This is a genomic window from Pseudomonas sp. LBUM1653, assembly GCF_059716115.1.
On the sequence record NZ_CP166803.1, the window covers coordinates 2,062,815 to 2,293,500 of the forward strand.

Genomic DNA, 230,686 nt, shown 5'->3' on the forward strand with positions numbered 1-230,686 from the left:
ATCTGCTGACAGCAGTCACCCATGAACGACAACCGCTCTTCCAGGATTTGTATGTTGGTCGCTTGTTAGTGAACGAGTTCAGAAGAGCTCAGGAAACGGGCAACGCAACGTCTATAGCCTGGGTAGTCATGCCGGATCACTTTCATTGGCTGGTTGAATTGCATAACGGTGATCTGCCAAAACTGATGCAAGCCACCAAAGCTCGCTGTGCGCGCCTCATCAATTTGAGGCGAGGCCAGTGTGCCCCCGTATGGCAAAAAGGTTACTTCGACCGAGCCCTGCGTCACGAGGAGGATCTAAAAGCCGCGGCCCGGTACATCATCGCCAACCCTCTGCGGGCCGGACTGGTAGCTCACGTTGGTGACTACCCGCTATGGGATGCCATCTGGCTGTAATGCACAGCCCCTGTAGGAGCGAGCATGCTCGCGATGGACGTCAACGATTACGCGGGAAGCCTGGCGCCCCGCGTCGTTCTCGGGTTCATCGCGAGCATGCTCGCTCCTACAAGAGATTACTGGTCGTCGAAGTACCGCTCATGCCAATCCACCAGCGGTTGTGGCGAGTTGAGTTTCTGGCCGTAGATCACCGAATATGACAGCACGTTCTGCACATACTGGCGGGTTTCGTCGAACGGGATGCTTTCCACCCAGACGTCGAAGCTCAGGTGATCGGCACCGCGCAGCCACTGGCGCACGCGGCCCGGGCCGGCGTTGTAGGCGGCGGAGGCGAGGACGCGGTTGCCGTTGAACTGGCTGTGGACCTGGCTCAGGTAGGCCGCGCCGAGCTGGATGTTTTTATCCGGGTTGAACACTTGCTGCGGCGAGGCCAGCGGAATGCTGAACTTGCGTGCGGTTTCCTTGGCGGTTCCCGGCATCAATTGCATCAGGCCGCTGGCACCGACACTGGAGCGGGCATCTTCCATGAAGGCGCTTTCCTGGCGGGTGATAGCAAATACCCAGCTGGAATGCAGGCCACGGACCTTGGCTTCACGGACCAGGGTTTCGCGGTGGGCCATCGGGAAGCGAATGTCCAGGTCGTCCCAGTATTGCGCCTGGCTGATGGTACGAATCGCCGGGAAATACCATTTCAGGTCGTAGGCCAGTTTTGCCTGGGCGACCATTTCGTCGCGACTGAAGTGGCGGCTGACGTGATACCACTCGCGGCGACCGTCGACGATCTGCCCGCGGGCATGAAACTCCAGGGCGCGACGTATGCCGGGGGTATTGCGCACCTTGTTGATCAGCGCCTGGCTGAGCACCAGCGGTTTGTTGTTCAGCGAATACGGCGACTGCGAACGGTCGGCGGCGAGGAAACCATAGAAGTCGCGCTCGCGAGCCAGGCCTTTATAGAGGGTTTGCGCTTCGGGGTTCTGCGGTTGCGCCAGTTCCAGGCTGCGGGCCTGCCAGTAGCGCCAGCGGTTGGTAGTGGCCAGGTCCTGGGGCAGGCGGCGGGTCAACTGGTAGGCATCGTCCCAGCGCGCCAGGCGCAGCAACAAACGCATGCGCCATTCAGACACCGTGTTGTCGCGCAATTCCGGGTCGTACTTGGTCATCATGTCGAGCGCGCGGCTGTCATAACGTCGCGCGAGGGTTAACCCGATCTCCCGGGCGATGGCCACTTTTTCGTCGCGGGAGAAGTGCATGCTGCTGGCATAACCGTCGAGCAGGTTCATGGCCCTGTCCGGGTCCTGGCGGGCGAGACGGCGCAGGCCGAGGCTGACCACGTCGGACATCGGTTCGTCGGCCGGGGTGAAGCGCGACGGCGAATTGAGCAGCTCCGGCTTCTGTGCCACATCGATCAGCAGACGGCCACGCGGGGCAAGGGTGGTCAAGCCATTGACCAGGCTGTTGGCCAGTGGATAGTTGCGCGCCTGGGCGGCGAGCTTGGTGCGTTCCCAGCGCTTCTGCTCGGTCAACTGGCCGTCGGCGGCCCACATGCCGAACAGGGCGTCACACGCCGCCGGTTGCGTTTTGCCGGTCAGCCAGAGCTTGTTGGCGTTGGCATAACCTTCGGTCTTTTTGTTGTGGCTGATCTGGTACTGCGCGTTCAGGCAGTCCAGTTCGGTGAAATTCATCTTGGGGTCGTAATATTTGACGAATGTCGCCCAGTCGCCGCGTTCGGCCAGCCAGCGCAACCAGCGCAGCTTCATCCAGTTGGCCTGGGGCAGGTCACCGTGCTCGGCGAGGAACTTCTCGATCTCGGCATTGCTCGCGGTTTTCAGGCGCGCGGTCAGCTCGTCATAGGCCAGGTACGGTTCCAGCGGATAGTCGGCCAGAGCCTGGCTGTAACGGAAATACGGGCCGGTGTCGCCCTTGGCCAGGGCGCGTTTGGCTTCATCGTAGTACTGGCGTTGGGTGGACAGGTCCACCGCCTGGACGGATTGAACGGCAGCGGCAGAAAGTAGAAAACACGACAAAAGATTGAGAAGGCGACTGCGCATGAGACGTCCGGACAGAAAAAACACGACAAGTGCTGGCGATGCCCACACTGATTAACCGTAGCTTAGCCTTTTGCCAGCAACGGGCGAAAGCTTTGCCGACCTGTCTGCATCAGTTCGCAACATTTGTCGTGCAGAGTGTTGCCAGGGTGAAAATGCCGGCCTGCTGAGGCCCCGTTTCAGGTAGAATGCGCGCCCGGTTTTTGGAGAAGCTCATGACCCTGCTCAAATTCAGCGATGTGTCCCTTGCTTTCGGCGCTATGCCGTTGTTGGACAAGGTGTCCTGGCAGATCGCCCGTGGAGAGCGGGTGTGCATCATCGGCCGCAACGGCACTGGCAAGTCCAGCATGATGAAGCTCGTCAAGGGCGACCAGAAGCCCGATGACGGCTCGGTTTGGCGCGCACCCGGGCTCAAGATTGGCGAATTGCCGCAAGAATTGCCGGTAGCCGACGAGCGGACAGTGTTCGACGTGGTTGCCGAAGGCCTGGACGGTGTTGGCGCGTTGCTCGCCGAATATCACCACCTGAGCCAGAACATCGTCACCGATGCCGACCTGGACAAACTGATGCACGTCCAGCACGACCTCGAAGCCCGTGACGGCTGGCGTTTGCAGACCCTGGTCGACAGCACCCTGAGTCGCCTGCAGTTGCCGGCCGACAAGACCCTCGCCGAGTTGTCCGGTGGCTGGCGTCGTCGTGTCCTGCTGGCCCAGGCCCTGGTGTCCGAGCCGGACCTGCTGCTGCTCGACGAACCGACCAACCACCTGGACATCGGTGCAATCGCCTGGCTGGAAGAAGCGCTGAAGGATTTCCAGGGCGCCGTGCTATTCATCACGCACGACCGTTCCTTCCTGCAGAACCTGGCGACCCGCATCCTGGAACTGGATCGCGGTGGCCTGATCGACTGGAACGGCGACTACGCCAGTTTCCTGGTGCATAAAGAAGCCGAGCTGGCCGCCGAAGCCACCGCCAACGCGCTGTTCGACAAGAAGCTGGCCCAGGAAGAAGTGTGGATTCGCCAGGGCATCAAGGCCCGTCGTACCCGTAACGAAGGTCGCGTGCGTGCCCTGAAAGCCCTGCGCGTTGAGCGTAGCGAGCGTCGTGAGCGCACCGGCAAGGCCAACATCCAGCTGGACACCGCTGACAAGTCGGGCAAGCAGGTGATGGTGCTCGAGAACGTGAGCTTCGCGCACCCGGGCGGCCCGTTCCTGATCAAAGATTTCTCGATGGTGTTGACGCGCGGCGACCGCATCGGTCTGCTCGGCGCCAACGGCACCGGCAAGACCACGCTGCTGAAGCTGATGCTCAGCGGCTTGCAGCCCACCAGCGGTAAGGTGGAGGAGGGGACCAAGATCGACGTCGCCTACTTCGACCAGTTGCGCCACCAGCTGGATCTGGAAAAGACCGTGATCGACAACGTCGCCGAAGGTCGCGACTTCATCGATATCGACGGCCAGAGCCGCCACGTGCTGAGCTACCTCGGCGACTTCCTGTTCAGCCCGCAGCGTGCCCGCACGCCGGTCAAGGCGCTGTCCGGGGGTGAGCGTGCCCGCCTGTTGCTGGCCAAGCTGTTCAGCAAGCCGGCGAATCTGCTGGTGCTCGACGAACCGACCAACGACCTCGACGTTGAAACCCTTGAACTGCTCGAAGAGGTCTTGCTGACCTTCAACGGCACCGTGCTGATGGTCAGCCACGACCGGGCATTCCTCGACAACGTGGTCACCAGCACCCTGGTCTTCGAAGGTGAAGGCAAGGTTCGCGAATACGTCGGTGGTTATCAGGACTGGCTGCGTCAGGGCGGTTCGCCGCGTCTGCTGGGCGTGACCGAGAGCAAGTCCGGCAAGGCCGACCTGAACTCCGCCGTGGTCAAGGCCGAGCCTGCGCCTGTCGCGGCCGCCGTCGATGCGCCGGTGGCGAAGAAGAAGCTCAGCTACAAGGTGCAGCGCGAGCTGGAAGCGTTGCCGGGGCAGATCGAGGCCATGGAGCAGCAGATTGCCAACGTCGAAGCGCAGATGGCCGATGCGGGCTTCTACCTGCGTCCGGCTGCGGAGACAGCGGCGGTGATCGCCCAGCTGGCGCAGTTGCAGGCTGAGCTCGACATCATGGTCGAGCGCTGGGCCGAGCTGGATGCCTGATTGATTCGGCATTAAAAAAGCCCGGCTTCACACACGTGAACGCCGGGCTTTTCATATGCAATGCAATCCCCCTGTAGGAGCGAGCATGCTCGCGATGAACCTGAGAGCGCCACGGGGTGTCAGGCTCCCCGCGTCATTGTTGACGACCATCGTCGGAACGCCGCCCGGAGCATGCTCGCTCCTACAGGGGGCGGTGTTGTCAGCTTTTGCTTTGCAGGCGTACTGCCAGCACATCGCAAGGCGCGCCGTGCAGGACGTCGTTGGCGGTGGAGCCCAGCAGCAGTGCCAGGCCATGGCGGCCGTGACTGCCGACCACGATCATGTCGCACCCTTGCTCCTTGGCCAGGTGGTGAATTTCCTGGCGAGGCTGGCCGTAGGTCAGGTGGCTGTATTCCCTGGAGAGCTCAGGGTATTTCAGGATCAAGCGATCGAGACGCTCCTTGGCCTGATCGAACTGCTGTTGCTGCAGTTGTGACAGGTCCATTGGCACATCACCGCCAAAGGCCATGGCCATTGGCTCGACGATATGCACCAGGGACAACTTCGCCCCATTGCTCACCGATAGCTCGCGAGCACGGTGGATTACAGGGTCGCACTCTTCGGTTAGATCTACAGCAACCAGAATGTGGTTGTAGGGCATGAGGTGCTCCTCCTGAGGATTGCAATATTGCTAAGTATGGCTGGTTTCAAGCGCAGTGTTTCCAAAGTGACTCAATGCGCTCATCAAGAATCGGGAGTACAGATATGACGGTCTGGATAGTGGTGTCAATCCTGCTGGTGGTGCTGAGCCCCTTGGCATGGCTGCGACCCTCGCGCCATCAGAGCGGGCGCATGGCCCTGCGCATGGAAGCGCGACGCATCGGCCTGGCCATGCAGCTGGCGCCTCAGGAGTGGCCGCACTGGCTCAGCCAGGAGCCGCCAAACCCTTGTGCGCAGTACCATCGGCCGCGGCGGGGCAATCAACCGGCGTGCTGGAGTTACTGGCAAAAATCACCGGGTTTGTGGGTGAACCAGTGGCAGGAACCTTGCGACGAACGCGCGCTGCTCAATCATTTCGAAAAATTACCGGATAATGTCTACAAGGTCGAGGCTGACAAGCAGATGATCACCTTGTATTGGGGTGAGAAGGGTGACGCGACCGTTTTGCAAAATATCGATGCCACCCTCAAAGCCCTGGCCTGAACCCGATTCCCCCTCTCCCTGTGGGAGCGAGCCCGCTCGCGATGAACCTGAGAGCGCCGCGGGGTGCCAGGTTTCACGCGTCATCGTTGAAGACCATCGCGAGCAGGCTCGCTCCCACAAGGTTTTATGCAGGCAATAAAAAGCCCGACAACGTCATCGGGCGGGGTTGGCCAGGCAGGCCGGTAATTCGGTTTGGGCTGATCTTACGCTGGGCATTCGCCAAAAGCGTTCAATTTTTTCCCCAGGTTCCGCCAGCGTAGCCGGTCAGCCACGGCTTGCCGTGAATTAGGGCGAATTTTCTAATGATTGATCCTATGAATGGCTGCTCATGCAACAGCTGTTGCAGGCCTTCGTCTTACAGAAATGACCGCCAAGTCGTATTTGAACCCGCATTTTGGGCGATTGACAATTGTCGGAAATTCCGTGAAGGTGGCGTACCCAAATCAAACGGGCGTATGAATTGAGCGTTTGTCTTACAAACCGCTCCTACAGAATCCCGACTATCGCGTTGGCGGGTGTGCCGGGTGGATAGGCGTAGCATTGACGATTGACGTCCCTGCCAGCCATCCGCCTGCGTCCGACGTGTACTGTTCAGCTTCCATATCGTGGAGATCAGTTGATGATTTACGAAGGTAAAGCCATCACGGTTAAGGCTCTTGAAAGTGGCATCGTCGAACTGAAGTTCGACCTCAAGGGTGAGTCCGTCAACAAGTTCAACCGTCTAACCCTGAACGAACTGCGTCAGGCCGTGGACGCCATCAAGGCAGATGCTTCGATCAAGGGTGTGATCGTCAGCAGTGGCAAGGACGTGTTCATCGTCGGCGCCGACATCACCGAATTCGTCGACAACTTCAAGCTGCCGGATGCAGAGCTTGTGGCTGGCAACCTCGAAGCCAACAAGATTTTCAGCGATTTCGAAGACCTCAACGTCCCGACTGTCGCCGCGATCAACGGCATCGCGCTGGGTGGCGGTCTGGAAATGTGCCTGGCGGCGGACTACCGCGTCATGTCGACCAACGCCAAGATCGGTCTGCCGGAAGTCAAGCTGGGCATCTACCCGGGCTTCGGTGGTACCGTTCGTCTGCCGCGCCTGATCGGTACCGACAACGCCATCGAGTGGATTGCCGCCGGCAAGGAAAACCGTGCGGAAGACGCACTGAAAGTCGGTGCCGTCGATGCCGTTGTTGCCCCTGAAAAACTGCAGGATGCCGCGCTGGAACTGATCAAGCGCGCCATTTCCGGCGAGTTCGACTACAAGGCCAAGCGCCAGCCGAAACTTGAAAAACTCAAGCTGAACGCTATCGAACAAATGATGGCGTTCGAAACCGCCAAAGGTTTCGTGGCCGGTCAAGCTGGCCCGAACTACCCGGCCCCGGTCGAAGCGATCAAGACCATCCAGAAAGCCGCGAACTTCGGTCGTGACAAGGCTCTGGAAATCGAAGCTGCCGGTTTCGTCAAACTGGCCAAGACTTCGGCAGCACAGAGCCTGATCGGCCTGTTCCTGAACGATCAGGAACTGAAGAAAAAGGCCAAGGCCTATGACGAAATCGCCAAGGACGTGAAGCAGGCCGCCGTACTGGGCGCCGGCATCATGGGTGGCGGTATCGCTTATCAGTCGGCTTCCAAAGGCACGCCGATCCTGATGAAGGACATCAACGAGCATGGTATCGAGCAGGGTCTGGCCGAAGCCGCCAAACTGCTGGTTGGCCGCGTTGATAAAGGCCGCATGACCGCTGCGAAAATGGCTGAAGTGCTCAATGGCATTCGTCCGACCCTGTCCTACGGCGATTTCGGTCACGTTGACCTGGTCGTCGAAGCAGTGGTCGAGAACCCGAAGGTCAAGCAAGCCGTACTGGCTGAAGTCGAAGACCAGGTCAAAGAGGACACCATCCTCGCCTCGAACACCTCGACCATTTCCATCACCTTGCTGGCCAAGGCCCTCAAGCGTCCGGAAAACTTCGTCGGCATGCACTTCTTCAACCCGGTGCACATGATGCCGCTGGTGGAAGTGATCCGTGGCGAGAAGTCCAGCGAACTGGCTGTTGCCACCACCGTTGCCTACGCCAAGAAAATGGGCAAAAACCCGATCGTGGTCAACGACTGCCCGGGCTTTTTGGTCAACCGCGTGCTGTTCCCGTACTTCGGCGGTTTCGCCAAGCTGGTCAGCGCTGGTGTCGACTTCGTGCGTATCGACAAGGTCATGGAAAAATTCGGCTGGCCAATGGGCCCGGCGTACCTGATGGACGTGGTCGGCATCGACACCGGCCACCACGGTCGCGACGTGATGGCTGAAGGCTTCCCGGACCGCATGAAAGACGACCGTCGTTCGGCGATCGACGTGCTCTACGAAGCCAAGCGCCTGGGCCAGAAGAACGGCAAGGGCTTCTACGCCTACGAGACCGACAAGCGCGGCAAGCAGAAGAAAGTCGCCGACCCGTCGGTGCTGGAAGTGCTCAAGCCTATCGTTTTTGAACAGCGCGAAGTCACCGACGAGGACATCATCAACTGGATGATGATCCCGCTGTGCCTGGAAACCGTGCGTTGCCTGGAAGACGGCATTGTCGAAACCGCCGCCGAAGCCGACATGGGTCTGGTCTACGGTATCGGTTTCCCTCCATTCCGTGGCGGTGCGCTGCGCTACATCGACTCGATCGGTGTTGCAGAGTTCGTTGCCCTGGCTGACCAGTACGCTGATTTGGGCGCGCTGTACCACCCGACCGCAAAACTGCGTGAAATGGCCAAAACCGGCCAACGGTTCTTCGGTTAAGCGTCCCAACTTTTGAGCGAGAGTGAAATTTTATGAGCTTGAATCCAAGAGACGTCGTGATTGTCGACTTCGGTCGTACTCCGATGGGCCGCTCCAAGGGCGGCATGCACCGCAACACCCGCGCCGAAGACATGTCGGCGCACCTGATCAGCAAACTGCTGGAACGCAACGTCAAGGTCGACCCGAGCGAAGTCGAAGACGTGATCTGGGGCTGTGTGAACCAGACCCTGGAGCAGGGCTGGAACATCGCGCGCATGGCGTCGCTGATGACCCAGATCCCGCACACCTCGGCCGGCCAGACCGTCAGCCGCCTGTGTGGCTCGTCGATGAGTGCCCTGCACACTGCTGCGCAAGCGATCATGACCGGCAACGGTGACGTTTTCGTGGTTGGCGGCGTCGAGCATATGGGTCACGTGAGCATGATGCACGGTGTCGATCCGAACCCGCACATGTCGCTGTACGCGGCAAAAGCTTCGGGCATGATGGGCCTGACCGCGGAAATGCTGGGCAAGATGCACGGCATCACTCGCGAGCAACAGGACGCTTTCGGCGTGCGCTCCCACCAACTCGCCCACAAGGCGACCGTGGAAGGCAAGTTCAAAGACGAAATCATCCCGATGCAGGGCTATGACGAGAACGGTTTCCTGAAAACCTTCGACTACGACGAAACCATTCGTCCGGAAACCACCCTGGAAAGCCTGGCGGCATTGAAGCCTGCTTTCAATCCGAAGGGCGGCACCGTGACAGCCGGTACTTCGTCGCAGATCACCGATGGTGCCTCGTGCATGATCGTGATGTCGGCGCAGCGCGCACAGGACCTGGGCATCCAGCCGATGGCGGTGATCCGCTCGATGGCGGTGGCAGGTGTGGATCCGGCAATCATGGGCTATGGTCCAGTACCGGCCACACATAAAGCACTGAAGCGTGCGGGTCTGAGCATCTCCGACATCGACTTCTTCGAGCTCAACGAAGCTTTCGCCGCACAGGCCCTGCCAGTGCTGAAAGATCTGAAAGTGCTCGACAAGATGAATGAGAAGGTTAACCTGCACGGCGGCGCGATCGCCCTGGGCCACCCGTTCGGTTGCTCCGGTGCGCGTATCTCCGGCACTTTGCTCAATGTGATGAAGCAAAATGGCGGCAACCTTGGGGTAGCCACCATGTGCATTGGTCTCGGCCAAGGCATCTCCACCGTCTTCGAACGCGTTTAAGCGTTGCGTTGACGGAAGCCGGGGCCAAGTGCCCCGGTTTTTGTTTTTGCGGTTTTTTTTATTTTTTATTTCAAACTGATTTGAGAGAGGGCCGAAGCATGCCGATACAACCTGGGCTCTATCAACATTACAAAGGTCCGCAGTACCGTGTATTCAGTGTTGCGCGGCATTCGGAAACCGAGGAAGAAGTGGTCTTCTACCAAGCCCTGTATGGCGATTACGGCTTTTGGGTACGCCCCTTGAGCATGTTCCTGGAGTCGGTCGAAGTTGACGGCGAACAGGTGCCACGCTTTGCTTTGGTGCAAGCCGAGCCGAGCGTTTTTCCGCAGCCATAAGGGGAGTGCGCGCAGAACCCTGCGCTTGACCTCACCTTGTAGCCACTATATATAGCGGTGCCGCGTCAGGCGCCAACCGCCTTTCACTTCTAGAATTCAGGAATTTTCTGATCCATGGGCAAATCGCTGGTCATTGTGGAATCCCCGGCTAAGGCCAAGACCATCAACAAGTATTTGGGCAACGAATACGTGGTGAAGTCGAGTATCGGCCATATCCGAGACCTGCCCACCAGCGGTTCGGCTAGCGCCAGCAAAGAGCCAGCCGCCAAGCGCGGCAAGGCTGCTGCGGGTGAAGCGCCGGCCTTGTCGCCGAAAGAAAAGGCGCGCAAGCAGCTGGTCGCGCGCATGGGTGTCGATCCCGATCATGGCTGGAAAGCCAAGTACGAGATCCTCCCGGGCAAGGAAAAGGTCATCGAAGAGCTGCGCCGGCTCGCCAAGGATGCTGACACCATCTATCTCGCAACCGACTTGGATCGCGAGGGGGAAGCCATTGCCTGGCACCTGCGCGAAGCCATCGGTGGTGATGACAGCCGCTACAAGCGTGTGGTGTTCAACGAAATCACCAAGAAGGCGATTCAGGAAGCCTTCTCCCGGCCAGGCGAGCTGGACATTGATCGTGTCAACGCCCAGCAGGCGCGTCGTTTCCTCGACCGCGTCGTGGGTTACATGGTGTCGCCGCTGCTGTGGGCCAAGATCGCCCGTGGCCTTTCCGCCGGTCGGGTTCAGTCGGTTGCCGTGAAGCTGGTGGTCGAGCGTGAACGCGAAATCCGCGCGTTCATCCCGGAAGAATACTGGGAAGTCCACGCCGACCTCGGCACCGCCAAGGGCGCGACCGTGCGTTTCGACGTCGCTCGCGAGAAGGGCGAAGCCTTCAAGCCGCTCAACGAAGCCCAGGCCATGGCCGCGCTGGAGAAGCTCAAGGCCTCCAGCTACAGCATCGTCAAGCGCGAAGACAAGCCGACCAGCAGCAAGCCGTCGGCACCGTTCATCACGTCCACCCTGCAGCAGGCCGCGAGCAACCGCCTGGGCTTCGGTGTGAAGAAAACCATGATGATGGCCCAGCGTCTGTACGAAGCCGGCTACATCACTTACATGCGTACCGACTCCACCAACCTCTCGGCCGATGCCGTGGCGATGGCGCGTACCTATATTGAAGGCGAGTTCGGCAAGCAGTACCTGCCGGAAAACCCGAACGTCTACAGCAGCAAGGAAGGCGCACAAGAGGCTCACGAAGCGATTCGTCCGTCCGACGCCAACACCGAGCCAAGCAAGCTGTCGGGCATGGAGCGTGATGCAGAGCGGCTGTACGAGCTGATCTGGCGCCAATTCCTCGCCTGCCAGATGCTGCCGGCGCAATACCTGTCGACTACTGTCACCGTTGGTGCCGGCGACTTCGAGCTGCGTGCCAAGGGCCGTATCCTCAAGTTCGACGGTTACACCCGGGTGATGCCGCAAATCGCCAAGCCGGGCGATGACGACGTGCTGCCGGACATGGCCCAGGGCGACGCGATGAAGCTGATCAAGCTTGATCCGACCCAGCACTTCACCAAGCCGCCGGCACGTTACTCGGAAGCCAGCCTGGTCAAGGAAATGGAAAAACGTGGCATCGGTCGTCCTTCGACCTATGCGGCGATCATTTCGACCATCCAGGACCGTGGCTACGTGGCGCTGCACAATCGTCGCTTCTATTCGGAAAAGATGGGCGACATCGTTACCGAGCGCCTGTCTGAAAGCTTCTCCAACCTGATGGACTACGGCTTCACCGCCGGCATGGAAGAGCACCTCGATGACGTGGCCCAGGGCGAACGCGACTGGAAAAACGTGCTCGACGAGTTCTACGGCGACTTCAAGAAGAAACTCGAAGTGGCCGAAAGCCCGGACAGCGGCATGCGTGCCAACCAGCCGGTGATGACGGACATCCCATGCACCACGTGCGGGCGTCCGATGCAGATCCGTACCGCTTCGACCGGGGTGTTCCTCGGTTGCTCCGGTTACAGCCTGCCGCCGAAAGAGCGCTGCAAGGCGACCGTCAACCTGGTGCCGGGCGATGAAATCGCCGCGGACGACGAGGGTGAATCGGAATCGCTGGTGCTGCGTGGCAAGCATCGCTGCCCGATCTGCAGCACGGCGATGGACGCCTACCTGCTGGACGAGAAGCGCAAGCTGCACATCTGCGGTAACAACCCGGATTGCGACGGCTATGAAATCGAAGAGGGCACCTATCGCATCAAGGGCTACGAAGGTCCGAGCCTGGAATGCGACAAGTGCGGCAGCGAGATGCAGCTCAAGACCGGCCGTTTCGGCAAGTTCTTCGGTTGCACCAACGCGACCTGCAAGAACACCCGCAAACTGCTGAAGAGCGGCGATGCGGCGCCGCCGAAGATGGACCCGGTGAAGATGCCTGAGCTGAAATGCGAAAAGGTCAACGACACCTATATCCTGCGCGACGGTGCGTCGGGCCTGTTCCTGGCCGCCAGCCAGTTCCCGAAAAACCGCGAGACTCGTGCGCCGCTGGTGATGGAAATTATCCCGCACAAGGATGAGATCGATCCGAAGTACCATTTCCTTTGCGAAGCGCCAAAGAAAGATCCGGATGGCCTGCCTGCAGTGATCCGTTACAGCCGCAAGACCAAGGAGCAGTACGTGCAGACCGAAGTCGACGGTAAGCCGACTGGCTGGAAGGCGTTCTACGACGGTGGCAAGTGGAAGGTCGAGGACAAGCGGCCGGCTGCGAAGGCGTAATAGCCGCAATACCTAAAAGGCCGCATGACAACCTTCGGGTTTCATGCGGCTTTTTTGTTTGCGCTGTCTGTGGGGTTCCGGCTTGCCGAAAGGGGGCCTGACAGCCGACCTGTTGTTTGTTGACGGAGTACATATCCATTCCTGCAGTAACGGCCACCTATGGTTTCGCTTTTACAGCGAGTCACTTGGAAGAGACCTGTAGATACTCTGTTCACGGTCAAGCTTTCGCGAGATGTTTTTTGCTAAAAAGCTTGGCCGTATTAAATTCTTCTCCGGAGCGCATGCATGCCCATAACCCGGTTAGGTATTTGCGCATGACCGCGCCGATGGCTTGCATTTTCTTCTTGCCGCGCGCTACCAGTGCCTCGTAGAAGGCCTTCACATTCTCATCACAACGGATTGCCGTCATCGCCGGCATGAACATCGCTGCACGCAAGTAAGCATTACCGCACTTGGACATTCGTCCTGGCCGGTTCACGCTGGTGCCTGACTGGGTCAGTCTGACATCCAGGCCTGCATAGCGGCTTACCTGTGCCGATTTAAGCGTCACTGGAAGGGTCGTCAGCTCAGCCAGTGCGGCGATGGCCGAGGCCTCTCCAACGCCGGGCGCCGCCATCATGCAGCGAAACTGCAAACTCAGATCCGGGCATTTGGCGATGGCCTCACGTGCGGCTTTCTTCAAGCGATCAATCCGGGAGTCCAGTCCTGCAATCGCCTCCTTCTCATCCTCGATCAGCAGCTCCACACTCGTTTCTGTTGCTTGTAGGGCGTGTAATTCGTTTTTGGCTCGTGTTCGATGGCCAATCAGTCGGTTGATGTGGCGACCAATCGCACGCAGCATCATCTGTTCCGCAGTGGGCGGGACCCACAGCCTAGGCCCCATACGCTCGCCGTATTCGGCCAGCAGTTGGGCATCGATCTGGTCAGTCTTGCTGTTTTGCAACATCAGCTTGGCAAAGTTGTGGAAGCTTTTGGGATTGATCACCGAGACCGGCAAGCCGGCGGCGTGCAACTCCATCGCAAGATCCAGGTAGTAAATACCGGTGGCCTCCATGACAACGCTTAGCGGCTTGAGACGTAGCAGCTTTTCCACAGCGGCCTTGCGACCTTTGGGTGTGTGCTGAATGTCTCCATTGCCTGCTGCTTTGCCGTTCTGCCGCCATCCCATGGCTGAACTGCGAGCACTGATATCTATGCCGACATGCGCATTCATTGCTTTTCACTTCCTTGGCTTTAGGTAAGATTGCACCTGGTTCCCCCGACCTCGAACTTCATGCCACTGCAACCTTGTAATGCGAAGTCCGACTTGTCGGCTTCTCGATACTCTTCGTGGTGGGCAATGAGGCGGGGGGGCCTCTCTACAGACAAGGTCAGGAGCAAATCCTGCCTTCAGGAGCGATCGGCCTCCCCCAGAAACGCACTTACTTGTGTGTACGCTGCCGAGCTTAACCTCTCTCGCTGGGTACAGGGACAACATACAAGGAGCGAGCATGCTCGCGATGGAGGTCAACGATGACGCGGGGAGCCTGACACCCCGTGGTGCTCTCAGGTTTTTCGCGAGCATGCTCGCTCCTACAGGGCCCGCCGCGATGGGCCATTCTTGGCCCGGCGGCGGCTAAACCGGCATCCATGCCGGTTTGCCCACTGCGCAGAACCTCCACTCGGCCTCTCGAGGGGGCAAGAAAATCAAAAGCCAGAGCAAGATCAAACGCGAAAGCGAGGCGGCCTGACAGCCGACCTGATTTTTGCTCCGGCCGCGATCTCATTGTGGAAGCGAGCCTGCTCGCGATGGACGTCAACGATTACGCGCCCTGTCTGGATGATCGCGTTGTCTGGGCGTTTTTCGCGAGCAGGCTCGCTCCCACAGGGGATCAGGTACAGCCGTAAAAGTCAGGTCGGCTGTCAGGCCGCCTCGCTTTGGCTTTAGATTTTGGGCGCCCCGTTAAACCACGATGGCCGAACGCAGGCATTGCGCAGTGGGTAAACCGGCAGGACGCCGGTTTAGCCGCGCTGGGCCATGGATGGCCCATCGCGGCGACCCACGGAGCAATGCCGGAGTGAGGGCATGCCGAGCCTAAGCGAGGCACCAAGTGGTGGGGCAAAGCCTTTTGGTTCCTTTTTGGCGTTTGAAAAAGGGACTCGCCGTAAGGGCGAAACCCTAAGTGGCCGTTACCGCAGCAATGGATATGAACACAGACAACAATCTCCCACAGGCTTTGACGCGGCATGGATCAACGTTGGTAGAGGCGCCGATGGAGGTAGTCACAGCCGGCCTGATCGGGAGTCGTGCGCTTTTTCTCCAAGGAGCGGTTTCGTTCACAAGGGTGGTGGCGATTTATTGAGTGGGTGTGTAATTCAGGATCAGACAATGCTTGCGGGAGAAGGAGTTGATCCACGACACTGTCTGACCTGCGTGAAGCAATTATTTCGTTGTGGAGGCTGCCGTCATGGCCCACGAACTCTATACCCGTACCAACCAGAAGATTTATTTCGCCGGCCTGTCGCTGGAAGCTCTCGCCAAAGCCGAAGAGGGGCGGGCGATGAATTCCCTGGCGCTGATTCAGGCGGGGCGAGAATCGGCGTTGTTTCACCTGTACGGTGCCTTGCTGGGGCTGTGTCACGAGATTGCCGGCTTCTATCGTTTGCCTCAAGCCAATGCCTCCCGGGCCGAATCGTTACTGACTCGCGAAGTGCTGGAAAGCATCGCTATTCCGGAAATGGCCGAGATGGTCGAGCTGGCCAACAATCCGGAAACCTGGCTGGCCAAGTTGTTGGCTGCCCATGCCGCGTTGTTTCAGCCGCCACGAGCGCCGCACAAGCCTAAAGGTGATGTGACGCAGCCGTTGATCCTGGCGGTCAACCTCGATGAAGAAGAGGCGCCTCAGGAGCTGGGTCGCGAGGAGCTGGAGAGCTGGCGGCAAAACCTGAAAAGTCTGGCCATTCGTTTTCGCGAAGGCTTGAACGAGTGCTGAGGGATTGAGCAGTACAGCGAACGACCTTTGGGGTTGTTTGCTCGACGGCTGAGCCGTTTTTCGCGATGGCATCTGGTCAAGATCCCGAGCGAAGCCTGACCGATGCCTATATAATGCCCGCCTTTCGTGGAGAACAGACCTTTATGCCAACGTCCTTTCTAGAAATTGTCGAGTTACCAGACGGCCGAATCGAGCTGCGCAGGGCTGAGGACGAGGGTTCTCTGGTTACTTTGGATTTCTCCGAGGACGCCAAAGCGTTCCTGCAAGGCCAGCACGTAGAAGTCGCCAAGGCGATGTTGAGCGTCGGCGTGCAGATGGCGGGGCGCATGGTTGAAGGCGAATTCGAAAAAGAAGAGGGGACGCGGGTCCTTCATTGACCCCGCCCGTCGGTTTTGTCGGCACTGCCTTCAAATTTTACCGGCGCTGCCTCCAATAGGCTTCTCTGTCCTAGCAGAAGCCCACGCGCTCAGCGTGCGCCGTTAACCCAGTCGAATATTCAGGCTTTGAGCGTCCCCGATGCGGGCGGCGCTGATCAGCTGTTGCCGTGAGCTTGTGCTCATCGGGTTGAGCCAGCTGACCACCGTGTGGCTGCGGCCAAGGCGAAGGGCCTCGCAAGTCAGTTGCTGGGCGCTTTGGGCGCCGCGTGGTTGCAGCAGCAGGATGCGTTCGCGATTGAGGCCGGCGTCCCGCAGCCAGGCCTGGGTCAGGCTGGCGGGCGGGGCGATCAGGGTCAGCCAGCGTGCATCCTGGTCCTGGCTGAGCTCCCGCAGGATCGGCGCCAGAAGGTTCAGGCAGTTCCCGGCCGCACCACGCAGAGACAGTTCACTGAAGACCTCGGGCTCGGCGCTCCAGGGCGACTCGACCACTTCCTTCAGGATCGGCGCCAATGGCTGTGCCATGAACGCTTCGAACAGTAGCGGCAGTTGGGCTTGCTGTGGTGAATGTGGGAACTGCATAAAGCCTCCTTTTAGCGGCGAATGACGCCGACGCTCAAGCCTTCGATCACCAGTTCCTGATCTTTAAGGTTCACTTCGATAGGGGCAAACTCGGGGTTTTCGGCCAGCAGCCAGACTTTGCTGCCGTCGCGCTTGAAGCGCTTGACGGTGACTTCGTCGCCGATCCGCGCCACCACGATCTGGCCGTTGCGGGCTTCGCGGGTGGTGTGGACGGCCAGCAGGTCGCCATCGAAAATACCCACATCCTTCATGCTCATGCCGTGCACCCGCAGCAGATAATCGGCGCGGGGGTGGAAGAACGCAGGATTGATGTTGCAGGATTCTTCAACGTGTTGCTGGGCGAGGATCGGCGCGCCGGCTGCAACCCGGCCAATGATCGGCAGGCTGTAGTCGTCAGCCTTGGCCTCGAAGCCGGGAATGCGAATGCCGCGCGAAGCACCCGGCGTCATCTCGATCGCGCCCTTGCGGGCCAGCGCCTTGAGGTGTTCTTCCGCCGCATTGGGCGATTTGAAACCCAGTTCCTGAGCGATTTCCGCGCGGGTCGGCGGGTAGCCGTTGTCTTCCAGGCAGCGTTTGATGAAGGCCAGAATCTCGGCTTGGCGTGGCGTCAGCTTTAGCATATTGATCGCTCTGTCTTTTTATACAGTGACTGGGATTATATACAGTGGAACGGTCTTGGCAATGCCCGTTTTTTTGCAGCCCGCCAGACGGTCGCGCAGCCTGCTGATGGAAGCTTTGCGGATGTGTGGTTAAATGGCTGACCGACCATTCCCGAAACCAACTGCCAGACTTGACAACGCACGGGCTGAAACGTATGTTTCAAACAAGTGTTTGTCAGGCGGAGTAGTCATGGCCCAGTCGGAAACCGTTGAACGCATTCTCGATGCTGCCGAGCAGTTGTTCGCGGAAAAAGGTTTCGCCGAAACCTCGTTGCGTTTGATCACCAGCAAGGCGGGTGTCAATCTCGCAGCGGTGAACTATCACTTCGGTTCGAAGAAGGCGCTGATCCAGGCCGTCTTCTCGCGCTTCCTGGGGCCTTTCTGCATCAGCCTCGATAAAGAGCTGGAGCGGCGCCAGGCCAAGCCTGAAAACAAGCCTTCCCTCGAGGAACTGCTGGAAATTCTCGTCGAGCAAGCCCTGGTGGTGCAGCCACGCAGCGGCAATGACCTGTCGATCTTCATGCGTTTGCTGGGACTTGCCTTCAGCCAGAGCCAGGGGCATTTGCGCCGTTATCTGGAAGACATGTACGGCAAGGTGTTTCGCCGCTACATGATGCTGGTCAACGAGGCTGCCCCGCGCATCCCGCCGATCGAGCTGTTCTGGCGCGTGCACTTCATGCTGGGTGCGGCTGCGTTCAGCATGTCCGGTATCAAGGCCTTGCGCGCCATCGCCGAAACCGATTTTGGGGTCAACACCTCCATCGAACAGGTCATGCGCCTGATGGTGCCGTTCCTGGCGGCCGGCATGCGTGCCGAATCCGGTGTCACCGACTCAGCCATGGCCACCGCGCAGCTGCGTCCTCGTAGCAAATCGATACCGGTTGCCGCCAAGGTTTAGCCGCTCATGGGTGGGCGCGGCAGCTGACATCCGATAAGCTAGCCGCCCATGCCGACTCTCGTTTTGAACCCGTTCCCGCTGATGATCGTCGACCTCCCGGGTACAGCCCAGGGTGGCGCATCGCTGCGAACCGGTTTTATCGTTATCAAGGAATTCCTATGACTGCTGGCCTGCAAGGCTCGTTGATGGTGGACGTCGCCGGTACCTGGCTGACGGCTGAAGATCGCCAATTGTTGCGCCAGCCCGAAGTGGGCGGCCTGATTATTTTCGCCCGCAACATCGAACATCCACGCCAGGTCCGCGAGTTGAGCGCGGCGATCCGCGCCATTCGTCCCGACCTGCTGCTGGCTGTGGACCAGGAGGGCGGGCGGGTCCAGCGCCTGCGCCAGGGGTTCGTGCGACTGCCGGCGATGCGCGCCATCGCCGACAACCCGAATGCCGAATACCTGGCTGAGCAGTGCGGCTGGATCATGGCCACCGAGGTGCTGGCCGTTGGCCTGGACCTGAGTTTTGCCCCGGTGCTCGATCTCGATCACCAGCGCAGCGCTGTGGTCGGGACCCGTTCGTTCGAAGCGGATCCGCAGCGTGCCGCGCTGCTGGCTGGTGCGTTCATTCGCGGCATGAACAGCGCGGGCATGGCCGCCACCGGCAAGCATTTTCCCGGCCACGGCTGGGCCGAGGCCGATTCCCACGTCGCGATCCCCAATGACGAGCGCAGCCTCGAGCAGATCCGCGCCCATGACCTGGTGCCATTCGCCGCGTTGAGCCAGCAGCTGGCCGCCGTCATGCCCGCCCACGTTATTTATCCACAGGTCGATGCTCAGCCAGCGGGCTTCTCCCGGCGCTGGCTGCAGGACATCCTGCGTGGCGAGCTGCAATTCGACGGCGTGATTTTCAGCGACGACCTGTCCATGGCCGGTGCCCATGTGGTGGGCGATGCCGCCAGTCGTATTGAAGCGGCGTTGACCGCCGGTTGCGACATGGGCCTGGTGTGCAACGACCGTGCGGCTGCCGAGCTGGCCCTGAGCGCCGCTCAGCGTTTGAAGGTCAAGCCGTCGGCGCGCATTGCGCGAATGCGCGGTCAGGCACATGCAAATACCGAATACCGCCAGGATCCGCGCTGGCTGGCAGCCGTGGGCGCGCTCAGGGATGCACAATTGATCGATTGACGGCTTCGATTGAGGGCAGCGCCATGACGGTTTACGCGATTATTGGTCGTACCGGCCTGACTCGGCTGGAAGGCCTGGAGATTCGTCAGTCATTGGCGCTGGACACCCCCTACGGCGCGCCGTCCGCCGAGGTGCAGATCGGCGAGTACGCCGGCAGCGAAGTGCTGTTTCTCGCCCGTCATGGTCACCCGCACCGTTTTGCCCCGCATCGGGTGAATTATCGCGCCAATCTCTGGGCGCTGAAGCAAGCCGGTGCCGAAGCGATTCTCGCGGTCAACGCGGTGGGCGCGATTAACGGGGCGATGGGCACCGGGCATTTCTGCGTGCCTCTGTAGGAGCCGGCTTGCTGGCGATGGCGGCGCGTCAATCGATATAGATGTCGCCTGACAGGCCGCTATCGCCAGCAAGCCGGCTCCTACAGTTGGTGTCCGATCTCGCTACTTCTCCAGCTTATCCGGCAACGGCGCAAGGGTGCGACATCGTCGGCATGACCGGGATGCCGGAAGCGGCCCTGGCCCGCGAGCTGGAACTGGATTACGCCTGTCTGGCGCTGGTGCTCAGGGCTGAGCCTTGAGACCGGTAAACTTCAATCATTTCGAGAAGCGTTGATTTCATGCTGACAATCATTGAGCAACTTCAGGGGCTGCCTTGGTCGGAGGCTTTCAGTCATCGCGCTCTGGAAAAGGCGCGTAAATACGCCAATCAGAATCGAGTGCAGATTCACGACCTGAGCGACAACACTATTACTGCGAGCTGCAAAGGCTCCGAAGGAAATGTCTATGAGCAGTGCATCGTACTCATCGAAGACTCAGACGGCGATTTCGAGCTGGATTGCATTTGTTCATGCCCCGTTTCAATCGATTGCAAGCACTGTGCAACCGTCCTTTTTAGCTTGGAAGAGCTTCCAGCGGACTCGTTTAAAAGTGAGGCCCTGACACAGCTCAATCGTGATCTGGAGCGCTGGCTCAATGATGTTCCTCAGGGGCTCCCGCGTGTCGATGGAGCTGTTCAAGGCGCCGGTACGTGCTGGGTCTATAAACTTGAAGCAACCTCGACTGCTGGCAAGTGGATGCTGGACATTTACAAGGCTCGTCAGCTCAAGGATGGCCGTTTGCAGGACATCAAGCCAGTGTACTCACTGTCCGAAGCATTGATGCGAGAGCCAGGGTATTTGTCCGAGCTCGACTTGCGCATCGCCAGATTGCTGGTCGCCATTCACTCCCGTCACTCGTTTTACAGCAGTTACCCGTTGCAAGGCAGCAGTGGCGCCGAAGTCCTGCAATTGGTATTGAAAACTTCAAGGCTGTTTCTCGACTTCGAGCAATTGCAGGCCCTTGTGCCCGGAGCGAACAGGTCAGGGCGGTTTGCCTGGGCCGAGCAAGCCAACGGCAGTTTTCGGCCTCAATGGCGTACCGACCAAGCGCCAGAAGAAACGATTCTGGCACTGGAGCCCTTGTACTACCTGGACCGCGAACGGCTGGAGGTTGGGCTGCTGCAAAGTGAGCTCGATGATAAACTGGCCTGCCACCTGTCATTGGCGCCTGCCGTTCCGGCACGCCAGGCGACGCAGTTCAGCCATCGCATGAGTGCGGTGACTCGCGTGGTGCCTCCACCCCATGCATTGACCGAACGAATAGTCGATGACATCGAACCCCAAGCGGTCCTGACACTTGCCAGCACCAACCGTTACTGGCAGTGGAGAAATGAAACGGAGCATCGCGCAGCGCTGGCGTTTACCTACGACGGCCACATGGCGGCGGACAGGAAATCTTCGGAAGTACTGGTTCTGTCAGGTACTGAAACCCAGCGCATCCAACGCAATACCGCCGCCGAAAAGCGCCTGCGTCAGGCCTTGCAAAAACAAGGCTTCAAGAAAGCCACGCGCAAGAGTGATGCGCTACCCGATAGCGCAGGTGAAATGTTCGAGTTACCCGATGACTCGACATGGATGGCTTTTATGCAGGCCGGAGTATTGGTCCTCAGAGAGGCCAACTGGCGGATCGATATCCATGACCGCTTTGATTTCAATCTGCAGCCCGTAGAACAATGGTTCGCTGATGTCGAAGAGTCTCCAGGGCGTGAGTGGTTCGACCTGCAGTTAGGCATCGTGGTCAATGGCGAGCGCCACAGTTTGCTGCCGATTCTGCTGCAGTTGTTGCAAAGACAGCCGCAATTGTTAAGCCCGGCGGAGCTGGCCTCGCGCGACGATGATGAGCAGGTGATGGTCGATCTCAGCGCCGGCCGATGGGCTGCCAAACCAGGCCTGAGAGTCGCCCTGTCCCTTGGGCGGATCAAACCGTTGATGGCGACCCTTGGCGAGTTGTATTTGGGCCAGGGCACCGGCGGCGCCCTGCGTTTGAACGGCCCGGACGCAGCGCGATTGAGTGAATTGGATGGTCTGCCGTTGGTCTGGCAGGGCGGCGAGCGTTTGCGCGGTTTCGCCAAGCGTTTGCGTGAATCGACTCATCAGAACGTTGCTGCTCCCGAGGGTCTCAACGCTACTTTGCGTCCTTATCAGCTTGAAGGTCTGAACTGGATGCAAACCCTTCGTGAGCTGGAGGTCGGCGGTATCCTCGGCGACGACATGGGTTTGGGCAAGACGCTGCAAACTTTGGCCCATCTGTTATTGGAAAAGCAGGCGGGACGACTGGATGTGCCTGCTCTGGCGGTGATGCCAACCAGCCTGATTCCCAATTGGCTCGATGAGGCGGCTCGCTTCACGCCGCAATTGAAAGTCCTCGCGCTGCATGGCGCCACTCGTCAAAAGGACTTCGTCAGCCTTGCCGAATACGATCTTGTGCTGACAACGTACGCATTGCTGCCTCGTGATCTTGAGGTTTTGCAACCACAGGTCTGGAGCGTGCTGATTCTCGATGAGGCGCAGAACATCAAGAATCCGATCAGCAAGGCCGCTCAAGCTGCCCGGGACCTGCAGGCCCGACAGCGTTTGTGCCTGTCCGGCACGCCCCTGGAAAATCATCTCGGCGAGTTGTGGTCACTGTTTCACTTCCTGTTACCCGGATGGCTGGGTGACAGCAAAACGTTCAATCGCGACTACCGTACCCCGATCGAGAAACATGGCGATAGCCAACGGATGCAGCACCTGACCGCCCGGATAAAGCCCTTTCTGCTACGGCGCAAGAAAGAGCACGTCGCCACCGAGTTGCCGCCAAAATCGGAGATTGTGCATTGGGTTGAACTCAGTGACGGGCAGCGCGATGTGTATGAAACCGTGCGTGTGGCGATGAACAAGAAGGTGCGTGACGAGATTGCCCGTAGCGGTGTGGCGCGTAGCCAGATCATTATCCTCGACGCTTTGCTGAAGTTGCGTCAGGTGTGCTGCGATTTGCGCTTGATCAAAATGCCGCTCACGGCAAAAGCACTGCGTGCCGGCAGCGGCAAGCTGATCAGCTTGATGGAAATGCTCGAAGAGCTGCTCAGTGAAGGTCGCAAGATATTAATGTTCTCGCAGTTCACTTCGATGCTGGCGTTGATCGAGGAAGAATTGCAGCAGCGCGGTATCGGCTATTCGCTTTTGACCGGCGAAACCACGGATCGGCGTACGCCAGTCGAGGACTTTCAGGGCGGCAAGGTCCCATTGTTCCTGATAAGCCTGAAAGCCGGTGGCACGGGGCTCAATCTGACCGCAGCGGATACCGTGATTCATTTCGATCCATGGTGGAATCCGGCGGTTGAAAACCAGGCCACGGACCGAGCCTACAGGATTGGTCAGGATAAGCCGGTGTTTGTCTACAAGTTGATCGCACGCGGTACGGTGGAAGAAAAAATACAGGCGCTGCAGCAAGAAAAGGCGGCACTGGCCGGGGCAATTCTTGAAGGGGGGACGACTGGTGGGTTGAAGCTTGAACAGAGCGATATCGAGGCGCTGTTCGCGCCGTTGCCTGTTGTCAGGTCCTGATCAGGTGTGACATCAGTTGATCTGAGTTGACACCTTCGCGAGCAGGCTCGCTCCCACAGGTTCAGTGATAATCCAGTGGGAGCGAGCCTGCTCGCGAAAGCAATCTACTGGGCGCCGCAGATCTCAACGCTTCTCCAGCTTATCCGGCAATGGCGCAAACAACGCCTCGATATCATCGCTCTGCAACTTCCAGTCCCCAGCCTGACGCCCATCCAGCACGCCCGCCGCCAGGTCGGATTTTTCCTTCTGCAGATGCTGGATCTTCTCTTCCACCGTGCCGCGGGCGATCAGCTTGTAGACGAACACCGGCTTCTCCTGGCCGATGCGATAGGCGCGGTCGGTGGCCTGGTTTTCCGTTGCCGGGTTCCACCATGGGTCGTAATGAATCACGGTGTCCGCTTCCGTCAGGTTCAGGCCAACGCCACCCGCCTTCAGGCTGATGAGAAAGATCTGGCGCTTGCCGCTCTGGAATTCCTTCACCGGTGTACGACGGTCGCGGGTTTGTCCGGTCAGCAGCGCGTAGGCCACGCCGCGCTTTTTCAGCTCTTCTTCGATCAATGCCAGCATTGAAGTGAATTGCGAGAACAGCAAAATCTTGCGGCCTTCCTCGAACAGCTCTTCGAGCATTTCCATCAGGCTGTCGAGCTTGCCCGAGGTGCTGCCCCGCGCCGGAAGGGTTGCGTCATTGACCAGGCGCAGATCGCAACACACCTGGCGCAGCTTGAGCAGCGCCTCGAGGATGATGATCTGGCTGCGCGCCACGCCTTTGCGGGTGATTTCGTCGCGGACTTTCTTGTCCATGGCCAGGCGCATGGTTTCGTACAGGTCGCGCTGGGTTTCGTTGAGCTCGACCCAATGGATGATCTCGGTTTTCGGCGGCAATTCGGTGGCCACCTGTTCCTTGGTGCGACGCAGCAGGAAGGGTTTGATCCGACTGTTGAGGTGTTGCAGCCTGACTTCGCTCGCGCGCTTTTCGATGGGCACCCGGTAATCACTGTTGAAGCTTTTGACGTCGCCAAGCCAACCCGGCAGCAGGAAGTGAAACAGCGACCACAGTTCGCCCAAGTGGTTTTCCAGCGGCGTGCCGCTCAGGCACAGGCGCTGACGGGCATTGAGCTCGCGGGCTGCCTGGGCGGCCTTGCTGTTGGGGTTCTTGATGTATTGCGCTTCATCCAGCACCAGCACATGTAGGGGCTGCGCCGCCAGGCGTTCGACATCCTTGGGCAGCAACGCATAGGTGGTCAGGATCAGGTCGTAATCAGCCAGGTTGTCGAAATGCTTTTTGCGACTGGCGCCGTACAGCGCCAGCACTTTGAGTTGCGGGGTGAAATGCGCCGCTTCGTCGAGCCAGTTGGGAATCAGGCTGGTGGGCATTACCACCATGCAGGGGCGATCGAGGCGACCGGCGTTTTTTTCGGTAAGAACATGCGCCAGTGTCTGTAAGGTTTTGCCCAGGCCCATGTCGTCCGCGAGGATGCCGCCGACTTCCAGTTGGCGCAACGACTGCATCCAGCTCAGGCCTTCGAGCTGATACGGGCGCAGTGTCGCGTTCAAGCCGTCCGGTGCCGTGGCGGTGTAGTCCTTGATGTCGCGCAGGCGTTGGGCAAAGCTGCGGATCTGCTCGCCACCTTCCCAGAGCAGCGGCAGGTCTTCCAGCGAGTTGAGGCGCGTGGCATCGGCCTTGCTCAAGCGTAATGTGGTTTCACCGGGTTCTTGAAGATAGAACTCGCCAAGCGTCGCCAGTACCGGTTTCAGGCGGCCGAAGGGCAGGGCGACTTGCAAGGGGCCGTGCTCGGCGTTCGGCCGGTTGGGAATGTTGACCAGGATCAGTTCGTCGTCACGCCGGCGGGCGAGGCGTTCCGGGTTGAGCAGTTCGGTGTGGGAGCGCATCAGGTTCAACAGGATCGGCAACAGGCTCAGCCGCTCGCCATTGACGATGATCCCCAGCTCCAGGTCGAACCAGTCGCGCTCCGGCACCTGTTCGACCGTGGCGTACCAGTCGTCCACGGCGGTCAGGTCGAAGCCGAAGTCCTCGTTGATCTGCAGCTCCCAGCCCTGAGTGCGCAACTTCGGCAGTTCATTGAGGGTGAAGGTCAGCCAGGCGCTGTCATTGACCATCTCAAACAGTTCGCCTGCGCTTTCCGGCAGGGCCTTGCTTTGGCGGGTGGCGATCTTGAAGCCGAGGATTCGCAGCTGTTCCCGGTAGGACTGTTCGACGTCCGGGTGGCGTTTTATCCGTAGCGTCTGGGTCTCCTGGCGAATCAGGATGTCGGAATTCTTCTGGCCTGAAACGTATTCATCCAGATAGCTGAAAGACAGCGCCGCGCGATGCTGGATGTAACGCTGCATCCGCCCGTTGCGCGGTTCGAAGGCGCTGAACTCGATGCTCGCCAGCCACAGGCGCGGTACCGGTTGCACGTTGTCCACCATTACCTGCGGTGGCGCCTTCGGGCTGCGGTTTTCCAGCACCGCCTGGAGTTTTTCCAGGAGTTCGGCGTCTTTGGAGGCGGCGGGGTAGTCGAGGGTTTCCTGGATTTGCAGGAGCACCGCCGCGCAATGTTTGCAGTTGCTGTGCACCGGGCAGGAGCAGATGGCATCGACCATCAGCAAGGTGCCTTTGGCCGACTCGCGCAGGCGAATGGTCTGACGGTAAACGTTACCGCCAGAGCCTTCGCACGCCGCGGTGATCGTCGCGTCGCCGACCTCGACGATCCTGACGCGATTCTCCAGTGCATAGCGGCGACCGCGCTCCAGGCTCTGTTCCTTGAATCGGCTGACCCAGGAAGGTGCCAGGGGTTTGCTCAGGGTCGCGGACATGGGGGCTTCAATCAGTCCGGGACGACTTCAGGGGCTTCCCGGGGAGCGGGCGCCGTCAATGAGGTGATCTTGATCAGCAGGCCCAGGTGGCCGTTGTCGAGGAAGTTCAGCTGGCCGTTCTTGGTGTGGCTTTCCTGTTTCAGGCGTTCGCTGGCGGTGACCAGGCCTTCGTCGTTGAACTGGTTGACCCAGAAATCGGCGTCTACATCGGTGAAGCGTCCGAGCGTCAGGTTCAGGGTGCCTTCAATCGGGTACTGGCCGAACTGTTCCTTGCCGTCGCTGACCGCCACCTTCACCGGTGTCTCGCCGAGCGTCTGCTGCCAGGCCTTGTGCAGCAGCACGCTGTATTCATTGCTGGCGGTCAGTTTTTCCACTTCGCCATTGAGGCTTGGCGTGCGCAGGCTGTCAGGGCTGACGGCTTGCGCGCCCGCGGCCCAGTCTTCCGGCGCGGCACGGCTGACAATCGCCGGCACGGCATTCTGCCGCACCAGAATCATTTCAATCTGATACAGATCATCGGCAAAGACCGAAGGGGCGACCAGGGTTATCAACAAGGTCAGTGAGCGAAACAGGCGCATGCGGCGTCCTTCAAGCAGTTTTCGGGATGAGACGCTCAAACAGCGCCTCTACAGTATTAAAGCGTTCTTCCGGGCGCTCCATCGGGACCTGGAATTTAAACATCGTGGCCCCTTCGAATTTGTAGCGTTTGGGCTGGCTCTGGATCAATTTGATCAGGGTCAGCGGATCGACCGGGGTTTGTGTCGCAAACTCGATTCGACCACCCTGCGGGCCGCCGTCGACTTTCTTGATGCCCAGCAGCTCGGCCTGCAGTTTCAGGGCGGTGATGCGTATCAGGTTCTTGGTCGGCTCGGGCAACAGGCCGAAACGGTCGATCATCTCTACCTGCAGATCCTTGAGGCCGTCCTCGTCGGTTGCCGAGGCGATGCGCTTGTAGAGAATCAGTCGGGCATGGACATCCGGCAGGTAGTCCTCGGGAATCAACGCCGGTACGCGCAAGTTGACTTCCGGACCGCCGCCCAAAGGCTGGTCGAGGTTGGGTTGTTCGCCCTTGCGGATCGACTTCACCGCGCGCTCGAGCATTTCCATGTACAGCGTGAAGCCGACCGCCTGGATCTGCCCGCTCTGACCGTCGCCGAGCAATTCGCCGGCGCCGCGGATTTCCAGGTCGTTGGTGGCGAGCACGAAGCCCGCGCCGAGGTCCTGGGTGTTGGCGATCGCTTCCAGGCGCTTTTCCGCGTCCGCGGTGATCTGCTGGCGCGGCGGCGTCAGCAGGTAGGCGTAGGCCTGGTGGTGACTGCGACCGACGCGACCACGCAGCTGATGCAATTGTGCCAGTCCGAACTTGTCGGCGCGCTCGATGATGATGGTGTTGGCGCTCGGCACGTCGATGCCGGTCTCGATGATGGTCGAGGCGATCAGCACGTTGAAGCGCTTGTGGTAGAAGTCGCTCATCACCTGTTCGAGATCGCGTTCGCGCATCTGCCCGTGGCCGATGCCGATCCGCGCTTCCGGCACCAGTTCGGCAAGGTCGGCGGCGCATTTCTCGATAGTCTTGACGTCGTTGTGCAGGTAATAGACCTGGCCGCCACGCAGCAGCTCGCGCAGCAGGGCCTCTTTGACCGTGCTCTTGTTCTGCTCCATGACGAAAGTACGCACCGACAGGCGCCGGGCCGGCGGCGTGGCGATGATCGACAGGTCGCGCATGCCCGATACGGCCATGTTCAGCGTGCGCGGAATTGGCGTGGCGGTCAGGGTGAGGATGTCGACTTCGCTGCGCAGCGCCTTGAGCTGTTCTTTCTGACGGACACCGAAGCGGTGTTCTTCGTCGATGATTACCAGTCCCAGGTTTTTGATTTTCACATCGTCGGACAGCAGCTTGTGCGTGCCGATGACGATGTCGATCTTGCCTTCGGCCAGGTCCGCGACCGCCGCGTTCACTTCCTTGGTCGACTTGAAGCGGCTCATCACTTCCACGCTTACCGGCCAGTCGGCGAAGCGGTCGCGGAAGCTGTTGTAGTGCTGCTGGGCGAGCAGGGTGGTCGGTACCAGGATCGCCACCTGGCGCCCGCCGTGCACCGCAATGAACGCCGCACGCATGGCCACTTCGGTCTTGCCGAAGCCGACGTCGCCGCACACCAGGCGATCCATCGGTTTTGGCGCGAGCATGTCTTCGCGCACCGCTTCGATGGTGGTTTGCTGGTCTGGCGTTTCTTCGAACGGGAAACCGGCGCTGAAGGTGGTGTAATCGGCTTTCGGGTCGGCGAAGGCATAGCCTTCACGAGCGGCGCGGCGCGCATAGATGTCGAGCAATTCAGCCGCGACGTCGCGCACCTGTTCGGCGGCCTTGCGCTTGGCTTTTTGCCAGGTCTCGGAGCCCAGGCGATGCAGCGGGGCGAGGGCGTCGTCGCTGCCGGTGTAGCGGGCGATCAGGTGCAGGTTGGCCACCGGCACGTACAGCTTGGCGCCCTCGGCGTATTCCAGGGCAAGGAATTCGGCGGTCTGGTTGTCGATTTCCAGGGTGGCGAGGCCCAGGTAACGGCCGACACCGTGATCGATGTGCACCACCGGCGCGCCTTCGCGCAGCTCGGTGAGGTTCTTGATGACCGCGTCGTTGTTGGCGTCGGCGCGTTTCTCGCGGCGCCGGCGCTGCATCACGCGCTGGCCGAACAAAGGGCTTTCGGCGACCAGCGCCAGGGCTGGATCGTCCAGCAGCAGGCCTTCGTCCAGCGGCGCGATGGTAATCGCCAGGCGTTCTTTGCCAGCAACGAAGTCTGGCCAGCTGTCGACGGTCTTCGGTCGAAGCTTCAGGCGTTCGAGCAGTTCGAGCAGCACTTCGCGACGGCCCGCGGACTCGGCAGTAAACAGGACGCGGCCTGGGAACTGGTCAAGGAAACCGGCCAGTGCCGCCAATGGCTGGGTGGCCTTGGCTTCGATGGCCAGGTCCGGCAGTTCCCGGGCAGGGAAGCGTTCGCGGCCGGCGCCGGTTTCCACGTCCTGTTGACTCGCCACCACCCGCGGCCAGTTTTTCAGGCGCGCGAAGCAGTCTTCCACCGGCAGGAACAGTTCGGCGGGCGGCAATAAAGGACGCGAAGGATCGACACGCCGCTCTTCATAGCGATTGCGCACATCGTTCCAGAAGTTTTCCGCGGCCTGTTCGATGCCTGGCAGGGAGAACACTTGCGTGTCCTGGGGCAGGTAATCGAACAGTGTCGAAGTTTCTTCGAAGAACAGCGGCAGGTAGTACTCGATACCGGCCGGGGTGATCCCGCTGTTCAAGTCCTGGAAGATCGGGCAGCGACGGAAGTCGACATCGAAGCGTTCGCGAAAACGCGCCTTGAAGCGGGTGACCGCTTCCTTCTCCAGCGGGAATTCCTTGGCCGGCAGCAGCTTGACCGAGTCGACCTTGTCGATGGAGCGCTGGTTTTCCGGGTCGAAGGTGCGCAGGGTTTCGATTTCGTCGTCGAACAGGTCGATCCGGTAAGGCAACTTGCTGCCCATCGGGAACAGATCGATCAAGGATCCGCGCACGGTGAATTCGCCATGCTCGTACACGGTATCGACGTAGCGATAGCCGGTGGCTTCCAGGCGGGTGCGCATTTGCTCGACGTCGAGCTTCTGGCCGACATCCAGCACCAGGCTGCTGCCGAGCAGGAATTTGGTCGGCGCCAGGCGGTGCAGGGCGGTGGTGATCGGCACCACCAGCACGCCGTGCGACAGTTCGGGCAGCCGGTACAGGCTGGCGATGCGCTGGGAAATGATGTCCTGGTGCGGCGAGAACAGGTCGTAGGGCAGGGTTTCCCAGTCAGGGAAATGCAGCACAGGCAAATCCGGGGCGAAGAAACTCAGCTCCTGTTCCAGTCGTTCGGCACTTTGGCTGTCGGCTGTGAGCAGCAGGGTAAAGCGCTTGGCAGCGCTGGCGGCCTCGGCGATGGCCAGGCTCAGGGCGGCACCGGGCAGGTTGCCCCAGTGCTGTTTACCTGCCGCGGCAGGGAGAAGCGGTAGACGCAGAACGGGCACGGAAGGTTGAGCTCCAAGCGTTGCGACAAAGTCGGTAATTGTAGCGGCCTCGGGTGCCGGCTGTCAGTCGCAGATGTGTCTATTGCGCGGGTAAGGCGAAATGTAGTGGTAAAGACAAAATCGCGCTGTTTTTTACTGAAAATTAGCGATTATGTAGTGGCAAAACCAACCAGTGTTACGGATGGTTACGGACAAGGTTGCGCTGTCCCCAAATAATTGACGATGCTGGAGGCCCCGGTTTTATTGGGCTTCAGCGAGGCGTGATTTTTTTGAAGGGGAATTTGTTACGGACAGTGCGACAAGCGCGCATTGCTACACGAGGCGCGCGGCGGCATAATGTAGCCCCTTTTTTCTGCCCCTACATGTGGAAGGTTCCCGTGACTCAGAAGCCCGACCAGTGTCTTGGTGAATGGATCGACCGTGAAGCACTCGCAGAAGCGATGATTCCGCTTATCGGTCAGCTCTACCGCAATAACAATGTGGTGAGCTCGATCTATGGCCGCAGCCTGATCAATCGTTCAGTCATTGCGATTCTCAAAGCTCACCGCTTTGCTCGTCACCGTCAGACCGACGAATGCGAGCTGTCCGTCCACGAAACATTCCCGCTGCTCAAGGCGATGAGCGAACTCAAGCTCGGCGCCGCTTCGGTAGACCTGGGCAAGCTGGCAGCCAAGTTCAAGGCTGAAGGCAATGGCCGTTCTGCCGAGCAGTTCGTCCGTGAAGAACTGGCCGACGTGGTTGGCCAGCAGAACGCTTCCGCCCGCAAAGGCACCGACGTTGTCCTGTACGGCTTCGGTCGTATCGGCCGTCTGCTGGCGCGCATCCTGATCGAGAAAACCGGTGGCGGCGACGGCCTGCGCCTGCGCGCCATCGTCGTCCGCAAGGGCGCCGAGAACGACCTGGTCAAACGCGCCAGCCTGCTGCGTCGCGACTCGGTTCATGGTCCGTTCGATGGCACCATCACCATTGATGAAGCCAACAACACCATCACCGCCAATGGCAACCTGATCCAGGTTATCTACGCCAAGAGCCCGGCTGAGGTCGACTACACCCAGTACGGCATCGAAAACGCGCTGATCGTCGACAACACCGGTGTATGGCGTGACGCTGACGGCCTGGGCCAGCACCTGGCCTGCCCGGGCGCTGCCCGCGTGATCCTCACCGCACCTGGCAAGGGCGCGCTGAAGAACATCGTGCACGGCATCAACCACGGCGACATCAGCCCTGACGACAAGATCATCTCGGCGGCTTCCTGCACCACCAACGCCATCGTGCCGGTGCTCAAGGCTGTGAATGACAAGTTCGGCATCGTCAACGGCCACGTCGAAACCGTTCACTCGTTCACCAACGACCAGAACCTGATCGACAACTTCCACAAGGGCAGCCGTCGTGGCCGCGCCGCGCCGCTGAACATGGTAATCACCGAGACCGGTGCCGCCACCGCAGCCGCCAAGGCACTGCCAGTGCTCAAGGGCAAGCTGACCGGCAACGCGATTCGCGTTCCTACGCCAAACGTGTCGATGGCCATCCTGAACCTGAACCTGGAAAAGGCCACCACCCGCGAAGAGATCAACGAGTACCTGCGCCAGATGGCCATGCACTCGGACCTGCATAAGCAGATCGACTACGTCAATTCGCAGGAAGTGGTTTCCACCGACTTCGTTGGCTCGCGCCACGCAGGCGTTGTGGACGCTGAAGCGACCATCACCCAGGATAACCGCGTTGTACTGTACGTTTGGTACGACAACGAATTCGGTTACAGCTGCCAGGTGGTTCGCGTGATGGAAGACATGGCCGGTGTAAACCCGCCAGCATTCCCGCGCTAAGCCTTTTAGCTGCACATAAAACGCCCCGACTTTGGTCGGGGCGTTTTGTTTGGGTAGTTTGTTAGAGGTCAATGTGTTGACTGAATCGGCCTCTTCGCGGGCAAGCCTCGCTCCTACAGGACTTTTTGTCATGCCCAATTCTTGCGGCAAACACAAAGGCCCTGTAGGAGCGAGGCTTGCCCGCGAAGAGGCCCTTAAACCCGCCGCAAAATTTCTATTACTTATATCGATTTAATCTTTCTGGTGAGCAGTTAAGAGTTATTTAAATTTCGAACCAAAGTTCATTTAATTATTAAAAATAAAAACTCTCAATGAAAATAAGTAGTTGGCGAGCAATAGGGTTCGGATGATTAAGCTGGATCCAATTCAGAAGATGTTACATATTTGACGTCATTTAATTGTTCGAAGCGGATGCTTGACACTCTATTTCTCTGAATCTAGTGTCGCCAATGACAGGCCCGTTCTGCCACGGGCTTGGTAAGTCTGATACTGCGCTGCACAGCAACTCTCCAAAAAGACGGGAATCCCATTCCCGCTCACATCACAATAAAAATCATATAAATCAGCGTCGGCTTAATTGTCGTGCAGAGATCAATTACGTTTGCTCACCCTGCCAAAAGTATTTTCGCAGTCACGGCACGCTATTGCCTGGCTGATATGCGGTTGGTCTATCGGGAGAGTCGAACATGGCGCAAGAACGCTCGAAGTTGTTATCGCTGTTGCCCCGCCTGGTGGGGTTGGGTGTCCTTGGATTTATCGTCTGGCTGTTGCTGTCGACCTTGCTCATGCCGCTGGTGTCGGCCTCTGCCACCCGGGCGATTCTGAATGCCCCCGTGATTCTGCTGACCACACCGATCGATGGTGTGGTGAGTTCCCTGGCGGTCAAGCCCGGTGTGACGTTCAGCCAGGGCCAGAAAATTGCCGTGGTGGAAAACCCGCGGGCGAACCAGGAAACCTTGCTGACTCTGCAAACCCGGCGCTTGACGTTGGAGCAACAGCTGTCGTCTTCGGCCAGTCAGGCCGAGCACGATCAGCAGTATTACGAGGCGCTGGAGAAAACCAGTCAGCAGTACCAGACCGCGTTTCACACGAGGCAACTGTTCACCCAGAAAGCCCTGAAAGCCGAGAACAGTGCGGCCAGTGCGCGATTGATCGATGCCCAGGAAACGGTCGAGCGCAATCTCGAGTTGTTCGTCCAGGGGGCGGTCAGTGGTGCGGTGGTGGCTTCGTCGAAAGCCCAGCTGGCTTCGTTGCAAGGCGCGGCCGAGTCAGTGCGTTCGCAGTTGCGCATCACTGATGGTGACGTCAGTGCCGCCAACAAACAGGTCTACCTCGATCCCGATCAACTGCGCATGTTCGATCTCAGCGCGCAAATGACCACGCTGAAACTCAGCCTGGAGAATCAGGCCCGTAACCGCGCGACTTATCAACAGGAGCTCGACAACCTCAACCAGCTGATCGAAACCGAGCAGAACCGGGTCAGGATGATGGCTGGCTACGACGTCGTGGCTTATTCGCCCGGTACCGTCCAGGAGCTGCTGGCGCCCCAAGGCACGCTGGTGCAAGCCGGCTCGACCTTGCTGCGGGCCACCGATTGCGCGCAGAGCTATGTGATCGCGGTGTTCCCCGAGCGCATGGCCAGCAAGATCGACCGCGACAGCGTGCTGACCGTAAAAATCCGCGGCCTCGACGAGCCGCTGAAGGCCAGTGTGGTGCAGTTGTTGTCCAGTGCTTCGGACATGCGCGCCAATACCTACAGCGTGCCGTTTCCCTATGCCGAGCAAAATTCGGTGTACGTGGTCGGCACCTTTGCAGCCGACTTGACGGACACCCAGCGCGCCATGACCTGCAATCCGGGATTGTGGGCCAGTGCCGAGGTATCACGGCCATGAACATCTTTTTGCGCGGAGTAATGGGCGTGATGCTGATCGCCAGTGGAGTGCCCGCCATGGCAGCACAAGCCCGGCCGCAACTGGCGGCAATGACCTGTGCGGCGCTGGATCAGGCCGTGACATCGCAGCCCGCGGGGCCGGTACTGGTGGCCAGTTATCCACCGCTCGATGGCCATCCTGCGCCGATCCTGGCGTTGCGCGGTGTGGCGTTCACCTACGACAACGCGCTGGCCAGCATTGCCTTGTTTGCCTGCGGCAAGGCTGAGTCGGCGCGCAGGATCGCCGATGCATTGGCGTTCGCCACACTACACGATCCGGAGTATCAGGACGGGCGCCTGCGCAACGCCTACGCCGCAGGCCCGGTGGCGGCGCCGTCGATGAAGTTGCCGGGCTATTGGAGTGTCGAACGCAACGCCTGGAATCAGGACGCCTATCAAGTCAGCAGCGCCACCGGCAATCAGGCCTGGGCGGCATTGGCGCTGCTGGAGGCGTTTCGACAGAGCGGTGAGGCGTCGTACCTGGAAGCCGCGCGAAAAGTCCTGCACTGGTCGCAGCAAAACACCTACGACGGGCAATCGCCAGCCGGTTTCAGTGGTGGCTACTACGGGTACTTTTCCAAACAGGTCCAGCAGAACTGGAAATCCACCGAGCATAACGTTGACCTCGCCGCTGCATGGTCGGCCCTCGACGCGGTGGCGCCGAATCAGGATTCGGCAAAACAGGCGCAGATTGCCCGGCAGTTTGTCTCGAGCCAATGGGATGCCGGGGAAGGGCGCTTCCTGATCGGCACTGGCGCGGATGGCCAGACCTCGGACCGTGTGCGCTCGGGGCTGGATGCGCAGATCTGGCCCTTGATCGCCCTGCATGAGCCACCCAAGGACTGGCGGCGGGTCTTCGCCTTCATCGACCGCGCTCACCGTTCTGGCGAGGGTTACGGCTTCAACCGCGACCCTGATGGCCTGTGGACCGAAGGCACCGCCCAGGCTGCTGCCGTGGCGCGCTTGAGTGGCCTGAGTGACAAGGCGCAGCCACTGTGGAGCGTACTGCTGGCTCAGCAGGCCGGCAACGGCTGGCTGTTCGCAACCCCGGCAGCGCGCATCAGTACCGGGCTGGCCATAGGCCCGGACTCGGTCACCAACGATTTTTTCTATTACCACCTGCCTCACTTGGGCGCCACAGCGTGGGCGGCGATTGCTGCCACCGGCGTCAATCCCTTTACCGGTTCGCAAGAGGCTGACTGACATGCAGGCACTGGACTCGCTGCAACTGCTGCAAATCAATTTCTGGACGCTGGCAGCGGTGATTCTGTTCACCTGCCTGACCCACCGTGATCAATGGGCCGCGCGGGTCGGTTTCGGTGCCGTCACCGCGTTGCTGCTGGTCAACTATGCGGCCTGGCGGATTCGCGACACCTTGCCCGACGGCCATTCTGGATTTGCCACGGTTTGGGCCTACACCTTCCTGTTCTTCGAGATGCTGGCGATCGGTTACACGCTGTTTTCCATCATCGTGATGCTCTGTCGCACGGATCACCGCAAAGAGGCCGATGCCGGCGAACGACGACTGCGAGCGCAAGGTAACGCGGTGCCGGCGGTGGATATATTCATCGCCACCTACAACGAAGGCCTCGAAATCCTCGAAAAAACCATTATTGCCGCCCAGGCCATCGACTACCCGAACTTCACCATCTGGGTGCTCGACGACACCCGCCGCGACTGGTTGCGCGACTACTGCGCCGAAATGGGCGTGCAGTACGCGCGGCGCCCCGACAACTCCCACGCCAAGGCCGGCAACCTCAACAACGGTCTGCGCCAGTCGGCGGCCCTCAGCAACGCGCCGTACATTCTGGTGCTCGATGCCGACTTTGCGCCGCAGCAGCCGATCCTCTTGCGCACGCTGGGACTGTTCGACGACCCCAGGGTCGGCTTAGTGCAGACGCCGCAGTTCTACTACAACCCCGATCCGATCCAGCACAACCTCGGTACGTCGGCCTGCTGGGTCGATGAGCAGCGGGTGTTCTTCGATGTGTTCCAGCCGGCGAAAGATGGCTGGGATGCGGCGTTTTGTGTCGGCACGTCCTTCGTGGTGCGGCGCGATTTGATTACCGAAGTCGGCGGTTTTCCTACAGGCTCGGTTTGTGAAGACATCTACACGACCTACCGTTTGCTGCAAAAAGGTTATGTCACCCGCTGGTTGAATGAGCGCCTGTCCATTGGTTTGTCTGCCGAGGGGCTGACCGAGTACATCAATCAGCGTGGGCGCTGGTGCCTGGGCACGATTCAGGTGGCGCTGCTCAAGGAGGGGCCGTTGCGCGGCAGCGGCTACACGCTCAATGACCGGCTGCACTACATTCATGGGCTGATGCACTGGTTTTCCAAGCCGTTCATTTTGATGATGCTGGTGTCGCCGGTGCTGTACTGGTACTTCGGCATCGCCGGGTTCTACGCCAATCCGGTGGATTTCCTGGCGTTCGGCATGCCCGCGCTGATTGCGTTCTGGGGCTACGGGACGTGGGTGACGGACCGGCGCACGTTGCCGATTTTTACCGAGGTCACGCAGATTGTTGCCTCCCTGGCGGTCACGGCCACTATTGCCAGCGCCATGATCCGACCGTTCGGGCGCCCGTTCAAAGTCACCGCCAAGGGCCTCGACCGGACGAAAACCATGGTGCACTGGAAGCTGTTCGGGTTCTTCCTGGCCTTGACCCTGCTTTCACAGTTTGGCGCCTACATCGCCATCAGCACCGCGGCCTCGTTCGACGGCAACATGCTGTTCAACCTCTGCTGGACGGTGGTCGCGCTGGTCTACAACCTGGCGACCCTGGTGGCCTGTGTCGACCGCCCACGCTTGCATGGCGAAGAGCGCTTTCCATTCGACAAACCCACCGGATTTCGCTTCGGCGGCAAGGTCCTGGCGGGGCGCCTGGTGGATATTTCCCTCAGCGGCGCATCGCTCAATTGCGCCTTCGCCGCCTCGATCAAGCCGGGTCTGTGCGGCCAGATATGGATCGACAAGCTGGGTTGGCTCGATGTCGAAGTCATGCGCAATCACGGCGAGGACCAATTGGGCTTACGCTTCGCCGACCTTGATGAAGGGGTGCGCCGGCGCCTGATCGCGCGGTTGTTCAGTGACGCGACCATCAACGTCGTCAGCAAGGCCGAGCCGGCACAGGCCTTCGGCACCTTGCTGCAGCGCTCGTTACTGGGCGAAAAACGTCTGGCGCCGCGTACCGCCAAACCGGTCAAGACGCCAACCTTCGTCCCGGCACCCCGGTGGCGGCCGATCAGTGTTCGTTCGCGTAAACAGGCTCTGCCGCACATCAGTGTCGAGCGGTCGGGCCTGTGGTCGTTGCTTCTTTCCCCCTTGCGAGCTTTGCTCGGCCAACGTTTTTAGGTGCGCGCCATGAACAGTTGCTTGCCCACTTCATGTTTCATGACATTGTTTTTGCTCGGCGGTTGTTCGCTGGAACCGACCTACGAGAAACCCGAGGCACCGATCGACCAGCAATGGCCGGCCAATACCGCCGGTGAGTGTTGCAGTGGCAAGCAGGCATTCGATAAGGATTGGCGCGGTTTTGTGGTCGATGAGCGACTGCGCCAGTTGATCGACATGGCCCTGGCCAACAACCGCAGCCTGCGTCAGTTCGCGGCGAGTGTCGATGAGGCGCGGGCCGGGTATGACAGTGCGCGTTCGGGGCTTTTTCCTACGATCGGCATCGACACTTACGCCGGTCGCAGCAAGTTACCGCCGCTGGTGCGCACACCTGGAGGCGGCGATACGGCTGGCAGCATCGCCAACACGTATCAGGCAACGGCTGGCTTTACCTCCTACGAGCTGGACTTGTTCGGGCGTATCCGCAGTCAGCGCAATGCCGCCGGGGCGCGATTCGAAGCGTCCGAGGCGGATTATCAAACGGCGCGGCTGGCGCTGATCGGCGAAGTCGCCAGTACCTGGTTGAGCCTCAAGGCCAACCAGCATTTGCTCGACCTTGCGCAGAACACCTGGCAATCCCAGGACCGCTACGGGCAGCTGTTGCGCAAGAGTTATAACCTCGGTTCCAGTGCGCGGATCGATGTCCACCAGGCGGATGCACAAACCAACACGGCGGCGGTGCAGGTCAACACGTATCGCATGCAAGTGGCGCAGGACATGAATGCGCTGCGGGTGCTGGTGGGGCAGCCGGTACCGGTGGGGTTGCTGCCGACCGGCGCGCTGGGTGAGCAGTTGGCGACACTGGACGTGCCGGCGGGTTTGCCTTCGGCGCTGGTTGAGCGGCGGCCCGACATCATGTCGGCCGAGGCGCAGTTGCGTGCAGCCAATGCGGATATCGGCGCGGCACGCACGGCGTACTTCCCGACCTTTTCCCTGACATCGGCGCTGGGCAGCCTGACCGGGGAATTTTCCCAGTTGCTCAGTGGCCCGGCGGAATTCTGGTCGGTGGCGCTGGCGGGCACATTGCCCTTGATCGACGGTGGCGCGCGGCGGGCGCAGGTCGATGCCAGTCATGCCCGCTTCGCCGGCCAGGCAGCGGCCTATGAAGCCACGGTGCAGAATGCTTTTCGAGAAGCGGCCGATGCCCTGAATGCCCGGCAGGAAATGCTCACCCAGGTCGAGTTCCAGAAAAAGCTGGTAGGGGATTATCAGGAAGCGTACCGCCAGTCGCGCCTGCGTTTCGAGTCGGGGCTGGACAGCTATTTTTCCACCATGGATGCGCAGCGGTCATTGTTTGATGCGCAGCAGAAATGGGCGCAGCTGGAGTTGGCGCGGGAAATCAATCAGGTGACGTTGTACAAGGCGCTGGGGGGAGGGTGGAGTCGGTCGTTGAAGATGGCGGATCGTTGAATTTTCGGTGTCTGGTCGGGCCTCATCGCGAGCAAGCTCGCTCCCACAGCGAAGGGTGGACTACACAGGTTTTGTGATCGACTAATCCCCTGTAGGAGCGAGCATGCTCGCGAAAAACCTGAGATCACCGCGGGGTATCAGGTTTCCCGCGTTATCGTTGACGTCCATCGCGAGCATGCTCGCTCCTACATTTGTATCGCATAATGGCTCGCCTTGGCGTCGTGTCAGGAAATGCTTTGGGGAGTGTGGGACTTGTTGAACGGGTGGCAGACAGTTTTTTTTGTGCTGATCGGCACCTTGTCCGGCTGCGGCAACGGCGATTCCATGGAAAGCTTCGGCGGGCCGACCATGGGTAGCACGTATTCGATCAAGTACGTGCGTCACACCGGTCTTCCCGCCCCGGCTGACGTCCAGGTCGCGGTCGAAAAGATCCTGGCGGATGTCGACCGTCAACTGTCGACCTATCGCAGTGATTCGGACATCGAGCAATTCAACGCGTTACCAGCCAACCACTGTCGGGTAATGCCTGCGTCGGTCCTGCAATTGGTCCGCGTAGGTGAGCAGCTATCAGTGCAAAGCGAAGGCGCCTTCGATTTGACGGTCGAACCACTGCTCAATCTCTGGGGTTTCGGCCCACAGGCCCGTGAAGAAAAAATCCCCACTGCCCAGGCGCTGGTCGAGGTGCGGCAACGTGTCGGTCACGAGCATCTGCGCATCGACGGCGATCAGCTGTGCAAGGACGCCGCCGTCGCAGTCGACTTCAACAGCATCGCGGCCGGTTACGCGGTGGACACGATTGCCGCGAAGCTCCAAGCCATGGGCATCCACGACTACCTCGCCGAAGCCACCGGCGAACTCAAGGCGGCCGGCAGGAAGCTGGACGGCACAGCGTGGCGCATCGCCCTGGAAGCACCCCGCGACGATCAACAGGTGGCCGAGCGCATCATCGCCGTCGACGGCTATGGCCTGTCGACCTCGGGTGACTACCGTCACTATTTCGTGCAGGGTGGCCAGCGTTTTTCCCACACCCTCGATGCCCGCACAGGTTTACCGGTCTCACACAGCTTGGCGTCAGTCACGGTGATTCATCCTTCAGCGTTGATGGCCGATGGCTTATCGACGCTGTTGCTGATTCTTGGCCCGGAGCGGGGTTGGGACTACGCGGAAAAACACGACATCGGCGCATTTTTTGTGATGCGTGCCGATACCGGTTTCGTCACACGCAGCAGTCGCGCTTTTGAACGTCTGAGTGGCAAAAAAACCGAGTGATTGCGGCAATTCAGGCATTGAAACCTGGCGTTGTAGTGCAGGCAAAACTAGCCTACGACGCGACCAAGGGTTAATGTGCGCGGCGTTGACGCTTCTATAGACTGTGTCCGGGTTCTGCATGGGCCCCAAATTGTTCCTTCATGCCACAGATTGGCGTGATTTAGCCGCAGGTGCCGATGGCGCCACGGCCTGTTCTGAGGAGTACGCATGGCTGTCTACAACTACGACGTGGTGGTGTTGGGTTCCGGCCCGGCGGGGGAAGGCGCGGCAATGAACGCCGCCAAGGCAGGGCGCAAGGTGGCGATGGTCGATAGCCGTCGCCAGGTCGGCGGCAACTGCACTCACTTGGGCACCATCCCGTCCAAGGCACTGCGTCACTCGGTCCGGCAGATCATGCAGTTCAACACCAACCCGATGTTCCGGGCCATTGGTGAGCCGCGCTGGTTCTCGTTCCCGGACGTGTTGAAAAGCGCCGAAAAAGTGATCTCCAAGCAAGTCGCCTCGCGCACCGGCTACTACGCCCGTAACCGCGTCGATGTGTTCGTCGGCACTGGCAGTTTCGCCGACGAGCAAACCATCGAAGTGGTCTGCGCCAATGGCGTGGTGGAAAAACTGGTGGCCAAGCACATCATCATCGCCACCGGTTCGCGTCCTTATCGTCCAGCCGACATCGATTTCCATCACCCGCGTATCTACGATAGCGACACCATCCTCAGCCTCGGCCACACCCCGCGCAAACTCATCGTTTACGGCGCCGGCGTGATCGGGTGCGAATACGCATCGATCTTCAGTGGTCTGGGTGTTCTGGTTGAGCTGGTGGACAACCGTGGCCAGTTGCTGAGCTTCCTCGACTCGGAAATTTCCCAGGCCCTGAGCTACCACTTCAGCAACAACCACATCACGGTTCGCCACAACGAAGAGTACGACCGCGTCGAAGGCGTGGACAACGGCGTGATCCTGCACCTCAAGTCCGGCAAGAAGATCAAGGCCGACGCCTTGCTCTGGTGCAACGGCCGGACCGGCAACACCGATCAGCTGGGCCTGGAAAACATCGGCGTGAAGGTCAACAGCCGTGGCCAGATCGAAGTCGACGATGCGTACCGCACCAGCATCCAGAATATCTACGGCGCCGGCGATGTGATCGGCTGGCCGAGCCTGGCCAGTGCCGCCCATGACCAGGGCCGTTCGGCCGCTGGCAGCATTGTCGACAACGGCAGCTGGCGCTTCGTCAATGACGTGCCGACCGGGATCTACACCATTCCGGAGATCAGTTCGATTGGCAAGAACGAGCAGGAGCTGACCCAGGCCAAGGTGCCGTACGAAGTGGGCAAGGCGTTCTTCAAGAGCATGGCCCGGGCGCAGATCGCCGGCGAGCCGCAAGGCATGCTGAAGATCCTGTTCCACCGTGAAACCCTGGAAGTGCTGGGCGTTCACTGCTTCGGTTACCAGGCGTCGGAGATCGTGCACATCGGCCAGGCGATCATGAACCAGCCGGGCGAGCTGAACACGTTGAAGTACTTCGTCAACACCACGTTCAACTACCCGACCATGGCCGAAGCCTATCGGGTCGCGGCGTACGACGGCCTCAACCGGCTTTTTTGAGCGGCTCCGGCCGGTGGCCTGAGCCGGCCGGGGAGACCGATTTCAGCAATTCTCGAGCGTGGCAGTGGCCAAACCGGGAAAGTCTGTAATCAGGCTGTCAACGCCGAAATCAGCGAGCCTGCGCATCAGCGCGGGTTCGTTGACTGTCCACACCGACACATGCAGCCCCTGGCGCTGCGCCTTCTGCAGGCGTTCCGGCGTGCACAGGGTCCAGTTCAGCGCCAGAATCTCGCAGCCGTAGCCTTGCGCGACCTTCAACGGGTCGAGCCACGCGTATTCGGCCACCAGGCCGCGGGACACGTCCGGCACCAGCTCCAGCGCCGCTTTCAATACTTCCCGCGAACTCGACGTGATCGTGATCTTGTCCAGCAGGCCATGACGTTGTGCCATTTCGCGAATCGCCAGCACCGTCGTTGCCGCGCGGGTGCGTGAAGCGCTCTTGACTTCCAGTTGCCAATGCTCGAAATCGCATTGCTCGAACAGCTCTTCCAGCGTTGGAATCGGGCACGGCTTGATCCAGCCTGGTCCACCTTTGCGCGCGTCGTAGGTCACCAGATCCGCCGCCCGATGCTCCACGACCTTGCCACGCCGGTCGGTGGTGCGTTTGAGCGTCGGGTCGTGGATGACCATCAGTTCGCCGTCCATGGACAGGTGCAGGTCCAGTTCACAACGGCGCACGCCGTGCTTGAGACATTGCTGGAAGCTGGTCAGGGTGTTTTCCGGTGCTTCGCCCTTGGCGCCGCGGTGGCCGTAGATGAGGGTCACGATCGTTCCTTAATTTAAATGCCTGATTCGTTCAGTTCGCGGGCCAGGCGTCGTTCCTGGGCCTGCTTTTGCAAAATATAGCGCGCCAACAGTTGCCGCTGGGCATCGGTCAGGTGTTCGAACTCGGTGCCGACGTCATAACCTTCGCCTTTGCGGTCGCAATGGGTGACGCGCGCACGCACCAACAGGCCCAGGGCCTGGGGCATCAGCACCAGCTTGACCGACAGGCGCGCGCCGGCGGCGATGGGGGAGGAGTGCTGGAACTCGATGCCGCCTTCGGAAATGATCACCGGCTGCGGCTCGCCGATCTGCCCGAGCGCGGTGATGGCGATCACCTGGCTGAGCAGGTCGATGCGCTTGTTCTGGGATTTGAGGAAGGCCGCGAGAGTGCGGTCGCGCTCGCTGATCTGGCGCAGCAGGTGCTGCGACTCGAATTCGCTCAGGTGCAGTTCACTGAGCAGATTGAAGAGCGGGGAAGCATCCTGCAACACATCCTGGCCTGCGGCTTCGGGAGCGGACAGGGGCCGAATTTCCAGTGCGATCGTGTCCTCGATACGGTAGTATTCGCGGCGATCTTCTTCATCTAATGTCGACATGGCGAACCCATGGTAGCGGCGGTGGTCTGAGTGTAAAGCTGGTTATCGACCCCCGCCACAAGGACGTTCCTTTTCCCTCCGAACAAGCCCCGACATGTTCAGACCTCTCTTCGTATTTATCGGCACGCGTTATACCCGTGCAAAGCGTCGCAATCATTTTGTGTCATTCATTTCCCTGACCTCGATGATCGGGCTCGCCCTTGGCGTGGTCGTGATGATCGTGGTGCTGTCGGTCATGAACGGCTTCGATCATGAGATGCGCACCCGCGTGCTGGGCATGGTGCCCCACGCGACCATCGAATCCGGCGAGCCGATCAGCGATTGGCAAGGCCTGGCCGCCAAGGTCAAGCAGAACCCGCAGGTGACGGCCGTTGCGCCGTTCACGCAAATGCAGGGTTTGCTGACCAACAACGGCAAGGTCAACAAGATCCTGCTCAATGCCATCGACCCGGCACAAGAACGCCAGGTGTCGATCATCGACCACTTCATGCAGCAGGGCAAACTAGACGACCTGGCGCCGGGCGAGTTCGGCATCGTCATCGGCGACAAGGCCGCGGCCAAGCTCGGTGCGGCCATCGGTGACAAGCTGACTTTCGTGGCCCCGGAAGTCACCGTGACCCCCGCCGGGATGTTCCCGCGCATGAAGCGCTTCACCGTGGTCGGCATCTTCCATGTCGGCGCCGGTGAGCTCGATGGTTACCTGGGCATCACCAATCTTCAGGACCTGGCGCGCTTGCATCGCTGGAAGCCGGATCAGGTCCAGGGCCTGCGGCTGAAGTTCGACGACCTGTTCCAGGCGCCGCGCACGGCGTGGAGCATCGCCCGCGAGCTGGGCGAAGACCGTTACTACGCCCGCGACTGGACCCGCACCCACGGCAACCTGTACCAGGCGATCCGCATGGAAAAAGCCATGATCGGCCTGTTGTTGCTGCTGATCGTCGCGGTCGCCGCGTTCAACATCATTTCCACGCTGGTGATGGTGGTGAACGACAAGAAGGGCGATATCGCGATCCTGCGCACCCTCGGCGCCACACCCGGCACGATCATGCGCACCTTCATGGTCCAGGGCACGGTCATCGGCGTGGTCGGCACGGCCATTGGCGCGGTGGTCGGGATTTTCGCCGCGCTGAATGTCAGCGCCGCGATCTCCGCGCTTGAAGGCCTGATCGGGCACAAATTTCTCAACGCCGACGTGTACTTCATCGATTACCTGCCGTCGCAAGTGCAGAGCCAGGACGTCGTGATGGTCTGCTCCGCGGCGTTGATCCTGAGTTTCCTCGCCACCCTGTATCCCGCCTGGCGTGCCGCGCGCACCCAGCCGGCCCAGGCGCTACGTTATGAGTGAGTCGCGCATGAGTGATAAAGCAATCTTGAGCTGCCGCAGCCTGGGCAAATCCTACGAGGAAGGCCCGGAGTCGGTGGAAGTGTTGGCTGGCCTGCAACTGGAGTTGCATCCGGGCGAGCGTGTGGCGATCGTCGGCAAGTCGGGTTCGGGCAAAAGTACCTTGCTCAACCTGCTGGGTGGCCTCGATACACCGACCAAGGGCAGCGTCTGGCTCGATGGCGAAGAACTCTCGGCGCTGAGCGAGAAAAAACGCGGTCTGCTGCGCAATCGCGCCCTCGGCTTCGTGTACCAGTTTCACCACCTGTTGCCGGAATTCACCGCCCTGGAAAACGTCTGCATGCCGCTGCTGATCGGCAAGACTGCGATCCCCGAGGCGCGCCAGCGTGCCACGGCGTTGCTGACGCGGGTCGGGCTGGGCCATCGCCTGGAGCACAAGCCGGCCGAGCTGTCCGGTGGCGAACGTCAGCGTGTGGCCATCGCCCGTGCCCTGGTGAACAATCCCGGCCTGGTGATGCTCGACGAGCCGACCGGCAACCTCGACTCCCACACCGCCCAGGGTATTCAGGACTTGATGCTGGAACTCAGCACTTCGATGCGCACGGCGTTCCTGGTGGTGACCCACGACATGAACCTGGCCCGCCAGATGGACCGCGTCCTGCACTTGCAGGAAGGTTGCCTGACGCCCATCTGACGGGTTGAAACCCGACGGCGCTGAAAAGTCCGTCGGGTCTTTTATTTTTATACGGTGCCCCAGCGAATGTTCAGACCGTTATCGATCTTTATCGGCACGCGCTATACCCGCGCCAAGCGCCGCAATCGCTTCGTTTCCTTCATCTCGATGACCTCGATGATCGGCCTCGCCCTGGGCGTGCTGGCAATGATCGTGGTGCTGTCGGTGATGAACGGCTTCCAGCGCGAAATGAGCTCACGCATCCTCGGCATGGTGCCGCATGCGACCATCGTCGGGGTCAATCCGATCGATGATTGGCAGCCCGTTGCGGCGGCCGCGATGAAAAACCCGCAAGTCACTGCCGCCGTGCCGTTCACCGAGATGGAAGGCATGCTGTCCTACAAGGGCACCATGCAGCCGATCCAGGTCAGCGGCGTCGATCCGGCGCTGGAAGGCCAGGTGTCGATTGTCGCCCAGCATATCGTCCAGGGGCGGCTGGATGCCTTGAAACCGGGCGAATTTGGCGTGGTGATCGGCGAGATCACGGCGCGGCGCTTTCGCTTGAATGTCGGTGACAAGATCACCCTGATCGTGCCGGAAGTCAGCAATGCGCCGGGCGGCATCACCCCGCGCATGCAGCGGCTGAACGTGGTCGGAGTGTTCAAGGTCGGTGCCGAACTGGACGGCTCGATGGCGCTGATCCACGTCGCCGATGCCGCGCAAATGCAGCATTGGGCGCCGAACCAGGTGCAGAGCGTGCGCCTGGCGGTGAAGGACCTGTACGGCGCGCCGCAGGTGTCGAGCGACATCGCCAGCGGCTTGGGCAGCGCCTACAAGGCTGACGACTGGACCCACACCCAAGGCAGCCTGTTCAGCGCCATGAAGATGGAAAAAACCATGATTGGCCTGTTGTTGCTGATGATTGTCGCGGTGGCGGCGTTCAACATCATCGCCACGCTAATCATGGTGGTGAACGACAAGGGCGCAGACATCGCGATCCTGCGCACCATCGGCGCCACACCACGGCAGATCATGGCGATCTTCATGGTGCAGGGCACCGTGATCGGGATCGTCGGCACCTTGATCGGTGGCGTGCTGGGCGTGATTGCGGCGTTGAATGTCAGTGAGCTGGTGGGTTGGGTAGAGCGGGTCAGCGGGCAGCACATCTTCAGTTCCGATGTGTATTTCGTTAGCAACTTGCCTTCTGAATTGCAGGGCGCGGATGTGGCGCTGATCTGCACGGCGGGGTTTGTCATGAGCTTCCTGGCCACGATTTACCCGGCGTGGCGTGCGGCGAAGATCGAGCCGGCTCACGCGTTGCGATACTCGTAAGCAGCTTCACAGCTTGATCCTTGTAGGAGCCGGCTTGCCGGCGAATGAAGTGCGCCCCAAAGATTGGCTTGGTATCCAACTTTTGGGGCGCACCGCTGTAGCGCTGGCAGGTGACCATTTTGATGCAAGACATCACGATTTCCAGTCACCGAAAAGCCCTGGCATTCGATATAAATCCCCCCCATAAATATATACCGCACCTGAACAACACCCCATAGACATGCTGTGCCCTACAGACAAGGAGAGACTGTATGGCACAGAACACATTGAACGATGGATCGTCAGGAGACGTCGTCATCAGGTCCGGCCCACCGGCTGCAGGGGGCGGTGGCGGATCAGGGGGCGGAGGCGGTTTTGGCGGTAACCGCGTCGGCGCATCCGGGGCATTCAGTGGCCCGAGCCAAAAAACCAAAGACGCCCGCAGGCGGGTCAAGCAAGAGTACTTGCAAGCCCAGGAACAACTACGAATCCAGGCAGCGGCCGCCGCGCTGCAGGCCCAGGAACAGGCCCGCTTACAGACACGACAGCAAGCACTGGCGGCGTGGGGTGAGCGTCATGACAGTTTCAGGGCCACCGTAGACCAAGGCTTCCAGGTCAAGACCGCGCAACTGGCATCATCCCTCGAACAGGACATCTCGGCCGCCCGCCGCCCACCCGACAGCAGTTCCAGCGAACGGTGGGGGCTATACACCATCACCAAAGAGAAAAACGAGATCGACGGGCTGATCGCCCAATTGGCCACACAACTCAGTGCAAGAAAAACCGTGGCCAATTCATTCGACGGCCAAGATCCACTCACTCGTTCGACAAATGATTACCTGGCACGTCTGGACCAGTTCGGTGATGCGCTCGCTGGCGGTCATCAGCTTTGGGAAAGTGCGTACAACGCTGCCCATGAAGCGAGGCTGTTGTCGGCAAAAATAGACGCGCTGACGGAAAAATCCATTGGACTCTCCAGGCATCACGCCGAGCAGACGGTCGTCTGGCGCGAACTGGAAGCCAACTGGGAGCGTCTTCGACAAGTTGCCGAACAGCGTGATGCACGCATTCGCTTCAAGCAGCAGGCCGATGAAAGTTCCCGACTAGAGCGGGTCAAGCAGGCCAATACCTTGAGCTTGCCTGTTCCGTCTTCGTTATCCGCTGCTTCAATGCTCTTCAATTCCCGCGGGTTATGGGTTGCTGGAGTCGCTGATGAACTCGCGCTGGCAATGGCACGGGCAGCCGCCGGCTTGGGAGCTGTCGCAAGCGCTTCAGGAACGCTCACTGCTCCGCAGCTTGCGATATTCATCGGGGGCATGACCTACCCATCCGAATTGGGTAACGGCGAATTGACTCCGGAACAGCGGGCTCGCTTGTACCATGCTGTCGCCATTCCCGCACAGGCACTGGATCTTTACGACAGCCAAGAGCTGCGAACAATCGCTGACGCAGGCGGGTCGGTAGAGTCTGGGCGCCGACTCAAAGTATTGGCCGGTCCGGAGGGCAGTACGGCAGTCATCGTCGCTGATACAGGGGGCGAGGTTGATCCCGGCGTCCCGGTGGTGAACGCAGTACTGGATCCCTTGACCGGTCAATTCACGGCCGAGATACCCGGATCACCGAAAAGGTATGTGCGCTTCACGCCAGACGCCGCATCTACCGCGACGGCCTCAGACCAGAAACGCCTGAGCGTATCTGAACCTCAGTTTCAAGACATGCCGGTCGGTGGCGATTGGCGTATTCAGGATTGCATCGTTTGCGTGCCTGGCCTGGAGCCGATCTACCTTTCTTTCCAGGTAACCCCGATGGGCACGGGTATTGTCACCGGGACGGGTCTACCTGCAACGGCGGATTGGTGGAAGCCGGCTACTCAACCTGCGGGGGCCGCGATCCCTGCTCAGATCGGCGATCAGTTTCGAGGCCGGGAGTTCACCTCGTTCGAGTCCTTCAATGAAGCCCTGTGGCAAACGCTCGGAGAGGATCGGGCGCTGACGTCTTCGTTCAATGAGTTGAATAAAAATCGCATCGAACAAGGTTTTGCGCCTATCGCGCCCAAAAGCACTTGGGTCGGTGAAAATCGTGAGTTCGAACTGCGCTATCTGGAGCGGTCGGAGTTCTGGGGCGATGCGTTCAATCTCGACAAGATCAGCATCAAGGCGCCAAACAGTGCCGGAGGTTGGCTGGGGGTCGTGCCTGCGGTTACACCCTGGCCAATCCCGCCGGCCAGTAGCTGGAAACCGCTGGTACCACCAGGCACTGAACACCTCGGTTCGACGACATCACCTATCACGCCTACTGAACCATCGGTCTATCCCGGCAACCCTGTCATCCCGGTCCTACCGACAAACGAGACGTTTCCGGCTGTTGACGAAGGGGAGATTGGTGCGAGTATTCCTGGGTATCCGGAGGATAAGGATTTACCTTCTCCCGGACTGGTTTTTGCTGGCCCACCGGTTGAGCCGTTGGAGGTCGGGCCGTATAACGAACTCAGTGGTCGGAGCAGGGGAGATGGGTTGGATATTGACCATATTCCTTCTAGGAAGGCGTTAGATTTACATATTAAACAAAAATTTCCAGACATTGACTGGCACGAGCGGGCAGTTTTTTTGAAAAAAGCGCCAAGTATTGCAATACCTTCCGAGGTTCATCGTAGGTATAGCGAAACCTACGGTGGACGGAACCATCTTTCCAAACAAATAGAAGATGCGTCTAATTTGCGGTTGGCAGTGGATAGAAATTTTGATGCGATCAAGCCGGGTTTGCTTGAACAAGGGTTAGGTGAGATCGGAATCGAGGAAGCTCGCTTGAAGTTGCATGTTCTACACAATGAACAAGGGTGGTACCAATGATGAATGAAAAAAAAATTGAAAGCTGGATTAAAAATCTGGGCTCAAACTATGATGACTTAATTGCTCAAGGGATTTGTTTTGATACGACTCCGGAGGCACTTTATCCTGACGCTGATCTGTTGGATATGGATTTGGATGCTGGCGTCAGCCTCACATTTTGGGCGGAAACCAAGCGTCTTGAAACATTGTTTGTAACCCTTAAAAAGATGATGCCAGAATTAATTGAATACAAGGGAGATCTTCCGCCACCTTATACCTTGGAGATGACGCAGTCTGACGTTCATGCGATTTTTGGTCAGCCAATGGAATCAAGAGGCCCCATAAAAATGCCTCAGCCCATGGGCCAAACAGGTGGATGGGAATCCTATGCGCTGGATCCTGCTATTTACCCGGGCAAAAAGGTCGTCTTTCAATATACCGCAGCCATGGAAGTGAAAACGTTGGTCTTTACGTTGATTGACAAAGGTCACGATTGAAAATTTAGTAGACCTGTGTGCACCGGCATATCAGTAGTAAGCAGGTGCAAGGCTGCATATTGATTTTCATAGAAAAGGAAATTAATTGTAATGATTAAAAAGAAGCTTGAAGATTATACAGAGGCTGAATTTTTACAGTTTTTGCGTGAGCTTTACGAAAAGAGGAGTGACTTATCTCCTGATGAGTTTGAAGATTTCATAGATAAAGGGGTTATTCATTTCGAATTGGTAACCGAGCACCCTGATCGTTCTGACGTGATTTTTTTTCCCAAGGAAGGGTGCGAGAGTACGCCGGATGATGTACTAAGGGTTATCAAAGAATGGCGCGCAGCCAATAACAAGCCCGGTTTCAAACCAGAATAACTAGACCCCTATTACGACTCAACGACACCTGCTCTAATAGCCGGGTGTCGTGGTCTTCAATTATGTGCCACAAAAAGCTCAAGGAAGAGTCAAAGATGGAACTAAAACCAACACTCAAGGATTACACCGCTTCGGAATTCCAGGCGCTGGTTGAGCGGATCTGGGCCGTCGATCTACCCAGGCAGGACCATAATCGATTGATCAGTCATTTCGATCGGATTGTCGGTCACCCTAAAGGGGCGGATCTGTTGTTTACCTCTGACGAGACAGACCTTGACGACGGCCCGGATACCGTCGTGCATCTCGTCAGGCAATGGCATCGCAAGCAAGGCCTCGCCGCATTCAAGGACGAGGGTATTTTCGTTCCTCCCCCCTCTGTGCGAACAACGCCTGTGCAGCGCAGCTTGGCTGAGGTACAGAAAATTGCAGCAGACGTGGCCGTTTCAGAACAATCCGTCGATCAGGCGTTCGGTGCTTTCGGACAGCGTATCCAGCAGTTCCGTTCATTGCAGAGCGCTTCGTCTGATGTTTACGAACAGGAAAAAAACATTCGTGCACTGGAACTCGCCCAGCATGAGTCGTACCTGAGCATCAGGCGGTTTGAATTCTTTAAAATGAGCATCGAATTCACCAAAAAAAGTGCGCAGGGCAATCTGAAATACGCACGGTCGGAGCAGGTGCAGTGGCAGGGCATCGCACAACAAATCGATGCAACCTATGATCGTTACATCGCCCGGTTGGCGGCGATTAACCAGCACCATCGAGCCCTGCACGATGAGGCCGAGGTGTTGTTGACAACCGCGCAGCAAAAGTTGATCGGTTCGCGTACTTTGGCGGGCATCAGTCCGGCCCGGACTGCTCGCCGGATCCATGCGTCGCTGATCATCGCTGGAAAACGTCCCGATCTGCTGTTGGAAGACGAGTCACCTGCCTTGGAGTTTTCCCAACAGGTTGATCTGCAAAAATCCATTCGTTCGGCGGTTGCGGAATTTACCTGGCGCAACACGTTAGTCGAGCCTGCCAATGAAGGACATCGGTCAGCCATATTGCAGTTCGAATTCAACAGTCGTGCCGATGTTAAGGTCTTCGGTCTCAGTGTCCCTTTGTCCGAGCTAGTGCCCATCGAGGGGCATAATTGGTGGGCATTGGCGGCGAACCGATCCGAGGTCGACATGCCTTTCAGGATGGGCTCGGCTGTAGTGCCCGCTAAACCCGGATCGATGTTCAGGGGGCTACGCGAAGTCAGGTTTCTGGAGCAGGTCCACATTGCAGCGTCGGGGCGCAATATTTCTGCATCGCGGGTTCGGGTCCGCGGGGCACAACGGGGCGAGCAAACCAACTCATTCAGTTTTACTGCGGATGGCGCTGCACCGATCACTGTTCTCTGGTCTGCAATGGCCGCTATCGAAACGCGTGTTCCGGCAGCACGGCCACCCACACAACGCGTTGGATTTGTATCGTCTTCGCCGGTGCCGACGCTTGACCCCGTAAACGGCAACGACGAGCAAGCACCGATTGACGACTACATCGTGGTTTTCCCCCGCGAGGCCGGGATTGATCCTTTGTATGTTGTGTTCGGAAGTCGAGTTACGTAACCGAATTACCGCTGAATGCCACGCGCCCGATCACGTCCAATCTTTGCTGGCAAGCCGGCTCCTACAAGGCCCCGGCCCTGCTGGCCTCAATCCCCTTTGGGAAACTCAATCACAAACCGCGTCCACCCATCAGCCGATTCGCAACGAATCTGCCCATCATGGGCACGGATGATCGACTGGGTAATCGCCAATCCCAATCCCGCATGCTCGCTGCTGCCTTCATGGCGCGCCGGATCTGCGCGGTAGAAACGATCGAACAGGCGCGGCAGCAAATCTTCTGGAATCCCGTCCCCGCTATTTTCCACCGTCAGACCCAAGCCCCTGGGCTGATCAACGATCCGCACCCGAACCTCACCCCCAGCCGGGGTAAACCGCAACGCATTGTCCAGCAAGTTGGATAGCGCCCGGCGCAACATGCTGCGGTCGCCTTGCAGGCGGGCATCTCCGTCACGCTTCAGCGTCACCTGCGCGTCCTCGGCCAGGGGCGCAAAAAACTCCAGCAACACGTCCACTTCCTCTGCCAGCTCAAGCGGTTCGCGTTTGGGCATCAACAGGCCGTGGTCGGCTTTGGCCAGGTAAAGCATGTCGTTGACCAGTTGCGCCATCCATTGCAGCTCCTCGAGGTTGCTGTGCAGCGCTTCGCGGTAATCCTCGAGGGGGCGCGCACGGGTGAGGGTGACCTGGGTGTGGGTCAGCAGATTCGACAGCGGCGTGCGCAGCTCATGGGCAATGTCGGCGGAGAAGGCCGAGAGCCGTTGAAAGGAATCGTCGAGACGCCCGAGCATGGCGTTGAAGTGCCGGGCCATTTCCGCCAGCTCCGGCGGCATGTCGTCTTCCGGCAGGCGTGCGTTGAGCGATTGCGCCGAGACACCACTGGCGACTGCGCTCATGCGGCGTAACGGTCGCAGTCCGCTACGCGCGGCCCAGGCACCGAGCAGGGCAGTGGCCAGGGCGGACAGGCCGACGGTCAGCCAGATCAGGTGTTGCATGCGCTGCAGAAAATGCTGGTGATGGGTGATGTCCAGCAGCAGGGTCAGTTGCGGCGAATCGGGGTTGTCGAGGTACAGCGGCGCGTTCAGCACGCGATAGTCGGTGCCGTCGTGGCTCACAGTGGACAAGCCGGGCTGGCGCGGCAATGTCTGCGGCAGACGCGTGGAGCTGTCATACCAGCGGCGGCCATCGCTGCCACTGATGCGCAGTGACAGATCGGCCTGGCGACTCAATTCGTCGGCCAGCCGGGCTTCACCTTCGCTTGACTGAACATCCAGCAATGCCCGTCGCAATCCAATCAGCTTGCCGTCGAGCAACTGCTGATCGAGCTCGATGAAGTGCGCCTCGCTGGCGCGGCTGAACAGCACGCCGGCGAACAGCGAGACCACGGCGGTGCACGCGGCGAACAGCAGTGCCAGGCGAGCGCTCAAGGACAGCCGGCGCATCAGCACTGGCGTTCTTCAAGCACGTAGCCCATGCCGCGCACGGTATGGATCAATTTGTTCGGGAATTCGTCGTCGATCTTCAGGCGCAAGCGGCGGATCGCGACTTCGATGACGTTGGTGTCGCTGTCGAAATTCATGTCCCAGACCTGGGACGCAATCAGCGATTTGGGCAGGACTTCGCCCTGGCGGCGCAGGAGCATTTCCAGCAGGGCGAACTCCTTGGCGGTCAGGTCGATGCGCTGGCCACTGCGTTCCACCCGGCGGCGGATCAGGTCCAGGCGCAGGTCGGCCAGTTGCAGGCTGGTTTCCTGGGGCGCGGTGCTGCCACGGCGCAACAGGCTGCGAACCCTGGCGAGCAATTCGGAGAAGGCGAACGGCTTGACCAGGTAATCGTCGGCGCCGAGTTCGAGGCCGTGAACCCGGTCCTCCACGTCGTCCCGGGCGGTCAGGAACAGCACCGGTGTATCCAGCCCGGCACTGCGCACCGCTTGCAGGATCTGCCAGCCATCGCGGCCGGGCAGCATCACATCGAGAATCAGCAGGGCATAATCGCCACTCAACGCCAGTTGCTGGCCAGTGCTGCCGTCGGCCACCAGTTCCGTGGTGAACCCGGCCTCGGTCAGGCCCTGGCGCAGGTAATGGCCGGTTTTCGGTTGGTCTTCGACGATCAGCAGTTTCATGGGCGACTCGGGCTAGATGGAACGACAGCGTTATACCGTGGGCGACGACGCTGCAGGTCAAGCTGACAAAGTTGTAATCTGGCTGTCAGGTAACGGGCAGCGGTGGCAGTTTAAAGTTTTCCACAGGCTGAACCTTAATCTTGTTGGAGTACTTCGATGTTTTTGCGCAAATCCGTGCTGCTGGCCACCTGTCTGTTGGCGCTGAGTTCGCCGGTGTGGGCGGCTCCAAAGGCTACCTATGATTTTGGTCAACCCGCACCGGCTGCCAAGGCGACCCGCAGCGTCGAGGTGGTCATGGGTGATATGACGTTCACTCCCAAGTCTATCGAGATCAAGGCGGGGGAGACGGTGCGTTTCGTGCTGGTGAATAAAGGCCAGTTGCTGCACGAATTCAACCTCGGCGATGCAGCGATGCATGCCAGGCATCAGCAGGAAATGTTGCAAATGCAGCAAAACGGCATGCTCACGCCTACCGGCATGAAGCAAATGGACCACGCTGCCATGGTCGGAATGGGGCACGCCATGCAGCACGACGACCCCAACAGCGTGCTGGTGGAACCTGGTAAAACCGCCGAGCTGACCTGGACCTTCAGCAAGGCCACCAGCCTCGAATTTGCCTGCAACATCCCCGGTCATTACCAGGCCGGCATGGTCGGCAAGTTGACTGTCAGTCAGTAAGCACTCAAAGGCTGCGGCAAAGGCTGGTAGAATCCGCTGATTCTTCAGTCAGGTTTCCGCCATGCATCCCGCAGCCGAACACTCGCCGCTGGGCAAATCCAGCGAATACATCGCCACTTACACGCCGTCCCTGCTGTTCCCGATCCCGCGTACCACCAAGTGGGCCGAGCTCGGCCTGACGGCTCAGACGCTGCCGTACAAGGGCGTGGACTTCTGGAATTGCTTCGAACTGTCGTGGTTGTTGCCGTCGGGCAAGCCGGTGGTGGCGATCGGCGAATTCAGCATCCCGGCGGATTCGCCGAACATCATCGAATCCAAATCGTTCAAGCTCTACCTCAACTCCTTGAACCAGACGCCGTTTGCCGACACCGCGAGCCTTGAAGCGACACTGGCCAAAGATCTGTCGGCCGCGGCCGGCAAACCGGTGGGCGTGCGCATCCGCAGCCTGAAAGAGGTCGAAGCCGAAGGCGTAGTGGCATTGCCCGGCGTGTGCATTGACGATCTGGACATCAGCGTCAGCAACTACGAGCACCCGCGCCCGGAACTGCTGCGTTGCGATGAGTCACGCATTGTCGAAGAGAGCGTGCACAGCCATTTGCTCAAATCCAATTGCCCGGTGACCAGTCAGCCGGACTGGGGCAGCGTGGCGGTGGAGTACCGTGGCGCGGCGCTGGATCATGCGAGTTTGCTGGAATACATCGTCAGCTTCCGCCAGCACTCGGACTTCCATGAGCAGTGCGTGGAGCGGATTTTCCTTGACCTGCAGCGGTTGCTGAAGCCGGAGAAATTGACGGTGTATGCGCGGTATGTGCGGCGGGGCGGGTTGGATATCAATCCGTATCGCAGTACTGAAGAGGTGCAGTTGCCGAACCATCGCCTGGTCCGTCAGTAGGAGCGAGCCTGCTCGCGATGGTCGTAAACGATAACGCGGGGCGCCTGACGCCCCGCGGTGCTCTCTGGTTTTTCGCGAGCATGCTCGCTCCTACAGGGGGATTTCTGCGTTTGGGTCAGATCCCCATGCTGTGCAGGGCCGTGCCAATCCGGCGCAGGGCGTCGGCGAGGGTCGGGTGGTCGAGTTCGAAGCGTTCGACGGCCAGATTGACGTTATCGGCGAGGTTGACGTCCTGGGTCTTGGTTTCGAGCTCAATCTCAAGTTCGATCTGTTGCATCAGTGCGTGCAGGTCTTCGCGCTCGGCTTCGGTCAGCGGAGGATTCTGTTCCAATTGCTCGCGCAGGGCATTGAGCTGGGCTTGCAGTTCGCGGGCAGGCATGGCGTTCTTCCTTTTATCGATAGGCACTGGCATAGACCGCGACGGCGCGCCAAAGGTCTATGGCTTACCTTTAGATTAATCCACTCGCGCGTAACCTGCATGCCTTCATAGGTGTGAGGCGGCAGTCAGGGCTTTTCACCCTTGAGCCGACGCAAGCTGATGTCGGCCAGGCAGGTCTCGAGTTCACCGAGGTGATCGATCACCGAATGCACGCCAAGGCCGAACAGCTGCACCGTTGCCTTGCTGCGCTTGATGTCGCGTTCCTGTGGTGACAATGCCTGCCATTGCGCCGGCGCGAGCCCGCAGAGTGAGCCGCAGGAGGCCAGGCCGATGGTCCACAACCCCGCGTTCAGTCCCGATTGCAGCAGTCGCGGTTCGCCGCTGACCAGCACGCAACCATCCAGCCGTTCGATGTCCAGCGCCATCAAGGCTTGCCAACACGCATCGGGCGCCGGCCATGATTTGATTGTTGCGGAATGTTGCGAGGATTTGATCCACGCCGGGAGGCCGCTGGCCAATGCCTGGCTGATGGCGGGGGAGAGCTCATCGAGCCAGGCGCAGGGGATCTGCTGGCGCTGCAAGCTGTGCAAACTGTCCAGGGCGCCGGGGGTGGCCTCGGCGGGATCGGCGCCTTGGTTGCCTTGCAGACGCGTACAGGCGCCGAAATCCACCAGGCAACCACTTAGGCCGAACAGCACGGCAGTCAGGTTCGGCACTGTTTGCGGGGTGATTTCGGCGTGCGGCATGTCAACGTCCCTGAAATAGCCTCGAGGCTAAAGGTCGACGGTGACAGTTGAGTGACACCGCCGTGAATCGCTCGCATCACCGGCGATCATGCACAGGCATGCGGGGCTAATGCTGCCTAAAGTGGCCGATCCGTCTTATACTAGCGGTCTTTGCGTGGGGCCAGGCGCCCTGCGACGGTACAGTCCAAGGAGTTTTCTATGCGCTGGAGCAATCATCTCGCTCAGCTTTGTGTGTGCGCCAGTGCGCTGCTGGTTCCGTTTGCTGCCCAGGCAGCCTCGGAAGATGATCCTTGGGAAGGTATCAACCGTCCGATCTTCAAGTTCAACGATGTCGTCGACACCTATGCCCTCAAGCCTCTGGCCCAGGGCTACCAGTTCGTGACGCCACAGTTTCTTGAAGACGGCATCCACAACATGTTCCGCAACGTCGGTGATGTGACCAACCTCGCCAACAATATCCTGCAGGCCAAACCCGCCGCGGCGGGTGTCGACACCGCGCGCCTGATCTTCAACACCACCTTCGGCGTGCTGGGTTTCTTCGACGTGGGTACCCACATGGGCCTGCAGCGCAACGACGAAGACTTCGGCCAGACCCTCGGTTACTGGGGCGTTGGCAGCGGGCCTTACGTGATGCTGCCGCTCCTGGGGCCAAGCACCCTGCGTGACGCGCCGGCCAAGTACGTCGATGGCTACACCGGTCCTTATCCGTACATCCACGACGTACCGGTGCGGAATTCGATCTTCGGCCTGAACATCGTCGATACCCGGGCGAACCTGTTGTCCACCGAGAAGTTGATCACGGGCGACAAGTACACCTTCATCCGCAACGCCTATCTGCAGAACCGTGAATTCAAGGTCAAAGACGGCCAGGTCGAAGACGATTTCTGATCTCGACCGGTGAAAAGAAGGCGGCCATCGAGCCGCCTTCTGCATTTTTGAGGGCGGCCAAGACCTTTCATTGGGTTTCGGTTTTAGCAGTTCTTATAACTCCCGGTGATTTCAAAAGTGTCAGCGCCAAGCGACCATCGGTGTGAGCTTGAAACGCCTCGCGGATGGGAGTACCGTCTGCGCCTTAGAAGGGCACCTCTGGTGTACGTGTGGATCGGGTAAACGCTCGAAAACAGTGCAGCAGAGTGGCTAGAAAGCGAATCCAGTAGTCAGAGCCGGGCCAAAATCCGAGCCGCTACGCCAACCTAATTCTGGCGCCGTTTGCCCACATGCCAAAAACCAGTGCCACGCTGCTGATAATCGATGATGACGAGGTAGTGCGCGCGAGCCTCGCGGCCTATTTGGAAGACAGTGGTTTCAGCGTCTTGCAGGCCAGCAATGGCCAGCAGGGTCTTCAGGTATTCGAGCAAGACAAACCCGACTTGGTCATCTGCGATCTGCGCATGCCACAGATGGGCGGACTCGAACTCATCCGTCAGGTCACCGAGCTGTCGCCGCAAACGCCGGTGATCGTGGTGTCGGGTGCCGGCGTAATGAACGACGCGGTCGAGGCCTTGCGCCTGGGCGCGGCGGATTACCTGATCAAGCCTCTCGAAGATCTGGCTGTGCTCGAGCACTCGGTGCGTCGGGCCCTGGATCGCGCGCGCCTGCTGGTGGAAAACCAGCGCTACCGCGAGAAGCTGGAAAAGGCCAACCGCGAGCTCGCCGCCAGCCTGAACCTGCTCCAGGAAGACCAGAACGCCGGTCGCCAGGTGCAGATGAACATGCTGCCGGTCAGCCCCTGGGCCATCGACGACTTCAAGTTTGCCCACCAGATCATCCCGTCGCTGTACCTGTCGGGTGATTTTGTCGACTATTTCCGGGTCGACGAGCGCCGGGTGGCGTTCTACCTGGCGGATGTTTCCGGGCATGGCGCCTCTTCAGCCTTTGTCACCGTGCTGTTGAAATTCATGACCACGCGCCTGTTGTTCGAGTCCAAGCGCAGTGGCACCCTGCCGGAATTCAAGCCATCTGAAGTCCTTGGGCATATCAACCGGGGCCTGATCAGTTGTAAGCTGGGCAAACACGTCACAATGGTCGGTGGAGTCATCGACGAGGAGACAGGTTTGTTGACCTATAGCATCGGTGGCCATTTGCCGTTGCCTGTGTTGTACACACCCGACAGTGTCAGTTATCTGCAAGGGCGTGGTCTGCCGGTAGGCCTCTTCAATGAAGCCACCTACGAAGATCACGTGCTGGAGTTGCCGCCGACATTCAGCCTGACGCTGATGTCTGATGGCATTCTGGACCTTTTGCCAGAACCCACACTCAAAGAGAAAGAAGCTGCGTTGCCCGAACGGGTCAAAGCGGCGGGCGGCAGCCTGGATGGCTTGCGGCAGGTATTTGGATTGGCCACGCTAGGGGAGATGCCGGATGATATCGCCCTGTTGGTGTTGAGCAGGAATCTTTGATGAGTACCGGTAGAATCCAGTTCGCCGAGCAGGACGGCACCTTTGTCCTGAAATTTGTCGGTGAAGTTCGCCTGACCCTGTGTTCGGCGTTGGATGCGACTATTGAGCGGATCTTCACCGCGTTGAACTTCAACGCGATCGTGATCGACCTGACCGAAACCCGCAGCATCGACAGCACGACCCTGGGCTTGCTGGCCAAACTGTCGATCCTGTCGCGGCAAAAGGTCGGGCTGCTGCCAACCGTTGTCACCACCCACGAAGACATCACCCGTCTGTTGCAGTCGATGGGGTTCGAGCAGGTGTTCAACATCGTCGACCAGCCGGTGCCATGCCCGGAATGCCTGGACGACCTGCCCGATCAGGATCAGTCGGAAGAGGTGGTGCGGATCAAGGTGCTCGAAGCGCACAAGATCCTCATGGGCCTGAACGACTCCAATCGTGAAGCGTTTCATGATTTGGTGAATGCGCTGGAGCGGCATTGATCTCTTAAAGGGATGTTGGCCTGACTGGCCTCTTCGTCGGAACGCCGCCCGGAGCCGGCTCGCTCCCACAGGTTTTAGTGAATGCTACTGATCCAATGTGGGAGCGAGCCTGCTCGCGAAGGCGTCCGTAAGATCGCCACATTCAATCATGACTCATAAAAAAGGGCGAACCCACCAAGGTTCGCCCTTTTTGCATTAGCAGGTTCAGATCACAGCTTGGCCTGCAACAGCGCCTCCAGCTTCTCCTGGTCCCGGGCGAACTGGCGAATGCCTTCGGCCAGTTTCTCGGTCGCCATGGCGTCCTCGTTGGACAACCAGCGGAATTGCGCTTCATTGAGGTTCAGGCGCGCTTCACCGGCACTGCCCGGTGCCAGTTTGCGCTCCAGCTTGCCGGTGTCTGCCGCCAGCTTGTCGATCAGGTCCGGGCTGATGGTCAGGCGGTCGCAACCGGCCAGTTGCTCGATCTGGCCGAGGTTGCGGAAGCTTGCGCCCATGACCACGGTCTTGTAGTCATTGGCCTTGTAATAGTTGTAGATGCGCGTCACCGACTGCACGCCCGGATCGTCCGCGCCGACGTAGTCGTTACCGGTGGCTTTCTTGTGCCAGTCGTAGATGCGGCCCACGAACGGCGAAATCAGGAACACCCCGGCGTCGGCGCAGGCAGCCGCCTGGGCAAACGAGAACAGCAGGGTCAGGTTGGTCTGGATGCCTTCCTTTTCCAGGATCTCGGCAGCGCGGATGCCTTCCCAGGTGGAGGCGATCTTGATCAGCACCCGGTCGCGGCCGATGCCGGCCTTTTCGTACAGCTCGATCAGACGGTGCGCGCGCTTCAATACGGCGTCAGTGTCGAACGACAGGCGTGCATCCACTTCGGTGGAAATACGGCCAGGAATCACCTTGAGGATTTCCTGCCCGACAGCGACGCCAAATCGGTCGCTGGCCAGGCCCACATCGCCCTTGCAGTCGCTGACGCATGCGTTCAACAACTCGGCATAAGCGGGAATGGCTGCTGCCTTGAGCAGCAGCGAAGGGTTGGTCGTGGCGTCCACGGGTTTGACGCGAGCGATAGCTTCGAAGTCGCCGGTGTCGGCAACCACGGTGGTCATCTGTTTGAGTTGTTCCAGCTTGGAAGTCATGGGCGTGCTCTGTCCTATGGGTCTGATGACATTACCCGAGCGCTGACAGCCACTCAAGGGCATGTACGTGTATCGATGGCCCCAGTGGCAACAACCGCAAAACGGCTGTTTGAATGGCGGGGCGCGGTATCGGTAGATACGATGCCGAAACGCCGCGCAGGTTCCAGGCAACTGACCGGGAGTGCTGCAATCTTATATACGACAGATAAATCTGTGGGAGCGAGCCTGCTCGCGAAGGCGTCGTGTCAGTCAATATTGATGTCGACTGACACGACGCCTTCGCGAGCAGGCTCGCTCCCACATGGGATGGGTGAATTGTTTAAACGCGGAACTGATCCATCAGGCTCTGCTGTTGATTCGCCAGGCGATTGAGCGACTGGCTCACCCGAGCCGATTCGTTGGCTTGCCCCGACAGCGATTCGGTGACATCGCGGATGGTCGCCACGTTGTGGTTGATTTCCTCGGCCACGGCGCTTTGCTCTTCGGCGGCGCTGGCGATTTGCAAATTCATGTCGCTGATCACGGTGACCGCGTCGCCGATCTGCTGCAGCGCCGTCACGGCCTGGCCAACCTGCTCGACGCTGTCCTGGGCCTGGCGGTGGCTGTTGCCCATCGAACCGACCACGTCCTGGGTGCCGCTTTGCAGTTGTTCGATCACCAGGCGCGTTTCTTCGACCGACTCCTGGGTGCGGCGCGCCAGGTTGCGCACCTCATCGGCCACCACGGCAAAGCCGCGCCCGGCTTCACCGGCACGGGCGGCTTCGATGGCGGCATTGAGGGCCAGCAGGTTGGTCTGTTCGGCAATGGCGCGGATCACCTCCAGGACCGAACCGATTTTCTCGCTGTTGGCCGCCAGGCCTTCGACCTGGACCATCGCCGCGCTCATGTCGGCGGCGAGGTTGTCGATGCTCGTGGTGGTGCGGTCGATCACGGTCAGGCCTTCGCGGGTGGCCTGATCGGCATCCCGCGCGGCTTGGGCCGCTTGCGCGGCGCTGCGGGCGACGTCTTGGGCTGTGGCGCTCATTTCGTGGGAAGCGGTCGCCACCTGGTCCACCTGACGGTATTGCTGTTCCATGCCGGCGCTGGTCTGGGTGGCGATGGCGGACGACTGGTCCGCCGTGCTGCGGGCGTCCTGTACCGAGCGTTTGACCTCGGCGATGACCGGTTGCAGCTTGTCGAGGAAACGGTTGAACCAGCCCGCCAATTGGCCCAGCTCATCCTGTTTGTCGTAGGCCAGGCGGCGGGTCAGGTCACCTTCGCCGCTGGCAATGTCCTCAAGCATGTGCGCCACGCCGAGGATCGGTCGGGTCACGCTGCGCGCCATCAGCCACACCAGCAGCAAGCCAATCAGCGCCGCGAGGATGCCCAGGCCGAGTTCGGTCAGCGTGCCGGCGGTGTTGCTGTCATCCAGTTGTTTTTTCAGGGCCTCGGCCGGGCCGACGAGGACTTTTTCCGGCACGTCGAGCAACACGCCCCAGGCTTTGCCGCCGGGAATTGGCTGGAACGGCGACAGCACTTTCAATTGCTGATGGCTGTGCAGGCTGGACGTCTTGCTGCTGGCGGCGAGCATGCGCATCAGCTCGGCGCCGGTGGCGGTGTCCACAGCTTCCAGGCGCTGGCTGAGTTTGCTGGCGTCCAGGCTGTAACCGGCTAGCAGACCGGCCGGGCTGACGATGCTGACGCTGGTCTGGCCGTCATAGAGTTTCTTGCTTGCGCTCTGGCTGATCGCTTGCAGGCTGTTGAGGTTGATGTCCACCGATAGCGACGCGATGACCTTGCCGTTGACCATCAACGGAAAAACGATGCTGGTCATCAGCACGTTCTGGCCGTCGATCATATAGAAGTACGGTTCGATCACGCAGGGCGTGAGGCGAGTGCGCGGGCAGGTGAACCAGGCGTTGGCCGGTTCGCCGCTGGGGCCGGTGCGGGTGTCGGCCATGTCGCTTTCGGGCAGCGCCATGGAGGTCAATTTGCCCGGTGTCGGCTGCGACCAATAGAGGGCGAAACGGCCCTGGTCGTTGCTCCCCAGTTCGGCCTGGCCGCTGAACAGTTCGTCCTTGCCGTCCAGTGCGTTGGGTTCGAACACCAGGGACAGGCCGAGTAGCTCGGGGTTGGCTTGCAGGGCCGACTTGACCTGGCGGGTCAGGTCTTCGCGCAGGTCGAAGGCATCGAGGAAGCGTTTTTCCGCCTGGTCGCGCAGAAACAGCACCTGGCGCGAAAAACCATGGCCATATTGATAAGCGTCCATGAACTGCTGGCGGATCATCAGCGCCTGGTTTTCACCCTGCGACTCGATCCGGGCCTGGGCGGCTTCGGTCAGCATCTCCATGCTCGAGGCTTTCACCAGCGCGGAGCTGTGCTCCATGCGGTACAGCGAAAGACCCACCAGCAGGGTCACGATGCCCGCCAGGCACAACCCGGCCAACAGGGTGATTTTCCATTGAATGGAAAGTTGTCTGAGCGACATGGACGCGTCCTTATTCGATAAATATCTGCGACTTTGCTCTGTAACGGCCATCAAGCAGCTTTCTTGAGGCAAATCATGTCGCTTGAGGCTTGCAGCTTGAAGCGGCTTGCTTCACAGTGCGCGCCCTCTAATAAAACCCATTCCTTTATCCGTTGGCGGCTCTCACAGACTGCCGGCCGGACTCTTTTCGCTTGCCCAGAGGTAACGACAATGAATGCAGTAATTGCCGCGGTCGGCATCATGCTGATACTCAGCCTGTCCCGCGTGCATGTGGTGATCGCGCTGATCGTGGGGGCGCTGGTGGGTGGCCTGACCGGTGGCCTTGGCATCGACGCGACCCTCAAGGCGTTCAACAGCGGCTTGGGCGGTGGGGCGACGGTGGCGTTGTCCTATGCGTTGCTCGGCGCGTTTGCGGTGGCGATTGCCAAGTCTGGCCTGGCCCATGCCTTGGCGGACAAGGCCCTGGCGATGGTGGACAGGCAGCATGCCAGTGGCGGTGGCCAGGTCAAATGGCTGCTGATCGGCCTGTTGTGGATCGTGGCCATCGCGTCCCAGAACATCCTGCCGATTCATATCGCGTTCATTCCGTTACTGGTGCCGCCGCTGCTGTATGTGTTGACCCGGCTGCAACTGGATCGCCGGTTGATCGCCTGTGTCATGACCTTCGGCCTGATCACCCCGTACATGTTCTTGCCGGTGGGCTTTGGCAACATCTTCCTGAATGAAATCCTGCTGGCCAACGTCGCCCGCAGCGGCGTCGATATCAGCGGCATCAACGTGACTCATGCCATGGGCATCCCGGCACTGGGCATGGTGGTGGGCCTGCTGATCGCGTTTGTCAGTTACCGCAAGAAGCGCGTCTACGACCTGGAAAAGATCGAGCAGGTCGAGCAGGTCGCGGTGCAGTACAACCCACTGAGCCTGATGGTCGCCGGCGTGGCAATTGCCGCGGCGTTCATCATTCAGCTGCTGCTCGATTCGATGATCATCGGCGCGTTGGTGGGCTTCCTGATTTTTTCGGTGTCGGGCATCGTCAAGTGGCGTGACACCGATGACCTGTTCACCGAAGGCATGAAGATGATGGCGATGATCGGCTTCATCATGATCGCCGCGTCCGGCTTTGGCGAAGTGATCAAGGCTACAGGGCAGGTACAGACGCTGGTCGAAACCTCGGCCTCGTGGATTGGCCACAGCAAAGCCGTCGGCGCCTTGCTGATGTTGCTGGTCGGCCTGTTGGTGACCATGGGCATCGGTTCGTCGTTTTCCACCGTGCCGATCCTGGCAGTGATTTTCGTACCCTTGTGCGTGCAGCTGGGCTTCAGCCCGATTGCCATCGTGTGTATCGTCGGTACAGCAGGGGCATTGGGCGACGCCGGTTCGCCGGCTTCGGATTCGACCCTGGGGCCGACCTCCGGCCTGAACATCGACGGCCAGCATCACCACATCTGGGACACCGTGGTGCCGACCTTCCTGCACTACAACCTGCCGTTGCTGGTGTTTGGCTGGATGGCGGCGATGGTGCTCTGATTGAACGGTCAAATGGCGGCCTGTACCCCTCATCAACTCCTACACTGGTACAACGGGTTGCTCATCCAGCCCGCCGACGACCACTGCCAAAGGAGTCAGCTCCATGACCGATGAAAAAAGTATCTGTGACTGTCCGAAATGCAACTGCAAGCTCGGTGAACATCCGATCGTGCGTCACGGCAAGCATTACTGCTGTGAAGCCTGTGCCAAGCACCACGAGCAAGGCGAAGAATGCGCCCATCAAGGTTGCAAGTGTGCCCACTGACACTTGCCACGCACCGGAACGTGGGGCCTAGTCGGGCTCCACTTCCAGTTTCAGGCTGTCGTCGTCGAGCCGTTCGCTGTGGCGGACGGTGCCCGCCAGGCGTCGTCCATCGACCCTCAACACCACCGTTTTGGCCTGCTCCAGGTCTTCAGGCAGTGGCGCTGGAACGCGCACTGCGAAGCGCGTCGGATCATCTTCGACCTGTTCCAGGCCGACCCGGCATTCGGTGCTTTTGGTGATGCGGCCGAACAACGTATCCAGACCGTAGTCCAGATGTGCAGGGCTGCTGACGAGTGTTGAAGTCATTTCCTTCCCCCCCAATCCTGATCGCCGCCAGGCTAACCGGCCGGGCGCCACTTGACGTTTTCCACGCCGAATTTTTCCGCCATCGGTTTGCTGGTCTTCTGCACTTTTTCGCGGCCAAAGCGAGGAATGCGTCCGACCCCCGCGTCGCAGCTTGCCCAATGCCAGGCCTCCGCGTTGTCCATTTTGTCCAGACGGATGATGAACGACTTGGGGACGCCATGAAGAGTGTATTCAATGACGAACAGTTTTGCGTTGTTCATAGAGCCTTTGTTCCTCCCTGTGTACATAGAGGGATCGCTGGGCGTGCGGAAAATTCATTCGGATTGGCGGACGGTTAATGTCATGGCCCTTTCGCGAGCAGGCGCGCCCCCACAGAGTCAGTGGACGCTCTGCTAGAATCGGCCCATGACCCAATGAGGAGCCCCCGATGAGCGAGCCGATCCGCCTGACCCAATACAGCCATGGCGCTGGTTGTGGCTGCAAGATTTCCCCCCAGGTGCTGGAGGTGATTCTGGCCGGCAGCGGGGCGCAGAACCTTGATCCGAAACTGTGGGTTGGCAATGCCTCGCGCGATGACGCGGCGGTGTACGCCATCGATGACGAGCGTGGCGTGGTGTCGACCACCGACTTTTTCATGCCGATCGTCGACGATCCTTTCGATTTCGGCCGTATTGCCGCCACCAATGCCATCAGCGACATCTACGCCATGGGTGGCGATCCGTTGATGGCGATCGCGATCCTCGGCTGGCCGGTCAATGTGCTGGCGCCGGAGATTGCCCGGGAAGTGATTCGCGGCGGGCGCTCGGTGTGCGATGAGGCCGGGATTCCCTTGGCCGGTGGGCATTCCATCGACGCACCTGAGCCGATCTTTGGCCTGGCCGTCACCGGGCTGGTGCAAAAGCGCCACATGAAGCGCAACGACACGGCCACGGCCGGCTGCTTGTTGTACCTGACCAAACCCTTGGGCATCGGCATCCTCACCACGGCCGAAAAGCAGGGCAAGTTGCGCAGCGCCGATGTCGGCCTGGCCCGCGACTGGATGTGCACCCTGAATAAACCCGGCAGCCGTTTCGGCAAGCTCGAGGGCGTGACCGCGATGACCGATGTCACCGGTTTCGGCCTGCTCGGGCACCTGGTGGAACTGGCCGATGGCAGCGGTCTCACCGCACGCATCGACTATGAGCGGGTGCCGCGCTTGCCGGGCGTCGAGTATTACCTCGACCTGGGCTGTGTGCCGGGCGGCACCTTGCGCAATTTCGACAGCTACGCGAGCAAGCTTGGGCGTCTCCAGGAGTTGCACAAGCGTGTGCTGTGCGACCCGCAAACCAGCGGTGGCCTGCTGGTCGCCGTGACGCCCGAGGGCAACGCCGGGTTTCTCGCGGTCGCTGCCGAACTGGGGCTGAGCCTGGCACCCATCGGCGAACTGGTCGAGCGACAGAGCCACGCGGTCGAGGTGTCCTGATGCCTGTCGACTGCACCGATTACCGCGACATCTTTCTCAACGACCGGCCAATGATGGACGCCCGTGCGCCGGTCGAGTTTCTCAAGGGCTCGTTTCCCGGCGTGGTCAACCTGCCGCTGATGAATGATCACGAACGGCAACGGGTTGGCACCTGTTACAAGCAACAGGGGCAGCAGGCGGCGATTGAGCTGGGCCATCAATTGGTGTCCGGCGCGATCAAGACCGAGCGCATCCAGGCCTGGGCGGATTTTGCCCGGGCCCATCCTGATGGCCTTTTGTATTGCTTCCGTGGCGGCCTGCGCTCGCAGATCGTTCAGCAATGGCTCAAGGACGAGGCAGGCGTCGACTATCCGCGGGTAGGCGGTGGCTACAAGGCCATGCGGACCTTCTTGCTGGAAACCATGGACCAGGCCGTAGCCCAGTGCGATTTCGTTTTGTTGGGCGGCATGACCGGCACCGGTAAAACCGAGGTGCTTACGCAACTGAACAACGGGCTGGACCTTGAGGGACATGCCAACCATCGCGGTTCCAGTTTCGGCAAACGCGTCACGGGCCAGCCGTCCAACATCGACTTTGAAAACCGCCTGGCCGTGGACGTGCTGAAAAAGCGCGCCCGCGGTATCGAACAGTTCGTGCTGGAAGACGAGAGCCGCGCGGTCGGCAGTTGCGCCTTGCCGTTGCCGCTGTATCAGGGCATGCAGCAGTTTCCGATGGTCTGGCTTGAAGACAGCCTGGAAGGGCGGGTCGAGCGGATCCTGCGCGATTACGTGGTGGACCTGTGTGCCGAGTTTATCGCCGTGCATGGCGACGAAGGTTTTGTGTTGTTTTCCGAGCGTATGCTGGCGAGCCTGGACAATGTGCAAAAGCGTCTGGGCGGCGAGCGCCATCGACGGATGCTGATCCTGATGGAAGATGCGCTGGCCGAGCAGGGGCGTAGAGGTGCGGTGGATTTGCACCGGGCCTGGATCGAAGGGTTGCTGGTTGAGTATTACGACCCGATGTATGCCTTTCAGCGGGAGAAGAAAGGGCCTCGGATTGAGTTCTCCGGGGAGCGGGGGGCGGTGTTGGCGTATTTGCGGGAGCGGCGCGGTCTGTAGGAGCCAGGCTTGCCGGCGAACCAGGCACCGCGGTGTATCTGTCACACCGCGTTATCGTTCTTCGCCGGCAAGCCTGGCTCCTACAGGCGAACCCTGCGACGCGGTGTATCTGTCATACCGCGTTATCGTTCTTCGCCGGCAAGCCTGGCTCCTACGTCGGGCAAGTCTCCTGCCCATTATCCAGCCCCTGCTTGTAGCTGTGGCTCTGCAGGCTGGCCTTGCCGTTGTGCCAGGTCAGGGTCAGCACGTACAGCGAGTCATAGTCGCTGGATTCCCAGTCCTCGGTGATCTTCTGTTTCTTGCCGATGGCTTCACCGGCGACCTTGTTGATCAGTTCCGGCAGATAGCCGTGGGACCAGGCGGTGTAGATGACCGAGTTGTGATACTTGTCGTGGAGCAGTTCATCGGCCAGGTCGCTGGTGTCGTTGGCCGAAAAGTTGATGTTCACCGGCAAACCGAGCTTGATCGCGCTGGGGCTGATGGTCATCAAGGGGCGGATGTAGCTGTAGGAGTTGTCCAGTTCGCCTTCCTCGACGTTGCGCGTCGGGTTGGCGGCAAACACGTAGTCGGCCTTGCCGAATTTTTCCGGCAACAGGGTGGCCAGGTCGATGGCGCGGTTCAAGCCCTGGCAATTGAGCTGGCCCAGGCCGCCTTCGGGCTTTTCCGCATGGCGCAGGAACACCAGGGTCTGGGTGCCATCCACCTGCTGGGCGCGGCTTTCGCTGGACTCCAGTGCCAAAAACAACGCACTGGCCGCCAGCAGGGCGGGCAGGAGCAAATACGCACGATGTTTAAAGTGTCGGGTGAATTTCAAGGGATTGATCATTGAATAAAAGGTTCTTCAGCGCATTGGGTTAAGGCTGACAAACCTTTGCACCGCGACTTTCCTGCGTCGGGTGTTTTCCATGTCGTGGAGCCGTTCCGTATCAAAGGGACGCAACTCAGAGTCCTCTGAAGCCCATTTGGTTCGATTCCGGCCGAGCGCGCAGCACTTTACCGATAACCTTAAACGGGTTGGAGCAAAGGTTATCGACAGGATGTTGCGAAATTATGGACACCCTACACGAGCCGGCAGGCAAGCGCAGTGATCTTGCTTGATCTCGACCATCAGCGGTATTCATGGCGCCACATACCGCAGGTCGGGTCATCTCCATTATGATCGGCATTCTCAATTTTCTCGTGGATGCACCCATGACCGATTTGTCTGCGTTCCCCATCACCCGCAAATGGCCGGCCCGGTACCCGGAGTGGATTCAGCTGTACTCCTTGCCGACCCCCAACGGCGTCAAGGTTTCGATCATGCTTGAAGAGATCGGCCTGCCCTATGAGCCCCATCGCGTGGGCTTCGACACCAGCGATCAGATGTCGCCCGAGTTCCTGTCGCTGAGCCCTAACAACAAGATCCCGGCCATTCTCGACCCCCACGGTCCGGACGACCAGCCGTTGCCGCTGTTCGAGTCCGGGGCGATCCTGATCTACCTCGCCGACAAGAGCGGGCAATTGCTGTCCCAGGAATCGGCAGCGCGTTACGAGACCATTCAGTGGCTGATGTTTCAGATGGGTGGCATCGGCCCGATGTTTGGTCAGTTGGGTTTTTTCAATAAATTCGCCGGCAAGGACTACGAAGACAAGCGACCGCGTGACCGCTACGTCGAGGAAAGCCGACGCCTGCTCAGTGTCCTCGATACACGCCTGCAAGGGCGCGAGTGGATCATGGGCGAGCGCTATACCATCGCCGATATCGCGACCTTCCCGTGGGTGCGCAACCTGATCGGTTTCTATGAAGCCGGCGATCTGGTGGGTATCCACAATTTCCCGAACGTTACCCGGGTGCTGGAAAAATTCCTGGCGCGGCCGGCGGTGAAGCGCGGGCTGGAAATTCCCAAGCCAAACGATTCGATCTGATCAGGACCAGGGACGGCCATGCATTCATTCAATTTCAAGCAAGTCGATGTCTTCAGTCCCGTGCCGCTCAAAGGCAATCCGCTGGCGGTGGTGTTTGGCGCCGACAAGCTGAGTGATGAGCGAATGGCGGCGTTCGCGACCTGGACCAATCTCAGCGAAACCACGTTCATTCTCGAGCCGCAGGATCCCCGTGCCGACTATCGGGTGCGAATATTCACCACCCTCAAGGAGTTGCCGTTCGCCGGGCATCCGACGTTGGGCACTTGCCATGCCTGGCTTGAAGCCGGTGGTGTGCCCAAGGGGGAAGAGATCATTCAGGAGTGCGGTGTCGGCCTGGTGCGGATCCGTCGGCAGGGTGCGGAGCTGGCGTTTCTCGCTCCGCCACTGCTCAAGACCGGGCCGGTGGACGCCAGTCTGATGACGCGTGTGCAGTTGGGCCTGGGGCTGGAACCGGAAGCGATTGTCCGCGCGCAGTGGGTCGATAACGGTGCGGGCTGGTTGGCCGTGATGGTTGGGGATCGCCAGCAAGTGCTGGACTTGCAGCCGGATCATTCGCACATGCTCGGCCTCGCGGTCGGTGTCATTGCGCCGTGGCACCCCGAACGCGATGGCGATGACGCGCAGTTCGAAGTCCGGGCATTCATTTCCGGTGACGGTATGCCTGAAGATCCGGCCACGGGCAGCCTCAACGCCGGGATTGCCCAATGGCTGCTCAGCGAAGGGCTGGCGCCGGCCCGCTACGTGGTCAGCCAGGGTCTGACCATGGGCCGCGCCGGGCGCATCCAGGTGGAACAGGTGGGGAATGAAATCTGGATCGGCGGGGCGGTGGTGACCTGTATCAACGGCACGCTGACCCTTTGATTGACCCGACCTTTGTGGGATCGATTATTGCTGACGCGGCAAGGGTTATTTCTCCTGCGTGATTTGTGCCCTGCGCCTTGCAGGGCATAAGCTTTGCTCCCTCTACGATTTTCGTCTTGTTTTCCGTTATTGAGGCATCTCCATGTCCAGCCAGTTCCCCGAAGCACGCCCACGCCGTCTGCGCCGTAATGCAAGCCTGCGCAGTCTGTTCCAGGAAACCGAATTCAGCTTGAATGACCTGGTGCTGCCGATTTTTGTCGAGGAAGAAATCGACGATTTCGTGCCGATCAAGAGCATGCCCGGTGTGATGCGCATTCCTGAATCGAAACTGGCGGGCGAGATCGAGCGTTATGCCCGCGCCGGGATCAAGTCGGTGATGACCTTTGGCGTGTCCCATCACCTGGACAGCAACGGTAGCGACACCTGGAACGACAACGGCCTGGTGTCACGCATGTCGCGCATCGCCAAGGACGCAGTGCCGGAAATGATCGTGATGTCCGATACCTGTTTTTGTGAGTACACCGACCACGGGCATTGCGGCGTGATGCACAATCATGAGGTCGATAACGACCAGACCCTGCTCAACCTCGGCAAACAGGCAGTAGCCGCCGCCCGTGCCGGCGCTGACGTGATTGCCCCGTCGGCGGCCATGGACGGGCAGGTCCAGGCGATTCGCCGGGCGCTCGATGCAGCCGGGTTCACCCAGACGGCGATCATGGCCTATTCGACCAAGTTCGCCTCGGCACTCTATGGCCCGTTCCGCGAAGCCGGCGGCAGCGCGCTCAAGGGCGACCGCAAAAGCTATCAGATGAACCCGATGAATCGCCGTGAGGCGGTGCGTGAGTCGCTGCTGGACGAACAGGAAGGCGCCGACGCGCTGATGGTCAAGCCGGCCGGTGCCTACCTGGACATCATCCGCGACATCCGCGAAGCCTCGCGCCTGCCTTTGTCGGCGTATCAGGTGAGCGGTGAGTACGCGATGATCAAGTTCGCCGCCCAGGCCGGGGCCATCGATGAGGATCGCGTGGTGCGTGAAAGCCTCGGCGCCATCAAGCGGGCAGGGGCCGACCTGATTTTCACTTACTTTGCGATGGACCTGGCAACATCCGGGATCTGAAAATCCCTTGTAGGAGCCAGCGGTGCGGCGGTCCGACTTGCCGGCGAAGAACGATGACGCGGTCTCAGGGTACATATCCATTGCTGCGGTAACGGCCACTTATGGTTTCGCTCTTACAGCGAGTCACTTGGAAGAGCCCCAAGTAACCAAGGGCTCTTGCCCCTGGCGTTCGGTGCCTCGCTAGTGCTCGGCATGCCCTCGCTCCGGTCCTGCTCCGTGGGCCCGCCGCGATGGGCCATCCTTGGCCCAGCGCGGCTAACCCGGCATCCATGCCGGGTTGCCCACTGCGCAGAACCTCCACTCGGCCTCTCGATGTGGCAAGAAGATCAAAAGCCAAAGCCAACGCGAGGCGGCCTGACAGCCGACCTGATTGCAGGTCGGTCCGCGATCCAATTGTGGGAGCGAGCCGGCTCCGGGCGGCGTTCCGACGAAAAAGGTCCAGACAACGCGCTCATCCAGACAGGGCGCGTTATCGTTGACGACCATCGCGAGCAGGCTCGCTCCCACAGGGGATTGGGGATATTCGGAAAAGTCAGGTCGGCTGTCAGGCCGCCTCGCTTTTGCTTTAGATTTGGGCGCCCCGTTAAACCACGATGGCCGAACGCAGGCATTGCGCAGTGGGTAAACCGGCAGGACGCCGGTTTAGCCGCGCTGGGCCAGGGACGGCCCATCGCGGCGACCCACGGAGCAATGCCGGAGTGAGGGCATGCCGAGCTACAGCGAGGCACCGAGTGGTGGGGCAAGAGCCTTTTGGTTCCTTTTTGGCGTTTGAAAAAGGGACTCGCCGTAAGGGCGAAACCCTAAGTGGCCGTTACCGCAGCAACGGATATACACCCAATCCAAATACGCACCTACAGCCCCCAACCTAAAATCAGGGCGCACCAAAATACGGCCGGATCCCGTGGTCGCGAAAATACCGTTCGATGACCTTCGGGTCCGAACAGGTTTCGGCAATCGCCACATACGTATCCGGCCGCAGCAGGTAAAACCCGTTACGCCCAAGGCCGGCCGCTTCGAATGCCGGGCGCCAGCCGAACACATGCAGCGGCAGATGGTGCTCGTGGCACCAGGCGATCATCTCGTCGCTGGTGTCGCCATACACATGCACCTGCCAGGTCGGGCATTTGAGCGATTCAAAATTGTCCCCTTCACCGTCGTGCGCCCAGGGCAGGCGGTCGCCGCCATGCACGTGTCCGGCAATGCCTGTGCTCAAGGACATGGCGCGATAGTTCAAGGTGATTTGCGACACCGTGCGAAACAGGAACTCGCGGGTGGATTCGAACGAGGCCATTTTCGGAATCAGGAAGGGCGCCAGCCGCGTGCGCAACAGATCGGCCATCGGCCCTTCGGCGGTGACGAACGTGAAAACCCGGTCGGTGGTGGCCACCAGTTTGCGGGCGAAGGCGATGCGTTCGGTTTCGTAAGTGTCGAGCAGTTTCGCCTCGGCGCCGCCGCTCAGTACCGCCGCGAGTTTCCAGGCCAGGTTGATGGCATCGCCAATCCCGGTGTTCATGCCCTGACCCCCTGCTGGGCTGTGCACATGGGCGGCGTCGCCCAACAGGAAGGCGCGTGCATTGCGAAAGTGGTCCGCCACCCGATGATGCACGCGGTAGGTCGAGAACCAGTTCAGTTGTTCGACCTTGACCTGCATATGCTCGATGGCCCGACTGCTCACGTCTTCGAATCGCAGGGTTTGCGCCTGTTCGGCGCGTTCGTCGCGCACGGTGCCGATCAAGCGCGCTCGACCGCTGCCGGCCAGCGGGAATACCGCGAGGAAATCCGCCTCATCAAGATCCACATGCAGTTCGCCATTGAACGCCGGGCCGCTGGCTTGCACGTCGGCGACGTAGAAAATCTGCTGGTAGGTACCGCCTGGAAAACCGGTGTCCAGGGTCTTGCGCACGATCGAACGGGCGCCGTCGCAACCGGCCAGGTAGCAGGCCTGGCAGGTTTCCTGTTGGCCATCGGGCAGGCGTAGCGTTGCGGTGATGCCGTCATCGGTTTGCTCGAAACCTTCGAGTTCGGTGTTGCGCTCCACTGTGATGCCGAAGGTTTGCAGGCGGTCGATTAGCAGCCGTTCGTGTTCGTCCTGGGGGAAGATTTCGAGGAAGGCGTAGGGCGTCAGGCCCTCGCCGACGCGGCTCAACGGCAGGCGGGCCACGGGCTGGCCTTTTACCCAGAAATTGGCGGCCGCTACCCGATGACCCTTCTGCACGATGGCGTCGGCCAGGTCCAGTTGGCGATACAGCTCCAGCGTGCGCGCCTGCACCGCCAGTGCCCGTGAAGTGGTACCCGGTGCCGAGGCCTTGTCGACGATCCGCACGCGGACCCCCAGTTTGCTCAGCCATAGCGCCAGGACCAGCCCGGTCGGGCCGGCGCCGATGATCAACACATCGCTGCGGTGCATAAGCCAGTCCTCTTGCCGTGTGCAGCAAGTATGGTCCAGCCTTGTGCAGCGGCGAGGCTGACCGCTGAATGGAACAGCCGGGTTCGCGCCACGGTCATAGCCTGCGCCATACCATTGGTCGTATGGTTAACCCGGCTCAACGGACGTCCTGGAAAAACATGCAAGCCCATCGATTGATCATGAGCATCACCGCGTTACTGCTGCTGGCCGGTTGCAGCAGTCAGCGGACCGAGGAACCAGTGGCGCGCAAGCCCGCCGAGGTCAAGGCGCAAATCGTGCGCCTGCTGCCGGCGAAAACCGTCGACCGCCAGGGGTGGGCCACGGACATCTATGCCGCGTTTGCCGCACAGAACATTGCACCGACCACGCAAAACCTCTGCTCGGTGCTGGCGGTCACCGAGCAGGAATCGACCTTCCAGGTTGATCCCGGCGTGCCGGGGCTGGGCAAGATCGCCCGGGAGGAGATCGATCGCCGGGCGGCCAAGGTGCACATCCCCGAACTGTTGGTCAGCGGTGCACTGCGGGTGAGTTCGCCCAACGGTAAAACCTACAGCGATCGGCTGAATGCGGCGCGCAGCGAAAAGGAACTGAGCGCGATTTTCGATGAATTCATCGGCATGGTGCCCATGGGCAAGACCCTGTTCGCAGGCTTCAACCCGGTGCACACCGGCGGGCCGATGCAGGTCAGCATCGACTTTGCCGAACAGCAGGCTAAAGACTATCCGTATCCGGTGGACGGCTCGATACGCCGTGAAGTCTTTACCCGGCGCGGCGGCATGTACTTCGGCATCGCGCATCTGCTCGGTTATCCGGTGAGCTACAAGCAACCCTTGTATCGCTTCGCCGATTTCAACGCTGGTTGGTACGCCAGTCGCAATGCCGCGTTCCAGAATGCCGTGAGCCGGGCCTCGGGCATTCCGCTGGCGCTGGATGGCGACCTGGTCCGCTACGGTTCGATCATGCCCGGCAGCACCGAACTGGCGGTGCGCACCCTGGGCAAACAGCTGGGCATGCGCAATCCGACGATCAGGGATCAACTGGAGGAGGGCAACACCCTGGCGTTCGAGGACAGCGAGCTCTATCAGCGGGTCTTCGCCTTGGCCGAACAGGCCGAAGGTCGTGCCCTGCCGCGAGCGGTACTGCCGGGGATCGTGCTGCAAAGCCCGAAAATCACCCGCAAGCTCACCACCGCCTGGTTTGCCAAACGGGTCGACGAGCGTTACCAGCGCTGCATGGCGCGTTGAGTTGATCCGGAAAAATGCATGAAAAAGCCCGGCTGATCAGGCCGGGCTTTTTGTTGGCGCGGTGAAGCGATGGGTTCAGGCGACGGTGTTGCCTTGCAGGCGGTCGGAGCCATCGGCGGCAACGGTGTTGCCCTGCAGGCGGTCGGAGCCATCGGCGGCGACGGTGTTGCCTTGCAGGCGGTCGGAGCCATCGGCGGCGACGGTGTTGCCTTGCAGGCGGTCGGAGCCATCGGCGGCGACGGTGTTGCCTTGCAAACGATCCGAACCATCGGCAGCGACGCGATTCTCGATCAGTCGGTCAGAACCACCCTCAGCCACACGGCTTTCAATCAGACGATCCGAGCCACCTTCAGCGACAACAGGCTGAACAGAGGTAGCGGCAAAAGCGTTAACTGCAAAGACCGAGAAAGCGATGCTGAGAAGGGTTTGGCGTTTCATGATCGTGTACTCCGGGGCGTTGTTGGTTGGTATGGAGCTGATGTTACGCCGCGGATTTTTTAAGAGAACTTCATTGACGTGATGGTGAACATCGACAGTATTGATAGAGGCGCTGCGATACCGTTCGTGGGCGTGATGTTACAGTCGTCGGGCGGCCGAGGCGTGGTCGATGGCGCCTTCTACACTGGATAGTTGGTGCTGATCGCGGCCAACCAGGGGGTGTGTATGTATCAACTCTACGGACATCAGAATTCGGGCGCGGCGGCGATCGAGGCCGCACTGGAGCTGTGTGAGATTGCCTATCGCTTCATCGATGTCGAGACCTCCCCCGAAGCCGCCCAGGCACTGGAGAAGCTCAATCCGCTCAAGCAGATTCCGACGCTGCAACTGCCCGACGGCGGCATCCTCACCGAAAGCGCGGCGATCCTGATTCATCTCGGGCTGACGTTTCCCAAGTCGAACCTGTTGCCGGCTGACCCTGCCGACCGTGATCAGGCCATTCGGGGCCTGGCGTTCATCGTCAGCAATTGTTATGCGGCCATTGGCATCATCGATTATCCGGAGCGCTGGCTGGCCAGTGCGGATGAAGCGTCGCGGCAAAACCTCATGGCCGGTGCCCGGCAGCGTCTGCACTGGAGTTGGGAGGTGTTTGCCGACCAGTTTTCCGCTGAGTTGTATCTGGGTGACGAGACACCGGGGGCGCTGGATGTGCTGGCGGCGGTGATCACGCGGTGGGCGGGCAGCCGCGAGCATTTGCGCCGAACGAGGCCGGGGTTTTTCGCCTGGCTGGAGCGGATTGACCGGCATCCGATATTGGCGCCGGTGTTTGCCAGGCATTGGCCCTCGTAAACACATCAATCCCCTGTAGGAGCGAGCATGCTCGCGAAAAACCTGAGAGCGCCGTGGGGCATCTGCCATCCAGCGTTATCGTTGACGACCATCGCGAGCATGCTCGCTCCTACAACAGGTAACGGGTTCGCATCATTCGCCGCGGATGTACTGTTCCAGCTGGCGAATCAGCTCGGCCTGTTCGGCAATGGCTTCCTTGACCAGGTCGCCGATCGACAGCAGGCCGATCAACTTGCCGTTTTCCACCACCGGCAGGTGGCGCAAGCGTCTGTCGGACATGATGCCCAGGCAGGTGTCGACAGTTTGATGGGTGTCCACGGTGATGACGGGCGATACCATGATGTCGCGTACCGGCGTGCCCACGGAGGAGCGGCCATGCAGCACCAGTTTGCGCGCGTAGTCGCGTTCACTGATGATGCCCAGCACCTCGTCATTGTCCACCACCAGCAAGGCACCGACGTTTTTTTCGGCCATCTTCATCAGCGCTTCGAGCACCATGTGATCAGGTTTGATCTGGTGCACTTCCTGGTTCTTCTGATCTTTCATCTTGAGCAGTTGCGCGACGGTTTTCATGGCGGTTTCCCGGGTGTTGTCGTTGTCCTTGAAGAATCGTAGACCCGAGCGTTCAGGGCAAGGGCAAAAGCGGCAGATAGCACGCAAAAAACGTCATTGGGCGGTTTTTCTTCGGTAAACCTCATATTCCAGGTCGGCAAAAAAACCTGTGGGAGCGAGCCTGCTCGCGAAGGCGTCGTGTCAGTCGACATAAAGGGTGAATGTCAGTCCGCTAACGCGAGCAGGCTCGCTCCCACAGGGTTGATGTTCGCCAGAAACCTACGCGCTAACACCGAAGATGACGGGTAGAATCACCCTCTGAATCAGCGTCGAGGTTTGCAGTGGTGGATTTACCGCAGGGCTTCGTCCTGACCCGGCATTGGCGCGACACTCCGGCGGGCACCGAAGTCGAGTTCTGGCTGGCGACCGATAGCGGTCCCCGGCGCATCCGCCTGCCTCATCAGCCGTCGGTGGCGTTCATCCCGGCCGATCAGCGCGAGCAGGCCGAGGCGCTGTTGCGTGACGAAAAAAACGTCGAGCTCAAGCCCCTGGCCCTGCAGGACTTCGAACATCGTCCGGTGCTCGGCCTGTATTGCCGGCAGCACGGACAACTGATGCGCCTGGAAACCGCGTTGCGCAGGGCCGGCGTCGAGGTGTACGAGGCCGATGTGCGCCCGCCGGAGCGTTACATGATGGAACGGTTCATCACCGCGCCCGTACGCTTTGGCGGCACACCGGGGGCCGACGGTCTGCTGCTCGATGCGCAGATGAAACCCGACCCCGACTACCGACCCAGCCTGAAGCTGGTATCCCTGGACATCGAAACCACCGCTCGGGCCGAGTTGTATTCCATTGCCCTGGAAGGCTGCGGCGAGCGTCAGGTCTATATGCTCGGCCCGCCCAATGGCGACCACAGCGCGGTGGATTTCCAGCTCGAATACTGCGAGTCGCGAACCCTGCTGCTGAAAAAGCTCAATGAATGGTTCGCCCGCCACGACCCCGATGCGATCATTGGCTGGAACGTCGTGCAGTTCGACTTGCGGGTCCTGCATGAACACGCCCGGCGTCTGGCCGTGCCGCTGAAACTGGGGCGTGGCGGCGAGGAAATGCAATGGCGCGAACACGGCAGCGGCAACCATTACTTTGCATCCGCCGCCGGCCGGTTGATCATCGACGGCATCGAATCCTTGCGCTCGGCGACCTGGAGCTTCCCCTCGTTCAGCCTGGAAAACGTCGCGCAAACCCTGCTGGGCGAAGGCAAGTCGATTGATAACCCGTACCAGCGCATGGATGAAATCAACCGCATGTTCGCCGAGGACAAACCGGCGCTGGCCAAGTACAACCTCAAGGACTGCGAGCTGGTCACGCGGATCTTCGCCAAGACCGAGCTGCTCAAGTTCCTGCTGGAACGGGCCAGTGTCACCGGCTTGCCGGCCGATCGCATGGGCGGCTCGGTGGCGGCGTTCACCCACCTCTACATGCCACTGATGCACCGCCAAGGCTTCGTCGCGCCAAACCTTGGCAGCAAGCCGGCGCAAGCCAGCCCCGGCGGTTTTGTCATGGACTCGCGACCGGGGCTGTACGAATCGGTGCTGGTGTTCGACTACAAAAGCCTCTATCCGTCGATCATCCGCACCTTCCTTATTGACCCGGTGGGCTTGATCGAAGGGCTCAAGCACCCCAATGACCAGGATTCGCTGCCGGGTTTTCGCGGGGCGCGGTTTTCCCGTACCCGGCATTGCCTGCCCGCCATCGTCGCCCGGGTCGCCGAAGGCCGGGAAACCGCCAAGCGCGAGCACAATGCGCCGCTGTCCCAGGCGCTGAAGATCATCATGAACGCGTTCTACGGTGTGCTTGGTTCCAGTGGGTGCCGCTTCTTCGACACGCGCCTGGCCTCGTCCATCACACTGCGCGGTCACGAGATCATGCTGCGCACCCGAAAGTTGATCGAAGCCCAGGGTCATACGGTGATCTACGGCGACACCGACTCGACCTTCGTCTGGCTGCGGCGCGCCCACGGCCAGCAGGAAGCCGCGCAGATCGGCCGCGCGCTGGTCGATCACGTCAACCAGTGGTGGCGCGAGCATGTACGCCAGGAGTACGGCCTGGAGAGCGTGCTGGAGCTGCAATTCGAAACCCACTACAAACGCTTCCTGATGCCGACCATCCGCGGCGCGGAGGAGGGCAGCAAGAAGCGTTACGCGGGGCTGGTCACGCGCGCCGATGGCAGCGAAGAGATGGTCTACAAGGGCCTGGAAACCGTGCGCACCGATTGGTCGCTGCTGGCCCGGCAGTTCCAGCAGGAGCTGTATTCGCTGATCTTCCACCGCAAACCCTATCAGGACTACGTGCGCGAATACGTGCGCAAGACCCTGGCCGGTGAGTTCGACGATCGCCTGATTTACCGCAAGCGCCTGCGCCGCACGCTTGACGACTACCAGCGCAACGTCCCGCCCCATGTACGGGCGGCGCGCATTGCCGACGATTACAACGACCGCCAGGGCCGCCCGCGGCAGTACCAGAATGGCGGCTGGATCAGCTACGTGATCACCGTCGCCGGCCCCGAGCCGTTGGAAATCCGCAGTGCGCTCATCGACTACGACCACTACATCAGCCGGCAACTGCTACCGGTGGCGGACGCGATCCTGCCGTTTGTCGACGACGATTTTTCAACCCTGATTGGTGGGCAGCTGGGCTTGTTTTGAGTCCATCAGCGACAAGGTCCAGTCATCCACAATGCCGTGAAAGTACTGGTTCAAGGCTTGATGAAAGAGACTGTCAGGGGGCGCGATCTGGGCGAACAAGGTCATCGAGGAGCGAAATTTCAGGTCGTCGGGGTGGCCGAAAATCGCCGCCACCGAGCGCTTCTCGATGTCCAGCACTTGCTGTGTACAGCTCCTTAGCCGGGCACCCAGCAGCGGGTGTTCGAGGTAGGCTTGTGCTTCTTGCCGGGAGCGGATCGCGAAGCGGCGCGACATGTCGCTGTCACCCAGCCCGGCAAATTGCGGAAAAATGAACCACATCCAGTGACTGCGCTTGTGGCCGGCGTCCAGTTCGGCCTTAACCCGGTCGAATACCGGGCTTTGCGCCTGGACAAAGCGTTGCAGGTTAAAGACGTCCGGTTGATCGGTGCTTCTCATGTCGAAGCCCTCTGACACCGCGATGGCTTAGACCATGGCCAACCGCTGCTTGCGTGTGGGCGCCTGAAACGCTTGGTCCAGCGCCTCCAGATCCCCAGCCTCCAGCTTTATTTGCGCCGCTTGCGCATTGAGTTGCACGTGTTCGGGGCGGACGGCCTTGGGGATGGCGATCACGCCGTCCTGGCGCAGCAGCCATGCCAGCGAGACCTGGGCAGGCGTGGCTTTATGGCGGGCAGCTACTTGTTTGAGCGTAGCATTGGCCAACATGTTCCCTGCCTGGCCAATCGGGCAGTAGGCCATCACCGGCATCCTCTGTTCCTTGCACCAGGGCAAGAGGTCAAATTCTATGCCGCGTTCCTCCAGGTTGTAGAGCACTTGATTGGTGGCGCAGGCCGTTGCGTTCAGTTCCTGCAGGTCGTCGAGATCAAGATTGGACACGCCCCAACGGCCGATCTTGCCGGCTTCACGCAGGCGTTCGAAGGCCTCCACGGTTTCTTCCAGGGGATACTGGCCACGCCAATGCAACAGGTACAGATCGATGGTATCGGTCTTCAGCCGTCGCAGGCTGCGCTCGCATGCCTGGGGAATGCCCTGGCGGCTGGCGTTGTGCGGGTAGACCTTGCTGACGAGGAAGACCCGCTCGCGCTGGCCGGCGATGGCGTCGCCCACCACCAGCTCGGCACCGCCTTCGCCGTACATTTCTGCGGTGTCGATCAGGGTCATGCCCAGTTCGATGCCCAGGCGCAGCGCGGCAACTTCCTGTTGATGGCGGGTGGGGTCTTCGCCCATTTGCCAGGTGCCCTGGCCGATGACGGGTACCTGGGTGCCGGCCAGTTGCTGGGTGCGCATGCTTGGTTCCTTCTGGTCATTATTGCGGTTGGCATCAGGATAGTCCCTGGGGTTCCATCCTGGTGGCCTTATAGCCGACCAGTCGCTCATGGATGTACCCGATTCAACTGTGGGAGCGGCGGTGCGACGATTCGACTTGCTCGCGAAGGCGGCCTGAAAGGCGACCCTTACTTTCGGTGTACATATCCATTCCTGCGGTAACGGCCCCTTATGGTTTCGCTCTTACAGCGAGTCACTTGGAAAAGCCTGTAGGAGCGAGCCTGCTCGCGATGGAGGTCAACGATGACGCGGGCAGCCTGACACCCCGCGGTGCTCTCAGGTTTTTCGCGAGCATGCTCGCTCCTACAGGGCCCGCCGCGATGGGCCATCCTTGGCCCAGCGCGGCTAAACCGGCATCCATGCCGGTTTGCCCACTGCGCAGAACCTCCACTCGGCCTCTCGATGTGGCAAGAAAATCAAAAGCCAAATCAACAGCAAAAGCGAGGCGGCCGACCGGCCGGCCTGATTTCAGATGAGCGCGGTCCTCTGTAGGAGCCGGCTTGCTGGCGATGGGGCCGTTGGATGTTGCATCAGGCTTTCGGACGCCGTCGCCGGCAAGTCGGACCGCCGCCAAGCCGGCTCCTACAACTGCCGGTGATCGATTGGCAACCCTCGCCACCGCACTTTTCCCCAACTTCCGGCTCTATCCATTGCCAGCCGTCGGCGATCCCCACCGTCGGCCCATGCCCAAGTTCATCACCCATGGCTCGAGTTTCACCCCACATCAATCGCTCAATCCGTCGTCATTGCCTGCTGCTGGCCGGCCTGTCGTTGTTCCTGGTCAGCGGTTGCAGCCATCAACAAGGCAACGACCTGTTCACCCAGATACGCGAAGGAAAACCCCAGGAGTTCCTGCAAACCAGCGTCGACCGCATGGCGACGCTGGCCATGCGGGACAACCTCGACAGCCTTTACCTGCTGATGAGCAAGCTGTACCTGCGCAACCCCGACGAGTTGAAAAAATCCGGCTTCCTGGATGCCCGTACCGCTGGCAAACAAGTGCGCATGGCCATTGAGCAGCAGCAGCCGTTGCCTACGCTGGGGGGTAAGAAAGATCTGGCGGCGCTGCGGTTTGCCATGAGCCCGGAGTTTCTCGGTGATCGGGTCGGTGCGTTCATCTACGCCATCGGCAGTATGCTGGTGACCGCCCACGGCAATCGCCTGGAGTTCTACATGACGGACGCGATCAACCCGACGTTCGTCAGCAATGCCGCGCGCAACATCGAAATCGCCACCTGGATCCTGAGCCAGCGGCAGAACAAAGACGGCCAGCCCATGCTGTTCTCCAATGAAATCTCGGAGGAGGGCAGCAACCTGAGTTTCGCCGTGGAGTTCGGCAAGATCGTCGCGCGGCTGGACCTGCTGACCCAGATGCTCGACGAACGCTACCGGCGGATCGGTTTGAATTATGCCCAGAGCCTGCTGTTCCTGAATTTCCTGCCAGTGCAATAACCTGTCCTGGATGCGTTCAGGGTATAAAGATAGATCGCATCGATATAACTGGTTATAAGAAATGTCGCTATGCTGCGGGCCAGTTTTTCCCTGCAGTTTTTGTGGACGTCTCAATGGATCTAGTGAATATCGGGTTGGTCGTGGCCGGGCTGGTGGTCGGCTTCATCGTCGGCATGACGGGCGTCGGTGGCGGGTCGTTGATGACGCCCATCCTGCTGTGGTTCGGTATCAACCCGGCAACCGCGGTCGGCACCGATTTGCTGTACGCGGCCATCACCAAATCCAGCGGCGTCCTGGTCCACAGGAAGAACAACAATATCGACTGGTCGATTACCGGTTGGTTGACCCTCGGCAGCGTGCCGGCGGTGGCGTTGACATTGTGGTTCCTGAGCAGTCTGAACGAAGCACCCGACGCGATGAACGCGATCATCAAACAGGCATTGGGCTTTGTCCTTTTCGCCACGGCGTTGGCGATCCTGTTCAAGAAACGCCTGCTCGATTTCGCCCACAAGCGCGCGGGCGGCAACTACAACCCCAGCGGTGCGCGCCTCAATGTCCTGACCGTGATCACCGGCCTGGTGCTGGGCACCATGGTCGCGTTGACTTCCATCGGTGCTGGTGCCCTGGGCACCGTGGCGTTGTTCATCCTCTATCCGTTGCTGCCGACCCGCCGTCTGGTCGGCACGGAAATCGCCCACGCGGTGCCCCTGACCCTGGTCGCCGGCCTTGGCCATGCGAGCATGGGCAACATGGACTGGCAGGTGCTCGGCTATTTGCTGATCGGTTCGTTGCCGGGGATTTACCTGGGCAGCCACCTGACCGGGCGCATCTCCGATGAATGGTTGCGCCCTTGCCTGGCGACGATGCTGGTATTGATCGGCTACAAGCTGGCGTTCTGAACCCTGGACCTGGCTGATCGACCGGCACAGGTCGACCGGTGTCTGAAGTGACCTTTGCAACGGGAACTTCAGGGTCCTGGCCAGGTCAGTAGGGGCCCTGCATCGGAGATTCCGAGCAGCGCTGGTGGCCTGCTTTCATGGCAGTGCCGTCCGAGATCAGCCGAGTCTGCCCCTGATGCCAACCAAGCGTTTTCTGCCGAGCCTCTTCCTTGCGTGCTGCGCCGTCGCGTCGCTTTACTCGATGGCTGCCGAGCGACCCGCGCAAAGTAACAGCGCATCCACCACCCTGATAGAAACCGCCTCGCGCCAGTATGAAAATGGCCAGTTGGACCAGGCCGCTGCCACGCTGGAGCGTGCCCTGCATATCCAGCCGAACAATCCCGCGACCCTGCATTACCTCGGTGTGCTGCGCCTGCAGCAGGGGCAGTACCAGCAGGCTGAAACCCTGGCGGCGCGCTCGAACCTGCGGGTTGGAAGCAACGTCGAACTGCGCAACCGCAACTTCCAGTTGATCCAGGCGGCGCAACAGGCCAAGGCTTCGGGTACCCCACCCAAGGCTCAGGAGAATCTGATTGCAGTACAGAAGGCTCGCGAAGAGGAGGCCCGAAAGCGCCGCGAAGCAGAACTGGCTGCTGCTGAACAATCCGCTGCGGACGCTGGCAACTTCGCTCGCGTAGCGGATTCTGCGGCGACTGCCAGGCCACAGCCCGAAGGACAATTTCAGGTGGCTTCCGCCGAGCCAGAGCCCGCGAACGATGACATTGCGATTCCCCGCGGCCATTGGCCACCGCCGGGTCAATGTCGCATCTGGTTCCCTGATCGCCCGGCCGGGCACCAGCCCCCCCCAGGCAGCTGCAAGAAGCTGCGAAAACGGGTTCCGTCAGGCGCCTTCCTGATGCAGGGGTGAGTGGCTGATGGAGAAATGGCGTCATTCGCGGGTGAAGATCTCCAGCAGATGCCCGTCCGGGTCGTCGAAATACACCCGCCGTCCTCCGCCATGCTCATTGATTTCCCTTGGCCGCAGCTTGCCCGGATCGGCCCACCACGGCTGACCGTTTACCTGCAGGCGGGTGAAGGCCCGGTCGAAATCGTCGTCGCCGAGCAGGAACGCGTAATGCTGCGAAGCGATCGGCGGATCGTTGTCGTAGAAGTCCAGCGACACCTGGTTGTCGAGCCTGACAATCAGCATCGGCCCGAATGGCTCCGCAGGCGCCAGGCCGAGGAGTTCGACCAGAAATTGTGCCGACCTGTTTTTGTCGCGACACCAGACTATGGTGTGGTTCAACTGAGCACTCATGCAGGGGCCCTCACGACGAGTCAGATATGTTTTCAGATTAGCCCAGCCTGTTGCGCAATGACCGCCCTGACCTAAGCTTGGAGCAAGGCGAAACACATTTGCCAAGTGTCACCGGAACGAACGCCGCGATGCGCAATCATTAGAGCGTGGATATCAAAAGGAGATGCGCATGCCCATCAGGTCACTGACCCTGGCTACCTTGCTGGTGATTGCCGGCCCCTTGTTCGCCGCCGATGGCGATTCACCTCTGGATATCGACAAGGGCAGGGCCCGGCCACTGATCGTGATTGCCCCGAGCACCGTTGACCCCGTCTGGGTCAACCTGAAAAAGTCCCTGGAAGATCCCGCCAACAAGCAGGGTGTCGCCGAGCGCAACATCAGGGTGTACAGCGTGCTGAACATGTCTGGTCAACTGGACGGCAAGGATCTCGGCCAACAGGACACCATGGCCTTGATCCGCGCGTTGAAACTGGGTGCCGGCGCGCTACCCAAAGTGATCCTGGTGGGCAAGGACGGCGAGAAGAAACTCGAAAGCTCAGGGGAGGAATCCAGGTCGGTCGACCTGAAGAAAATCTTCGCCACCGTCGATGCCTTGCCGGCGACCGAGAAGGAAGCCGCAGCGCCAGCGCCACTGCCGGTTGCCGAAACCCCACCGCCCAAAGGGACCGCCAAAGCAGCAAAAAACGGCAAACCGGCAAAACCGGCCAAGCCACCGGAAATGCCGGATGATTGAGCGCCCAGCGATACCTCGATGCCGGGGCCGTACCCATTGATAATAATTGGTGTGAGAGCCAGATCCGGCAGCCACCTAAATTGGGTGAACTCACTAACCTAAGGACATAGAATGCTCATTGTCTTCAGCGGCCTTCCAGGTACCGGAAAAACGACTATCGCAAGTGACCTTGCCTCCAGAACAAGTGCCGTGTATCTGCGGCTCGATACGATTGAGCAGGCTATTCGAGACTCCGGTGCTCTTGCACAAGATGTAGGACGGAGCGGTTACATGGTCGCCAATGAGCTTGCTCTGAGCAATCTTCGTTTCGGTAGCATGGTCATAGTTGACTGTGTTAACCCAGTAATTGAAAGCCGAAAGGCGTGGAGCGATATCGCCACACGCTCTGGTGCTCCATTAGTGAACATCCAAGTGATTTGCTCCGATAAACATGAACACCAGCGCCGGGTAGAAACCAGAAAGATTGATATTCCTGGGCTGACTCCACCAACTTGGCAATCTGTACTAAATCATGAATATGAGGCGTGGAAAAGAGCTCCGTTTAATATAGACACAGCCCTGACGTCTCCGGCGCAGGCGGTGGCGATGATCACCGAACGATTTTTATCCAAGGAGTAGCGCCAGCTAAAAGCCCAAGGTCGCAAGGTGTGATTAGCAGACGCTTACCTTGTAGGTGCTGACGGTCTTGTTGCTAAGCAGCATGTCGTTGGCGATCTGCTTGTGCACCAGCACGTGAGCGGTGCTGCCGCCAATACGCAAACGGTCGATCACTGCCATGCTGTCGAGCTGCGGGATATCCAGGTCGAGCACGATCGCATCGAAGCTTGAGCTCGAATGCCTGGCTCAGAGCGTCCACGCCGTTGTCGCACTCGCAGACGATTTCGTACACAAAAGCGATTCTAAGGTTGTGTCAGAAAGTGATGGATTACATTGACGAGGACGGGTGAAAAAGGCAGAAGACATTGCGTTTCATTCGGCACTTTCAAGTCTTCCAGTAGCAGATTCAACAGCTCTTCGTCTTCAAACTGTAAATCGTCGGGAGGGACGCTCTGGCTATAAATGAGTGCCTCGACCATTGCTTTGCGCCTACTGACAAGTCCTCTATTGCTTGACTCGGTGTGGCCCAGATTCAACGTCTCGATAGAAATTCTCGCCCGTTCGGTTTTTCCCTCGACAAGACCCGACAGGTAGAACTTCAACTCGGTTTCACATTCGGCCATCAACGGTGTGAGTGGCAATTGCCGTGTTTTTCGACCATGACCGCATTGTTGAGGGTGCTGGCAGCTGGCGACGATGTTGGAAAACTCCAGCGTTCGATTCGGTGCACTGTCCTGGGCTTCAAGATGCTCGTTATGGGCGTTATCAACCGTGATTGACTGACAGCAATACGCGCATAAACCGAACTGCTCAGAGATACACGATGATCGAATAAACTGGCGCTCTTGCGGTGGTAAATCCCGATAAACCAACGTCTTGTTTGAACGTTTAAAGCTAGTCAGCGAAGCCGGCTCCATTCCTTTATCGATCTTACGCACGACGTAGCTCCAACTTACGGATCAACAGGGCCGCCTTCGCCAGCTCCAGATGCCCCTCTGGCAGCTCATTGGCAAGTGCCGCGAATAGCCCTTTGGCGCTTTCCAGATCACCATCCTGCAGATGCTTGAGTAGCTGATTCAGGCGCTTTTGCACTTCGATGTTGCGCACATCGGTGTCCATGACTTCCAGAAGCACCTGATTGGCATCCAGGCCATACAAGCCGTTGTGTTCCCGTAGCTCCCCGTCATCAAGCACGTAACACAACACATCCTTCGCGTCGCTGATGACCAGTGGCGAGTGGGTTGTCAGGACGAATTGGCAATGGGGAAAAGTCTCGCTCAATTGCCGGATCAAGCTGCGCTGCCATTTGGGGTGCAGGTGCAAATCGACTTCGTCGATCAGGACGATGCCGTCACCCTCTAAAGGATTGTCCAGAGACTGATTCATCATTGCCAATCGGCGGGCGATGTCCCCGACTAACGCCATCATCGACTTCTCACCCTGAGAGAGTTGGGATACGTTGAGGGTTACACCGTCTTTGTCGATCGCCATGTGCAGGCGGGGTTTGCGTTGCACTCGAAGGTTGCTGAAGCCGGGCATGAATGCGGCGATGGCGGAGCGAACCGCGGTTAATTGACGATCTCGAGACGAAGCCTTTAGTTGGGAAAGGGTTTTCCAGATGTCGCTGTTCTTGCCGAACTTTACGGAGATTTCGGCCAATGCGGTGTCGGATACGCCGGTTTCGTTTTCGCTGTCTTCGCGTTCGCGAAACCATTCGAAGAAGCGTCGGAAATCGACACCCCGGTTTAGCGCGTTGTCGTAGCCGTCGAGTTGATCGAAGGAGTGTTTGGTGCGGATTTTTAGCGGGATTTCCAGAACTGAACGTTCGACCGGGTAGTAGGCGATCAGTGGGAGAGAGGCTTTATCATCTGCTGTTAGCTGGTTGCGGTAGTGATCCGCCAGGCGAGTGGCATCCGTTAACTCGCTTTGGACAGAAGTCTTGCGGCCTTGCCTGGTGCGAGCTATTCCCCATTTAAACAGTGCATCTTCAGGATCAGCCTCGGGATTACTTGGGTTTGCCTGACACTCGTCTACTACGGCAATCAAAATGGAAGCAGCTGAGGTGCCGTTTCGAATGTCTTCTTCCACAAGATGATTGCCATTGCCTTTTTCGGTGCGAATTCTGGCAACCAACCAGCTCAACGAGGTGGCGAGTGATTTTAAAAGAGTGGTTTTCCCTGCGCCATTATTCCCCACGAAAACCGTCACGTTTGAGGGATGTCGCGGCGTGGGGGCCAACTGAATGTCCAATTCGGTAAACCGACCGACATCCATGACCTTAAATCTGCTGATATCCATTACAACGCCCTTTGGCGGTCAGTCGGTTTGGATTCATGAGCGCGCATTATGTCATTCCAGGACATGGATAGATCCGATGTCATTGCAGTTTTGGGATGCCCACTAGATACAACGCTTTCACCTGCATCACAACGGTTATGAGCATGTGTTTGTAACTAGGTGCTCAGAAAATGGAGCGTAGGCAAGGGACTTCAATTGCGTCGGAGATTTCCTGCAAGACGTGGCGCATCCCATGAACTGGTGCCCATTGGGCCGTATCGATAACCTTCTTCAGCCGCTGCGAAATCAGCGGTCGGATGTGGAAGTCCGTTGGTTACCGAGAGCGCATGTGCACCTGCAAACACATGTTGGCGTTTTTTATGCCAACATTGTTGCTTATGGCGGCTGCGCGCAGGAGCACTCTTGAGTGCACTGGGTTTCTCTCGGTATCCCGGACTTCCACACCTGCGAACAGCTGCCACCCTCCTGTGGAAGTGAGATCGGCAGTTTTATTTAATTACCGAGGTTCTTCGCACATGAAAAAATTGAGTCCCAACCCCCCAGACCCCGCATCCAATTCAGATCCCCTCGATCCCGCTCCACTCTCCGACATCACCGAACCCGCGGTCAGCGCTCGTCTGCGTAACCCCAGGCAATCCGATCCGGTAAGCCACATCTTCACCATCGTCCCCGGCGTCGATACCGCAACCTTGCTATGCCACGCCTGCGAAACCCTGGCATCCCTGAACGTCCTTGTCACCGATCTGGCCTGTGAGCTGGAAAGCTCCAAGCGCAATGTGGCGCTGTCGATTCAGCAATTGGCAGTGGTGGGGGAATTACTGGTGAATCGGGCGCTGGACAACATCGATCCACCGCAATAGCGCTAACCCTCTGTAGGAGCGAGCATGCTCGCGAAAAACCTGAGCTCGCTGTGGGGGGGCAGGTTTCCCGCGTCATCGTTCACGACCATCGCGAGCATGCTCGCTCCTACAGAGTTATCCGACACGTTAACCCCCGTATTCCAATACGGAAAAGCCCTACGCCCTCCTCAGAAACGTCCTATTTCCAGCTTCCTTCAAATTCGCCAAAGCTTTCACCCGTCAGGACTGGGGTGAACGCCAAACCCTTCCTGCACGTTCCCCCCACAGACCAGGAAGGCCTGACCATGAGCACCCAACCGCGCATCTTTTTCGATCACCACCGCCATAAATTCACGGTCCACCGGTTCGACGCCAAGTTCGACGTCCTGGCCTTCGAGGGCGAAGAACACCTCAGCCGACCCTTCAGCTACCGCATCGAATTCACCTGCACCGAGCAGGACCTCAGGCCGAGCGGATGCTCAACAAAGGCGCTCGGTTCAGCCTGACCCCCCCCGCTGCCCATCCTCCCGTACCCGATCAAGACCCCACTGCAATTGCCGGAGCCTCAGTCATGTCCGAAGTGAAACACGCTTCTATGTGGTACCCGCCAGCGTTTCCGGTCGAGGGCCGTTTGCCTCGCAGCGCTACACAGGTCTATCAAAATAATCAGCGCCAGTGTCAGCTGGAGTCGGAGTACCACGATGCCTTGTGCATGGCGGCCGGGCGCCGGCTTATGCCGCCGTGCTGCAAGACGTTGCACATCAGTCTGTTTTTCGATGGCACCGGCAATAACCTCAACAACGACCTCTACCTGTCGAATCCCCGACACCCGACCAACATCGCCCGGATGTTCCGCGCCAGCATTGGCGACGGTCATGCCGGCGGCACCGCCCACAGCACCGAGGCCAAGGGTTTGACCGATGCGGCGGGTACCGGCAACGGCCAGTATTTCAAGTACTACATGCCCGGTGTGGGCACGCCGTTCACCGAAGTCGGCGACCTGGACTACAGCCTTCTGGGGCTGGGGGGAGCCTGGTATGGCGAGGAGCGGATCAACTGGGCGCTGTTAATGATCCTCGATGCTCTGCGCCGCACGCTGGGACTGCCAAGGCTGGACAACACGGCCCAGCTCGCGGCAGTCAAGGCTATGGGAACCTGGCCGGGTCTGGAGTCGATGGACGGTTATGCCGCCCGAAGCCGCGAACTCAACAGGCAGCTTTGGGCCTTGGAGAAACCGCTGCGCATCGCCTTGACCCAACCGCAACCCGGCCAGGTCAAGCTCTTGGGAATCAAGCTGTACGTGTATGGTTTTTCCCGTGGCGCAGCGGCGGCGCGGGCCTTTGTCAGTTGGCTGAACCAGCTGTTGACCCGATCCGAGCCGGTGCTGGCGTTGCGACTGTCCGATTTGCGGCTGCCCATCAGCGTCGAGTACCTGGGGCTGCTGGACACCGTGGCCTCGGTCGGTCTCGCTGACATCGTGCCAGTAGCCAACGGCCATATGAGTTGGGCCGACGGCAATCAGGAACTGCCCGCCAACAGTCTGGTCAAGCGTTGTCTGCATATCGTTGCGAGTCACGAGCAACGGTTGAGTTTTCCGTTGGAGTCCATTCGCCGTGAGAAGGGTGGTTACCCGGTAAATAGTCTGGAGGTGATTTATCCCGGTGTGCACTCGGATCAGGGTGGGGGGTATCCGCCGGGGGAACAGGGTAAGGCTATCGGCGAGAATGACGGTTTACTGCTGTCGCAGATTGCCCTGAACGATCTGTACTCAGATGCTTATGCTCATGGCGCCCCCTTGAAAGTGCCGAAAGAAACATTGCCAGTCGAATTACGCCATGAAGTCTGGCGGGCAATGGAATATGCGGTAATGAAAGAGTTTGATGTTTCATCAACTTTGGTAAGCCGCTTCAACGCCTGGCGTCAGCTAACCCTGGACTTGCCCCCAACACAACAACCGCTGCCCGCTGAACAGGTTGACCATTACCAGCCACTTCCCGCCACCACTTACCTGGAACAGGTCCTGCACAATCAGATGAGCTGGATCACCGCCTGGCGCATCGACCGCTACGCGTTTGCCAGCCTCAAGCACACCCCGTTCTACCTTCATGCGAGCGACATCGAAGCAGACAAAGGTGACCGAGCGCGCGCCGAGGCCAAGCGCGACCAGAAACAGGCAGAGGTCGTAAAACGTCGCAAGCAGCAACGGGCTCGCGAGTCACTGAGCCGCCAGCCGAGCATGCCGCTGGAGCCCGGGGTCAAGGATTTCGATGCCGACATGGCGCAAACCCAGTTGCGCGAAGCGGCCGAGGAGTTTGGCGAGGCCTATCGCGGCCCCAATCGCTTTCCACAGGCCTTGAAGCTCGCGGAACCGATGGGCAGCGCATCGTCGATTCTTTATCAGAAATTGACCGCCGAGGTGCAGCGCGAGCGACAGCGAATGAAAGTGGATGGGCAGGCTAGGGTCGGTCGGTTATTCCCACCGCCGTTGCGCGAAATCAATCATCAAAATGAAACCCGGCGCGGCAATGTCGACGAAAGCCGCAACGCCACGCAGCCCGAAGGGCTATTGCGCGCACTGTTCGACGATCAGGTCCACGACTCCCGCGCCTGGTTTATGTACACACTGAGACGTGAGTGGTTCGGCAGTTACTTCGGCGAGCGCATGGTGTTTTTCGGCGAGGCCGGCCGGCGCGATCTGGCGCTTTATGTCGAGAACGGCGCAGTGCTGGCGCGCACCACCCCGAATGTCGAGCCTGCCGATGCCGCGCAACCTGTGGTGTTGGATGCCGAGCGCCTGGCCCAGGCCATGCAAGACATCGATGCGTTGTGGCAAGCGTTTTACGCCCAGGCTGACGAGGTGAAAAATGCATCGGTCTGAGCCTGTTGTTCGGGGCGCGGTACAGGGCTGTGAACTCGGGATCAAGCCTAGTCCATGGCGCGAACGAGTTGTTATCTGGGGCGTTCTAATTGGCGGCCTGCTCACACAACAGGCTCAGGCCAGCACTCTCGAAGCCATCAATCATACCCACTGGGCGATCAATCATTTCAGTGTCGACGGCCGTTCGGGCATCGACGTCATCGGACCTTATCAGGGTGGCGGAGGCGGTTGTTGCTATATCGCGCCGGCACGCTGGCAACCGGGGATGACGGTGCGTGTTGATTGGGAGACGGGCGTGGCTTATCCCGATGGTTTTCCGGGTTTTGCTGATCGGCCCAAGTACTTGGCTTGGGTTAAAAAGAATGACGCGCAAACTCGCCAACACAGCAAAGTCGTATCAATCCCTGACTACACCGGCCAAAAAGTCTGCGGCCTCACTGTGCACTTCCTGCCCTGCGAAGAACTGCAAGTCACCACCTCCTGCTACGCCTACGGCAGCCCCGAATACCCGATCAAGACCCCACTGCAATTGCCGGAGCCCCAGTCATGTCCGAAGTGAAACACGCTCCTCTTTGGTACCCGCGAGCGTTTCCGGTCGAGGGCCGTTTGCAGGCAGAGGCCGTGAAACGCCAACAGCGGGCTCACGAGTCTCTGAGCCGCGAACCGAACATGCCGCTGGAGCCTGGGGCCGAACGCGTACGTCTGAAGGCAGCGGGGCGAAGCAGGGTCAGCCAGCTTTTTCCGCCGCCGTTGCGCGAAATCAATCATCAAAATGAAACCCGGCGCGGCAATGTCGACGAAAGCCGCAACGCCACCCAACCCGAAGGGCTGTTGCGCGCACTGTTCGACGATCAGGTCCACGACTCCCGCGCCTGGTTTATGTACAGCCGGGGACGTGAGTGGTTCGGCAGTTACTTCGGCGAACGCATGGTGTTTTTCGGCGAGGCCGGCCGTCGCGACCTGGCACTGTATGGCGAGAACGGTGAAGTGCTGGCGCGCACCACCCCGCATGCCGAGCACTGCCAGTGCCGCACAACCTGTGATGCCGGAGGCCGAGCGCATGGCCCAGGCCATGCAAGACATCGATGCGCTATGGAAGGCATTTTATGCCCAGGCAGATGAGGTGAAGAATGCGTCGGTCTGAACCTGTTGTTCGGGGCGCGGCACAGGGCTGCGAAGCCGGGATCATGCGTAGCCCATGGCGCGAAGGGGCCATCGTCGTCGGCGCTCTGGTCGGCATCCTGCTGGCACAACAGGCTCAGGCCAGTACCCTCGACGCAATCAACCATACCCACTGGGCGATCAATCATTTCAGTGTCGATGGTCGTTCGGGCATCGACATCATCGGACCTTATCAGGGTGGCGGGGGGGGCTGTTGCTATATCGCCCCACAGCGCTGGCAACCGGGCTCCACGGTGCGTGTCGACTGGGAAACGGGTGTCGCTTATTCAGATGACTTTCCTGGCTTTGCCGATCGGCCCAAATATTTTGCTTGGAAAGAAAAGGTAAATGCTCAAAAACGCCAACACAGCAAAGTCGTATCAGTCCCTGACTACACCGGCCAAAAAGTCTGTGGCCTCACCGTGCACTTCCTGCCCTGCGATGAACTGCAAGTCACCACCTCCTGCTACGCCTACGGCAGCCCCGAATACCCGATCAAGACCCCGTTGCAATTGCCGGAGCCACAGGCATGTCCGCAGTGAAGTAAGCCGATGGGCGAAGAGCTGCGCTGCAGCCAGTCAGCTGACCTTGCAGAGCGAGGTGGGCCAGTAGCTGCTGATCGCCCTGATGTACACCCTGGACTCCACCTTCGGCCCGCTGCTGGCCCTGCTCGGTAAAACGCACCTGGGGCATGAACCGCCTGCTGGAACAAGCCCAGGTCACGCCGCTGGACGATGGCGAAAGCCGATTTCGCCTGGTGCTCAAGGCGCCCGACGGCATCGGCCTGACCTGGTACCTGCGCACCGAGCTGGGGGCGGGGCCGTTGGCGTTGCTCAAGCTGCGTGGCTTCAAGTTGCCGACGCAAATCGTTCTGGGCAAAGGTGAAAAAGCGCCGTTCTAATTCTGGAGGGGAGGCGCTGGTTTGTTGAGAACACGGGTGGGGTTGTGTTTCGGGCGGGGCGCTTTCGCTGGCAAGCCAGTTCCTATAGATGCATGGGTGTGCCTATCAATTCTTTGGGCGCTACTTCCTGATCCCGTGGGCTTGCTGCGCGCGGCGTTCCGACGATAGCGGTTGGTCAGGCGGCAACTGTGTCGACTGTACGTCCGCTATCGCCAGCAAGCCGGCTCCTACAGGGCCATAGCACTCAGTATCTGATGAGCAATCCTGACCCGCTCTGCATTCGGATAGTTCTTATTAGCCAGAATCACGACCCCCAAATCCTTCGACGGCACATACGCCACGTAAGCCCCGAAACCACCGGTTGATCCGGTTTTATTGAGCAGAACATTCCCTGGCTGTGGTTGCGGCGGATTCAGCCACTGGACTGGGTGCGCCTGCATAGCCATCTCCGTCGAGTTCCCCGCCAGCAGACGATCAAGAGTGACCGGATAGCGATACATCTCCCAACCAAGCCCCTGGGTCATGTCACCGACGCTGTAATAACCGGTATGGGTCAAGGCGATCGCCTGTTGCAGCGGAGTGTCCAGGCTTGCCGGCTTCATATTGGCCTGGACAAAACCAATCAAGTCCGCAGCACTGGTTTTCACGCCATAGGCTTCGGCATCCAGCGCCCCCGGCCCGACCCGCACGGGTTTGTCCGCTTTGTCGTAGCCCTGGGCATACAGCGCCATCTGCTCTTGCGGCACCTTGAGCCAGGTGTGTTTCAGGCCGAGTTTTGGCAGCAGGGTGTTTGCCATGGCGTCATCGAAGGGCTGGCCCATGCTTTGGGCGGCGAGGTAGCCGGCCAACCCTATGCTGGGATTCGAATACAGCCGGTGGCTGCCAACGGGATATACCGGTTTCCACTGTTGATAGTAACCGAGCATCTTCTCAGCCGAATCCGCCTCGGCCGGGAATTGCAGGGGCAAGCCGCCGGCGCTGTAGGTGGCCAGCTGCAACACACTGATATTGTCGAACGCGCTGCCGCGCAAGGCCGGCAGCACTTTGCTGGCCTTGTCGGTCAAGGCCAGTTTGCCTGTGGCCTGGGCGTAAGCGACGAGGGTGGCGGTGTAGGTTTTGCTGACCGAGCCAATCTCGAACAGGGTGTCTTGCGTCACCGGGCTGCCGGTCTCTTTTGACGCCACGCCATAGTTGAAGTATTGCTGTTTGCCGTTGTGGGTGACGGCCACGGCCATGCCGGCGATGCCCTGCTCTTGCATGACGGGGCGCACGGCGTCGCTGACGATCGATTCGAGGTGATCCTGCGCGAGGGTCTGGCCTGCCGCCAGCATCGCTGCGCAAACGGCTAAAATCTTCAATCTGCCGAGATTGATTGGGTCCGTCACAGGTATCACTCCATTCGATTGTCGCGCCGCGTGGGAAAGTAGGGCAGCAAGCGTTCGGTTTCTCTTTTGACCACGGCGTAGCATTCGCAACTCAGCTCCTCGAGACGAGTCCTGTCCAGGACCTTGATGTGTCCCCGAGTATATTCGATGACCCCCAGGCGCTGCAGCTTGCCGGCGGCGTCGGTCACGCCTTCGCGGCGTACACCCAGCATGTTGGCGATCAATTCCTGGGTCATGGTCAGTTCATTGCCTGGCAGGCGATCGAGCGACAACAGCAACCAGCGACACAGCTGCTGGTCGATGGAGTGGTGACGGTTGCACACCGCGGTCTGGGCCATTTGCGTGATCAGGGCCTGGGTGTAGCGCAGCATCAGCAGCAGCATCTCTTCGTGGCGGTTGAACTCGTCCTTGAGTTGCTGGCCAGGTAACCGGTAAGCATGCCCGGCACTTTGCACAACGGCACGACTGGGTGTGCTTTCACCGCCCATGAAGACGGCAACACCGATCAGGCCTTCGTTGCCGACCACCGAAATCTCGGCCGAGGCGCCGTTCTCCATCACGTACAACAGCGACACGATGGCGTCGGTGGGGAAGTAGACATGCCGCAGGGCGCCGCCGGACTCATAGAGCACTTTGCCCAGTGGCAGCTCGACCAGTTCGAGGTGGGGGAGCAGGCGCTCCAGCGCTGGCGCCGGAAGCGCTGCCAGGAGGTAGTTCTGTTGTGGCTTGGGTACAGCAAACATATCAGCCACCCTTCGAGGGAGAATTCCCTGAGGGGGACAGGTTACTCCAAAGCGCACTATGCGGGACAACGCACCGAACCCGCCGCTGCGATCTGCGATGCTCAAGGGAACGTCGCTGCATCTGCAGCGCCGAATGTTGGAGATTGTCATGAGCAAGCACATTGACCCGAATCTTCGCCAGGGCCCTGGCAAGCCCACTGCGAAACAGCCACAAAGCACGCCGATGCCCCTGCATGAAAAACCTGGGCAGGCGGCCAACGAACCTGTTCACACCAAGCTGGGTGAGGCCGTGAAGCCGCACCACCAAGGCCCAGGCATTGATGCCTGAACCCTGACCCACCAAGAGCGCTGTCTCTCAGCGCTCAAGATCGGCTTCGACGGTTCTATCGTACCCTGGGGTTTCTGGCTGATGCGCCTTGACCGGCCATGTCACCAATACCTGATGTTCCTTGCCGTCATCCGACAATTGCAGCGCGTCCTCGCCCAGCAGCTCGCCGTCCAGCATGATCGCAAGCGTCGTGGTCGTGCCTGGGCGCACATCGATATGGTAAGTCGTCGCCCCATAACGGTAGTGCAGCGTGTAACCAGGCCAGCCCTGCGCCAGCAGCGGTTCGATGTGCAAGGCAGTGCCGACTCGCTGCAAGCCGAGCAATGACTCGACGATGAAGCGGTATGTCCAGCCAGCCGACCCGGTGTACCAGGTCCAACCCCCACGGCCCGCATGGGGCGGCGTGCCATAGACGTCGGCAGCCATGACATAGGGCTCGACCTTGTAGGTTTCGATTCGCTTGGCGACTTCATGGCCCGCGGGGTTGATCATGTTGAGCAACCGCCACGCCCTGGCGTTGTCGCCAAGCTCGGCGAACGCCATGCCGGCCCAGACCGCGGCATGGGTATACTGGCCACCATTTTCCCGTACGCCCGGCACATAGCCCTTGATATAACCGGGCTCGAGCACGCCTGCGTCGAAGGGCGGATCGAGCAGCAAGACCGCGCCTGTGTCCGGGCGAACCAAGTGCTTCTCGACTGAGGCCATGGCCGTGTGGCGCCGGATTTGCGAGGCGGCACCCGACAATACCGACCAGCTTTGCGAGATCGAGTCGATGCGGCACTCGTCATTGTTGGCCGAGCCCAGGACCTGGCCGTCGTCAAACCAGGCGCGCCGGTACCATGCACCGTCCCAGGCATGCTCCTCCAGACTGGCCTGCAGCAAGGCGGCCTGCTGGGAACAGCGTTGTGCGAAAACAGGGTCGCCATGCAGTTGAGCAGTGATGGCAAACTGCTGCAGAACATCAAAGCCGAAGAAGCCCAGCCACACGCTTTCCCCACGGCCCAGATGGCCGACCCGGTTCATCCCGTCGTTCCAGTCGCCCGTGCCGATCAAGGGCAGGCCGTGGCTGCCGCGCTGCAGGCTGTGTTCGATGGCGCGTACACAATGCTGATAGAGGCTTTCTTCGAGGTGCGATTTGCCCGGCAGGTCGTAATAGGACTCTTCCCCGACATTGAGCGGGCGGCCTTCAAGGTAACCCACGGGTTCGGCCAGCACGCTGAGGTCTGCGGTGACGTTGACATAGTGGCTGGTCGCCAGCGCGAGCCACAGATAATCGTCCGAACAGCCACTGCGCACACCCCGATCGAGCGGCGGGTGCCACCAGTGTTGCACGTCGCCTTCGGCATATTGATGGGCTGCACACAGCAACAAATGGCTACGCACGCTGGCGGGATCGGCATGGATCATCGCCATGCTGTCTTGCAATTGATCACGAAAGCCGATGGCCCCGCCAGACTGATAGTAGCCACTGCGGGCCTGGAAGCGACAGGCGATCACCTGGTACATCAGCCAGCCATTGACCATGACATCGATGCTCGGGTCGGGGGTCTGGACCTGAATCACGTCCAGCTGCGAACGCCAATGCTCGCGTACCGCCTCCAGTTGCGCGGTTGCCGCCCCGAGGCCGCGGTACTGTTGAACCAGGCGCATGGCTGACGCCGTATCCCTGGCTGCACCGAGCCGGAAGACCACGTCCTGGTCTTCACCGTTGTCGAGGTCGAGGGCAACCTGTATCGCCGCACAAGGATCCAGGCCACCACCGGTACGGCCCGACAGGCGTGCCTGCTGTAGTCCGGCAGGCGTCTTGAGGCTGCCGTTGCGACCGATGAATTCAGTGCGATCGCCGCTGATGCTGGTGTCGGTCGAGTCGGTATCGAGGAACGCCACCCGCTCGCCAAACTCGATCGAATAGGCGTTCCTGGCGAACAATGCGCCGCTGCTGGGGTCGGCTTCCGTCACCACATGCATCGCTGATTTGTTGCGCAAGTCGCCCAGCACCCACTCGACATAGCAGGTCGTCGACAGGCGCCTTGCGCGGCCTGAGCGATTGAGAATCTGCAAATGCGAGAATTTGATCGAAGCATCCAGCGCCACATACACCCACAACTCGGTCTGGATGCCGTCTTCATCGTGCTCGAAGACGCTGTAGCCGAAGCCGTGCCGGGTCCGGTACGCGCCAGTTCCGGGACAAGGCTGTGGCGTCACCGACCAGAAATGCCCGGTTTCTTCATCACGCACATAGATCGCCTCGCCGCTGGCGTCGGTGATCGGGTCGTTATGCCAGGGGCTCAGGCGAAATTCGTGAGCGTTTTCCATCCAGGTGTAAGCGCCACCACTTTCGGAAATCACCGTGCCGAAGTGCGGGTTGGCCAGTACGTTGGCCCATGGCGCCGGCGTCGGCCTGCCAGGCTGCAAGGTCATGACGTACTCGCTGCCATCGGCACTGAAGCCGCCATAGGCGTTACCCAGCAGCAAACCTTCGATAGCGGGCAGGGTAGCGGCCGCCGTTGACGTTGCCTGGCGCTTGAGCGTGGGGACGAACGCCGGGTGTACCGGGATTGCGTGACGCCGATGAACCTGTTCGGCAATGCCGCCGTTGCTTTCATTCAGTACCAGGCGCGCCACCGACAGGATCAGCGTGCGATCCTCGTTCGACAACTGCTGGGCCGGACGCACGAAAATGCCCCCGGGATGGTCGATCAGCAAGGCTTCGCTGCCGGACGTCACCACACCCATGATCAAGTCCTGGAGTTGCTGGCGATAGCCGGCCTGGTCTTCGTTCCAGATGACCAGGTCCACCATCAGCCCCTTTTGCCGCCAATAGGCATGGGCCTTGACCATCTGGTGCACGAGCTCGATGTTGTCGACGGTGGCGATCTGCAGCAGGACGATGGGCAGGTCGCCGGAGATCGCCTGGCCCCAGAGGCTCGATTGATTACGTCGATTGGCCATCAATACGCTGTGTTCCGCGCGCAACGAGGCATTGGCGTAGAGGATCGAAGCGGCCATCTGTTCAAACAGGCGGGCATCTTCCTGCGATGCATTGAGTTGGCGCAGCAACACCTGGCTGTGGGTCCATGCCAGGTCGAAGACGCGATCGGCGAGGTGCCGGTCGCGGTATTTATTGATCAGGAACAGACAGCCCTCACGGCTGTCCGCGATGCCGGTCACCAGGTCGATGGTCGCCGTTTGCCCGGGTTCCAGGGCAATTCGGCAGCGGATGGCCACGATCGGGTCAAGCACCGAGCCCGCGGTGCCGGACAACTGCTCGACATGGCCATCGAGCGCCGCTGGTGCTGCAACGTTGCGTCCTCGGCCGATGAATCGCGCTCGATCCGTCTCGTAGGAAATGGCGTCGATGTCCGCGCCATGGACGGCCAGCAGGTGGCACATCCAGGGGACGGCTTCCTCACTGGAGCGACGCCTGCGGGTGCAGACGATGGCCTGCAGCGCCGGCACCAGTTCGGTCTGCACGAACAGGTTGCTGAAGGCCGGGTGCATGGCATCACTGATTGCCGGCGCCAGTACCACCTCGGCGTAGGTGGTGATCTCCACGCTACGGCGTACGCGGCCGCGGTTGGTGATGTGCAGCCTGCGCAGTTCGATATCGTCTTCGGGAGAGACGACGATCTCGGTGTGCGTATCGAAGTCGAGTTCGCGAACACGAAACTCGGCCCGGGCATCGCTGAAAATCGCTTCATGGCTTTCTGGACGGTGCAGGGTCGGCTGGTGGGCCGAGGACCAGAATACGCCGCTGCTGACATCGCGCAGGTAGCAGAACATGCCCCAGTTGTCGCGGGTCGCATCTTCATGCCAGCGGGTCACGGCGATGTCGTTGCAGCGGCTGTAACCGCCGCCGGCACTGCTGAGCATGACGTGGTAACGGCCGTTGGAGAGCAGCTGGACGGCGGGGCGCTTGCGCCCGGGATCGGCGAACACGCGCAGCCTGGTTTCCTGAGTCTGTCCGTCTTGTGCAGTGGCAAGCGCCTGGGCTGCATGCAGATAGGGCGCAGCGGTTTTCGGTACGCGTTCCTGCAGCAGCAAGACGGTCGCCTGGAATGCCGGGATCGACTCGAAACGTCGCTGCATGGGCCGGTCCAGCAGCAGGCTGGTCAAGGCCAGCAGGCTCATGCCCTGATGGTGCGCCATGAACGAGCGCACCACCGCATAGCGCTGTCCGCGTGGCAGGCGTGCCGCGGTGTAGTCGACCGCTTCGTACAGGCCATAGCGCCCGGCCGACCCTTGGGCCGCCAGGCGTTGCAGGTTGCGACAGGCCGCCTGCGGTTCGACCATCAGCGCCAGGGCGCTGGCGTACGGCGCAATCACGGTGTCCTCGGCCAGCCCGCGCATGAGGCCAAGGCCTGGAACACCGAATGCCCGATACTGATAATTGAAGTGAGCGTCCAGGGTGTTGTAACCCGACTCGGACACGCCCCAGGGGATGCCCAACTGGTTGCCATGCCCAATCTGCAACGCGACGGCCGCGCGACATGTCTGCTCCAGCAGCGTACCTTCATAGCTGGGCATTATCAGGTTTGGCATCAGGTACTCGAACATTGATCCGGACCAGGAAAGCAGTACCGGCACCCCTCGATTGTTGCTGAGCAAGCGTCCAAGGGTGAACCAGGACTGTTGCGGCAGTTGGCCCTGGGCGATGACCACGAAATTGGTCAGGCGCACCTCTGAAGCGAGCAGGTCGTAATAGCCGTTGTCCAGCCGGCGTTCGTCGGCGTTGTAGCCTATCGAGAACAGGTCACGCTGAGCATCGTAGAGGAAGGTGAAGTCCATGCTGGCCAGTGACGCGGACAATTCGGCCAGGCGCTCAAGGTGGCTGATCCGTGCGCGAGCCAGGCGTTGTACCGCCTGCACTTGCGCCTGATCGGCGGGCAGCCACAGGGTGCAATCGAGATCGGCCATTTGTCGCAGGCTGAATTTTGGTGTCGGTGCGGGTGCCTTGGCCTGGGCAGGTGCCAGCGGCAGCTCGAAGCGCAGTCGTTCTGCCCGCAGATCCGCACACTGCGCCTGTAATGCCTGCAGCCAGTAGTGTGCTTCTTCAGCAACGCTTGCCGGACTGTCGATCGCCAGGGCCTGCGCCATATCGAGTAATTGCAGGAAGCTGTCCGGGGTGTCCTGGACAAGCGCCGATTCCACCTGCGCGCGCAGTTCAAGCACGGCACGGTCATCGAGGTTTTCGCCCTGTAATGCCTGCTGCAGCACATCGAGGGTGTCGCCCAGACCATCAAGGGTGCGTCGGTTGAACAGGGGCGTGTCGGCCAATCCCAGCAGCCCCGGCTGCAGGGTGAGTAGCATGCCCGCCAGGTTGCCGCTGTCCACGGTGGATATATACCGAGGCGCCATCGCCTGCAGTGTCCCGGTGTCGTACCAGTTGTAGAAGTGCCCATGCTGACGCTCGAGTCCGGCCATGCACTCAAGCGTTGCAGTGATGCGTTCAAGCAAGCGCCCGGTACTCAAATAGCCGAAATCGTGGGCCGCCAGGTGCGAGAGCAAGGCCATGCCCATGTTGGTCGGTGAGGTCCGATGGGCAATGGTTGGCGTGGGTATCTCCTGGACGTTGTCCGGCGGCAACCAGTTGTCCTCAGGGCCCATATAGCGATCGAAGAACGCCCAGGTCTGGCGTGCCAGCATGCGCAGGAAGCGCAGGTCTTGCGCTGACGGACTGAACCCCGCGGGTGTTGTCGGCAGGCTGATCCACCAGGCAATCGCCGGGCTCACCAACCACACCAGCAGCAAGGGTGCCGCCAATGCGAGTACATGGAGAGAGGGGAGCAGGGCAACGAACAGAATCAGCGACAGCGCAGGGGCAATCCACATGCTTTTGTACATGCCGGACAGAGCGTTGCCACTGGAGCGCTCCACCTCACGGGAAGGTTGCCATTGCAGCAGGCGGCGTTTGCTGACCAGCATGCGCCACAGTGAGCGGCCGATCGCATCGAAGCTTAACAACGCATCGGAGGGCAACCAGACAATCGACAACAATGCGCGCATGAAATGCTGGCCCGAGGTCCGTAATGCCGCGCTCAGGTGTTGCCCCAGGGGAATATCGGCAGCCTTCTGCACCAGTGCCAGTACCGACTGCAGTAAGGGTTGGAGAAATACCAGGATGACCACCGCCAATGTCCAGGAGGCGGCCTCGTTCGTACCCAACCAGCCCCAGGCCAGCATGGCCAGGAAGGCGCCTGGCTCCAGGCTGCGGCGCAAATTGTCAAAAATCTTCCAGCGGGCAAGGTTGCTCAGAGGGTTGGGGGCGAATCCTCCCTCAGGTTTCGGTGCCCACGGCAAGGCCCAGTACAGCACTTGCCAGTCTCCGCGAATCCAGCGGTGTCGGCGCTTGGCGTCGGCGCTGTAGCGCGACGGGTATTCCTCATACAGTTGTACATCGCTGAGCAGCCCGCAGCGGGCGTAGCAGCCTTCGATCAAGTCATGGCTGAGGATGCGGTTGTCGGGCAGGCAGCCCTCGAGTGCCTGTTCGAAGGCGTCGACGGCATAGATGCCCTTGCCGATGAAGGAACCGTTGTGGAACAGGTCTTGATAAACATCGGAGACGGCGCGGGTATAGGGGTCGATGCCCGCATCGCTGCCAAACAGGCGGGCGTAGGTCGAGCGTGCCGTGCTGGGCAGGCTGATCCCCACGCGTGGCTGGAGGATGGCGTAGCCGCTGACGATCTTGCCGCTCTGTTGATCGAATACCGGATGGTTCAGCGGGTGCATCATGGTACCGATGCACTGACGCGCGACATCCCGTGGCAGCAAGGTATCGGTGTCCAGGGTGATGACGAAGCGCACCGCACTCAGCGGCGCGACATCACCGACGATCAATGCAAAGCGCTCCTGCCCCTTACCACGCAGCAACGCGTTGAGCTCGGCGAGTTTGCCGCGCTTGCGTTCATGCCCCATCCATACCCGCTCGGTCGAGCTCCAGTGCCTGGGCCGGTGCAGCAGGAAGAACCGGTCGACCTGGCCATCGGCATATTTGTGGTTGAGCGCCTCGATCAGTTGGCGCGCCAGGGTAAGCAGTTCGGCATCCTCGGGCATCACCTCGGCAGGGGCGTCCATGAAGTCGCTGAGCAGCGCAAAATGCAGGTTGGCATCGCGATTGGCCAGGAATCGCACTTCCAGGCCTTCCGCCAGGGCCTCGATGTCGCCGGCGTTGGCAAACAGCGTAGGCACCGCCACCAGCGTACGCGCCTCGGCCGGTATGCCCTTGCTGTAGTCCAGGCGCGGCAGTAGCGACGGGGCTACCGTGAGGGTCACCAGCCAGTTGACCAGCCCGATCGCCAGGCGGCTGGTCATCAAGAGCGCGGGCACGGCGAGCAGCATCAGGCCCCAGGTTGGCGTGCCGCTGCGATAAGCGCTGCCGAGAAATGGCCAGGCCAGCAGCAGTGTCAGCAGCAGTCCAGGGCACAGGTAGAACTTCAACGGTGCGCTCTGCAGCAGCCGCTTCCAGCGTTGGAGCAACGGCACACTGGCTTGCAGTGCCTGCTCCAGGTTGAGCAACCCGTCAGCCACAAGGTAATAGCCCACATGCCCGGTCACGCGGGCCGTGGGCTGTGCGGTCCCGGCCAGTTCGATGGCAGCTTGTGCCACCTGGGTTTCAGACTGCACGCAATGCCGGGCGAGGCGTTCGACCACATGGCGGTAACGATCGCGGGTGGCAAAGTCCATGTTCGTGTAGACGCCCGCCGGGTCCGTGCACAGGACCTGTTCGACATGGCTGAGCAACTCGACGAACTCGCGCCAGTCGGTCGCCGCCAGCAAGCGCAGGCTGGCGATGCTGTTGCTGATGGACACCTGGTCACCGGATTGCTGCTGGGCATCCATCTGCACCAGGCGTTCGACGGTAAGGCCGGACTCACCGAGCGTTTGTTCTATCCACGCTATGGGCAATATCAGCGCGGCGCTTTGCCCGTGCAGGCGGCGCGCCAGTTCTGCAACGAATGATGGTGTCATCGGCGGTGCCGATCGCGCCATGTCGGCAACGGTCAATACCACGCTCTTGGCGTCGCGCTCGGCCATTTCGATCAACCGATCGGCCCAGTCATCGGCAAGGTTACGGTCATCCCGGTTGGCCATGACCCGGGACGCCACGCGCCGCAAGTTCTCGATCAGCGCCAGGCGCAGCATGATCGGGATTGCCCATAGCTCGCCCAGGGTCAGCGGCGTGATGGTCTGATAAGAGGCGATGAAACAATCCAGGCTTGGCGCGTCGACCCGGCCATCGCCGTGAGCGATGGTTTCCAAGGCGATGTCGTAGACCCGCGGCAGGCCTGCCGAAGGACCTTCGGCCAGGCGTGGCAGCTCGCGACTATAGCCGTCGGGCAGGTGGGTCCTGGCGGTACGGATGTTTTCTTCGATGAGATAGAAGTTGTCCAGCAGCCATTCCGCCGCAGGGGTGGCGCGTCGGCTGGACAGTTGCACGGTCTTGAGCGCTGCGCAGCTACGTTCCAGCAGCAGTTGATTGTCAGTCAGGCGGCCCAGCAAGGCGTCCTTTCTGGAAAGACGCCCGAGCACATGTTGGCGGGCCAGTACGATACCGTGGTCTGCCATCTGCTGCGCATTGAACAGGTCGGAACGCAGGATGGGCTCGTACTCGAACTTGTGCCGCGCTGCACTCCACCTGAGCCAGATAGCCGGTGAGCGCCACAGGCTGGACAGTGTGCGAGTCAGGATATTTTCCATGAAATCCTTCGAACGACCTGCGCGGGGCTGGTCGCATGTGGAATGAAGGCGGTTCTACGCCAGGCTAGGTGTGCGGGCATTGCGCCGCCGGGCGCAGCATTCCACCGACGAGTGTGGGTGGTTTATGGAGGGAAAGTCTGTTCGGTAGCGAACATAGGCAATGGGGGCCGAATCATTAACCCCCTGATTCGAGGATACCCAGCATGTAGGCACGGTCCACCACGTGCTTGCGCGTGCCAGCCTGGAATTTCCCGAACAGATTTTTCAGATGCCATTTTACGGCTTGCTCACCGACATCCATTGTCAGGGCAATCTGCTTGTTTGACAGGTTACGTGCCAGCAACTGCAGCACCTCACGCTCTCTGGGGGTCAACAGCCGGCTGGGTGAAGCGCTTGCCGGCGATTGCGGCCGTGGCTTCGGGTCGGGAAGGGGGGTGGCCGGCATCAATGACCGGGCAGGTTCATGCCGGGCAGTCTGCGCCCACTTGACGAGATCGGGATGAGTGTCCTGAAGGATGCGCTGCAGACCGAATTCCTCAGCCAGGCTGATCGCCTCGAGCAGGCAAGGCAGACCATCGCCCCCCGACACCTTGAGCGCCAGGGCCTTGAGCAACTTGACCTGGACGATCTCGCGACCGCGCCGCAGGCGCTCGGCCGTCTCGTTGACGACAACCAATACGTCCAGAACAGTCTGCCAGTCGCGCTGTACGAGGGCGACGTAGGCGTTCGCCAGCCCGGCTACCAGGTTCAAATCGGGTCCCAGTAAGCCGTGTTGCTGGCCGGCGATATCCGGCAACAGCTGATCCAGTCGGCGCCAGAGTGCCTGGCAGGTCTCCCCCCGGCCATGCTGGGCGTTGAGGCGGATCTGTTCGCCCAGGGCCACCAGACAGAAACGCGCGATGCCGCGCTCTTCGCCGAGGGCGAACAGCGCCTCCAGCAGATCGTGGCTACGATGGGCCTGACCCTGTGCAGAAGCCAGGCGCGAAGCGGTGAGAAAACCCAGCACAATCGCATCCGGCGAGGACAGGTGCTCGACCACATCCAGACGATTGGCGAGTACCGTCGCGGCTTCCTGGATCTCATCACGTTCGTAAAGTGCCGTGGCCAGTCCACAGGCCATCCTCACCGCCACTGAACTGCGTCGGCCGATATCCTGTTCGGCACGTAACAGGCTCTCGCGCAGAGTGGCCTCGGCCGGCAACATGCGGCCCTCGTACAGATAGGTCAAACCCATTCCCCATCCACCGCTCCCGCTGATCGCATCGAGCCCCGAGCTCCATTCATAGTGTGGCGCGCGCTGCAAAATACGCCGGGACTTTTCCGGCTGGCCCTGAATCAGCGTCAAGCGAGCGATTTGAATGGCAAGAATCGCCTGTAGCTTGATCGACAGACGGGTTTGCGCTTCCGTCCAAGGGGTAATGATTGCCAGCGACTCGTCCGGCCGGTCGGCAAAAAAAGCCGCAGTAGCGGCGATCATCGCTGCTTCGCCACGCATCTCTTCATCGGCAGTCGGGTCTTGCTGAATACGGGCGATCAGCCTGGCTGCCTCAACGTGTCGTTCGCTCATCGCCAGCGACCAGGCCGCCGCCAGGCACATGCGCGGACGGCTCTCGACCTCTTCGTGGGGCAGCTCGGCGATCCATTCAAGCACCCGACTGTATTGTCCGCGCAGCATGACCTCGTACAGGCATTGTTCGATCATTTCGTAGGCTTTCGGGGCGCGCCCGGCCAACAGATATTGCCGCGCAGCCTCCTCGAAAAAGCTGTGCTCTTCGAGCCAGATCGCCGCCCGTTCATGGAAGGCTTGTCGTTGGACCAATGGCAGGCTGCTAAAAAGCCCCTTGAGAAACTCCCGGGCCAGGGGGTGAAGGCGAACCCAGTCGCTGTCGATCCCTTCGACGAAGATCGGTGTCGTAGCACACAGGCCCCGCAGCAATTCACCTGCCTGCTCATTGCCGGTGATGGCAACGCAGAGCGCGGGATGAACCGTGTCCAGCAAGGCGATGCAAATGAGGAAATCGAGCTGTTCGACAGGCAGGCGGGACACCAGGCTATCGACGAAGTAACGCTGGATATCGCCGGAACAGGCAGACAACCCATCAACGGCCGCGCTCAGGTTGGCGCTTTTCTCGATGGCAGTCATCGCCAGTTGCAGCCCCAGCGGCCACCCCTCGGTGATTTCATTGAGGCGCACACAAAGGTCCGTGTCGATGCGTGCCCCGAAACGGCTGCTGAGTATCGCCACGGTTTCTTCGACGCAAAAACGCAACTCATCGCTCGCCACTCTGGCGTATAGCCCGCGTGCCGACAGGTCGGCTACCTGCAGGTTCAAACGCTTGCGCGAGGCCATGACGATGCGCAGGTTGGTCGGTGCGTTGTGCAGCAGGTATGTCAGTGAATGACGCACAGTCGCCTCGGGCAATGCATCGGCTTCATCGAGAATCAACACAGTCTCACTGCCCAGGTCGGCAACCTCTGCCAGCCAGAAGGTCAACCCTTGCAGTTCGTCGCGGCCAGAGTCCGGCATCCGGTCAAGCATGTCGGCGAACGTCTGCCGGCCACTGCCAATGGCCATGGCCGCCGCCAGCCCCTGGGTAAAACGGATTGCATCGTCATGACCATCCAGCAGCAGCCAAGCAACCACCGCTCCGCGCGAGAGGAACTCACGACGCCATTGGGCGAGCAATGTGGTCTTGCCAAAACCAGCCGGGCCATGGACAGCAATCGCTACCTTATCCGCCAGCTCCGTTGAGTCGATGCAGAGTCGTTCCCGTAATCGGGCCGTTTTCTGGCTTCGCGGCGGGGTGGTCTTCAGGACCAGTTCCGGTTCTATGCGACACATTAGACGATGCCCCTCTCAGCGCGAGCCGTTTCCCATATCAGTGCGTGCCTCAAACAGAGATTTAGCCCGCTATTGAATACTCGGGACCCGTGGGTAAAGCCCTTCATCGAACTGACTCAATCTCGGGAACTCGAGGGGCCGATCCTGGCCGAGGTTTTCCAGCCTCTGTCGATAGGCCAGCAGAAACTCCTCTCGGGCCTGGGCACTGATGTACGGCACATGCCAGGCAACGAACGGCGGCAGGACCTCAAGCCCGACATAGGCCAGCGTTCCGCGCAGCAGCGGGCGCAACATATCCTCCAGCGGACCATGAATGGCGCCCTCGCCGAACATGTGTTCACGCCCGCCCAAGGTCACCGTGACCAATGCTTTCTTGCCGCGCAGACCGCCTTGATCGTAGAAACGCTTGCCGCCATAACAGGTCCCGGAGACCAGCACGCGGTCGATCCAGCCCTTGAGCATCGCTGGCGCGGAAAACCAGTAGACAGGAAAGTTGAGGATCAACAGGTCCGCCCACAACAGCTTGTCCAGTTCCTGCTGGATATCGGCCGCGAGGGTCTGGCCCTTGACGCCCAGGCGCTGCTCGAGTGCGTACACCAGGTACTCTGGATTCTCGCGGGTGCAGAAGTCCTGCGCACTGGCCACCGGGTTCCAGTCCATTGCGTACAGGTCGGACACCTGCACTTGATGCCCTTGCGCCTGCAGTGTCTCGACCGCTTGATCGCGTAGCGCAGCGGTGAAGGACCTGGGTTCGGGATGGGCGTGCACAATTAAAACGTTCATGGTGTTTCCTTGAAAGGGAAGGGCTGTCATTTGGTCCGAAACTCGCTACCGATGTGCGGCACATGCCAGGCAACGAGCGGTGGCAGCACTTCCAGCCCGACATAGTCCAGCGTGCGGCACAAGATCGGTCGCAATTTGTCTTCCAGAAGACGATGAATGGCGTCCGTGCCATACAGGTGTTCTCGCTCGCCCAAGGTCACCGTGACCAGCGCTTTCTTGGCGCACAGACCGCCTTGATCGCAAAAGCCCTTGCCGCCGTTGCCAGTGCCGCAGGCCCGCACACGGTCGATCCATGCCTTGAGCATAGCCGGCGCCGAAAACCAGCCATCGGCAAAGTTGAGGATCAGCAGGTCGGCCCACAGCAGCTGGTCCAGTTCTGGTTCGAAATCTGTCGTAAGAATCGGGTTCGCCCCCAGGGTGCAGTTCGTCGCATCGCAAATCTGCACCTGATGCCCTTGGGCTTGCAGGGCGTCCACCGCGTGGTCGTGCCAGGCAACGGTTAACAACTTCGGCTCAGGGTGTGCCTGTACGAGCAATACGTTCATGTGGGTTCCTTTAAATTGAAAAGGTGTCATTCGGTACCGACCGCACGTCCTAAGCCCCCGGTAATTTGTAGTCGCTCAATTGTTCGCGCAACCGCGCTTTGAGGATCTTGCCGGTGGCGCCGAGCGGGATCGCCTCGGCGAACACCACGTCGTCCGGAATCTGCCACTTGGCCGTCTTGCCCTCGTAAAAGGCCAACAGCTCTTCGCGCGAAATCTCACTACCGGGTTTGGTGACTACCACGACGATCGGGCGTTCGTCCCACTTCGGATGCGCCACGCCGATGCAGGCGGCCATCGCGATCGCCGGGTGCCCGACAGCGATGTTCTCGACCTCGATGGAGCTGATCCATTCGCCACCGGACTTGATCACGTCCTTGCTGCGATCGGTGATCTGCAGATAGCCGTCGGCATCGATGGTGGCGACGTCGCCGGTAGGGAACCAGCCGCGTTGTTGCGCATCGGGCACCAGCGGATCACCGCCCTCGCTCTTGAAATAGCCCTTGATCACCCACGGCCCCTTGACCAGCAGATCACCGGAAGTCTTGCCGTCCCACGGCAGCTTCCTGCCCTCGGCATCGACGATCTTCATGTCGACGCCGAAGATGCCACGGCCTTGTTTCATGCGGATCGCCAGCTGCTGCTCAGGCGATTGCCCAAGGTGCTTGTTTTTCAAGGTGCACAGCGTGCCCAGCGGCGACATCTCGGTCATGCCCCAGACATGCAACACCTCGACACCGTACTGCTGCTCAAAAGCCTTGATCATGGCCGGCGGGCAGGCCGAGCCGCCGATGACGGTGCGCTTGAGCGTCGAGAACTTCAGGCCGTTGGCCTCCATGTGCACCTGCATCATTTGCCACACGGTCGGCACGCCGGCGGCGAAGCTGACGTTCTCGGCGTCGATCAGCTCGAACACCGACTTGCCGTCGAGCGCCGGGCCGGGAAACACCAGTTTGGCGCCGACCATCGCGGCCGAGTAGGGGATGCCCCAGGCATTGACGTGGAACATCGGCACTACCGGCAGCACCGAATCACGCGCCGAGATCGCCATCACGTCCGGCAGGGCGGCAGCATAGGCATGCAGCATGGTGGAACGGTGACTGTAGAGCGCACCCTTCGGGTTGCCGGTGGTGCCGCTGGTGTAGCAAAGGCTCGACGCCGAATTCTCGTCGAAGCTGGGCCAGTCGTAGGTCGAGCCGTGCTGGCCGATCCACGCCTCGTAGCTCACCAGGTTGGGTATGCCACTGTTGACGGGCAACGTGTGCGCATCGCACAGGGCGATCCATTTTTTGACCGTGGGGCATTTGCCGTGCACCGCCTGCACGATCGGCAGAAAGCTGAGGTCGAAGCACAGGATCTGGTCTTCGGCATGATTTACGATCCAGGCAATCTGGTCGGGATGTAGCCGCGGGTTGATGGTGTGCAGAACGCGACCGCTACCGCTCACGCCGTAGTAGAGCTCCAGATGGCGATAACCGTTCCAGGCCAGGGTGGCGACGCGGTCGCTGAACTGCAGCTTTTCGTGGTCCAGCGCATTGGCCACCTGGCGTGAACGCGAGGCAACTTCACGCCAGGTGGTGCGATGCAGGTCACCTTCGACCCGCCGCGAAACGATCTCGGCGTCACCATGATGACTCTCCGCGAACTCGATCAACGACGAGATCAGCAACGGTTGGTCCTGCATCAAACCCAGCATCTGGAGTTCCTCTTATATATGTTATGGGAAACGGCGAGTAACAGATTGCTGACCCACGCAAACACCCGGCAAAGAGTGATCACGTGGGCGCTTTCAGTCGTTCACATGCGAGGCAGTATCTGCGCTCGGAGTACCGCTCGAATGACGGGTTGGGACATTCCGTTGACAGTTTGGGACATCAGCGTGCCATCCGCCGGACCGCGCAACGCCAGCGGCGTCCGCGTTTGTTTCTAAGCGTCGCCAGAGGAATGCGCAGTGGAAATGTTTTGCTCTTTGGCTGTTCGGCTCTGTGCCGCCAGCGCACTGCAGAAACCCCGCCGTTGCTGCAACATCTGCCAGTAGTTTCGAACCAATGGCGGGAACTGTTCCTCCAGGCCAATGAATCCAGCCAGCATCAGTGCGTACCCGACGGAAATGTCGGCGGCAGTGAACCGCTCCTGGCAAAGCCAGGTGCGACCCTCAAGGCCCGCTTCAAGCCCCTTCAGTCTGCCGAGGAACCAGCGTGTGTAGTCTTGCGCGACTTGAGGATTGCGCCGCGAAGGCTCTTCGAACCGGGCGTAGCGCAGGATAAGGGTCTGCGGAAAAGTGAGCGTCGCTTCGCCGAAGTGCAACCAATTGAGGTAGAGGCCGAAGTCGGGCTCATGCGATGCAACATCCAGATGCGACGTGCCAGAGCGCCGGGCAAGAAATTCGCAGATGGCGGATGACTCGGTCATCAGCAAATGGCCGTCGATCATCGCCGGTACGGTCCCCAGCGGATTGATCTCCAGGTAGTGCCGCGCATGGGCCCGTGGAGGGAAAGGCAACATTCTCAATTCATAGGTCATCCCTAACTCTTCAAGCATCCATAGAGGCCGAAATGAACGCGCACTCATGCAGTGGTAAAGAATGATCACTTTAAGCAGTCTCGCTGATGAAACAGTGGGTGGACCGCGAACCGCGGTCCTCGCTTTTCAAATACCCGGCAACCGGTAGTCGCTCAGCTGTTCGCGCAACAGCGCCTTGAGGATCTTGCCGGTGGCGCCAAGCGGGATCGCCTCGGCGAACACCACATCGTCCGGAATCTGCCACTTGGCCGTCTTGCCCTCGTAGAACGCCAACAGCTCCTCGCGCGAAACCTCGCCGCCGGGCTTCCTGGTCACCACGACAATCGGGCGTTCGTCCCACTTCGGATGTGCCACGCCAATGCAGGCGGCCATGGCAATGGCCGGGTGCGCAACCGCGATGTTCTCGACGTCGATGGAGCTGATCCATTCGCCACCGGACTTGATCACGTCCTTGCTGCGGTCGGTGATCTGCAGATAGCCGTCGGCATCGAGGGTGGCGACGTCGCCGGTGGGGAACCAGCCGCGTCCCTGTTCATCGGGCACCAACGGATCGCTGCCCTCATGCTTGAAGTAGCTCTTGACCACCCACGGCCCCGTGACCAGCAGGTCGCCGGAGGACTTGCCATCCCATGGCAGGTTCTTGCCTTCGGCATCGATGATCTTCATGTCGACGCCGAAGATGCCACGCCCCTGTTTCAGGCGGATGGCCATCTGCTGTTCCGGCGATTGCGTGAGGTGCTTGTTCTTCAACGTGCATAGCGTGCCCAGTGGTGACAGCTCGGTCATGCCCCAGGCATGTAACACCTCGACGCCGTACTGCTGCTGGAAGGCATTGATCATTGCTGGCGGACAGGCCGAGCCGCCGATCACGGTACGCTTGAGGGTCGAGAACGCGAGGCCGTTAACCTCCATGTGGCCCAGCATCATCTGCCACACAGTCGGCACGCCAGCGGCAAAGCTGACTTCCTCGGCCTCGATCAGCTCAAACACCGATTTGCCATCGAGCGCCGGGCCGGGAAACACCAGCTTGGCACCGACCAACGCGGCAGAGTAGGGGATACCCCAGGCGTTGACGTGGAACATCGGCACCACCGGCAGCACCGAATCGCGCGCCGAGATCGCCATCACGTCCGGCAGGGCGGCGGCATAGGCATGCAGCATGGTGGAACGGTGACTGTAGAGCGCGCCCTTGGGATTGCCGGTGGTGCCGCTGGTGTAGCAAAGGCTCGACGCCGAGTTCTCGTCAAAGCTGGGCCAGTCGTAGGTCGTGTCGTGCTTACCGATCCAGGCCTCGTAGCTCACCAGGTTGGGTATGCCACTGTCGACGGGCAACGTGTGCGCATCGCATAGGGCGATCCACTTTTTGACCGTGGGACATTGGCCGTGAACAGCCTGCACGATCGGCAGGAAGCTGAGATCAAAGCACAGGATCTGGTCTTCGGCATGGTTGGCGATCCAGGCAATCTGGTCGGGGTGCAGCCGAGGGTTGATGGTGTGCAGCACCCGACCCGTACCGCTTACGCCGTAGTACAGCTCCAGATGGCGATAACCGTTCCAGGCCAGGGTGGCGACGCGGTCGCTGAACTGCAGCTTTTCGTGGTCCAGCGCATTGGCCACCTGTCGCGAGCGCGCGGCGACCTCGCGCCAGGTGGTGTGGTGGATGTCGCCTTCGACCCGTCGCGAGACGATTTCGGCATCACCGTGGTGAAGCTCCGCGAACTCGATCAATGACGAAATCAGCAACGGTTGGTCTTGCATCAAACCCAGCATCGGGATGCTCCTGTTTCAATAGAACACTGTTGAAGTTCGCGGGCAGCGCAAACTCGCGACATGTCGTCAGACCGGGCGATCGCCCTTGATGCCAGCGCGCAGCAGGCGCCGCGGCTGCGGGTGGTAGTCGTAGCTCGCGTAATGCTGGGTCGAGCGGTTGTCCCAGGCGACGACGGTGTTCGGACGCCAGCGCAGGCGCATCTGGAGCTCGGGAATCGTCGCCCGCGAGGCCAGATAGGTCAGCATATGAGCGCGCTCGAACATGTCCTGGCCGTACTGCACCCGTTGGGCGGTGTGCCAGTTGGTGAAGCTGGTGACATAGCCCATGCACACATACAGGATCTTCTCGCCGGTCTCGGGGTGCGTGCGCACCACGGGATGCTCGGGGGGCGGATTCTTCGCCGCCGTCTCATGGCGCTTCTCGGTCGCCATGCCGCCGCAGAATGCGACCTCGATGCTGCTCCTGGCATACAGACCCTCGATCTGCTGTTTCACATGCTCCGGCAACGTCTCGTAGGCGAGTGCCATGTTGGCCCACAGCGTGTCGCCGCCGACCTCCGGGCAGGTCACGCAGCGCAACACCGCGCCCTTCAGCGGCTCAGGCTGGGACATGGTGTCCGAATGCCAGTTGTTCTCGAAACTTCTCATGTTCTGGGAACCCGAGATTGCCGGTCTTGCGGCTATATCGATAGCCAGGATCTTCGGCGCCTCCGGCATGCCGGGGTAGAGTGTGTGTTCATCGAGTTCGCCGAAGCACTCTGCAAAGGTCTGCTGTTGCAGCGGCGTGATGTCCTGGTCACGAAAGACCAGCACTTTGTGCTTGAGCCACAGTGCCCTGATCTCGGCGAACAGCTCGGCGTCCTGGCAAGCGTCGATCAGGCTGACGTTGCTGATCTCGGCCCCAAGGGCCGGCGACAGCAGCTCGATCTTCAGGGAGTTGTTGAGTGCCGAGGGGCGGACGATGGCCGGGGCACCTGCTATGGGACGGGTTACTTGAGATTCTGTCATCACTATCTCCTGGTACTGTCAGGTCATTGAGGGGTGGGTCGTCCTGGCCTTCCGGCAACGGAACTGGCGCCCACCCGCAAGAGGGGCCTAGCGCAGCGGAAAGCCCCGTTCGCCCGCACGGCGGTTCGGCGCCCAGCCGAGTTTGGCCAGCGTTTCATTGGCGTCGCGATAGTTCTCGCCGAGCTTGTAGATGCGCCGTGCTTCCTCGCCGTTGGCGACGTCGCGATTGAGTTCGCGGGCAATACGCACCATCGACTCGATCTGCTGCACCGAGGTCATGCGCTCGCCCGTCGGGCCGCGTAGCGTGTCCTCGATACCGACGCGCACATGCAGGCCGAGCGCGATCGCCATCGTGTTCATCGGGAATACGCTACGGCCGAGGCTCTCGATAGTGAGTACTGAGCCATCGGGCGTACGGCGTACGAACTCCAGCAGGTCGGCCGGATGCACGCCAGCTGCACCACCGCCAACCGCCGTATAGTTGAGGACCAGCGGACCGCAATACGCCCCGCGCCGCACCAGACGTTCGACCGAGTCCAGCGAGCTCAGGCCGGTCAGCATGAAATGCGGCTGGACGCCGTTGGCCACCAGACGGCGCAGGTGCTCCACATGCCACTCCGGATTGGACGGCACGACCATGTTGCGATAGGCCTCCTGCAGCGCCGGGTTCGCCAGTGAAGTGCCGGCAATGTCCTCCTCGGTGAACAGGTCCATCGCGTTAAACTGAGTGGTGTTGATCACCACCGTCACCTGATCGGCGCGTGGAGTGAGTTCGGCCAGCATGTGGCGCGTGTCGTCGCTCTGCCACTTCGCAGCCTCGCCCTCGTTCTCAGGGGCGAAGGAGATCGAGCCGCCGACCTGCAGGATCATCTGTGGCACGGCTTCACGCAGGCGTGCCAATAGCTCATTGAACTGCGACAGGCGCTTGCTGCCTTTGCCGTCTTCCTCACGCACGTGCACGTGCAGGACGGTGGCACCGGCGTTCCAGCAATCGACCGCTTTCTGGACTTGCTCATCCATGGTGACCGGGATGTCAGCGGAATCACCGGGTACCCATTCTGGCCCGTAGGGGGCGACCTGGATCACGAGTTTTTGCTGGTTTTCGGGCAACAGGGAGTCGTCGAGGAATTGCATGATGTGTGTCCTTCAGTTGTTGTTATTTCATCAGTGGCTTGTCGATGACGGCGGGGCCGGTCAATGAACGGCGTCGTCAATGATTGGGGGCGGTTTGTCTCGCTGGTGTTCAGCCGACAGATGCAGCCTGGCCTTGGGCATGTGCGGCCAGTTCTTCAAGCAGGATCGGTGCGCCCAGGCTCATCGTGTGAATGCCGAGCACGCTCACGCATTGCAGCACCGCGGTGATTTCTTCCTGGGAGGCACCCAGCTCGAGCGCCTTGCGGATGTGATTGCGCACACCCGGGCCATACATGTGGGTGCACGACGCGTCGACGGCGATCGCGATGAACTCGACGGTTTTCGCGTCGAGCACGCCCGACGCCAGTGGCGTCATGGCCATCGCCATGAATTTCTCGGTCCATGCCGGATCGAGCGCGGCAAACGGCTCCCAATTGGGGTTCCAGTAGCCACTTGCACGCAGCGAGTCACTGACGGGTGTAGCCGGCGCAGGTACTTGGGGCAGGTTCATCGCATGGGTTCCTTCAGTTCCGTTCGGATGGAGGAAGTATCCGCACTCGACGCGCCTTATGATTGACGGATGGGGACGCTCAATTACCATTTCGGGACGATTGGAGGACTGCATGTCCAATTTGCTGCGTAGCGCCAGCCTGACCGGTTTCTCCGAAGTCGCGCGCAACGCCGGCCTCAACCCCTACGCGATGCTCGCCGAGGCCGGCCTGCCCGCGGGCGCCTTGCGTGACCCTGATCTGAAGGTGCCTGCGGATGCCGTTCTGCACCTGCTCGAACTGTGCGCGGACCGCAGCGGTGACCTGGCCTTCGGGTTGCGCATGGCCGAATTGCGCCGTCTTTCCAATCTCGGGCCAGTGAGCCTGCTCGTGCGCGAGGAGCCGACGCTGCGACGCGCGCTCGATGTGCTCGTACGCTTTCGCAGCCTTTACAATGCGGCGATGTACCTGAAGGTCGAAGAAACGGGCGACATGGTCGTCATCCGCGAGGAGGTGATCGTCGGCAAGGCCGCGCCGGTGCGGCAATCCTCCGAGTTGGTGATCGCTGTCCTGTTCCTCATGTTGAAAGTATTTCTCGGCCCGAACTGGCGTGCAAAGCGCGTCTGTTTCGCCCACGCGGCACCGAAGGACCGCACGGTTCATTGGCGCGTATTCGGTCGCAACGTCGAGTTCGGGCACGACTTCAACGGCATCATCTGCAACGCGCGGGATCTCGACACGCCGAACCCCACTGCCGATCCCGTGATCGCCCGATATGCACGCCAGATGCTCGAAGCGAGCCTGCACGGCGGCAACGTCAAGAAGGTCACCAACGATGTGCGACAGCTGGTGTTCGTGCTCCTGCCCGCCGGTCATTGCACCGTCGAGTTAGTGGCACAGCATCTCGGGGTGGACCGGCGTTCGGTCCATCGGCAGCTCGCAAAAGAAGGCGAGACCTTCAGCGGCATTGTCGAGGCGGCGCGGCACGAGCTGGCTGCGCGTTACATCGACGAGGGTGAGCGGCCGCTTTCAGAGGTGTCCGGACTGCTGGGTTTCTCGGCGCCGAGCGCGTTCTCGCGCTGGTATCGGCAGCATTATGGCGTCAGCGCGGCGCAGCGGCGGGCGACGTCAAAAACAAAAAGCCCCGACTTCCACGAGGAAAATCAGGGGCCTGGTTTGTAACGAAGCGTCGACGCTTGGTCCCCGACGACCTTCAGTTGCGCGGACCGAAGTCCTCGCGACTCAAAGGCCCGGGAGTTTGTAGTCGCTCAGTTGTTCGCGCAACCGCGCCTTGAGGATCTTGCCGGTGGCGCCGAGCGGGATCGCCTCGGCGAACACCACGTCGTCCGGAATCTGCCACTTGGCCGTCTTGCCCTCGTAAAAGGCCAACAGCTCTTCGCGCGAAATCTCACTACCGGGTTTGGTGACTACCACGACGATCGGGCGTTCGTCCCACTTCGGATGCGCCACACCGATGCAGGCCGCCATCGCGATCGCCGGATGCGCAACCGCGATGTTTTCGACGTCGATGGAGCTGATCCACTCGCCGCCGGACTTGATCACGTCCTTGCTGCGGTCGGTGATCTGCAGATAGCCATCGGCATCGAGGGTGGCGACGTCGCCGGTGGGGAACCAGCCGCGCCCTTGCGCATCGGGCACCAGCGGGTCACCGCCCTCGCTCTTGAAGTAGCCCTTGACCACCCACGGTCCCTTGACCAGCAGATCGCCGGAAGTCTTGCCATCCCACGGCAGTTTCTTGCCCTCGGCATCGACGATCTTCATGTCGACGCCGAAAATGCCACGGCCCTGCTTCAGGCGGATCGCCATCTGCTGTTCCGGCGATTGCGCAAGGTGCTTGTTTTTCAAGGTGCACAGCGCGCCCAGCGGCGACAACTCGGTCATGCCCCAGCCGTGCAGCACTTCGACGCCATATTGGTGCTGAAAGGCATTGATCATGGCTGGCGGACAGGCCGAGCCGCCAATGAGGGTGCGCTTCAAGATCGAGAACTGCAGACCATGGGTTTGCATATGGCCCAGCATCATCTGCCACACCGTCGGCACGCCGGCGGCAAGACTGACTTTTTCGGACTCGATCAGCTCGAATACCGATTTGCCATCGAGCGCCGGGCCGGGAAATACCAGCTTGGCGCCGACCAACGCGGCCGAGTAGGGGATGCCCCAGGCATTGACGTGGAACATCGGCACCACCGGCAGCACCGAATCGCGCGCCGAGATCGCCATCACGTCCGGCAGGGCGGCGGCATAGGCATGCAACATGGTTGAGCGGTGACTGTAGAGCGCGCCCTTGGGATTGCCGGTGGTGCCGCTGGTGTAGCAAAGGCTCGACGCCGAGTTCTCGTCGAAGACGGGCCAGTCGTAGGTTGAGCCGTGCTGGCCGATCCAGGCTTCGTAGCTCACCAGGTTGGGCACACCACTGTCGACGGGCAGCGTGTGCGCATCGCACAGGGCAATCCATTTTTTGACCGTGGGGCATTTGCCGTGAACAGCCTGCACGATCGGCAGAAAGCTGAGATCGAAGCACAGGATCTGGTCTTCGGCATGATTTACGATCCAGGCAATCTGGTCGGGGTGCAGTCGCGGGTTGATGGTGTGCAGCACGCGGCCAGTGCCGCTTACGCCATAGTAGAGCTCCAGGTGGCGATAACCGTTCCAGGCCAGGGTGGCGACGCGGTCGCTGAACTGCAGCTTTTCGTGGTCCAGCGCATTGGCCACCTGTCGCGAGCGCGAGGCGACTTCGCGCCAGCTTGTGCGATGGATGTCGCCTTCGACCCGTCGCGAGACGATTTCGGCATCACCGTGGTGAAGCTCCGCGAACTCGATCAATGACGAAATCAGCAACGGTTGGTCTTGCATCAAACCCAGCATCTGGATGCTCCTGAATGCAACAAACTTGAAAATTCGCGGATGCCGAAAGGGGTGACGACACTCGACATCCTTGAATGGGATATGGGGTACTCAGCGCGTCGTGCTGAGCTGTGCAATGAACGCTTGCGCCTGGGGCCAATCGCCGTGTCCCGATGCTGGATTCAGGTGGCCGACCTGGCCCAGGTCAGCGAGCTCGCTTCCCCAATCGAATGCCAGTGCGGCGACGCGCTCGAAGCTTCCCAAGGGGTCATTGCGACTGGCGCCGACGATGCTGCGAAAGGGCAGCCTGGATCGTGGCACCGGCAGCCAGCCGCCCGCGAGCAGCGCTTGCATGGTGGGATTACCCTGCGGTGCGGGGGATTCCAGATCGGGTGGCGTGGCCAGTAACGCGCCTTGCACCGGGCGCCTGGTCTGCAGCGCCCAGTGCGCCACCATGATGCAGCCGGCGCTGTGTGCGACGATCACCAGTGGGCCATCGATGGCTTGTGCCTCGCGCTCGATGGCCGCGATACGGGCGGCGCAGTCCAGGTCCTCGCGCCCCATCGGCGCAACGCTGCGAACACGCGGCAGGCGTGCCGCCAACAACGTCTGCCAGTGCTGTGGCACCTCGTCGCGCAAGCCGGGGACGATGAGAATGGTTGGCTCGGTCATGGTTTGTCCTCTGGTCATGTCAGAACGGGACGTCGCCGATGATTTCGGCGCGATCCATCTTGCGGTGACAGGGCGGGTAATCCATCACGGCCAGGTGCTGGGTGCTGCGGTTGTCCCATAGGGCGACGCTGTTCGGCTGCCAACGGAAGCGCACCTGGTATTCCGGAATGCATGCTCGGCTGATCAGGTACTGCAGCAGCTGTGCGCTGCCGGGCGCGTAGTCCAGCCCGAAGCGCACGTTGTCGGGGGTATGGAAGTTGGTGAAGTGCGTGGCGTAGCCGCTGACGAAGAGGATCTTTTCGCCCGTCTCCGGGTGAATGCGTACAACGGGGTGTTCGGCATCGGGGTACTGGGCGTGCAGCGCCTGGCGTTTTTCGATGGGGTGCGCCGCACCGAAAGAGGACTGCAGGCTGTGACTGGCACGCAAGCCGGCAATTTGGGTCTTGATGTGTTCCGGCAGACCCTCATACGCCATCGCCATGTTGGCCCACATGGTGTCGCCGCCCACGGGCGGGCATTCGATGCAGCGCAGTACAGCACCGAATGGTGTCTTTTGGCGCCAGGTAGCATCGCTGTGCCAGCCGTTTTCGTAGCGTCCTGCACCGTCCGGCCTGTCGGGCGTTTTGTAGATGGTCTGCAGGCCCGGGTTCTCCGGATCGCCAGGAGCGTAGGGGTGAACGTCCAGCTCGCCGAAGTAGCGCGCGAAGGCCACATGCTCGGCGCGTGTGATGTCCTGGTCGCGGAAAAACAGCACTCGGTGTTGCAGCATTAACTTGTGGATTTCGGCCATCATCGCCGGGTCGCGCGAGGCGACGCCGAGGTTGATGTTGCTGATTTGCGCGCCGATGGAACAGGTGAGCTGCTCGACCTTGATCGAATCGGATAACGAGCTGGCGCTGACGATGGCAGGCGCACGAGGGGTCGTCATGGACGTGTCTCCGTGTTCGGGTCACCGGAGGGTGGCCCTTATTGTCGTTTTTGGTTTTCAGGCTGGGGGCTCAGCCGATGGATGCGGCCTGTGCTTTGGCGTGTGCGGCCAATTCTTCAATCAGGATCGGCGCACCCAGGCTCATCGAATGGATGCCGAGCACGCTCACGCATTGCAGCACCGCGGTGATTTCTTCCTGGGTGGCGCCCAGTTCAAGCGCCTTGCGGATGTGGTTGCGCACGCCCGGCCCATACATGTGGGTGCACGATGCGTCGACGGCGATCGCGATGAATTCGACGGTTTTCGCGTCGAGCACTCCCGACGCCAGTGGTGCCGTGGCCATCGCCATGAATTTCTCGGTCCATGCCGGATCGAGCACGGCGAAGGGCTCCCAGTTCGGGTTCCAGTAGCCGCTGGCGCGCAACGAGTCACAAATCGGTGTAGTCGGCGCAGCGGCTTGAGATGAGTTCATGGCATGGGCTCCTTCAATCGGATGGATGGAAGGCAGTATCCGCACTCATGTCACCTCATGATTGACAGGTTGGGACATTTGATTACCCCGTCGGGACATGCGGAAAATCTGGATTGGGGGGATATCCATTGCTGCGGTAACGGCCACCTATGGTTTCGCCCTTACGGCGAGTCCCTTTTTCAAACGCCAAAAAGGAACCAAAAGGCTTTGCCCCACCACTCGGTGCCTCGCCTGGGCTCGGCATGCCCTCACTCCGGCATTGCTCCGTGGGTCGCCGCGATGGGCCATCCCTGGCCCAGCGCGGCTAAACCGGCGTCCTGCCGGTTTCCCCACTGCGCAATGCCTGCGTTCGGCCATCGTGGTTTAACGGGGCGCCCAAAATCTAAAGCCAAAGCGAGGCGGCCTTAGAGCCGACCTGACTTTACGGCTGTACCTGATCCCCTGTGGGAGCGAGCCTGCTCGCGATGGTCGTCAACGATAACGCGCCCTGTCTGGATGAACGCGTTGTCTGGACGTTTTTCGCGAGCAGGCTCGCTCCCACAATGGGATCGCGGACAGACCTGCAGTCAGGTCGGCTATCAGGCCGCCTCGCTTTGGCTGTTGCTGTTGCTGTTGCTGTTGATTTTCTTGCCCCATCGCGGCGGGCCCTGTAGGAGCGAGCATGCTCGCTCCTACAGGCCGGGCGGCGTTCCGTGCTTCCAAGTGATTCGCTGTAAAAGCGAAACCATAGGTGGCCGTTACCGCAGGAATGGATATACACCCAATCCAAATACGCACCTGGAGCCATTCAACCCAAAGTGAACAGCATTACCGCCTCATGGGACTTGTGATCCCACGAGGCGAGCAGGGCGACACGTTACTGATCGGAGTCCCTGAATCGGGCTTCCCGGCGTTCGAGGAATGCCTGTATGCCTTCGGCATAATCCGGATGGACCGCAGCCCGGGCGTTGGTCATTTGCGACAGCTGGATCGCCATTTCGGTCGGTTGCCCGTAGCCGTACTTCATGGCCTGCTTCTGCGCCTCGATGGCGGTGGGCGAGTTGTGCACGATCTTCCTGGCGATTTCCAGCGCCAATGGCATGAGCTGCTCTTTTGTCACTACATGATTGACCATGCCCAGGCGATGCGCTTCCTGCGCGGTGATCAGTTCCCCCGTCATCATCATCTCCATGGCTTTGCCGGGTGACAGCACGCGGGGCAGAAAGACCGATCCTCCCGAGGCATTGGCGATCCCGACCATCGCATCCGGCAGATTGAACGTCGCATTGTCCGCCGCAATGATGAAATCCATGCCGATTGCCAGCTCCATTGCGCCCGAGCCCGAATAGCCGTGCACCGCCGCGAAGATCGGCTTCTTCAGGTTGCGTACGGCATAGCTGACCTGATCAAAGCCGAGCCGCTGCTGCCTGCGCTCATCGGCAGTAAAACTGCCGCGTTCGCTCAAATCGGTGACGCCACCGAAGTTGTTGCCGGTGCCCGTCACGATGACGCAGCGCACCTGGGACTGCAGCGATACGTGCCGGATGATTTCACCAAGACGGGTGGCCATCTTGTTGGTGATTGCGTGGAAGGCGTCGGGGCGGTTGAAGGAAATGATCGCTACCCGGCCACCTTCGGCGAACTCCAGCAGTACATTGTCGTCCGGATCCGGCATCGGTAGGGTCTGCAACAACAACTGGCTGAATTTGTGTTCCAGTTCTTGCGGGGTCAGTGGCGTCATTGGGGTAGCTTCGGTGTTCATGTTTTCAACCTTTCATGACTCAACGGCAGGGGCTTGATGCAAGATTGGTATCGCTTAGCCGAAGGCCGTGATGTCGGGCATCTCGATGTTCTCGCGCTTGCAAAAGGCTTCATAACGCTCGACGGAGGTCTTCCAGTTCTCGATCGCCAGCACCTGGTCGTTCTCACCCAGGAATACCAGGTCGCCAAGAATGATATTCAGCACGATCAGATCGCCACTGGTGTTGACCACTTCGGGCGTGTGGCGGGACGCGGCGGTCTCGTAGACGATGCTGCCAGGACCGGCAACCCAGTCGTGTTCCTTGTACTTCCAGCTGCCCTGGATGGTGTAGACAATCACCGTGCCGGAGTGGTGGTGCATGGGCAGTTCCGAACCGGGAGGGGCCTTGAGCATGTTGATGACCTCGCCGCGAATCGGATCGGCCTTGATGTACTTGATCAGGATCTCGTCACTGAACGGTGCGAATGGCATCCACGGCAGCGATTCAGCATCAATGACGGCGGTGTCGATCTGTTGATGAAACATGGTTGTTGCTCCGGTGCGATGGTGGGCAAACGAGACCTGATTCAGATCTCGAGCCTGGAAAATAAAAATCCGGCGGGATCAGAACGGGGCGTCGCCGACGATTTCGGCGCGTTCCATTTTTCGGTGGCAGGGTGGGTAATCCATCACGGCCAGGTGCTGCGTGCTGCGGTTGTCCCACAGGGCGACACTGTTGGGTTTCCAACGGAAGCGCACCTGGTACTCGGGGATGAACGCCCGGCTGATCAGGTACTGCAGCAGCTGCGCGCTGCCCGGCGCGAAATCCAGTCCGAAGCGCACGTTGGCGGGGGTGTGAAAGTTGGTGAAGTGCGTGGCGTAGCCGCTGACGAAAAGGACTTTCTCGCCCGTCTCAGGGTGGGTACGTACCACAGGGTGTTCGGAGTCGGGATATTTGGCGTGCAGAGCCCGGCGTTGCTCGATTGGTAGCTTCGCGCCGAAGGTGGATTGGAGGCTGTGACTGGCGCGCAAGTCGGCAATCTGGGTTTTGACATGCTCTGGCAACCCCTCATAAGCCAGCGCCATGTTGGCCCACATCGTGTCGCCGCCTACCGGCGGGCATTCGATGCAGCGCAACACGCAGCCCAAGGGTGGCTTCTGGCGAAAGGTGGCATCGGAATGAAAGGCACTTTCGTAGCGTCCGACACCGTCCGGGCTCTCGGGCGATTTGTAGATACGCTGCAAGCCAGGCTCTTCGGGGTCGAGGGGGGTGTAGGGATGCACGTCCAACTCGCCGAAATGACGAGCGAAGGCCGCATGCTCGGCGCGCGTGATGTCCTGGTCACGGAAGAACAGCACCCGATGTTGCAGCATCAGCTTGCGGATTTCGGCCATCATCGCCGTGTCGCGTGAGGCGACACCGAGGTTGATGTTGCTGATTTCCGCGCCGATGGAGCAGGTGAGTTGCTCGACCTTGATCGAGTCAGACAACGAGCCGGCGCGGACGATGGCAGGTGCACGAGGGATAGTCATGGACGTGTCTCCGTGTTCGGGCCACCCGATGGCGGCCTTTTGTTGTTGTTTTGGTTCTTCAGGGAAGAAGGAACGTTCGGAATGGACGCAGTATCCGCGCCCAGGGCAGCGTTCGAATGACGGCTGGGGACATTGGCTTGACAGTTTGGGACAGGCACGCCTGAGGTACACCGTAGCGGTGTTCCAGAGGGTTGAGGAGGCGGGTGAGGGTTCGCGTCCGGAAGACCGGAATTGCCCCCTCTTTGTGGAAGGGGGGCGCGAAACCCTGTGTAGCGACTATGGTGTCAGACCGGGCGATTCCCCTTGATACCGGCGCGCAGCATGAGTCGGGGCTGGGGGTGGTAATCGAACGCCGCGTAGTGCTGGGTCGAGCGGTTATCCCAGACGGCGACGGTGTTCGCCCGCCAACGCAGGCGCACCTGGAATTCGGGAATCGTGGCCCGTGAGGCCAGGTAACTCAGCAAATGGTTGCCCTCGTGCATGTCCTGGCCGTAGCGCACCCGTTTGCCGTCGTTCCAGTTGGTGAAATTAGTAACGTAGTTCATACATACATACAGGATCTTCTCCCCGGTCTCGGGGTGGGTGCGTACGACGGGATGCTCGGGTGGCGGATTTTTCCCCACCATTTCATGGCGCTTCTCGATCGGCATGCCACCGCAGAACGCGGTCTCGATACTGCTCCTGGCATACAGGCCTTCAAGTTGCTGTTTCACGTGTTCCGGTAGCGTTTCATACGCGAGCGCCATGTTGGCCCACAGGGTATCGCCGCCGAGTTCCGGGCAGTGGACGCAACGCAATACCGCGCCCATCAGCGGCTCGGACTGGTTCATGGTGTCCGAATGCCAGTTGTTCTCGAAGCTTCTCGGCTTGTCATAACCGGGGAGGTTGCTTCTACCCGCTTCATCGATGGCCAGAATCTTCGGCGCCTCCGGCATGCCGGCGTAGACCCTGTGCACATCGAGTTCGCCGAAGCGCTCGGCAAAGGTTTGCTGTTGCAGCGGCGAAATATCCTGATCGCGGAACACCAACAGTTTGTGCTTGAGCCAGAGCGCCTTGATCTCGGCGAACAGCTCGGCGTCCTGGCCGGCATCGATCAGACTGACGTTGCTGATCTCGACCCCGAGGGCCGGCGACAGCAGCTCGACCTTCAGGGAGTTCTTGAGTGCCGACGGTCGAACGATGGCTGCGGAACCTGTCACAGGACGGGTTACGTGAGATTCTGTCATCACTGTCTCCTGGTGCTGTCTATAGGTCATTGAACTGCGGTTCATGACGGGACGTCGGCAGCGCCGCCCAGTTCGTACAGCACGGGCATGGCGCAATGTTTGACGCCCCTCCAGAGCAGGCTCAGCGCATGGGAAAACCACGTTCGCCCGGACGACGGTTCGGCGCCCAGCCGAGTTTGGCCAGGGTTTCATTGGCGTCGCGGTAGTTCTCGCCGAGCTTGTAGATGCGCCGTGCTTCCTCGCCATTGGCAACGTCGCGATTGAGTTCGCGGGCGATGCGCACCATCGACTCGATCTGCTGCACCGAGGTCATGCGCTCGCCTGTCGGACCGCGTAGCGTGTCCTCGTTGCCGACTCGTACATGCAGGCCGAGCGCAATCGCCATGGCGTTCATCGGGAACACGCTGCGACCCAGGCACTCGATGGTGAGTACCGCGCCATCGGGCGTGCGGCGCACGAACTCCAGCAGGTCGGCCGGATGCGCAGCGGACGAACCACCGCCGACCGCCGCATAGTTGAGAACCAGCGGGCCGTTGTAGAGACCGCGCCGCACCAGGCGCTCAACCGAGTCCAGGGTCGCTACGCTGCCGAGCATGAAATGCGGCTGGATACCGCTGGCCGTCAAGCGACGCAGGTGCTCCACATGCCACGACGGATTGGACGGCACGACCATGTTGCGATAGGCCTCCTGCAATTCGGCGCCCGCCAGCGAGGTACCGGCGACGTCCTCTTCGGTGAACAGGTCCAGCGCATTGAACTGCGTGGTGTTGATCACCACCGTGACCTGATCCGGCCGCGGAGTGAGTTCGGCCAGCATGTGGCGTGTGTCGTCGCTCAACCACTTCGCAGCCTCACCTTCAGTCTCTGGAGCGAAGGAAATCGAGCCGCCTACCTGCAGGATCATTTCCGGTACGGCCTCACGCAGGCGCGCCAGCAATTCGTTGAATTTCGACAGGCGCTTGCTGCCTTTGCCATCTTCCTCACGCACGTGCACGTGCAGCACGGTAGCACCGGCGTTCCAGCAATCGACGGCTTTCTGGACCTGCTCGTCCATGGTGACGGGGATGTCGTCGGAGTCGCCGGGAACCCATTCCGGTCCGTAGGGAGCAACCTGGATCACGAGTTTTTGCTGGTTTTCGGGCAAGAGGGAGTCGTCGAAGAATTGCATGGTGTTTCCTTGTTATTAGAAAGGGCGGCGTGCCTGCGTATCAGGAGGACCAGGATGGTTGCCCGCGTGGAAACAAGATTAGGAGTCTGAATCGCGAATTGCCCCCTCCTCGTGGCAGGGGGCCGGGTACTGATCAGACAGGCGCGCCACTGCGCAACTGGCGAACCGCGCCGCCTTATTTCAGCGGGTGATCTGGAGTACGCCGAGGATGCTTGCTCGCTGCACAAGCTGCTTGCGTGTGCCGGCATCGAGCTTGGCGAATAGGTTCTTGATGTGCCACTTGACCGTTGTTTCCCCCACCTGCAGCGCCAGGCCGATCTCTTTGTTCGAGAGGTTGCCCGCCAGCAGTTCCAGCACCTCGCGCTCCTTCGGCGTGAGCGCCATGCTTGGGTTGGAGCGTGCGGTAGACAGCGTTATATTCACCCGCTCCACTGTCGCGGGCCCGGGCGACGCCACGCTTGTCGTCCCCGGCAACACCAAGCGCACCCAGTCGCCCAATGCCGGGTGCGCATCATCGAAAACACGCAGCAATCCATACGTGCTGGCCAGGTCCACCGCCTCGCGCATCAGAGGCAGCGATTCATCGCCGCAACGGTCCAGTGCCCAGGCACGCAGACCCATCAGCTCGATGTGTTGCTGGCCAAGTTTCTCCTGTTGAGCCAGAGCGTCGGCACGGGACAAAGCGTCGACGGCCTGGCGCCAGTCCTGGGCGGCGATGGCCGAATACGCCAGCGCGCTCTCACGCAATAGCGACACCTTGCGGCACCAGAGCCGTCCCAGTGGGGGGGCTTCGGCGAGCCGGGCATCGATCTGCGAACAGAGTTCGCGACACGTTTGCGAACGGTATTGGCGCGCGTGCAGGCGTACCTGCTCCGCCAGGCTGGCAACGCGCAGGCGTGGCACCCCGCGCATCACGCCGACGGCATCCAGGGTGCCCAGCACGTCCAGCGCCCGGTGCTCGGTCCCTTCGGCCAACGCAATCCGGGCCATCGTCCGGTAAGCGAGCAGCACCACTTCGGGTTGGCCACTACGTTCCAGTACATCCAGCCGATTGGCCAGCAGCATGCCGGCCTCGTCAGGCCGGTTGCGCTCCCACATCGCCGCCGCGAGGGCGGCGGCTACCATGCACGTAGCGGGACAGCGTCGACCGAGTTGGTCCTCTGCGCGCGCCAACGTCGGGCGCAACAGATTCTCGGCCATTTCGATCTGGCCTTCCCACAAGTAGGACAGTCCCAGAAGGAAGTCACCCGCTTGCAGTACGTAGCCCGACACCGGGCTGTGCTGATGGTGCGCAGCCTGTTGTTGGCGTAGACGGGCGAGCGCCGGTTCACCCTCAAGCAGCGCGCACAACGCCGACCGGTTGGCATGCACCTGCAGTAACCAGGAGTCGGTAAAGGGTGGATCCAGCGCCCATGGAGCATGCAGCGCGGCGCACCGGTCAGGGTCGTCTGCATAAGCCGCCGCCACGCTTTGAATCAGCGCGCACTCACAGCGCAGCTCGACGTCCGCGCTGGTCTGCGTGAGCAGGCGCTCTACCAGTTGGTTCGCCTCCCTGTGCCGTTCGCTCAGCGCGAGCGACCAGGCAGCGGCGAGCAACAGGCGGGGCCGGCGATCCACCTCGTCGGCGGGTAGCCGGGACAGCCATTCCAGCACCGTATCGGGGCCCATGCGTGGCAACGATTCGTACAGGCTCCGCTCGGCAAGATCGTAAGCAAGATCACGCTGGCCGGCCGCCAGTGCATGGCGGGCGGCTTCTTCCACCAGGCCGCGCGCGGCCAGACTCGCAGCGGCCCGAGCGTGCAGCGCTACTTGTTCTTCGGTCGGCAGCAGTGCGAAACGACGGCGCAATTCGTCCCGCGCAAGCATGTGCATGCGTAGCCACTCGCTGCCTTCGCTGGCAGCGAAGACGGGGGTATCCCGCGCCAGGCGCGCCAGCCGCTCATCAGCGTCCGGTGCCTGCGCGACGGCCCTGCACAGATCGGGGTGCAGCAGATCAAGGATCGCAATCTGCGTCAGAAACCTTGAGTCGGCCGGATCCAGATTGGCCAGTTGCAACGTGACGAACTGGTCGCGCATGGCACCACCGTGCGCCGCCATCACCGAGATCTCTGTCTGGGGGTTGCTGGCGCCTGCCATGACGCTGAGGGCGAGTTGCAGGCCCAGCGGCCAACCCTCAGCCAATTCGTGTAGTTGAGCAGCGCTGTCACGATTTACCCGGTTGCCGAAACGGTCACGGATCAAGGCAATGGTTTCATCAAGCCTGAAGCGCAATGGGTTCGGCCCGACAACAGTGCAATTGCCATAGGTGACCAGATCGCCGATATCGAGTCGGCAGTCTGTTCGGGCGGCCACGACAACGCGCAAATTGGCTGGCGTATTGCGAAGCAAATAGGCCAGTGCTTTGCGGGTGCCCTCGGGCAGACGGTCCGCCTCGTCAACGATCAGGACGATGTCCAGCGCCGACCGGGCGACATCGGCCAGCCAGACAGTCACGCCCTCAAGGCCAGCCGGTATGACGGCGTCCAGGAGTGTGTGGCCGAAGGTGGGGCGACCGGCTCCCGCCCGAACGGCGAGAGCAAGGCAATGTACGAAACGCGGCACGTCATCCTGCGGCTGCGCTGACAGCCATGCCACCACCCGACCCTGGGTCAGGTGTTCGCGACGCCACTGCGCAAGCAGCGATGTCTTGCCGAAACCGGCCGGCGCCTGTACCAGGATGATCGGGTAGTCGCGCAGCCGCTCATGGTCGTACTGCAGGCGGGGTCGCACGATCTGGTGGCGCGGCACGCTCTGCGGTGTGACCTTCAACATCAAGTCGTCGGGCGTGTTCGTCTGATTACGGGGAAGGGGGGTTGTCACGGGCGACCTCTGTGAATCGAGCACGCACGCGAGCTGCGACAGGATTTTTTTCGCGCGCCCCGAGCAGGTTTGACATGGCCCCGGCGTATGGACTGTTCACCTGTGCGCAGACGGGTTTGCATCGGAGTCGGTCGGTTGGGGTGGCAACGCGGCGGCCTTCTGGTGGCTGCGGCTGCGCGCCCGCCACGACGATGGAGATTCCTTGAATTCGCGCGCGAACCAGCGTGAGAAGGCGCTGGCAGCCGAGAATCCGAGCAGGTCGGCAATCTGGGCCAGCGAGCGTTGACTGGTCGCCAGGTACTCGCGGGCCAGGTCGGCGCGTACCGAGTTGATGACGGTCCCGGCCGTTTCGCCCACCGGCAACAAGTGCCGATGCAGGGTCCGTCGGTCCACGCCCAGTTGCCGGGCTACCCGCTCAACGGTGCACAGGCCTGTCGGCAACAGCATGCGGACGATCTTGCGTACCCGTTTATCAGGCGTATCCGCATCGGCGATCAACTCGAAATCGAGCCGCCTCTTGATATGCCGGCCGATCTCGGGGTCAGCCCTGGGGATGGGCATGTCGAGATCGCGTGTGCGCAAGACGATAGCGTTGCACTCCTGGGCAAACCGCACGCGAGGGCCAAGTACACGGTGGTGGGTCGCAAGGCTCGCCGGCGGCCCATGGGTGAAACACACACTGTCGGCATTGAGCGCGTCGTCGGTGAGAACCCGAAGCAAGCGCAACAATAGTCCGGCGAACATTTCAATTGGCTGCCGCGGCTCATAGCGGCCAGCCGTCGCATCAATATGCAGCAACACGAGATCACCATGTTCTTCCATTCGGAATTGGGTTTCTTCGTTTTGCAGGCACATGTAGCGGCTCAGCGAATGGAGCGCCTGACGAAGTGTGGGCTCTTCGCGCAAGACCAGCGCCAATGGGCCGAAAGACGAAAATTGGCGGCTTTCGGCCAGCCGCAGGCCGAAGTCGTCACAACCGGATATGCGGGCCGATTCCTGGAGGAGCCAATACAGGGCGTCGGCGTTGACCATGATGTCAGCGTCGGCGAGTGCGGCTGGATTGACGTGCGCGTCCCTGAGCATTTTCAAGGGATCCAGCCCGACCGAGCTGGCGATTTGTCCATAGTTGCTGAAGCTCGCACTACGTACCAGGCCGTGCATGTTCAAACTCCAGAAGGTGGGCCGGATTGAGGCAACAGATCGATGCCGACAACCTTACACCCAGGCATTCCTTTTGGAAAAGCATCAGGCGGGCGTCACGCTTGGTGCTCCGTGATCAGCCCGCCATTCGCGATTTCCAGCACGCTCGGTTATCGCCAGTCCGACTAGTGCTTGAGCAGGGCAGTGGCGCGAAAATAGTGGAAGGCGGCCCACGGATAGAACAGGCCGGCCAGCAACAGGGCGTTCCTCAAACCGCTCGTGGAATCGCCGTCAGCCAGCAGGTCGCTGGCGATGCCGACCAGTTGCGGGCCGATCACCAGTGCGCCGATATTGGCGACGAGCACGGCGATGCCGACGATGGTGGCGCGCATGGATGGCGGCGAAATATTCTGCATGACGACCCAGCCCAAGGCCACCGGGGCAAAGGAAAACAAGCCCGGTACCACCATCCACCACAGCGCGGTGGCATAGTTATCAGCGAGCAATGCCCCGACCAGGCACGGCCACACCAGCATCTGGATCAGTGCGCCGAGCAGCACGCGGCGCGAAGGCTTGCTGCGCGCTACGCGGTCGGATAACCATCCCATGACGATGGTTCCCACCATGCCGGCGACGCCGAGCACCAGCCCCAGCGCCGGGCCCAGTTGCGCCGCGCTCACCTCGAAATTGCGGATAAAGTAGGCCGGTATCCACAAGGCCAGTACGCTGGTGCTGGTGACCACGAGCGTGAGGGCCGCGAAGAGATGAACCAGGCCACGGTTGCCGAGCACGAAACGCAGCACTGCTGAAAACGGTGGTACGACTTCCTTGAGCGTCGCCTGTCCGGCCGGGTCTGTACGGCCACGCACCGGCTCGCGGGTGGTGAAAAACATAACGGCTGCCAGTGCGATTCCGGGTGCGCCGAGCAGAATGAAAGCCCAGCGCCAGCCCCATTCACCGGCGATCAACCCGCTCAAGGTGAAGGCCAGCACGATACCGAGGCTACTGCCGCTGCTGAAGATGCCGACCGCCTTGCCGCGTTCGCTCGGCGGAAACAGATCGGCGATCAACGATTGCGCCGGTGGCGTCGATCCTGCTTCGCCGACCCCGACGAAAATCCGTGCCAGTGCCAGTTGCACGGTGTTGGTGGCCATGCCGCAGAGCACGGTGCAGACGGACCAGATGAACAGCGAAGCTGCGACCACATTGCGCCGGTTGGAACGGTCGGCCAGCATCGCCACCGGAATCGCCAGCGTGGCATAGAACAGCCCGAACACCGTACCGGACAGAAAGCCCATCATGGTGTCCGAGACGCCCAGGTCACGCTTGATCGGCTCAACCAGAATGCCCATCACATAACGGTCCAGGACACTGAAGGTATAGGTCAGCCACAACAAACCCAGCATGTAGTAGCGACCGGGTATCGCCACTGTCGTACCACCGGTGAGGGTACTCGTTTCCATCTTCATTTTTATTGTTCTCCAGCGTTAATGGAATTTCTGCACCAGCAACACGAACCCGACCAGGAACAGTGCTTCAGTGCCAAGCAGAAGGGCGGCACGCGGGCCGACTTTGCGTATGTCCAGCAATGAGGTTTTCAGGCCCACCGCCGCAATCGCGATCACCAGGCAGGCGCGCGAGACTTCATTGATCGCGGTGCCCAGGGACGCTGGAATCCAGCCCAGGCTACCGATTGCGACCAGAGCGACGAAAGCGATCAGGAAAGGCGGCAGCAGCGGGTCCTTGCTCCGGTCCTCGACGCTCTGGTTGCGGCGTCGCACGGCAATGGTGATGACCATCACCACCGGCAACAGCATTGCCACGCGCAGCATCTTGGTCAGCACGGCATAGTCGCCGACCTCATGGGAAATGCTGTAGCCGGCACCGACCACCTGCGCCACGTCGTGGATGGTGCCGCCGAGAAAGATGCCCGCCGCGTCCGCAGGCAGGCCGAGTGCCTTGACGATCAGCGGGTAGATAATCATCGCCAGTGTCGACAGCACCGTGACGCCGGCAATGGTGAAGATGAGTTCGCGTTCCGATTTTTCGTCCCGTGGCAGCACCGCGGCAATGGCGATTGCCGCCGAGGCACCGCAGATTGCCGTGGCGCCGCCGGTCAGGATGCCCAGGCGCCGGTCCAGTCCGAATACACGACTCATCAGCACGCCAAAGCCGATGGTCAGCAATACCCCGGCGACGATCAGGCCACCGTTGAACCAACCCAGGCCGCCAAGCTGCTCCAGGGTAATCCGGGCACCGAGCAGGGCCACGCCCAGACGCAAAATGCGCCGCGCCGCGAAGTCGATGCCGGGTTTGGCGCTGCCCTGGATAGCCACCGAGTTCAACGCCATGCCCAACAGCAAGGCGTACAACAGCGCCGGACCGCCACGGGCATCCGCGATGAAGGTCGCGGCGATGGCGACGACGATGCTCAGCAGAATGCCGGGCCAGTTGCGACGCACGTCGGCTACCCAGGCTTCGCCGGCCGCGTACGGGGATGTAAATAGATTCATGCTAAGTACTCTTTGCAGGACATTGCGTGACGCGGTCCTGCCGTGACAAAACGCCCATGCGTGTCAGCGCACTGGCTTGAGCCCGGCCAGTCGGATCGTCAGGCGATCAAGCAAACGGTCGGGAATAAAGTTGCGCACGTACCACAGGCCCACCAGCGGATAACGCGGTTTGGGTTTCGACGCTTCCAGTGCGTGGCAGATTGCATCGGTCACTACGTGCATTGGCCTGGCGCTCTTGAGTTCGTTGGCGGTGAAAGCGGGCAGGGCAGCCATGGCGATGGCGTAGTCGGTGTCGGTGTAGCGGCCGTCGGCCTGTTGCGGCGCGATCTTGTCCCAGATCGGTGTCTTGATCGGTCCGGGCTCAAGTGCACTGACCGAGATGCCATAGATCGACAACTCGCGACGCATGCCATCGCAAAGGGCTTCGACGGCATGCTTGGTCATCGCATAGAGCGCAACCAGCGGCAGCGCCATGCCTCCACTGATCGAGCTCAGATTGACCACACGACCCGGTGCGTGCCGGGCTCCGGCACGCGCACCGAGCAGTGGCAGAAAGGCCTGGGTGACGGCGAGCATGCCAAAGACATTGATCTCGAAGGCCTGGCGGACTTCTGCCAACGAGGTATGCATCAGCGGGCCTATCGGGGCGACACCGGCATTGTTGATCAGCCCGGCCAAACCCTTCTCACCCACAGCCGCCTGCACCTGGGCCACCGCTGCCGGCAAGGCCGCGGTGTCGGTGACGTCAAACAGCAACGGCGTGAAGGCCTCGCCCAATTGATTGCGAACACGCACACCATCGGCCTCCTTGCGCACGCTGCCGAACACGCGATAACCGCGCGCAATCAGCGCTTGTGCAGTGGCAAAGCCGATGCCGGTGGAGACGCCAGTGATGACCACGGTCTTGCTCATTTTGTTACCTCTGGGAGGTTGGCGGCTCTGGCGGTGCCGAGCTTGTTATTTTTTTGGGTAAAGCGTGGTGCGTAGTGTCTTCATACTGATAGATGAGTCCTGCCTGCGGATGACCGTTTGGGACATTTGCTGTACCCGTCGGGACATGGTTTTCCCGTGGTAACGCTCGCCCGATCCCATCCCTGCCTGACGTTTGTAGTCTTCGACCAATCCTGCAAACGCTCCTTGCAGGTTCTTTGCGAATGGAGGGCTGGTCCTGCCGCTCCATTAAACAATCCCGTCCGAATAGCACCCTACCCATCGAGAGTAGGGTGGGTTTTTTCAAACCCGATAGGGTGAATTCCACGTTGCGACTGCAGTGCAGATCGAATGCTCGGCGGCACATGGCACTGCGTCATGGCACCTGATCGATAAGCGACGTGCTGTCGCCTGTCGGCTATCGAGGGAAATTCCATGAGTCAAAGAGTGCTGATTGCGGGAGTGGGAATGACTCCGTTTGTCCCGCTGGGCGCTGGCGAAAGCACCGCGGCGCTGGCGGGAAGGGCGATTCGCCAGGCGCTTGACGATGCGCGCATTGACTACGACCTGGTTGATCAGGTGTTCGCCGCTTGCGTCACCGGTGCGGTCGGTTGCAGCGAGCGAGCGCTGGCTGAGACCGGTCTTACCGGCATCCCCGTGTTCACGGTCCGCGACGGTTGCGCCGCGGCCTCCAGCGCTTTTCAGTTGGCGCGTCACAGCGTGTTGTGCGGCGAGGCTGAATGCGCTTTGGTACTGGGCTTCGAAAGCATGCCGGCAAACGTGTCCAATCGGGCGTTCTTTGGTCTGGACGATTTGGCCCCGCAAGCGTGGAACGGCCTCGAACAGGTCGACGCCTCCCTGGCCTTTCTGGCCCGCCGCCAGCACCCGGCCGCACTGTTTGCTGCCCAGACCAGTTGGTTGTTGACCCGCATGGGCGTGGCGCAGGCCAGCTTCGAAGACGTACTCAGTCGAGCCAGGGCGCACGCCAGCAGCAATCCCTTGGCCGTGCTGAATCATGGCGCTGCGCTCGATGGCTGGCTGGCGCCCTATCTATGCCCACCCGCTTGCGGGGCCGCGGCGGTGCTGCTTTGCAGTCCGGCATTCCTTGCCCGATATGGCGCCCGGGGTGGTGTGGCGGTGCTGTCCAGCGTGCGTGGCAGTGACACCGCCTGCGAACAGGAGTCCGGCAATGTGTTGGATGTGCTGGGGCGCGCCGCGACTCGCCGTGTTGCCCAACAAGCTTACGAGCACGCCGGGCTCGGTCCCGACGAGATCGAAGTGGTCGAGCTGCACGACCAGAGCGTTGGCGACTTCATGGTCTGCAGCGCCGCCCTGGGTTTTTGCGAGGAAGACCAGATCGACAGATTCGTGCGCGAACGCCGCAACGCCCGGGGCGCGCGTATTGCCGTCTGTGCCTCGGGTGGCCTGCTCGGCCGCGGTCATGCCCCCGGCGCAACGGGGCTGGCGCAAATCGCTGAACTGGTCTGGCAACTGCGCGGCACTGCCGCCAGTGGTCAGCACACGGGTGCGCGGACCGCACTTCAACACAGCGCGGCCCTGGGGCGCGCGGTATCGGTAACCATCCTGCAGCGAACTTAAGGACAGCAGCGCAGGCCGCCTCAACGTATTTCCACGAACCACAGAGAAGGTGAGATGAACAATAACAATAAGATCTGCCACGCAAATCTGCGTCGAGGGCTTCTGGCTTCAGCAGTACTGACCGGGCTGGGCATCTTGCCCGTTCAAGCCCTGGAAATCGCTACCGGGAACGAAGACCTGGCGGTGCGTTTCGACAACACCTTCAAGTTCAACTATGCCCAGCGGGTCGAAAGCCCCAACAGCAAGCTGGCGAACTCATGGAACAACAACGACGGCAACCGCAACTTTTCCTCGGGCAGTGCGGTGTCCCAGCGCCTGGACGTGCTCTCGGAACTGGATGTGGTCTACAAGCAAAAGGCGGGTTTTCGCGTCAGCGCCAACACCTGGTATGACCATGCCTACGACAATGTCGGCAGCGACAATGCGGCGACCAACCAGCTCAATCATGGGGTGCCGGATTCACGCCATATCAGCGGTTACGCCGATCGCTACTACAACGGCCCGTCGGCCGAGATCCTCGATGCTTTCGTTTTCGGCAGCCTGGAAATCGGCGAAGAATCGATGCTCAGCGCCAAGCTCGGCCAGCACACCCAGTACTGGGGCGAAAGCATCCTGGCCTTTGCCCACGGCAACAGCTACGGCCAGTCCGGCCTGGACATTTCCAAGGCGCTGGCGGTACCGGGCACCGAAGCCAAGGAACTGTTCATCCCGCGTAACCAGTTGTCCGCCAGCTTCACGGTCAACCCGGAACTGACCCTCGGCGCTCAGTACTTCCTCGACTGGGACGCCGCGCGTTTACCGGAGTCCGGAACCTACCTGGGCTTCAACGACGGCATTCAGAATGGCGGGCATAACCTGTCGCTGATTGGCGGGCAGAATCCGTTTTTTGGTGCGCCTGGTCCGATCGGTGCCAATCAGTTCCTGCGCCTGAGCAATGGCCATACGTTCACCCCGGACAAGCGCGGCGACTTCGGCCTGATGGCCAAGTGGAGCCCGGAATGGCTCGACGGTACCCTCGGTGTCTACTACCGCAATACGTCCGATATTTTGCCCAACCTGGTGCTGCAGCCGACCGCCGTCGGACCGGCACAGCTGATCTCCGGCAACATCGGCAGCTACAACCAGTTCTACGTCGACGACATCGATATCTACGGCATCAGCCTGTCGAAAAGCGTCGGCGGGGTCAGCGTCGGTTTCGACCTGAACTACCGCGAAAACATGCCGCTGGCCAGCGTGGCGGGCACCGTCAGTCCGGCTGCAGCCGCTGCGGGTTTGCCAGGCTTCATCGGCGGCTTCAATGGCGAAGACGGCGTGGCCCGTGGCAACACCGTGCACGCCGTGCTCAACGGCCTGACCACCTTTGGCGACACGCCACTCTGGGACGCTTCCTCGTTGCTGGTCGAACTCGGCTACAGCCGCTGGCTGGACGTGACCGACAACAAGCAGCTGTTCAAGGGCGAGGACTGGTACCGCGGCACTGACAAGGTCACCAAGGACAACTACATCATTGGGGTCAACTTCAACCCGACCTGGTACCAGGTCTTCCCGGGCATCGATATGTACCTGCCGATGACCTACAACGTCGGCCTCAATGGCAACTCCGCCGTGCAACTGGGCGGTAACGAGGACGCTGGCAGCTATTCGGTCGGCGTCGGCATGGACGTGCACAACCAGTATCGATTCGACCTGAAATACGTGGACAACTTCGGTCCATTCGATACCTGCAACTCGGCTGGCAGCGCTGGCAATCAAGGAGATGGCGCGGCACCGGGCGCCAACGGCCAATACAACTGCGTGCCCGGCCAAACCACCGCTTTCGGCGGTACCCCATCCCAGCTCAAGGATCGCGGCATGGTCACTTTAACCTTCAAAACGACTATCTGATCGAACCGTTGCTCAGCAACAGGAGATATCCATGAAATTCGTCAAATCAGTACTGGCCACCACCTTGGCGCTGGCCGTCGCCGGCGGCGCACATGCGGCCGTATCCCCAGACCAGGCTGCGAAGCTCGGTACCACCTTGACCGGCGTTGGCGCCGAGAAAGCTGGTAATGCCGATGGCAGTATCCCTGCCTACACCGGAGGGCTGACTACCGCGCCAGCCAGCTATCAGAAGGGCAGCTCGTTCCGTCCGGATCCGTTTGAAGGCGAAAAGCCAAAGACTGTCATCAACGGCCAGAATGCCGCTCAATTCTCCGGCAAGCTGACGGCAACGACCCAGGAATTGCTCAAGCGTTACCCGTCCTTTCGCGTCGATGTGTTCCCAACCCACCGTACCGTAGGGCTGCCCCAACGATTGCTGGACAACACTGCCAAGAATGCCGTGCAGACCAAGTCAGTCGAGGGTGGTGTAGCCCTGGAGAACGCCCTGCCAGGCATACCCTTTCCAATCCCCGCCGATGGCTATGAAGCCATGTGGAACCACCTGCTGCGCTATCAGGGGCATGCCCTCAATATCAAGTACGACAACTGGAACGTCGATTCTTCCGGTCGCGCAACCCTGGCCACCACCAGCAACGGCTATCTTGAGTACCCGCTGTATGAGCCGTCCCGCACCACGCCAGCGAATGAGAGCGACCTGTTCTTCAAGACCAAGCTCTATTACCAGGGCCCGGCCCGTCGCGCCGGCGAGGCGATTTTGCTCAACGACGCCGTCAACCCGCTCAAGCAACCGCGCCGTGGCTGGCAGTACTTGCCCGGGCAACGCCGCGTCAAGCTGGCACCGGATCTGGCCTACGACACGCCGAACCCGGGTACGGCCGGTAGCTCCACTTATGACGATGCATGGGTGTTCAACGGTGCACTGGACCGGTACGACTTCAAGCTGGTCGGCAAGAAGGAAATGGTCGTTCCGTACAACACCTACAAGCTCAACTACCACGACAAAGCGGCGGATATCACCACGCCGAACCATGTCAACCCCGACCTGGTGCGCTGGGAACTGCACCGTGTCTGGGTCGTCGAGGCAACGCTGAAACCGGGCAAACGCCACATTTACAGCAAACGCACTTTCTATCTCGACGAAGACAGCTGGATCGCCCTGGCGTCCGACGAATATGACTCCAATGGCAAGCTGTACCGCGGCTCCTTCGCGCATATGGCCTACAGCTACGACGTGCAGGCGCCGAACTCGGACAACTTCATGACCTACGACTTCGTTGCGGGTAGCTACGGCATATCCGGTGTCTACGGTCCTTACGGCGGCATCAAGTACATCGAAGCGCTATCCAAAGCCCAGTGGGCACCGGAGTCGCTGGCCGGCGCGGGTATCCGTTAACCGAACTCCGTAGCGTCACTTTCCACCGGGAAGCGGTAGAGCTTGCCGGTGGCTTTTTTATCCGGGAAACAGCTATGAATAACTTCAAGTGGATGGCGTTTGCCGCACTGGCCGCGGCGCTGGCGCTGCCGTTCACCCGACCCGTGGTGGCGGCGCAGTTCGCCGATACCCTGGACAGTTCGGCCGTTCAGAGTGAAAAGGCGATCCAGGGCGCGTTTACGGGGCTGGCCAGTGCTGGAAAACGACTGGTCGCAGTGGGCCAGCGCGGGCACATTTTTTATTCGGACGATGACGGCCAGCAGTGGCACCAGGCTCGGGTACCGGTCAGTTCCGACCTGGTTGCCGTGCACTTTCCGACTTCGCAACAAGGCTGGGCTGTGGGGCACGATGGCGTAGTCCTGCACAGCAGCGACGCGGGCCAAACCTGGAGCCGCCAGTTTGATGGGCGTCAGGTCGGTCCGGTCATGCTTGCGTTCTACCAGCGGCTAGGCGCCGCGCAACCCGAGGACAGCGAATTGCAAATGCGCGTGTTCGAGGCCCAACGCATGGTCGAGGAGGGCGCCGACAAACCGTTCCTCGATGTCTGGTTCGAGAACGAGCGCGTCGGCTACATCGTCGGCGCGTTCAATCTGATTTTCCGCACCGACGACGGTGGTCAAAGCTGGACCCCCTGGCTCGATCGCACAGAGAACCCTTCGGCGCTGAACCTGTATGCGCTGCGTCCGGTGGGCAATCAGCTGTTCATCGTCGGTGAACAAGGGCTGGTGCTCAGACTCGACCCGGCGGCTGAACGCTTCCACGCCGTCCCCACACCGTACAACGGCACCTTCTTCGGCATCACCGGAAAACCCGGTGCAGTGCTGGTCTTCGGCCTGCGCGGCAATGCGTATCGCAGTGTCGATGAGGGTGTCAGCTGGAGCAAGGTCGAACTCGGCCTGCCCTTGAGCATCACCGCCAGTACGGTGACCGCCGATGGGCGAATCATCCTGCTGAGCCAGGCCGGCCATGTGCTGGTCAGCGTCGACGACGGCGCCAGTTTCAAACTGCAGCCACAAAACGGCCTGGCGCCGGTGGCTGGAGCCCAGGTATCGAGTTCCGGTGCGCTGGTGCTCGCCGGTGTTCGTGGCCTGCGTCAGCTACCCCTCGAATAAGCCCACTGTCGTATAACAAAAGAGACAAGAACGTTATGGGTAATCACGAACTCGATACGATGCCGGTGATCCGCGAACTCAAGGGCTTCGATGCCCGCTCCGGTAACCTGCTCGAACGCCTGATCTTCAACAACCGCCTGCTGGTGGTGCTGACCTGCCTGGTCGTGACCGTCCTGCTCGGTTACTTCGCGGCCACTCGACTGACGCTCAATGCCAGCTTCGAGAAGATGCTGCCGCAGAGCCAGCCGTTCATCAAAAACTACCTGGACAACCGCCAGTCCTTGCGTGGCTTGGGCAACGCGGTGCGAGTGGTCGTCGAGAGCAGCGAAGGCGACATCTACGACCCGAAGTACCTTGAGGTGCTCAAGCAGATCAACGACACCTTGTTCATCACCCCTGGCGTCGACCGGGCCTGGATGAAGTCGTTGTGGACGCCCGCCGTGCGCTGGACCGAAGTGACCGAGGAGGGCTTCCGCGGTGGGCCGGTGATGCCCGACGCCTATGACGGCTCGGCCCAGGGCGCCGAGCAGCTGCGTCAAAATATCGCCCGCTCGGGCATCGTCGGCAGCCTGATCGGCAATAATTTCAAGTCGAGCATGATCTTCGTGCCGTTGCTGGAAAAGGACCCGGTCACCGGTAAAGCCATCGACTACCATGCCTTTTCGCGCATGCTCGAAGAACAGCTGCGCAATCAATACGAGTTCGCCGGCAATGACCAGGCGCACAGTGCCGGCGAGGAGGGCAAGGGGCCGATCAAGATCCGCGTGATCGGTTTTGCCAAACTGGTTGGCGACCTGCTTGATGGCTTGATGCAGGTGATGATGTTCTTCGGTGCGGCGGCATTGATCGCCACGGCCATCATCTTTTTCTTCACCCGTTGCGTGCGCAGCACGGCGCTGGTGATCATCTGTTCGGTGATCGCCGTGGCCTGGCAACTTGGCCTGGTTAGCCTGCTTGGCTATGCGCTCGATCCGTTCTCGATCCTGGTGCCGTTCCTGGTCTTTGCCATCGGCGTCTCCCATGGTGCGCAGAAGATGAACGGCATCATGCAGGACGTCGGGCGCGGCACGCATCTGCTGGTCGCGGCGCGCTACACCTTCCGCCGCCTGTTCCTCGCCGGTCTCACCGCGCTGCTGGCGGATGCTGTGGGCTTCGCGGTGCTGATGCTGATCGACATTCCGGTGATCCAGGACCTGGCCGTCACCGCCAGCATCGGCGTCGCGGTGTTGATCTTCACCAACCTGGTGCTGCTGCCGGTGCTGCTGTCTTATTGGGGTGTCAGTCGCAAGGCCGCCGCCCGTACCCTGCGCCAGGACGACAAGGCATCGCAGGGCAGGGGGCTGGGTAATCTGTGGAGCTTTCTTGACCGCTTTACCGAACGCCGCTGGGCCACCGGTGCAGTGGTGGTGGCGGGCCTGTTGGCGGTGGGTGGCTTCATGGTCAGCACGCAGTTGAAGATCGGCGATCTCGACCCCGGTGCGCCCGAGCTGCGTTCCGACTCGCGCTATAACCGCGACAACGCCTACATCACCGCTAATTATTCGTTGTCCAGCGATCAGTTCGCCGTGATGATCAAGACCGCCAGCGAGGGCTGTCTGAAATACGAAACCCTGGTTGAGGCCGACCGCCTGGGTTGGTTGCTGCAACAACAGCCGGGCGTGCAGACCACGGTATCGTTGGTTAACGCGGTGCGGCAGATCACGGCGGGCTCTTACGAGGGCAACCCGAAGATGTTGACCATCGCGCGTAATCAGGACGTGCTCAACTACGGCGCGCAACAAGCCTCTGTGAACAACCCGGAGCTGTTCAACAACGATTGTTCGATGATGCCGGTGGTGGCCTATCTGGCCGATCACAAGGCCGAAACCCTCGACAACGTGGTCAAGGTCGCCGATGCCTTCGCCCGCGAACACAGCAATGATGATCGTCAATTCATGCTGGCCGCTGGCAGCGCCGGGATTGAGGCGGCGACCAACATCGTGGTGCGCGAAGCCAACCGCACCATGTTGTTCTATGTGTATGGCGCAGTGATTGTGCTCTGCTTCATCACTTTCCGCAGTTGGCGTGCGGTGGTGGTGGCCGTGGTGCCGTTGATGCTGACCTCAATCCTGTGCGAGGCCTTGATGGTCTGGCTGGGCATGGGCGTGAAGGTCGCGACGCTGCCAGTGATCGCGCTCGGCGTGGGCATCGGCGTCGACTACGCGCTGTACCTGCTCAGTGTCCAGCTGACCCAGCAACGTGCGGGCCTGTCGTTGACCGAGGCCTACAAAAACTCCGTCGCGTTTACCGGCAAGGTCGTGGCGCTGGTGGGCATCACCCTGGCGGCGGGCGTCATCACCTGGGCCTGGTCGCCGATCAAGTTCCAGGCCGACATGGGCATCCTGCTGACCTTCATGTTCATCTGGAACATGATCGGTGCACTGGTATTGATACCGGCGCTGTCGCATTTCCTGCTTCGCAATCCCGGACATGCCGTGTCCAGGTTCAAGACCACAGCGGTGGCATCGAGTCACGCTAATTCGAGAGTTGCATCATGAGTGATTACAAAGCCCCCCTGCGCGATATGCGCTTCGTCCTCAATGAAGTGTTCGAGGTCGCCAAACTCTGGGCCGAGCTGCCAGCACTGGCCGATTCCATTGATGCTGAAACGGTCGAAGCCATTCTCGAAGAAGCCGGCAAGGTCACCAGCAAAAGCGTCGCGCCCCTGAGCCGTGCGGCTGACGAAGAAGGTTGCCGCTGGGCGGACGGTGCCGTCACCACCCCGGCAGGTTTCCCACAGGCTTATCAGACCTACGCTGAAGGCGGTTGGGTCGGTGTCGGTGGCGACCCGACCTACGGCGGCATGGGCATGCCCAAGGCCGTTTCGGCCCAGGTCGAGGAAATGGTCAACTCCGCCAGCCTGGCGTTCGGTCTGTACCCGATGCTGACCGCCGGCGCGTGCCTGTCGATCAACGCCCACGCCAGTGAAGAGCTGAAGGCCGCCTACCTGCCGAACATGTACGCCGGGGTCTGGGCCGGCTCCATGTGCCTGACCGAGCCGCACGCCGGTACTGACCTGGGGATCATTCGCACCAAGGCCGAGCCTCAGGCCGACGGTTCCTACAAGGTCAGCGGCACCAAGATCTTCATCACCGGCGGCGAACACGACCTGACCGAGAACATCATCCACCTGGTGCTGGCCAAACTGCCGGACGCACCGGCCGGTCCTAAAGGGATTTCGCTGTTCCTGGTGCCCAAGTTCATGGTCAAAGCCGACGGCAGCCTGGACGCGCGCAACCCGGCAAACTGCGGCTCGATCGAACACAAGATGGGCATCCAGGCCTCTGCGACCTGCGTGATGAACTTCGACGAAGCCGTGGGTTACCTGGTCGGCGAGCCGAACAAAGGCCTGGCGGCGATGTTCACCATGATGAACTACGAGCGTCTGGGCGTGGGCATCCAGGGCTTGGCCACCGGCGAGCGCTCCTACCAGAATGCCGTCGAGTACGCCCGCGATCGTCTGCAAAGCCGTTCGCCGACCGGCGCGCAGAACAAGGACAAAGTCGCTGACCCGATCATCGTCCACCCGGACGTGCGTCGCATGTTGCTGACCATGAAAGCCTCGAACGAAGGCGGCCGCGCCTTCTCGACCTACGTGGCCATGCAACTGGACACCGCCAAGTTCAGCGAAGACGCCACCACCCGCAAGCGCGCGGAAGACCTGGTGGCCTTGCTGACCCCAGTGGCCAAGGCATTCCTCACTGACCTCGGTCTGGAAACCACGATCCACGGCCAGCAGGTGTTCGGCGGCCACGGTTACATCCGTGAGTGGGGCCAGGAGCAACTGGTGCGCGACGTGCGCATCACGCAGATCTACGAAGGCACCAACGGCATCCAGGCGCTGGACCTGGTCGGGCGCAAGATCGTCGGCAGCGGCGGGGCGTTCTACAACCTGTTTGCCGACGAGATTCGTCACTTCACCGCAACGGCCAGCGCTGATCTGGCGGAGTTCACCAAGCCGCTCAACGATGCGGTGACCACCCTCGACGAGCTGACCGCGTGGCTGCTGGACCGGTCGAAAAACAACCCGAATGAAATCGGTGCGGCGTCGGTCGAGTACCTGCAAGCCTTTGGCTACATGGCCTATGCCTACATGTGGGCGTTGATGGCCAAAGCCGCCTTGGGCAAGGAAACGCAGGACGATTTCTACGCCAGCAAGCTGGGCACCGCACGCTTCTATTTCGCCCGCTTGCTGCCGCGTATTCACTCGTTGAGCGCGTCGGTGAAGGCCGGTAGCGAGTCGCTTTACCTGTTGGACGCGGAACAGTTCTGAGACTTGATGGTGTGCCCCGTCCGGGGCACACGCATCTTCAAAGGAATAACGACAATTCGCTCTGCAATCAGCAGGTCAACAAAAGCAAAAAGTACAGCGCATACTGAGCAGCCCCTGTTTAAATAGGCGAAAGTCTTACGTGTAGCCATCAATTTAAAACGGAATCAGCATGCGGTATCGACGTCTTGACTTGAACCTGCTGGTGGCCCTCGACGCCTTGTTGAGCGAATGCAGCGTCAGCAGAGCCGCTGAACGATTGTGCCTGGGCCAGTCAGCGACCAGTTCGGCACTTGGCCGCTTGCGCGAGCATTTCAATGACCCGTTGCTGGTTCAGGTCGGGCGGCGGCTGGAGCCCACTGCCTTGGGGCTGGAGCTGTTGCCCAAGGTGCATGAAGCCCTCGCCCTGACGCGGGAGATTATCGATGCGCCGGTGAATTTCGACCCGGCCACCTGTACTCGGCAATTTACCCTGGTGGCTTCCGACTACGTGGCCGGGGTGCTGTTGCCAGCGGTCAGTCTTGAGTTGGCGCGCGTCGCGCCGGGTGTGCGTTTGACCCTACGGGACTTGCCCGTGCCGCGCGATGGTGATGTGGTCAGCGAAGCGCTCGATTATCGTCGCAGTGATTGTGTGATTGTGCCGCAGCGCCGCTTGAACCCTGCTTACCCCCATGTACCGTTGTTGAGCGACCAGTTGTGTTGCATCGTCTGCGCGCAGCAGCCGCAGTTCGCCGAGGGTTTAAGCCTGACTGGCTACTGCGCCGCCGAGCATGTGGTACGTGAGTTTGCCGATGGAAGAAACCTGGCGATGGATGCCATGCATCTCCATGAGTTGGGCGTTCACCGGCGCGTGGCAGTGGCGCTTGAAAGCTTCGCGCTGATGCCGGAGTTCATCGTCGGTACCGCGCGAATCGCCACTGTGTTTCGCCGGCAAGCGCAGCGTTTTGCCCAACGTTACCCGCTGCGCATTCACCCCGCACCGCTGGCCTTTCCCGAGGCCATACAGGTGCTGCAATGGCACCCGTATCAGGAGCGGGATCCGGCGCTGATGTGGTTTCGCGGCCTGTTGTTGGAGCAGGCCGCGTCGCTTGATCACCCTGCTGGCTGATCACCGGTATCGGCCACCAGACCGACCTGGTCGATTGCCTGCACGGCGCAGCGTTCGTCATTGTCCGAGGTGTCGCCGCTGATGCCGATGGCACCCAGAATCAACCCCTCGGCATTGCGAATCAGCACCCCGCCAGCCACCGGAATGACTTCGCCACCGGTCAAGCTGTTGATCGCATCGAAGAACGCCGGCATGGCCTGAGCACGCCGAGCCAGTTCTCGTCCGCCAAAGCCCATTCCCAGGCAGCCGCGGGCTTTACCGGTGGCGATTTGCGGGCGAAGGAAACTGGCCTGTTCATCGCGCAGGACCGCCAGTGGATGACCCGCCGCATCCAGCACGACGGCGGCCAAGGGTTTGATCCCCGTTTCTTGAGCAATGCGGATCGCGCTGCTGGCGATGTGGGTGGCCGTGAGTAGATCGAGTGTGTGCATGATATCGATCCTCATACGGCCCACTTGCCCAGTTGGGCAACACGTTCGCGGGTGTATAGATCAGTCCACTTCAACGAGTTGAAATCAGACACTTGCTTGGGGTTATAGGGGCTGCGTTCCATGCGCACCGGCTGACCGGCCTTGTACACGGCCTTGAGGCGCGAGCGGTCTTGCAGGATGCGGATGTCGTGCAGCGGCGAGCCGTCGAGCAACAGGAAATCCGCTTGTTTGCCCACTTCCAGGGAGCCGATGGTCTCACCGCGTGGCATGCAGCGCGCACCAACGGCGGTGGCGGCATACAGCGCTTCGGCGGGTGTGAAGCCCAGGCGAGTGACCAGCAGCTCCAGCTCACGGGCGTGCCACTCGCCGTAAGGCGTCACGGCAAAACCGCTGTCGCTGCCACAGGCGAAAGGCACGCCGGCGGCCTTGGCGCGTTTGAGCACCGCCGAACCGACTTCCAGTGTGCGTGCGCAGTAACCGGCGTAGCCGGTGCTGATGGCCGGGTCGTGGGGCTGACAAAAATCCACGGTGTTCTGCGGGAAGGTCATGGTTGGGGCGAGGATACTGCCCGCTTCGAGCAAGGCCTCGATACAGTCGTCGTCCATGTAAAAGGCGTGGAACACCAGATCGACACCGGCGCGTGCGGCGTACATCACCGCCTCACGACCATAGGCATGGGTCGCCACTTTGCAGCCCAGGCGATGGGCTTCCTCAACCATCTCACAGGTTTCTTCAGCGGTGAACGCAGCGATTATTTCGCCGTTCGGGCGGCGGTGGGTGCCGTCCATGGCGATCTTGATCAGGTCTACGCCATCCTTCGCCTGCTTGCGGATTTCTGCCAATGCTTCGCTGCGGCTGGTGACCAGGCGCGCGGTGAAATATTCCGGGGCACCCACGCGGCTGGGAAACCAGTCGTTGAGGCTCTGTCGATTGGTGATGACCCGGCTGCTGGCGGCGATGCGCGGGCCCTCGAACAGCCCCGCGGCGATCGCATTGCGCACCGCGATGCTGAGCTGGCCGCTATCGCCCGGGCAAACCATGCTGGTCACGCCAGCGGCCAGCACATGTTGGGCGAAGAACATGCCGCGCAGCGCGCGAAATTCGTCGCTGGTCCAGATATCGATGTCTTCTTCGCTCTGCGCGTTGCCGAAGGCCAGATGGGTATGCACGTCCACCAGTCCCGGCATGACAAAGTTATCGCCGGCGTCCAGGACGCTGTCACCCGGTTGTGGCTGCGGCGCCAGGGCCGTCGGGCCGACATACGCCAGCAGGCCGTTTTCCACGACCAGCGTTTGCTGTTGACGGGTTTGCAGGCCAGTACCGTCGAACAGGGTCTGGCATTTGAGGTGCAGGGCATTCATGGCGTTTTCACTTTGCTGATTGTTATGCAAAGCGAGGCTAGAGGGTGGCCTTGGATGCCACCAGCAACTTGCATCAATGCCCACGTATAGATGGCGTCGATAGGTGCTCAATCCGCGGTGGCCTGACAGCCGACCTGGCTTTGGCAGATGTCCCCAATCCCCTGTGGGAGCGGGCTTGCTCCGGGCGGCGTTCCGACGATGGTGGTTAACGATAACGCGGGTTGTCTGAATGAACGCGTCGCCCAGTCGTTTTTCGCGAGCAGGCTCACTCCCACAATTGACCGCGTCCCCCTGTAGGAGCTGTCGAGTGCAACGAGGCTGCGATCTTTTGATTTTTGAAAAGCAAGATCAAAAGATCGCAGCCTGCGGCAGCTCCTACAGGTCGCCTCGTTTTGCGAACAGCATGATGGCAGGAACGAGACCAAGGGCCGGGTATCGCGAGTGACGATGGCTGGCATCGTGATCGGCGATTTTTTATGAGCTGGTTCACCCGTCTATGGTGCGCGCTCATCACCCACAGAGAGCAGTCCCCATGACCACCGCAGCTGCAAAAAACCAACTCCTGGCACTTGAGCAAGAACGCCGCCGGGCATTGGTTGAGGAAGACTACCCACGCGTCGCCGAGCTGTTCGCCGATGACCTGGTGTATGTGCACACCACAGGATTGGTGCAAGGCAAGGCGGCCTATCTGGAATATGCAAAAAGCGCGGTGCAGTACCTGGACATTGAGCGTGGCGAGTTGCAGATCCGCTTTTACGGGGAGCACCTGGCGGTCATGACCGGTACGCAATGCAACACGCTGCGCAAGCGCGGCGGCGACCAGTCGATTCGCGGTGACGGGTTTGCCACGCAGGTCTGGACGTTCGGTGCCGAGGGCTGGCAGATCAGCTCGTTCCATGGCACCCGTGCACCCAACTGAATTCGTTTATCGCTGAATGTAAAAACGCCGGAGAACCCTGAGGTTTCCGGCGATTTGCTGTGTGGCGCCCCACAAATCTGTAGGAGCCGGCTTGCTGGCGATTACGTCCGTACAGTCACATCCAGAACCAAACTGTGGCAGTGCTCCTCATTCTGGTGCACTAGCCTTGTGTTTCGGTTTTGAACACAGGAGGGCAATGGAATGCCTGATCTTCCCCACGCGAATCGCTTGCGCGCCGGGCGCTATTCCCAATCCGGGCAAATTTATCTGCTAACCGCGGTGACCCGCAATCGCGAGCCGCTATTTACCAATTGGCGGACAGGGCGGCTCCTGGTATGGCAATTTCAACAGGCACACACTGACGAACTGGCGGACTCCCTGGCTTGGGTCGTCATGCCGGACCATTTTCATTGGCTAGTCGAGCTGAAAAACAGCACCTTGCCCGCATTGATGCTGGCCATCAAATCCCGCAGCGCACGAGCAATCAATGCTCACCTGGGGCGAACAGGAAGTCTTTGGCAAAAAGGCTTTCACGACCGGGCCATTCGCTACGAGGAGGATTTACTGGCAGTAGCGCGTTACGTTATCGCCAACCCAATACGCGCCGGTCTTGTCAGGCGTGTGCATGATTACCCGTTGTGGGACGCCAAATGGCTTTAGAGGTGCTTGGTGATTGTTGGGTACGACGCAAAACTGTAGGAGCCGGCTTACTGGCGATAGCGGTGGTGAATGTGATGCCGTCATCGCTGGCAAGCCAGCTCCTACAAGTTTGCGATGCATGGTGATTGTTGCGTACGACCCACATCTGTAGGAGCCGGCTTGCTGGCGATGGCGGTGGCGAATGTGATGCCGTCATCGCTGGCAAGCCAGCTCCTACAAGTTTGCGGTGCATGGTGATTGTTGGGTATGACATAAATCTGTAGGAGCCGGCTTGCTGGCGATATCGGTGGTGAATGTGATGCCGTCATCGCTGGCAAGCCAGCTCCTACAAGTTTGCGGTGCATGGTGATTGTTGCGTACGACCCACATCTGTAGGAGCCGGCTTGCTGGCGATGGCGGTGGCGAATGTGATGCCGTCATCGCTGGCAAGCCAGCTCCTACAAGTTTGCGGTGCATGGTGATTGTTGCGTACGACCCACATCTGTAGGAGCCGGCTTGCTGGCGATGGCGGTGGCGAATGTGATGCCGTCATCGCTGGCAAGCCAGCTCCTACAAGTTTGCGATGCATGGTGATTGTTGGGTACGACCCACATCTGTAGGAGCCGGCTTGCTGGCGATGGCGGTGGTGAATGTGATGCCGTCATCGCTGGCGAGTCCATCCAATTACAAGTTTGCGGTGCATGGTGATTGTTGGGTATGACATAAATCTGTAGGAGCCGGCTTGCTGGCGATATCGGTGGTGAATGTGATACCGCCATCGCTGCGATGCGGCGACCCGACAAGCCAGCTCCTATAGGGGCCGGTCAAGCCGTATGACCACCCAGGGTTTCGGCGATCCAGTCGGCGATGTAGTGGCCTGCGTTGATGCTGTTATCGAAGCTGGAATGCTGCACGCCACCTTCGCGTTCGGTGAAGATCTTGAGTTCACGCTTGGGGCTGTTGACCAGTTGCTCGTAAGTACGATGTGCCCACTTCAGGGGAATCTGCGAGTCCTTTTCACCGTGGGTCACCAGGAACGGCACCTTGATGCGATCCAGCACACCATCCAAATGTACGTTCTCGGCGATGGCCATGAACTCATCCATGTCTTTTGCACCCCATACCCAGCACACATGTGCCCAATAGTGCGGTACAGGGAAACTGCCTTCTTTTTCCAGGCGACGCTTTTGTACATCGCGCCAGTCGTGGTTCGCACCCCACACCACACCGCAGGCAAACCGCGGCTCGAAGGCCACTGCGCGCGGGCAGTAATAACCGCCGAGAGAGACGCCCTCCAGGCCGATGCGTTTGGCATCCACGTCACTTCGGGTTTCCAGCCAGTCGACCACGCGACTGGCCCAGTGCTCACTGTCGTAGCGAGCAATCAGGTTATGCAGGCGCAACGCTTCACCCGTGCCGGGCTGGTCGATGATCAGCGATGAGATGCCGCGTTTTGCCAGCCAGGCCGGCAGGCCGACGCGGTATTTCATTTCCTTGGTCGAATCCAGTCCGTTGACCTGCACCAGGATCGGGGCCGGGTCACTCACGCCTTCGGCACGCACCAGCAAGCCGGAAATATGTTTGCCCTCGTAGGGGATTTCAACGCGCTCGCAGTTCTCCCGCGACAGTTCGATACCGCGTTTGAAAGTCTGCAAAAAGCGCTGGTACAGCTCGGTACGGCCCGGCGCGCCGTGGGCCTGCAAGCGTTCGCAGGTGAGGTAATAGGTGGCGGCGCGGTTGTACTTTTCGCCGGCGGACAGCAGCCGTCCATTGCCTTCGTCTTCCTCGGCCAGGCCACAGAGTTTGTCGGCCATCTTCGCCCAGGTTTCGCGAAACGCCTTGGTGCCAGCGGCGTCGGGCTGCTGGGCAGCTTCCTGCAGCGGCGCGCACATCTCTTCGATTTCGCCCATGCGGGCGCCCATCTCGATGGCCAGGTCGACAGAGAGATTCCACACGTAATTGGTCGGGAAATAACGGAACATGATGGTTGTTGTCCTTGTGGTTGCCTTGAGCGTTCACAAGGCACGTTAAGGACGCCCCGGCTAATTGACCAATCGTGACTCGGGATGAGAGGTATCGCGAGCGGCGATATGATCGCGTTCCAGATGCTGGATGAATTCGCTGATGCGCTCACGCAGCCAGCGGTGCATCGGGTCGCCGTCCACGCTGCGGTGCCAGAGCATGACCTCGCGCATCACAGGTATCTTCACCGGAGGATTGAGGATGCGCAGCGGCAGATGCTCGGCGTACAACCGCGCCAGGCGCTGGTGCATGGTGGCGATGCGTTGGGTGCCGACGACCAGTTGCGGCAGGGTGTTGAAGTCGTTGGTGATGACCTCGATACGGCGGTTGAAACCGTACTGGTTCATGAACCATTCCTCGATGCTCAAGTGCCGGCTGCGACCGAAACCGACGGAGACGTGGCCCATGTCCATGTACTGCTCAAGGGTCAGGCTGTCGCCGACCAGGGTGTTGCCGTCCCACACCACGCAGACGTGTTCTTCCTCGAACAGCAGCTTGTGGGGGTGGCCGTCGATGATGTAACGCTCAGGCACGATCATCAGGTCGACCTCGCCGCGAATCAGCAACTCACCGGAATTGTCGCCAGGGCCGAGCATCTCGAAGGTGATGTTCGGGGCTTCCTGATGGATCTTTTGAATCACCTGGGCAAACAGCACGCTGATCAGGTAATCCGAGGTCACCAGGCGAAAGTGACGCTTGCTGGTGGTGGGGTCGAACACCGGCTTGGCAGTGATCGAGGATTGAATCGTCAGCAGTACTTCGCGGATCGGTTTGGCAAGTTCCTGTGCATAGGGCGTGGGCTGCATCTTGCGCCCGACCTGCACCAGCAGTTCGTCTTCGAAATAACTGCGCAGACGCCCAAGCACGCCACTGGTTGCGGACTGCGTCATGTGCAGGCGTTCGGCGGCACGGGTGATGTTCTGCTCTTCGAGCAACACATCGAGTGCCACCAACAGATTGAGATCCAGGTGGTTGAAACGCATCAGGCAGGTCCGCTGTTGTATTTATTTTCACGATACATTCCGGTGAATTCATCGTCGCGTCAACCCCGTCTTTACGCCGACATCCGGCGCGATCAGGTATCGCGTTTGCCGATAGGTCGCATCCCCACTCGCGATTAGTCAGCTGCCAAACCACACGTCAATCTTCGCCGCAGTCGGACCTCTGGCCGACACCACCACCGGATTCAATGCAGCGCTGATCAGCCTTGTCGAGCGGTTGGCAGCAGTCTCCGGATCATAATTTCAATGGAGTGGTAGCCATGAACATCATTGGCCTTGATGCCCTGATCTTTGGCGTCGATGACATCCAAGCCTGTACCGATTGCCTGCGTGACTACGGCCTTGCGCCGGTTGACGTCGACAGCAATGGCGGGCGCTTCGAAGCACTGGACGGCACTGCCGTGATCATTCGCCGTGCGGACGATCCGAGCCTGCCGGTTGCCATCGGCCCGGCACCGTCGATTCGCGAAACCGTCTACGGCGTTGCCAGCGCGGCTGACCTGGACGCCATCGAAGACGAATTGGCGCGAGACCGTCAGGTCTCCCGGGAAAACGGCGTGCTGCACAGCGTCGACGACATGGGCTTCGCGATCGCTTTCCAGGTGACCGTTCGCAAGGCGTACAACGCCCCGGAAGACCTGACCAACGCCGCCGGTCATGCGCCGCAACGACCGCTGAACCAGCCTGGCATTACCCTCGACATGAGCGCCGTGCCGCGCACCTTGTCCCACGTGGTGTATTTCGTCCCCGACGCGGCCAAGGCCGAAGCGTTCTATGCCGAGCGCCTGGGTTTTCGGACCACGGACACCTTTATCGGTGCCGGGCCGTTCATGCGCCCGGCGGGTTCCGATGATCACCATTGCCTGTTCATGATCCAGACCCCGCCGCACATGAAGGGCTGCGAGCACTTCACCTTTCACATGGGCAGTGGCACCGAAGTGCTGTTGGCCGGCACGCGTTTCGAGCAAAAGGGCTGGACCAGTTTTTGGGGGCCAGGCCGTCACCTCTTTGGCTCCAACTGGTTCTGGTACTTCAACAGCCCGCTGGGTTGCCACATTGAATACGACGCCGACATGGACAAACACGATGACGAATGGGAGGCCCGTCGCGCGCCGTTGTCGGCGGATAACTCGCAGCTGTTCCTGTTCAACTCGAAAGCAAAGTGGGCACCCGGCGGCCCGCCACCCAAACCCCTGTAGGAGCGAGCCTGCTCCGGGCGGCGTTCCGACGATGGGGGTCAACGATGACGCGGGGAGCCTGACGCCCCGCGGTGCTCTCAGGTTTTTCGCGAGCATGCTCGCTCCTACAACATGCGTCTGGTGGCGTGCCACCCAATTACGGTTGAGTACAGGTTTCTGTCATGGACCAAAGCGATTTCCCCCTGTGCCGGATCGACGAACTGGTGGAAGGGCAGGCGCGCGGATTCGATCCATTGCAGCGCGGCAGGGACAGTGTCTTTGCCCTGGTGCACGAGGGACAGGTGCGGGTTTATCGCAACAGTTGCCCACATCTGGACGTACGCCTGGAGTACCGCAAAGACCGTTTTTTATCCGCCGACGGCCAGCTGATTGTCTGTTACGCCCACGGTGCGCAGTTTCTGCCGAGTACCGGTGAATGCGTCTACGGCCCTTGTCTGGGCCAGACGCTGGAGGCATTGGCGTGGCGTGTGGAGGAGGGCTGGTTGGTGCTGCAAATGCCCGATATTCAGATAGCGCCGCCCGCCGTCGAGGTATCGCGTTTGGAGATACATCGCATCCCTACTCGCGATTAGTCAAATTCCTGCTTTGTCGGGAAGCTGGACCCAACGACGCAGTGCCCGGCGCTGCATCGAATCACAAGAATAAAAGTGAGAAAGCCATGAGTGCAGTGAACAAAGTTCTGATCGTGGGCGGTGGCATTGGTGGCTTGTGTGCGGCCATCGCACTGCGACGCAAGGGCATTGAAGTCGATCTGATCGAGCTCAAGTCAGAGTGGACGGTGTACGGCGTCGGGATCATCCAGCAAAGCAACGTGGTCCGCGAGATGGCCAAGCTGGGCGTGCTCGACGGTTATCTCGATGCGGCGTATGCCTTTGAAGACGTCGCCATTTATGGCCCGGCCGGTCAGCAGCTGGCGCGCATCCCGGGTCAACGCCTGGCTGGGCCTGCGTACCCGGCCAACGTCGGCATCTCTCGTCTGGCGCTGCACAAGGTCCTCAGCGAAACGGCGCTGGAACTGGGCGCCCAGGTACGCCTGGGTCTTAGCGTGGAATCCCTGGACGACAATGGCGACAACGTTGATGTGCTGTTCACCGATGGCAGCAGCGCTGTGTACGACCTGGTGGTCGGCGCCGACGGATTGTTTTCCAAGGTTCGCGATTTGCTCTTCGGCGACACCTACACGCCACGGTTCACCGGCCAATCGGTGTGGCGCTATAACTTCCCGCGCGCGCCGCAGATCGATCACCTCGCCAACTACCAGAGTGCCGAAGGCAATGCCGGGCTGGTGCCGCTGGCCGGTGACCTGATGTACCTGTTCCTCACGTCCCACGAACCGTCCAACCCGTGGATGGACCCCGCGACCCTGGCCGAGCAGATGCGCCAGCGCTTGCAGGGTTTTACCGGCCTCATCGGTGAGCTGCGCGAACAAATCACCGACAGCAGCCAGGTAGTCTACAAGCCGATGGAAGTGGTCTTCGTCGATGAGCCCTGGTATCGCGGCCGCGTGCTGCTGATCGGCGACGCAGCCCACGCGACCACGCCGCACCTCGGCCAGGGGGCCGGCATGGCGATTGAAGATGCCATCGTACTCAGTGAAGAACTGACCCGCGACGGCAGCGTCGAGCAACAGCTCCAGCGCTTCATGGCACGCCGTTTCGAGCGCTGCAAATACATCAGCGAAAGCTCGGTGCTGGCCGGCGACAAGGAAATGCAGCACGACCGCGAGTTCGACCGCATTGGCCTGGTCAAGCAGATGCTCGCGCTGACGGCCGAGCCCATCTGATTCACCCACAGCAGTTACCACTATAAAAACAAGAGGTTAACGCGATGGTTAGTTCCACGACTGCGACGCTTGCGCGCCGCCCGGTCAGCACGTCTGCACCCTTTGCTTTCAGTCTGGCCGCGGCTTTGGTGCTGTGCAGCCAAGCGGCCCACGCCTTTTCGGTGGATACCGGCAATCCGGATTTCAACCTGCGTTGGGACAACACGGTGAAGTACAGCGCTGCATGGCGCACGCAAAATCCCAGCAGCAAACTGACCGAGGGCCAGGTGGCACTCAATCAGGACGACGGCGACCGGGCCTTCAAGAAGGGCCTGATCTCCAACCGCACGGACATCCTCTCAGAGCTGGACATGTCGTTTAAAAACGTCGGCGCACGCCTCAGTGGTGCCGCCTGGTACGACACCGCCTACCAGCACGACAACGATAACGACGACCCGGCACGGGCCAACGCCCGTTCGGTGGCCTACGACGAATTCACCGACGACACCCGCCACCTGCATGGCGGTGACGGGGAATTGCTCGACGCGTTTGTGTACTGGAACGGCGAACTGGCCGATCACGCCACGTCCGTGCGAGCAGGGCGCCACGGCTTGATCTGGGGCGAGAGCCTGTTCTTCGGGGCCAACGGCATTGCCGGTGGCATGGGACCGGTCGACGTGGTGAAGGCGCAGTCCGTCCCCAACACTCAGTTCAAGGAAATCACCCGTCCGGTCAATCAGCTTTCAGGCACTTTTCAACTGACCAACGACGTGTCGCTCGGCGCCTTCTACCAGCTGGAATGGGAAGAGACGCGCCTGCCGGGCGCCGGCAGTTACTTCTCCACCAGCGACACCATTGGTGAAGGCAACGAACGCTTGATCGTGGGCGCGCCATTTCCTGCGTTCCTCGGTGGCAATGCCAGCAGCCCGGCGGCGTTCTTCCATGGCAATGACAAGGAAGCGAAAAGTTCGGGGCAGGGCGGCCTGCAGTTGAAGTACAGCGCGGAAACGGTCGAGTACGGCCTGTACGCGATCCAGTACCACGACAAAACCCCCAAGCTGTATCTCAAACCCTCGACCGGTACGCCGAACTTCAGCACTGGCCAGATCGGCGAGTACTACTGGGTGTACCCGGAAGACATTCGTGCCTTTGGCGCCAGTTTTTCTACCACGGTCGATGAGTACAGCTTCGCCGGTGAAGCCTCGATGCGCTGGAACATGCCGCTGGTTTCCAACGGTCAGACCGTCCTGCCTGGCGTGGTCGCCGACAACGATGACGATGCCCTGTACGCGGTCGGCCGCACCGCCCACGTCAACCTCAACGTCCTGGCCTCGTTCGGGCCGAATTTTATTGCCAGGGAATCGGGACTGGTCGGTGAGATCGCCTGGAACCGACTGCTGAGCGTCACCAAAAACCGTGCCGCCCTTGACCCCAATGCCACCGATGACGGCCTGGGGTTCAAGGTGGTCTACACGCCAACCTACCGCCAGTTTTTCTCCGGCATCGATATCAGCATCCCGCTCGGCCTCAGCTACTTCCCGCTGGGCAAATCGGCCGTCGTCAGCTCCTTCGGCCCGAACAACGGCGGCGATATGAACATCGGCATCACCGCGACCTACCTGGATCGCGTTACCGCCGGCCTGACCTACACGCACTACTACGGCGCCGAGGACACCAACCTCAACGCGGCCAGCCAGTTCAATTACAAGCAATCGCTGAAAGACCGGGACTACCTGGCTTTCTCCGTCAAGACCACGTTTTAAGAGGACTTGCGCATGACCCACAACAAAAAGACCGGAGCCTTCAAGCTCAAAACCCTTTGCTTCGCACTGCTCGGTAGCCTGGCCATTTGCAGCCAACTCACGCTGGCTGCGACGGCAGAAGACGCGGCCAAACTGTCGAAAAACCTGACGCCTTTTGGTGCCGAGCGCGCCGGCAATGCCGACGGCTCCATTCCCGCCTGGGACGGTGGTTACACCAAGGTCGATCCTTCGTTCAAGGAAGGCGGCAAGCGTACCGATCCGTTCGCCGCGGACAAACCGCTGTTCAGCATCACTTCGAAAAACCTCGCGCAATACGCCGGCAAACTCAGCGACGGCACCAAGGAAATGTTCAAGCGTTTCCCGGACACCTATCGCATCGATGTGTACCCGACCCGCCGCACAGCCGCCGCGCCACAATGGGTTTATGACAACACGCTGAAAAACGCGACCCGCGCCAAACTGGTCGACAGCAGCGCCGGCCCGGTCCCCGAAGGCGCCTTTGGCGGCATCCCGTTCCCGATCCCGCAAAACGGCGCCGAAGCCATGTGGAACCACGTGCTGAATTGGCGCGGTACCTCGGTGTCGATGCATTTTCGTCACTACCTGATGACCGCCGATGGCAAGCAAGTCATGACCACAGACGGCCAGGCCATCCAGGAGATGCCGTATTACTACCAGGAAGGGACGCCGGAGTCGTTTGCCGGTGACTACTGGCTGTTCCGTCTGCTCAACGTCGGGCCACCGTTGCGAGCCGGCGAGCAGATCATGGGTCGCACCAACATCAACGGCGACCTGTCCCAGGCGCACGTTTACCTGACCGGGCAACGCCGGGTGCGCAAGCTGCCGAATGCCTGCTGCGATACGCCGACACCGGCGACTGCCGGGGTGATGTCGTTCGACGAGTTGAGCGTGTTCCAGGGCCGCATGGACCGCTTCAACTGGAAACTGGTGGGCAAGCAGGAGATGTACATCCCCTACAACACCAACAAGGTGCAAACCGCCGCCAAACCTGAAGACCTGTTCCTCGCCCACCACATGAACCCGGATTACGTGCGCTGGGAATTGCATAGGGTGTGGGTGGTCGAGGCCGATCTGGCACCGGGCAAGCGTCACCAGTTGCCGAAGGGCCGCTACTACCTCGATGAAGACACCTGGCAAGCCATGCTGGGCGATCGCTGGGACGCCAACGGCCAACTGGCCAAGACCCTGTGGTCGTTGCCGGCGGTACTGCCGGACCTGCCCGCGCAAGCGCAATTGTCCTCGGGCTTCTACGACCTGACCTCCGGCGCCTGGTTTATCCAGAACGTCTACACCGGCCAGCCAGAACAGTACGGCATGGTGGATCGCTACAGGGCCTCCGAATTTTCGCCGGCGGCGATGGCGGGTGCCGGGGTTCGTTGAGACAGACGTTGAGACAGGCGGTGAGTCAGACCGGATCGTGGCTTGCGCAGCGTGATCCGGTTTCAAACGGTTTTTCGAGGTCGGTATGAACAGATTCTGTCAGGTGGTTGGTCGGCTGATGTGGCTTGTGGCGCTGCCGTTTAGCCTGGCGCAGGCCGAGGCGGTGGGCGACGCACTGAATACCCCGGCGATGCAGGCGCCGCAGGCGAAATCCGCGGTGCTGTTGGACCTGGCCCGGGCGGGTGCGCGGCTGGTGGCGGTGGGGGAGCGGGGCATCGTGCTGCTCTCCGATGACAACGGCGCAAGCTGGCGTCAGGCAGAAGTGCCGGTTTCGGTCAGTCTGACCGCGGTGCAGTTTGTCGATGCCAACACCGGCTGGGCGGTCGGACATGCCGGTGTCGTGCTGGTTTCCCGCGACGGTGGTGAACACTGGATCGTGCAACTGGATGGCTTGCGTGCGGCACAGCTAGAGCTGGTAGGCGCCAGAGCGCAACTGCCTTCTGCGAGCGACCAGGATGCCGCCGCCGCACGCGTACAGACGGCTGAACGGCTAGCCAGTGAGGGTGCGGACAAGCCATTTCTCGCCCTGCAGTTCGTCGATGCCCAACACGGCCTGATCGTGGGCGCGTACGGCCTGGCCTTTCGCACCGACGATGGCGGCGCTACCTGGCAATCCAGCATGGGGCAAGTCGACAACCCGATGGGCGCGCACCTGTCCGCCATCGCTCAACAGGGAGCGCACTGGTTCCTGGCCGGCGAGCAGGGCTACCTCGCTCGCTCGGACGATGGCGGCAAGTCATTCACCCAGTTGGAAAGCCCCTACACCGGGAGTTTTTTTACCCTGCAAATGCGCGATGACGGTGTCCTGCTAGTGGCTGGTTTGAAGGGCAATGTGTTTGCCTCCAGCGACCTGGGCGAGAGCTTCCAGCCTGCGCCGGTGTCGATGCCGGTGTCTTTCAGCGATGCGATCCGCACCGATGACGGCCAGTTGCTGCTGGTCAATCAGAGCGGTGCCTTGTTTCGCACCAACAGTCAGCCCGGCGCATTGCTCCAACCCTACGGCAAACCGCTCGGCAAGCCCGTTGCCAGTGTTGTCCAGGCCGCTGATGGCAGCCTGACGCTGGCTGGTTTCACTGGGTTGACGCGCGTATCGCCGTCAATCGCCAACGCTTCGGAGTGAGGTTATGAAGTCTTTCGACAACGCCACGGCCAGCCTGGCGAATTTCGATCCACGCTCCGGTTCTGTGGTGGAACGCACACTGTTCAACCACCGCCTGTGGGTGCTGTTGGTGTGTGTGCTGACTACCCTGGTGCTCGGGTATCAAGCCACCCGAATCGAGCTCAATGCCAGCTTCGAAAAGATGATCCCCACACAGCAGCCCTACATTGCCAACTACCTTGAGCACCAGAAACAGCTCACCGGTTTAGGCAACGCCCTGCGCATTGTGGTGGCCAACCGGCACGGCGATATCTATGACGCCGAGTACCTCAAGACCCTGCAGGCCATGAGCGACAAACTCTACCTGCTACCGGGTGTCGACCGGGCTTACATGAAGTCGCTCTGGACACCGGCCACGCGCTGGGTCGCCGTGACCGAAGACGGCCTCGACGGCGGCCCGGTGATACCGGATGACTACAGCGGCAGCGCGGCCAACCTCGATGCACTGCGGCGCAACGTGCAGCGTTCCAATGAACTCGGGCAGTTGGTGGCGTTCGACCAGACCTCCAGCATCATCTACGTGCCGTTGCTGGCAACCACCACCGATGGCAAGCCGCTTGATTACGCGGTGTTGTCCGAGCAACTGGAGACGCTGCGCAGCACCTATCAAAGCGCCAACATCGACATCCACATCACCGGTTTCGCGAAAAAAGTCGGTGACCTGATTGCCGGTCTGAAGCAGATCCTGCTGTTCTTCGCCGTCGCGATCCTGATCACCACCGCCGTGCTGTTCTGGTACACCCGCTGCCTGCGCAGTACCGTGCTGGTGGTGCTGTGCTCGCTGGTGGCGGTGGTCTGGCAGCTGGGATTGCTGCCATTAGTGGACTACCAGCTGGACCCGTATTCGGTGCTGGTGCCGTTCCTGGTGTTTGCCATCGGCATGAGCCACGGCGCGCAGAAAATGAACGGCATCATGCAGGACATCGGTCGTGGCATGCACCGGGAAGTGGCCGCGCGTTTTACCTTTCGCCGTCTGTTTCTCGCCGGGCTGACGGCGCTGCTGTGTGATGCCGTGGGTTTCGCGGTACTGATGCTGATCAAGATCCAGGTCATTCAAGACCTCGCGGTGATCGCCAGCATTGGCGTGGCGGTGTTGATCTTCACCAACCTGATCCTGCTGCCGGTGTTGCTCTCGTATGTCGGCGTCACGCCGCGCGCGGCACGACTGAGCCTCAAGAGCGAACAGGCCGAGCAAACCGGCCAGACGCGCCATGCCTTCTGGCGTTTTCTCGACCTGTTCACCCAGCGTCGCTGGGCCAGCCTGTGCATCGCCATCAGCCTTGCGTTGGCCGCTGTGGGCTTTCTGGTCAGCCTGCAACTGAAAATCGGTGACCTCGATGCCGGTGCGCCGGAGTTGCGTGCGGACTCGCGCTACAACCAGGACGATGCCTTTCTGACCCGTCATTACGGCGCCAGCAGCGATCTGTTCGCGGTGATGGTGAAGACCCCGGCCAGCAGCTGTGCGCGCTACGACATCCTCGCCAAGGTCGACGCCCTGGACTGGCAACTGCGCGCCTTGCCGGGGGTGGACTCGACCAATTCGCTGGCGTTGCTGAACCGGCGCATGCTGGTCGGCCTCAGTGAAGGCAACCCGAAGTGGTACGAGCTGCAGAACAACCAGGCGATGCTCAACATGATCACCGCCAGCGCGCCGCGCGGGTTGTACGACGAAGACTGCAGCCTGTTGACCCTGTACGCCTACCTCACCGACCACAAGGCCGAGACGCTGACCCGCCTGGTCGAGCACGTGGAAAAATTTGCCGCGGCGAATAACACCGACGAGGTGCAATTCCTGCTGGCCGCTGGTAACGCCGGCATCGAAGCGGCGACCAATATCGTGGTCAAGCAAGCCAACCGCGAGATGCTCGTCTGGGTTTACGGCGCGGTGATTCTGCTGTGCCTGATCACCTTCCGCTCCTGGCGCGCGACGCTGTGCGCGGTGATTCCCTTGATGCTGACGTCGATCCTCTGCGAAGCCTTGATGGTCTGGCTGAACATCGGTGTGAAAGTCGCCACGCTACCGGTCATCGCCCTGGGCGTGGGCATCGGTGTCGATTATGCGTTGTACGTGATGAGCATCCTCCTGGGTCATCTGCGCCAGGGGGCGAGCCTGTCCGAAGCCTATTACCGCGCGCTGGTTTCCACCGGCAAGGTGGTGATGCTGACCGGTATCACCCTGGCCATCGGCGTTGCGACCTGGACGTTTTCACCCATCAAATTCCAGGCCGACATGGGCGTGCTGCTGGCCTTCATGTTCGTCTGGAACATGGTCGGTGCCTTGGTGTTGCTGCCGGCGCTGGCGTACTTCCTGTTACCCGCACGCAGCGAGGCGCAGGGCGCCGTCGTGCCGATGACAGTGACCAATGTAGTGGGTTCTGAGTCGGCGGTGATTGCCGACGTTCATCAGCTGCGCCTCAAGGAGCTCTGCCGTGGTCGCTAATTCCCCCGTAGAAAACGCCACCCGACAAGCCGGCTTGGCGCAATCGCTGTTGTTGCTGCTGGGCAGCTGTCTGCCGGTGCTGGGGGCGGTATTACTGGCCCCGGTATTGCCACGGATGCAGGCACATTTTGCCGACGTGGCCGGCAGCGCCGTGCTGGTACCTGTCGTGTTGACCTTGCCGGCATTGGTGATTGCCTTGCTGGCGCCGTTCGCCGGGCTGATCGCCGATCGCCTGGGGCGCAAGCCGTTGCTGCTGGCCAGTATGTTGCTGTACGTGCTCTGCGGCGTGCTGCCGCTCTGGCTCGATTCGCTGCAGGCGATCGTTCTCAGTCGTGCAGGCATCGGATTGGCCGAGGCGGGGATCATGACCTGCTGCACCACGCTGATGGGCGACTACTACAGCGGTGCCAAACGTGAGCGCCTGTTTGCCTTGCAGATGGTCGCGACCTCGTTGTCGGCGGCGGTGTTCATCGCGCTGGGTGGCTTCCTCGGGCAAAACGACTGGCGTACGCCGTTTGCGTTGTACGCAGTGGGCCTGGTTTTCCTGCCACTGATGGCCTGGAAACTGTGGGAGCCGCAGACCCGTGCGCAGCCAGAGCAAGCAACTCAGCCAGTGCCGGCAGGCAAATTTCCATGGCGCGCCCTTACCCCCATGTATGTGCTGGCGCTGTTGGCGGGTTTGAGCCTGTTTATCGTGCCGGTGCAGGCCGGTTATCTGCTCAACCTGCTGCACGTGGATGCTCCGCAACAAATCGGCATGACCATGGGCGCCAATCAACTGGGCGTGCTCATCGGTGCGCTGAGTTTTCGTTTGTTCAGCGGGATGCGTGGGCAACACATGCTGCTGATCGCCTACGCGCTGGCGGGCATCGGCGGGCTGTTGATGGCTGACGCCTCTACCCATGTGCAGGTCGTGGTCGCAGTGATGATCAATGGCCTGGGTATTGGCCTGATGCTGCCGACGCTGATCACCTGGATCATGGCGCAAGTCAATTTCCATCAACGCGGGCGGGCGGCGGGGTGTTTTACCGCGGCCATCTTCGCCGGCGAATTCATCAGCCCCCTGGTGGTTCTCGGCGTGACCGGAGGCGTCATCACTGCGCTACCCCATGCGTTGGCCATCGTCGGTGGGCTGCAACTGTTGGTGGCGGTGTTTTGCCTGGCCGTGCCCCGGCTCGGTGGCCTGTTTCCCCACGCGAATGTTGTTGTCGGTGGCACCACCATCGGCGACGGAAACTGAACGAGGATTTTCCATGCAAGCGCTTCCTGAATTCAAACGAGTGGTCACTGGTCACGATCAACAAGGCCAGGCGATCGTTGCCAGCAACGGGCCGACGCCGAACGTGTTCCCGCTGTCGTCGGTGCCAGGCACGGTGTTTCATGAACTGTGGAACAGCAGCACCAGCCCGGCGTTACTCGACAACGCCAGCGATCCCAGCAGCAAACCCTTGCAACTGAGCCCCGGGCCCCAGGGCAGCGTGATTAGGGTGGTGGATATTCCACCGGACAGCGTGCAGAACCAGGTCAGCGCTGAAGAGGCCGCGGCTGCATTCGCCGAAATTGGCGAGTCCCACGCCGGCACCGGCCAGGCCAACTCCAGGCACAAATTGATGCACCGCACCGAGACCCTCGACTACGGCATCGTCACCGAAGGTGAAGTGTGGCTGGTGCTGGATGAGGAGGAGGTGCACCTCAAGCGCGGCGACGTCGTGGTGCAACGCGGCACCAACCACGCCTGGAGCAACCGCACCGAAGCGATGGCGCGCATGGTCTTCATTCTTCTTGACGGGCGCTTCGCCGCTGAGTTGAGTGCTAAGCAAGGAGCATCGGCATGAAACTCGCCACCCTGAAAAACGGCAGTCGTGATGGTCAGCTCGTCGTGGTCTCGCGGGATCTCGCCTTCGCACTGGACGCCAGCTCCGTGGCGCCGACCTTGCAGCAGGCCATAGAGAACTGGAGCAGCATCGAACCGCGCTTGCAGGCGCTGTCGGTTCAGTTGAATGCGAGCGGGGCGACGGATGCCTTTGCCTTCGACCCAGGCCAGGCCATGGCGCCCTTGCCGCGTGCCTATCAGTGGTGCGACGGCTCGGCCTTCCTCAGCCACGGTGCGCTGATGCAGAAAGCGTTCAACCTTGAACCCATCGACGGCGCCGAGCACACGCCGCTGATGTACCAGGGTGCCGGTGACGACTTCATTGGCCCGCGCGATGACATTGAGCTGCCGAGCGAGAGCCAGGGCATCGACTTTGAAGGCGAGTTTGTGGTGCTGGTGGATGACGTGCCCATGGGTTGCGACGCACAACAGGCGCTGCAGCACATCAAGTTGATTCTGCAAATCAATGACGTCAGTTTGCGCGCCCTGGCCCCGCGGGAAATGCGCACAGGTTTTGGATTCTTGCAGGCCAAGCCCTCATCCAGCTTCGCCCCGCTAGCCATTACCCCGGACGAACTGGGCGATGCCTGGCGCGATGGACGGGTGCATCTGCCGTTGCAGGTGCACTGGAATGGCCAATGGTTCGGTCAACCGCACGGCGGGCAGATGAACTTCGATTTTGGCCAATTGATCGCCCACGCCGCGCTGACTCGCAGGCTGCGCGCTGGCACGCTGATCGGCTCCGGTACGGTTTCGAATGCCGAACGCGGTGCGGGTTCGGCCTGCATTGCCGAGCGTCGCGCCATCGAGATGATCGAACACGGTGCCGCACACACCGGCTTCATGCGCTTTGGTGACCGCGTGCACATGGATGTCCTTGGTAGCGACGGCCAGTCGTTGTTCGGCGCCATCGATCAATGTGTCGTTGAGGCCCGGGGCTGAGGAGCGGTATATGCGTGTGTTGATTACCGGTGCCAATGGTTTTGTCGGACGAGAGCTGGTGCGTTGCCTGCTGGCGCGGGGCAGCTTGCGCGGGCAGGCCATTGGCTCGTTGCTGGTACTGGACAGAGACTTGCAGGGCTTGCCGGATGACGCCCGCCTGCGCCGTCATTTCGGCAGCGTGACCGATCCGGCCTTGATGCGCCGGGTGTTGGCCGACGGCATCGACGTGGTGTTCCATCTGGTCAGCATTCCCGGTGGCGCGGCAGAAGAACAGTACGAACTCGGTTACCAGGTCAACCTGCTGGCCAGCCTGGAATTGCTCAACCAGCTACGCAACAAAAGCCAGCCCCCCGTTTTGGTGTATGCCAGCAGCGTCGCGGTGTATGGCGGTCATCTGCCGGAGCGAATGAACGAGACTGCCGAGCTGCGCCCCGAACTGTCCTATGGCACGCACAAGGCCATGGTGGAAAGCGCCGTGAGCGACCTTGCCCGGCGGGGCGACGTGGATGGTCGCGTGTTGCGCCTGCCGGGCATTGTCGCCCGGCCCCGCGAGCCCAATGGCTTGCGTTCGGCGTTCATGAGCGACCTGATGCGCGCTTATGCAGAGGGTGAACCCTATCGCTGCCCGGTCTCGCCAGAGGCGACGGCCTGGTGGATGTCGGCCCGCTGCTGTGTGAACAACCTGATCCACGCTGCAGAGCTGGATGGCGCCTCGTTGGGCACTCAACGGGTGTGGCAGTTGCCGGTTCTGCATTTGTCCATGGCCCAGGTGATCGACGCATTGGCCGAGCGCTACGGGCAGGAGCGTTGCAGGCTGATCAGCTTTGCACCCGACGCCCGACTCGAAGCGTTGTTCGGGCGCATGCCACCCCTGAAAACACCGCAAGCGCGGGCCGCCGGTTTCAGCCATGACCGCAATGCTGCCGCGCTGGTCCGCAACTCCCTCAATCCTACCGCCCCCCGACACTTGCCACTGACCGGAGAGACCTTTCATGTCAAAGCCAACCAAGCCTAAGCGTCGTCTCGTCGACCTCTCGGTCACCCTCGACAACAACCCCTATACCGATCCGCCGCCGTTGCTGCCGAAGATCGATTACATGGATCACCAGCAAGGCTGGCCGGAAATGGCAGCGATGTTCCCGGGGCTGCAACTCGAGCAGATGCCAGGCAACGAATCCTGGGCCGCCGAGCGACTGCACATCACCACCCACAGCGGAACGCACATGGATGCGCCGTGGCATTACGCCTCGACCACCGACGGTGGTCAGCCGGCGTTTGGCATCGATGAGTTACCGCTGGATTGGTGCCTGCAACCGGGGGTGAAGCTGGACTTTCGGCACATGGCGGATGGTCATGTGGTGACGGCTGACGAGATCGAAGCCGAGCTGGCGCGAATTGGCCATCCATTGCAGCCGTTGGATATCGTGCTGGTCAACACCCGTGCCGGGGCGTTATTCGGTCAACCGGGTTATCTGGATGCCGGTGTCGGAATCGGTCGTGAAGCCACGTTGTATCTGTTGGAGCGTGGGGTGCGGGTGGTCGGCACCGATGCCTGGAGCTGGGACGCACCGTTCAAGTACACCCGTGAGCGTTTTGCAGCCGACGGCGATGCCTCGATCATTTGGGAAGGGCACAAGGCCGGGCGCGATATCGGTTATGGGCAAATGGAAAAGCTCGCCAACCTGGAATCCCTGCCGGCCAGTGGTTTTGTGGTGTCATGCTTCCCCTACAAGATCAAGCACGCATCGGCGGGGTTTGTTCGCGCGGTGGCGATTTTCGAAGAGTAAGCCGCGAGCGGGAAAGCCAGGAACAGCACTCGATAAAACACAATAAGAGAGAACACATGCGTCTGCCTCAAACGTTTCTGACGGCCGTGCTGTCACTGGGTAGCAGCCTGGTCATGGCGGCCAGCGCCGGCTCAGCACAGCCCAATATCCTGCTGATCGTGGCCGATGACCTGGGGTATTCCGACCTGGGCAGCTACGGCGGCGAAATCAATACGCCAACCCTGGATCAGCTTGCCCGGGAGGGTGTGCAGTTCACCAACCTGTACGCCGCGCCGACCTGTTCGATTACGCGCTCGATGCTGATGTCCGGCACCGACAACCACCTTGCCGGACTCGGCACCATGGCTGAAGCCTTGCAACCGTTTCAACGGGGCAAGCCGGGTTACGAGGGGTATCTGAACCAGCGCTCCTACTCGATTGCCGAACTGCTGAAACAGGGCGGCTACAGCACCCTCATGGTCGGTAAATGGCACCTGGGCCTGGAGGCGGATCAAGGGCCGGATCAACGCGGCTTCGAGCAGTCTTTCACCTTGCTGGAGGGCGGTTCAACGCACTTCAAGCCCGTGAGTCTCGACCCGTCAAAAATCGAGCAAGTGCATTACCGCGAAAACGGCAAGGCCGTGGAGTTGCCGGAGAATTTCTATTCCTCGGACTTCTACACCGACAAGCTGATCAGCTACCTCAAAAACAGCCAACAAGACGGCAAACCGTTTTTCGCCTACGCCGCCTTCACGTCGCCGCACTGGCCGCTGCAAGCCCCCAAGGAATACCTGGACAAATACCACGGTCGTTTTGACCAGGGTTATGACAGCGTACGTCTGGCGCGGATCGAGCGCCTGAAAAGTCTCGGCCTCATGGCCAACGATGCCCAGCCTGCAAAGCCGCTGCCGGTGAACCCCAAGCTGCCGGGTTGGGAGCAATTGAGTCCTGAGCAGCAAGGTATCGAGGCGCGGAAGATGGAAATCTACGCCGCCATGGTCGATAACCTTGACCATAACATTGGCCGACTGGTCGATTACCTGCGCCAGAGCGGCCAGTACGACAACACCTTGATCGTATTCATGTCCGATAACGGCGCGGCGGGGGAGAACCACGCCCAGTTCTATCCACCGGGCGTGCGCACCGACAATAGCTATGCCAACCTCGGCCAGAAGGGTTCACAGATCGACTACGGCCTGCGCTGGGCCGAGGTCAGCGCGGCTCCTTTCCACCTGTTCAAAGGCACCACCGCAGAAGGCGGCATCAGCGTGCCGGCGATTGTCCAGCTGCCCAAGGCACTGCGTCGTCAGGGGGTGGAGCGCGGCGTTGCGCGGGTGGATGACCTGGCACCGACCTTTCTGGAACTGGCGGGTATCGCATTGCCCACCGATACCGGTAAACACCCGATTACCGGTAAATCAATGCTGCCAATGCTCGCCGGTAAAGGCAGCCCGCACAGCAACGATAGCCTCGCCGGAGAGCTGTTCGGCAATGCCTATTATCGCGAAGGCAATCTCAAGCTGTTGGGTATGCGACCTCAGGCAGGGTTTGGCGACAATGCGCAGCCGCTGCAATGGCAATTGTTCGATGTGGCGCAAGACCGTGGCGAAACCACGGACCTGGCTGCCGCCCGACCGGAGACGGTGCAACGGCTCAAGGCCGCATGGTTGAAGTATGCCGAGCAAGTTGGAGTGGTGTTTGCTGCGCATTGACCAGGTTGCCCTCATGCATGAGGTGGGATGCATGAGGGCAGAGCTTTTTTTAACCTGCTGTCGTCAGTTACCAGACCTTGAGTGTGTAGTCGATGTTGATCCGGGTTTCGTTGTCACTTCGGAATGTCGAGGCTGCACTCTGCTCATTGCGATACAACGCATGGCGAATGCGCAGTGCGAGGTTCTTTGCCGGGCCTGACTGTATGACATAGGCCAACTCCAGATCTTTCGACGACTCCGTCAGGTTGCTACCCCCCAGCTGCGGCAGGTCGATGTGGCTTCCTCTCAAGTAGCGGGCCATGCCGGTCAGCCCCGGCAGACCAACAGCGGCGAAGTTGTAGTCATAGCGCGCCACCCAGGTCCGCTCCTTCGGGTTGACGAAGTCTGCGCTCATGGTGCCGTCGCTGAGGACGGTTGGCTCCCCACCGGCAATGTAGGCCATTGCCGTGTCGCCCGTCTGGTGCATGTAACCCAAGCCCAAGGTGTGGGCTGCGATCTGGTAACTGAACATGGCGCCGGCATTCAGGTTGTCCACCTTGCCGGCTTCTGCGCGACCGTTCTCCCGACTGTTGTAGACCCGCACATCTGTCTTCAGTTTGCCAGGGCCGAGGGGGAGCAGGTGGACGCCCCCCGCAAAGTCCTGAGTGTATATGTCCTTCAGTTCGGCATGAAAATAGCGAAGCGTCAATGTGTCAGACCAGTGATAGTCGCCGCCGATGAAGTCAAAGCGTTCGGAGCTGGCGCCCGGTTTGAAGCGGCCATTGGGCGACGCCAGTGCTATTGGCTGATAGTCGGTGGAATCGCGCAGGTTCACTCGATCCATGCGTCCCGTGTGCAGCGTGAGGTCGTCGATGTCTTCGGAAACCGCATAGGCGCCGCGAAAGGATTGCGGCAGCAAACGCGCAGGACTCGCGGTGATCACCGGCAGAGCAGGGAACTGCGTCCCAATGGACAGGCGGGTCTTGGAAATCTTCGCCTTGAGCGCCACGCCCAGCTCCGAATATTCGTCTGCGGCCTCTCGGGTCGTCGGGTCGTAGGGCAGGAGTTGGGTGCCGGTCCGATCGGGCGATGAGTCCAGCTTGAGTCCCAGCATGCCCGTGAGGTCCAGGCCGAAGCCCACCGTCCCGTCTGTGAAGCCGGAATTGGCTCTGAGGATGAACCCCTGTGCCCACTCACGAGCGGCTGAATATGGACTGGTACCTTTGTAATCCCGATCCAGGTAGAAATTGCGTGCAGTCAGGGTAGCGCTGCTGCCGTCCACGAACCCTGCGCAGGCGGTGGAAGAGGCGCAGGCTATTGCCATGCCCAGGCCGTAGCGCCAAGGGCATTCAATGGTTTTTTGCATGTGATTTGTCCTGCTTTTATTGTTATGGACGCTTGATTCAGGCGTTGCCTACGGTGTTCAGCTGGAGCAGCCGCTGCGGTTTCAAAAGCCAGACGGCGAGGGCTGCGAGGACGAAGGACAGGGCAAACAACAGGTAAAGGTCAGCGGGCTGCCACTGCGCATCGATCAACCGGCCCGCCACCAATGGCGAAAGAATCGCACCGACGCGACCGATGCCAATGCCCCAACCCAGGCCGGTGACGCGCTGGGTGGCGGTGTAGATGCTCGGAGTAAGGGCATAGAGCCCGGCGACGCAGCCATTGACAAAGATTCCGATCAGCAGCACCAGGGCGAAGGCCAGGTTCAGGTTGGCAGTGAATTGTACGAAGACTGCCAGCAGTACCGCATTGACCAGCAGGTAGGCCATGAGCACCCGGGACAGACGAAAGCGCGCCGCCAGCAAACCGATCAGCGAGGTGCCGAGAATGCCCCCGACGTTGAGTAGCACGCCGCCAGTAATTCCCTGTGTATTCGACAGGCCGGCCGAAACCAGCAGCCTCGGCGTCCAGCTCATCACGAAGTAGAAACCGAACATCACCAGAAAGAAGGCGATCCATACCAGCAAGGTTGAACGGAGCAGGGCCGGCGAGAAGAGCTCGGCAAAGGTCGCTCGTAGCGGTTTCCTGGTGTCCTGCCACACCTCGGGCAACCGATCGAGCGACGTGATCGCCACTCGTTTCAGCAGAATATTGATACGTTCCAGCGCGCGCCGGGGTTGGCGAGACAGCAGGAATGCCAGGGACTCGGGCAACCAGAATGCAAGGATCGGCAAGGTCAGCAGCGTCGTTACGCCACCGTAAAAGAACACCGAACGCCAGCCCAGGGACGGGATGATCTGCGCCGCGATCAGGCCGCCGATCGTTGCGCCCAGTGCGTAGGCTGTGGATTGCAGGCTGATGGCCAGACTGCGCCACTTCTTGTTTGCGTACTCCCCGGCGATAACGTAGCTGCTGGCCAGAATGCCACCAATGCCAAGTCCGGTGATCAGGCGTAGTACGGCCAGCATTTCGGGGGATGTTGCCCTTGATGACGCCAGCATGCCGAGCCCCGCAATGCCGACACACAGCAAAATGAGCGGCCGTCGCCCAAAGCGGTCTGCCCAGGGAGCGATAAACAACGAGCCGATAGCCATTCCGACAAGCCCTGCGCTGAGCAGGTAGCCGAGGTGAGTGCCGCTCAGGCCTCAGTCGGCGGAAATGGAAGCAGCGGTAAATGCCATCACCAAAACATCGAAGCCATCCAGCATGTTGATCAGAAAGCAGAGCGCAATCACGCCCCACTGAAAGCTGACCATGGGTTTTTCGTCCAGCTGTTGCCCAATCGACTGGCTCATGGCGTCAGGCTCCGAGGCTGTGGGTAGAGAGTTGGAGTGAACGACGGGCAGCCGAAACCGCCCCGCCAGGCAGGGATTGCAGTGTGTCCATGTCGATACCTTCTTGTTTTTGTTGGTCAGTGGAGCATGCAAGGTGCCTCGCAGCCGCGACTCGACTCCGCGGCGGCACCGCGCTCAGGACGACGGAACGTCTGAGTCGGCCGGGAAAATGCGCACCCACACTCATTCAGTGCGCATGCGCTGTGTACTCAAGAAATGGATTGGCGAAGCTGCTCGATGATGCGGCGGGCGCGATTGGCACCGACATCGACATGTATGTCGATCATCGGGCGTACACCGAACCGGCACATGTTCTGGTATTGGGCTTCGATAACTTCCTTGTCTTCATCGAAGGTCAATACCGTTTGCTCAATCACCTTGGCCTTGATGGCTTCGGGATTGCTTTCGGGGTTGGTGGCCATGGTCCAGAAGTAGTGACTGGTGGTTTCGGTCTCTGGCGTTACGCCGTGGAACCCGCGCATATGGAAACCACCGCGATCGGGATCATCCAGGTCATCGGTGCCGGCATCTACCGCACCGGTCCAGATGCGCAGATGACTGACGTGAAATTCGATTTCCTGCCAACGGTCCACGGTGCCTTTGAACGGGTAGGCGGCCGTGTAGGTGGGTGGTGGAACAGAGTCCGGCATGTGGCGCACGACCCGTACCACGTTGTCTTCACTTTCCACACTCATCCGGGCATTCATGTGGATGCTGGCGTTGCCACCGATGGTGCGCAGGTGGACATAACCCAGATGACTCAAGTCCATAAGGTTGTCGTGAATCAGCTGATAAGGCGCGTTGTAGTGGTAAACGTTACCGTCGAACAAGTAGTTGCCGCTGCTGTGAACAGGGTAGGTCGGTGGCTCGCAGGTCGGTTCGGATTGAGCCTCGCTGCCAAACCAGATCCAGACGATCTGATCCTGCTCACGCACGTGATACGCGGGTACTTTGGCTTTGCTCGGGATCTTGTCCTGGCCCGGGATTTCGACGCATTTACCGCGTTCATCGAACAGCAGGCCGTGGTAGCCGCAACGAATGCCAGACTCTTCGAGCGTGCCGTTCGACAATGGCAGCGCTCGATGGCAGCAGCGGTCTTCGAGCGCAGCCACCTCGCCGTTGGCTTTGCGAAACAGCACGACAGGCTTGCTGAGCAGTGTCCGGCCCACGGGTTTGTCCTTCAACTCCCAACCCAGGGCAGCGACGTACCACTGGTTCAGGGGAAAGTCAGGCAAGGCAGGCGCTGGAATTTCTTCGGCAAGCGTTTGGAGAGTGGATGTATTCATGGTGTTCTCCATGTTGATGTTGTTGTTCGAATTCAGAGATCAAGAACCAGGCGTGATGATCTGGCGCGAGAGCAACAGGGCGTAAAGCGGTCGTTTGCAGCTTGTTCGACCACTGTCAGAAACTTGTCCCGGTGGTCTGGTATGCCCATGAGTACACGGGTTACGCAGGTGCCGCAGACACCTTGCTCGCAGGATGACTCGATCTCTATGCCGGCCTCGTCCAGCACTTCGAACACCGTGCGTTCGGCAGGGATCTGAAATACCTGGCCACTGCTTGCCAGCTCGACTTCGAAGGGCGCATTGGCGCTTTGATCGATAGGGTCTGCGGCGAAGAACTCTTTATGCACGCGGTCCTGCGACCACCCTGCGTTCTGCGCAGCATCAAGGATGTAGTTCATGAAACCGGCCGGCCCGCACACATAGAGATGGGTGCCAGCGTCAGGTGTCGCGAGCAAGGCTGATGCATCCAGCTTCTGGATTTGGGGGCCGCTGTCGTCATGAAACTTTATGCGCCCGGCGAAAGGCGTTTGCGCAAGCATCGCAACGAACGCCGCGCGTTCGCTTGATCGAAAGCAGTAGTGCAACTCGAAATCTGCGCCTTGGTGCGATAGCTCATAGGCCATGGCCAGCATGGGCGTGATACCGATACCACCGCCAAACAGCAGGTGTCGGTTGGCTGAGCGTTCAAGCGGAAAAAGGTTGCGCGGAGTGCTGATGGTGAGCGTTTGCCCAGACCGAACCTGCTCGTGCATGGCTTTGGAGCCGCCACGGGAATCCGGGTCCTTGAGCACACTGATCAGGTAGCGGTGGCGTTCCCTCGGATCGTTGCACAAGGAGTACTGCCGGGTGAGGCCGTCGGCAATGTGAATGTCGATGTGGGCACCGGCCTCGAACGCTGGCAGCGTACTGCCGTGCGCGGCACATAATTCGAAACTGCAGATGCCTTCGGCTTCGTCTGCTTTGCGGGTGACGTTGACTTGAAGCATGACTTGTCCCTCCACACTGAAGTGGCTGCTGAAAAAAGCATTGGTTAGAGCATGGGCTGGGGGGCGGGTCAGCCGGGCGCTGGCGCGTGGAGGGTGATCGTTTGCTTGAACAAGGCGAAGGAGGTGAGATTGAAGGGGTTCATGACCAGGACCTGATAATTATTTTTATGAGGCAGGGCGACGGCATATCATGCAGGTCATCACCCGTGACGTTCGGTAGAGAAATCCTCCGATTATTTAGTTGCGGTGTCAACTAATATTCAAAGACCCCGCCGATCCAAGGTGTTCGTTCAATGTCCGCAGAATCCCAACTGAACCTGACGCGTTACGTCCCTGCACTGTTGAATTTCTTGTCCAACAAGCTCTCTTCGGGGGCATCGCAGTGCTATCGCAAGCATTTCGGCATCGGTGTGGTCGAGTGGCGAATGCTCTCGATGCTCGCCGTGGAAAATGACATCACCGCCAATCGAATCTGTCAGACGATCGGACTCGACAAGAGTGCGGTCAGCCGTTCACTGCAGTCGTTGGAAGTTGCAGGGCACATTTGCAGCCGGGTCGATTCGAAGGATGCACGGCGCTACACCGTCAGCCTGACCGACAGCGGAAAAGCGCTGCATGACCGGGTGCTCAAGGTTGCACTGGAACGAGAGCGGCGGCTGCTCAGCGGGCTCTCTGCTTCGGAAGTGGACACCCTGATCGAGTTGTTGGGCCGCATGCATGCCCAGGTATCCAACGTGAACGACTACGATCCTGTAGACGCTTGATCCTGCGCTTCAATTCCTGACGCCCCATGGTTGTGTCGCTTCTGCGCCCTTGTCGACTCGCTCGCCTATCGTTCAAGTATTGCGCTTGCCGATAGGTCGCATCCCGACAAGCGATTAGTCATCCCCCCTCTGTCACGGCAACCTGTGCCCGTCGCTCGGCCTATCACGCCAAGTGACGCGCACCGGTTCGGGCTGCCTTGCCCGGCCGGAGGCAGCTGATAACCATGCCCAGCAAAAATAATAAAAGAGGGTTCATTCGATGGCTATTCGCTCCATCGCCGCATCGCCGCGTGCGTCTTCAAGGCTGACCCTTGCCAGTGCGTTGGTGTCAGGCCTTCCTTGCAAATGACGACCAACTTCCTCGGTGCTTTGCCGAGCCGCCTGAGTGTCGGCGGCAAGCTGTCCCTCGGCTTCGGCCTGGTGCTGATCTGCACGCTGGGCATGGCACTCACCGCTTGGTATTCGGTGCAGGCCACACAGTCCAGCGCTACACATTTACGCGAGCTGGATCACCGCAAAGCCAATCTCGCCCAAGCGCGGCTTGCGGAGAAGGATTTCGGTTTACTGCCGTCACCGCAGACGGGCGCGCAGGTCGAGGAGGCACTACGTCAGCTACAAGCCGGATCGCCACTTGCACGCTTGGGCGAGGACTTCGCTCTTACGCTTGCGGACTCATCCAACCGTTACCTGAAGGCGTTTCAAGCCTATGCCGAGGCGCGCCAGCAGGCGTTACAAGCACGGCTACGCATGCAAGTGCTGGCGCAAACGTCGGGACAGCGTTTCGGTGAGGTGTTCCTCGACCAACTGGACGATATCAACCTGGATATTGAGCAGCACAGGCTGCCCGATGCCCAGTCAATGCAGCAGTTGGAAGAGGCGGTTGTATTACGCGAACGCTTGGCCAACCTGCGCGACAGCGAACTGTATTTTTCCCTGGATCCGCAGAAACGCTACCGGGACGACTGGGTCAACCGGATCAGTGAGCTTGCTACGGCGTTGAGCAGCCTGAATGCGCAACTCGACGGCGATCGGCATCGTGCACTGGATGAGGCCAGCGCGGCGTTGACCGAATATCGCCAGGCATTTTTGGGTTATGCCGTCAGTGGTGAACAGGCCATGGCGCAACAGGCGAGCATGTCGATTTCGGCTGAGAAAGTGACGATGCTGTTGGAAGACGAGCGCGTCAGGGCCGCGCAGTCTTATGAATTACTCCGCCAACGTCTGGAGCTACAACTGGCGGCGATGGTGCTGCTGGCGGTGGTGCTCAGTGTCGGTGCGTGCCTGTTGATCCGTCGCTCGATTGTCACTCCGCTGAGGTCGATGCTTGAACTGGCACAACGTGTGGCGGCGGGGGATCTAAAAGAGCGTTCAGCGTTACCCGATCGGCACGACGAGTTGGGACAGCTCGGCTACGCGATCGACCTGATGATGCAGGCGCTGCGAAATCTTGTGGGACGGATCGGCAGCGAAGTGGAACAGCTTGACTCTGCCGCCGTCACCTTGGACTCAATGGTAGAGCGCACAGGGCAGGGAGTGCGTGCACAGCGCGAACAGACCGCGCAGGTGGTCGAGGCCATGCAGCATATGACCGTGGCTGCTGCGCAGGTTACCCGGCAAGTCGCAGACAACCAGATAACCCTGGGTGAGACCTGCGAGCTGATCCATCAGGGGGACGATCTGGTACGACAAGCCAGTCAAAGCCTGCAGCGGCTGGCGCGGGAAATGACCAGCAGTGCAAGCTCCATGCAAATGCTGGAAAAGCACAGCCAGGCTATCACCCGTGTGCTGGACGTGATCAGCGCCATAGCCGAGCAGACTAATCTACTGGCCTTGAACGCTGCTATCGAGGCTGCCCGTGCCGGGGAACATGGTCGTGGTTTTGCAGTAGTAGCGGACGAAGTACGGGCACTCGCCAGGCGCACGCGAGCGTCGACGGGGGAGATCGACAGCATGATTCAACGTCTCGGGCAGGTGACCGGTGATACCGCCGCCTGCCTGTGTGACAGCCAGCGCCTGACCGCTGAGGGCGTTGATCTGACTACGCGCGCGAACCAGGTTCTGGACGCGATTACCGAGGCTATCTCGCGTGTCGAACAAACCGGACAGAGCATCGCCCAAGCGGCAGCGACCCAACACGACATCGTCTGCCAGGTCGATGCAGCCCTTGGTCAGGTGGACTTGGTGGTGGAGCAAAATGCCGAGGAGTGTGGACGCCTGGAAATGGCCAATGGCAACCTGCAGCGCCTGAGTGCAAGCCTTGGTGAAGCAGTAGGAGCATTTCACGCAAGCACCTGAAAGCAGTGTGCCGGGCAAATCGGAGACTCTCGTCCAGCAACCGATGGCCGATGACCTTGTCATCTTTTCCGCGATCCTTCCAACGACGGTGCCCTGTTAATGACTGATGAGTATTGGCTGTGAACGAATAGTTCACTCGTGTCGAGATCAGGTACGGAGGCGGCGTGATCAGGTAACTGATTTTTCGGAAAAGCCGGGTAAGGTGGCGCATCTTTTGTCGCGGTGCCCACAATGATAAGCCCCAGTTCCAAGGATTCGAACGGCCAATTGGCGCAGGGCTTCAAGCCTCGTCACGTCACCATGCTGTCCATCGCCGGCATCATCGGCGCCGGATTGTTCGTCGGGTCGGGGCATGCCATCGCGGCGGCTGGCCCGGCCGTCATGCTGGCCTATCTGTTCTCCGGTTTGCTGGTCGTCCTGGTCATGCGCATGCTCGGGGAAATGGCGGTCGCCAACCCCGATACCGGGTCTTTCTCTACCTACGCCGACCAGGCCATCGGGCGCTGGGCCGGCTTTACCATCGGTTGGCTCTACTGGTGGTTCTGGGTCCTGGTGATTCCCATCGAGGCGCTGGCTGCCGGCCATGTGCTGCACCAATGGTTTCCCCAAGTCGATGCCTGGCTGTTCGCCCTGGGCTCGATCATTGCCCTGGTGGTGACCAACCTGTTCAGTGTGTCCAAGTACGGGGAGTTCGAATTCTGGTTCGCCATGGCCAAGGTGGTGGCGATCATCGGTTTCATCGGTGTGGGTTTTGCCGTTCTGATGGGCTGGGTTCCCGATCGCGAAGTTAGCGGATTGAGCGGCCTGATGGCCGAACACGGCGGGTTCGCTCCCAACGGCCTGTCCGCGGTGGTGGGCGCGTTCATCACCATCATGTTCAGCTTCATCGGGACCGAGGCGGTGACCATCGCTGCCGCCGAATCCGACAATCCCTCGCAGAACATTGCCAAGGCCACGCGTTCGGTCATTTGGCGCATCGGCGTGTTCTACCTGTTGTCGATTTTCGTGGTCATCTCCGTGGTGCCCTGGAACGATCCGCTGCTGGCTTCGGTGGGTTCCTACCAGCGCGCACTGGAACTCATGAACATTCCCCACGCCAAGTTCATGGTGGACGTGGTGGTGCTGATCGCCGTAGCCAGCTGCATGAACTCCTCGATCTACATTGCCTCGCGCATGCTCTACTCGCTGGGCCGTCGTGGCGATGCGCCGAAGGCGCTCAAGGCGACTTCCTCCGAAGGCGTACCGCGGGCAGCAGTCATCGCCAGCACGGTGCTGGGCGCGGCGATAACCGTGTGGAGCTACTTCATGCCCGCCGGCCTGTTCGAGTTCCTGCTCGCCAGTTCCGGCGCCATTGCCTTGCTGGTGTACCTGGCCATTGCCGTGTCGCAGTTGCGCATGCGGCGCATGCTGCGCCGGCAGAAGGTCGAACTGACCTTTCGCATGTGGTTGTTCCCGTGGCTCACCTGGCTGGTCATCCTGTTCATCTGTGCGGCGCTGGCGGTGATGATGATCACCCCCGAACACCGTACCGAAGTGAGCACGACCATCGGCCTGGCGCTGGCGATTTCCTTTATCGGCCTGGTGACATCGCGTGAACCTGCGCAGGCTGCAAGGGCGACTTCGGTGGGATAGGTGGACCCTTGCCAGGGGAGCGCTCGAAGACTAGTCGTCGGGCTCCTGAGTATGTGGCCGATGATTATGGTGGTTATACGGCCAAGTGAATGCCGCAGTATCTGCCGATGTACTGTGTGATGGGGCGGCCAGTTCCTCCAGGTGGGTAATGATGTCGTCCGGCTTGAGCACCAGTACGTCGCTGTCCAGGGTGTCCAGAATCATCTCGGCGGTGTTGCCGATCAATGCGCCGGACAGTCCGGTGCGGGCCACGCTACCGATCACCGTGAGCACGGCTTCGAGCTTGTGCGCGATGTGCGGGATCAGCACATCGGCAGGACCTTCCTCGATATGCAGGCGTTCGTCGCTGACGTCGAATTCGGCCTGGAATGTCTTGCACAGTTCGCGATACAGAGCCTGAATACTTTCTTTGAGTTGGAATACGGAGTCGGCCGCCGACAGCATGGGGTAGGGGTGGGCGCTCATCATGTGCAGAGTGCCGCCGGCCAGTGCGGCGATGTCATAGCCGTGGCTGACGATGCCGGCATGCAGGACGCGATGCTCCACATCACTGCTGGCAGCATCGATTGCCGCGAGAACGGTGCCACCGGCCCAGGGCCTTGCGGTTTTTACTATCAGCACCGGGCTGGGGCAGTATCGCAATAGCTTCCAGTCCTCGGGGGTGAGCAGGCCCTTCATCAGCGGGCTGTCGGGCAGGTGATGCTTGATCACCAGGCCGCAGCCCTCCGATTGTTGGGCGGCGATGATGGTCTTGTGTGAACTCCCATGCCAGGCCTGCTGGGTGCTGACGCTATAACCCTCTTGTACCAAGGCGCCGTGCATGTCGTTCAGGCTGGAGGAATGCTGGTTGCCCTTGTCGCAGGCCAGCAGGTGCAGGTGCGACTCGGTAGCGCTGGCAATCATTTTGGCTCTATTGAGGATCAGGTCGTTGGACTGCAGCGAATCCACCACCACCAAGGTGTTGCGAATGGTGTGCATGAGTGTCTTCCTGTGCGTGAGTACAGTTTTTTATGTGGGGCGGCGGCACGGGCGTTCTTGGCCTATGCCCTTGCGGGTGGGGTGTATGCGTTGGGCCAACCCTTGTCCGCCCGTCAACCGGAAGCTCACTTACCGACTTCATGCACGCGACAGCTAATATCGAACCTTGCCTGCCCAGTCCGATTGTTGACGCTCGAATCGAGCTGGCATTAATTATCGGAACGGGTGCTGATCGCTCATGCAACTGCGCAAGTTGACTCCATATCACTGGCGCTGTTCTTCCATGGCATCTATATTGAGTTGTAACGCGGTCGGTACACTGGGTGCCGAATGAGCTGCGTTACTTCCTTTTGGTTGCGTTGCTGGCAAAGAAGCGCGTGAACGTCTGCAGCGATCAATGCCATGTATTTCTGCGCCTATCCGCCCGCGCCAGTAGTACGCGCAGAGGGATACCTCCAACCTTGGTGGAATAAATCGAGTTGCTTTATTGCGGGCGCTTTTTGCTCGCTCAACTCGGTTGCTGATTATGGGGCTATTCTGCTTAAAGTTCAGTCAGCTGGTCGGTTGAGTTAGTTGATTTTCACCTAAGGGCCTTCTGAACAAACCCTATTCGATCTGATGAAAACGCGCCGTGGCCTGCCGGAGCAGATGTTCGCACTGGACTCGCTCATCCTGCAGCCCTGCCATACTGTTAAGCATGACCAGTGCAACCTTCCGCTTCTATGAGGAGCTCAATGATTTCCTGCCGGCCGAACGGCGGCGGCAGTCATTCACCTGCGAGTGCGCGCGAGGGGCGACGGTCAAGCACATGATCGAGGCGCTCGGGATACCGCACACGGAGGTCGAGCTGGTGTTGCTCAACGGCGAGTCGGTGGGCTTTGAGCGGGTGATCCTCGACAGTGACCGGCTGGCGGTGTATCCCAAGTTCGAAGCGCTGGACATCAGCCCGCTGCTGAAGGTTCGTGCGCAACCTCTACGGGTGCTGCGCTTCGTCGCTGATGCACACCTGGGCGGGCTGGCCAGCCTGCTGCGCATGAGCGGCTTCGACACGCTCTACGACAATGGCTTCGAGGATGGCGAGATCGCCGAGATCGCAGCAACGCAAGGACGCATCGTGCTGACCCGCGACCGCGACCTGCTCAAGCGGCGGATCATCAGCCACGGCTGTTACGTGCATGCCCTGAAACCGTCGCTGCAGCTGCGTGAACTGTACGAGCGCCTGGACCTGGCGCGTAGCGCGCGGCCATTCAGCCTGTGCCTTCATTGCAACCTGCCGCTGCACGAGATCAGCCCGGAATTGGCCCGGCCGCAGGTGCCGCCATGCGTTGGCGCCCTCTATTCGCACTTCCTGCACTGTGACGCCTGCAAACGGATTTACTGGGAGGGTTCGCACTGGCGCGGCATGTGTGCACTGCTGGCACCTTTGCTGGACCGATAGCCGGGCCGACTTGGTAAGTTTGAAGAAGGTAGGGGGACAGGTTTTTTACCCGATCCCCCCACTTGCCTAACCTCGCACGAAAGCGAGCAAGTCAGCGTTGATGGTATCGGCGTTGGTTGTAGGCATTCCGTGCGGGAAGCCCGAGTAGGTTTTCAGCGTGCTGTTTTGCAACAGTTTGGCTGACAAGGGCCCGGAGTTTTCATAAGGCACGATTTGATCGTCATCTCCATGCATCACCAGGACGGGGATCGTGATGCTCTTCAGATCTTCGGTAAAGTCGGTCTGGGAAAAGGCTACGATCCCGTCATGATGTGCCTTTGCACAGCCCATCATGCCTTGTCGCCACCAGTTGCGGATAATGCCCTCGGACGGTTTTGCACCAGGGCGGTTGTAACCGTAGAAAGGCCCGGCTGGGACGTCGTGGTAGAACTGAGCACGGTTGGCTTTGAGTTGTGCCTGCAAGTCATCGAAAACCGATTTCGGCAGCCCACCCGGATTGTTTTCAGTCTTCACCATCAGCGGTGGCACGGCGCTGATGATGGCGGCCTTCGACACTCGGTCTTCGCCGTGGCGAGCAATGTAATGGATGACCTCACCACCGCCGGTGGAGTGCCCCACATGGACAGCACCCTGCACGCCAAGATGGTCGACTACGGCCGCGACGTCATCGGCATAGTGATCCATGTCATGCCCGTCCCAGACCTGACTGGATCGCCCGTGGCCGCGCCGGTCGTGTGCAATGACCCGGTAGCCGTTGGCCAGGAAAAACAGCATCTGCGCATCCCAGTCGTCTGCACTGAGTGGCCATCCGTGATGAAAAAAGATCACTTGGGCATCGCGTGGACCCCAGTCTTTGTAAAAGATCTCGACACCGTCCTGCGTAGTGACATAACTCATGTTCGCATTCTCCTGTGTGTTAGAGAGGCCATGACCAAAAGCATTAAACCTGCGCCACTTGGTTGCCAAATCACTACAGTTTTAACGTCAACTTTAAGGTCAATGGTTTTTTGGGTGGACTATGAGAATAGGCGAACCGGCGAAAATCAGCGGATTGGCGCCTTCACGCAATGGACAGGAAAGCGGTCGATGTGATTTGGCCTGTGTTTCAAAGCCCTCCGCCGAAGCGATATTGCCAGACGATGCCAATGGCATCGTATTCGCTTCCCGTGCGGGTATGCCCACCCTTACTGGCGTTCAGCTTTAGCGAATGGTTGCGGTTCAACGGTAGCGTGAGGGTGCAACCGTAGCGTGTGTTTTCCTGAACATCGTCGTTACCGACCCCATCGACTGAGGTACGCCCGCCAGTGAACCAGGTCGTGTCCAGCGACGCCCAGACACCGTTGCTAAAGGCATAGATAAGATGCGCCTGTACCTGGTAAATCGGGTCTTGGGACAGTACGTGGTCGCCAAGCAACTCGTCATTGTCGGTGTAAAAGGTTCCCGCGCCGGATAGTTCCAGGGTCACTTGCCCCAGACGCTTGGAAATCCCAAGTTCAGGCTTGAATGACCAGCGGTTGTTGCCCAGATTGACCAGCCTGCCAGCGTCGTATTGGCCGAGCGGCGCCGTGATCGCCAGGCTGGCGCCGATAATCACATCCTGTTGATAGCTGGGGAACTCAGCCAGGGACATCGCCGGGGCGCCATACAAGTTGACCGAGAAGCGCATTCTTGGATCGATCAACCCGGAAACATTACGCTCCCTGGGTTCACCGGCGAGCAGAGCAGAGCCGGTCAATTTTGCCTCAGGCACGACGATATCGAACTTCCCGGAGCGGCCCCAGACGTCCAGGGACCTGGCAAAGGCAAACACGACAGTCTTTATGTTGAGCTTGGCATCCTCGAGCGGGATTGACGGGTTGACCGTCACGCTGCCGTCGAGATCGCTGTAGCCCACGAGCAGGAAATTGATACCGACCGGCGTATTGGCGTAGGACCTGGGTTCGAGATCCTCTGCGACTGCACCGGGGGCTACCATGATGAGCGAAGCGGATGCGAACCGAATAAACCTGACGACGCAGAGTTTGTGTTTCATTCACATTCGCTCGCTTCCTGTGAGGACCCCGGAGTTCTACGTATTGTAGTAGCGCATCTGCATTCGTTTGGCACTTGCAGCTGCTACCAGCACTGTGTGGCCGCGCGAAGGCTTCGGGCGCTGCTTCAACCGGGTGCTGGATCAGATTGATCCGCCCTGAAAGATCGTACCGAGGACCTGTAGGAGCGAGCCTGCTCGCGAAAAACGTCCAGGCAACGCGTTCATTCAAATGACCCGCGTCATCGTTGACGTCCATCGCGAGCAAGCATCGCTCCTACAAAGGTCCGTGTGGAACCTGTGGGAGCGAGCCTGCTCGCGAAGAATGTCCGAGCAACGCGTTCATTCAGACGGCTCTCGCTATCGTTGAAGTCCATCGCGAGCAAGCATCGCTCCTACAAAGGTCCGTGTGGAACCTGTGGGAGCGAGCCTGCTCGCGAAGAACGTCTGAGCAACGCGTTCATTCAGGCGACCCGCGTCATCGTTGACGTCCATCGCGAGCAGGCTCGCTCCCACAGGGGTAGTGCGTTCATTCAGACGGTCCGTGTTATCGCTCATTGATGGGCTACCGCAGCAACCTTCAAGCCTGATCTTCAGCCATCTGCCATCGATCATGCCGCGACTCAAGAGCCGCTTGCGCAAAGCGTTGACACCCACGGGTGGCGTGGGCTCAGCTCGAGGACGAGAGAGCAGCCTCAACGCTTCATGACAAATGAAAAAAGGGGACGAATTTATTTTCCTTTCGCCACTCCTCATGCGATGAGGCCAAAGGCCTGGCCACCTGCTCCAACACTTGACGCTCTGCATTTTCCGCGAACTCAAAACTGGTCTACTTTTGCTATGCGCGATGTGATCTCATAATGCCATCTAACTTCCCTTGGCTGCGCAGGCACATGTCATTAGCGCTTCACTCCATGGATGACCTTTATGAGCTCCACTGCAGATACCATCGCACCTAAACTGTCTTCACTGACTATCCCGAAGACAGTGAACCTGGCGTACGGGAAGGCTGGGCTGACGATAGCGGGATTGGCTTCGGACGACAGGTCGGGTGTCGAACACGTCCTGGTGTATTTCGATAAGAGTATTACCTACTCCTTTACCTTGGGCGATGGCTCAAACTACTCCTCCAACTTACTCGGTAATTTTGGACATTCTGATTCGTGGTCGGATGGTGCTTCATCCAACACGTGGGGCATCGCGGCGACGAACTCTTCCGGTACTTACAACGTCACCAGCGTTGCAGTGAAGGATGTACAAGGCAACACTCGATCCTACTCTGCGAGTGAACTGGTGGGCATGGGGGTGAATACCAGCGTTAATTTCATTAACTCCAAGGCAGACGTTACGCCCCCACGGCTGACTTCACTGACTATCCCGACCGTCGTTGACCTGGCCTCCGGGACAGCTGGACTGACAATAGCCGGATTGGCTTCGGACGAAAGGTCGGGTGTCGAGCATGTCCTGGTGTATTTCGATAAGAGTATTACCTACTCCTTTACCTTGGGTGACGGCTCAAGCTACTCCTCTAACTTACTCGGTAATTTTGGACATTCTGATTCGTGGTCGGATGGTGCTTCATCCAACACGTGGGGCATCGCGGCAACGAACTCTTCCGGTACTTATAACGTCACCAGCGTTGCAGTGAAGGATATACAGGGCAACACTCGATCCTACTCTGCGGGTGAACTGGCGGCCATGGGGGTGAATACCGGCGTCAATTTCATCAACTCCAAGGCAGACGTTACGCCCCCACAGCTCACTTCACTCACTATCCCGACCGTCGTTGACCTGTCCTCCGGGACGGCTGGACTGACAATAGCCGGATTGGCTTCGGACAACAAGTCGGGTGTCGAACACGTCCTGGTGTATTTCGATAAGAGTTTGACCTACTCCTTTACCTTGGGTGACGGCTCAAGCTACTCCTCCAACTTACTCGGTAATTTTGGACATTCTGATTCGTGGTCGGATGGTGCTTCATCCAACACATGGGGCATCGCGGCGACGAACTCTTCTGGTACTTATAACGTCACCAGCGTTGCAGTGAAGGATGTACAGGGCAACACTCGATCCTACTCTGCGAGTGAACTGGCAAGCATGGGGGTGAATACCAGCATCTGGATGGTCGCCAACAAGTTCGTGCTGACCCCTGCCGACGATTCCCGCGTTGGAACCGTATATGCCGACTGGATACTGGGCGCAGAGGGTAACGACAGGCTCAACGGCCTCGGCGGCGACGACTTGCTGGACGGCGGAGCAGGAAACGATGTTCTTGATGGCGGCACCGGCTCGGACAAATTAGTCGGAGGTTTGGGCAACGACACCTACTACGTCGATAGCACCAGCGATGTCGTCAGCGAAACGTCCACCAGCGGCGGCATCGACACGGTCATTTCCAGTGTCGGCCGCACCCTGGGCAAATATCAGGAGAACCTGACCTTGGCCGGCACCGCTGCGATCAATGGCATCGGCAACAGCCTGGCCAATACATTGAAGGGCAACAGTGCGGCCAACGTGCTCAACGGCGGGGCCGGCGCGGATACGATGATCGGCGGCTTGGGCGACGACCTTTACTACGTCGATAACGCCAGCGATGTCGTCAGCGAAACGTCCGCCAGCGGCGGCGGTATCGACACAGTCATTGCCAGCGTCAGCCGCACCCTGGGCAACTATCAGGAGAACCTCAGCCTGTCCGGCACCGCGGCGATCAACGGCACCGGCAACAGCCTGGCCAATACATTGAAGGGCAACAGTGCGGCCAACGTGCTCAATGGCGGAGTCGGGGCGGATACGATGATCGGCGGCTTGGGGAACGACCTTTACTACGTCGATAACGCCAGCGATGTCGTCAGCGAAACGTCCGCCAGCGGCGGCGGTATCGACACGGTCATTGCCAGCATCAGCCGCACCCTGGGCAACTATCAGGAAAACCTCACCTTGTCCGGCACCGCGGCGATCAACGGCACCGGCAACAGCCTGGCCAATACATTGAAGGGCAACAGTGCGGCCAACGTGCTTAATGGCGGAGTCGGGGCGGATACGATGATCGGCGGCTTGGGCGACGACCTCTACTACGTCGATAACGCCAGCGATGTCGTCAGCGAAACTTCCGCCAGCGGCGGCGGTATCGACAAGGTCATTTCCAGCGTCAGCCGCACCCTGGGCAACTATCAGGAGAACCTCACCTTGTCCGGCACCGCAGCGGTCAACGGTACCGGTAACAGTCTGGCCAATACGTTGAAGGGCAATAGTGCGGCCAACGTGCTCAAAGGTGGAGTCGGAGACGACATGCTGTCGGGCGGTGCAGGCAACGACCTCCTGGTCGGCGGAGCGGGCAAGGATGTCCTCACGGGTGGCGCTGGCAACGATATCTTCGATTTCAACGCGCTCAGCGAGACTGGACTGACCAGCATGATCTGGGATGTCATCAGCGACTTCCAGCGGGGGAGCGACAAGATTGACCTGGCGACGCTGGATGCCAACGCGGCCACGGCTGCCAATGAGGCCTTCAATTCGATCATCGACAGCACGACCACCTTTACTGCGGCTGGACAGTTGAAGGTGGCGAACGGTGTGCTCTACGGCAATACGGATTCGGACAGCACCGCCGAGTTCGCAATTGAACTCATCGGGGTTGCAAGTCTGGCGACTTCGGACTTTGTCCTCTGATAAGGAAGAGGGGGGTTATTACTCGCAAACGCCTTGCGGCAAAGATGCAGGTCTTCACGCGGATGCGAGACGTTGGCTACGCAACATCCGCCTTCGATCATGCCGCGACTCACTGGCCGCGCCGCTCGGCCGCCCCTCACCTGCGCAAAGCGCTGAAACCCACGGGTGTCGTGGGCTCAGCTCGAGGACGAGAGAGCAGCCTCAACGCTCCATGACATAGGTGCCAGGTGCGGGGCAGAGGGGCGGGTACTTGCGCGAACCGAGCTTTTTCGGTGCCGGCAGGCTGTCGCCCGAGCGCTGCCCGATCCATTCGCGCCAATGCGGCCACCAGCTGCCTTGCTGGCGCTCGCCGGCGTTTTGCAGCCAGGTATCCGGGGTCTCGGCGGCGGCAGGTGCCGCGTAGTAGAACGACTTGGGGTTGCCCGGCGGGTTCACCAGGCTCTGCAGGTGGCCGGCGTTGGACAACACGTAGGTTGTGTCTTCGCCAAACAGCCGGGCGGTGCCATAGCAGCCCTGCCACGGGGTGATGTGGTCGGTGGTGCCGCCAACCACATAGGCGCCCACTTTCACCTGGGTCATGTCGATCGACTCGCCGGCAATCTCCAGGGTGCCCGGGTTGCTGTAGGGGTTGTGCTGGACCAGGTCGAGGTAGTCCGCGTGCAGTTGGGCGGGTAGGCGCGTGGTGTCGTTGTTCCAGGCCAGGATGTCGAAGGCCGGCGGCTTGTTGCCCAGCAGGTAGTTGTTGACCCAGTAGTTCCAGATCAGGTCGTTGGGCCGCATCCAGGCGAACATGCGGGCCATGCCCTGGCCGCTCAGCACACCCTTGCGCCGGGAACTGGCCTTGGCCGCGCGCAGGGCGGACGGGGTGGTGAACAGCCCCAGGGTGGTGTCGTCCAGCGCCGAAGGCATGTCGAGCACGCACACGGCCCAACTGGTGTTGGCCACCTTGTGGCCTTCGCCACGAGCCGCCAGCCAGCCCAGGTAGGCCGCCAGAGTGATGCCGCCCGAGCAGGAGCCCCACATGTTCACATCCGGGCTACCGGTGATCCTGCGCGCCACGTCCACCGCCTGGTCGAGGCACAGCGCGTAATCGGCCAAGCCCCAGTCACGGTGCTCGCGGGTGGGATTGCGCCAGCTGATGACGAAGAGGTTTACGCCGCTGTCCTGGATCCACTTGATCAGGCTTTTCTCCGGCGACAGGTCGATGGCGTAGTACTTATTGATTTGCGGCGGCGACATCACCAAGGGCCGGGCATAGACCTTTTCGGTGGTGGGCGCGAACTGCAGCAGCTCGAACATCTCGTTGCGAAACACCACTTCGCCCTTGGCCGTGGCGATGTTTTCCCCCACCTTGAACGGCGTGCTGTCGACCTGTCTCGGCAGCCCACGGTTGTTCAGCATATCGTCGCCGAATTGGCGGATGCCCCTGGCCAGGCTCATGCCACCGGTGTCCACCAGCTTGCGCAGCGCCGCCGGATTGGTCAGCGGCGAGTTGCTCGGTGCGATTGCATCGGCCAGGAGCGCTGCTACGAACCGGGCCCGGCTCTTTTCCAGCGGGGCCAGGTCGGTGGATTCGATGAAGCGGGTCAGCTCACTTTGGCCGGCCAGGTAGCTTTGCAGCAACGCGCGCAGGAAGGCGTTGGATTGCCAGGCCGGATCGGCGAAGCGCTTGTCTTTCGGGTCCGGCGCGATGCTGGAGTTGCCGCCGACGATGCCGCGCAGCGCCTTCAGGTAGCCACCCATATGAGCGCCAGCCTTGAGCGGCGACTTGCCCACGGCCTTGAGCAGGTAACCGGCCGAGCTGGCCAGGTCCGCTGCGCGCACACTGACTAGCGGATTGGCTGCCAGGGTCTGGTTGGCAGCCGTGCCGATCAGCTCTTGTTGCCGGGTGTCGTCCGGGAGGTCGCCATCCTTGCGAGCGCGACGCTTTCGGCCGGTCGCTGGGGGGCGCTGAGTGGGGGTGGCGGTCTCGCTCGTTCGGGTGGATCTGCTCATGTCGGCTCTCGAGTTTCCGGGTGCTGAGCCCGGTTGTTGTTTTGCTCCGACTCTAGGGTGTAGTAGGGGGCGGCCACCTCGCATTGCACGACAGCGAATTTTCATTTCATGACAAGGGGAATCTTGTACCGACGAGTTGAACAGGTGGCTTGCGGGACAGTCAGCGGCCACTTGGAGGGGAGTGAAAGGTATATATCGAACCGCGCTGCACGATCCGGCTCATGTCAAACGCCCGGGGTATGCCCGGGCGTTTTATTTTCCAGACTTCACTTGAACGTGTCAGTTGACGACGAAGCCTGCCCCTACCGGATCATTGCGCTCGATCACCCAGCGCGAGGTGCCCAGGATACTGGCCGTGCCCTTGACCGTCGGGCGCACCGCGCGCGTGCCGTTGAGGTCGACTTCGCCCAGCAGGCAACCTTCGAAAGTGCCGCTGCCCAACAGCCCTTCGGACAATATGGGTTGGTTCAGGCCCAGTTTTCCCCTGGCCTCGAACATCGCCATCATCGCGCTGGTGCCCGTGCCGCCGGGGGAGCGGTCGAGTTGGCCGGCGCTGAAGACGTGGACGTTTTTGTAGAACGCACCTTCGATAGTTGCCGGGTGCCAGAACGTGATGAAGTTGAGGTCGTTGATATGGGCCTCGGTGGGGTGCTGGATCTTCAGCTGCTTGTTGATCTGGTCGCGAGCCAGCAGGCCAAGGCGCGACAGTTCGCTGCCGTTGTCGGGGCTGATGCGCAAGTCGCAGTGGGTCAGGTCGACGATGCCGAAGTAGTTGCCACCCCACACCAGATCGGCCTTGAGGTCGCCATAGCCGGGCAGATGGATCGGGATGTCCTGAGCGGCAACGTAGGCCGGAACGTTTTCGAATCGGGTCCAGAGCACGGTGTCACCTTCCGACGCCACTTCGGCCACGACCAGGCCGGCCGTGGTTTCAAAGCGGATTTTGGTGATGCCGTTTTCCCCGCGCGGCACCAGGCCCATGGCGACCATCGCCATGCTCACGGCAATGGTGCCGTGGCCGCACATGTGTGAGTACACGCTGCCGTCCATGTAGATCAGCCCGGCGTCGTACTCACTGCTCGAAGGCGGGGTGAGGAACACCCCGAACATGTCCTTGTGGCCGCGCGGTTCCTGCATCAATGCCTTGCGCAGCCAGTCATAGTTCTGCTCGAGAAACTTACGCTTGGCCAGGATGCTGGAGCCGGAGGGGTAGGGAATGCCGCTGTGAACGATGCACAGTGGTTCGCCTTCGGTATGGGTGTAGATGACATCGAACGTGTCTTGCATGCGCATGACGAAACTCCTGGCTTACGGGATGTATGAGAGAGGGTTATTTGCGTTCTGACAAAAGGTCGAGACCGATGCACAGGTCCAGAATGATCACGGCGACAACGACGACGATGATGGTGGCCCCGGAGGCGGCGGCAATGGTCGGGTCGACGGTGTACTGCACGTAGTTGAAGAGCTTGACCGGGATGGTGTTGAGGTCCGGCGTGGTGTTGAAGATCGACAGCTCCACGTTGATCCATGACGAGATGAAGGCAAAGATCGACCCGGTCACGAGACCCGGGCGGATCTGTGGCAACACCACCAGAAAGAATGTCGCCCAAGGTGTACCGCCCAGGTCGCTCGAGGCTTCTTCCAGGGCACGTTGCTCGGGCGTCAGCATCGATAGCACTGAGCGCAGGACGAAGGGCGAGATGATGATGGTGTGGCCAATCAGCAACGCCAGGAAGCTGCGGGTCAACCCGAAGTAGCCCCCGAACTGCAAGAGCGCCGCGCCGAGCACGATGTGCGGAAACACCAGCGGTGAAGTCAGGGCGGCGAGGATCGCGCCTTTGCCAGGGAAGTCGTAGCGGGCCATCGCCAGGGCCGCCGGAACGCTGAGCAGCACCGCGACAAAGGTGGCGACCAGGGCCAGCACGGTGCTGGTGGCAAAGGACGCCACATAGCTTGGATCGCTGAGCATCTTGGCGTACCAGTCCAGCGTCCAGCCCTGGGGCGGGAAGGCCAGGAATGATGTGGCGGTCACTGAGACGCCGAGAATGACAACCAATGGCAGCAGCAGGTAGCCCAGCACGGCCCAGGCCACCAGCCTGACCAGTATTTGAGTGATCATTGATTGCTCCCCCGGATATTCCCGACACGCCCGGCAAGCCCGACCATTACCAGGGTAAAGATCAGCAGCACGACGCTCAGCGCTCCGCCGTAGTTGAAGTCGAAGACCGAACTGTATTGCTGGAAGATCAGCATCGAGAGCACGGAGATCCGTCCCCCGGAGAGCAGCGCCGGCGTGACGTAGGCACTGGCCGCCAGGGTGAACACCATGATCGAGCCGGAGATGATGCCGGGCATGGTCAACGGCAGCACCACATGGAAAAACGTGGCGCGGGGGCTGGCACCCAAGTCCCCGGACGCCTGCTCAAAGGCCGGGTCGACTTGGGCCAGGGCATTGCCGGCAGCGAGCACAATGAATGGCAGCAGGATGTACACCATGCCGATCAGGATGCCGAGTTCGGTGCCCAGGAAGCGTACTGGCGTATCGATCAGCCCGCTCTCCAGCAGGCTCTGGTTGACCAGGCCCTTGCGCCCCAGCAGGACCATCCAGCCGAACGAGCGAACGATGTTGCTGGTGAACATCGGCACCACCAACAGGATGACGCAGGCTCGGCGCCAGGCACGCCATTTCACGATGCGCACCAGATACCAGGCCAGCGGATAACCGAGCAGCAACGAGATCAGGGTGGTCAGCGCGGCGATACGGAAGGTCACCAGAATCACATCCCAGTGATACTGATCGCCCAGCACCCGGATGTAGTGCTCCAGGGTGAACGTCTGATCCGCGCTCTGGGTCAGGCTGGCGAAGATCACCACCGCGAAAGGCGCGAGAAAGAACGCCGTGAAAAACGCCAGGGCGGCGAAGAGCATCAACCACGGAGCGAGCGCCGTGCGTTTCATACCGACTCTCCGATCAGGTGCAGATGTTCGGGATTGAAGCCCAGGCGCACGGCGTTCCCGGCAATCAGGTCAGCCCGAGGCAAGCCCATGGTGCGCGCCACGATGGGCTGCCCATCGATCACGGAGTGGACAAGGGTGTGGCTGCCGACGCTAACGACATCGGTCACAGTGCCGTGGATTTCATGGCAACCGGCCGTTTGCGGGGTCGATGCATCAAGCACCTGCACATGCTCGGGGCGCAGCACGGCCACACCTTGCGGCGGAAGATTTTTTTCAATCCGTGAGATCGGTTCATGCCGGATCGCCAGGCGAATCTCGCCGCTATCGCTGGCCTGATAGCCGATCAGGTTGGCCTCGCCGATGAAGTCCGCGACAAACCGCGACGCGGGTTTACTGTAAATCTCGCTGCTGGTACCGACCTGCTCGATGCGTCCGGCATTCATCACCACGATGCGATCGGCGATGGTCATCGCTTCTTCCTGGTCGTGGGTGACGAAGATGAACGCGATACCCAGCTTGGCTTGCAGATGCTTGAGCTCAAGCTGCATGCGCTTGCGCAGTTTCATGTCCAGCGCCGAGAGCGGCTCGTCGAGCAGCAGCAGTTTCGGTTGGTTGACGATGGCGCGGGCCAGGGCCACGCGCTGCTGCTGTCCACCGGACATGCCACGGGGGAAACGGTCTTCCAGGGCTTCCAGGCCGACCATCGCCAATGCTTCCCGGGCCTGGAGCCGCGCCTCGCTGCGATTGACACCCTGGCGTCGCGGTCCGTAGGCAACGTTTTCCAGTACGGTCATGTGCGGAAACAGCGCGTAGTTCTGGAATACGGTGTTGAGGGGACGACGGTAAGGCGGCAGACGAATGACATCCTGACCGTCGATGGCAATGGCGCCGGAATCGGGCTGCATGAAGCCGGCGATCGAACGCAGCAAGGTGGTTTTGCCACAACCGCTGGGGCCGAGCAGGACGATGAATTCGCCCTGCTCGATGTCCAGGTGGATGTTGTCCAGCGCCTGGAACGGCCCGAAGTTTTTACAGACGCTGTCGATGCTCAACAAAACTGACATTGCAGACCTCTTGAGCTAGTTGGCGGTGACTTTGCGGTTCCAGTCGTTGGTGACACTGGCGCGTTGCGCGTTGATCTGGCTCCAGTCAAACAGGCGCAGGCTATCGATCGAACCGCCCACGCCCCATGGCAGTTTGCGAGCCACATCTTCAGCGACTTCGACACCTTTCACCGCCGGGCCCAGGTACAACTTGCCGGCCAGGCAGGATGCGGCTTCCTTGGTCAGCGCGGTATTGATGAACTGCTCGCCGGCCTTGCTGTTCCTGGCCCCCTTGATCAGGTGCAAGCGCGCATCGGTGGCCCAGGCACCTTCCTTGGGAATGGTGAAGCCGATGGGCGCGCCCTTGTCGATCAGGTCCCAGGCACCCACGTTGAAGTGCGCGCCGATGATTGCTTCGCCACTCTGAAAGGCATTGGTGGCTGCACCCGAACTGTCGAAGAACAGCGCGGTGTCCAGCGCGCCCAGCTTGGTGTAGACCTGCTCCAGGTTTGTCCGGTCGATGCCCCAGACATCTGCCATGAAAAACACGAACGGCACTCCGGAAGAGTTGGCGGGCGAGGGCAGGGCAATGGCGCCGGCATACTCCGGTTTCCACAGGTCTTTCCAGCTGGCAGGCGCCTCCTTGATTTCCTTGGTGTTGTAGGTCAGGCCAAGGGAGTAGAAGCCGCTGCTGACGGCGAAGGTATGGCCATCCTTCGCGTAAACCGCTTTTTCCTGCACGTTCTTCAGGTTCGCGATGGCTGCGGGATCAAGATCGGCGACGACACCGGCGGCATAGGCCATTTCACTGATGCCGCCGTCCATCCAGGCCACATCAATGGTCGGGCTGGATTTCTGTTGCTGGAGTTTGGCCAAGGTGGTGGTCGAGGTGCCGACTTCCGCTGCGACGGCGATTCCAGTCGCTTGCGTGAAAGGTTCTGCAACACATTTGAGGAAGGCTTCACCCCAGTTGCCGCCATACAACGCAACGGTCAGCTTTTGCTGTTCAGCCAGGGCGGCCTGTGAGGATATGCAGCCGGTAACTAAAAGAGCGACGGTGATTTTCTTACCTGTCTTCAGTTTCATCGTGTGTCCTCTGGGGCGTTGTTGGACTTGTTCCCCTTGCCTGCATCTTGCTCGTATCGTTGATGCGAGCGCTTGCACTTCGGGGTCTTAAAGTTGAATAGTTAGGTCATGCCAAAAATGACTCAGATACACCAGGATTGCCATCTGCCTGACTCCCCCGGAGCCGGGGCGGGAAACCGTCCGCAGCTGTCAGTGGGGCTGGTCCTTCTGGATCAGTTCACGCTGGCTGCGTTTTCAGGTTTTATCGATGTGTTGCGCTTGTCCGCCGACCTGGGGGGCGGCAGCCGGCAGATCCATACGGCGTGGCGCGTGATGAGCGTCGACGGCTTGCCGCGAACCTCCAGCGCCGGGATCACTCTGGAAGTGTCAGGAGGCCTGGCGCAAGACCTGGACGCGTTCGACTACGTGGCCATCTGCGGTGGTAACGACTACCTCAATACCCATCTGCCAGCCCATTTTCGCGACTGGTTGCAGCGCGTGGCGAAGAGTCGCACGCGGTTGCTGGGTATCTGCACCGGCACGTTCGCCCTGGCACAGGCGGACGTGGTCGGCAATCGCTCGGTGTGCGTGCACTGGAATGTGCTGGATGCGTTTCGTGCACGTTTTCCCAAGACCCCGGCAGCGGTGGATCATCTGTTCATCGATGAGGGCGACCTGATCACCTGTGCCGGCTCGACGGCAGCCATCGACCTGGGTTTGTACCTGGTAGCCCGGCATTGCGGACGGGAAAAAGCCCAGCAGGCTGTGCGGCATATGATGCTGCAGGGGATTCGTCAGGGACGGCAGCCACAGGCGCACTTCTATGCCAACCTGGCAGACATCAAGGATGAGCGTGTGCGCCAGGCTGCGCACTATATCGAGCAACGCATGGACAGCCTGCCCACCCTGGATGCCATCGCGCGTTATGTAGGGCTTGGGCGGCGACAGCTGACACGGGCATTCCAGCAGTCGCTGGGGCTTTCACCCATGGAATTCCAACGCTCGCTGCGGGTCGAGTACGGCGGCTGGCTGCTGGTGAACAGCCAAAGCAGCATCACCCAGATTGCCATGGATTGTGGCTTCTCCGACGGTGCTCATTTCTCCCGCGAGTTTCGCGCCCGGTTTGGCGTATGTCCGCGGCAATATCAGCGTCAGGAAGGGTCGAGCTGATTGAGTGGGGCTTTGAGCGGCTGCTCCAACGCCTTCGCCATGGCGACGGTGCGCTCCGACCCGTGGAATTCGTCTCGGATTTTTTTAAAGCCGAGCGAAGCGTAAAAGCCTTCTGCGGTGATTGAAGAGGGAACGCGCAACAGGTTGGTACCTTGGTTTATGGCAGTTAATTCAATCCTCGCCATCAGGGCCTTGACAACCCGAAGCAGGCTGATCGACCCAGGCTCGAGTCGATCAGCAGGTAGCATCAGAAAGCCCAGTCCCGGGCTTGAACTAGCCGGCAGAAGGGCCCTGCCAGGGTCGCGTTGTGATGAGCGATAACGGCCTCAGCCTTGAGGGCCGGGGTATCGGAACAGGTATGACCGTCGGCGATCAGCACTGCTTCGAAACCCGAGTCGCGGGCGGCGCGGGTCGTGCTATCGACACAGTATTGGGTTTTCATGCCGGTGATGACTACACCGTCACAACCGCGCTCACGCAACTGCTCCGCCAGGCGGGTCTGAGCGAATGCATTGGGGCGGGTTTTCTCGAAGATCACTTCGTCACCTTTCAACTCCAGTTCCTGGACAAGTTCTGTGAGTGGGCTGCCGGGCTCGATAGGCGAGCCCGCGGGGCCGATGTGGCGGGCAAGAAAGATCGGGGCGCCCGCCTCGCGGGCGTCGCTCATCAGGCGATTCAACGTACCAACGAGCGCTTCGCTGCGCCACGGTTTGTCCGGACCGTGAACAAGCCCTACCTGCATGTCGAGAATCAGAAGTGCATACATGGAGCGTTTCCTTACGTTTGAGCCAGCGCCGTGGGGCCAAAAAAAAGACCCGGTCCATTGCTGGCGGGTCTTTGGGTTTCCGGTCTTTTCAGCTCACGAAAACGTTCACGACCCGCCCGTGGCGGTCGTGGTGTTCGTGGTCGATTTGATGCGCAGTGGAGTCATGACCCAGACCTTATCTTGCGTGCGTTGGTCATGCAAGTGAACGGTAGGGCCGTGCCGCGTCCTCAGAAATCGAAGAACACGGTTTCCGCTTCACCTTGAACATGAATATCGAAGCGGTACGCCGGCTTGCCATCCACCGTGCAGCGCCTGGCGATCAGGGATTCGCGCCGATGGGGCTGTTCGATCAGATTCAACACGGGATCCACGGCATTCGCCTCGGGTTCGTCGTCGAAGTACAGGCGGGTCTGCAAGTGAATGTTGATGCCCCGGGCAAACAGCGCCACGTTGATATGCGCAGCCATGGGAACGCCCGCGGCGTTTTTCACCACGCCAGGCTTCACGGTTTTGATCGTCCATTCACCGACATCGGTCGTCGCGGTGCGGCCAAAGCAATTGAAGGGCTTTTCCAGATCGAAAGCGCTGTCGTAGATGCCTTCGTGATTGGCCTGCCAGCACTCCAGGAACGCGTCACGAATCAAGTGACCATTACCGTCATATACGTGGCCCAACACTAAAATGTGCTCGCCTGGCGCGCCAGGCCTGGCCATCTCATTCCAGATTTCCTGCTCGCGCGGCGCGTTGCCGGCAGCCTCCAGCGCCAAGCCGATATGGACATAAGGGCCGGCTGTTTGCGACGGGGTTTCAGGCAGAAGTTGAACGGGCATACGCAGGCCTCCTCAGCAGTTTTCGAAGTGGGTCTTGCGCTGACCGCGCAGGACGATATCAAAACGATAAGCCAGGCAATCCATGGGATTGGCCATGCTCATATCCAGCCTGGCGATCAAGCTCTGCACCGCGTCCTGATTGGCGATCGACTTGACGATCGGGCACATGGGGATCAGCGGATCACCTTCGAAATACAGCTGGGTGATCAAGCGCGTGGCAATCGACGGGCCACTGATGGAGACATGGATATGCGCAGGGCGCCAATCGTTGGGGCCGTTGCGCCATGGGTAGGGGCCGGGTTTGACGGTGCGGAAGCTGTAGTTGCCATCGCGGTCGGTCAACGCACGGCCAACGCCGCCGAAATTCGGGTCGAGCGGGGCCAGGTAACTGTCTTTCTTGTGCCGGTAACGACCACCGGCATTGGCTTGCCACATCTCCACCAAGGTGTGGGGAATCGGCTTGCCGTACTGATCGCAAACCCGGCCCGCCACGATGATGCGTTCGCCGATGGGCAGGCCGCCGTGATCGAAATTCAACAGCAGATCGTTATCGTGCCGACCCATTTGCAGATGGGAAAAATCCGGGCCGCTGGTTTCGGATAAAGACTGGGGGATGCTCACCAGTGCCTGGCGGGGGGAGCGCAGGATCGAAGTCTTGTAGTCAGGCGTCAGGGCTTTGGGATGCCAATTACGGTCACGAATGATGAAGCGGCTGTCGTGCGCATCAGACATGTCGTTTTTCCTATTGTTATGGTGGGATTGTTATGGTGAGACTGGGGCAGGCACTGCGTTGGCAGCGACCTGTAATCCAGTGTCCTCTTGTACGACCCCACCAAAAATTGAAAAAACCGACCTTATACATATCCATATGGTTATGGATATTGGCCTTCGCGATACTCCTGGCCGACCTCACGCAGTGCCTCCACGCACCACTGCGCCGCCGTTGTCACCGGCAATGCAGGGTTCGTGCAGAGCCCCACGGAGCCACCCGGCTCACGCATTCCCAGGTCCAGTTCCACCAAGTCACCCTGCCGCAAGTCCTGCCTGACAGCGTCGAAAGGGGCGACCCAGATGGCCTGGCTGCATTGGACGTATCGCCGACTCAGGGCCACCGACAGGGTTTCCAGGCGTTGGCGTGAGGGCGTTATCCCGTGCTGCACAAACAGGCTGTCGGCGAATTTGCGGATCGTCGTCCCCGCCGACGGCAATACCAGCGGGTAGTCTTCGAGGTTTTTGTGCCCTTGCGGATCGGCGAGCACCGGATGACCGCTACGTACCACCAGGGTCATGGATTCGCTGTAGAGGTGTTCGAACGCCAGCCCGAGAATCAGTGGGCTATCGGTCATTCGGCCCACCACCAGGTCCAGCTCACCGACACGCAGTCGGGACAGCAAGTAAGCACTTGGGCCGGTGACGACGCTGACCACCAACGCCGGATGGCGGTCGTGTAGACGGCAGACAACTTCAGGTACCAACAGACTTTCGACGGTGGACAGCACGCCGAGCTGCACGGTAATGGGCTCATGGACACCCGAGCGCAAACTGTTGACCCCGTCGCGCAGCGATTGCACGCTCGGCCCTGCGTATCGCAGGAAGGCCACGCCGGCCTCGGTCAGCGTCGAGCCCTTTTTACCCCGTTCAAACAGCCTGGCATCGAGCAGGGTTTCCAGTTCCTTCAGGGTCTTGGAAAGCGCCGGCTGGCTGATTGCCAACTTGTCGCAAGCACGTGCCAGGCTGCCCTGGCGTGCCACCTCGAGAAAACACAGCAGATGACGGAATTTGATTCGGTTATCGATGTTCAATCGGGGGGCTCTGCCTTGGGGGGTGGCCTCTATTATTGTTGGATTTGCAGCGTTTGTGCGGCTGCTCCGGCCATTTTTTGGGGTACGTATCCATTTCTGCGGTAACGACCACTAATGGTTTCGCCCTTACGGCGACTCACTTTTCCAAACGCCGGAATGCCGGCCCAGCGAAAAGTAAGCAAAAGGCTTTGCCCCACCACTCGGTGCCTCGCTTAGGCTCGGCATGCCCTCTCTCCGGCATTGCTCCGTGGGTCGCCGCGATGGGCCGTCCCTGGCCCAGCGCGGCTAAACCGGCGTCCTGCCGGTTTACCCACTGCGCAATACCTGCGTTCGGCCATCGTGGTTAACGGGGCGCCCAGATCCAAAGCCAAAGCGAGGCGGCCTTAAAGCCGACCTGACTTTTACGGCTGTACCTGACCCCCTGTGGGAGCGAGCCTGCTCGCGATGGACGTCAACGATAACGCGCCCTGTCTGGAAGAACGCGTTGTCTGGACATTTTTCGTCGGAATGCCGACCGGGGCCGGCTCGCTCCTACAGGGGGTTACAGGCAGTCAAGTAGTGCTTCAGGCCACAGCCCGCACACCTGCACCTTTCCCCTGCGCCTGCACGTCATGCAGGGAAATCCTCGACGTCTCCGGCAATGCCAATCCACCCGCCAGCGCCAGCAATGCAATCGCGATCAGATAGAACGCCGGCGACAGGTTGCTGCCGGTGGTGCTGATCAGCCACGTCGCCACCAGCGGTGCAGTGCCGCCGAAAATTGTATATGCCATGTTGTAAGTGATCGCCGAGGCGGTGTATCGAGTGCGGGTCGGGAAGGTTTCCGAGAGCAAGGCCGCCGTGACCACGCCACACAACACCGCGCCCACAGCCAGGAGCATGACGCCAGCGACGGACGCTGCGAACGAGCCGGAGCTGGCCATCAGGAACGATGGATACACGGCCACAATCAACAAGGCGCACGCCGTCATCACCGTTATTCGACGCCCGACCCGATCCGAATACAGTCCGGCCAGCGGACAGATCGCCGCCGCGAACAGCAATGCAATCAGTGACACCAGCAACGCTGTTGCGCGACTCAAGCCACCAGCGACTTGCAGGTAGGTCGCGAAGTAGGTGGTGAACATATAGAACGACAGCGCCGTGAGCGACACGAAGGCGCCCAGGCAACAGATGGCCGCACCATGGTTGCGTAAAGTGTCCTTGAGCGGCGAATGGGCGACGGCATGTTCTTGGGTCACCGCCTGGAATGCCGGTGTCTCATCGAGCTTCCAGCGCAGGTAAAGACCCACCAGGCCCAGCGGCGCGGCAATCAGGAACGGCAGGCGCCAGCCCCAGCTACCCATGGCTTCGGCCGATAAGGACGCCTCGAGTGCGTAGGCCACCACGGCTGCTGCGGCGAAGGCGGAAAAGGTCGACACCGGAATGAAGCTGCCGTACCAGGCGCGTTTATCACTCGGTGCATGCTCCATCAGATAGGCACAGGCACCTGCGTATTCTCCCCCGGCGGAAAAACCCTGGGCACAACGGATCAGGGAAAGAAGAATCGGCGCCGTGACCCCGATCGCGGCATAAGTCGGTAGCAGGCCGATCAAGGTCGTCGCACCGGCCATCAGCAGAATCGTCATCGCCAAGGTGCGCTTGCGGCCGATCCTGTCGCCCAGCATGCCGAAGAAAATCCCGCCAAGGGGCCGAAACGCAAACGCCACGGCGAATACCGCAAAAGTCTTGAGCAGCGCGGCACTGGCATCGCCGCTGGGAAAAAATTGCTGGGCGATGGTCGTGGCCAGAAAGCCATAGACGGCGAAGTCGAACCACTCGACGAAATTGCCGATGCCGGCGGCCACAATCACTCTTCTCAGTGTTTTTGGGCTGACTTGTTCCGTAGTTGTGCTCGTCATGCTTGACCTCGACAGTTCGTCAGTAAGCTATCGATTATCGAGGCAGGCGCTGCAGCGGTTTACTTCAAAAGTGTCATCCACGTAGTCAGTACCGACGTCATGCAGAAATCAGCACGGCTCAGCCAGAGGGTTGGGATCGGCTTCACCTGCACAAGAATTCGACAGGTTGAAACTCACTGCTTTGGCATTAGTGGATCCATTAAGCTTTGATTTCCCGCAAGAAGCTTGACGAATATCAGGTTATTCCGATTCAATGGATCCATAAAAACAAGCCTGTCCCGGAGAATCTTATGTATCCGAAAAACACCTGGTATGTCGCCTGCACCCCCGACGAGATCGCTTCCAAGCCCCTGGGGCGGCAAATATGCGGTGAGAAAATCGTGTTCTATCGAGGCCATGAAGGGCGCGTAGCCGCCGTCGAGGATTTTTGTCCACACCGCGGCGCCCCCCTTTCGCTTGGCTATGTCGAGAATGGCAACCTGGTTTGTGGCTACCACGGCCTGGTGATGGGCTGTGATGGCAAGACCGTCGAAATGCCAGGCCAGCGCGTACGGGGTTTTCCGTGCAACAAGACTTACGCGGTTGAAGAGCGTTACGGTTTTATCTGGGTCTGGCCTGGTGAGCAGGACCAGGCTGACCCTGCACTGATTCATCATCTGGAGTGGGCTGTCAGCGATGAGTGGGCCTACGGCGGTGGGCTGTTCCACATCAATTGCGATTATCGACTGATGATCGATAACCTGATGGATCTCACCCACGAAACCTACGTGCACGCCTCGAGCATCGGCCAGAAAGAGATCGATGAAGCGGCGCCGGTCACCACCGTCCAGGGTGATGAAGTGGTCACTGCGCGGCACATGGAAAACATCATGGCGCCGCCGTTCTGGCGCATGGCCCTGCGTGGCAACAACCTGGCCGACGACGTGCCGGTAGACCGTTGGCAGATCTGCCGTTTCAGTCCGCCCAGCCACGTCCTGATCGAGGTGGGCGTGGCCCACGCCGGCAAGGGCGGTTACAACGCCGAGCCGCAATACAAGGCCGCGAGCATCGTGGTCGACTTCATTACCCCGCAAACCGACACGTCGATCTGGTACTTCTGGGGTATGGCGCGCAATTTCAATCCCCACGACGAAGCCCTGACCGCCACCATCCGCGAGGGCCAGGGCAAGATTTTCAGCGAAGACCTCGACATGCTCGAACAGCAGCAGAAAAACCTGCTGGCCAATCCCGAGCGCAACTTGCTCAAGCTCAATATCGATGCCGGTGGCGTGCAATCCAGGCGCGTGCTGGAACGCCTCATCGCCCGTGAGCGAGCACCCGCTGTCGAGCTGATTGCCACGGCCAAATAGCGAAGCGCCAGTCCACCCCCATTGATCCTGTTCGCGGCCACTGCGGTGGCCGGTCTTGAAGGTGCGCCATGATTGAAGTCGTCGTGACATCCCGCAACAACGAAGCGTTGGATATTTGCAGCTACGAGTTGACCTGTGCACAAGGCGGGGCATTGCCCGGCTTCAGTGCCGGGGCCCATATCGACGTGCACCTGCCCAGCGGACTGATCCGCCAGTACTCGCTGTGCAATCACCCGCAAGAGCGTCATCGCTACCTGATCGGCGTGCTCAAGGATGCCGCCTCGCGCGGTGGTTCCCAGAGCCTGCATGAGCAGGTCAACAGTGGCGATCGGCTGTTCATCAGTGAACCGCGCAACCTGTTCCCGCTGGTGGCAGAGGGGCGTCGCAGCCTGTTGTTCGCCGGCGGCATCGGCATCACCCCGATTCTCTGCATGGCCGAGCAACTGGCCCACAGCGGCGCCGATTTCGAGCTGCATTACTGTGCTAGATCCAGTGAGCGTGCGGCTTTTGTCGAGCGACTCAAAGGGGCATCGTTTGCCGATCGCGTGCACCTGCATTTCGATGAAGAAGCCGATTCGCGCCTGGACGCCGCCAGGGTGCTGGCCAATCCGGGGCCTGACTTGCACCTGTATGTCTGCGGCCCGTCAGGTTTCATGCAGCATGTGCTCGACAGCGCCAGGGCCCAGGGCTGGAGCGATGGGCAATTGCACCGTGAATACTTCGCCGCAGCGCCGGTGGATACCGCAGCCGATGGGGCGTTTCAGGTCAAGCTTGGCAGCAGCGGGCAGGTGTTCGACATTCCGGCCGACAAGACGGTGGTTCAGGTGCTGGAAAGTCACGGTGTCGAGATTGCGCTTTCCTGTGAACAGGGCATCTGTGGAACTTGCCTGACCCGTGTGCTGGAAGGGGTGCCCGATCACCGTGACCTGTTTCTTACCGAGGAAGAGCAGGCTGCAAATGATCAGTTCACGCCTTGCTGTTCGAGGTCCAGATCGGCGTTATTGGTGCTGGACCTCTGAACCAGTCGATCATTCGCCGCGCGCGATCACTTTCACCCGTTCGCTATTGCTGATCGCACCGAATACTTCGGCGTAACGCAGTGTTGCATTGGCGTGTTCACGCATGATGGCTTCAGCGCGTGCGCCCTGGCGGCTGACCAGCGCGTCGAAGACCGAGTGGTGCTGCATGTGAGCAAAGTTGAAGCGCCGGTATTCGCGCGTCATGTCTTCACGATCGATCGCCAGCGCCGACACTGAAGCGAAGGGGCGATGGTCGTTGCGCGCCAAGGCTTCGGCAATGGCCGGGTTGGCACTGCTTTCGACGATCACCTGATGAAAACGCATGTTGAGGTCATGGAACGCCTCAAGGTCTTCTTCTGTCACGTAGCCTTTGTCGAACAGTGCATCGCCTTGCACCAGGCATTCGCGCAGCGCCACCTGCGCCTCCTCACTCAATCCGCGTTCGGCGCTCTGCCGCGCCGCCAGACCCTCCAGCACCCCGCGCACCTCCACGGCTCCGGCGATATCGTCGGCACTCACCGAGCGTACCTGATAGCCCCGTCCGCCATGGCGCACCAGCAAGCCTTCCTGTTCCAGGGTAAGGAAGGCCATGCGCACCGGCATGCGCGAGACGCCGAAGCGTTCCGCCGTCGGAATCTCCATCAGCCGTTCACCGGCCGCCAGCTCGCCCGAGGCGATCATTTTGCGCAATGCGACTAGCACCATTTGACCCGGTTTGCTCATGCAGGCGACTTCCAGAGGGGGGTTCGCCATAGTAACGCAAGGAGGGGGGAAGGAGGGGGAGATACAGGGGCGACAAGCGCCCCTGGCGCAAGGATCAGAGTAACAGCGGGTAGCTCACGATCACGCGGGTCTGATCGAAGTCACTGTTGAAACTGCGACGGTTGGTGTAATGCTGTTCACTTTAGGTTGGGGGAATGCAGGTGCATATTTGGATTGGGTGTATATCCGGTGCTGCGGTAACGGCCACCTAGGGTTTCGCTTTTACAGCGAGTCACTTGGAAGAGCCCTGTAGGAGCGAGCATGCTCGCGATGAACCTGAGAACACCGTGGGGTGTCTGGTGCCCAGCGTCATCGTTGACGACCATCGCGAGCATGCTCGCTCCTACAGAGCCCGCCGCGATGGGCCATCCTTGGCCCAGCGCGGCTAAACCGGCATCCATGCCGGTTTACCCACTGCGCAGAACCGGAACGAAGCCTCTCGATGGGGCAAGAAAATCAAGAGCCAAAGCAGAGCGAGGCGGCCTTAAAGCCGACCTGATTGCGGGTCTGTCCGCGATCCAATTGTGGGAGCGAGCCTGCTCGCGAAAAACCTCCAGGCAACGCGTTCATCCAGACAGTGCGCGTTATCGTTGACGTCCATCGCCAGCAGGCTGGCTCCCACAGGGAATCAGGTACAGCCGTAAAAGTCAGGTCGGCTATCAGGCCGCCTCGCTTTGGCTTTAGATTTGGGCGCCCCGTTAACCACGATGGCCGAACGCAGGCATTGCGCAGTGGGTAAACCGGCAGGACGCCGGTTTAGCCGCGCTGGGCCAGGGATGGCCCATCGCGGCGACCCACGGAGCAATGCCGGAGTGAGGGCATGCCGAGCCACAGCGAGGCACCGAGTGGTGGGGCAAAGCCTTTTGCTTACTTTTCGCTGGGCCGGCATTCCGGCGTTTGGAAAAGTGAGTCGCCGTAAGGGCGAAACCCTAAGTGGCCGTTACCACAGCAATGGATATCCCCCCAATCCAGTACTTATATTCAACCCCATGCTTAAGTGAACAGCATTGCGACGGTTGGTGGTGTTTGCACCGCCGAGCAGGGCCCGGGGAGGGAGAAGTAAGTCATTATTGTTGTTTTCCTGGAGGATGAAGTCAGTAGCGAGGGGGGGCCTCGCTACCTCTTTGCGTTTGGATCAGGCCTTGCTGAGTTCGGCACCCGGTTGCACTGGGGCATTGGGCCGCAGTTGCAGCAACACGGCGGCGGCAATCACGAACACCACGGCAAACACCCCATACAGGTGCAGTGGCTGCCAACCGCTGTCCAGCAACAGGCCGGCGACGGTCGGCGAAAGGATCGCGCCGATGCGCCCGATACCGATGCCCCAACCGACCCCCGTGGTTCGCACTGAAGCGTCGTAAACAATCGGCGACAGTGCGTACAAGCCCGCCACGCAACCGTTGGCGAATAGCCCGATCAACAGACCCAGGCCGAGTGCCATTGATACCGATGAAGCGGCGCCGACGAACAGCACCAGCAGGCCCGCGGTAATCAGCATGAACAGCGACAGCACCCGGGTCAGCCGCCAGCGTGAGGCCAGGCCGCCAATCAGCGCGGCGCCGAAGATACCGCCGACGCTCAGCAGCACGCCGCCGCTGATGCCTTGCTGTGCCGATAGCCCTGCCGAGACCAGCAGCTTCGGCGTCCAGCTCATCACGAAGTAGAAGCCGAACATCACCAGGAAGAACAGCAGCCAGATCAGCAGGGTGGTGCGCCGTGAATCAGGCGAAAGCAACTGCGCCAGGCGCCCACGGCCGGAAATCGGCGCCGAGATGGCGGCGGGCAGTTCGCGCAGTGCTGGCTGGCCGAGGCGGGCGGCCAGTCGATTGATGCGGGCCAGGGCATTCTCGGGGCGGCGGGCGATCAGGAAGTCCAGGGATTCAGGCAAGTACAGCAGCACCAGAGGAATCACCGCCAGGGTCACGGCGCCTCCGAATATGAACACCGAACGCCAGCCAAAATGCGTCAGCAGCCACACCGACAACAGCCCGCCCAGGGTCGCACCCAAGGCATAACCGGTGGATTGCAGGCTCACCGCCAGCCCCCGCCAGCGTTTGTTGGCATATTCACTGGCAATCACATTGCTGCTGGCCAGGATCCCGCCGATACCCAAGCCGGTCAAACCACGCAGCAGCGCCAGTTGCACCGGCGTCTGGCTCAAGGCCGACAACAGCATGCCGGCCCCTGAGAGCAGCAGGCAAAGCAGAATCAATGGCCTGCGACCATAGCGATCCGCCCACGGCGCAATGAACAGAGAACCCGCCGCCATGCCAAACAATCCGGCACTCAACAGCAGCCCGATCTGCGCGCCGTTCAAGCCCCATTCGGCGGACACGGATGAGGCCGTGAAGGCCATCACCAGCACGTCGAAGCCATCGATCATGTTCAGGACAATACAGATGCCAACGGCCAACCACTGGAAGTGCGCCATGGGGCGCTCATCTACCACGCGCTTGAGATCGACACTCATGGCTGCCCCTCGAGAAGAGGCTGGGTAAAGGCAAAGCGAGAAAGACTCGCGTTGCTGGGTGCAAGCCGAAGCTCGAGCCCGATTGAGAAGTCATTCATCCCGAAACCCTTGTTATTTTTATGAGCGGGCAGGCGCTGTACCTGACACCGTACAGTGCCAGTCAATCAATATATGGATCCATTGAAAAGTGGGTTTAGATGGTTGTTTATCGATAGTTTTCAAATATCGTAACAAAATCGTTATAAATCAATAATTTAGTGTATTTAATAAAGTGTTCGATTATCGGGCGGCTTAGATATTATTTAATAAAGGATCCATTGAGGTGGGTGTGAGTTCGGTACAACGCACAATTCTGGCGCCGACGAAGATCCAGATCCCTATTTTGCTTTCGTTTTCATTTCCGTTCTTATTTGAGTCCCGGGCACGAAAAATTGATTGGGATCATCGGCCTTCTTCAGGTCGACCAAGGCTCGGCAAACGCAATGGGAGAATTGTTCCCGCAACGTTTCTGGGTCTTGCCAGGCCATGGGTGATGCTTGGGTTTTCTGTCCCTCGGCCGTTTTATAGCAGACACAATTGTCGAGTCGGGTGACGCCGTTATCACTCTGACAAGCAGTGGTAAGCAAAGAGATCGCGATGAGCATGACGATGCGTTTCATTGGCTCCTCTCCGAGGCTGTTGTGAAGGGCTGGGTTTGAATAGACCGCCCGACAGTAGAAGGAAGCTTAGCTGTCATTTCCCATCGCTCCATCCATTGCCAGCCTTTGGTTGCGGATTCAACCGGGCGATGCAACAGAGTGGCTTTCAACCCATTGAGCTCACTGATCTGGAGGAGGCCCTGGCTGGGCCACACTGGCTCTCAGCGCTTTGGCTACCTGGGTTTGAATCTCGTAGGCGGGCGCCTCGACGGCTGTGTAGTCACGGGTGTAGCGAGTGGCAAACTCGCTGACGCCCCATTGCTGGTACTGCTGCACGTGCTTCAACTCATGTGCCCATAGCGCGACGTTGTTCAGCGCATCGTCCTGACTGCGAAAGACGATGATGTCTACAAGCGTGACTGCATTGATATCGGGATTCTGCAGCATGGTGTTTGCGGCGTTCAACTCTTCATCATCGCCGACCTTGTAGCGGGCCGAATCGAGTACCTGGATGTCGTAGTAGGGTTCGAGCTGGGCGCGGATATTCAGCGGGATGGTCCGAACATCGCCGGTTGCCGCGGTGTTGCGCGATTGAACGATCCAGTTCTCTAACCCAGCGGCCGCTATCTGGTTCATGTTTTCGAAGATCTCCCCGGTGTCCTCTTTGGAGCCTGGAGCACAAAAACAGGCGACCACACAAACCTGGTACTGGCCTTCCGGGCAGGCGAAAACAGTAGACGAAGTGCCAACGCACAAGAGCGGAATCGCCAAGCGCAAAACTTGACGTAGGAAGACAGCTGACAATGGGGTCTCCCGCAGGTAATGGTGATTTGGCAGGAGCATCTCGCGTCGTTGTCCTGTCACGTTTTCGACCGCTGTAACGACGTTCGATTCCCTGGACCTTTGGTTTTTTCAGACCATTGACCCCGAAAGTATGAATGAGAATACCTATCAAAAGCTGGTGATACGGTATACCATGCGCCGCAATTTTATTGGCATGTATGCCGTCCCATTTGGCTATTCTCTCAAGGCTTCCTAGATGCGTCGTACTCTGCTGTCTATCTGTGTCCTTCAGGCGTTTTCCACTTCCTCCTGGGCGGAGCAAGCGACAACCGCTGCAACCGGTCTGGAGTTGCAAGCGACCGACATCGTTGGCACCGCTGACCTTGAAAGCGCCACGGGGCCAGTGGACGGCTATCGAGCGACCCGTTCTGCCAGCGCAACACGTACCGACACTTCGATTCACGAAACTCCCCAGTCCATCAGCGTGGTGACTAAGGATGTCGTCGAGGACATCAGTGCAACGAGGTTGCAGGACGCGCTCGATTACGCCGGCGGTGTGGGACGGGCCAATAATTTCGGTGGCCAGGGGCTGACCACCTTCACGGTGCGTGGCTTTACCACCGGTGAGTTCTATCGCAACGGGTTCCCGATCAACCGTGGTTATCCGAACATGCCGGATGCGAACAGCATTGAGCGGCTTGAAGTATTGCGCGGCCCTGCGACCACTCTTTACGGCCGAGGCGATCCTGGCGGCACGTTCAACGTGGTCTCCAAGCAGCCGCTGGCCGAGCGCACCGTCACGCTGGGCAGCCAACTCGATGATCAGGGAATGCAGCGTGGCACGCTGGATGCCTCTGGCCCGCTCGACGAAGAGGGCCGCCTGGCCTATCGCCTGAATGTGGTGGGAGAGGGCGGTGATACTTTCCGCGATCACGTGGAAACCGAACGTTATGGCGTGACGCCCGTTATTTCGTGGCAGGCCACCGACGACACCAAGGTGATCTTCGAAGGCGATTTCATGCGCAACAATCACCCGCTGGATCGCGGCCTGACACGCTATCCGAATCAGATTGGCACCGCGTCGCGCGACACGTTTTTCGGTGAAAAAGACGTTGGCAAGTTGCACAACGACAACAACATGGCCCAGCTGCGTTTCGAGCACTTCCTGAATGACAACTGGACATTGGGCGGTGGTTTTCAGTGGCTCGATGGCACCTTGCAGGGCAACGCCATTGAAGCGAACGGCGTCGCTGCCGACGGCCGCACGCTGGGGCGCAACTTCAACTACCGCAAGCTGGAGTGGACGGACAAGGACACCCAACTGAACCTCACCGGGCATTTCTCCTACGGTGGTTTCGATCACACCTTGCTGACCGGTGTCGAGTACGAGGATTACGACTACAAGTCCATCATCCAGCGCTCCAGCGGGGCGGTGAGTGCCTACCCGATCGATATCTTCAACCCGGTGTATGGCCAGCCGCGTCCAACCCTGACCCGCACGCCGACTGACGACAAGGAAAATCTCAAGACCTACGCCGCCTTCGTCCAGGATCAGGTGGCGTTGACTGAGCGTTTGAAAGTCTTGGCGGGTGCCCGTTTCGAGCGCTTCGAGCATGACTACGAAACCTTCGTGCCGGGTGGCAGGAGCTGGGAAGCGAGCGACAATGCGGTGACGCCACGTCTCGGCGTGCTGTATGACCTGACCGATACCGTGGCTGTTTATGCCAATACCGCACGCTCTTTCAAACCCAATAGCGGGGCCAGCCGAGAGGGTGGCGGCTTTGACCCGGAAAAGGGCAAGTCCTATGAGATGGGTATCAAATGGGAAGCGCTGGATCGTCAGCTGAGTGTGGACGCGGCGATCTACCAGATTGAAAAACGCAACGTCCTGACCACCGACCCCGTGGACTCGACCTTCAGCGTGGCGGCTGGCGAAGTACGCAGCCGTGGCTTTGACCTGAACGTGGCTGGCAATGTAACCCCGGAGTGGCGGGTGATTGGCGGCTATGCCTATGTCGATGCCGAGGTCACCAAGGACAACGTGATCGAGCCGGGCACCCGGCTGATGAACATTCCGAAGAACAGCTTCAGCCTGCTCAACGTTTACGAATTCCAGGATGGCAATCTAAAGGGGTTGGGTTTGGGTGTGGGTGGCAAGTACGTCGATGAACGTGCAGGCCAGACGGCGAACACGGCCTTTTCGATGGGCAGTTACACCGTCGTCGATCTGCTCAGCTTCTACAAAATCAACGACAAGGTCAGGCTGAATCTCGATGTGAAGAACGTGTTTGACCGAGATTATGAAGAAGGCGCCTTTGGCAATGTCTATGCCTACCCTGGTGCGCCGAGGACGGTTCAGGTCGGTATTTCCTACACGTTGTAACTCAACGGGATGTAGCACATTCACTCGCCCGCCGCGTCGCTGGGCGGGTGAGTGAGCGGGTCAAGACCCCTGGTCACGCCTGATGGCGCCAGGCGTTTCTGCCAATCGCCACCATGGGTGCGTTGGCACTCCTCCTCAGAGTCGAATCGGACAGTATGATCCGAAGGCTCCAGATCGATGTTTGCCTCGTTCAGCGCGATTGCCGTCAGCTCGAGAATCCGCACTTTCGCGTTAGCCTGGGCGAGCTTTTTGTCGGCCAGCGTTTCGAATACCCAGGTCACCTTCAGCGTTTGGGCAAGTGCGTTCAAATCAGCCGTATGGGTGAGCCAGGTAAAACCTTTGATTTCAGATTTTGCTGTTTCGCAGGCGTCGGTCAGTGTCGCTATCAAGCGGCGCTCGATCCGTGCAAGTTCACGTTTGCCCAAGGGCATGGCGGGCTCCTTTGGAGATAAAAAAATGGGAGGTGCTCTGCATGGGCAGACAGTAGCGAAGAGTGTCGGCACTGATCGAGCCTAGCGCTCTTGATCAACCGGCATCAGGGTTTTCCCGCTCTGCTTGAGCCACAAACCAAAGTCGCGCATGACGCTGACGACGGGCCGCAACCGGTTGCCTTCCTCGGTCAGCTCGTACTCCACCTTGACGGGAACTGTCGGGTAGACCGTGCGCTTTACCAGGCCGACTTCCTCAAGTGCCCGCAGGTCCAGGGTCAGCATCCGTTGCGAGATGCCCGGGACATCTCGGCGCAACTCATTAAACCGCTTCGGTCCGTCGAGCAGATAGGACACCAGCAGTAGACGCCATCGGCCACCTAGCAGGCGCATGGCTTCCTCCACGGAACAGCCCGTCACATTCTTCTTCATGGCGTTTTTCCAGGGTATGGCAGGTATATTTTATGTACCTAGATGATAAAAAAGTGCCTTCTTCCATTTATATACCTTATCCCTAAGATGGTCATTCATCACTTTCTGGTGATGTAACGGACCCATTAGGAGATCGCTCGTGAAGCTTTACTACATGCCCGGCAGTTGCTCCCTTTCCCCGCATATCGTGATCAATGAACTGGGGCTTGATGTCACGCTGCTCAAGGTTGATCACCGCAATCACAGGGTGGACGGTGACGTCGACTATTACGAGGTAAATGCCCTCGGCTATGTGCCGATCCTTGAGTTGAAAGATGGAACCAGGCTTCGGGAAGGTTCGGTGATCGTGCAGTATCTGGCCGACCAGAAGCCCGAATCGGGATTGGCTCCCGGCAATGGCACGCTGCTACGGTATCGGCTCCAGGAATGGCTGGGTTTTTTGTCGTCGGAGATTCACAAGGGCTTCATTCCTCTCCTGTATGCCGGGCTGGCGGGCAAGTATGTGGACACTGCCAGGCCCAGGCTGGAGGCGCGCTTTGGGTGGATAGATCAACAACTGGCTGACCGTCAGTTTCTGCTTGGCGACACGTTCACGGTCGCCGATGCCTACCTTTTCGCCCTGACGGGATGGGGGCAGGCGCACTGGCTGACTTCATACTACAAAGCCGGCATTCATTTCGACGACCTGAAGAATCTCCAGGCCTGGTACGGCCGGGTGCGTCAGCGCCCTGCTGTGCAAAAGGCACTGCAGGCAGAGGGACTGGCATGATGATGAGACGCCAAGAGGCGCTGCTGTGTTCAGGTCCCCTTTTCCGACAGTCAAACCTCCTCTTAGGCCCCATTGTGTGTCCGGGGCCTAGCGGCCAATTGCGAGCGGGGCGTCAAGATGGCCAAGGCAACCGCCACGATGAAGAGCGCCGGCACGTCACCTGCCAAGTGCCCCATTTGCCCCGGCTGGGAGACCGCCTGGACGGCCATGATTCCTCCGTGTACGGCGCTAGACCACACGGTGAACCAGATTAGGCTCAGATTGGCTAATGGATCACGAGCGGCCAGGATCAAGAACACTCCAAGTGTGGCGTAGATGCCAACGATCATCATCGGGTAGTCCGAGTGACCGACGTGCCAGGCCCAGCCGGACGGCCAGAACAACATAAGTGGGTAGAGAGCAAGGCACGCAAGGCCAGCCAAAACTAGAACGACGCGCAAATACCTGAGGCGATCGACTACGGTCATGGCGGACTCCTCTTTGGGCCTAACCGGTACGTGTCAAGGTACCTGTCGCCTTCACGGGCTTGGTGGATAACATTCCTTGTTCTGTCGTCTAACCCCTGACTAGGCCGGGCGATAGCTACCGGTGAGCGTGGAAGTTCGGTTGAGCCATTCCCCGCCCGGCGTATTCCGGATTTTGCGCCCTACGGTACTAGCGATGGTTGCGATAGCGTTCGGTCAAGGACTGCACGCGGGTGACGTAGGATTGCGTCTCGGCGTAGGGAGGCACCCCGTTGTACTCGACCACGGACGCTTCGCCGGCGTTGTAGCCTGCCAACGCCAGCACCTGGTTGCCGTTGAAGCGCTTGAGCAGCCAGGCCAGGTAGCGCACGCCGCCACGAATGTTCTGTCGTGCGTCGAACGGATTGTCCACGGCGAAACGCTCGGCGGTGGCGGGCATCAACTGCATCAGCCCCTGGGCACCGGCTACGGAAATGACGTTGGGGCGAAACGCCGATTCGGCATGTATCACTGCGCGGACCAGCGCCCTGTCGACACCATATTGACCCGAAGCGGCTTCGATCTCACGCCGATAGGATTGGGTGTCCAGGCGCAGTGAGGCGACCTTGAAATCCTTCGGCGCCATGCACAGATAGCAGCCCTTGATGTAATAGAGCTCAAGGACATCGACCCGTGCGGAGATCCCGACGGGGCGCCGGCTCACATATTGACGAACACCCCTGTGGACGAAGGTGTACACCCGAACCCGCACCGCGCCTGAGTCGTCGTTCCGCACAACCCGTGGCTGGGCAACAGTCTTGGCGCCGATACTGGCGCCCGCCATGTCATTGAGGCGAGTGCAGCGGGCGCTGGCGATGGCTTGGCTGGTGTAGCTGATGGTTCCGTCGCCGGCCTGGCACTTGAACATGGCGCTGGCGCACAGTGGAGTGACCAGCAAGGCCAGCTCGATGCAGCCAAGAAGGCTCTTGCGAGCCCATCGCCATGCACTGGAACTCATTACATCGCTCCGCGCCGCCGGCGCCGATCAGGCCTGGAGCGCCTGGCCCGGGCGCTGCCTTTGGAGGGCCTATTCCGGGTGACCCGCCTTTTGTTCTGACAGTTATACCCCTTGTAACCGGCCTTGGAACTTGCGTTGACGTACGGGCTGCCGGCGTTCCCGGGCGAAGCGCAGGCTTGATTGCTCGCACGACGCGACGTTCCGGCTTGCCCGGGCGTGAGTGCTGTGTCATTCAGGACGCCTTCGCGAGCAGGCTCGCTCCCACAGTGAGCGTGGGCGGTCCGACAAAATCCCTGTGGGAGCGAGCCTGCTCGCGAAGGCGGTGGGAAGGGCGGCATGGAAATCCCGTGCCGCCCCGGTTTTTTAGAAGAAGCCCAACGGATTGATGTCGTAGCTCACCAGCAGGTTTTTAGTCTGCTGATAGTGGTCGAGCATCATCTTGTGGGTTTCACGACCGACACCGGACTTCTTGTATCCGCCGAACGCGGCGTGCGCCGGGTACAGGTGGTAGCAGTTGGTCCAGACACGACCGGCCTTGATCGCGCGGCCCATGCGGTAGGCGCGGTTGATGTCGCGGGTCCAGAGGCCGGCGCCGAGGCCGAACTCGGTGTCGTTGGCGATGGCCAGGGCTTCGGCTTCGTCCTTGAAGGTGGTGATGCTCACCACCGGGCCAAAGATTTCTTCCTGGAACACGCGCATTTTGTTGGTGCCCTTGAGCAGGGTCGGCTGGATGTAATAACCAGTCGCCAGGCTGCCCTCGAGTTTTTCTATCTTGCCGCCGGTCAGCAGCTCGGCGCCTTCGCCCTTGGCGATTTCCAGGTACGAAAGGATTTTGTCGAATTGCTGCTCGGACGCCTGGGCGCCGACCATGGTGTCGGTGTCCAGCGGGTCGCCACGCTTGATTTGCAGGACCTTCTTCATCACCACTTGCATGAATTCGTCGTAGATCGACTCTTGCACAAGGGCGCGGGAAGGGCAGGTGCAGACTTCGCCCTGGTTGAAGAACGCCAGCACCAGGCCTTCAGCGGCTTTTTCGATGAAGGACGGTTCGGCCTGCATGATGTCTTCGAAGAAGATGTTCGGCGACTTGCCACCCAGCTCCACGGTGGACGGAATGATGTTCTCGGCCGCGCATTTCATGATGTGCGAACCGACCGGGGTCGAGCCGGTGAAGGCGATTTTGGCGATGCGCTTGCTGGTGGCCAGGGCTTCGCCGGCTTCTTTGCCGTAGCCTTGCACGATGTTCAGCACACCGGGTGGCAGCAGGTCGCCGATCAGTTCGACCAGCACGGTGATGCCCAGCGGGGTTTGCTCGGCAGGCTTGAGCACCACGCAGTTGCCGGCGGCCAGGGCCGGGGCGAGTTTCCACGCGGCCATCAGGATCGGGAAGTTCCACGGGATGATCTGCCCGACTACGCCCAACGGCTCATGAAAGTGATAGGCCGCAGTGTGTTCGTTTATTTCGGCCGAGCTGCCTTCCTGCGCGCGAATGCAACCGGCGTAGTAGCGGAAGTGGTCCACGGCCAGCGGGATGTCGGCGTTGAGGGTTTCGCGCACGGCTTTGCCGTTGTCCCAGGTTTCGGTGACGGCCAGCAGTTCCAGGTTCTGTTCGATGCGGTCGGCGATTTTCAGCAGCGCTAAAGAACGAGCCTGCACCGAAGTCTTGCCCCAGGCATCGGCGGCGGCGTGGGCAGCGTCCAGGGCCTTTTCAATGTCTTCAGCCGTGGAGCGCGGGAATTCGGCAATGGGTTCGCCATTCACGGGCGAGGTATTGGTGAAGTACTGACCTTTGACAGGCGCGACGAACTCGCCGCCGATGTAATTACCGTAACGTGCCTTGAAGGAAACGATGGCACCGGGAGTGCCAGGGTGGGCGTAGTTCATGGTGGCGTTCTCTTGTTATTTTTGGTTGTGACCGTCCTTGGGACGGCCACTGTCAATTGCGCAAGCCCAACAGGGTCAGGAGCCCTGAGGGGTTTCTCCACGTGCCAGACGAGCATTGATGTCTTCGATGACCGCCGGCAAATCAACGATGGTGTCGATCAAGTAGTGCGGGCGTGAGCCTTCGAACATCTTGATGATGCGCGCGCGTTCCTCGGCCAATTCCTCCAGGGACAAATCCTTGAATTCTTCATAGGTCAGGCCCAGTGCATTGCCGGAGCAGGTCAGCGCGACGGTCCACATCCCCGCGCTTCGACCTTCGAGAATGCCGGGCCAGGTGTCATCGACCTTCACGCAGGCGGCGACGTCGCTGATCCCCAGCGCAATCACGTTGGCCAAGGCTTGCGCCGGGTGCGGGCGCCCATTGGGCACTTCGTCGGTCGCCACCACGTGGTCGGTGACATAGCCATTCTTGCGCGCCAGCTCCACGACTTTTTCCATGACCACGGCCGGGTAACCGGAGCAGGAGCCGATTTTCAGGCCCTTGTCGCGCAAGCCATTGATGGTATCGAGCGCACCGGGAATCAGCGCCGAGTGCAGGGCGATCTTTTCGATCTGCAGCGGCATGAAGCGCTCGTAGAGGGCGGTGACATCATCATCGGTGGGCAACCGGCCGAAGACGGCATGGTAGCGGTCGGCAATCTGTGGCTCGTTGCACAGCGTGCGGATGTGGTCCCACTTGCCCATGCCCATCGGCCCGCGAGCTTCCTGCAGGGAAACCGCAACGCCGAACTCGGCAAAGGCTTCGACGAAAATCTGGGTCGGTGCAAAAGAACCGAAATCAACGACGGTGCCCGCCCAGTCCAGAACCACGGCTTGCAATTGGGAAGGTTGTTTGTAGTGCATGATGATTGCTCCAGTGATGGAATGAGTGATGAGTTCGGGTTCAGGAATTGGTGCCGACAATGACCGGTTGCAGCGCAGGCGAGGTCAGCTCGTTGTTTTCCAGCGTTTTCGGGCGACTGTTCCAGAATGGCACCAACATCAAACTGGCCAGAAGTGCAGAGCCGGTGAATACCAGGAACACGGTGATGGTGTCGAAGTAACCCGGCAGCAAGCCGCCGAGGACCGCACCTACCGAACCACAGCCATTGACGAAGCCTGCGGCGGAGGCCGCTCCATCTTTACTACCGAAGTCGATCGCCGCCGAGCCGCTGAGCATCGAGTCCGGGCCGTAGAGCGACAGGCCCATCATGAACAGCAGGCCGACCACGATGTAGAGGCTGCCGCTTTGCATGGCCGGAACGAACAGCGCAAGGCAGACGGTAAGGATCACCAGGCTAAGGACACAGACGGGGATACGACGGGCGCCGAAGTACTTGTCCGAGGCGATGCCGATGAGAATCGGACCGATCAGGCCAGCCAGTTCAAACGAGGTGGGGACGATGGCGGAGGCCACCTTGCCGATCTCGGGCATGCGTTCGTAGATGATCACCGGCCCCCACAGGAGGATGGCGTAGCGCGCTGGCTTGAGCATGAAGTAGGCGAGGCCCAGCACCAGCACGGTTCGATTTTTCATCACCGTGCGCAAGCCGGCCCACATGCTTTCGCGCGGCACCACGACATTGCTGACGGGTTCGATTTCGATCTCGACCGGGGGCAGGCCGACGTCTTCTGGTTTGTTGCGTTGCAGGAAAAAGAACAACACCGCCACCACCAGTACCACCACGGCGCTGCTGATGAACGCGAGGCGCCAGTCGTGGTAGTGGTTGTAGGCCCACCAACCGGCAAACGGTGTGGCGACCAGACCACCGAAGGCGTAGGAGGTGCTCCAGTAACCCAGAACGCGGCCACGTTCACTGGTGCTGAAGAAACTGCCGACGTTCTTGCACAGCCCCGACCAACCGGTGGACTGGGCAAGGCCCTGGACCAGCATGCAGGAGGCGAAAATCGGTAGGGTGGCGTAGGTACCCATCAGCAGCGCGGCCAGCGCCGAAATGACGAGCCCGCTCAGTACCACGACCCTTGGGCCGAAGCGGTCAGAGAAGTTGCCCCAAAGAAACTGTCCCACGGCATACGCCGTCAGATAGAGGGCGTCGAGATTGGCCATCATGGCTTTTTCGAGCATGAAGTCCGGGTCTTCGCCAATACCCAGTTTGGCGACAGAAAATGCCTTGCGGGTGAAGTAGAAGGCGGCATACGCCACCCAGGTGATGAGAAAAACTTGCACGCGCCAACGCTGGAGCGATTTCCAGCCAGTTGCGAGAGGACTTGTAGCGTTGTTGTTCATGGTGTTCTGATCCCGTATGTGGTGCCAGACAGCGCAAAGTAATGGATTTTGTTTTTGTTTTCGGTACAGAAAGTCTGTCCACGCACACGACATCGATGAGATGGCAGTGAGGTGGCATCCAGCTTTAAGCATTAAATTGACGCGGTCGCTGACGCTTGCCCGGCTCTACCTGGCGTTCAGTCAGCGAATCCATGTTGAAAAAAGATCCCTGTCCAAAGGTGCTACCCATTGCACCTGTGCTCGAATGACAAAGACCTTTAAAGGGGGCGGTCAGCCCGCCGGTAATTGCATGTCGACGTTCATCGCCACAAGACTGTCGGCGATGGCGCGCAGCAATTGATGGACGATGTATTCGTCGATCTGGCCGATACAGCCGATACGGAAACTGTCGGCTACTGTGAGCTTGCCGGGGTAGATGATGAACTGGCGGGCCTTGAGTTCATCGTAGAAACGCTTGAACTCAAAGTTCGGATGTTCCGGACTGAAGAACGTGGTGATGATCGGCGACAACCAACGGTCTTCGAGCAACGTTTTGAAGCCAAGCTTGCGCATGCCGGCGACCAGTACATCGCGATTGCGCGTGTAGCGTGCCAGTCGGCCATGCACGCCGCCTTCGGCCGTGTGTTGCTCCAGGGCTTTATGGAAGGCCACGACGCTGTGGGTCGGCGGGGTGAAACGCCATTGGCCGGTGCGCTCCATGTACACCCACTGCTCAAACAGGTCCAGGCTCAGTGAGTTGGCGCGGCCTTTGGCGGCCTCCAGCACGGAGCGGCGGATGATGACGAAACCGAACCCCGGAATACCCTCGATGCATTTGTTGGCAGAGGACACCACCACGTCGAACGTTATTTCATTGATCGTCAAAGGCACGGCTCCGAAGGAGCTCATGGCGTCGATGATCAGGCTCTTGCCATGCGCCTTCACCACATCGGCGATTTCGCGCAGCGGATTGAGAATGCCGGAGCTGGTTTCGCAATGGACGATGAAGACGTTGGTGACGTCCGGGTGCTCCTTGAGCAAGGCGTCGACTTCCTCGGGCTGCGGCGGCAGGTAATCGCCTTTGTCCAGGGTGATGAAGGCTCGACCGAGGTATTCCAAAGTCTTGGTGGCGCGTTGGCCGTAGGCCCCATTCATCAGCACCAGTGCTTTGCCGTCACGCGGGATGGCGGTGGCCAATGCGGCTTCCACCGAGTAGCTGCCGCTGCCTTGCAACGGCACGCAGGCGAAGCTGTCGTCCTCTACGCCCGCCATGCTCAGCAGGTTCTGGCGAACCTCGGCAGTGACTTGATTGAAGGCAACGTCCCATGATCCCCAGTCGCGCAGCATGGCTTCCTTGGTGGCCCTGGAAGTGGTCAATGGGCCTGGGGTCAGCAGGTAGGGTTCACCCAAGGCTGGTGTAGCCAGCGCTTGTGGGGTCGGGAATTCAGCTTTGGTCATGATCTTCTCCGGCGGTGTTGTTTTTGTTGGGGAGTGATGCATGGAGTGATCAAAACATCTGCGCAAAAATAACTGAAATCGATTTATCACATGTCACAAACAAGCTGAGCTTATGAGTGGAAACAGGGTCACGTTGCTCGATATCGCCAATCAACACTCATGCCATAACTGGACGGTTGAAACTCACAAACCCCGCTTGGCAGCCGCCAGGCGGGGTTTTCTATTTGTGTGCCAGGTAAGGCGCGTTGCGCGATAGCTCAATCAGTACAGCTGTGGTGGCCACGCTGATGATTTGGAGGTGAATGTCCTCTACAAACCCGGCAAGGGAGGTGGGTAGCCAACGGCTAGGGTGTCGCGAGTGACAGCAAATCTGAAGTAATCCCGAGGAGAAATCCTGGCCTGATGAAAAGCAATAAATCGACTTTGCAGCATAACCAGAACCGCCATATACGAGCCTGTACGTACGGTGGTGTGAGAGGACGGCGGCTGCGAAGCTGCTTCCTGCTCGACGGAATAATCTGATTCGTGGTTAGGAGGGTTTTACTACAAATGCGAGTTTGTTAAGAGTAATTAAATGACTGTAGGCACAATCTTACTCAATTTAAAGAAGTGTCTTACACCCATCAAAGAACGGGATTTCGACGTTTGTAAGTAGCTTCTGAAATTTCTATGAGGCATTGAAAAGTCATCCTTAACGGACTAGGTTTTAGGAGTCGTTATTATGAACTCGCCGCCATGCCAGAGCGCTACTAAACGTTAATTAGTGCTGGGTGTGGGTGGGGTGTGGTTGGGTGCTTCATTGGTTTGGCAGAAAGGTAATGAAGTTGTTGTCGATTTGGGCTTGTTCGAAAATAATTCGCAATTTGTACAGGGGTACGGCGCAATGACATTTCTGGTGAAAACTTCGCAATCAAAAATTTCTGATCAAGAGATCTCGGTTTTAGATGGAAGGGTTTCGATTCCAAAAAAATATTTACGAGATAAGGTGTTTTTGGAAAGTACGAGCATCTTGATTGTTTCAGGAACTTTGATTGAGGGTATTGGAACTATTCATTCTGATATTGATTGCATTGTTCTATGTGAAGAAAGGCCTCGAGCGAAGGATGTTGAATCACGTCAGCATGCATTGGTCACAGATATTAACTATCATTATCTCACTAAAAATGATGAAGTACACAACACTACCGATTTTTACGGCAGTACCAGCCTCCATATTGATACTGACTACATCACGTTTGCTGAGGTCGGTGAGATTGCTGCCAAGATAGAGAAGGCCTTTGATGAAATAATTTCTGACCAGCGGTTTTTATATAGTCCTGTGCTTTCGGAACGTGAAAATAACGTAGTTCATCGATCATTAACCGGGTGCGCATTAGAGAATGAATGTAAATTCGATAAACTAAAATCTACAATTCCTTTGCAAAAACACATTTATGTCGCTCACCGAGAAAAGCTTCCTGTGTTTTATGCATTCCAAGATGTTCAAGGCTGCTGGCAGTCGGGGAACCTCTGGATGGGATGCGAAGTCGCCCGGGAAATGATGCTAAAGACGACAATGAGCTTTACTTACTTAACAGGATTGACGAACAAGCATCACAAATGGGTTTACTCAAACATGTATAGAGTGAATGGGTTCGACGAAATCAGAAACAAATTTTTTATTTTGGCTAGAAAAGGCGCGGTTACGGAGAGCGAATGTCGGATATATATTGAAGAACTGCTTGAGTACATGGATTTAGTGTTTTTAGCAATCGAGGAGCTATTAAAGGAATGTAGTATATATCCATCTCTTCAAAAATCCCTCTCTGCCCTGAATGAGGAATTCACTAGTCGGAAACAGACGGACCACAAAATATCGACTTGTGAGTATTATTTCAGGAAAAAATTCTTTGCGGCGAAAGGAACTCCCTCTTTAGTTAATCTGCTAAAAGAGTGGGATTAAAGGAGGTCGTATGCGCGTAGAAATTAATTCCAGTCCTAGGATGACGGTGAATGTCGGCAGTTCGTCAATTAAGGTTTCAGTATTTAGTTGGATTGATAGGGTTGATATAAATATTAACTTTATTGGGTTGTTGACTCAGGTCGTAAAGGTGAGATATAGCAAGGGTTTAGGGCTGAAAGATGAGGCGTATAAGGTAAACATTGGAGATGATTTAATTAAAGCTGCTGATCTGGCTGTGCATAAGGTGAGTGATACTCTTGGATTATTGCAATGGTCCGACCCTAAACAAATTGGTCACAGAGTGAAGTTTGCGGGATACGGTCCCACAGTACAAGAAATCACTGCTCATCAGGAGCAAGTTTTAGAGTTCAATGATTACTTAAGCTCACGGCATAATTCACTTTGTCTTGCTGTGATCCAAGCGACCAAGAAAGTTTTTCCTGGTGCGGCACAACTAATGGTGAGGGATCATGCTGTGGGTGATTTTTCATTGCATATGGAGGGAAGAATTCCGTTCGAAAGTTCTTTCGTTAGAAGGTATGGATTATATTCAAGTGGCTATCATGGGCTTGCAATAAAAGCATGTCTGGAAGAGCTTGAGAGAAATTATAAAATATCTAAATATACAGGTGTGATCTGTCAGATTGGTTCTGGAGTAAGTGTTTCGACATTAGTTGATGGGGTGGTGAAGAGTAACTCCATGCAGTTCGCCGCGTGCGATGGTCCAGTTATGCATAATAGATCTGGAACGCAACCTATAGGTTTGGTTTTAAGAATGCTCAAATATGGATTGGATGCGCGCAGTCTATCGCGCATATATAACAGGGAAAGTGGAATATATGGGTTGGCCAATCTTCCTGCTGATAGCAATATTACTGTTGAAGATATACTTGGGGATGAGTGCTTGGAGGTGGAAAAAAATGCCTATTTATTGTCTAGCGCTACAGAGATATTCAAAGCCACCGCTATCTCGGGGGAAATGTCAAATTACGTATTTTCCGGTGGGTTGGCGATTAAACATAAATGGCTTGGTCCTGAGCTTTTGTATAGAGCAAAGGTAATAACGTTAGATTCGGCACGAACGTTAGTTCGGCGGTTTGAAAAGGATAAGATGTTTTTCGGGGAGGTACAAGGAGTTGGCGTTACGCTTGTTGATATTGATGAGCAAAGTCAGATTTGTAGGGAGATGGAAGGCTATAGTGTGCGCGATGCGAATATTAACTTATCAGCTTGGGCGTGTGAAGTTCCGGGGTCGTCAGTTGGTATTATTAAAAAGGGCGCGGAAGGTTGGCGGAAAGGAGCTATTTGTTTAAGTTTCAAAGATTCAATCTTTAGTTTCGATGCCAACAATTTACCAGAGGCTTTTATTTTTTTGGGGGAACATAGAGATGCCTTTTTTCTAAGGGCGGTATTTGCCAGAATGGTAAGAATCCCTGCGATTTTTATTGATATACATAATTTTGATGTAGGTTCATTTCTTAACAAGAAAGTCTTTATCGATACCCCAACCAATACGGTGGTTGAACTATGAAGCAGTTTGTTGATTTTATCTTTAATGAGTTGGGCGCCCGGCTAAGTATTGGGGATGCTACGTACGAGAGATGTGTTTCGGTTCTTGCAGAAAAGGGAGGTTTAGATGATGGGTGTAGTTATTTGTTCAGGCTAAACAAGTTTCTTCAGTGTGAAGATAACTTGGACGGCGATGAGGTTTGCGTTTTATGTATTTTAACGTTGTGTGAGTTAATGAGTGAAATAGTTGAATCTAAAGAGTTGTTTATAGCTGAAAGTGTTGAATGTAATTATCTTGAGTTAGGTCTTGAAGTCGCATTGAGTTTGCCAGGTGAGAATATTGAGTTTAACGATGTTCGCTGGCCTGCTTTTGGTTTTACTGGGGTGCATAGTGCTGGTGTTAGTTTCATTGATATGTGTGAGGTTCGCGAAAGAATTCAGAGGGGTTCGAGTGAATTTCGGAAAAGTAAAAAATCTCATCCGCTAGATGAGTTAAGCAGATGCTCGTCACTTTATGTTGATGTCCTGGCGCTGTTCTCTAGATTGGAGTGCCATTGTTAGAATTCTGAAAGAGGAGGGTTGCCATGAGAATTATTGAAGGTTTATTAGATATTCCTGTATCAAGACGATTAAACTACTTGAGCGCTGATAGGATCGCAGACTACTTCTATCAACAGGTGCTAAGTGCTCATGGATCATCAGGCAAAAACTCATTGGGCAGTTGTTTGATCTTTGTTTTTCTCATTTGTCGACCACGGTAAATCTTAGTATATGTAATAACTGGCTTAAGATGTTTGAAAATATTTACCTGGTTCCCAAGAAGTCCTCATTAAATTCGAATTTACTAATGCATATTAGCGATCCGACCCTGAGGGATCCCCACAAATCTACTCCAGCGCCTGTGCCTGTTGATGTACCTCGTTTCGCAACGCGCGCTCGAGCCTTTCCAAGGTTTTTCGAGATTTTGAGCCGCGTCCGCTGCGCCAGTACTCCAACCCCAGGCGCCACAGTGACAACACCCGCCGGCGTTTAAGGCTGTTGCTTTGAAAACGTTGTTCGTGACCTGCTTCACGGGCCTGTAAGCCGGTTAGACAGATGATGTAGTTGGCCAACGCCGAGATCAGTAACAGCACTTCAATACGGCGCGGGCAATGACTTCGATGACGAGTCACGCCAACGCCGAAGTGTTCGCTTTTTACATCCCGGAAGCCTTCTTCTATCTGCATCCGCTGCTTGTAGATGGCCACGATTCTCGATGGATTCCATTGACCCTCTGGCAGGTTGCTGGCCAATAACCAGGGTTCTCGTTCACGATTGGCCGATTGCCGGCTGAGTTTATTTTTGGCAATTGAGCCGGTAACACGCTGATGTTTTCGCCCCTTGGCCCGGTGCCTGACGCAGTACAAATGAATGAAGTGCGGCGCGCTTTGAGTCATCTCGATATGGCCCAGCGACTTCGGTGAGGACGACGCCAGAGCGTAGAGATTTTTAACCGGTAACCAGGTGCCCGAGGCGCTGCGGTAGAGGTCCCGATTACGCACTCGCCCCACGTAATACCAGCCTTGTGCTTCGACGGCTTTGATCCATGGCCGTCGAAACCCCGCATCAGCCACAAGGATCGGCACGCAGTCTTGGGGGAGCATTTCGGCCAACGTTTGCAGCAACCGTTTTTGATATTTCGGACAACCCTCGCGCTCATGGACGCTCTCATAAATGGGAAACGAACGTCCTGCCAAAGGGATGGCTGCGCGTAATAAAAAGAACTCTCCAGCCGCATCAATGGGTGACCAATCGACCAGGATCAACGGATGTCTCAGTGACCCCAGCAACGCTCGCAACATGACCCAGTAAAACAGCGAGCGCTCTGTTTGCAGATGGCGATTACCCAGCAGTCGATCTACTCGTTTGATGGCGTGTTTGGGATAGGCCTTGCCTGACATGAATCGGCCAAGCCCCGTCAAAGTGAGCCGACGTCCTCGAAGTAATGCGCTGACACAACACATTAATGTTTTCAGACGGCGAGAATGGACGGTGGGAAGTGCTTGGGCGAGCGCGCTGTGTAAGAATCGGATGGCCTGCATGGGATCGGGATCTTGTTTTTGTGTGGTGCAATACAAGCTGCCGACCCGTGCAGGTCTCTTCAATTCCTAACTTCTTGATTTGTTGTAAGAAAAATCGGGGATTTCTCAGGATCCGACCCGAATAATGAAAGCGCGCGACAGGAGCGCATTCGGTAAAACTGTTAAAGAAATCGAAAGTCTTATAAGTAAGTCAGATCTGCCAGTTATAATTTTTGATATAGGCGGTTATTTTGCTCCTTACATCGATGCTATATCAACTTCATTGGGTGAGCGGCTACTACTAGTGCTTGAAGATACTGCCAACGGCCATAAAAAGTATCAGTGCACTGAATATTTCAAGAAAGGGATGGGGTTCAAGTCGGTCGCATATGACTCCTACAAGATGGCAGAGAATGTAATGGTGGCAAATATTATTTTGTCGCATCTACCTTCGTTTGTTACAGATTGGTCGAAATATAAATCTGCATTGGTTGTTGGTTACGGCAGAATTGGGCGTTCACTTTGCTTCGGGCTTAGGGGAAGAGGTGTAACAAATGTCGTTGTTGTTGACTCAGATAAAGCTCGCCTGTTTATGGCGGCGACAGAGGGTTTTGAGGTTTTAACCCTTGCTGAGTTGGAGGGTTATGTTGGTTGTTTTGAATACTGCTTTTCTATGTCAGGGCAACAAGGTGTCACCAAGAAGGTAGTTAACGCCATAAGTGATAATGGCTATATTCTGGTTGTAACCTCTTATGACGATGAGTTTGATCAGGAGTTAATTGAGTGTTTTGAGAAGGGCGATGGTTCATCGATCGTGCTGGATGGAAAAAGGATAAATGTTGTTAATAAAGGCAGACCCATTAATTTATCAAGCTATGCTGCGTTTGATGCAAGGAATCTATCGCTTCACTTCATTTTCGGAAAGATTCTTTCCGCTTTTTTAATCTCATTAGGCCTGGATTTGTTCGCCGAGTGGGAGGGGGAGGTGTATTCAGAAATTCTTGGTGAGATACGGTAGCGCATAAACTGGGGAAGACAAATGAGTATCGCTCGAATATCTATTCCGTTGATAGTTTCCAGGGTAGGTGAGATGGTTGCATCTCTCCTTTATTTTTCCTTTATCGGGCATTTTATAGTTGACTCACTCAGTGATGCCTCACTAGCTTGGGCATTGGTTTCTTTTTTTACGGTTGTTGGAATCGGATTTTTTTCAGTGCTACTGATTAATGTGGCCGGCTCGACTGACTTGAATTCTAACGATGTCGATCTTAACTTAAATATTTCCTTCAGGTGTGCGATTGTTTTTGGAGGGGTTGTTGTTTTTGGGGTGTTCCTTTATGTTGTTAGTTTGTCAGGTGGTATGGCGTTTAACGATAGTTCTCTAGGGCTTGAGGTGCTGCTGATATTCTCGTTGTCCATTCCTGCTATTTATACGCAGATAGTTATCTTTAATTTTTTTAATGCTATGAAGAAAACTAGATATGAGCTTTTATATACGTGGGCATTTAATTTATTTGTTATCCTCCTGGGGGGCATTTTAGTCTTGATTGGGTTGGATTCGAATGTGATTCTCTTCGTGTCCGCTTATGTTGTCCTGAAGTGGCTTTTTGTTGCAGTAGCGTTCAGTTTTTTCGATAAAAATATTCAACACTACATTTCTACTTTTCGGTACTTGCAGAGCATTCCAAAAAAAGTGTATACGACTTATTTTTTTAGTGGGGTTCCCTTGGCACTTTGCTTTGGTGGTGAAAGTCTATTGTTTTTTATTCTCTCGTTTGTTTCCAAAGGCCTTGGTGAGGCAAGCCTTTCTGCATATCATGCCTCACTCCATTTTTTGAGTGTCATATATATGATTTCAATTGGGGTGGGGAATGCTACAGGTATAGTTGCAGCTCGCTACTACGAGAGAAAAAATTTTTCCCTGCTTAGACAAGCGTACAGTCAGGGGCTCAAGTTTGGAATATCTATATTGATACCGTTGTTGATTGCTTGTTTTTTCTTAAAGGAGAATATATCCATAATCTATACTTCTAATGAGGTGGTGAGAAAATCGATTGAGAGCAATATTACAATTTCATTGCCTTTTTTGATTTTTGAGTATGTTTATATTGTGACTCGAATGACATTGAGGAGCATGGGGGATTTTTGGATGCCAACAATATTTACCATCTTGTCTCTAAATATATTTGGGCTGACTATTTCTATCTGTTTGCTTTTGTTGTATGAATATAGTGTCAGTTCTATATTTATTGCTCTTGTTTGTTGCTCATTTATTTTGATGCTAATTTTACTTTGGCGATTGGGTGTGATCTTAAGAAGGCATGATAGTCGCCCGCTTGCTGCTGACTCATTTGGTTGATTAACCGTTGGTGAGATGACTGTTTATTTTCGCCACCTATCCGGTCGTACGATGTGCCTTGAATCGTGACAAGTCTGGCTTCGCGCTCGATTTTCCGAAGCTCTGTTTCTGGATGTCGAGATTATTGAACATTAGATAAAGGTTCGATCATGCCATTTACCAATAGATATTATCTTGAAAGACAGTCGCATTTTGAATCAAACGCAATAAGCTATCCGCGTAAATTTCCAATTGCGATTAAGTCGGCGGAAGGTGCGTGGATAACCGATGTCGAAGATAGACGCTACCTTGATTGCTTGTCTGGTGCAGGAACATTGGCCGTTGGCCATAACCACCCTTCAGTTATCGCTGCAATACGAGATGTGCTCGATCATCAGTTGCCGTTACACACACTCGATTTGACCACACCTGTCAAAGACGAATTCTGCGCAACCATACTTAAATTGCTGCCTGGTTCTCCGGACAATTGGCGTCTGCAATTTTGCGGCCCGACCGGTGCCGATGCCGTGGAGGCTGCGATTAAGCTGGCGAAAATTTCCACGGGCCGTTCCAGCATCATTAGTTTCAGTGGCGCTTATCACGGTATGACGTTTGGAGCCCTAAGCGTGACCGGCAATCTCGGACCGAAGACTTCTGTGGGTAGTCTGATGCCGGACGTACAGTTCTTGCCCTATCCATACTCGTATCGTTGTCCGCTCGGAATTGGCGGCGAGACAGCGAGCACTGCTTTGGGCGTGTTAGTCGAACGTTTCCTCGATGATGTCGAGAGCGGCGTTACCAAGCCGGCAGCAATCATCGTCGAGGCGATTCAAGGGGAAGGCGGCGTCATTCCTGCACCAGCTCCATGGCTACTGAAACTACGCGAGGTCACCCGCCGACACGAGATCATCCTGATACTAGACGAAGTGCAGGCGGGAGTTGGACGTACTGGGCAATGGTTCGCGTTTGAACACGCGAATATAGTTCCCGACATGATTGTACTGTCGAAGGCGATAGGAGGTGGTCTTCCGTTGTCGCTGGTGGCATACCGGAGTGTTTTCGACGTTTGGTCGCCGGGTGCTCACGCCGGCACATTTCGAGGTAACCAACTCGCCATGGCTGCCGGCAAAGCGACGCTTGAACTCATGGTGAAGACAGATGTGCTCGCGAATGTACGTACAGTCGGCGCTGAGCTGGAAAGAGATCTTATGCAACTGAAGCTACGTTTCCCCTGCATAGCTGAAATTCGTGGGCGCGGACTGATGCTTGGAATTGAAATTGTAGATACCGAACTCGCCCCTGATTCACGTGGCAGCCATCCCTCCCATCCACGTTTGTCGCAAGCACTTCAACGAGCCTGCTTCGATAATCAATTGATTGTCGAGCGCGGTGGTCGGCACGGCGCGGTTCTGAGACTTCTACCTCCGTTGACATTGACACATCAGGAAGGAGGCATCGTTATCGAGCGCCTGGAGGCGGCACTGGAAACGGCCACGCGTGTCATTCCACAGGCAACCGGTCATGTATGAATTACCGGGGAAAGGAATGACCGCCTCCGATCAGCAGGGAGCGACGGCTTATCGTCGCTTGATGACAAAAGCTGTCGAAACTGCGACCCGATGGCTCGAAATAGGAACTCTATTTGACGGAGCTCGACCTGACGCGCTGCGGAAACAGTTGTCAGAACTCGATATCTTTTCGGAGCATGGAGTTGGCGACGAACAGGCCCTAGCGGATGCCGCTACGTATTTTCTCGACCACGCGCTACAGGTCCATCATCCACTCTGCGTCGCGCATTTGCACTGCCCCACGACTCTCGCTTCTCAAGCCGCTGAGGTATTGATCAACGTAGCTAACCAGTCTATGGATTCCTGGGATCAGAGCCCGTCGGCCACAATTATCGAGCAACATCTTGTTTGCGCGCTCCGAGCACGAATTGGTTACCCGTCTAACGATGCTGGTGTGTTGACTAGCGGTGGCACGCAAAGCAATTTAATGGGCCTATTACTTGCTCGTGATCGTCATGCGTTGCTTCATTTGGGTATCAGCGTCAAGGAGGTGGGGCTTCCGGTCGACGCTCACCGCATGGTCGTGGTTTGTTCAAGCCAAGCACACTTTTCAGTACAGCAATCGATGTCCTTGCTCGGCCTAGGGAGCAGCGCTGCGATTTCCGTGCCCTGCGACCACGAAGGCAGATTAGCTGCAGTCGATGTCGAGCGTACGCTGTCCAGACTAACAAGCGAGTCGAAGGTACCATTCGCCATCATCGCAACCGCCGGTACGACGGATACGGGCGCAATTGACCCTATCAGTGAACTAGCCGACATCGCGCGGGACCGTGGGCTGTGGTTCCACGTGGATGCCGCTTGGGGCGGCGCGTTGCTTCTATCTCAGAAATACCGTGATCGCTTAGACGGGCTTGAGCGTGCTGACTCCGTCACCCTCGACTTCCACAAACACTTTTTCCAAACCATCAGTTGCGGTGCATTTCTGCTTCGCGATAGCGCACATTTCGACCTGATGCGTACACATGCGGATTATTTAAACCCGGTCGAGGATGATAGGGATGGCCTTCCGAACTTGGTTGCGAAGTCCCTGCAGACCACTCGTCGATTTGACGCCCTGAAACTATGGATGAGCCTCCGCAGTCTCGGAACGGCCCGATACGCAGAACTGATAGACCAAGCGATTGATCTAGCTAGTGCGGTCGCTAAACGTATTGACGAATTCTTGTCGTTCGAGCTGGTCAGTCGTTCGCAGTTATCGAGTGTCCTGTTTCGGATTAGCAGACCGCTTTGCGCTGATGTAGATTGGGATGCGGTGCACATTCATGTCGCGCAGGTATTGCTTGAACGTGGCATTGCCAATCTAGGCGTCACCCGCAGAGACGGTCGAATAACATTGAAAATGACACTCTTGAATTCAAAAACCGTACTGGCAGATATCGATATCTTGCTGGCGACTATTGACGTGATTGTCGACGCCTATCTAACGGAGCGCGCATAACACCTTCGGACTTCAAGCTCGGTCAAAGCAAGCGGCCACTGGAAGAGCTGGATGGTTGGGTGAGGCATAAACTTCGCTACGCCATCTGGCGCCAATGGAAGCTACCTTTTACGAGGATACGTAACTTGAGGCGTTTGGGGCTCAGTGAGGCGCGCGCCTGCAAATCAGCGTTCAACGGTCGAGGCCCATGGTGGAACTCGGGGGCGCCACATATGAATCAGACGCTACCGAAGTAGCTATGGGACCGACTCGGGCTGGTCCCGTTACTGGATACGATAAACCGACTTTTCCGCATAACCTGAACCGCCGTATACGGAACTGTACGCACGGTGGTGCGAGAGGACGGCGGCTGCGAAACCGCCTTTTACTCGGTATCACGAAACTAGTATCGAAGACTTATCGCTACGCTATGCCTTGTCCGACTTACCGGCCGCCGCGGCGAATTTCGCCAGGCGCACATCCAGTCGACGGGGGCGCAGGTTGTGGTCCTCGGCATGCTCCTTGCGCCGGATGGCGTTGCGCACCATCAGCGAGCCCAGGTAGCGGATTGGCTCTGGCGGGAAATGGCCGAGCGGACCTTGCACCAGCGGCGAGCGTGTCCAGGGGTTGTCCAGCCCCAACACCAGCGATGAGAGGATTTGCCCTCCCATATGACAGGGACCGACGCCGCTGCCTGAGTAGCCGAAGCCATAAAAGACATTGCCGCCTGCGCCCATCCGGCCGAAGAACGGTAGCCCGGTGACTGAACGATCGGACGGGCCGTTCCACGTGGCGGCAATGTCAACATCGGCAAACTCTGGAAAGAACTCGGTCAAGGTATTGCGCAATAACCCTTTGTAGGGCGAAGGCTGGTCAAATACCGGCAGGATACGCCCGCCGTAAGCGAAGGTATTGCCACCTTTGCCGAGCATGATCCGGCCGTCCGGGGTGTTGTGGTAGTAGTGCACGAATATGCGCGAGTCGAGTACGGTGACCCCGCTGGTCAGGCCGATTCGTTCGAGCAGGTCAGGTCGCGGCTCGGTAATGATCATGTCGCTGGAGACGATGGCCACTGAGCGCGAAAACTCTGGAAAAGCACGGGCCATCCAGGCGTTGATGGCCAGGACTACGCGCTTGGCAACGACGCGCCCGCCCGGCGTTTTGACGGTGGCCGGCAGCCCGTGTTCCAGGCCGGTCATCGGCGAACCCTCGTGGATTCGCACGCCCAGTTCGAGCGCAACCCGTCGCAGACCGCGCACCAGCTTGCCCGGTTGCACACTGGCCGCCGCAGGTGAGAACCAGCCTTCAACGTGCCGGGTTGAACCCGACATACGTTGCACCTCAGGTAGCGCGCGTTTGGAAAAGGAGTTGATGCCATTGCGCTCCAGCGCCGCGATTACCCCGTCCGTCGAGCCGACCTGGGCGCGGTTGGTCGCGGTGTAGAGCGTGCCATCAAGACGGTAATCGGCGTCGACTGCATATTTTTTGCAAAAGTCGCCGATGGCGTAAATGCTCTGTTCCGATTCCTTGACCAGGCGTACAGCCTCTTCGACGCCGAACAAGCGCTCCAGGGTGAAGAACTTGGCCGACCAGGACAGCGCACAGCCGCCATTGCGTCCACTGGCACCGGCACCGCAGATGTCCGCTTCAACGATGACAACGTCCAGCTCGGGGTTCTGTTCCTTGAGCATGATGGCGGACCACAAGCCGGTATAACCACCGCCGACGATGCAGACATCGGCGTGGGTGTCTTGGCGCAATGGCGGACAGGGCGTGTCGGATTGGCTTTTCAGGGCCTGGTCGAGCCAGTAGGGGCGCATGGGGTGTCTCCGTTCGATGGGTTCCGGGGCGGGGCTGGTGGGGCTGGGATTCAGGACGCAATCAGCCGCAGGCGGCGACCACGATCATTTCCACGCGCCAACCGGGGTCGATCAAATTGGCCAGGGTGCAAGCGCGTGCGGGGGCATGGCCTTCGGGGAAAAACTCGTCCCAGACCCTGTTGAGCCCTGCATAGTCCTCACGATGGGCCAGCAGGATGCGCACCGAAAGCACCCGGGTGCGGCTGCTACCGACACTGAGCAACAGCTGCTCGATAGAGGAAAGTACTTCGTGGGTCTGTGCCTCGATACCGCCACTGAGGTCCGTGGCAACCTGGCCCCCGATGTAGAGGTTGTTGTC

Annotated in this window: 182 protein-coding genes and 9 pseudogenes (2 of these 191 only partly in view); 98 read left to right on the plus strand and 93 right to left on the minus strand. The window is 59.6% G+C overall.

Annotated elements, in window-relative coordinates:
* A protein-coding gene (locus ACA054_RS09430) for an REP-associated tyrosine transposase (protein WP_497689142.1) crosses the window boundary here: on the plus strand, positions 1-395 show its 3' portion. The gene continues 64 nt to the left of window position 1, outside the view; only the last 395 of its 459 coding nucleotides appear in the window; its start codon lies off the left edge, out of view; the stop codon is at positions 393-395.
* A gap of 116 nt (positions 396-511) precedes the next feature.
* Here the strand turns inward: ACA054_RS09430 and ACA054_RS09435 are convergent, their stop codons facing one another.
* Positions 512-2,440 carry a transglycosylase SLT domain-containing protein gene (locus ACA054_RS09435; protein WP_497689143.1) on the minus strand — a complete coding sequence of 643 codons (1,929 nt, stop codon included), beginning with the start codon at positions 2,438-2,440 and terminating at the stop codon, positions 512-514.
* Positions 2,441-2,652: 212 nt separating this feature from the next.
* Between ACA054_RS09435 and ACA054_RS09440 the strand changes: the two genes are divergently transcribed.
* Positions 2,653-4,572 (plus strand): ATP-binding cassette domain-containing protein, encoded by a 1,920-nt coding sequence (locus ACA054_RS09440; RefSeq protein ID WP_497689144.1) that lies wholly within the window; start codon positions 2,653-2,655, stop codon positions 4,570-4,572.
* Between the two features lie 199 nt (positions 4,573-4,771).
* On the opposite strand, the gene ACA054_RS09445 is transcribed toward ACA054_RS09440, so the two are convergent.
* Positions 4,772-5,212: a universal stress protein gene (locus tag ACA054_RS09445; RefSeq protein WP_497638756.1), complete on the minus strand. Its 441-nt coding sequence runs from the start codon at positions 5,210-5,212 to the stop codon at positions 4,772-4,774.
* A gap of 104 nt (positions 5,213-5,316) precedes the next feature.
* Here ACA054_RS09445 and ACA054_RS09450 point away from each other — a divergent pair, with 104 nt between their 5' ends.
* From ACA054_RS09450 to topA, 5 genes are all read left to right on the plus strand, one after another.
* The gene (locus ACA054_RS09450) at positions 5,317-5,754 is read left to right on the plus strand and encodes a hypothetical protein (RefSeq protein WP_497689145.1); all 438 of its coding nucleotides are present in this window, start codon (positions 5,317-5,319) and stop codon (positions 5,752-5,754) included.
* Positions 5,755-6,373: 619 nt separating this feature from the next.
* Positions 6,374-8,521 (plus strand): fatty acid oxidation complex subunit alpha FadB, encoded by a 2,148-nt coding sequence (gene fadB, locus ACA054_RS09455; protein ID WP_497689146.1) that lies wholly within the window; start codon positions 6,374-6,376, stop codon positions 8,519-8,521.
* A gap of 32 nt (positions 8,522-8,553) precedes the next feature.
* Complete coding sequence (gene fadA, locus ACA054_RS09460; protein WP_497689147.1) at positions 8,554-9,729, plus strand: acetyl-CoA C-acyltransferase FadA; 1,176 nt, start codon at positions 8,554-8,556, stop codon at positions 9,727-9,729.
* Positions 9,730-9,827: 98 nt separating this feature from the next.
* Positions 9,828-10,064, plus strand: a complete 237-nt coding sequence (locus ACA054_RS09465; protein ID WP_057715655.1) for a DUF1653 domain-containing protein — start codon at positions 9,828-9,830, stop codon at positions 10,062-10,064.
* Between the two features lie 114 nt (positions 10,065-10,178).
* Positions 10,179-12,806 (plus strand): type I DNA topoisomerase, encoded by a 2,628-nt coding sequence (gene topA / locus ACA054_RS09470; protein WP_497689148.1) that lies wholly within the window; start codon positions 10,179-10,181, stop codon positions 12,804-12,806.
* A 217-nt stretch (positions 12,807-13,023) separates the two neighbouring features.
* Here topA and ACA054_RS09475 read toward each other — a convergent pair whose 3' ends face one another.
* On the minus strand, positions 13,024-14,019 hold the full coding sequence (locus ACA054_RS09475; RefSeq protein ID WP_497685826.1) for an IS110 family RNA-guided transposase: 996 nt from the start codon (positions 14,017-14,019) through the stop codon (positions 13,024-13,026).
* Between the two features lie 277 nt (positions 14,020-14,296).
* Between ACA054_RS09475 and ACA054_RS09480 the strand changes: the two are divergent.
* The 3 genes and pseudogenes from ACA054_RS09480 to ACA054_RS09490 all read left to right on the plus strand — a co-directional run.
* Positions 14,297-14,383, plus strand: a pseudogene (locus tag ACA054_RS09480) (outer membrane lipoprotein carrier protein LolA); the annotation flags it as partial.
* Between the two features lie 870 nt (positions 14,384-15,253).
* Positions 15,254-15,778 (plus strand): DUF6586 family protein, encoded by a 525-nt coding sequence (locus tag ACA054_RS09485; protein WP_180204994.1) that lies wholly within the window; start codon positions 15,254-15,256, stop codon positions 15,776-15,778.
* Positions 15,779-15,921: 143 nt separating this feature from the next.
* Complete coding sequence (locus ACA054_RS09490) at positions 15,922-16,155, plus strand: hypothetical protein (RefSeq protein WP_497690263.1); 234 nt, start codon at positions 15,922-15,924, stop codon at positions 16,153-16,155.
* A 102-nt stretch (positions 16,156-16,257) separates the two neighbouring features.
* On the opposite strand, the gene sulA is transcribed toward ACA054_RS09490, so the two are convergent.
* Positions 16,258-16,734 (minus strand): SOS-induced cell division inhibitor SulA, encoded by a 477-nt coding sequence (gene sulA, locus ACA054_RS09495; protein ID WP_497689149.1) that lies wholly within the window; start codon positions 16,732-16,734, stop codon positions 16,258-16,260.
* Positions 16,735-16,745: 11 nt separating this feature from the next.
* Complete coding sequence (gene lexA, locus ACA054_RS09500) at positions 16,746-17,354, minus strand: transcriptional repressor LexA (RefSeq protein ID WP_497689150.1); 609 nt, start codon at positions 17,352-17,354, stop codon at positions 16,746-16,748.
* Between the two features lie 229 nt (positions 17,355-17,583).
* On the opposite strand from lexA, the gene ACA054_RS09505 reads away from it, so the two are divergent.
* The 4 genes and pseudogenes from ACA054_RS09505 to ACA054_RS09520 all read left to right on the plus strand — a co-directional run bounded on the left by ACA054_RS09505 (position 17,584) and on the right by ACA054_RS09520 (position 23,379).
* On the plus strand, positions 17,584-18,291 hold the full coding sequence (locus ACA054_RS09505) for a TetR/AcrR family transcriptional regulator (RefSeq protein WP_497689151.1): 708 nt from the start codon (positions 17,584-17,586) through the stop codon (positions 18,289-18,291).
* Between the two features lie 158 nt (positions 18,292-18,449).
* Positions 18,450-19,460 carry a beta-N-acetylhexosaminidase gene (gene nagZ, locus ACA054_RS09510; RefSeq protein WP_497689152.1) on the plus strand — a complete coding sequence of 337 codons (1,011 nt, stop codon included), beginning with the start codon at positions 18,450-18,452 and terminating at the stop codon, positions 19,458-19,460.
* Between the two features lie 23 nt (positions 19,461-19,483).
* A pseudogene (locus ACA054_RS09515) lies at positions 19,484-20,019 on the plus strand (phosphorylase family protein); the annotation flags it as partial.
* Positions 20,020-20,073: 54 nt separating this feature from the next.
* Positions 20,074-23,379 (plus strand): DEAD/DEAH box helicase, encoded by a 3,306-nt coding sequence (locus ACA054_RS09520; protein ID WP_497689153.1) that lies wholly within the window; start codon positions 20,074-20,076, stop codon positions 23,377-23,379.
* Between the two features lie 123 nt (positions 23,380-23,502).
* On the opposite strand, the gene ACA054_RS09525 is transcribed toward ACA054_RS09520, so the two are convergent.
* The 3 genes from ACA054_RS09525 to mfd are packed head-to-tail and all read right to left on the minus strand — an operon-like array spanning position 23,503 to position 30,234.
* Entirely contained in the window at positions 23,503-26,196 is a 2,694-nt protein-coding gene (locus ACA054_RS09525; protein WP_497689154.1) for an SNF2-related protein, read from the minus strand.
* A gap of 11 nt (positions 26,197-26,207) precedes the next feature.
* Positions 26,208-26,774, minus strand: coding sequence for a CsiV family protein (locus ACA054_RS09530; protein WP_497689155.1), 567 nt, complete (start codon positions 26,772-26,774; stop codon positions 26,208-26,210).
* Positions 26,775-26,784: 10 nt separating this feature from the next.
* Positions 26,785-30,234, minus strand: coding sequence for a transcription-repair coupling factor (gene mfd / locus ACA054_RS09535; RefSeq protein WP_497689156.1), 3,450 nt, complete (start codon positions 30,232-30,234; stop codon positions 26,785-26,787).
* Between the two features lie 362 nt (positions 30,235-30,596).
* Between mfd and ACA054_RS09540 the strand changes: the two genes are divergently transcribed.
* The 7 genes from ACA054_RS09540 to sthA all read left to right on the plus strand — a co-directional run bounded on the left by ACA054_RS09540 (position 30,597) and on the right by sthA (position 41,665).
* Positions 30,597-32,060 carry a glyceraldehyde-3-phosphate dehydrogenase gene (locus ACA054_RS09540; RefSeq protein WP_497689157.1) on the plus strand — a complete coding sequence of 488 codons (1,464 nt, stop codon included), beginning with the start codon at positions 30,597-30,599 and terminating at the stop codon, positions 32,058-32,060.
* A gap of 686 nt (positions 32,061-32,746) precedes the next feature.
* Positions 32,747-33,952 carry an HlyD family secretion protein gene (locus ACA054_RS09545; protein WP_497689158.1) on the plus strand — a complete coding sequence of 402 codons (1,206 nt, stop codon included), beginning with the start codon at positions 32,747-32,749 and terminating at the stop codon, positions 33,950-33,952.
* Positions 33,949-35,193 carry a hypothetical protein gene (locus tag ACA054_RS09550; protein WP_497689159.1) on the plus strand — a complete coding sequence of 415 codons (1,245 nt, stop codon included), beginning with the start codon at positions 33,949-33,951 and terminating at the stop codon, positions 35,191-35,193. Before ACA054_RS09545 ends, ACA054_RS09550 begins: the two co-directional genes overlap by 4 nt.
* A gap of 1 nt (position 35,194) precedes the next feature.
* On the plus strand, positions 35,195-37,345 hold the full coding sequence (locus ACA054_RS09555) for a glycosyltransferase family 2 protein (RefSeq protein WP_497689160.1): 2,151 nt from the start codon (positions 35,195-35,197) through the stop codon (positions 37,343-37,345).
* A 9-nt stretch (positions 37,346-37,354) separates the two neighbouring features.
* Positions 37,355-38,794, plus strand: a complete 1,440-nt coding sequence (locus ACA054_RS09560) for an efflux transporter outer membrane subunit (protein WP_497689161.1) — start codon at positions 37,355-37,357, stop codon at positions 38,792-38,794.
* Positions 38,795-39,025: 231 nt separating this feature from the next.
* Positions 39,026-40,063, plus strand: coding sequence for an FAD:protein FMN transferase (locus ACA054_RS09565; RefSeq protein WP_497689162.1), 1,038 nt, complete (start codon positions 39,026-39,028; stop codon positions 40,061-40,063).
* 207 nt (positions 40,064-40,270) lie between these two features.
* Positions 40,271-41,665 (plus strand): Si-specific NAD(P)(+) transhydrogenase, encoded by a 1,395-nt coding sequence (sthA, locus tag ACA054_RS09570; RefSeq protein WP_497638777.1) that lies wholly within the window; start codon positions 40,271-40,273, stop codon positions 41,663-41,665.
* Between the two features lie 42 nt (positions 41,666-41,707).
* Here sthA and ACA054_RS09575 read toward each other — a convergent pair whose 3' ends face one another.
* Positions 41,708-42,430 (minus strand): glycerophosphodiester phosphodiesterase, encoded by a 723-nt coding sequence (locus ACA054_RS09575; RefSeq protein ID WP_497689163.1) that lies wholly within the window; start codon positions 42,428-42,430, stop codon positions 41,708-41,710.
* A gap of 14 nt (positions 42,431-42,444) precedes the next feature.
* On the minus strand, positions 42,445-43,026 hold the full coding sequence (locus ACA054_RS09580; RefSeq protein ID WP_497689164.1) for a PilZ domain-containing protein: 582 nt from the start codon (positions 43,024-43,026) through the stop codon (positions 42,445-42,447).
* Between the two features lie 94 nt (positions 43,027-43,120).
* On the opposite strand from ACA054_RS09580, the gene ACA054_RS09585 reads away from it, so the two are divergent.
* The 7 genes from ACA054_RS09585 to ACA054_RS09615 all read left to right on the plus strand — a co-directional run bounded on the left by ACA054_RS09585 (position 43,121) and on the right by ACA054_RS09615 (position 51,635).
* On the plus strand, positions 43,121-44,371 hold the full coding sequence (locus ACA054_RS09585) for a lipoprotein-releasing ABC transporter permease subunit (protein WP_497689165.1): 1,251 nt from the start codon (positions 43,121-43,123) through the stop codon (positions 44,369-44,371).
* 7 nt (positions 44,372-44,378) lie between these two features.
* Positions 44,379-45,062 carry a lipoprotein-releasing ABC transporter ATP-binding protein LolD gene (gene lolD, locus ACA054_RS09590; protein ID WP_274077064.1) on the plus strand — a complete coding sequence of 228 codons (684 nt, stop codon included), beginning with the start codon at positions 44,379-44,381 and terminating at the stop codon, positions 45,060-45,062.
* 66 nt (positions 45,063-45,128) lie between these two features.
* Positions 45,129-46,373 carry a lipoprotein-releasing ABC transporter permease subunit gene (locus ACA054_RS09595; RefSeq protein ID WP_497689166.1) on the plus strand — a complete coding sequence of 415 codons (1,245 nt, stop codon included), beginning with the start codon at positions 45,129-45,131 and terminating at the stop codon, positions 46,371-46,373.
* 251 nt (positions 46,374-46,624) lie between these two features.
* Positions 46,625-49,201, plus strand: coding sequence for a pyocin-S2/colicin E7-DNase domain-containing protein (locus ACA054_RS09600; RefSeq protein WP_497689167.1), 2,577 nt, complete (start codon positions 46,625-46,627; stop codon positions 49,199-49,201).
* Positions 49,198-49,677, plus strand: a complete 480-nt coding sequence (locus ACA054_RS09605; RefSeq protein WP_497689168.1) for a DUF6392 family protein — start codon at positions 49,198-49,200, stop codon at positions 49,675-49,677. The genes ACA054_RS09600 and ACA054_RS09605 overlap by 4 nt, the downstream gene beginning before the upstream one ends.
* Positions 49,678-49,767: 90 nt before the next feature.
* Positions 49,768-50,040 carry a bacteriocin immunity protein gene (locus ACA054_RS09610; protein WP_497689169.1) on the plus strand — a complete coding sequence of 91 codons (273 nt, stop codon included), beginning with the start codon at positions 49,768-49,770 and terminating at the stop codon, positions 50,038-50,040.
* Between the two features lie 95 nt (positions 50,041-50,135).
* On the plus strand, positions 50,136-51,635 hold the full coding sequence (locus ACA054_RS09615; RefSeq protein ID WP_497689170.1) for an S-type pyocin domain-containing protein: 1,500 nt from the start codon (positions 50,136-50,138) through the stop codon (positions 51,633-51,635).
* 86 nt (positions 51,636-51,721) lie between these two features.
* Here ACA054_RS09615 and ACA054_RS09620 read toward each other — a convergent pair whose 3' ends face one another.
* Together ACA054_RS09620 and ACA054_RS09625 are read right to left on the minus strand one after the other, a co-directional pair.
* Positions 51,722-53,071, minus strand: coding sequence for a heavy metal sensor histidine kinase (locus tag ACA054_RS09620; RefSeq protein WP_497689171.1), 1,350 nt, complete (start codon positions 53,069-53,071; stop codon positions 51,722-51,724).
* Positions 53,071-53,751 (minus strand): heavy metal response regulator transcription factor, encoded by a 681-nt coding sequence (locus ACA054_RS09625; protein WP_497689172.1) that lies wholly within the window; start codon positions 53,749-53,751, stop codon positions 53,071-53,073. The genes ACA054_RS09620 and ACA054_RS09625 overlap by 1 nt, the downstream gene beginning before the upstream one ends.
* A 156-nt stretch (positions 53,752-53,907) precedes the next feature.
* Between ACA054_RS09625 and copI the strand changes: the two genes are divergently transcribed.
* Positions 53,908-54,429 (plus strand): copper-resistant cuproprotein CopI, encoded by a 522-nt coding sequence (copI, locus tag ACA054_RS09630; RefSeq protein WP_497689173.1) that lies wholly within the window; start codon positions 53,908-53,910, stop codon positions 54,427-54,429.
* A 61-nt stretch (positions 54,430-54,490) separates the two neighbouring features.
* The gene (gene queF / locus ACA054_RS09635; RefSeq protein ID WP_497689174.1) at positions 54,491-55,321 is read left to right on the plus strand and encodes an NADPH-dependent 7-cyano-7-deazaguanine reductase QueF; all 831 of its coding nucleotides are present in this window, start codon (positions 54,491-54,493) and stop codon (positions 55,319-55,321) included.
* A 115-nt stretch (positions 55,322-55,436) separates the two neighbouring features.
* Here the strand turns inward: queF and ACA054_RS09640 are convergent, their stop codons facing one another.
* Positions 55,437-55,700, minus strand: a complete 264-nt coding sequence (locus ACA054_RS09640) for a DUF4404 family protein (RefSeq protein WP_497689175.1) — start codon at positions 55,698-55,700, stop codon at positions 55,437-55,439.
* A gap of 125 nt (positions 55,701-55,825) precedes the next feature.
* Positions 55,826-56,446, minus strand: a complete 621-nt coding sequence (gene pcrP / locus ACA054_RS09645) for an HAD superfamily inactivated hydrolase PcrP (RefSeq protein WP_497689176.1) — start codon at positions 56,444-56,446, stop codon at positions 55,826-55,828.
* Between the two features lie 198 nt (positions 56,447-56,644).
* On the opposite strand from pcrP, the gene ACA054_RS09650 reads away from it, so the two are divergent.
* The 3 genes from ACA054_RS09650 to rssC all read left to right on the plus strand — a co-directional run bounded on the left by ACA054_RS09650 (position 56,645) and on the right by rssC (position 59,327).
* Positions 56,645-57,334, plus strand: coding sequence for an MlaA family lipoprotein (locus tag ACA054_RS09650; protein ID WP_497689177.1), 690 nt, complete (start codon positions 56,645-56,647; stop codon positions 57,332-57,334).
* 329 nt (positions 57,335-57,663) lie between these two features.
* Positions 57,664-58,845, plus strand: a complete 1,182-nt coding sequence (rssB, locus tag ACA054_RS09655) for a two-component system response regulator RssB (protein WP_248678999.1) — start codon at positions 57,664-57,666, stop codon at positions 58,843-58,845.
* Complete coding sequence (gene rssC, locus ACA054_RS09660) at positions 58,845-59,327, plus strand: anti-sigma factor antagonist RssC (protein ID WP_274077054.1); 483 nt, start codon at positions 58,845-58,847, stop codon at positions 59,325-59,327. The genes rssB and rssC overlap by 1 nt, the downstream gene beginning before the upstream one ends.
* Before the next feature lie 209 nt (positions 59,328-59,536).
* Here rssC and tal read toward each other — a convergent pair whose 3' ends face one another.
* The 3 genes and pseudogenes from tal to ACA054_RS09675 form a co-directional block, all read right to left on the minus strand.
* Entirely contained in the window at positions 59,537-60,463 is a 927-nt protein-coding gene (tal, locus tag ACA054_RS09665; RefSeq protein WP_497638793.1) for a transaldolase, read from the minus strand.
* Between the two features lie 319 nt (positions 60,464-60,782).
* The gene (locus tag ACA054_RS09670) at positions 60,783-61,538 is read right to left on the minus strand and encodes a methyl-accepting chemotaxis protein (protein WP_497690264.1); all 756 of its coding nucleotides are present in this window, start codon (positions 61,536-61,538) and stop codon (positions 60,783-60,785) included.
* A 102-nt stretch (positions 61,539-61,640) separates the two neighbouring features.
* Positions 61,641-62,981: pseudogene (locus tag ACA054_RS09675) on the minus strand (methyl-accepting chemotaxis protein); the annotation flags it as partial.
* Between the two features lie 159 nt (positions 62,982-63,140).
* Here ACA054_RS09675 and ACA054_RS09680 point away from each other — a divergent pair.
* Positions 63,141-64,457, plus strand: coding sequence for a Na+/H+ antiporter family protein (locus tag ACA054_RS09680; protein WP_497689178.1), 1,317 nt, complete (start codon positions 63,141-63,143; stop codon positions 64,455-64,457).
* A gap of 103 nt (positions 64,458-64,560) precedes the next feature.
* Positions 64,561-64,722 (plus strand): metallothionein, encoded by a 162-nt coding sequence (locus tag ACA054_RS09685; RefSeq protein ID WP_497689179.1) that lies wholly within the window; start codon positions 64,561-64,563, stop codon positions 64,720-64,722.
* Positions 64,723-64,749: 27 nt separating this feature from the next.
* Here the strand turns inward: ACA054_RS09685 and ACA054_RS09690 are convergent, their stop codons facing one another.
* Positions 64,750-65,028, minus strand: a complete 279-nt coding sequence (locus tag ACA054_RS09690) for a hypothetical protein (protein ID WP_497689180.1) — start codon at positions 65,026-65,028, stop codon at positions 64,750-64,752.
* A gap of 32 nt (positions 65,029-65,060) precedes the next feature.
* The gene (locus ACA054_RS09695; RefSeq protein ID WP_020799440.1) at positions 65,061-65,288 is read right to left on the minus strand and encodes a DUF6555 family protein; all 228 of its coding nucleotides are present in this window, start codon (positions 65,286-65,288) and stop codon (positions 65,061-65,063) included.
* A gap of 167 nt (positions 65,289-65,455) precedes the next feature.
* On the opposite strand from ACA054_RS09695, the gene selD reads away from it, so the two are divergent.
* Both selD and mnmH read left to right on the plus strand, forming a co-directional pair.
* A complete protein-coding gene (gene selD / locus ACA054_RS09700; RefSeq protein WP_497689181.1) occupies positions 65,456-66,490 on the plus strand; it encodes a selenide, water dikinase SelD in 1,035 nt (344 codons plus the stop codon).
* Positions 66,490-67,587 (plus strand): tRNA 2-selenouridine(34) synthase MnmH, encoded by a 1,098-nt coding sequence (mnmH, locus tag ACA054_RS09705; protein WP_497689182.1) that lies wholly within the window; start codon positions 66,490-66,492, stop codon positions 67,585-67,587. The genes selD and mnmH overlap by 1 nt, the downstream gene beginning before the upstream one ends.
* Before the next feature lie 151 nt (positions 67,588-67,738).
* Here the strand turns inward: mnmH and ACA054_RS09710 are convergent, their stop codons facing one another.
* The gene (locus tag ACA054_RS09710; protein ID WP_497689183.1) at positions 67,739-68,413 is read right to left on the minus strand and encodes a histidine phosphatase family protein; all 675 of its coding nucleotides are present in this window, start codon (positions 68,411-68,413) and stop codon (positions 67,739-67,741) included.
* A gap of 365 nt (positions 68,414-68,778) precedes the next feature.
* Between ACA054_RS09710 and ACA054_RS09715 the strand changes: the two genes are divergently transcribed.
* The 3 genes from ACA054_RS09715 to hemB all read left to right on the plus strand — a co-directional run bounded on the left by ACA054_RS09715 (position 68,779) and on the right by hemB (position 71,470).
* The gene (locus tag ACA054_RS09715) at positions 68,779-69,492 is read left to right on the plus strand and encodes a glutathione binding-like protein (RefSeq protein ID WP_497689184.1); all 714 of its coding nucleotides are present in this window, start codon (positions 68,779-68,781) and stop codon (positions 69,490-69,492) included.
* An 18-nt stretch (positions 69,493-69,510) separates the two neighbouring features.
* Positions 69,511-70,353, plus strand: a complete 843-nt coding sequence (locus ACA054_RS09720) for a PhzF family phenazine biosynthesis protein (RefSeq protein ID WP_497689185.1) — start codon at positions 69,511-69,513, stop codon at positions 70,351-70,353.
* A 142-nt stretch (positions 70,354-70,495) separates the two neighbouring features.
* Positions 70,496-71,470 carry a porphobilinogen synthase gene (gene hemB, locus ACA054_RS09725; protein WP_497689186.1) on the plus strand — a complete coding sequence of 325 codons (975 nt, stop codon included), beginning with the start codon at positions 70,496-70,498 and terminating at the stop codon, positions 71,468-71,470.
* An 871-nt stretch (positions 71,471-72,341) separates the two neighbouring features.
* Here hemB and ACA054_RS09730 read toward each other — a convergent pair.
* On the minus strand, positions 72,342-73,877 hold the full coding sequence (locus tag ACA054_RS09730) for an FAD-dependent oxidoreductase (RefSeq protein ID WP_497689187.1): 1,536 nt from the start codon (positions 73,875-73,877) through the stop codon (positions 72,342-72,344).
* A gap of 158 nt (positions 73,878-74,035) precedes the next feature.
* On the opposite strand from ACA054_RS09730, the gene ACA054_RS09735 reads away from it, so the two are divergent.
* Positions 74,036-75,121 carry a DUF1615 domain-containing protein gene (locus ACA054_RS09735; protein WP_497689188.1) on the plus strand — a complete coding sequence of 362 codons (1,086 nt, stop codon included), beginning with the start codon at positions 74,036-74,038 and terminating at the stop codon, positions 75,119-75,121.
* Positions 75,122-75,196: 75 nt separating this feature from the next.
* Here ACA054_RS09735 and ACA054_RS09740 read toward each other — a convergent pair whose 3' ends face one another.
* On the minus strand, positions 75,197-75,559 hold the full coding sequence (locus tag ACA054_RS09740; RefSeq protein WP_151141247.1) for a hypothetical protein: 363 nt from the start codon (positions 75,557-75,559) through the stop codon (positions 75,197-75,199).
* A gap of 225 nt (positions 75,560-75,784) precedes the next feature.
* Here ACA054_RS09740 and ACA054_RS09745 point away from each other — a divergent pair, with 225 nt between their 5' ends.
* Positions 75,785-76,408, plus strand: a complete 624-nt coding sequence (locus tag ACA054_RS09745) for a glutathione S-transferase N-terminal domain-containing protein (protein WP_497689189.1) — start codon at positions 75,785-75,787, stop codon at positions 76,406-76,408.
* 132 nt (positions 76,409-76,540) lie between these two features.
* On the opposite strand, the gene ACA054_RS09750 is transcribed toward ACA054_RS09745, so the two are convergent.
* Positions 76,541-76,981 (minus strand): CBS domain-containing protein, encoded by a 441-nt coding sequence (locus ACA054_RS09750; protein WP_401315370.1) that lies wholly within the window; start codon positions 76,979-76,981, stop codon positions 76,541-76,543.
* A gap of 323 nt (positions 76,982-77,304) precedes the next feature.
* On the opposite strand from ACA054_RS09750, the gene ACA054_RS09755 reads away from it, so the two are divergent.
* Positions 77,305-79,665, plus strand: a complete 2,361-nt coding sequence (locus tag ACA054_RS09755; RefSeq protein WP_497689190.1) for a DNA polymerase II — start codon at positions 77,305-77,307, stop codon at positions 79,663-79,665.
* Here the strand turns inward: ACA054_RS09755 and ACA054_RS09760 are convergent.
* Together ACA054_RS09760 and ACA054_RS09765 are read right to left on the minus strand one after the other, a co-directional pair.
* Positions 79,630-80,100 (minus strand): DUF1810 domain-containing protein, encoded by a 471-nt coding sequence (locus ACA054_RS09760; protein WP_497689191.1) that lies wholly within the window; start codon positions 80,098-80,100, stop codon positions 79,630-79,632. The two genes, ACA054_RS09755 and ACA054_RS09760, sit on opposite strands and share 36 nt — an antisense overlap.
* Positions 80,101-80,127: 27 nt before the next feature.
* A complete protein-coding gene (locus ACA054_RS09765) occupies positions 80,128-80,949 on the minus strand; it encodes an aldo/keto reductase (protein WP_497689192.1) in 822 nt (273 codons plus the stop codon).
* Between the two features lie 741 nt (positions 80,950-81,690).
* Between ACA054_RS09765 and ACA054_RS09770 the strand changes: the two genes are divergently transcribed.
* The 3 genes from ACA054_RS09770 to ACA054_RS09780 all read left to right on the plus strand — a co-directional run bounded on the left by ACA054_RS09770 (position 81,691) and on the right by ACA054_RS09780 (position 84,246).
* Complete coding sequence (locus tag ACA054_RS09770; protein ID WP_497689193.1) at positions 81,691-82,440, plus strand: hypothetical protein; 750 nt, start codon at positions 81,691-81,693, stop codon at positions 82,438-82,440.
* A gap of 113 nt (positions 82,441-82,553) precedes the next feature.
* A complete protein-coding gene (locus tag ACA054_RS09775; RefSeq protein WP_497689194.1) occupies positions 82,554-83,339 on the plus strand; it encodes a sulfite exporter TauE/SafE family protein in 786 nt (261 codons plus the stop codon).
* A gap of 175 nt (positions 83,340-83,514) precedes the next feature.
* Entirely contained in the window at positions 83,515-84,246 is a 732-nt protein-coding gene (locus ACA054_RS09780; protein WP_497689195.1) for a tetratricopeptide repeat protein, read from the plus strand.
* A gap of 21 nt (positions 84,247-84,267) precedes the next feature.
* Here ACA054_RS09780 and ACA054_RS09785 read toward each other — a convergent pair whose 3' ends face one another.
* Positions 84,268-84,636: a VOC family protein gene (locus tag ACA054_RS09785; RefSeq protein ID WP_497689196.1), complete on the minus strand. Its 369-nt coding sequence runs from the start codon at positions 84,634-84,636 to the stop codon at positions 84,268-84,270.
* A 169-nt stretch (positions 84,637-84,805) separates the two neighbouring features.
* Between ACA054_RS09785 and ACA054_RS09790 the strand changes: the two genes are divergently transcribed.
* A complete protein-coding gene (locus ACA054_RS09790) occupies positions 84,806-85,369 on the plus strand; it encodes a DUF4174 domain-containing protein (RefSeq protein ID WP_497689197.1) in 564 nt (187 codons plus the stop codon).
* A 111-nt stretch (positions 85,370-85,480) separates the two neighbouring features.
* Entirely contained in the window at positions 85,481-85,987 is a 507-nt protein-coding gene (locus ACA054_RS09795; RefSeq protein ID WP_497689198.1) for a P-loop nucleotide/nucleoside kinase family protein, read from the plus strand.
* Between the two features lie 33 nt (positions 85,988-86,020).
* On the opposite strand, the gene ACA054_RS09800 is transcribed toward ACA054_RS09795, so the two are convergent.
* The 3 genes from ACA054_RS09800 to ACA054_RS09810 all read right to left on the minus strand — a co-directional run bounded on the left by ACA054_RS09800 (position 86,021) and on the right by ACA054_RS09810 (position 88,264).
* Complete coding sequence (locus ACA054_RS09800; protein WP_497689199.1) at positions 86,021-86,179, minus strand: hypothetical protein; 159 nt, start codon at positions 86,177-86,179, stop codon at positions 86,021-86,023.
* An 89-nt stretch (positions 86,180-86,268) separates the two neighbouring features.
* Positions 86,269-86,904, minus strand: a complete 636-nt coding sequence (locus ACA054_RS09805; protein WP_497689200.1) for an HNH endonuclease family protein — start codon at positions 86,902-86,904, stop codon at positions 86,269-86,271.
* Entirely contained in the window at positions 86,897-88,264 is a 1,368-nt protein-coding gene (locus tag ACA054_RS09810) for an AAA family ATPase (protein ID WP_497689201.1), read from the minus strand. The genes ACA054_RS09805 and ACA054_RS09810 overlap by 8 nt, the downstream gene beginning before the upstream one ends.
* A 515-nt stretch (positions 88,265-88,779) precedes the next feature.
* On the opposite strand from ACA054_RS09810, the gene ACA054_RS09815 reads away from it, so the two are divergent.
* The 7 genes and pseudogenes from ACA054_RS09815 to ACA054_RS09845 form a co-directional block, all read left to right on the plus strand.
* Complete coding sequence (locus ACA054_RS09815) at positions 88,780-89,124, plus strand: DUF6124 family protein (protein WP_497689202.1); 345 nt, start codon at positions 88,780-88,782, stop codon at positions 89,122-89,124.
* A gap of 284 nt (positions 89,125-89,408) precedes the next feature.
* Entirely contained in the window at positions 89,409-89,609 is a 201-nt protein-coding gene (locus ACA054_RS09820; RefSeq protein WP_497689203.1) for a hypothetical protein, read from the plus strand.
* 65 nt (positions 89,610-89,674) lie between these two features.
* A complete protein-coding gene (locus ACA054_RS09825) occupies positions 89,675-91,981 on the plus strand; it encodes a T6SS phospholipase effector Tle1-like catalytic domain-containing protein (RefSeq protein ID WP_497689204.1) in 2,307 nt (768 codons plus the stop codon).
* A complete protein-coding gene (tli1a, locus tag ACA054_RS09830) occupies positions 91,968-92,540 on the plus strand; it encodes a Tli1a family immunity protein (RefSeq protein WP_497689205.1) in 573 nt (190 codons plus the stop codon). The genes ACA054_RS09825 and tli1a (ACA054_RS09830) overlap by 14 nt, the downstream gene beginning before the upstream one ends.
* Positions 92,528-93,103 carry a T6SS phospholipase effector Tle1-like catalytic domain-containing protein gene (locus ACA054_RS09835; RefSeq protein ID WP_497689206.1) on the plus strand — a complete coding sequence of 192 codons (576 nt, stop codon included), beginning with the start codon at positions 92,528-92,530 and terminating at the stop codon, positions 93,101-93,103. Before tli1a (ACA054_RS09830) ends, ACA054_RS09835 begins: the two co-directional genes overlap by 13 nt.
* A 65-nt stretch (positions 93,104-93,168) precedes the next feature.
* Positions 93,169-93,684: a Tli1a family immunity protein gene (tli1a, locus tag ACA054_RS09840; protein WP_497690265.1), complete on the plus strand. Its 516-nt coding sequence runs from the start codon at positions 93,169-93,171 to the stop codon at positions 93,682-93,684.
* 140 nt (positions 93,685-93,824) lie between these two features.
* Positions 93,825-94,043 (plus strand): annotated as a pseudogene (locus tag ACA054_RS09845) (type VI secretion IcmF C-terminal domain-containing protein); the annotation flags it as partial.
* Between the two features lie 227 nt (positions 94,044-94,270).
* Here ACA054_RS09845 and ampC read toward each other — a convergent pair.
* Entirely contained in the window at positions 94,271-95,374 is a 1,104-nt protein-coding gene (gene ampC, locus ACA054_RS09850; protein ID WP_497690266.1) for a class C beta-lactamase, read from the minus strand.
* Positions 95,375-95,433: 59 nt separating this feature from the next.
* Positions 95,434-96,171, minus strand: a complete 738-nt coding sequence (locus tag ACA054_RS09855; protein ID WP_497689207.1) for a Crp/Fnr family transcriptional regulator — start codon at positions 96,169-96,171, stop codon at positions 95,434-95,436.
* 148 nt (positions 96,172-96,319) lie between these two features.
* Here ACA054_RS09855 and ACA054_RS09860 point away from each other — a divergent pair, with 148 nt between their 5' ends.
* The gene (locus tag ACA054_RS09860; protein WP_497689208.1) at positions 96,320-96,499 is read left to right on the plus strand and encodes a hypothetical protein; all 180 of its coding nucleotides are present in this window, start codon (positions 96,320-96,322) and stop codon (positions 96,497-96,499) included.
* A 27-nt stretch (positions 96,500-96,526) separates the two neighbouring features.
* On the opposite strand, the gene ACA054_RS09865 is transcribed toward ACA054_RS09860, so the two are convergent.
* From ACA054_RS09865 to ACA054_RS09910, 10 genes and pseudogenes are all read right to left on the minus strand, one after another.
* Positions 96,527-105,199 (minus strand): glycoside hydrolase family 94 protein, encoded by an 8,673-nt coding sequence (locus ACA054_RS09865; RefSeq protein ID WP_497689209.1) that lies wholly within the window; start codon positions 105,197-105,199, stop codon positions 96,527-96,529.
* 175 nt (positions 105,200-105,374) lie between these two features.
* A complete protein-coding gene (locus ACA054_RS09870; protein ID WP_497689210.1) occupies positions 105,375-108,041 on the minus strand; it encodes a winged helix-turn-helix domain-containing protein in 2,667 nt (888 codons plus the stop codon).
* A 69-nt stretch (positions 108,042-108,110) separates the two neighbouring features.
* Complete coding sequence (locus ACA054_RS09875; RefSeq protein WP_497689211.1) at positions 108,111-108,824, minus strand: NAD(P)H-dependent oxidoreductase; 714 nt, start codon at positions 108,822-108,824, stop codon at positions 108,111-108,113.
* Positions 108,825-108,859: 35 nt separating this feature from the next.
* A pseudogene (locus ACA054_RS09880) lies at positions 108,860-109,369 on the minus strand (NAD(P)H-dependent oxidoreductase); the annotation flags it as partial.
* 49 nt (positions 109,370-109,418) lie between these two features.
* Positions 109,419-111,062 (minus strand): 3-(methylthio)propionyl-CoA ligase, encoded by a 1,644-nt coding sequence (locus tag ACA054_RS09885; RefSeq protein WP_497689212.1) that lies wholly within the window; start codon positions 111,060-111,062, stop codon positions 109,419-109,421.
* Positions 111,063-111,292: 230 nt separating this feature from the next.
* Positions 111,293-111,958, minus strand: a complete 666-nt coding sequence (locus ACA054_RS09890; RefSeq protein WP_497689213.1) for a glutathione S-transferase family protein — start codon at positions 111,956-111,958, stop codon at positions 111,293-111,295.
* 57 nt (positions 111,959-112,015) lie between these two features.
* Positions 112,016-113,659: a 3-(methylthio)propionyl-CoA ligase gene (locus ACA054_RS09895; protein ID WP_497689214.1), complete on the minus strand. Its 1,644-nt coding sequence runs from the start codon at positions 113,657-113,659 to the stop codon at positions 112,016-112,018.
* A gap of 66 nt (positions 113,660-113,725) precedes the next feature.
* Complete coding sequence (locus ACA054_RS09900; protein WP_497690267.1) at positions 113,726-114,592, minus strand: TauD/TfdA dioxygenase family protein; 867 nt, start codon at positions 114,590-114,592, stop codon at positions 113,726-113,728.
* A gap of 162 nt (positions 114,593-114,754) precedes the next feature.
* A complete protein-coding gene (locus ACA054_RS09905; protein WP_497689215.1) occupies positions 114,755-115,801 on the minus strand; it encodes a beta-keto acid cleavage family enzyme in 1,047 nt (348 codons plus the stop codon).
* 109 nt (positions 115,802-115,910) lie between these two features.
* Positions 115,911-116,312 carry a carboxymuconolactone decarboxylase family protein gene (locus tag ACA054_RS09910; RefSeq protein WP_497689216.1) on the minus strand — a complete coding sequence of 134 codons (402 nt, stop codon included), beginning with the start codon at positions 116,310-116,312 and terminating at the stop codon, positions 115,911-115,913.
* Between the two features lie 112 nt (positions 116,313-116,424).
* On the opposite strand from ACA054_RS09910, the gene ACA054_RS09915 reads away from it, so the two are divergent.
* Complete coding sequence (locus ACA054_RS09915; RefSeq protein WP_497689217.1) at positions 116,425-117,471, plus strand: AraC family transcriptional regulator; 1,047 nt, start codon at positions 116,425-116,427, stop codon at positions 117,469-117,471.
* A 60-nt stretch (positions 117,472-117,531) separates the two neighbouring features.
* On the opposite strand, the gene ACA054_RS09920 is transcribed toward ACA054_RS09915, so the two are convergent.
* The 14 genes from ACA054_RS09920 to ACA054_RS09985 all read right to left on the minus strand — a co-directional run bounded on the left by ACA054_RS09920 (position 117,532) and on the right by ACA054_RS09985 (position 134,297).
* Positions 117,532-119,175 (minus strand): 3-(methylthio)propionyl-CoA ligase, encoded by a 1,644-nt coding sequence (locus tag ACA054_RS09920; protein WP_497689218.1) that lies wholly within the window; start codon positions 119,173-119,175, stop codon positions 117,532-117,534.
* Positions 119,176-119,265: 90 nt separating this feature from the next.
* Positions 119,266-119,826 carry an RBBP9/YdeN family alpha/beta hydrolase gene (locus ACA054_RS09925; protein WP_497689219.1) on the minus strand — a complete coding sequence of 187 codons (561 nt, stop codon included), beginning with the start codon at positions 119,824-119,826 and terminating at the stop codon, positions 119,266-119,268.
* Between the two features lie 19 nt (positions 119,827-119,845).
* Entirely contained in the window at positions 119,846-120,700 is an 855-nt protein-coding gene (locus tag ACA054_RS09930) for a TauD/TfdA dioxygenase family protein (RefSeq protein WP_497690268.1), read from the minus strand.
* A gap of 124 nt (positions 120,701-120,824) precedes the next feature.
* Positions 120,825-121,226 carry a carboxymuconolactone decarboxylase family protein gene (locus ACA054_RS09935; protein WP_497689220.1) on the minus strand — a complete coding sequence of 134 codons (402 nt, stop codon included), beginning with the start codon at positions 121,224-121,226 and terminating at the stop codon, positions 120,825-120,827.
* 856 nt (positions 121,227-122,082) lie between these two features.
* Positions 122,083-122,967: an enoyl-CoA hydratase/isomerase family protein gene (locus tag ACA054_RS09940; protein ID WP_497689221.1), complete on the minus strand. Its 885-nt coding sequence runs from the start codon at positions 122,965-122,967 to the stop codon at positions 122,083-122,085.
* 54 nt (positions 122,968-123,021) lie between these two features.
* Entirely contained in the window at positions 123,022-123,492 is a 471-nt protein-coding gene (locus ACA054_RS09945; RefSeq protein ID WP_497689222.1) for a 2,4'-dihydroxyacetophenone dioxygenase family protein, read from the minus strand.
* Positions 123,493-123,570: 78 nt separating this feature from the next.
* On the minus strand, positions 123,571-124,425 hold the full coding sequence (locus ACA054_RS09950) for a TauD/TfdA dioxygenase family protein (RefSeq protein WP_497690269.1): 855 nt from the start codon (positions 124,423-124,425) through the stop codon (positions 123,571-123,573).
* Positions 124,426-124,763: 338 nt separating this feature from the next.
* A complete protein-coding gene (locus ACA054_RS09955; protein ID WP_497690270.1) occupies positions 124,764-125,630 on the minus strand; it encodes a TauD/TfdA dioxygenase family protein in 867 nt (288 codons plus the stop codon).
* 196 nt (positions 125,631-125,826) lie between these two features.
* The gene (locus tag ACA054_RS09960; RefSeq protein WP_497689223.1) at positions 125,827-126,873 is read right to left on the minus strand and encodes a beta-keto acid cleavage family enzyme; all 1,047 of its coding nucleotides are present in this window, start codon (positions 126,871-126,873) and stop codon (positions 125,827-125,829) included.
* Positions 126,874-127,053: 180 nt separating this feature from the next.
* Positions 127,054-129,732 carry a winged helix-turn-helix domain-containing protein gene (locus ACA054_RS09965; protein ID WP_497689224.1) on the minus strand — a complete coding sequence of 893 codons (2,679 nt, stop codon included), beginning with the start codon at positions 129,730-129,732 and terminating at the stop codon, positions 127,054-127,056.
* Between the two features lie 96 nt (positions 129,733-129,828).
* Complete coding sequence (locus tag ACA054_RS09970) at positions 129,829-130,893, minus strand: AraC family transcriptional regulator (protein WP_497689225.1); 1,065 nt, start codon at positions 130,891-130,893, stop codon at positions 129,829-129,831.
* Between the two features lie 164 nt (positions 130,894-131,057).
* Positions 131,058-132,341 carry a spinster family MFS transporter gene (locus ACA054_RS09975; protein WP_497689226.1) on the minus strand — a complete coding sequence of 428 codons (1,284 nt, stop codon included), beginning with the start codon at positions 132,339-132,341 and terminating at the stop codon, positions 131,058-131,060.
* 18 nt (positions 132,342-132,359) lie between these two features.
* Entirely contained in the window at positions 132,360-133,385 is a 1,026-nt protein-coding gene (locus ACA054_RS09980; RefSeq protein WP_497689227.1) for a YeiH family protein, read from the minus strand.
* Between the two features lie 63 nt (positions 133,386-133,448).
* Positions 133,449-134,297: an SDR family NAD(P)-dependent oxidoreductase gene (locus tag ACA054_RS09985; protein WP_497689228.1), complete on the minus strand. Its 849-nt coding sequence runs from the start codon at positions 134,295-134,297 to the stop codon at positions 133,449-133,451.
* A 453-nt stretch (positions 134,298-134,750) separates the two neighbouring features.
* Between ACA054_RS09985 and ACA054_RS09990 the strand changes: the two genes are divergently transcribed.
* The 7 genes from ACA054_RS09990 (at position 134,751) to ACA054_RS10020 (ending at position 145,759) form a co-directional block, all read left to right on the plus strand.
* Positions 134,751-135,914, plus strand: a complete 1,164-nt coding sequence (locus tag ACA054_RS09990; protein ID WP_497689229.1) for a thiolase C-terminal domain-containing protein — start codon at positions 134,751-134,753, stop codon at positions 135,912-135,914.
* 54 nt (positions 135,915-135,968) lie between these two features.
* Positions 135,969-137,798 carry a DUF1302 domain-containing protein gene (locus ACA054_RS09995; protein WP_497689230.1) on the plus strand — a complete coding sequence of 610 codons (1,830 nt, stop codon included), beginning with the start codon at positions 135,969-135,971 and terminating at the stop codon, positions 137,796-137,798.
* A gap of 31 nt (positions 137,799-137,829) precedes the next feature.
* Positions 137,830-139,191, plus strand: coding sequence for a DUF1329 domain-containing protein (locus ACA054_RS10000; protein WP_497689231.1), 1,362 nt, complete (start codon positions 137,830-137,832; stop codon positions 139,189-139,191).
* A 74-nt stretch (positions 139,192-139,265) separates the two neighbouring features.
* Positions 139,266-140,342, plus strand: a complete 1,077-nt coding sequence (locus ACA054_RS10005; RefSeq protein ID WP_497689232.1) for a WD40/YVTN/BNR-like repeat-containing protein — start codon at positions 139,266-139,268, stop codon at positions 140,340-140,342.
* A gap of 35 nt (positions 140,343-140,377) precedes the next feature.
* Positions 140,378-142,879, plus strand: coding sequence for an efflux RND transporter permease subunit (locus ACA054_RS10010; RefSeq protein ID WP_497689233.1), 2,502 nt, complete (start codon positions 140,378-140,380; stop codon positions 142,877-142,879).
* Positions 142,876-144,654 carry an acyl-CoA dehydrogenase C-terminal domain-containing protein gene (locus tag ACA054_RS10015; RefSeq protein WP_497689234.1) on the plus strand — a complete coding sequence of 593 codons (1,779 nt, stop codon included), beginning with the start codon at positions 142,876-142,878 and terminating at the stop codon, positions 144,652-144,654. Before ACA054_RS10010 ends, ACA054_RS10015 begins: the two co-directional genes overlap by 4 nt.
* Before the next feature lie 169 nt (positions 144,655-144,823).
* The gene (locus ACA054_RS10020; RefSeq protein ID WP_497689235.1) at positions 144,824-145,759 is read left to right on the plus strand and encodes a LysR family transcriptional regulator; all 936 of its coding nucleotides are present in this window, start codon (positions 144,824-144,826) and stop codon (positions 145,757-145,759) included.
* Here the strand turns inward: ACA054_RS10020 and ACA054_RS10025 are convergent.
* Together ACA054_RS10025 and ACA054_RS10030 are read right to left on the minus strand one after the other, a co-directional pair.
* Positions 145,744-146,190 carry a GlcG/HbpS family heme-binding protein gene (locus ACA054_RS10025; RefSeq protein ID WP_497689236.1) on the minus strand — a complete coding sequence of 149 codons (447 nt, stop codon included), beginning with the start codon at positions 146,188-146,190 and terminating at the stop codon, positions 145,744-145,746. The genes ACA054_RS10020 and ACA054_RS10025 overlap by 16 nt on opposite strands.
* An 11-nt stretch (positions 146,191-146,201) precedes the next feature.
* Entirely contained in the window at positions 146,202-147,551 is a 1,350-nt protein-coding gene (locus ACA054_RS10030; RefSeq protein ID WP_497689237.1) for a metal-dependent hydrolase family protein, read from the minus strand.
* 532 nt (positions 147,552-148,083) lie between these two features.
* On the opposite strand from ACA054_RS10030, the gene ACA054_RS10035 reads away from it, so the two are divergent.
* Both ACA054_RS10035 and ACA054_RS10040 read left to right on the plus strand, forming a co-directional pair.
* On the plus strand, positions 148,084-148,470 hold the full coding sequence (locus tag ACA054_RS10035) for a nuclear transport factor 2 family protein (protein ID WP_497689238.1): 387 nt from the start codon (positions 148,084-148,086) through the stop codon (positions 148,468-148,470).
* Positions 148,471-148,671: 201 nt separating this feature from the next.
* On the plus strand, positions 148,672-149,130 hold the full coding sequence (locus tag ACA054_RS10040; protein ID WP_497689239.1) for an REP-associated tyrosine transposase: 459 nt from the start codon (positions 148,672-148,674) through the stop codon (positions 149,128-149,130).
* A gap of 803 nt (positions 149,131-149,933) precedes the next feature.
* On the opposite strand, the gene ACA054_RS10045 is transcribed toward ACA054_RS10040, so the two are convergent.
* Both ACA054_RS10045 and ACA054_RS10050 read right to left on the minus strand, forming a co-directional pair.
* A complete protein-coding gene (locus ACA054_RS10045) occupies positions 149,934-151,091 on the minus strand; it encodes an alpha/beta hydrolase family protein (protein ID WP_497689240.1) in 1,158 nt (385 codons plus the stop codon).
* 60 nt (positions 151,092-151,151) lie between these two features.
* Positions 151,152-152,114 (minus strand): LysR family transcriptional regulator, encoded by a 963-nt coding sequence (locus ACA054_RS10050; protein ID WP_497689241.1) that lies wholly within the window; start codon positions 152,112-152,114, stop codon positions 151,152-151,154.
* 278 nt (positions 152,115-152,392) lie between these two features.
* On the opposite strand from ACA054_RS10050, the gene ACA054_RS10055 reads away from it, so the two are divergent.
* The 13 genes from ACA054_RS10055 to ACA054_RS10115 all read left to right on the plus strand — a co-directional run bounded on the left by ACA054_RS10055 (position 152,393) and on the right by ACA054_RS10115 (position 168,209).
* Positions 152,393-153,331 carry a VOC family protein gene (locus tag ACA054_RS10055; RefSeq protein WP_497689242.1) on the plus strand — a complete coding sequence of 313 codons (939 nt, stop codon included), beginning with the start codon at positions 152,393-152,395 and terminating at the stop codon, positions 153,329-153,331.
* 161 nt (positions 153,332-153,492) lie between these two features.
* Entirely contained in the window at positions 153,493-153,903 is a 411-nt protein-coding gene (locus tag ACA054_RS10060) for a Rieske (2Fe-2S) protein (protein WP_497689243.1), read from the plus strand.
* A gap of 86 nt (positions 153,904-153,989) precedes the next feature.
* Positions 153,990-155,114, plus strand: coding sequence for an FAD-dependent oxidoreductase (locus ACA054_RS10065; protein WP_497689244.1), 1,125 nt, complete (start codon positions 153,990-153,992; stop codon positions 155,112-155,114).
* Between the two features lie 44 nt (positions 155,115-155,158).
* Complete coding sequence (locus tag ACA054_RS10070; RefSeq protein ID WP_497689245.1) at positions 155,159-156,856, plus strand: DUF1302 domain-containing protein; 1,698 nt, start codon at positions 155,159-155,161, stop codon at positions 156,854-156,856.
* A gap of 12 nt (positions 156,857-156,868) precedes the next feature.
* Positions 156,869-158,257, plus strand: coding sequence for a DUF1329 domain-containing protein (locus ACA054_RS10075; protein ID WP_497689246.1), 1,389 nt, complete (start codon positions 156,869-156,871; stop codon positions 158,255-158,257).
* Between the two features lie 85 nt (positions 158,258-158,342).
* Positions 158,343-159,437 carry a YCF48-related protein gene (locus tag ACA054_RS10080; RefSeq protein ID WP_497689247.1) on the plus strand — a complete coding sequence of 365 codons (1,095 nt, stop codon included), beginning with the start codon at positions 158,343-158,345 and terminating at the stop codon, positions 159,435-159,437.
* 4 nt (positions 159,438-159,441) lie between these two features.
* Positions 159,442-161,916, plus strand: a complete 2,475-nt coding sequence (locus ACA054_RS10085) for an efflux RND transporter permease subunit (protein ID WP_497689248.1) — start codon at positions 159,442-159,444, stop codon at positions 161,914-161,916.
* Positions 161,906-163,156: an MFS transporter gene (locus ACA054_RS10090; RefSeq protein WP_497689249.1), complete on the plus strand. Its 1,251-nt coding sequence runs from the start codon at positions 161,906-161,908 to the stop codon at positions 163,154-163,156. Before ACA054_RS10085 ends, ACA054_RS10090 begins: the two co-directional genes overlap by 11 nt.
* Before the next feature lie 13 nt (positions 163,157-163,169).
* Positions 163,170-163,751: a cupin domain-containing protein gene (locus tag ACA054_RS10095; protein ID WP_497689250.1), complete on the plus strand. Its 582-nt coding sequence runs from the start codon at positions 163,170-163,172 to the stop codon at positions 163,749-163,751.
* Positions 163,748-164,731: a fumarylacetoacetate hydrolase family protein gene (locus ACA054_RS10100; protein WP_497689251.1), complete on the plus strand. Its 984-nt coding sequence runs from the start codon at positions 163,748-163,750 to the stop codon at positions 164,729-164,731. The genes ACA054_RS10095 and ACA054_RS10100 overlap by 4 nt, the downstream gene beginning before the upstream one ends.
* Positions 164,732-164,741: 10 nt before the next feature.
* The gene (locus ACA054_RS10105) at positions 164,742-165,746 is read left to right on the plus strand and encodes an NAD-dependent epimerase/dehydratase family protein (RefSeq protein ID WP_497689252.1); all 1,005 of its coding nucleotides are present in this window, start codon (positions 164,742-164,744) and stop codon (positions 165,744-165,746) included.
* Positions 165,724-166,518, plus strand: coding sequence for a cyclase family protein (locus tag ACA054_RS10110; protein ID WP_497689253.1), 795 nt, complete (start codon positions 165,724-165,726; stop codon positions 166,516-166,518). Before ACA054_RS10105 ends, ACA054_RS10110 begins: the two co-directional genes overlap by 23 nt.
* 56 nt (positions 166,519-166,574) lie before the next feature.
* Positions 166,575-168,209 carry an arylsulfatase gene (locus ACA054_RS10115; protein ID WP_497689254.1) on the plus strand — a complete coding sequence of 545 codons (1,635 nt, stop codon included), beginning with the start codon at positions 166,575-166,577 and terminating at the stop codon, positions 168,207-168,209.
* A gap of 67 nt (positions 168,210-168,276) precedes the next feature.
* Here ACA054_RS10115 and ACA054_RS10120 read toward each other — a convergent pair whose 3' ends face one another.
* The 4 genes and pseudogenes from ACA054_RS10120 to ACA054_RS10135 form a co-directional block, all read right to left on the minus strand.
* A complete protein-coding gene (locus ACA054_RS10120) occupies positions 168,277-169,554 on the minus strand; it encodes an OprD family porin (RefSeq protein ID WP_497689255.1) in 1,278 nt (425 codons plus the stop codon).
* A 37-nt stretch (positions 169,555-169,591) separates the two neighbouring features.
* Positions 169,592-170,926: pseudogene (locus ACA054_RS10125) on the minus strand (MFS transporter).
* A 248-nt stretch (positions 170,927-171,174) separates the two neighbouring features.
* Positions 171,175-172,251, minus strand: coding sequence for a Rieske 2Fe-2S domain-containing protein (locus tag ACA054_RS10130; protein ID WP_497689256.1), 1,077 nt, complete (start codon positions 172,249-172,251; stop codon positions 171,175-171,177).
* Between the two features lie 32 nt (positions 172,252-172,283).
* Positions 172,284-173,237 (minus strand): PDR/VanB family oxidoreductase, encoded by a 954-nt coding sequence (locus ACA054_RS10135; protein WP_497689257.1) that lies wholly within the window; start codon positions 173,235-173,237, stop codon positions 172,284-172,286.
* A 293-nt stretch (positions 173,238-173,530) separates the two neighbouring features.
* Here ACA054_RS10135 and ACA054_RS10140 point away from each other — a divergent pair, with 293 nt between their 5' ends.
* The 4 genes and pseudogenes from ACA054_RS10140 to gabP all read left to right on the plus strand — a co-directional run bounded on the left by ACA054_RS10140 (position 173,531) and on the right by gabP (position 177,928).
* The gene (locus ACA054_RS10140) at positions 173,531-174,001 is read left to right on the plus strand and encodes a MarR family winged helix-turn-helix transcriptional regulator (RefSeq protein ID WP_497689258.1); all 471 of its coding nucleotides are present in this window, start codon (positions 173,531-173,533) and stop codon (positions 173,999-174,001) included.
* Between the two features lie 1,242 nt (positions 174,002-175,243).
* A pseudogene (locus ACA054_RS10145) lies at positions 175,244-175,432 on the plus strand (HAMP domain-containing protein); the annotation flags it as partial.
* 78 nt (positions 175,433-175,510) lie between these two features.
* Positions 175,511-176,296, plus strand: a complete 786-nt coding sequence (locus ACA054_RS10150) for a methyl-accepting chemotaxis protein (protein WP_497690271.1) — start codon at positions 175,511-175,513, stop codon at positions 176,294-176,296.
* A gap of 231 nt (positions 176,297-176,527) precedes the next feature.
* On the plus strand, positions 176,528-177,928 hold the full coding sequence (gabP, locus tag ACA054_RS10155; RefSeq protein WP_497689259.1) for a GABA permease: 1,401 nt from the start codon (positions 176,528-176,530) through the stop codon (positions 177,926-177,928).
* Between the two features lie 30 nt (positions 177,929-177,958).
* On the opposite strand, the gene ACA054_RS10160 is transcribed toward gabP, so the two are convergent.
* The gene (locus ACA054_RS10160) at positions 177,959-178,906 is read right to left on the minus strand and encodes a universal stress protein (RefSeq protein ID WP_497689260.1); all 948 of its coding nucleotides are present in this window, start codon (positions 178,904-178,906) and stop codon (positions 177,959-177,961) included.
* A gap of 697 nt (positions 178,907-179,603) precedes the next feature.
* Here ACA054_RS10160 and ACA054_RS10165 point away from each other — a divergent pair.
* Positions 179,604-180,344, plus strand: a complete 741-nt coding sequence (locus tag ACA054_RS10165; protein ID WP_497689261.1) for a Mut7-C RNAse domain-containing protein — start codon at positions 179,604-179,606, stop codon at positions 180,342-180,344.
* 66 nt (positions 180,345-180,410) lie between these two features.
* Here ACA054_RS10165 and ACA054_RS10170 read toward each other — a convergent pair whose 3' ends face one another.
* Positions 180,411-181,241 (minus strand): alpha/beta fold hydrolase, encoded by an 831-nt coding sequence (locus tag ACA054_RS10170; RefSeq protein ID WP_497689262.1) that lies wholly within the window; start codon positions 181,239-181,241, stop codon positions 180,411-180,413.
* Between the two features lie 208 nt (positions 181,242-181,449).
* A complete protein-coding gene (locus tag ACA054_RS10175; protein ID WP_497689263.1) occupies positions 181,450-182,376 on the minus strand; it encodes a transporter in 927 nt (308 codons plus the stop codon).
* Positions 182,377-183,300: 924 nt separating this feature from the next.
* Between ACA054_RS10175 and ACA054_RS10180 the strand changes: the two genes are divergently transcribed.
* A complete protein-coding gene (locus tag ACA054_RS10180; RefSeq protein ID WP_497689264.1) occupies positions 183,301-186,042 on the plus strand; it encodes a beta strand repeat-containing protein in 2,742 nt (913 codons plus the stop codon).
* 201 nt (positions 186,043-186,243) lie between these two features.
* Here the strand turns inward: ACA054_RS10180 and ACA054_RS10185 are convergent, their stop codons facing one another.
* The 6 genes from ACA054_RS10185 to ACA054_RS10210 all read right to left on the minus strand — a co-directional run bounded on the left by ACA054_RS10185 (position 186,244) and on the right by ACA054_RS10210 (position 193,124).
* A complete protein-coding gene (locus ACA054_RS10185; RefSeq protein WP_497689265.1) occupies positions 186,244-188,037 on the minus strand; it encodes an alpha/beta fold hydrolase in 1,794 nt (597 codons plus the stop codon).
* Positions 188,038-188,316: 279 nt separating this feature from the next.
* Complete coding sequence (locus ACA054_RS10190) at positions 188,317-189,330, minus strand: proline racemase family protein (RefSeq protein WP_497689266.1); 1,014 nt, start codon at positions 189,328-189,330, stop codon at positions 188,317-188,319.
* A 37-nt stretch (positions 189,331-189,367) separates the two neighbouring features.
* Positions 189,368-190,156, minus strand: coding sequence for an ABC transporter permease (locus ACA054_RS10195; RefSeq protein ID WP_497689267.1), 789 nt, complete (start codon positions 190,154-190,156; stop codon positions 189,368-189,370).
* The gene (locus ACA054_RS10200) at positions 190,153-190,995 is read right to left on the minus strand and encodes an ABC transporter permease (RefSeq protein WP_497689268.1); all 843 of its coding nucleotides are present in this window, start codon (positions 190,993-190,995) and stop codon (positions 190,153-190,155) included. Before ACA054_RS10200 ends, ACA054_RS10195 begins: the two co-directional genes overlap by 4 nt.
* The gene (locus tag ACA054_RS10205) at positions 190,992-192,059 is read right to left on the minus strand and encodes an ABC transporter ATP-binding protein (protein ID WP_497689269.1); all 1,068 of its coding nucleotides are present in this window, start codon (positions 192,057-192,059) and stop codon (positions 190,992-190,994) included. The genes ACA054_RS10200 and ACA054_RS10205 overlap by 4 nt, the downstream gene beginning before the upstream one ends.
* A 15-nt stretch (positions 192,060-192,074) precedes the next feature.
* Complete coding sequence (locus tag ACA054_RS10210) at positions 192,075-193,124, minus strand: ABC transporter substrate-binding protein (protein ID WP_497689270.1); 1,050 nt, start codon at positions 193,122-193,124, stop codon at positions 192,075-192,077.
* Positions 193,125-193,241: 117 nt separating this feature from the next.
* Between ACA054_RS10210 and ACA054_RS10215 the strand changes: the two genes are divergently transcribed.
* The gene (locus ACA054_RS10215) at positions 193,242-194,273 is read left to right on the plus strand and encodes a GlxA family transcriptional regulator (RefSeq protein WP_497689271.1); all 1,032 of its coding nucleotides are present in this window, start codon (positions 193,242-193,244) and stop codon (positions 194,271-194,273) included.
* On the opposite strand, the pseudogene ACA054_RS10220 reads toward ACA054_RS10215, so the two are convergent.
* From ACA054_RS10220 to ACA054_RS10245, 6 genes and pseudogenes are all read right to left on the minus strand, one after another.
* Positions 194,255-194,467: pseudogene (locus ACA054_RS10220) on the minus strand (GNAT family N-acetyltransferase); the annotation flags it as partial. The gene ACA054_RS10215 and the pseudogene ACA054_RS10220 sit on opposite strands and share 19 nt — an antisense overlap.
* A 53-nt stretch (positions 194,468-194,520) precedes the next feature.
* Positions 194,521-195,039, minus strand: a complete 519-nt coding sequence (locus tag ACA054_RS10225) for a cysteine hydrolase family protein (protein ID WP_497689272.1) — start codon at positions 195,037-195,039, stop codon at positions 194,521-194,523.
* A 227-nt stretch (positions 195,040-195,266) separates the two neighbouring features.
* Positions 195,267-195,869: a protocatechuate 3,4-dioxygenase subunit alpha gene (pcaG, locus tag ACA054_RS10230; RefSeq protein WP_497689273.1), complete on the minus strand. Its 603-nt coding sequence runs from the start codon at positions 195,867-195,869 to the stop codon at positions 195,267-195,269.
* A 12-nt stretch (positions 195,870-195,881) separates the two neighbouring features.
* The gene (gene pcaH, locus ACA054_RS10235) at positions 195,882-196,601 is read right to left on the minus strand and encodes a protocatechuate 3,4-dioxygenase subunit beta (RefSeq protein ID WP_497689274.1); all 720 of its coding nucleotides are present in this window, start codon (positions 196,599-196,601) and stop codon (positions 195,882-195,884) included.
* Positions 196,602-196,741: 140 nt separating this feature from the next.
* Positions 196,742-197,671: a pca operon transcription factor PcaQ gene (gene pcaQ, locus ACA054_RS10240; protein WP_497689275.1), complete on the minus strand. Its 930-nt coding sequence runs from the start codon at positions 197,669-197,671 to the stop codon at positions 196,742-196,744.
* Positions 197,672-198,234: 563 nt separating this feature from the next.
* Positions 198,235-199,572, minus strand: coding sequence for an MFS transporter (locus ACA054_RS10245; protein WP_497689276.1), 1,338 nt, complete (start codon positions 199,570-199,572; stop codon positions 198,235-198,237).
* A 290-nt stretch (positions 199,573-199,862) separates the two neighbouring features.
* Between ACA054_RS10245 and ACA054_RS10250 the strand changes: the two genes are divergently transcribed.
* Both ACA054_RS10250 and ACA054_RS10255 read left to right on the plus strand, forming a co-directional pair.
* Positions 199,863-200,921, plus strand: coding sequence for a Rieske 2Fe-2S domain-containing protein (locus ACA054_RS10250; RefSeq protein ID WP_497689277.1), 1,059 nt, complete (start codon positions 199,863-199,865; stop codon positions 200,919-200,921).
* Positions 200,922-200,989: 68 nt separating this feature from the next.
* On the plus strand, positions 200,990-201,940 hold the full coding sequence (locus tag ACA054_RS10255) for a PDR/VanB family oxidoreductase (RefSeq protein ID WP_497689278.1): 951 nt from the start codon (positions 200,990-200,992) through the stop codon (positions 201,938-201,940).
* Between the two features lie 9 nt (positions 201,941-201,949).
* Here ACA054_RS10255 and ACA054_RS10260 read toward each other — a convergent pair whose 3' ends face one another.
* The 4 genes from ACA054_RS10260 to ACA054_RS10275 form a co-directional block, all read right to left on the minus strand.
* Positions 201,950-202,663: a GntR family transcriptional regulator gene (locus ACA054_RS10260; protein ID WP_497689279.1), complete on the minus strand. Its 714-nt coding sequence runs from the start codon at positions 202,661-202,663 to the stop codon at positions 201,950-201,952.
* A 1,174-nt stretch (positions 202,664-203,837) separates the two neighbouring features.
* Positions 203,838-205,172, minus strand: a complete 1,335-nt coding sequence (locus tag ACA054_RS10265) for an MFS transporter (protein ID WP_497689280.1) — start codon at positions 205,170-205,172, stop codon at positions 203,838-203,840.
* Positions 205,173-205,549: 377 nt separating this feature from the next.
* Positions 205,550-205,831, minus strand: coding sequence for a hypothetical protein (locus ACA054_RS10270; protein WP_497689281.1), 282 nt, complete (start codon positions 205,829-205,831; stop codon positions 205,550-205,552).
* A gap of 159 nt (positions 205,832-205,990) precedes the next feature.
* A complete protein-coding gene (locus ACA054_RS10275) occupies positions 205,991-206,446 on the minus strand; it encodes an eCIS core domain-containing protein (RefSeq protein WP_497689282.1) in 456 nt (151 codons plus the stop codon).
* 403 nt (positions 206,447-206,849) lie between these two features.
* Between ACA054_RS10275 and ACA054_RS10280 the strand changes: the two genes are divergently transcribed.
* On the plus strand, positions 206,850-208,976 hold the full coding sequence (locus ACA054_RS10280; RefSeq protein WP_497689283.1) for a TonB-dependent siderophore receptor: 2,127 nt from the start codon (positions 206,850-206,852) through the stop codon (positions 208,974-208,976).
* Between the two features lie 20 nt (positions 208,977-208,996).
* Here ACA054_RS10280 and ACA054_RS10285 read toward each other — a convergent pair whose 3' ends face one another.
* A complete protein-coding gene (locus ACA054_RS10285; protein WP_497689284.1) occupies positions 208,997-209,407 on the minus strand; it encodes a hypothetical protein in 411 nt (136 codons plus the stop codon).
* Positions 209,408-209,488: 81 nt separating this feature from the next.
* Positions 209,489-209,836, minus strand: a complete 348-nt coding sequence (locus tag ACA054_RS10290; protein WP_497689285.1) for a winged helix-turn-helix transcriptional regulator — start codon at positions 209,834-209,836, stop codon at positions 209,489-209,491.
* 139 nt (positions 209,837-209,975) lie between these two features.
* Here ACA054_RS10290 and gstA point away from each other — a divergent pair, with 139 nt between their 5' ends.
* On the plus strand, positions 209,976-210,605 hold the full coding sequence (gene gstA, locus ACA054_RS10295; RefSeq protein WP_497689286.1) for a glutathione transferase GstA: 630 nt from the start codon (positions 209,976-209,978) through the stop codon (positions 210,603-210,605).
* A 62-nt stretch (positions 210,606-210,667) separates the two neighbouring features.
* On the opposite strand, the gene ACA054_RS10300 is transcribed toward gstA, so the two are convergent.
* The 6 genes from ACA054_RS10300 to ACA054_RS10325 form a co-directional block, all read right to left on the minus strand.
* Positions 210,668-211,072 carry a DUF6632 domain-containing protein gene (locus ACA054_RS10300; protein WP_497689287.1) on the minus strand — a complete coding sequence of 135 codons (405 nt, stop codon included), beginning with the start codon at positions 211,070-211,072 and terminating at the stop codon, positions 210,668-210,670.
* A 187-nt stretch (positions 211,073-211,259) separates the two neighbouring features.
* A complete protein-coding gene (locus tag ACA054_RS10305) occupies positions 211,260-212,066 on the minus strand; it encodes a lytic transglycosylase domain-containing protein (protein ID WP_497689288.1) in 807 nt (268 codons plus the stop codon).
* A 363-nt stretch (positions 212,067-212,429) separates the two neighbouring features.
* Positions 212,430-213,950: an acetaldehyde dehydrogenase ExaC gene (gene exaC, locus ACA054_RS10310; RefSeq protein ID WP_497689289.1), complete on the minus strand. Its 1,521-nt coding sequence runs from the start codon at positions 213,948-213,950 to the stop codon at positions 212,430-212,432.
* Between the two features lie 75 nt (positions 213,951-214,025).
* Positions 214,026-214,853, minus strand: a complete 828-nt coding sequence (phnX, locus tag ACA054_RS10315) for a phosphonoacetaldehyde hydrolase (RefSeq protein ID WP_138968062.1) — start codon at positions 214,851-214,853, stop codon at positions 214,026-214,028.
* Positions 214,854-214,893: 40 nt separating this feature from the next.
* On the minus strand, positions 214,894-216,237 hold the full coding sequence (locus tag ACA054_RS10320) for an MFS transporter (protein ID WP_497689290.1): 1,344 nt from the start codon (positions 216,235-216,237) through the stop codon (positions 214,894-214,896).
* Between the two features lie 270 nt (positions 216,238-216,507).
* Positions 216,508-217,674, minus strand: a complete 1,167-nt coding sequence (locus tag ACA054_RS10325; RefSeq protein WP_497689291.1) for a 2-aminoethylphosphonate--pyruvate transaminase — start codon at positions 217,672-217,674, stop codon at positions 216,508-216,510.
* A 787-nt stretch (positions 217,675-218,461) separates the two neighbouring features.
* Between ACA054_RS10325 and ACA054_RS10330 the strand changes: the two genes are divergently transcribed.
* Genes ACA054_RS10330 through ACA054_RS10340 form a run of 3 tightly spaced genes read left to right on the plus strand, consistent with a single transcriptional unit; the run spans position 218,462 to position 221,686 of the window.
* The gene (locus tag ACA054_RS10330; protein ID WP_497689292.1) at positions 218,462-219,616 is read left to right on the plus strand and encodes a hypothetical protein; all 1,155 of its coding nucleotides are present in this window, start codon (positions 218,462-218,464) and stop codon (positions 219,614-219,616) included.
* A 10-nt stretch (positions 219,617-219,626) separates the two neighbouring features.
* Positions 219,627-221,147, plus strand: coding sequence for a hypothetical protein (locus ACA054_RS10335; protein WP_497689293.1), 1,521 nt, complete (start codon positions 219,627-219,629; stop codon positions 221,145-221,147).
* Positions 221,144-221,686 carry a hypothetical protein gene (locus ACA054_RS10340; RefSeq protein WP_497689294.1) on the plus strand — a complete coding sequence of 181 codons (543 nt, stop codon included), beginning with the start codon at positions 221,144-221,146 and terminating at the stop codon, positions 221,684-221,686. Before ACA054_RS10335 ends, ACA054_RS10340 begins: the two co-directional genes overlap by 4 nt.
* Positions 221,687-222,012: 326 nt before the next feature.
* On the opposite strand, the gene ACA054_RS10345 is transcribed toward ACA054_RS10340, so the two are convergent.
* Positions 222,013-223,206 (minus strand): IS4 family transposase, encoded by a 1,194-nt coding sequence (locus tag ACA054_RS10345; RefSeq protein ID WP_497690272.1) that lies wholly within the window; start codon positions 223,204-223,206, stop codon positions 222,013-222,015.
* A 124-nt stretch (positions 223,207-223,330) separates the two neighbouring features.
* On the opposite strand from ACA054_RS10345, the gene ACA054_RS10350 reads away from it, so the two are divergent.
* From ACA054_RS10350 to ACA054_RS10370, 5 genes and pseudogenes are all read left to right on the plus strand, one after another.
* Positions 223,331-224,203 carry an NAD-binding protein gene (locus ACA054_RS10350; protein ID WP_497689295.1) on the plus strand — a complete coding sequence of 291 codons (873 nt, stop codon included), beginning with the start codon at positions 223,331-223,333 and terminating at the stop codon, positions 224,201-224,203.
* Positions 224,204-224,224: 21 nt separating this feature from the next.
* Positions 224,225-225,544, plus strand: a complete 1,320-nt coding sequence (locus tag ACA054_RS10355) for an MATE family efflux transporter (protein ID WP_497689296.1) — start codon at positions 224,225-224,227, stop codon at positions 225,542-225,544.
* Between the two features lie 149 nt (positions 225,545-225,693).
* Positions 225,694-227,052 carry a diaminobutyrate--2-oxoglutarate transaminase family protein gene (locus ACA054_RS10360; RefSeq protein WP_497689297.1) on the plus strand — a complete coding sequence of 453 codons (1,359 nt, stop codon included), beginning with the start codon at positions 225,694-225,696 and terminating at the stop codon, positions 227,050-227,052.
* Entirely contained in the window at positions 227,045-228,529 is a 1,485-nt protein-coding gene (locus tag ACA054_RS10365; protein ID WP_497689298.1) for a pyridoxal phosphate-dependent decarboxylase family protein, read from the plus strand. The genes ACA054_RS10360 and ACA054_RS10365 overlap by 8 nt, the downstream gene beginning before the upstream one ends.
* An 11-nt stretch (positions 228,530-228,540) precedes the next feature.
* Positions 228,541-228,831, plus strand: a pseudogene (locus ACA054_RS10370) (group II intron maturase-specific domain-containing protein); the annotation flags it as partial.
* Positions 228,832-228,936: 105 nt separating this feature from the next.
* On the opposite strand, the gene ACA054_RS10375 reads toward ACA054_RS10370, so the two are convergent.
* Positions 228,937-230,328, minus strand: a complete 1,392-nt coding sequence (locus ACA054_RS10375) for an FAD-dependent oxidoreductase (protein WP_497689299.1) — start codon at positions 230,326-230,328, stop codon at positions 228,937-228,939.
* Positions 230,329-230,389: 61 nt separating this feature from the next.
* Positions 230,390-230,686: the 3' portion of a RidA family protein gene (locus ACA054_RS10380; protein WP_497689300.1), read on the minus strand. 54 nt of this gene lie beyond the right edge of the window; 297 of the gene's 351 nt are visible here — the last part of the coding sequence; its start codon lies off the right edge, out of view; its stop codon occupies positions 230,390-230,392.

Excerpts from the sequence above, each read along its gene's own strand:
- ACA054_RS09435 (WP_497689143.1), bottom strand. The coding sequence starts at position 2,440 with ATGCGCAGTCGCCTTCTCAATCTTTTGTCGTGTTTTCTACTTTCTGCC.
- ACA054_RS09440 (WP_497689144.1), top strand. The coding sequence starts at position 2,653 with ATGACCCTGCTCAAATTCAGCGATGTGTCCCTTGCTTTCGGCGCTATG.
- ACA054_RS09445 (WP_497638756.1), bottom strand. The coding sequence starts at position 5,212 with ATGCCCTACAACCACATTCTGGTTGCTGTAGATCTAACCGAAGAGTGC.
- ACA054_RS09450 (WP_497689145.1), top strand. The coding sequence starts at position 5,317 with ATGACGGTCTGGATAGTGGTGTCAATCCTGCTGGTGGTGCTGAGCCCC.
- fadB (WP_497689146.1), top strand. The coding sequence starts at position 6,374 with ATGATTTACGAAGGTAAAGCCATCACGGTTAAGGCTCTTGAAAGTGGC.
- fadA (WP_497689147.1), top strand. The coding sequence starts at position 8,554 with ATGAGCTTGAATCCAAGAGACGTCGTGATTGTCGACTTCGGTCGTACT.
- ACA054_RS09465 (WP_057715655.1), top strand. The coding sequence starts at position 9,828 with ATGCCGATACAACCTGGGCTCTATCAACATTACAAAGGTCCGCAGTAC.
- topA (WP_497689148.1), top strand. The coding sequence starts at position 10,179 with ATGGGCAAATCGCTGGTCATTGTGGAATCCCCGGCTAAGGCCAAGACC.
- ACA054_RS09475 (WP_497685826.1), bottom strand. The coding sequence starts at position 14,019 with ATGAATGCGCATGTCGGCATAGATATCAGTGCTCGCAGTTCAGCCATG.
- ACA054_RS09485 (WP_180204994.1), top strand. The coding sequence starts at position 15,254 with ATGGCCCACGAACTCTATACCCGTACCAACCAGAAGATTTATTTCGCC.
- ACA054_RS09490 (WP_497690263.1), top strand. The coding sequence starts at position 15,922 with ATGCCAACGTCCTTTCTAGAAATTGTCGAGTTACCAGACGGCCGAATC.
- sulA (WP_497689149.1), bottom strand. The coding sequence starts at position 16,734 with ATGCAGTTCCCACATTCACCACAGCAAGCCCAACTGCCGCTACTGTTC.
- lexA (WP_497689150.1), bottom strand. The coding sequence starts at position 17,354 with ATGCTAAAGCTGACGCCACGCCAAGCCGAGATTCTGGCCTTCATCAAA.
- ACA054_RS09505 (WP_497689151.1), top strand. The coding sequence starts at position 17,584 with ATGGCCCAGTCGGAAACCGTTGAACGCATTCTCGATGCTGCCGAGCAG.
- nagZ (WP_497689152.1), top strand. The coding sequence starts at position 18,450 with ATGACTGCTGGCCTGCAAGGCTCGTTGATGGTGGACGTCGCCGGTACC.
- ACA054_RS09520 (WP_497689153.1), top strand. The coding sequence starts at position 20,074 with ATGCTGACAATCATTGAGCAACTTCAGGGGCTGCCTTGGTCGGAGGCT.
- ACA054_RS09525 (WP_497689154.1), bottom strand. The coding sequence starts at position 26,196 with ATGTCCGCGACCCTGAGCAAACCCCTGGCACCTTCCTGGGTCAGCCGA.
- ACA054_RS09530 (WP_497689155.1), bottom strand. The coding sequence starts at position 26,774 with ATGCGCCTGTTTCGCTCACTGACCTTGTTGATAACCCTGGTCGCCCCT.
- ACA054_RS09540 (WP_497689157.1), top strand. The coding sequence starts at position 30,597 with ATGTGGAAGGTTCCCGTGACTCAGAAGCCCGACCAGTGTCTTGGTGAA.
- ACA054_RS09545 (WP_497689158.1), top strand. The coding sequence starts at position 32,747 with ATGGCGCAAGAACGCTCGAAGTTGTTATCGCTGTTGCCCCGCCTGGTG.
- ACA054_RS09550 (WP_497689159.1), top strand. The coding sequence starts at position 33,949 with ATGAACATCTTTTTGCGCGGAGTAATGGGCGTGATGCTGATCGCCAGT.
- ACA054_RS09555 (WP_497689160.1), top strand. The coding sequence starts at position 35,195 with ATGCAGGCACTGGACTCGCTGCAACTGCTGCAAATCAATTTCTGGACG.
- ACA054_RS09560 (WP_497689161.1), top strand. The coding sequence starts at position 37,355 with ATGAACAGTTGCTTGCCCACTTCATGTTTCATGACATTGTTTTTGCTC.
- ACA054_RS09565 (WP_497689162.1), top strand. The coding sequence starts at position 39,026 with ATGCTTTGGGGAGTGTGGGACTTGTTGAACGGGTGGCAGACAGTTTTT.
- sthA (WP_497638777.1), top strand. The coding sequence starts at position 40,271 with ATGGCTGTCTACAACTACGACGTGGTGGTGTTGGGTTCCGGCCCGGCG.
- ACA054_RS09580 (WP_497689164.1), bottom strand. The coding sequence starts at position 43,026 with ATGTCGACATTAGATGAAGAAGATCGCCGCGAATACTACCGTATCGAG.
- ACA054_RS09585 (WP_497689165.1), top strand. The coding sequence starts at position 43,121 with ATGTTCAGACCTCTCTTCGTATTTATCGGCACGCGTTATACCCGTGCA.
- lolD (WP_274077064.1), top strand. The coding sequence starts at position 44,379 with ATGAGTGATAAAGCAATCTTGAGCTGCCGCAGCCTGGGCAAATCCTAC.
- ACA054_RS09595 (WP_497689166.1), top strand. The coding sequence starts at position 45,129 with ATGTTCAGACCGTTATCGATCTTTATCGGCACGCGCTATACCCGCGCC.
- ACA054_RS09600 (WP_497689167.1), top strand. The coding sequence starts at position 46,625 with ATGGCACAGAACACATTGAACGATGGATCGTCAGGAGACGTCGTCATC.
- ACA054_RS09605 (WP_497689168.1), top strand. The coding sequence starts at position 49,198 with ATGATGAATGAAAAAAAAATTGAAAGCTGGATTAAAAATCTGGGCTCA.
- ACA054_RS09610 (WP_497689169.1), top strand. The coding sequence starts at position 49,768 with ATGATTAAAAAGAAGCTTGAAGATTATACAGAGGCTGAATTTTTACAG.
- ACA054_RS09615 (WP_497689170.1), top strand. The coding sequence starts at position 50,136 with ATGGAACTAAAACCAACACTCAAGGATTACACCGCTTCGGAATTCCAG.
- ACA054_RS09620 (WP_497689171.1), bottom strand. The coding sequence starts at position 53,071 with ATGCGCCGGCTGTCCTTGAGCGCTCGCCTGGCACTGCTGTTCGCCGCG.
- ACA054_RS09625 (WP_497689172.1), bottom strand. The coding sequence starts at position 53,751 with ATGAAACTGCTGATCGTCGAAGACCAACCGAAAACCGGCCATTACCTG.
- copI (WP_497689173.1), top strand. The coding sequence starts at position 53,908 with ATGTTTTTGCGCAAATCCGTGCTGCTGGCCACCTGTCTGTTGGCGCTG.
- queF (WP_497689174.1), top strand. The coding sequence starts at position 54,491 with ATGCATCCCGCAGCCGAACACTCGCCGCTGGGCAAATCCAGCGAATAC.
- ACA054_RS09640 (WP_497689175.1), bottom strand. The coding sequence starts at position 55,700 with ATGCCTGCCCGCGAACTGCAAGCCCAGCTCAATGCCCTGCGCGAGCAA.
- pcrP (WP_497689176.1), bottom strand. The coding sequence starts at position 56,446 with ATGCCGCACGCCGAAATCACCCCGCAAACAGTGCCGAACCTGACTGCC.
- ACA054_RS09650 (WP_497689177.1), top strand. The coding sequence starts at position 56,645 with ATGCGCTGGAGCAATCATCTCGCTCAGCTTTGTGTGTGCGCCAGTGCG.
- rssB (WP_248678999.1), top strand. The coding sequence starts at position 57,664 with ATGCCAAAAACCAGTGCCACGCTGCTGATAATCGATGATGACGAGGTA.
- rssC (WP_274077054.1), top strand. The coding sequence starts at position 58,845 with ATGAGTACCGGTAGAATCCAGTTCGCCGAGCAGGACGGCACCTTTGTC.
- tal (WP_497638793.1), bottom strand. The coding sequence starts at position 60,463 with ATGACTTCCAAGCTGGAACAACTCAAACAGATGACCACCGTGGTTGCC.
- ACA054_RS09670 (WP_497690264.1), bottom strand. The coding sequence starts at position 61,538 with ATGGAACAGCAATACCGTCAGGTGGACCAGGTGGCGACCGCTTCCCAC.
- ACA054_RS09680 (WP_497689178.1), top strand. The coding sequence starts at position 63,141 with ATGAATGCAGTAATTGCCGCGGTCGGCATCATGCTGATACTCAGCCTG.
- ACA054_RS09685 (WP_497689179.1), top strand. The coding sequence starts at position 64,561 with ATGACCGATGAAAAAAGTATCTGTGACTGTCCGAAATGCAACTGCAAG.
- ACA054_RS09690 (WP_497689180.1), bottom strand. The coding sequence starts at position 65,028 with ATGACTTCAACACTCGTCAGCAGCCCTGCACATCTGGACTACGGTCTG.
- ACA054_RS09695 (WP_020799440.1), bottom strand. The coding sequence starts at position 65,288 with ATGAACAACGCAAAACTGTTCGTCATTGAATACACTCTTCATGGCGTC.
- selD (WP_497689181.1), top strand. The coding sequence starts at position 65,456 with ATGAGCGAGCCGATCCGCCTGACCCAATACAGCCATGGCGCTGGTTGT.
- mnmH (WP_497689182.1), top strand. The coding sequence starts at position 66,490 with ATGCCTGTCGACTGCACCGATTACCGCGACATCTTTCTCAACGACCGG.
- ACA054_RS09710 (WP_497689183.1), bottom strand. The coding sequence starts at position 68,413 with ATGATCAATCCCTTGAAATTCACCCGACACTTTAAACATCGTGCGTAT.
- ACA054_RS09715 (WP_497689184.1), top strand. The coding sequence starts at position 68,779 with ATGACCGATTTGTCTGCGTTCCCCATCACCCGCAAATGGCCGGCCCGG.
- ACA054_RS09720 (WP_497689185.1), top strand. The coding sequence starts at position 69,511 with ATGCATTCATTCAATTTCAAGCAAGTCGATGTCTTCAGTCCCGTGCCG.
- hemB (WP_497689186.1), top strand. The coding sequence starts at position 70,496 with ATGTCCAGCCAGTTCCCCGAAGCACGCCCACGCCGTCTGCGCCGTAAT.
- ACA054_RS09730 (WP_497689187.1), bottom strand. The coding sequence starts at position 73,877 with ATGCACCGCAGCGATGTGTTGATCATCGGCGCCGGCCCGACCGGGCTG.
- ACA054_RS09735 (WP_497689188.1), top strand. The coding sequence starts at position 74,036 with ATGCAAGCCCATCGATTGATCATGAGCATCACCGCGTTACTGCTGCTG.
- ACA054_RS09740 (WP_151141247.1), bottom strand. The coding sequence starts at position 75,559 with ATGAAACGCCAAACCCTTCTCAGCATCGCTTTCTCGGTCTTTGCAGTT.
- ACA054_RS09745 (WP_497689189.1), top strand. The coding sequence starts at position 75,785 with ATGTATCAACTCTACGGACATCAGAATTCGGGCGCGGCGGCGATCGAG.
- ACA054_RS09750 (WP_401315370.1), bottom strand. The coding sequence starts at position 76,981 with ATGAAAACCGTCGCGCAACTGCTCAAGATGAAAGATCAGAAGAACCAG.
- ACA054_RS09760 (WP_497689191.1), bottom strand. The coding sequence starts at position 80,100 with ATGAGAAGCACCGATCAACCGGACGTCTTTAACCTGCAACGCTTTGTC.
- ACA054_RS09765 (WP_497689192.1), bottom strand. The coding sequence starts at position 80,949 with ATGCGCACCCAGCAACTGGCCGGCACCCAGGTACCCGTCATCGGCCAG.
- ACA054_RS09770 (WP_497689193.1), top strand. The coding sequence starts at position 81,691 with ATGGCTCGAGTTTCACCCCACATCAATCGCTCAATCCGTCGTCATTGC.
- ACA054_RS09775 (WP_497689194.1), top strand. The coding sequence starts at position 82,554 with ATGGATCTAGTGAATATCGGGTTGGTCGTGGCCGGGCTGGTGGTCGGC.
- ACA054_RS09780 (WP_497689195.1), top strand. The coding sequence starts at position 83,515 with ATGCCAACCAAGCGTTTTCTGCCGAGCCTCTTCCTTGCGTGCTGCGCC.
- ACA054_RS09785 (WP_497689196.1), bottom strand. The coding sequence starts at position 84,636 with ATGAGTGCTCAGTTGAACCACACCATAGTCTGGTGTCGCGACAAAAAC.
- ACA054_RS09790 (WP_497689197.1), top strand. The coding sequence starts at position 84,806 with ATGCCCATCAGGTCACTGACCCTGGCTACCTTGCTGGTGATTGCCGGC.
- ACA054_RS09795 (WP_497689198.1), top strand. The coding sequence starts at position 85,481 with ATGCTCATTGTCTTCAGCGGCCTTCCAGGTACCGGAAAAACGACTATC.
- ACA054_RS09810 (WP_497689201.1), bottom strand. The coding sequence starts at position 88,264 with ATGGATATCAGCAGATTTAAGGTCATGGATGTCGGTCGGTTTACCGAA.
- ACA054_RS09815 (WP_497689202.1), top strand. The coding sequence starts at position 88,780 with ATGAAAAAATTGAGTCCCAACCCCCCAGACCCCGCATCCAATTCAGAT.
- ACA054_RS09820 (WP_497689203.1), top strand. The coding sequence starts at position 89,409 with ATGAGCACCCAACCGCGCATCTTTTTCGATCACCACCGCCATAAATTC.
- ACA054_RS09825 (WP_497689204.1), top strand. The coding sequence starts at position 89,675 with ATGTCCGAAGTGAAACACGCTTCTATGTGGTACCCGCCAGCGTTTCCG.
- tli1a (WP_497689205.1), top strand. The coding sequence starts at position 91,968 with ATGCATCGGTCTGAGCCTGTTGTTCGGGGCGCGGTACAGGGCTGTGAA.
- ACA054_RS09835 (WP_497689206.1), top strand. The coding sequence starts at position 92,528 with ATGTCCGAAGTGAAACACGCTCCTCTTTGGTACCCGCGAGCGTTTCCG.
- tli1a (WP_497690265.1), top strand. The coding sequence starts at position 93,169 with ATGCGTAGCCCATGGCGCGAAGGGGCCATCGTCGTCGGCGCTCTGGTC.
- ampC (WP_497690266.1), bottom strand. The coding sequence starts at position 95,374 with ATGCTGGCGGCAGGCCAGACCCTCGCGCAGGATCACCTCGAATCGATC.
- ACA054_RS09855 (WP_497689207.1), bottom strand. The coding sequence starts at position 96,171 with ATGTTTGCTGTACCCAAGCCACAACAGAACTACCTCCTGGCAGCGCTT.
- ACA054_RS09860 (WP_497689208.1), top strand. The coding sequence starts at position 96,320 with ATGAGCAAGCACATTGACCCGAATCTTCGCCAGGGCCCTGGCAAGCCC.
- ACA054_RS09865 (WP_497689209.1), bottom strand. The coding sequence starts at position 105,199 with ATGGAAAATATCCTGACTCGCACACTGTCCAGCCTGTGGCGCTCACCG.
- ACA054_RS09870 (WP_497689210.1), bottom strand. The coding sequence starts at position 108,041 with ATGTGTCGCATAGAACCGGAACTGGTCCTGAAGACCACCCCGCCGCGA.
- ACA054_RS09875 (WP_497689211.1), bottom strand. The coding sequence starts at position 108,824 with ATGAACGTTTTAATTGTGCACGCCCATCCCGAACCCAGGTCCTTCACC.
- ACA054_RS09885 (WP_497689212.1), bottom strand. The coding sequence starts at position 111,062 with ATGCTGGGTTTGATGCAGGACCAACCGTTGCTGATCTCGTCGTTGATC.
- ACA054_RS09895 (WP_497689214.1), bottom strand. The coding sequence starts at position 113,659 with ATGCTGGGTTTGATGCAAGACCAACCGTTGCTGATTTCGTCATTGATC.
- ACA054_RS09905 (WP_497689215.1), bottom strand. The coding sequence starts at position 115,801 with ATGCAATTCCTCGACGACTCCCTGTTGCCCGAAAACCAGCAAAAACTC.
- ACA054_RS09910 (WP_497689216.1), bottom strand. The coding sequence starts at position 116,312 with ATGAACCTGCCCCAAGTACCTGCGCCGGCTACACCCGTCAGTGACTCG.
- ACA054_RS09915 (WP_497689217.1), top strand. The coding sequence starts at position 116,425 with ATGTCCAATTTGCTGCGTAGCGCCAGCCTGACCGGTTTCTCCGAAGTC.
- ACA054_RS09920 (WP_497689218.1), bottom strand. The coding sequence starts at position 119,175 with ATGCTGGGTTTGATGCAAGACCAACCGTTGCTGATTTCGTCATTGATC.
- ACA054_RS09925 (WP_497689219.1), bottom strand. The coding sequence starts at position 119,826 with ATGACCGAGCCAACCATTCTCATCGTCCCCGGCTTGCGCGACGAGGTG.
- ACA054_RS09935 (WP_497689220.1), bottom strand. The coding sequence starts at position 121,226 with ATGAACTCATCTCAAGCCGCTGCGCCGACTACACCGATTTGTGACTCG.
- ACA054_RS09940 (WP_497689221.1), bottom strand. The coding sequence starts at position 122,967 with ATGAACACCGAAGCTACCCCAATGACGCCACTGACCCCGCAAGAACTG.
- ACA054_RS09945 (WP_497689222.1), bottom strand. The coding sequence starts at position 123,492 with ATGTTTCATCAACAGATCGACACCGCCGTCATTGATGCTGAATCGCTG.
- ACA054_RS09960 (WP_497689223.1), bottom strand. The coding sequence starts at position 126,873 with ATGCAATTCTTCGACGACTCCCTCTTGCCCGAAAACCAGCAAAAACTC.
- ACA054_RS09970 (WP_497689225.1), bottom strand. The coding sequence starts at position 130,893 with ATGCACGGCCTGGTACGTAGTGCGAGCTTCAGCAACTATGGACAAATC.
- ACA054_RS09975 (WP_497689226.1), bottom strand. The coding sequence starts at position 132,341 with ATGAAGATGGAAACGAGTACCCTCACCGGTGGTACGACAGTGGCGATA.
- ACA054_RS09980 (WP_497689227.1), bottom strand. The coding sequence starts at position 133,385 with ATGAATCTATTTACATCCCCGTACGCGGCCGGCGAAGCCTGGGTAGCC.
- ACA054_RS09985 (WP_497689228.1), bottom strand. The coding sequence starts at position 134,297 with ATGAGCAAGACCGTGGTCATCACTGGCGTCTCCACCGGCATCGGCTTT.
- ACA054_RS09990 (WP_497689229.1), top strand. The coding sequence starts at position 134,751 with ATGAGTCAAAGAGTGCTGATTGCGGGAGTGGGAATGACTCCGTTTGTC.
- ACA054_RS09995 (WP_497689230.1), top strand. The coding sequence starts at position 135,969 with ATGAACAATAACAATAAGATCTGCCACGCAAATCTGCGTCGAGGGCTT.
- ACA054_RS10000 (WP_497689231.1), top strand. The coding sequence starts at position 137,830 with ATGAAATTCGTCAAATCAGTACTGGCCACCACCTTGGCGCTGGCCGTC.
- ACA054_RS10005 (WP_497689232.1), top strand. The coding sequence starts at position 139,266 with ATGAATAACTTCAAGTGGATGGCGTTTGCCGCACTGGCCGCGGCGCTG.
- ACA054_RS10010 (WP_497689233.1), top strand. The coding sequence starts at position 140,378 with ATGGGTAATCACGAACTCGATACGATGCCGGTGATCCGCGAACTCAAG.
- ACA054_RS10015 (WP_497689234.1), top strand. The coding sequence starts at position 142,876 with ATGAGTGATTACAAAGCCCCCCTGCGCGATATGCGCTTCGTCCTCAAT.
- ACA054_RS10020 (WP_497689235.1), top strand. The coding sequence starts at position 144,824 with ATGCGGTATCGACGTCTTGACTTGAACCTGCTGGTGGCCCTCGACGCC.
- ACA054_RS10025 (WP_497689236.1), bottom strand. The coding sequence starts at position 146,190 with ATGCACACACTCGATCTACTCACGGCCACCCACATCGCCAGCAGCGCG.
- ACA054_RS10030 (WP_497689237.1), bottom strand. The coding sequence starts at position 147,551 with ATGAATGCCCTGCACCTCAAATGCCAGACCCTGTTCGACGGTACTGGC.
- ACA054_RS10035 (WP_497689238.1), top strand. The coding sequence starts at position 148,084 with ATGACCACCGCAGCTGCAAAAAACCAACTCCTGGCACTTGAGCAAGAA.
- ACA054_RS10040 (WP_497689239.1), top strand. The coding sequence starts at position 148,672 with ATGCCTGATCTTCCCCACGCGAATCGCTTGCGCGCCGGGCGCTATTCC.
- ACA054_RS10045 (WP_497689240.1), bottom strand. The coding sequence starts at position 151,091 with ATGTTCCGTTATTTCCCGACCAATTACGTGTGGAATCTCTCTGTCGAC.
- ACA054_RS10050 (WP_497689241.1), bottom strand. The coding sequence starts at position 152,114 with ATGCGTTTCAACCACCTGGATCTCAATCTGTTGGTGGCACTCGATGTG.
- ACA054_RS10055 (WP_497689242.1), top strand. The coding sequence starts at position 152,393 with ATGAACATCATTGGCCTTGATGCCCTGATCTTTGGCGTCGATGACATC.
- ACA054_RS10060 (WP_497689243.1), top strand. The coding sequence starts at position 153,493 with ATGGACCAAAGCGATTTCCCCCTGTGCCGGATCGACGAACTGGTGGAA.
- ACA054_RS10065 (WP_497689244.1), top strand. The coding sequence starts at position 153,990 with ATGAGTGCAGTGAACAAAGTTCTGATCGTGGGCGGTGGCATTGGTGGC.
- ACA054_RS10070 (WP_497689245.1), top strand. The coding sequence starts at position 155,159 with ATGGTTAGTTCCACGACTGCGACGCTTGCGCGCCGCCCGGTCAGCACG.
- ACA054_RS10075 (WP_497689246.1), top strand. The coding sequence starts at position 156,869 with ATGACCCACAACAAAAAGACCGGAGCCTTCAAGCTCAAAACCCTTTGC.
- ACA054_RS10080 (WP_497689247.1), top strand. The coding sequence starts at position 158,343 with ATGAACAGATTCTGTCAGGTGGTTGGTCGGCTGATGTGGCTTGTGGCG.
- ACA054_RS10085 (WP_497689248.1), top strand. The coding sequence starts at position 159,442 with ATGAAGTCTTTCGACAACGCCACGGCCAGCCTGGCGAATTTCGATCCA.
- ACA054_RS10095 (WP_497689250.1), top strand. The coding sequence starts at position 163,170 with ATGCAAGCGCTTCCTGAATTCAAACGAGTGGTCACTGGTCACGATCAA.
- ACA054_RS10100 (WP_497689251.1), top strand. The coding sequence starts at position 163,748 with ATGAAACTCGCCACCCTGAAAAACGGCAGTCGTGATGGTCAGCTCGTC.
- ACA054_RS10105 (WP_497689252.1), top strand. The coding sequence starts at position 164,742 with ATGCGTGTGTTGATTACCGGTGCCAATGGTTTTGTCGGACGAGAGCTG.
- ACA054_RS10110 (WP_497689253.1), top strand. The coding sequence starts at position 165,724 with ATGTCAAAGCCAACCAAGCCTAAGCGTCGTCTCGTCGACCTCTCGGTC.
- ACA054_RS10115 (WP_497689254.1), top strand. The coding sequence starts at position 166,575 with ATGCGTCTGCCTCAAACGTTTCTGACGGCCGTGCTGTCACTGGGTAGC.
- ACA054_RS10120 (WP_497689255.1), bottom strand. The coding sequence starts at position 169,554 with ATGCAAAAAACCATTGAATGCCCTTGGCGCTACGGCCTGGGCATGGCA.
- ACA054_RS10130 (WP_497689256.1), bottom strand. The coding sequence starts at position 172,251 with ATGAATACATCCACTCTCCAAACGCTTGCCGAAGAAATTCCAGCGCCT.
- ACA054_RS10135 (WP_497689257.1), bottom strand. The coding sequence starts at position 173,237 with ATGCTTCAAGTCAACGTCACCCGCAAAGCAGACGAAGCCGAAGGCATC.
- ACA054_RS10140 (WP_497689258.1), top strand. The coding sequence starts at position 173,531 with ATGTCCGCAGAATCCCAACTGAACCTGACGCGTTACGTCCCTGCACTG.
- ACA054_RS10150 (WP_497690271.1), top strand. The coding sequence starts at position 175,511 with ATGGTAGAGCGCACAGGGCAGGGAGTGCGTGCACAGCGCGAACAGACC.
- gabP (WP_497689259.1), top strand. The coding sequence starts at position 176,528 with ATGATAAGCCCCAGTTCCAAGGATTCGAACGGCCAATTGGCGCAGGGC.
- ACA054_RS10160 (WP_497689260.1), bottom strand. The coding sequence starts at position 178,906 with ATGCACACCATTCGCAACACCTTGGTGGTGGTGGATTCGCTGCAGTCC.
- ACA054_RS10165 (WP_497689261.1), top strand. The coding sequence starts at position 179,604 with ATGACCAGTGCAACCTTCCGCTTCTATGAGGAGCTCAATGATTTCCTG.
- ACA054_RS10170 (WP_497689262.1), bottom strand. The coding sequence starts at position 181,241 with ATGAGTTATGTCACTACGCAGGACGGTGTCGAGATCTTTTACAAAGAC.
- ACA054_RS10175 (WP_497689263.1), bottom strand. The coding sequence starts at position 182,376 with ATGAAACACAAACTCTGCGTCGTCAGGTTTATTCGGTTCGCATCCGCT.
- ACA054_RS10180 (WP_497689264.1), top strand. The coding sequence starts at position 183,301 with ATGAGCTCCACTGCAGATACCATCGCACCTAAACTGTCTTCACTGACT.
- ACA054_RS10185 (WP_497689265.1), bottom strand. The coding sequence starts at position 188,037 with ATGAGCAGATCCACCCGAACGAGCGAGACCGCCACCCCCACTCAGCGC.
- ACA054_RS10190 (WP_497689266.1), bottom strand. The coding sequence starts at position 189,330 with ATGCGCATGCAAGACACGTTCGATGTCATCTACACCCATACCGAAGGC.
- ACA054_RS10195 (WP_497689267.1), bottom strand. The coding sequence starts at position 190,156 with ATGATCACTCAAATACTGGTCAGGCTGGTGGCCTGGGCCGTGCTGGGC.
- ACA054_RS10200 (WP_497689268.1), bottom strand. The coding sequence starts at position 190,995 with ATGAAACGCACGGCGCTCGCTCCGTGGTTGATGCTCTTCGCCGCCCTG.
- ACA054_RS10205 (WP_497689269.1), bottom strand. The coding sequence starts at position 192,059 with ATGTCAGTTTTGTTGAGCATCGACAGCGTCTGTAAAAACTTCGGGCCG.
- ACA054_RS10210 (WP_497689270.1), bottom strand. The coding sequence starts at position 193,124 with ATGAAACTGAAGACAGGTAAGAAAATCACCGTCGCTCTTTTAGTTACC.
- ACA054_RS10215 (WP_497689271.1), top strand. The coding sequence starts at position 193,242 with ATGACTCAGATACACCAGGATTGCCATCTGCCTGACTCCCCCGGAGCC.
- ACA054_RS10225 (WP_497689272.1), bottom strand. The coding sequence starts at position 195,039 with ATGTATGCACTTCTGATTCTCGACATGCAGGTAGGGCTTGTTCACGGT.
- pcaG (WP_497689273.1), bottom strand. The coding sequence starts at position 195,869 with ATGCCCGTTCAACTTCTGCCTGAAACCCCGTCGCAAACAGCCGGCCCT.
- pcaH (WP_497689274.1), bottom strand. The coding sequence starts at position 196,601 with ATGTCTGATGCGCACGACAGCCGCTTCATCATTCGTGACCGTAATTGG.
- ACA054_RS10245 (WP_497689276.1), bottom strand. The coding sequence starts at position 199,572 with ATGACGAGCACAACTACGGAACAAGTCAGCCCAAAAACACTGAGAAGA.
- ACA054_RS10250 (WP_497689277.1), top strand. The coding sequence starts at position 199,863 with ATGTATCCGAAAAACACCTGGTATGTCGCCTGCACCCCCGACGAGATC.
- ACA054_RS10255 (WP_497689278.1), top strand. The coding sequence starts at position 200,990 with ATGATTGAAGTCGTCGTGACATCCCGCAACAACGAAGCGTTGGATATT.
- ACA054_RS10260 (WP_497689279.1), bottom strand. The coding sequence starts at position 202,663 with ATGAGCAAACCGGGTCAAATGGTGCTAGTCGCATTGCGCAAAATGATC.
- ACA054_RS10265 (WP_497689280.1), bottom strand. The coding sequence starts at position 205,172 with ATGAGTGTCGATCTCAAGCGCGTGGTAGATGAGCGCCCCATGGCGCAC.
- ACA054_RS10270 (WP_497689281.1), bottom strand. The coding sequence starts at position 205,831 with ATGAAACGCATCGTCATGCTCATCGCGATCTCTTTGCTTACCACTGCT.
- ACA054_RS10275 (WP_497689282.1), bottom strand. The coding sequence starts at position 206,446 with ATGAACCAGATAGCGGCCGCTGGGTTAGAGAACTGGATCGTTCAATCG.
- ACA054_RS10280 (WP_497689283.1), top strand. The coding sequence starts at position 206,850 with ATGCGTCGTACTCTGCTGTCTATCTGTGTCCTTCAGGCGTTTTCCACT.
- ACA054_RS10285 (WP_497689284.1), bottom strand. The coding sequence starts at position 209,407 with ATGCCCTTGGGCAAACGTGAACTTGCACGGATCGAGCGCCGCTTGATA.
- ACA054_RS10290 (WP_497689285.1), bottom strand. The coding sequence starts at position 209,836 with ATGAAGAAGAATGTGACGGGCTGTTCCGTGGAGGAAGCCATGCGCCTG.
- ACA054_RS10300 (WP_497689287.1), bottom strand. The coding sequence starts at position 211,072 with ATGACCGTAGTCGATCGCCTCAGGTATTTGCGCGTCGTTCTAGTTTTG.
- ACA054_RS10305 (WP_497689288.1), bottom strand. The coding sequence starts at position 212,066 with ATGAGTTCCAGTGCATGGCGATGGGCTCGCAAGAGCCTTCTTGGCTGC.
- exaC (WP_497689289.1), bottom strand. The coding sequence starts at position 213,950 with ATGAACTACGCCCACCCTGGCACTCCCGGTGCCATCGTTTCCTTCAAG.
- phnX (WP_138968062.1), bottom strand. The coding sequence starts at position 214,853 with ATGCACTACAAACAACCTTCCCAATTGCAAGCCGTGGTTCTGGACTGG.
- ACA054_RS10320 (WP_497689290.1), bottom strand. The coding sequence starts at position 216,237 with ATGAACAACAACGCTACAAGTCCTCTCGCAACTGGCTGGAAATCGCTC.
- ACA054_RS10325 (WP_497689291.1), bottom strand. The coding sequence starts at position 217,674 with ATGACCAAAGCTGAATTCCCGACCCCACAAGCGCTGGCTACACCAGCC.
- ACA054_RS10335 (WP_497689293.1), top strand. The coding sequence starts at position 219,627 with ATGCGCGTAGAAATTAATTCCAGTCCTAGGATGACGGTGAATGTCGGC.
- ACA054_RS10340 (WP_497689294.1), top strand. The coding sequence starts at position 221,144 with ATGAAGCAGTTTGTTGATTTTATCTTTAATGAGTTGGGCGCCCGGCTA.
- ACA054_RS10345 (WP_497690272.1), bottom strand. The coding sequence starts at position 223,206 with ATGCAGGCCATCCGATTCTTACACAGCGCGCTCGCCCAAGCACTTCCC.
- ACA054_RS10350 (WP_497689295.1), top strand. The coding sequence starts at position 223,331 with ATGAAAGCGCGCGACAGGAGCGCATTCGGTAAAACTGTTAAAGAAATC.
- ACA054_RS10355 (WP_497689296.1), top strand. The coding sequence starts at position 224,225 with ATGAGTATCGCTCGAATATCTATTCCGTTGATAGTTTCCAGGGTAGGT.
- ACA054_RS10360 (WP_497689297.1), top strand. The coding sequence starts at position 225,694 with ATGCCATTTACCAATAGATATTATCTTGAAAGACAGTCGCATTTTGAA.
- ACA054_RS10365 (WP_497689298.1), top strand. The coding sequence starts at position 227,045 with ATGTATGAATTACCGGGGAAAGGAATGACCGCCTCCGATCAGCAGGGA.
- ACA054_RS10375 (WP_497689299.1), bottom strand. The coding sequence starts at position 230,328 with ATGCGCCCCTACTGGCTCGACCAGGCCCTGAAAAGCCAATCCGACACG.